Annotated in this window: 198 protein-coding genes and 1 tRNA gene (2 of these 199 only partly in view); 60 read left to right on the top strand and 139 right to left on the bottom strand. The window is 36.3% G+C overall.

Annotated elements, in window-relative coordinates; translation table 11 throughout:
- Window positions 1–604, top strand: partial view of a MauE/DoxX family redox-associated membrane protein gene (locus M2265_RS17375; protein WP_132769730.1) — the 3' portion only. Its footprint begins 5 nt before the window's first position; only the last 604 of its 609 coding nucleotides appear in the window; the start codon falls outside the window, past its left edge; the stop codon is at window positions 602–604.
- Window positions 605–724: 120 nt separating this feature from the next.
- The gene (locus tag M2265_RS17370) at window positions 725–1,105 is read left to right on the top strand and encodes a hypothetical protein (protein ID WP_021188425.1); all 381 of its coding nucleotides are present in this window, start codon (window positions 725–727) and stop codon (window positions 1,103–1,105) included.
- A gap of 111 nt (window positions 1,106–1,216) precedes the next feature.
- Here M2265_RS17370 and M2265_RS17365 read toward each other — a convergent pair whose 3' ends face one another.
- The 4 genes from M2265_RS17365 to M2265_RS17350 all read right to left on the bottom strand — a co-directional run bounded on the left by M2265_RS17365 (window position 1,217) and on the right by M2265_RS17350 (window position 8,031).
- Window positions 1,217–2,563 (bottom strand): RagB/SusD family nutrient uptake outer membrane protein, encoded by a 1,347-nt coding sequence (locus tag M2265_RS17365; protein WP_132769731.1) that lies wholly within the window; start codon window positions 2,561–2,563, stop codon window positions 1,217–1,219.
- 3 nt (window positions 2,564–2,566) lie between these two features.
- The gene (locus M2265_RS17360) at window positions 2,567–5,785 is read right to left on the bottom strand and encodes a SusC/RagA family TonB-linked outer membrane protein (protein ID WP_132769733.1); all 3,219 of its coding nucleotides are present in this window, start codon (window positions 5,783–5,785) and stop codon (window positions 2,567–2,569) included.
- Window positions 5,754–7,178 (bottom strand): TlpA family protein disulfide reductase, encoded by a 1,425-nt coding sequence (locus M2265_RS17355; RefSeq protein ID WP_165905878.1) that lies wholly within the window; start codon window positions 7,176–7,178, stop codon window positions 5,754–5,756. The genes M2265_RS17360 and M2265_RS17355 overlap by 32 nt, the downstream gene beginning before the upstream one ends.
- Window positions 7,179–7,290: 112 nt before the next feature.
- A complete protein-coding gene (locus tag M2265_RS17350; RefSeq protein ID WP_132769737.1) occupies window positions 7,291–8,031 on the bottom strand; it encodes a hypothetical protein in 741 nt (246 codons plus the stop codon).
- A 790-nt stretch (window positions 8,032–8,821) separates the two neighbouring features.
- Here M2265_RS17350 and M2265_RS17345 point away from each other — a divergent pair.
- The 5 genes from M2265_RS17345 (at window position 8,822) to M2265_RS17325 (ending at window position 13,542) form a co-directional block, all read left to right on the top strand.
- Window positions 8,822–9,376, top strand: coding sequence for a hypothetical protein (locus M2265_RS17345; RefSeq protein WP_132769739.1), 555 nt, complete (start codon window positions 8,822–8,824; stop codon window positions 9,374–9,376).
- Window positions 9,377–10,522: 1,146 nt separating this feature from the next.
- Complete coding sequence (locus M2265_RS17340) at window positions 10,523–10,933, top strand: protein-export chaperone SecB (protein WP_132769741.1); 411 nt, start codon at window positions 10,523–10,525, stop codon at window positions 10,931–10,933.
- Between the two features lie 11 nt (window positions 10,934–10,944).
- Window positions 10,945–11,511: a hypothetical protein gene (locus tag M2265_RS17335; protein WP_021188418.1), complete on the top strand. Its 567-nt coding sequence runs from the start codon at window positions 10,945–10,947 to the stop codon at window positions 11,509–11,511.
- A 250-nt stretch (window positions 11,512–11,761) separates the two neighbouring features.
- Entirely contained in the window at window positions 11,762–12,412 is a 651-nt protein-coding gene (locus tag M2265_RS17330; RefSeq protein WP_132769743.1) for an HIRAN domain-containing protein, read from the top strand.
- A gap of 449 nt (window positions 12,413–12,861) precedes the next feature.
- Entirely contained in the window at window positions 12,862–13,542 is a 681-nt protein-coding gene (locus M2265_RS17325; RefSeq protein ID WP_132769745.1) for a hypothetical protein, read from the top strand.
- Window positions 13,543–15,249: 1,707 nt separating this feature from the next.
- Here M2265_RS17325 and M2265_RS17320 read toward each other — a convergent pair.
- Window positions 15,250–15,663 (bottom strand): hypothetical protein, encoded by a 414-nt coding sequence (locus M2265_RS17320; protein WP_132769747.1) that lies wholly within the window; start codon window positions 15,661–15,663, stop codon window positions 15,250–15,252.
- A gap of 461 nt (window positions 15,664–16,124) precedes the next feature.
- Here M2265_RS17320 and M2265_RS17315 point away from each other — a divergent pair, with 461 nt between their 5' ends.
- Genes M2265_RS17315 through M2265_RS17305 form a run of 3 tightly spaced genes read left to right on the top strand, consistent with a single transcriptional unit; the run spans window position 16,125 to window position 18,719 of the window.
- Window positions 16,125–16,592, top strand: coding sequence for a DUF6932 family protein (locus M2265_RS17315; RefSeq protein ID WP_132769749.1), 468 nt, complete (start codon window positions 16,125–16,127; stop codon window positions 16,590–16,592).
- Complete coding sequence (locus M2265_RS17310) at window positions 16,589–17,107, top strand: helix-turn-helix transcriptional regulator (protein ID WP_132769751.1); 519 nt, start codon at window positions 16,589–16,591, stop codon at window positions 17,105–17,107. Before M2265_RS17315 ends, M2265_RS17310 begins: the two co-directional genes overlap by 4 nt.
- Window positions 17,108–17,111: 4 nt before the next feature.
- On the top strand, window positions 17,112–18,719 hold the full coding sequence (locus M2265_RS17305) for a KGGVGR-motif variant AAA ATPase (protein ID WP_132769753.1): 1,608 nt from the start codon (window positions 17,112–17,114) through the stop codon (window positions 18,717–18,719).
- A 91-nt stretch (window positions 18,720–18,810) separates the two neighbouring features.
- On the opposite strand, the gene M2265_RS17300 is transcribed toward M2265_RS17305, so the two are convergent.
- The 4 genes from M2265_RS17300 to M2265_RS17285 all read right to left on the bottom strand — a co-directional run bounded on the left by M2265_RS17300 (window position 18,811) and on the right by M2265_RS17285 (window position 23,950).
- Window positions 18,811–19,026, bottom strand: a complete 216-nt coding sequence (locus tag M2265_RS17300) for a hypothetical protein (protein ID WP_132769755.1) — start codon at window positions 19,024–19,026, stop codon at window positions 18,811–18,813.
- A gap of 38 nt (window positions 19,027–19,064) precedes the next feature.
- A complete protein-coding gene (locus M2265_RS17295) occupies window positions 19,065–20,282 on the bottom strand; it encodes a hypothetical protein (RefSeq protein ID WP_132769757.1) in 1,218 nt (405 codons plus the stop codon).
- Between the two features lie 64 nt (window positions 20,283–20,346).
- Window positions 20,347–22,212: a hypothetical protein gene (locus tag M2265_RS17290; RefSeq protein WP_132769758.1), complete on the bottom strand. Its 1,866-nt coding sequence runs from the start codon at window positions 22,210–22,212 to the stop codon at window positions 20,347–20,349.
- 115 nt (window positions 22,213–22,327) lie between these two features.
- The gene (locus tag M2265_RS17285) at window positions 22,328–23,950 is read right to left on the bottom strand and encodes a hypothetical protein (RefSeq protein WP_132769760.1); all 1,623 of its coding nucleotides are present in this window, start codon (window positions 23,948–23,950) and stop codon (window positions 22,328–22,330) included.
- Window positions 23,951–24,587: 637 nt separating this feature from the next.
- Between M2265_RS17285 and M2265_RS17280 the strand changes: the two genes are divergently transcribed.
- The gene (locus tag M2265_RS17280) at window positions 24,588–25,373 is read left to right on the top strand and encodes a helix-turn-helix domain-containing protein (RefSeq protein ID WP_132769762.1); all 786 of its coding nucleotides are present in this window, start codon (window positions 24,588–24,590) and stop codon (window positions 25,371–25,373) included.
- A gap of 646 nt (window positions 25,374–26,019) precedes the next feature.
- Here M2265_RS17280 and M2265_RS17275 read toward each other — a convergent pair.
- A complete protein-coding gene (locus M2265_RS17275) occupies window positions 26,020–26,535 on the bottom strand; it encodes an outer membrane beta-barrel protein (protein WP_132769764.1) in 516 nt (171 codons plus the stop codon).
- Between the two features lie 383 nt (window positions 26,536–26,918).
- Here M2265_RS17275 and M2265_RS17270 point away from each other — a divergent pair, with 383 nt between their 5' ends.
- Window positions 26,919–27,626 carry a hypothetical protein gene (locus M2265_RS17270; protein WP_132769766.1) on the top strand — a complete coding sequence of 236 codons (708 nt, stop codon included), beginning with the start codon at window positions 26,919–26,921 and terminating at the stop codon, window positions 27,624–27,626.
- A gap of 338 nt (window positions 27,627–27,964) precedes the next feature.
- On the top strand, window positions 27,965–28,531 hold the full coding sequence (locus M2265_RS17265) for a Fic/DOC family N-terminal domain-containing protein (protein ID WP_207902408.1): 567 nt from the start codon (window positions 27,965–27,967) through the stop codon (window positions 28,529–28,531).
- A gap of 131 nt (window positions 28,532–28,662) precedes the next feature.
- On the opposite strand, the gene M2265_RS17260 is transcribed toward M2265_RS17265, so the two are convergent.
- From M2265_RS17260 to M2265_RS17190, 15 genes are all read right to left on the bottom strand, one after another.
- A complete protein-coding gene (locus M2265_RS17260) occupies window positions 28,663–29,901 on the bottom strand; it encodes a hypothetical protein (protein ID WP_132769768.1) in 1,239 nt (412 codons plus the stop codon).
- Between the two features lie 40 nt (window positions 29,902–29,941).
- On the bottom strand, window positions 29,942–32,392 hold the full coding sequence (locus tag M2265_RS17255) for a TonB-dependent receptor (RefSeq protein WP_132769770.1): 2,451 nt from the start codon (window positions 32,390–32,392) through the stop codon (window positions 29,942–29,944).
- 275 nt (window positions 32,393–32,667) lie between these two features.
- Window positions 32,668–33,201: a sigma-70 family RNA polymerase sigma factor gene (locus M2265_RS17250; protein WP_021192159.1), complete on the bottom strand. Its 534-nt coding sequence runs from the start codon at window positions 33,199–33,201 to the stop codon at window positions 32,668–32,670.
- 1,198 nt (window positions 33,202–34,399) lie between these two features.
- The gene (locus M2265_RS17245) at window positions 34,400–34,867 is read right to left on the bottom strand and encodes a GNAT family N-acetyltransferase (protein ID WP_021192160.1); all 468 of its coding nucleotides are present in this window, start codon (window positions 34,865–34,867) and stop codon (window positions 34,400–34,402) included.
- 279 nt (window positions 34,868–35,146) lie between these two features.
- Complete coding sequence (locus M2265_RS17240; RefSeq protein ID WP_207902409.1) at window positions 35,147–36,268, bottom strand: glycoside hydrolase family 26 protein; 1,122 nt, start codon at window positions 36,266–36,268, stop codon at window positions 35,147–35,149.
- Complete coding sequence (locus M2265_RS17235) at window positions 36,265–37,398, bottom strand: glycoside hydrolase family 26 protein (protein WP_132769772.1); 1,134 nt, start codon at window positions 37,396–37,398, stop codon at window positions 36,265–36,267. Before M2265_RS17235 ends, M2265_RS17240 begins: the two co-directional genes overlap by 4 nt.
- Entirely contained in the window at window positions 37,395–38,564 is a 1,170-nt protein-coding gene (locus M2265_RS17230) for an AGE family epimerase/isomerase (protein WP_243655406.1), read from the bottom strand. The genes M2265_RS17235 and M2265_RS17230 overlap by 4 nt, the downstream gene beginning before the upstream one ends.
- Before the next feature lie 15 nt (window positions 38,565–38,579).
- Window positions 38,580–39,977, bottom strand: a complete 1,398-nt coding sequence (locus M2265_RS17225; RefSeq protein WP_132769774.1) for an MFS transporter — start codon at window positions 39,975–39,977, stop codon at window positions 38,580–38,582.
- A gap of 28 nt (window positions 39,978–40,005) precedes the next feature.
- Window positions 40,006–41,175, bottom strand: a complete 1,170-nt coding sequence (locus M2265_RS17220) for a glycosidase (protein WP_132770091.1) — start codon at window positions 41,173–41,175, stop codon at window positions 40,006–40,008.
- A 32-nt stretch (window positions 41,176–41,207) separates the two neighbouring features.
- Window positions 41,208–42,986, bottom strand: coding sequence for an acetylxylan esterase (locus tag M2265_RS17215; protein WP_165905879.1), 1,779 nt, complete (start codon window positions 42,984–42,986; stop codon window positions 41,208–41,210).
- Window positions 42,986–43,975, bottom strand: a complete 990-nt coding sequence (locus M2265_RS17210) for a glycoside hydrolase family 5 protein (protein WP_207902410.1) — start codon at window positions 43,973–43,975, stop codon at window positions 42,986–42,988. Before M2265_RS17210 ends, M2265_RS17215 begins: the two co-directional genes overlap by 1 nt.
- Before the next feature lie 9 nt (window positions 43,976–43,984).
- Window positions 43,985–45,139: a glycan-binding surface protein gene (locus M2265_RS17205; protein ID WP_132769778.1), complete on the bottom strand. Its 1,155-nt coding sequence runs from the start codon at window positions 45,137–45,139 to the stop codon at window positions 43,985–43,987.
- Window positions 45,140–45,180: 41 nt separating this feature from the next.
- Complete coding sequence (locus M2265_RS17200; protein ID WP_207902411.1) at window positions 45,181–46,914, bottom strand: RagB/SusD family nutrient uptake outer membrane protein; 1,734 nt, start codon at window positions 46,912–46,914, stop codon at window positions 45,181–45,183.
- 64 nt (window positions 46,915–46,978) lie between these two features.
- Entirely contained in the window at window positions 46,979–50,176 is a 3,198-nt protein-coding gene (locus M2265_RS17195) for a SusC/RagA family TonB-linked outer membrane protein (protein WP_207902412.1), read from the bottom strand.
- Between the two features lie 184 nt (window positions 50,177–50,360).
- Entirely contained in the window at window positions 50,361–51,233 is an 873-nt protein-coding gene (locus tag M2265_RS17190; protein ID WP_132769780.1) for an AraC family transcriptional regulator, read from the bottom strand.
- A gap of 313 nt (window positions 51,234–51,546) precedes the next feature.
- Here M2265_RS17190 and M2265_RS17185 point away from each other — a divergent pair, with 313 nt between their 5' ends.
- Entirely contained in the window at window positions 51,547–51,726 is a 180-nt protein-coding gene (locus M2265_RS17185; RefSeq protein WP_021192170.1) for a hypothetical protein, read from the top strand.
- A gap of 86 nt (window positions 51,727–51,812) precedes the next feature.
- Window positions 51,813–52,409, top strand: a complete 597-nt coding sequence (locus M2265_RS17180) for a methyltransferase domain-containing protein (protein WP_132769782.1) — start codon at window positions 51,813–51,815, stop codon at window positions 52,407–52,409.
- Window positions 52,410–52,458: 49 nt separating this feature from the next.
- On the opposite strand, the gene M2265_RS17175 is transcribed toward M2265_RS17180, so the two are convergent.
- A complete protein-coding gene (locus M2265_RS17175) occupies window positions 52,459–52,614 on the bottom strand; it encodes a SlyX family protein (RefSeq protein ID WP_165905880.1) in 156 nt (51 codons plus the stop codon).
- 263 nt (window positions 52,615–52,877) lie between these two features.
- On the opposite strand from M2265_RS17175, the gene M2265_RS17170 reads away from it, so the two are divergent.
- The gene (locus M2265_RS17170; protein WP_132769784.1) at window positions 52,878–54,047 is read left to right on the top strand and encodes a homing endonuclease associated repeat-containing protein; all 1,170 of its coding nucleotides are present in this window, start codon (window positions 52,878–52,880) and stop codon (window positions 54,045–54,047) included.
- A 71-nt stretch (window positions 54,048–54,118) separates the two neighbouring features.
- Here M2265_RS17170 and gldN read toward each other — a convergent pair whose 3' ends face one another.
- From gldN to M2265_RS17155, 3 genes are read right to left on the bottom strand one after another with little or no spacing between them, the layout of a single operon-like run.
- On the bottom strand, window positions 54,119–55,069 hold the full coding sequence (gene gldN / locus M2265_RS17165) for a gliding motility protein GldN (protein WP_084825435.1): 951 nt from the start codon (window positions 55,067–55,069) through the stop codon (window positions 54,119–54,121).
- Window positions 55,070–55,082: 13 nt separating this feature from the next.
- Window positions 55,083–56,366, bottom strand: a complete 1,284-nt coding sequence (locus tag M2265_RS17160) for an SUMF1/EgtB/PvdO family nonheme iron enzyme (RefSeq protein WP_168127773.1) — start codon at window positions 56,364–56,366, stop codon at window positions 55,083–55,085.
- A 55-nt stretch (window positions 56,367–56,421) separates the two neighbouring features.
- A complete protein-coding gene (locus M2265_RS17155; RefSeq protein WP_132769788.1) occupies window positions 56,422–57,105 on the bottom strand; it encodes an outer membrane beta-barrel protein in 684 nt (227 codons plus the stop codon).
- Window positions 57,106–57,338: 233 nt separating this feature from the next.
- Here M2265_RS17155 and M2265_RS17150 point away from each other — a divergent pair, with 233 nt between their 5' ends.
- Window positions 57,339–58,439 carry a nucleotidyltransferase family protein gene (locus tag M2265_RS17150; RefSeq protein ID WP_132769790.1) on the top strand — a complete coding sequence of 367 codons (1,101 nt, stop codon included), beginning with the start codon at window positions 57,339–57,341 and terminating at the stop codon, window positions 58,437–58,439.
- A 98-nt stretch (window positions 58,440–58,537) separates the two neighbouring features.
- On the opposite strand, the gene M2265_RS17145 is transcribed toward M2265_RS17150, so the two are convergent.
- From M2265_RS17145 to M2265_RS16920, 46 genes are all read right to left on the bottom strand, one after another.
- Window positions 58,538–58,966 (bottom strand): WxcM-like domain-containing protein, encoded by a 429-nt coding sequence (locus M2265_RS17145; RefSeq protein ID WP_165905881.1) that lies wholly within the window; start codon window positions 58,964–58,966, stop codon window positions 58,538–58,540.
- A 1-nt stretch (window position 58,967) separates the two neighbouring features.
- A complete protein-coding gene (locus M2265_RS17140) occupies window positions 58,968–59,924 on the bottom strand; it encodes an MraY family glycosyltransferase (RefSeq protein WP_132769794.1) in 957 nt (318 codons plus the stop codon).
- Between the two features lie 145 nt (window positions 59,925–60,069).
- The gene (locus M2265_RS17135; RefSeq protein WP_132769796.1) at window positions 60,070–62,469 is read right to left on the bottom strand and encodes a GumC family protein; all 2,400 of its coding nucleotides are present in this window, start codon (window positions 62,467–62,469) and stop codon (window positions 60,070–60,072) included.
- A gap of 8 nt (window positions 62,470–62,477) precedes the next feature.
- Complete coding sequence (locus tag M2265_RS17130; protein WP_132769798.1) at window positions 62,478–63,260, bottom strand: polysaccharide biosynthesis/export family protein; 783 nt, start codon at window positions 63,258–63,260, stop codon at window positions 62,478–62,480.
- Window positions 63,261–63,403: 143 nt separating this feature from the next.
- A complete protein-coding gene (locus tag M2265_RS17125; RefSeq protein ID WP_243655407.1) occupies window positions 63,404–65,350 on the bottom strand; it encodes a polysaccharide biosynthesis protein in 1,947 nt (648 codons plus the stop codon).
- 7 nt (window positions 65,351–65,357) lie between these two features.
- Entirely contained in the window at window positions 65,358–66,248 is an 891-nt protein-coding gene (locus M2265_RS17120) for an aldose 1-epimerase family protein (RefSeq protein WP_165905882.1), read from the bottom strand.
- 90 nt (window positions 66,249–66,338) lie between these two features.
- Window positions 66,339–67,235 carry an NAD-dependent epimerase/dehydratase family protein gene (locus M2265_RS17115; protein WP_132769802.1) on the bottom strand — a complete coding sequence of 299 codons (897 nt, stop codon included), beginning with the start codon at window positions 67,233–67,235 and terminating at the stop codon, window positions 66,339–66,341.
- Window positions 67,236–67,280: 45 nt separating this feature from the next.
- Entirely contained in the window at window positions 67,281–68,603 is a 1,323-nt protein-coding gene (locus M2265_RS17110) for a right-handed parallel beta-helix repeat-containing protein (protein ID WP_132769804.1), read from the bottom strand.
- Window positions 68,604–68,730: 127 nt separating this feature from the next.
- Complete coding sequence (locus M2265_RS17105) at window positions 68,731–69,876, bottom strand: glycosyltransferase family 4 protein (protein WP_132769806.1); 1,146 nt, start codon at window positions 69,874–69,876, stop codon at window positions 68,731–68,733.
- A complete protein-coding gene (locus M2265_RS17100) occupies window positions 69,873–71,081 on the bottom strand; it encodes a glycosyltransferase (RefSeq protein ID WP_132769808.1) in 1,209 nt (402 codons plus the stop codon). Before M2265_RS17100 ends, M2265_RS17105 begins: the two co-directional genes overlap by 4 nt.
- The gene (locus tag M2265_RS17095) at window positions 71,082–71,648 is read right to left on the bottom strand and encodes an acyltransferase (protein WP_132769810.1); all 567 of its coding nucleotides are present in this window, start codon (window positions 71,646–71,648) and stop codon (window positions 71,082–71,084) included.
- Between the two features lie 11 nt (window positions 71,649–71,659).
- Complete coding sequence (locus tag M2265_RS17090; RefSeq protein ID WP_132769812.1) at window positions 71,660–72,889, bottom strand: hypothetical protein; 1,230 nt, start codon at window positions 72,887–72,889, stop codon at window positions 71,660–71,662.
- Window positions 72,868–73,938: a glycosyltransferase gene (locus M2265_RS17085; protein ID WP_132769814.1), complete on the bottom strand. Its 1,071-nt coding sequence runs from the start codon at window positions 73,936–73,938 to the stop codon at window positions 72,868–72,870. Before M2265_RS17085 ends, M2265_RS17090 begins: the two co-directional genes overlap by 22 nt.
- Complete coding sequence (locus M2265_RS17080) at window positions 73,919–75,103, bottom strand: hypothetical protein (RefSeq protein ID WP_132769815.1); 1,185 nt, start codon at window positions 75,101–75,103, stop codon at window positions 73,919–73,921. The genes M2265_RS17085 and M2265_RS17080 overlap by 20 nt, the downstream gene beginning before the upstream one ends.
- The gene (locus M2265_RS17075) at window positions 75,081–76,211 is read right to left on the bottom strand and encodes a polysaccharide pyruvyl transferase family protein (RefSeq protein ID WP_132769817.1); all 1,131 of its coding nucleotides are present in this window, start codon (window positions 76,209–76,211) and stop codon (window positions 75,081–75,083) included. Before M2265_RS17075 ends, M2265_RS17080 begins: the two co-directional genes overlap by 23 nt.
- 19 nt (window positions 76,212–76,230) lie before the next feature.
- Complete coding sequence (locus tag M2265_RS17070; RefSeq protein WP_132769819.1) at window positions 76,231–77,256, bottom strand: NAD-dependent epimerase; 1,026 nt, start codon at window positions 77,254–77,256, stop codon at window positions 76,231–76,233.
- A gap of 4 nt (window positions 77,257–77,260) precedes the next feature.
- On the bottom strand, window positions 77,261–78,271 hold the full coding sequence (locus M2265_RS17065; RefSeq protein WP_132769821.1) for a mannose-1-phosphate guanylyltransferase: 1,011 nt from the start codon (window positions 78,269–78,271) through the stop codon (window positions 77,261–77,263).
- Window positions 78,272–78,308: 37 nt separating this feature from the next.
- Window positions 78,309–79,691, bottom strand: coding sequence for a nucleotide sugar dehydrogenase (locus M2265_RS17060; protein ID WP_132769823.1), 1,383 nt, complete (start codon window positions 79,689–79,691; stop codon window positions 78,309–78,311).
- A 60-nt stretch (window positions 79,692–79,751) separates the two neighbouring features.
- A complete protein-coding gene (locus M2265_RS17055; protein ID WP_132769825.1) occupies window positions 79,752–80,261 on the bottom strand; it encodes an ArsR family transcriptional regulator in 510 nt (169 codons plus the stop codon).
- A gap of 237 nt (window positions 80,262–80,498) precedes the next feature.
- On the bottom strand, window positions 80,499–81,824 hold the full coding sequence (locus tag M2265_RS17050; protein WP_237682840.1) for a nucleotide sugar dehydrogenase: 1,326 nt from the start codon (window positions 81,822–81,824) through the stop codon (window positions 80,499–80,501).
- A gap of 612 nt (window positions 81,825–82,436) precedes the next feature.
- Window positions 82,437–83,351 (bottom strand): NAD-dependent epimerase/dehydratase family protein, encoded by a 915-nt coding sequence (locus M2265_RS17045; RefSeq protein ID WP_132769827.1) that lies wholly within the window; start codon window positions 83,349–83,351, stop codon window positions 82,437–82,439.
- Between the two features lie 692 nt (window positions 83,352–84,043).
- Window positions 84,044–85,153, bottom strand: a complete 1,110-nt coding sequence (locus tag M2265_RS17040; RefSeq protein ID WP_165905883.1) for a glycosyltransferase family 4 protein — start codon at window positions 85,151–85,153, stop codon at window positions 84,044–84,046.
- A gap of 11 nt (window positions 85,154–85,164) precedes the next feature.
- Complete coding sequence (locus M2265_RS17035; protein ID WP_132769831.1) at window positions 85,165–86,250, bottom strand: glycosyltransferase; 1,086 nt, start codon at window positions 86,248–86,250, stop codon at window positions 85,165–85,167.
- Window positions 86,250–87,434 carry a right-handed parallel beta-helix repeat-containing protein gene (locus M2265_RS17030; RefSeq protein ID WP_132769833.1) on the bottom strand — a complete coding sequence of 395 codons (1,185 nt, stop codon included), beginning with the start codon at window positions 87,432–87,434 and terminating at the stop codon, window positions 86,250–86,252. The genes M2265_RS17035 and M2265_RS17030 overlap by 1 nt, the downstream gene beginning before the upstream one ends.
- Window positions 87,431–88,534, bottom strand: a complete 1,104-nt coding sequence (locus tag M2265_RS17025; protein ID WP_165905884.1) for a glycosyltransferase — start codon at window positions 88,532–88,534, stop codon at window positions 87,431–87,433. Before M2265_RS17025 ends, M2265_RS17030 begins: the two co-directional genes overlap by 4 nt.
- Window positions 88,535–88,604: 70 nt before the next feature.
- Entirely contained in the window at window positions 88,605–89,828 is a 1,224-nt protein-coding gene (locus M2265_RS17020; RefSeq protein ID WP_132769837.1) for a hypothetical protein, read from the bottom strand.
- A gap of 33 nt (window positions 89,829–89,861) precedes the next feature.
- Entirely contained in the window at window positions 89,862–90,890 is a 1,029-nt protein-coding gene (locus M2265_RS17015) for a hypothetical protein (RefSeq protein WP_132769839.1), read from the bottom strand.
- Window positions 90,883–91,941 (bottom strand): hypothetical protein, encoded by a 1,059-nt coding sequence (locus tag M2265_RS17010; RefSeq protein ID WP_132769841.1) that lies wholly within the window; start codon window positions 91,939–91,941, stop codon window positions 90,883–90,885. The genes M2265_RS17015 and M2265_RS17010 overlap by 8 nt, the downstream gene beginning before the upstream one ends.
- 13 nt (window positions 91,942–91,954) lie before the next feature.
- The gene (locus tag M2265_RS17005) at window positions 91,955–93,256 is read right to left on the bottom strand and encodes an oligosaccharide flippase family protein (RefSeq protein ID WP_165905885.1); all 1,302 of its coding nucleotides are present in this window, start codon (window positions 93,254–93,256) and stop codon (window positions 91,955–91,957) included.
- Window positions 93,257–93,264: 8 nt separating this feature from the next.
- Window positions 93,265–94,317: a pseudaminic acid synthase gene (pseI, locus tag M2265_RS17000; protein WP_132769845.1), complete on the bottom strand. Its 1,053-nt coding sequence runs from the start codon at window positions 94,315–94,317 to the stop codon at window positions 93,265–93,267.
- 8 nt (window positions 94,318–94,325) lie between these two features.
- Window positions 94,326–95,036, bottom strand: coding sequence for a PIG-L deacetylase family protein (locus M2265_RS16995; protein ID WP_132769847.1), 711 nt, complete (start codon window positions 95,034–95,036; stop codon window positions 94,326–94,328).
- Window positions 95,014–95,694 carry a methionyl-tRNA formyltransferase gene (locus M2265_RS16990; RefSeq protein ID WP_132769851.1) on the bottom strand — a complete coding sequence of 227 codons (681 nt, stop codon included), beginning with the start codon at window positions 95,692–95,694 and terminating at the stop codon, window positions 95,014–95,016. Before M2265_RS16990 ends, M2265_RS16995 begins: the two co-directional genes overlap by 23 nt.
- Complete coding sequence (locus M2265_RS16985; protein ID WP_132769853.1) at window positions 95,669–96,679, bottom strand: GNAT family N-acetyltransferase; 1,011 nt, start codon at window positions 96,677–96,679, stop codon at window positions 95,669–95,671. Before M2265_RS16985 ends, M2265_RS16990 begins: the two co-directional genes overlap by 26 nt.
- Window positions 96,654–97,358 carry a pseudaminic acid cytidylyltransferase gene (pseF, locus tag M2265_RS16980; RefSeq protein ID WP_132769855.1) on the bottom strand — a complete coding sequence of 235 codons (705 nt, stop codon included), beginning with the start codon at window positions 97,356–97,358 and terminating at the stop codon, window positions 96,654–96,656. The genes M2265_RS16985 and pseF overlap by 26 nt, the downstream gene beginning before the upstream one ends.
- The gene (pseC, locus tag M2265_RS16975; protein WP_132769857.1) at window positions 97,339–98,526 is read right to left on the bottom strand and encodes a UDP-4-amino-4,6-dideoxy-N-acetyl-beta-L-altrosamine transaminase; all 1,188 of its coding nucleotides are present in this window, start codon (window positions 98,524–98,526) and stop codon (window positions 97,339–97,341) included. The genes pseF and pseC overlap by 20 nt, the downstream gene beginning before the upstream one ends.
- Before the next feature lie 2 nt (window positions 98,527–98,528).
- Window positions 98,529–99,542, bottom strand: coding sequence for a UDP-N-acetylglucosamine 4,6-dehydratase (inverting) (pseB, locus tag M2265_RS16970; RefSeq protein ID WP_132769859.1), 1,014 nt, complete (start codon window positions 99,540–99,542; stop codon window positions 98,529–98,531).
- A gap of 14 nt (window positions 99,543–99,556) precedes the next feature.
- Complete coding sequence (locus tag M2265_RS16965) at window positions 99,557–100,630, bottom strand: lipopolysaccharide biosynthesis protein (protein ID WP_132769861.1); 1,074 nt, start codon at window positions 100,628–100,630, stop codon at window positions 99,557–99,559.
- 3 nt (window positions 100,631–100,633) lie between these two features.
- Window positions 100,634–103,144 carry an SLBB domain-containing protein gene (locus tag M2265_RS16960; protein WP_132769863.1) on the bottom strand — a complete coding sequence of 837 codons (2,511 nt, stop codon included), beginning with the start codon at window positions 103,142–103,144 and terminating at the stop codon, window positions 100,634–100,636.
- Between the two features lie 33 nt (window positions 103,145–103,177).
- Complete coding sequence (gene rfbA, locus M2265_RS16955; protein ID WP_132769864.1) at window positions 103,178–104,038, bottom strand: glucose-1-phosphate thymidylyltransferase RfbA; 861 nt, start codon at window positions 104,036–104,038, stop codon at window positions 103,178–103,180.
- Between the two features lie 117 nt (window positions 104,039–104,155).
- Window positions 104,156–104,509, bottom strand: coding sequence for a four helix bundle protein (locus M2265_RS16950; RefSeq protein WP_132769866.1), 354 nt, complete (start codon window positions 104,507–104,509; stop codon window positions 104,156–104,158).
- 113 nt (window positions 104,510–104,622) lie between these two features.
- Window positions 104,623–105,489 carry a dTDP-4-dehydrorhamnose reductase gene (gene rfbD / locus M2265_RS16945; RefSeq protein WP_132769868.1) on the bottom strand — a complete coding sequence of 289 codons (867 nt, stop codon included), beginning with the start codon at window positions 105,487–105,489 and terminating at the stop codon, window positions 104,623–104,625.
- A complete protein-coding gene (gene rfbC, locus M2265_RS16940) occupies window positions 105,476–106,036 on the bottom strand; it encodes a dTDP-4-dehydrorhamnose 3,5-epimerase (protein WP_132769869.1) in 561 nt (186 codons plus the stop codon). Before rfbC ends, rfbD begins: the two co-directional genes overlap by 14 nt.
- Window positions 106,037–106,160: 124 nt before the next feature.
- Entirely contained in the window at window positions 106,161–107,213 is a 1,053-nt protein-coding gene (rfbB, locus tag M2265_RS16935) for a dTDP-glucose 4,6-dehydratase (protein WP_132769871.1), read from the bottom strand.
- A gap of 152 nt (window positions 107,214–107,365) precedes the next feature.
- Complete coding sequence (locus tag M2265_RS16930; RefSeq protein ID WP_132769873.1) at window positions 107,366–107,845, bottom strand: hypothetical protein; 480 nt, start codon at window positions 107,843–107,845, stop codon at window positions 107,366–107,368.
- A gap of 363 nt (window positions 107,846–108,208) precedes the next feature.
- Window positions 108,209–108,469: a hypothetical protein gene (locus M2265_RS16925; protein WP_243655408.1), complete on the bottom strand. Its 261-nt coding sequence runs from the start codon at window positions 108,467–108,469 to the stop codon at window positions 108,209–108,211.
- Window positions 108,432–108,668, bottom strand: coding sequence for a hypothetical protein (locus M2265_RS16920; RefSeq protein WP_237682843.1), 237 nt, complete (start codon window positions 108,666–108,668; stop codon window positions 108,432–108,434). Before M2265_RS16920 ends, M2265_RS16925 begins: the two co-directional genes overlap by 38 nt.
- A gap of 171 nt (window positions 108,669–108,839) precedes the next feature.
- Here M2265_RS16920 and M2265_RS16915 point away from each other — a divergent pair, with 171 nt between their 5' ends.
- The gene (locus M2265_RS16915; protein ID WP_132769875.1) at window positions 108,840–109,775 is read left to right on the top strand and encodes a UDP-glucuronic acid decarboxylase family protein; all 936 of its coding nucleotides are present in this window, start codon (window positions 108,840–108,842) and stop codon (window positions 109,773–109,775) included.
- Window positions 109,776–110,204: 429 nt separating this feature from the next.
- On the opposite strand, the gene M2265_RS16910 is transcribed toward M2265_RS16915, so the two are convergent.
- The 3 genes from M2265_RS16910 to M2265_RS16900 form a co-directional block, all read right to left on the bottom strand.
- Window positions 110,205–111,203 carry a mannose-1-phosphate guanylyltransferase gene (locus M2265_RS16910; RefSeq protein WP_132769877.1) on the bottom strand — a complete coding sequence of 333 codons (999 nt, stop codon included), beginning with the start codon at window positions 111,201–111,203 and terminating at the stop codon, window positions 110,205–110,207.
- 118 nt (window positions 111,204–111,321) lie between these two features.
- Complete coding sequence (locus tag M2265_RS16905) at window positions 111,322–111,747, bottom strand: adenylyltransferase/cytidyltransferase family protein (protein ID WP_132769879.1); 426 nt, start codon at window positions 111,745–111,747, stop codon at window positions 111,322–111,324.
- 126 nt (window positions 111,748–111,873) lie between these two features.
- Window positions 111,874–112,320, bottom strand: coding sequence for an adenylyltransferase/cytidyltransferase family protein (locus tag M2265_RS16900; protein ID WP_021188618.1), 447 nt, complete (start codon window positions 112,318–112,320; stop codon window positions 111,874–111,876).
- A gap of 346 nt (window positions 112,321–112,666) precedes the next feature.
- Between M2265_RS16900 and M2265_RS16895 the strand changes: the two genes are divergently transcribed.
- The 5 genes from M2265_RS16895 to M2265_RS16875 all read left to right on the top strand — a co-directional run bounded on the left by M2265_RS16895 (window position 112,667) and on the right by M2265_RS16875 (window position 116,957).
- Complete coding sequence (locus M2265_RS16895) at window positions 112,667–113,575, top strand: DUF5106 domain-containing protein (protein WP_132769880.1); 909 nt, start codon at window positions 112,667–112,669, stop codon at window positions 113,573–113,575.
- A 10-nt stretch (window positions 113,576–113,585) separates the two neighbouring features.
- Window positions 113,586–114,044 carry a S24 family peptidase gene (locus M2265_RS16890; protein ID WP_132769882.1) on the top strand — a complete coding sequence of 153 codons (459 nt, stop codon included), beginning with the start codon at window positions 113,586–113,588 and terminating at the stop codon, window positions 114,042–114,044.
- Window positions 114,045–114,105: 61 nt separating this feature from the next.
- The gene (locus M2265_RS16885; RefSeq protein WP_132769884.1) at window positions 114,106–114,375 is read left to right on the top strand and encodes a PqqD family protein; all 270 of its coding nucleotides are present in this window, start codon (window positions 114,106–114,108) and stop codon (window positions 114,373–114,375) included.
- Window positions 114,376–114,397: 22 nt separating this feature from the next.
- Complete coding sequence (locus tag M2265_RS16880) at window positions 114,398–116,029, top strand: ABC transporter ATP-binding protein (protein WP_207902413.1); 1,632 nt, start codon at window positions 114,398–114,400, stop codon at window positions 116,027–116,029.
- A 10-nt stretch (window positions 116,030–116,039) separates the two neighbouring features.
- Window positions 116,040–116,957: a hypothetical protein gene (locus tag M2265_RS16875; protein WP_132769886.1), complete on the top strand. Its 918-nt coding sequence runs from the start codon at window positions 116,040–116,042 to the stop codon at window positions 116,955–116,957.
- 165 nt (window positions 116,958–117,122) lie between these two features.
- Here the strand turns inward: M2265_RS16875 and M2265_RS16870 are convergent, their stop codons facing one another.
- From M2265_RS16870 to M2265_RS16855, 4 genes are all read right to left on the bottom strand, one after another.
- Window positions 117,123–118,622: a S41 family peptidase gene (locus tag M2265_RS16870; RefSeq protein ID WP_132769888.1), complete on the bottom strand. Its 1,500-nt coding sequence runs from the start codon at window positions 118,620–118,622 to the stop codon at window positions 117,123–117,125.
- 460 nt (window positions 118,623–119,082) lie between these two features.
- Window positions 119,083–119,562 (bottom strand): hypothetical protein, encoded by a 480-nt coding sequence (locus tag M2265_RS16865; protein WP_132769890.1) that lies wholly within the window; start codon window positions 119,560–119,562, stop codon window positions 119,083–119,085.
- A gap of 333 nt (window positions 119,563–119,895) precedes the next feature.
- Window positions 119,896–120,423 (bottom strand): 3'-5' exonuclease, encoded by a 528-nt coding sequence (locus M2265_RS16860; protein ID WP_132769892.1) that lies wholly within the window; start codon window positions 120,421–120,423, stop codon window positions 119,896–119,898.
- Window positions 120,424–120,545: 122 nt separating this feature from the next.
- On the bottom strand, window positions 120,546–121,853 hold the full coding sequence (locus tag M2265_RS16855; protein ID WP_132769894.1) for a replication-associated recombination protein A: 1,308 nt from the start codon (window positions 121,851–121,853) through the stop codon (window positions 120,546–120,548).
- Between the two features lie 203 nt (window positions 121,854–122,056).
- Between M2265_RS16855 and M2265_RS16850 the strand changes: the two genes are divergently transcribed.
- Complete coding sequence (locus M2265_RS16850) at window positions 122,057–123,634, top strand: DUF3843 family protein (protein ID WP_132769896.1); 1,578 nt, start codon at window positions 122,057–122,059, stop codon at window positions 123,632–123,634.
- Between the two features lie 73 nt (window positions 123,635–123,707).
- Here M2265_RS16850 and M2265_RS16845 read toward each other — a convergent pair whose 3' ends face one another.
- Window positions 123,708–125,123 carry an arylsulfatase gene (locus M2265_RS16845; protein WP_132769898.1) on the bottom strand — a complete coding sequence of 472 codons (1,416 nt, stop codon included), beginning with the start codon at window positions 125,121–125,123 and terminating at the stop codon, window positions 123,708–123,710.
- Window positions 125,124–125,543: 420 nt separating this feature from the next.
- Between M2265_RS16845 and M2265_RS16840 the strand changes: the two genes are divergently transcribed.
- Entirely contained in the window at window positions 125,544–126,665 is a 1,122-nt protein-coding gene (locus M2265_RS16840) for a tetratricopeptide repeat protein (protein ID WP_132769900.1), read from the top strand.
- Window positions 126,666–126,710: 45 nt separating this feature from the next.
- Here the strand turns inward: M2265_RS16840 and M2265_RS16835 are convergent, their stop codons facing one another.
- Entirely contained in the window at window positions 126,711–127,448 is a 738-nt protein-coding gene (locus tag M2265_RS16835; RefSeq protein WP_132769902.1) for a dienelactone hydrolase family protein, read from the bottom strand.
- A gap of 557 nt (window positions 127,449–128,005) precedes the next feature.
- On the opposite strand from M2265_RS16835, the gene M2265_RS16830 reads away from it, so the two are divergent.
- Entirely contained in the window at window positions 128,006–130,126 is a 2,121-nt protein-coding gene (locus M2265_RS16830; protein ID WP_132770105.1) for a carboxy terminal-processing peptidase, read from the top strand.
- Between the two features lie 75 nt (window positions 130,127–130,201).
- Here the strand turns inward: M2265_RS16830 and M2265_RS16825 are convergent, their stop codons facing one another.
- The 4 genes from M2265_RS16825 to M2265_RS16810 all read right to left on the bottom strand — a co-directional run bounded on the left by M2265_RS16825 (window position 130,202) and on the right by M2265_RS16810 (window position 134,927).
- Window positions 130,202–131,908 carry a glycoside hydrolase family 3 protein gene (locus tag M2265_RS16825; RefSeq protein ID WP_206368576.1) on the bottom strand — a complete coding sequence of 569 codons (1,707 nt, stop codon included), beginning with the start codon at window positions 131,906–131,908 and terminating at the stop codon, window positions 130,202–130,204.
- 118 nt (window positions 131,909–132,026) lie between these two features.
- The gene (locus tag M2265_RS16820) at window positions 132,027–132,569 is read right to left on the bottom strand and encodes a TetR/AcrR family transcriptional regulator (RefSeq protein WP_021188632.1); all 543 of its coding nucleotides are present in this window, start codon (window positions 132,567–132,569) and stop codon (window positions 132,027–132,029) included.
- Between the two features lie 259 nt (window positions 132,570–132,828).
- The gene (locus M2265_RS16815; RefSeq protein WP_132769905.1) at window positions 132,829–133,503 is read right to left on the bottom strand and encodes a response regulator transcription factor; all 675 of its coding nucleotides are present in this window, start codon (window positions 133,501–133,503) and stop codon (window positions 132,829–132,831) included.
- Window positions 133,504–133,511: 8 nt separating this feature from the next.
- Entirely contained in the window at window positions 133,512–134,927 is a 1,416-nt protein-coding gene (locus M2265_RS16810; protein ID WP_165905886.1) for a sensor histidine kinase, read from the bottom strand.
- A gap of 121 nt (window positions 134,928–135,048) precedes the next feature.
- Here M2265_RS16810 and M2265_RS16805 point away from each other — a divergent pair, with 121 nt between their 5' ends.
- Together M2265_RS16805 and M2265_RS16800 are read left to right on the top strand one after the other, a co-directional pair.
- On the top strand, window positions 135,049–136,437 hold the full coding sequence (locus tag M2265_RS16805) for a DUF4270 family protein (protein ID WP_165905887.1): 1,389 nt from the start codon (window positions 135,049–135,051) through the stop codon (window positions 136,435–136,437).
- Window positions 136,438–136,443: 6 nt separating this feature from the next.
- Window positions 136,444–137,451, top strand: a complete 1,008-nt coding sequence (locus M2265_RS16800; protein WP_132769911.1) for a Kelch repeat-containing protein — start codon at window positions 136,444–136,446, stop codon at window positions 137,449–137,451.
- A 974-nt stretch (window positions 137,452–138,425) separates the two neighbouring features.
- Here M2265_RS16800 and M2265_RS16795 read toward each other — a convergent pair.
- Window positions 138,426–139,418, bottom strand: a complete 993-nt coding sequence (locus tag M2265_RS16795; RefSeq protein ID WP_021190281.1) for an aspartate-semialdehyde dehydrogenase — start codon at window positions 139,416–139,418, stop codon at window positions 138,426–138,428.
- A gap of 476 nt (window positions 139,419–139,894) precedes the next feature.
- On the opposite strand from M2265_RS16795, the gene M2265_RS16790 reads away from it, so the two are divergent.
- From M2265_RS16790 to M2265_RS16745, 10 genes are all read left to right on the top strand, one after another.
- Window positions 139,895–140,845 (top strand): NAD-dependent epimerase/dehydratase family protein, encoded by a 951-nt coding sequence (locus M2265_RS16790; protein ID WP_132769913.1) that lies wholly within the window; start codon window positions 139,895–139,897, stop codon window positions 140,843–140,845.
- Between the two features lies 1 nt (window position 140,846).
- The gene (locus tag M2265_RS16785) at window positions 140,847–141,572 is read left to right on the top strand and encodes a YebC/PmpR family DNA-binding transcriptional regulator (RefSeq protein ID WP_021190283.1); all 726 of its coding nucleotides are present in this window, start codon (window positions 140,847–140,849) and stop codon (window positions 141,570–141,572) included.
- 132 nt (window positions 141,573–141,704) lie between these two features.
- Window positions 141,705–142,982, top strand: a complete 1,278-nt coding sequence (locus M2265_RS16780) for a hypothetical protein (protein ID WP_132769915.1) — start codon at window positions 141,705–141,707, stop codon at window positions 142,980–142,982.
- A 74-nt stretch (window positions 142,983–143,056) separates the two neighbouring features.
- Window positions 143,057–143,800: a DeoR/GlpR family DNA-binding transcription regulator gene (locus M2265_RS16775; protein WP_132769917.1), complete on the top strand. Its 744-nt coding sequence runs from the start codon at window positions 143,057–143,059 to the stop codon at window positions 143,798–143,800.
- A gap of 55 nt (window positions 143,801–143,855) precedes the next feature.
- A complete protein-coding gene (locus M2265_RS16770) occupies window positions 143,856–145,208 on the top strand; it encodes a flippase (RefSeq protein WP_132769919.1) in 1,353 nt (450 codons plus the stop codon).
- Window positions 145,209–145,236: 28 nt separating this feature from the next.
- Complete coding sequence (locus tag M2265_RS16765; RefSeq protein WP_021191412.1) at window positions 145,237–145,878, top strand: SAM-dependent methyltransferase; 642 nt, start codon at window positions 145,237–145,239, stop codon at window positions 145,876–145,878.
- Window positions 145,879–145,883: 5 nt separating this feature from the next.
- Entirely contained in the window at window positions 145,884–146,795 is a 912-nt protein-coding gene (locus tag M2265_RS16760; protein WP_132769921.1) for a glycosyltransferase, read from the top strand.
- A gap of 1 nt (window position 146,796) precedes the next feature.
- A complete protein-coding gene (locus tag M2265_RS16755; RefSeq protein ID WP_132769923.1) occupies window positions 146,797–147,552 on the top strand; it encodes a glycosyltransferase family 2 protein in 756 nt (251 codons plus the stop codon).
- Window positions 147,552–147,767: a DUF3820 family protein gene (locus tag M2265_RS16750; RefSeq protein ID WP_021191410.1), complete on the top strand. Its 216-nt coding sequence runs from the start codon at window positions 147,552–147,554 to the stop codon at window positions 147,765–147,767. The genes M2265_RS16755 and M2265_RS16750 overlap by 1 nt, the downstream gene beginning before the upstream one ends.
- 166 nt (window positions 147,768–147,933) lie before the next feature.
- Window positions 147,934–148,920 (top strand): rhodanese-related sulfurtransferase, encoded by a 987-nt coding sequence (locus tag M2265_RS16745; RefSeq protein ID WP_132769925.1) that lies wholly within the window; start codon window positions 147,934–147,936, stop codon window positions 148,918–148,920.
- A 64-nt stretch (window positions 148,921–148,984) separates the two neighbouring features.
- Here M2265_RS16745 and trmB read toward each other — a convergent pair whose 3' ends face one another.
- The 4 genes from trmB to M2265_RS16725 form a co-directional block, all read right to left on the bottom strand.
- Entirely contained in the window at window positions 148,985–149,641 is a 657-nt protein-coding gene (gene trmB / locus M2265_RS16740; RefSeq protein WP_132769927.1) for a tRNA (guanosine(46)-N7)-methyltransferase TrmB, read from the bottom strand.
- 290 nt (window positions 149,642–149,931) lie between these two features.
- The gene (locus tag M2265_RS16735; RefSeq protein ID WP_132769928.1) at window positions 149,932–150,441 is read right to left on the bottom strand and encodes a hypothetical protein; all 510 of its coding nucleotides are present in this window, start codon (window positions 150,439–150,441) and stop codon (window positions 149,932–149,934) included.
- Window positions 150,416–150,835 carry a hypothetical protein gene (locus tag M2265_RS16730; protein WP_021191407.1) on the bottom strand — a complete coding sequence of 140 codons (420 nt, stop codon included), beginning with the start codon at window positions 150,833–150,835 and terminating at the stop codon, window positions 150,416–150,418. The genes M2265_RS16735 and M2265_RS16730 overlap by 26 nt, the downstream gene beginning before the upstream one ends.
- 86 nt (window positions 150,836–150,921) lie before the next feature.
- Entirely contained in the window at window positions 150,922–151,191 is a 270-nt protein-coding gene (locus tag M2265_RS16725; protein ID WP_021191406.1) for a YtxH domain-containing protein, read from the bottom strand.
- A gap of 239 nt (window positions 151,192–151,430) precedes the next feature.
- On the opposite strand from M2265_RS16725, the gene M2265_RS16720 reads away from it, so the two are divergent.
- A complete protein-coding gene (locus M2265_RS16720) occupies window positions 151,431–152,969 on the top strand; it encodes a YifB family Mg chelatase-like AAA ATPase (protein ID WP_132769930.1) in 1,539 nt (512 codons plus the stop codon).
- A 2-nt stretch (window positions 152,970–152,971) separates the two neighbouring features.
- Here the strand turns inward: M2265_RS16720 and M2265_RS16715 are convergent, their stop codons facing one another.
- From M2265_RS16715 to rsfS, 4 genes are read right to left on the bottom strand one after another with little or no spacing between them, the layout of a single operon-like run.
- On the bottom strand, window positions 152,972–153,595 hold the full coding sequence (locus M2265_RS16715) for a rhomboid family intramembrane serine protease (protein ID WP_021191405.1): 624 nt from the start codon (window positions 153,593–153,595) through the stop codon (window positions 152,972–152,974).
- Window positions 153,596–153,599: 4 nt separating this feature from the next.
- The gene (locus M2265_RS16710; protein WP_132769932.1) at window positions 153,600–154,247 is read right to left on the bottom strand and encodes a LutC/YkgG family protein; all 648 of its coding nucleotides are present in this window, start codon (window positions 154,245–154,247) and stop codon (window positions 153,600–153,602) included.
- A gap of 59 nt (window positions 154,248–154,306) precedes the next feature.
- Window positions 154,307–156,379 (bottom strand): ATP-dependent zinc metalloprotease FtsH, encoded by a 2,073-nt coding sequence (gene ftsH, locus M2265_RS16705; protein ID WP_132769934.1) that lies wholly within the window; start codon window positions 156,377–156,379, stop codon window positions 154,307–154,309.
- 44 nt (window positions 156,380–156,423) lie between these two features.
- Entirely contained in the window at window positions 156,424–156,798 is a 375-nt protein-coding gene (rsfS, locus tag M2265_RS16700; RefSeq protein ID WP_021191401.1) for a ribosome silencing factor, read from the bottom strand.
- Window positions 156,799–156,848: 50 nt separating this feature from the next.
- Here rsfS and M2265_RS16695 point away from each other — a divergent pair, with 50 nt between their 5' ends.
- The 4 genes from M2265_RS16695 to pfkA all read left to right on the top strand — a co-directional run bounded on the left by M2265_RS16695 (window position 156,849) and on the right by pfkA (window position 161,402).
- A complete protein-coding gene (locus tag M2265_RS16695) occupies window positions 156,849–157,619 on the top strand; it encodes a biotin--[acetyl-CoA-carboxylase] ligase (RefSeq protein WP_165905888.1) in 771 nt (256 codons plus the stop codon).
- A 229-nt stretch (window positions 157,620–157,848) separates the two neighbouring features.
- Window positions 157,849–158,298 (top strand): protein-disulfide reductase DsbD domain-containing protein, encoded by a 450-nt coding sequence (locus M2265_RS16690; RefSeq protein WP_132769938.1) that lies wholly within the window; start codon window positions 157,849–157,851, stop codon window positions 158,296–158,298.
- Window positions 158,299–158,564: 266 nt separating this feature from the next.
- Window positions 158,565–160,256: a protein-disulfide reductase DsbD family protein gene (locus tag M2265_RS16685; protein WP_132769940.1), complete on the top strand. Its 1,692-nt coding sequence runs from the start codon at window positions 158,565–158,567 to the stop codon at window positions 160,254–160,256.
- 171 nt (window positions 160,257–160,427) lie between these two features.
- Window positions 160,428–161,402: a 6-phosphofructokinase gene (gene pfkA / locus M2265_RS16680; protein WP_132769942.1), complete on the top strand. Its 975-nt coding sequence runs from the start codon at window positions 160,428–160,430 to the stop codon at window positions 161,400–161,402.
- A 64-nt stretch (window positions 161,403–161,466) separates the two neighbouring features.
- Here the strand turns inward: pfkA and pgi are convergent, their stop codons facing one another.
- The gene (pgi, locus tag M2265_RS16675; RefSeq protein ID WP_132769944.1) at window positions 161,467–163,116 is read right to left on the bottom strand and encodes a glucose-6-phosphate isomerase; all 1,650 of its coding nucleotides are present in this window, start codon (window positions 163,114–163,116) and stop codon (window positions 161,467–161,469) included.
- 200 nt (window positions 163,117–163,316) lie between these two features.
- Between pgi and prfB the strand changes: the two genes are divergently transcribed.
- A protein-coding gene (gene prfB, locus M2265_RS16670; protein WP_132769946.1) for a peptide chain release factor 2 occupies window positions 163,317–164,400 on the top strand; the annotation gives its coding sequence in 2 pieces (ribosomal slippage) (window positions 163,317–163,376 and window positions 163,378–164,400; 1,083 coding nt in all).
- Between the two features lie 52 nt (window positions 164,401–164,452).
- On the opposite strand, the gene dcd is transcribed toward prfB, so the two are convergent.
- The gene (gene dcd, locus M2265_RS16665; RefSeq protein WP_132769948.1) at window positions 164,453–164,989 is read right to left on the bottom strand and encodes a dCTP deaminase; all 537 of its coding nucleotides are present in this window, start codon (window positions 164,987–164,989) and stop codon (window positions 164,453–164,455) included.
- Window positions 164,990–165,246: 257 nt separating this feature from the next.
- Here dcd and M2265_RS16660 point away from each other — a divergent pair, with 257 nt between their 5' ends.
- From M2265_RS16660 to M2265_RS16650, 3 genes are all read left to right on the top strand, one after another.
- A complete protein-coding gene (locus tag M2265_RS16660; RefSeq protein ID WP_132769950.1) occupies window positions 165,247–165,888 on the top strand; it encodes a 4'-phosphopantetheinyl transferase family protein in 642 nt (213 codons plus the stop codon).
- A gap of 135 nt (window positions 165,889–166,023) precedes the next feature.
- Window positions 166,024–166,095: transfer RNA gene (locus M2265_RS16655), tRNA-Glu, on the top strand.
- A gap of 138 nt (window positions 166,096–166,233) precedes the next feature.
- Window positions 166,234–168,150 carry a peptide-N-glycosidase F-related protein gene (locus M2265_RS16650; RefSeq protein WP_132769952.1) on the top strand — a complete coding sequence of 639 codons (1,917 nt, stop codon included), beginning with the start codon at window positions 166,234–166,236 and terminating at the stop codon, window positions 168,148–168,150.
- 125 nt (window positions 168,151–168,275) lie between these two features.
- On the opposite strand, the gene M2265_RS16645 is transcribed toward M2265_RS16650, so the two are convergent.
- The 25 genes from M2265_RS16645 to M2265_RS16525 form a co-directional block, all read right to left on the bottom strand.
- Window positions 168,276–169,385 carry an NAD(P)-binding domain-containing protein gene (locus M2265_RS16645; protein ID WP_132769954.1) on the bottom strand — a complete coding sequence of 370 codons (1,110 nt, stop codon included), beginning with the start codon at window positions 169,383–169,385 and terminating at the stop codon, window positions 168,276–168,278.
- A 184-nt stretch (window positions 169,386–169,569) separates the two neighbouring features.
- Window positions 169,570–170,343 carry an enoyl-CoA hydratase/isomerase family protein gene (locus M2265_RS16640; RefSeq protein WP_132769956.1) on the bottom strand — a complete coding sequence of 258 codons (774 nt, stop codon included), beginning with the start codon at window positions 170,341–170,343 and terminating at the stop codon, window positions 169,570–169,572.
- 5 nt (window positions 170,344–170,348) lie between these two features.
- The gene (locus tag M2265_RS16635) at window positions 170,349–172,886 is read right to left on the bottom strand and encodes a DUF5686 family protein (RefSeq protein ID WP_132769958.1); all 2,538 of its coding nucleotides are present in this window, start codon (window positions 172,884–172,886) and stop codon (window positions 170,349–170,351) included.
- 127 nt (window positions 172,887–173,013) lie between these two features.
- Window positions 173,014–174,393 carry an NADH-quinone oxidoreductase subunit N gene (locus M2265_RS16630; protein WP_132769959.1) on the bottom strand — a complete coding sequence of 460 codons (1,380 nt, stop codon included), beginning with the start codon at window positions 174,391–174,393 and terminating at the stop codon, window positions 173,014–173,016.
- 36 nt (window positions 174,394–174,429) lie between these two features.
- Window positions 174,430–175,875 (bottom strand): complex I subunit 4 family protein, encoded by a 1,446-nt coding sequence (locus tag M2265_RS16625; protein ID WP_132769961.1) that lies wholly within the window; start codon window positions 175,873–175,875, stop codon window positions 174,430–174,432.
- A gap of 25 nt (window positions 175,876–175,900) precedes the next feature.
- Window positions 175,901–177,820 carry an NADH-quinone oxidoreductase subunit L gene (gene nuoL / locus M2265_RS16620; RefSeq protein ID WP_132769962.1) on the bottom strand — a complete coding sequence of 640 codons (1,920 nt, stop codon included), beginning with the start codon at window positions 177,818–177,820 and terminating at the stop codon, window positions 175,901–175,903.
- A gap of 32 nt (window positions 177,821–177,852) precedes the next feature.
- On the bottom strand, window positions 177,853–178,182 hold the full coding sequence (nuoK, locus tag M2265_RS16615; protein WP_132769964.1) for an NADH-quinone oxidoreductase subunit NuoK: 330 nt from the start codon (window positions 178,180–178,182) through the stop codon (window positions 177,853–177,855).
- Complete coding sequence (locus M2265_RS16610; protein ID WP_132769965.1) at window positions 178,182–178,679, bottom strand: NADH-quinone oxidoreductase subunit J; 498 nt, start codon at window positions 178,677–178,679, stop codon at window positions 178,182–178,184. Before M2265_RS16610 ends, nuoK begins: the two co-directional genes overlap by 1 nt.
- A gap of 10 nt (window positions 178,680–178,689) precedes the next feature.
- A complete protein-coding gene (locus M2265_RS16605; RefSeq protein WP_021190697.1) occupies window positions 178,690–179,202 on the bottom strand; it encodes a NuoI/complex I 23 kDa subunit family protein in 513 nt (170 codons plus the stop codon).
- A 12-nt stretch (window positions 179,203–179,214) separates the two neighbouring features.
- Window positions 179,215–180,255 carry an NADH-quinone oxidoreductase subunit NuoH gene (nuoH, locus tag M2265_RS16600; RefSeq protein WP_021190698.1) on the bottom strand — a complete coding sequence of 347 codons (1,041 nt, stop codon included), beginning with the start codon at window positions 180,253–180,255 and terminating at the stop codon, window positions 179,215–179,217.
- Window position 180,256: 1 nt separating this feature from the next.
- Complete coding sequence (locus M2265_RS16595) at window positions 180,257–181,270, bottom strand: 2Fe-2S iron-sulfur cluster-binding protein (RefSeq protein WP_132769966.1); 1,014 nt, start codon at window positions 181,268–181,270, stop codon at window positions 180,257–180,259.
- 27 nt (window positions 181,271–181,297) lie between these two features.
- Complete coding sequence (nuoF, locus tag M2265_RS16590) at window positions 181,298–182,653, bottom strand: NADH-quinone oxidoreductase subunit NuoF (protein WP_132769968.1); 1,356 nt, start codon at window positions 182,651–182,653, stop codon at window positions 181,298–181,300.
- Between the two features lies 1 nt (window position 182,654).
- Window positions 182,655–183,173, bottom strand: coding sequence for a complex I 24 kDa subunit family protein (gene nuoE / locus M2265_RS16585; RefSeq protein WP_132769970.1), 519 nt, complete (start codon window positions 183,171–183,173; stop codon window positions 182,655–182,657).
- Window positions 183,166–184,401 (bottom strand): NADH-quinone oxidoreductase subunit D, encoded by a 1,236-nt coding sequence (locus tag M2265_RS16580; protein WP_021190702.1) that lies wholly within the window; start codon window positions 184,399–184,401, stop codon window positions 183,166–183,168. The genes nuoE and M2265_RS16580 overlap by 8 nt, the downstream gene beginning before the upstream one ends.
- 20 nt (window positions 184,402–184,421) lie before the next feature.
- On the bottom strand, window positions 184,422–184,925 hold the full coding sequence (locus tag M2265_RS16575; RefSeq protein WP_132769972.1) for an NADH-quinone oxidoreductase subunit C: 504 nt from the start codon (window positions 184,923–184,925) through the stop codon (window positions 184,422–184,424).
- Complete coding sequence (locus tag M2265_RS16570) at window positions 184,918–185,469, bottom strand: NADH-quinone oxidoreductase subunit B (RefSeq protein WP_132769974.1); 552 nt, start codon at window positions 185,467–185,469, stop codon at window positions 184,918–184,920. The genes M2265_RS16575 and M2265_RS16570 overlap by 8 nt, the downstream gene beginning before the upstream one ends.
- A 102-nt stretch (window positions 185,470–185,571) precedes the next feature.
- A complete protein-coding gene (locus M2265_RS16565) occupies window positions 185,572–185,949 on the bottom strand; it encodes an NADH-quinone oxidoreductase subunit A (RefSeq protein WP_132769976.1) in 378 nt (125 codons plus the stop codon).
- A 105-nt stretch (window positions 185,950–186,054) separates the two neighbouring features.
- Window positions 186,055–187,773, bottom strand: coding sequence for a tetratricopeptide repeat protein (locus M2265_RS16560; RefSeq protein WP_132769978.1), 1,719 nt, complete (start codon window positions 187,771–187,773; stop codon window positions 186,055–186,057).
- 26 nt (window positions 187,774–187,799) lie between these two features.
- Entirely contained in the window at window positions 187,800–188,735 is a 936-nt protein-coding gene (locus M2265_RS16555; protein ID WP_132769980.1) for a PstS family phosphate ABC transporter substrate-binding protein, read from the bottom strand.
- 300 nt (window positions 188,736–189,035) lie between these two features.
- The gene (locus tag M2265_RS16550) at window positions 189,036–189,923 is read right to left on the bottom strand and encodes an energy transducer TonB (protein ID WP_132769982.1); all 888 of its coding nucleotides are present in this window, start codon (window positions 189,921–189,923) and stop codon (window positions 189,036–189,038) included.
- Window positions 189,924–189,959: 36 nt separating this feature from the next.
- On the bottom strand, window positions 189,960–190,514 hold the full coding sequence (locus M2265_RS16545) for an ExbD/TolR family protein (RefSeq protein ID WP_021190708.1): 555 nt from the start codon (window positions 190,512–190,514) through the stop codon (window positions 189,960–189,962).
- Between the two features lie 24 nt (window positions 190,515–190,538).
- Window positions 190,539–191,198: an ExbD/TolR family protein gene (locus tag M2265_RS16540; protein WP_021190709.1), complete on the bottom strand. Its 660-nt coding sequence runs from the start codon at window positions 191,196–191,198 to the stop codon at window positions 190,539–190,541.
- Window positions 191,199–191,296: 98 nt separating this feature from the next.
- On the bottom strand, window positions 191,297–192,127 hold the full coding sequence (locus M2265_RS16535) for a MotA/TolQ/ExbB proton channel family protein (RefSeq protein WP_132769984.1): 831 nt from the start codon (window positions 192,125–192,127) through the stop codon (window positions 191,297–191,299).
- 467 nt (window positions 192,128–192,594) lie between these two features.
- The gene (locus M2265_RS16530) at window positions 192,595–192,945 is read right to left on the bottom strand and encodes a translation initiation factor (RefSeq protein WP_132769986.1); all 351 of its coding nucleotides are present in this window, start codon (window positions 192,943–192,945) and stop codon (window positions 192,595–192,597) included.
- 8 nt (window positions 192,946–192,953) lie between these two features.
- Window positions 192,954–193,832, bottom strand: a complete 879-nt coding sequence (locus tag M2265_RS16525) for a diacylglycerol/lipid kinase family protein (RefSeq protein ID WP_132769988.1) — start codon at window positions 193,830–193,832, stop codon at window positions 192,954–192,956.
- 311 nt (window positions 193,833–194,143) lie between these two features.
- Here M2265_RS16525 and metK point away from each other — a divergent pair, with 311 nt between their 5' ends.
- Entirely contained in the window at window positions 194,144–195,397 is a 1,254-nt protein-coding gene (gene metK, locus M2265_RS16520; protein ID WP_021190713.1) for a methionine adenosyltransferase, read from the top strand.
- A gap of 101 nt (window positions 195,398–195,498) precedes the next feature.
- Here metK and M2265_RS16515 read toward each other — a convergent pair whose 3' ends face one another.
- From M2265_RS16515 to M2265_RS16490, 6 genes are read right to left on the bottom strand one after another with little or no spacing between them, the layout of a single operon-like run.
- Window positions 195,499–196,827: a DUF58 domain-containing protein gene (locus tag M2265_RS16515; RefSeq protein WP_165905889.1), complete on the bottom strand. Its 1,329-nt coding sequence runs from the start codon at window positions 196,825–196,827 to the stop codon at window positions 195,499–195,501.
- Window positions 196,827–197,816 carry an AAA family ATPase gene (locus M2265_RS16510; RefSeq protein WP_132769990.1) on the bottom strand — a complete coding sequence of 330 codons (990 nt, stop codon included), beginning with the start codon at window positions 197,814–197,816 and terminating at the stop codon, window positions 196,827–196,829. The genes M2265_RS16515 and M2265_RS16510 overlap by 1 nt, the downstream gene beginning before the upstream one ends.
- Window positions 197,816–199,015 (bottom strand): DUF4350 domain-containing protein, encoded by a 1,200-nt coding sequence (locus M2265_RS16505; RefSeq protein ID WP_132769992.1) that lies wholly within the window; start codon window positions 199,013–199,015, stop codon window positions 197,816–197,818. The genes M2265_RS16510 and M2265_RS16505 overlap by 1 nt, the downstream gene beginning before the upstream one ends.
- Window positions 199,012–199,806: a DUF4129 domain-containing protein gene (locus M2265_RS16500; protein WP_132769994.1), complete on the bottom strand. Its 795-nt coding sequence runs from the start codon at window positions 199,804–199,806 to the stop codon at window positions 199,012–199,014. The genes M2265_RS16505 and M2265_RS16500 overlap by 4 nt, the downstream gene beginning before the upstream one ends.
- Window positions 199,796–200,710: an ABC transporter permease gene (locus tag M2265_RS16495; protein WP_132769996.1), complete on the bottom strand. Its 915-nt coding sequence runs from the start codon at window positions 200,708–200,710 to the stop codon at window positions 199,796–199,798. The genes M2265_RS16500 and M2265_RS16495 overlap by 11 nt, the downstream gene beginning before the upstream one ends.
- On the bottom strand, window positions 200,701–201,663 hold the full coding sequence (locus tag M2265_RS16490; protein WP_132769998.1) for a stage II sporulation protein M: 963 nt from the start codon (window positions 201,661–201,663) through the stop codon (window positions 200,701–200,703). The genes M2265_RS16495 and M2265_RS16490 overlap by 10 nt, the downstream gene beginning before the upstream one ends.
- A gap of 33 nt (window positions 201,664–201,696) precedes the next feature.
- On the opposite strand from M2265_RS16490, the gene M2265_RS16485 reads away from it, so the two are divergent.
- Complete coding sequence (locus M2265_RS16485) at window positions 201,697–202,422, top strand: RDD family protein (RefSeq protein ID WP_132770000.1); 726 nt, start codon at window positions 201,697–201,699, stop codon at window positions 202,420–202,422.
- Between the two features lie 45 nt (window positions 202,423–202,467).
- Here M2265_RS16485 and fabD read toward each other — a convergent pair whose 3' ends face one another.
- From fabD to M2265_RS16465, 4 genes are all read right to left on the bottom strand, one after another.
- Entirely contained in the window at window positions 202,468–203,358 is an 891-nt protein-coding gene (fabD, locus tag M2265_RS16480) for an ACP S-malonyltransferase (RefSeq protein WP_132770002.1), read from the bottom strand.
- Window positions 203,359–203,542: 184 nt separating this feature from the next.
- A complete protein-coding gene (locus M2265_RS16475) occupies window positions 203,543–204,772 on the bottom strand; it encodes a M16 family metallopeptidase (RefSeq protein WP_132770004.1) in 1,230 nt (409 codons plus the stop codon).
- 21 nt (window positions 204,773–204,793) lie between these two features.
- On the bottom strand, window positions 204,794–205,246 hold the full coding sequence (locus M2265_RS16470; RefSeq protein WP_021190724.1) for a GNAT family N-acetyltransferase: 453 nt from the start codon (window positions 205,244–205,246) through the stop codon (window positions 204,794–204,796).
- Between the two features lie 161 nt (window positions 205,247–205,407).
- Entirely contained in the window at window positions 205,408–208,248 is a 2,841-nt protein-coding gene (locus M2265_RS16465) for an outer membrane beta-barrel protein (RefSeq protein WP_232789374.1), read from the bottom strand.
- 431 nt (window positions 208,249–208,679) lie between these two features.
- Here M2265_RS16465 and M2265_RS16460 point away from each other — a divergent pair, with 431 nt between their 5' ends.
- Window positions 208,680–209,276 (top strand): ribonuclease HII, encoded by a 597-nt coding sequence (locus M2265_RS16460; protein ID WP_132770006.1) that lies wholly within the window; start codon window positions 208,680–208,682, stop codon window positions 209,274–209,276.
- A 35-nt stretch (window positions 209,277–209,311) separates the two neighbouring features.
- Here the strand turns inward: M2265_RS16460 and M2265_RS16455 are convergent, their stop codons facing one another.
- From M2265_RS16455 to M2265_RS16440, 4 genes are all read right to left on the bottom strand, one after another.
- Window positions 209,312–211,789 (bottom strand): YfhO family protein, encoded by a 2,478-nt coding sequence (locus M2265_RS16455; RefSeq protein ID WP_021190725.1) that lies wholly within the window; start codon window positions 211,787–211,789, stop codon window positions 209,312–209,314.
- 93 nt (window positions 211,790–211,882) lie between these two features.
- Entirely contained in the window at window positions 211,883–212,569 is a 687-nt protein-coding gene (locus M2265_RS16450; protein ID WP_132770008.1) for a potassium channel family protein, read from the bottom strand.
- 10 nt (window positions 212,570–212,579) lie between these two features.
- A complete protein-coding gene (locus M2265_RS16445) occupies window positions 212,580–214,301 on the bottom strand; it encodes a TrkH family potassium uptake protein (RefSeq protein WP_232789373.1) in 1,722 nt (573 codons plus the stop codon).
- 145 nt (window positions 214,302–214,446) lie between these two features.
- Window positions 214,447–216,252, bottom strand: coding sequence for a hypothetical protein (locus tag M2265_RS16440; RefSeq protein WP_132770010.1), 1,806 nt, complete (start codon window positions 216,250–216,252; stop codon window positions 214,447–214,449).
- Window positions 216,253–216,520: 268 nt separating this feature from the next.
- Between M2265_RS16440 and M2265_RS16435 the strand changes: the two genes are divergently transcribed.
- A complete protein-coding gene (locus M2265_RS16435; RefSeq protein WP_231577846.1) occupies window positions 216,521–217,420 on the top strand; it encodes a hypothetical protein in 900 nt (299 codons plus the stop codon).
- Window positions 217,386–219,797 carry a hypothetical protein gene (locus M2265_RS16430; protein ID WP_132770011.1) on the top strand — a complete coding sequence of 804 codons (2,412 nt, stop codon included), beginning with the start codon at window positions 217,386–217,388 and terminating at the stop codon, window positions 219,795–219,797. Before M2265_RS16435 ends, M2265_RS16430 begins: the two co-directional genes overlap by 35 nt.
- Before the next feature lie 5 nt (window positions 219,798–219,802).
- Here M2265_RS16430 and rsgA read toward each other — a convergent pair whose 3' ends face one another.
- On the bottom strand, window positions 219,803–220,723 hold the full coding sequence (rsgA, locus tag M2265_RS16425; protein ID WP_021190727.1) for a ribosome small subunit-dependent GTPase A: 921 nt from the start codon (window positions 220,721–220,723) through the stop codon (window positions 219,803–219,805).
- Between the two features lie 109 nt (window positions 220,724–220,832).
- Between rsgA and polA the strand changes: the two genes are divergently transcribed.
- The 8 genes from polA to M2265_RS16385 form a co-directional block, all read left to right on the top strand.
- Window positions 220,833–223,619, top strand: a complete 2,787-nt coding sequence (polA, locus tag M2265_RS16420) for a DNA polymerase I (RefSeq protein ID WP_132770013.1) — start codon at window positions 220,833–220,835, stop codon at window positions 223,617–223,619.
- A 22-nt stretch (window positions 223,620–223,641) separates the two neighbouring features.
- Complete coding sequence (locus M2265_RS16415; protein ID WP_132770015.1) at window positions 223,642–224,745, top strand: toxin-antitoxin system YwqK family antitoxin; 1,104 nt, start codon at window positions 223,642–223,644, stop codon at window positions 224,743–224,745.
- A 35-nt stretch (window positions 224,746–224,780) separates the two neighbouring features.
- The gene (locus M2265_RS16410; protein WP_132770017.1) at window positions 224,781–225,434 is read left to right on the top strand and encodes a phosphatidylserine decarboxylase family protein; all 654 of its coding nucleotides are present in this window, start codon (window positions 224,781–224,783) and stop codon (window positions 225,432–225,434) included.
- A gap of 69 nt (window positions 225,435–225,503) precedes the next feature.
- Window positions 225,504–226,538, top strand: coding sequence for a sensor histidine kinase (locus M2265_RS16405; RefSeq protein WP_132770019.1), 1,035 nt, complete (start codon window positions 225,504–225,506; stop codon window positions 226,536–226,538).
- An 89-nt stretch (window positions 226,539–226,627) separates the two neighbouring features.
- Entirely contained in the window at window positions 226,628–227,275 is a 648-nt protein-coding gene (locus M2265_RS16400; protein ID WP_021190730.1) for a DUF47 domain-containing protein, read from the top strand.
- Between the two features lie 32 nt (window positions 227,276–227,307).
- Entirely contained in the window at window positions 227,308–228,318 is a 1,011-nt protein-coding gene (locus M2265_RS16395) for an inorganic phosphate transporter (RefSeq protein ID WP_132770020.1), read from the top strand.
- A 248-nt stretch (window positions 228,319–228,566) separates the two neighbouring features.
- Complete coding sequence (locus M2265_RS16390) at window positions 228,567–229,943, top strand: OmpA family protein (protein ID WP_132770022.1); 1,377 nt, start codon at window positions 228,567–228,569, stop codon at window positions 229,941–229,943.
- 178 nt (window positions 229,944–230,121) lie between these two features.
- Window positions 230,122–230,686, top strand: partial view of a tetratricopeptide repeat protein gene (locus M2265_RS16385; RefSeq protein ID WP_132770112.1) — the 5' portion only. It continues 842 nt past the right edge of the window; only the first 565 of its 1,407 coding nucleotides appear in the window; it begins with the start codon at window positions 230,122–230,124; its stop codon lies off the right edge, out of view.

The raw sequence follows: 230,686 nt of genomic DNA, 5'->3' as shown, positions 1-230,686 counted from the left end.
CAACAAGGTAAAAAATATCATCAGTACGAGCATCAGTATTTTACTGATCATCTTCTGGTTGTTTGTCGGTTTGGAGAAAGCATGGAGCTGGCAGAACTTCCGGATTTCCCTGCAACAGCAACCACTGCCCGACTGGTCTATTGATATCTTGTTCTGGCTGGTACCACTGATAGAAATCTTCACCGGTATCCTACTGGCTTTTCGAGGCAATAAACTGCAACGGTTAGGTTATTGCGGTTCTATCCTACTCCTCTCTGCCTTTACTGTCTTTATAGGTCTTGGTGTAGCTGGAGTTTATGAAAAGCGACCATGTACCTGTTCGTCAATATTTAATGAAATGTCCTGGGAGTGGCATCTGGTTGTGAATATATTATTATTGAGCATATCTATATTGGGACTATGGCTACTTCGTCCTGCTTTATTATCCCCAGGTGATAGCGAGGGGTACAGCAAAAGCGTGCGGTTGTTTCTCATGTATCTAGTCCTGATCTCAATTGGTACAGTACAAAGCAAACCATTAGGGGTTAAAACAAATGCATTTGTGATGGCTCAGAAAATGAACACCTTCCCCAGTAGTCCGGTGTATCAATTTAAAGTATTTTGACACCAATTAAAACCGCCAAAATCATATAACGACAGAGGCAACAATTATGAATTACAATTTTTAAACATAACTTTTTTTTACAGTGTTTTTTTTCCACCACGTGAAATAAAAACCTGACCCATGAACTTAAAAAACATATTCAAAAAATATGCGCTGGCTATGGTAGCTGTCGCAACGATAACAACATTTTCTGCTTTTAAAGTAAGCGGTGTAAATACAGGAAAACTATTTAGTCCCACTTTATACTTTCATGGAGATCCTACGATTGCATCAGAAGTGGAAGATGAATCTCTTTGGACCACAACTCCAAATGGAGAGAATTGTAATAACACACAAGAAGCAGCTTGTTCGCTAGAAGTAGATGCCTCAGACTTAAATGGCAATACTTTAGATGCTATGAAAGTTCAAATTAAAGCTAATAAAGTTGGAAGCGGTTTCATTCCAAGTGAAGAGCCTAGTTCAAATGCTACGCAATTTAATCCTATTAATAGAACATTATAGGGAATAAAGGTCTCCCCTGTTTATCAATAATTGATTGCCACAGTAAAATGGTAGATTACAAATTGATAAACGATAGACGGCTCGTCAAATTGAGCCGTCTATTATTACTTCTTATCTTGGGTTTTGCTCAACACCAGCCAACCGAATAATATCCTCTGGCAAAGGTATAGCGAAACGATTATCATTTGGTTTTAGTTCCACCTTACCATCCGCACCTTCTCTGATCAAACTGATCATCCTTCCCTCTAGGTTGAGTCTTTTAATATCCATCCATCTCAACCCTCTAAATAATAGTTCCTTTCTCCTTTCGAGCAAAATTAAATCCAGTAAATTCGAGATATTAGTTTCAGAAAGGGGCATAAAACTAGTTGATTTATAACGTTTGCTCAAAAGTAAATTAATGTCCGCTAACGCTTCAGCTATCTTCCCTTCTCTAGCCAAACACTCAGCCCTGACCAAATACATTTCATCAGTCGCGATACCGCCAAACAAATTATTAGAACCCGTATATTGCCCTTTAAAATTTATGATCGAATTCGTCATTTTAAAAAATACAACTTTCCTTAAATCGTTAACATCGTATGTACGATACAAAAGCGTATCCACACTTGAATAAGCAGCTGTTAACGTTGATGATCCGAGTTGCATATAAAAGGTCGTCTCCTTATTGAATATGGTGAAAGGATAATTAGCTGAAGGTTTTACTAAAGTCGCGTCGTTATAATCCATTAATTCATTCTTACTTTCCAAATAAGCATTGGCATAGACTAAAGCCTCCTTATATTCCCTCATGGAGAGATAAGTTCGTGCAAGTAAACCATAAGCTGCTACTTTACTTGGACGCATCATGTGACTTGCTTCGGATGGAAGTAAATCTACTGCAGACTTTAAGTCAGTGAGAATACGTGCATAGCATTGGTCAACTGACGAACGGGTAGATTTAACATTAAAATCGGAGGATTCGCGCAATACAATTCCGAGATCCGACTTTGCTGTTTGCGCATCAAAACTTTTTGAGTAATTCCACAATAAACTAAGATAAGCCGCAGATCGGAATAATAAAGCCGAACCTTTTACCCTATCCCAGTTTATTGCATTCTCTTTAATTCGCTGAATTTTATCTAACTTTTCTAAAACCAAATTGGCATTATAAACAGCAGTGTACATCGTTGACCAATCATTCGGGAAACCATATTTTGACTCCTGCCATAGATACTGCTCTTTTTGTTCTGTGGGTAGCGTTTTTAAATTTTCAATCGGGATAAACGCATTATCAGATGAACTTTCACCACTGCCACAATAATTTAAATTCATATTCTTGGAATAATCCAACAGTCCTTGTAAATCTTCCAAACTATTTGGCACCACCAATCTATTATTTGACTGTACATCTAAATACTTATTGCAGGATTGCAATATAAATTGGCATAATAATAGCATTAAAACAACCTTTTTCATATTTTAATAATTTAATTGTACTCCCAAAGAAAACACTTTAGGAGGGGTCAAACGATAGGCAAACTCCGGGTCAATCTTTTGCTTGTTACTTCTCCACAAAATTCCGAGGTTAGACAGATTTCCGTAAAATTTAATACTTGAACTGGTTCCTTTTAAGCTTAAAGGTCTTTGCCAAGAGATATTAATATACTCCAGCCGGACATGATCACCCTTCAATACATGAATTTCAGATTGCGTATAAAATGAATCTCCCGAGGACACTAATGGATAATGCATTTTTGGTGTATTCGTATTACTTTCATCCCCTTCTTTTTGCCATCTACTTTCAAAATCAGGATATGCATTTCCACTTTGAAACAAGGTAAAATAGGATGTAGCAGGTTTTAAGAAATAATAGTCGCCTTTGAAACTCATATTAAATCCAAAAGAAAACGCTCTCCAGGAGAAGTTATTAATCAAGTTGCCAAAAAACTGTGGTTTTGCAGACCCATAAAAATTAATGCTTCCATCACTTGTTGATTCTTCAATAGAGGCAGCCCTTATCTTAGAATAATCAGTACTTTTTTCTCCATTTATATATCCCTGTGCCAAACCTTGCTCATTCAATCCCGCCCATCGATATGCAGCAACGGCATTAAGCGGTTTTCCAACTAAGGGCGTTATTTTATTTCCATTTCCTACATAGCCAGCACCACTCTGATTTTGAGGCTGATAATATGCAGTAGTCTTATTTGAATTTGTACTAAGATTCAATCGCGTATCCCATTTTACAACTGCGAGCGTGTTTTTTGAACTGATACTAAAGTCCACCCCTCGTCCCTCCATCGCTCCGACGTTCTTGATAATAGAACTATTTACACCCCATGCAGTATAGTCATATTCCATAGAACCATATAGATCTTTACCTTTTTTAAGGTAATAGTCTATCGAACCCATGATACGTCCTTTGAAGAGATTGTAATCCAAACCAACGTTAAATGTACCCACCTTCTCCCATCGTAGCGATGGATCGTTGAGTTTCGAAATATTCAAAACTTTAAATTTAGTGAAAGAATCCGTTAATATATTGGCAACAGGTTCTGGTGTCTTTGAAACATCGACATTGCCACTATACCCATATGTCGCTCTTAGTTTTAATTGATCTATCCATTTACTATTTAAGAATTTTTCCTTACCTAAATCCCAAAATGTGCCAATGGACCATAAAGGAGACCATTTGTCATTTGTTGTTGTTCCAAAGATATTCGCTCCATCTTGCCTGAAAGAGGCTGAAAGCGCATATTTATCTTTCCAAATATTTGACAAATTCACAAATGTAGAAACATAACGATTAATGGTTTTAGAAAAATCGGGAACTCCTACAATACTCTGATTCAGATCATCAGGACTTGTTCTGAAAAGCGTTACATAATCTATGGCTGCATAAGCCAACGGAATTTCATTATATCCATAAGCTGTAAAAGAATTACCTTTTACCATATTTTCTCTTATTTCAACTCCCGCAATTCCGACCAGATGATGCAAACCAAAACGTTTATCGAGATTTGCTTGTCCACGAACAGTATAAGATTGACCATCATTTTGTGAATTTTTCAATATTCCAGACTGAGGAACTGGATTAGTCACCCTACCATTAGCATCGATTTGCGTATATTTATTGATTATAGATCTTGCTTCATAACTATTTAGGGTACTAAGTACCTCCTGTCTCACAGACTGAATTTGATATTGACCAGATAAACTTAGTTTCAAAAATGGCTTCAATTGGTAAGCAAGTCCAAAAGTAGCAAACAGCTCAGTCAACTTTGAAACAGTGTTGCTATACTTATATTCCGATAATGGATAGTAAGACCAATCTAAATAGCCCGTATTATATTTTTGATCGAGATATAATTTTCTATAATTCTTCTCAAATGGAAGTTCCGCTCCCACTTCATCCAAAAATTGAAGATAAGGAACAGTTTTACCTGCATATGTCAAAGATGTATAATCAGGCTTACCATTTTTGTTATTTGTACTGGTATAATTTACCCCAAAATCAATCTGCAACTTATCCGCTGGCTTAAAGCTATTTGAAAACATTAAGTTCAATTTCCTGTTGCGCTCATCCAAGTGCGATTGATCTGTGGTATATCCAGTCGCAAATCCATAGGCATGCTTTTGTCCTCCTCCCGAAATATTCATACTGTATTGTTGGGCAAAAGGATTTTCGTAAAAAGCGTCCGCATAATTCTTAAGTCCATTTTGTTGTAAAAGCTTATTCGTGAGGTTACTCGAATCAAGAGATGTGATTAAAGCTTTTTTACGCTTATCTAGGATATCAATAACTGGAGTCATGGCTACATAACCAATACTGTTCAGATAGACATTATAATATCCCTTATCATACAACATCTTTTCAATATCAATAAAGTCTTTGTTTGACAGTTTATAAATCTGTGTCAGATCAGGTTTTTGCTTAAACAAAAAAGTACTATTAAAAGAAATTCTAGCACGTTGATGGTCTTGAAGACTTCCTTTTTTAGTAGTCAATACAATCACTCCATTACCAGCTCTCGCCCCCCATATAGCCGCAGCTGCTGCATCTTTCAATATCGATACCGATTCAATAGCATTTGGATCAATATTTGAAATATTTCCCTCATAAATAAAACCATCCAAAACAATCAAAGGATCCAGTTGACCATTAATGGTACTTAATCCCCTAATGGATACATTTAATTTTTGCAAAACAGGATTTTGTATAGGTTGATTATCAAATCGAATGGCTGGCACCATATTATTCAGTCTTCCCATAATATTTGTTCCGGTCTGTTGATTCAACATTTCTTGTGAAACCACATCAATAGCACCAGTTACTTCATTCGCTTTCAATGTTTGGTAGCCCGTATTAACATCGACCATATCTAGATAATTTTCAGATTGTATCATATTCAATACAGTATTACCCTCAAAGTATTGGACTGAAACTGTCATACTCGAATAACCAATACCAGATATCAATAGAGAGTCATTATTAACTAAACCCGTAAGTGTGAATCTCCCATTCTGATCCGTTTTACCAACCGATTTCCGTAATTTAGAACGAATGGTTATATCCGGAATCGACACTTTTGTGACCGCATCCTGTATTACGCCACGCACAACTATATTCTTTTCCACCTGAGCCTGGCCCAGATAGAAGCCTACACTAAAAAGCAGTGTGAAAAACAATACTTTCATAACTATTTGAACTCAAATAGATGTAAGGATATTCCTTATACGCTCTGACCTTAGTGAGAATAATACCCCTTTCTTTGAAAAAATCTAATTTTTCCTTTTCACTACGAAATACAAATCCAGCCGGAATTGTCATGTCGACCCGTGTCATTTCGGACCTATCGATGACAATAGGAACTTCAAAAGCATAAGATAGTCCTGATATGATATTGTATATGGGTATATTTTGAGAATAAGATTCATTATTCACAGAACTTGCTTTGGATATCATGATGTTACTTTTGGTTTTAATTTTATCGAATTCGGGTTTAAAGCTCACCGTGTAGAATTCAACAGTATCCTTTCTTCTCTCAACAGCAATCTTAAAATACTGCGTAAAATCCTTTGTGTATAATTTTCGGAAAGCCATCTTTGAAACCGAATCTCTAGAGAAAAACTCGTACCAATACCTACTCTCATCCTTATTATTGTTTATCAAATCCAGCTTAAATTCAATTCCCAATCCCGCTTCGTAAAAAGCACTTTGAGCATCGTACCCCTGCATCTCAAATGGAAACGCATAGTTGAGCAGAAAACTTAACGTCTGATTACCTATCCTCAGGTAAGTAGTTCCATTTCTATAAATAAAGTTTGGATAACTATCTAAAAAATGATCTCTCTGTTTAGCAAAAACAGAATATTGATAAGTATTTATCGTATCAAATAATGGACCTCCTCCTCCTCTTCCTTCATCTCCAACATTGATATAATAACCTGTATTCTTTATATTTCCGTTGGCACCTTGTATCCAACTCTCAATATTACGATCTGTTAAATTGTTTGCACCTGTGGTCGCCACAAATTCACCTTTAGAATTTATAACAGCTACGGTCGGCAATACATTATGCTTAAACAAGATTGTAAAAACAGTATCATCAGTTATCGTAGCTAATGAAGGCGTATAATTAAAATCCTTCTTATACTTTTGAAATCGCTTTGCGATACGTTCTGCTGTATCTCTATTTCGTTTACTATTGACCATAATGACTACCAGATTGTTCTTGAACCGCTCCTGGATCAATTCCAATTTTGGAATTCCTTCAATGCAACTTTTGCATCCAGTCGACCAGAAATCAAACACTATCACTTTGCCTTTATAGTCCGAGAGGTGAACCTTTTCCTTTTTTCCATTGAAATATTCTAATTCCATGGGCATTTCCCAAACGAAATCTGGAATAGATTCACCGCTCTTTAAAGCTTTAATCTCCTGCCCTATACCCACTTTTACCGACCCCATCACCAACAAAACAGCAACAAAAAATTTACCTACCAACAAATACCCTTCGCCCCCAGACCGCATCAACTTTTGGAGATAGCTCCAGAGCTTGCTTATATATTTTATATGTATTTTAATCATATTTTTAGACATAATGTGTCCATACTCCATTTCATACCGAGGGAGACTTGATTCTAAAGTCTTTTCTTAGCCCTCGGTAGAAAGGGGATTGATAAACACTGAAACTTTACTTTTAATTGTTCTCCACTAACATTGGATAAGTCTTCCCTACTTTAGCCCCCATTTTCGTTTTCATGATCATAGTTGGCTGTTTTTCCCAAATCAGCTCGATTGATTCACCTTTATCTGTCATAAAAGACATACTGTCTTTCACGACCGAAAGATTCTCGATATGTACTTCCAGTTGAAAGTGCTCGTTCAGGTCGTTCATTATCCGCTGACTATATTGCTCTCTTTCCGTATCGGCAGGTACAGTGAGCTCATAGTCGTAAAAATCATTACTGGCAGACACCTGGCGATAGTTATTGGTTCTTGGCGGTACCAACTTGGATTTATCTTCACCGTGCACGATAATGTGTTCCGTCGGAAAACTCAACGGCAATCCCAGTGCAAATAAGTAGCATTCATAAATAGCCATATTCACCAGTGATATCCGGAGCACATCCTTACGTTCATCACGAACCACCGCGCTGTAAGAGTCGTTCTCCTTATTAGAAGCAATCACATACGAATAGTAGCGATCTTTCGGGCGCTCGTCAGCTCTATCTTTAAGTCGGTTGCAGACTGGCTCTTTCTTCAATACCACGACTCGCTTTTTAAAAGCTCCTTCCGGTAAAAGGCTTATCATAACAGGTTTTTTGAGGATTGGAACACGTTTTTTAGACTGGTACGAAAACATTTCTTCCTCTGGGGATAGCGCATAGCTTTCCCATTTGCTATTTTTTAGCATTCGATTAAGTGTTACGTTAAGCATAGTTTAGCGGGCTGGACTCTAGAAATCCGCAACCCGTTTTAACAGCTTAACAGTTAAAAAATAAGATGGAAAAAATGCAATAATATGTCTTCAGTACGTATTATAATTTTTCTTCGTGATTGCATTTTATATAATTCGAATAAAAACCGACCCATACAAATATAGAATATCTATACTTTTAATAGCAGTATCATTGTTTAGCAATAAAATATTCGTTACTTTTAAAGTGGAAAATTTAAAGAAACAGAATATCGAAAGCTTATAGCATTAACCTGCTAATATAAATCGGTAAAACCAACAAGGGTATTTTGGTATTTAACAATGGCTATTCACCATTATTAGTACACCATTCATTGGTAGATACGCCCTTTTGGTTTTAAAGATTGACAAGCTATTCCGGTTGTCGGAGCTTGTTTTTTATCAACGCATTGATAGCGCTATGCCCTGCCCGATCCTGGATCGGCAGACGTAAAATTGGATTTCTGGACTCTTTTCTTTTCATCATTTATTCGGTTAATAAAACATTGGTTAATGAAAATAAGTCTCGTGTGGAAGAAATTGGAGGTTTACTTATAAAAAGGGAATAGCTCCTACTTTCCATCGCTAACTGGCACCAGCAAGGGCCTAACACGACTTCCAGTAGGAGCTACTCCCAAATAATGTACGAATATACAAAATTGGGACAATATGCTCCTAAAGGTCTCGCGTTAATAAAATTTGCTGGTTTCGTTAACGAGACTTTAATCAGACTAGCTGATTACAAATCAAATATAAGAACAATAAAATAAATATGCAACAAAATTCTCAGATTATTAAATCAAGGGAGATTCCGGAGTATAAAAAACAATATATTCGTATATTCAAGAATGAACTCCTTGATTTCCTCCGTAACAAGAAAGATAGTAAAGAAGAAATCTACAAAAATATAGATAACATAGAAAAGTTGTTAGCTGACAAAGTGTTCTTAATGGGAAAATGGTTTTATGACCTTTCTGTTGAACATAATTTTGACTTTAACAAATTCTGTAAAAAAGTTTTTGTTTCATCAAAAGCCAGTAAATTGAATCTTACAATTGAGTCTGATAATTTATTAAAAGCTCTCCTACATCCGTTCATTCATTCCCAATCTGATTTTTACACCTCAGCAGATATAGAGAAAACTAGGTTTAGTCGTTTATTAAAAGCAAATAAGTTAAATGAATTATATGCTGATGAAGTTTACGGAATTGCCATAGCGCTAGATGTAGATGCATTAACCATGTTTAAGTACTTCTTCAATCAAGAAAATCAATCAGTAAATGGATTAATCGCAGAAATATTAGAAAGCAGTTTTGCAAAAAAATAATATAGAGCTAAATAATGGATAATTTATTCTTATAAAGCTCTTGTTCTCTTAGTTTCAGAAGTTAATAAACCAAGCCAACTCTTCGAATAGTTCATGATGTTTTGATTTGTTTTCAATATACATCATGGATTGTCTTATGGACAATTCTACGGTGATGGCGAATGTCCAGTAATTGGGTTGTTACCGAAACCAACTGAGGGAAATATTTAAAACTAAGTTTAATGTATTTATGTGAGGTTTGCGCATTAGCAATAGCTTTCGGCATAGAGTCACATATACTCTTCGAATTGTTCATGATGAGTTGATTTACTTTCAATAAGCATCATGGATTGTCTTATGAATTCTACGGAAATGGTGAGCGTCCAGAACAATATATCTTTTCAAAGGGAAAAAGCGAAAATTTGCAGAAAGTCTAAAGGAACTCGATCCGGTTCATTTCAAAGAGTTCGTTCCTTTATTTGATAAACTGCAATATCTAATATCAGATAAGAGCAATTTAATTGTCTAAGTGTAACAATATTATATATTTTAAAAAAAGAAATAAAAAAAAATATGCAGTTATTTTGAGCTTTTTCTTCACCTAAGCGAGAATTATTCTATAAATGAACCGTGCCATTAATATGATGTTATTCGTTTCACATAGAGCTTTAATCCTATGAATTTTAAGCCTATAATCTACAACACCACCTACAACAACATTTCTACTACAAACTGTACCATCAGTAACACCATCAATTTGGAAATTAAACTTTTCGTGATTATGTTTGTTCTATACGTACAAATAAAACGTTCAAGTACCGCCAATAGTACACATTTGAAATACTGTATTAGAGTCCAATCCTTGAAATTTCTGAGGAACACTTTACATGTAGTATTGGTATGAAAATTGAAGAAATAATAATATTATGAAAGAGATGTTAGATAGTCTAAAAAATTTTCTCGCTACTAAAAGTAGAGAGGAAGTGATGGAAATTTGGTCTTCCGGCAACTATTTAGATAAAGGAGGGCTCAAAGTTACTGAGTTCTTATCAAGTAAAAGATGCAGTATAACTTTCACAAATGAAAAAAATAATTTTGAAAGCTTCAAGATTAACAATAACTTAGGTTCGAATTCATATTCGAACCTTTTTTATTTAAATCAATCCAATGCAATCAGCATCTTTCAAAATTTCGAACTACAAGTTCACTAAAACATTATTAGATTTTTCTTTTTATAAAGAAGGTGAAATCGATGTTTCTTTTGCTGTATCAGGCACTTTTATAAAATCAAGATCTATTTTTGAATTAAGGTTTGCAATAATCGCAAAAAGTGAAGGTATTACTGAAGCTTTTGTTTCAGTTGATTGCGAAAGTATTTTCGAGTTTACTAATGTTTCAAGCCTAGCGGAAGTCCCAGATTATTTCTACACAAATTGTATAGCAATTCTTTTTCCATACTTAAGGGCTTATGTAAGTACAATTACTGTGCAATCAAATATCCGTCCCATAATTCTTCCAACTTTGAATTTGTCAGATTTAAATGAGCCTTTAAAGCAACATACTAACGAGATAGATTAGAAATTTAGGTAATGGTAAAGGATATTTTCCACACATTAACTTTCAGAGGCAATAATGATGAAGTGTTAGCTCATGGTCCTTATATATGCGATCGTGATGACGCATGGCTATCTCCTGGATATTACTTTTGGGAAGAATCAATAAAGGCTGCACATTATTGGGGAACAAATAGATTAAAATCTGATTACATCATTTGCAAAGCAGAATGTTTAATTAACGATGATAATTGTTTGGATTTAGTTGGTAATGTTAAACATCGAGATGGTTTTAGTGATTTATTTAACGAGCTTAAAAATAATGGCTACGTTACCGAGGATACAACTGTAGGTCATGTAATAGATTTCCTACGTAAATCTGGTAATTTTTCATTTGCATCAAGTAGGATAGATAGTACAGATGCATTTAAATATTTTATTGAAGATCCTGATCAAACAAAAGTGCTAAAGTTCGATCAAAAGCTTACACACGTCAAATTAAATCTAAATCTAGTTGTCCAGATATGTATTTTTGATTTAGAAGGAGTACTTTTCAGCAGTTTCCAATTGGTGCACGATTCCACGGATGTCGATGTAGCGTAAGAAATGAAAGAAGAATTATATTTAAAGAACAGGATTGAAAGCGTTAAATAATAATGGCCTTAAAAATTATGTTTGATGATGAACAAGTAGTTTCGTATAGAAACGAACATTGATAGCAGAGTCAACAATTTATTGCAATATACATCATGGATTGTCTTATCGACAATTCTACTGTGATGGCGAGCGTCCAGTAATCGGCTGTTATTAAAATTGCTAACTTTGCGATACAAAAACATTATATCTATTATCAATGAGTGAGTTTTCAAAAATTTATCTTGCATGGCGTAAGGGGTCGGGATCCCGTAGGCATATTGTTGGTCTTTTGGAAAAAGACAACGATAATAATGTTACATTTCAATATTTACCTGAAGCCAAAACATTAAGAAAGACAGAAGGATTTATACCCTATTTCAAGTTTCAAGACTTAGACAAGGTATATGACGTCAATGTACTTTCTATTTTCTCCCATAGATTAATAAAAACGGATCGTCCTGATGTTCAAAATTTTTTAGACTTTTGGGAAGTTCCTGCTGATAAGGCAGATGACAAATTTTATTTACTTGGCAAAACTCAGGGCTTAACGGCAACTGACAACTTTGAATTTCTTGCAGAATACCATAATACAACAGATCTTCATTTTTTAACCGATATTTCAGGACTTTCTTATGCTCAGATTCCTCGAAACTTTGTAAAGAACGGAGACTTACTCCAATATGCGTTGGATAAAGATAATGAGCATGATAAAGAAGCTGTAATTGTAACATTCAACGGTACCAAGCTTGGATATATAAAAAGAATACATTGTCGAGTATTTCAAGAAGCTCCAAATTTATTATTGAGTGTAAAGGCTATTGAGCAAAATGGCGTAATCAGAAAAATATTCGTTAAAGTAACTAATTAGCATAACCACACGACTTCCAATAATTTTTTAATTCCATCGGCATTGATGGAATTAAAAATTAAATAAAAAGACAAACTACACTCATATTCCATACAGGAAGAAATAGCCCATAGGATACATCCCAACTAGCTCTTCCAATAATTAATAACGTGTAAGGTCTGTTTTATATCCACATCATATATTATCTGTGAACTTTAAGTTTTAACTCGCTAACCTAATAACCTCATAACATAAAAAATGTCGAGCGTCCAATTATTGGCTTGTTACCGAAACCAGCAGATGGAGATAAGAAATAATGGTGGGCATTGATAACTGAATTAATAAGACAATAAAAAAAGGGATCCTTACAGAATCCCTTTATATCTTATACTTGGTTACATTTCAGAAATGAAAGAGGCTTGACCAAGTCTTACAGTGCAAATATAGTAATTTTTAAACCAATTACCAAAATGAAAATAAATCTTAGACATAAATATCTTTCCCGATCAAGGTACAATAGGTATTTGTATGCCACCCATAATCATAAAGAAAAAGCAAAAAGACTGTATAATGCAAATATTAGATTGGCACAAGCATTTCATCCATTACTGACCCAATTTGAAGTAATCCTTCGTAATTCCTTAAGTAACATACTAGCGGCACATTTCATTGATCCAGATTGGATTATTAATCAAAAAAATGGATTCATGAGCAATCCCTCTCTTGGACAATCACGTTATTATCTAAAAGAATGCATTATAAAATCCGAACGTAAGTTCAACCGAAGAAATACAACCATTACTAATGGTAAGCTATTAGCAGACCAAACATTTGGTTTTTGGATAGCACTATTTCTACCACATCATTATTCCTTGTTGAACGGAAAACCAATACAAATTTTCCCTCATAAACCTACGAATGAAAACCGCGCTAGTATACATGCCAAATTAGAAAAAATCAAAGATTTTAGAAATAGAGTCAATCATTGTGAGCCAATATGTTTCAATGGACAACATATTGACTGTACAGAGGCTACAGATATCAAACAAATTCTTTATCATTTAATCAAATGGATAGATCCTGAATTAGTACCATTTTTTACAGCAATTGACAATATCAATAATAAGACAAATCAAATACACAATATTTAAAATAAAATTTTTAATTCAAAAAGAAATTCTTTAGAACAATATCGAACCCAAGCCAACCTTCGAATAGTTCATGATTTGTAGAATTTGTTTTTATCGGAATCATGGATTGCCGAAACGACAATTCTAGGGAGATGGTGATCGTCCAGTTATTAGCCTTTCACCGAAACCAACCGAAGGAAATGAAAGTGCGGAAGAAGGTCTATCATAAAAATCCATTCCTTTGAAAACTAAAACTTTTTAGTATATTTAGTTTATATTCGTATAACGGTTTACGTTAGATCTGTATATAAAATAGCATTAAGCTGTGTTTTTGTCAGAAAGCACCTTTCGAATAAAAAATCTATCGATAAAGATTTATCTACCAATAATAATTAGGGAAGGGACTTCGAAATTTTTGAAGTCCTTTTTTATTAAAACAGGTTTACTTAAATAACGACAACTCAAATTTCACAATCTTACTTTTGCACTCGGTCTAGAACAATATAAATTTCGAATAGTTCATGATAAGTTGATTTACTTTCAATAGGCATCATGGATTGTCTTATGGACAATTCTACGGTGATGGTGAGCGTCCAGTTATTGGCCTATTACCGAAACCAGCTGAGGGAAAGGAAAGTGAGGGATAAGTAAACCTATTCCTAAAAATCTTGAATTTGTACATAAAGAACAAATGAATCGCGATTAGCTATAGATAAAAAGTACTAAATAAAAAGAAATATGATCCGAATGATCTCTACTTGTTTTTTCGTCACTTTGCTATGTACCACATTTATAAAAGCACAAGAAAAAACACTTGCGGAAGCAAAAAGAGTGGTTTTTGAAGCTGTAGAAAGTCCCCTTCATCCCCCAAAAGGAATAAACAATTTCAAATCGCAATGGTCTACATAGGTTTGATAAGGCTCCGCAAAAATTGGTGTTAGGTAACGTTCAATTGTGACCTTAGTTCCTTCAACAGTATACAGACCCCAGATGTAAGCAATCTCTCTATCACTAACATCACTTTTCGCATAGCTTTCATCGATATGGTGAAACCCACTGTTAACTCTTGGGTCCCCCCCTAGAGCTATTTTATTTCTATTTTTTGAAAATTTAAATTATAAATCAAGGTTTTACTTCTTTGACTGATCTTTGGGATCAGGAGATTTAGCAATTAAAAAGAAGTGTCGGAATGGGATAAACCCCTGAAAACAACAGTTAATCATGGTGGTTGATTAACTGTTGTTGTAATGTTTAGTTTGAATGAGACTTAGTGTCTTTTTCTTTTTTTATGTATAAAATATAAAAGAAAATTCCTCCCGATATTATATAGGGAATAAAAATAAATAAGTCTTTAACCAAAAAATTGTGATTTTTTCTGTAATCTTCAATAATATCATTTATGCCTAGTCCGATGCAAAATAGGCAGATCACGAAAGCGATGAAGATTATTTTTTTACTTATTTTAAACATATCTTATAAAATTATCGACAAGAAGCTCCCCATTGAGCACTTGCATATATAAAACCCGCTGCTCCAATCCCTGCTCCAATCACGCTTGCTCCACTTGCGGCTAAGCCAACAAATGCTAAAGCTAAACCAATTGATGCCCCTGCGCAAGATGTTAAAAATCTTGCTTGTTATTACTTGAATGGAGCTTAATATATTGATCTTTTTTTTGCAAAGAAATAATTTGTGGATATTCTTTTGCTGTATAAGTCATTGCAAGAATTACACCTTCAAATTTGTTATATATTCCATTTTGTTTAAAATTTCACTGTATCTTTTCACTACCTCATCTGGATTTTTTGAATAAGAAATTTCATTAGATAAATTTATAAAAATTTCTTTCTCTCCCAAAGTTATGATGTTTTCCTGAGCAAGTGAATTAATAATATCAATACTATTGGTTTTTGTCGAGAGTTTTTCTAAAAGCTCGATTTTATTAGAGCCTGTTGTATATTTTTCATTGTTATTAGAATGCAAAGCTAAGCTTACAGTTGATATATTATTATTCTTCTCTCGTAAAGATATAATATTTTGAATATTCGTATCGAAAGAAGAGGTTAATTCACCGGTAAGCTCAATATTATTCTCGTTTTCTAATTCAGGAGCTTGTTTACTACACGATGTAGTTGAATACATGAGAACGGCACATAGCAATGTGAGTGTCCAGTTATTGGCTTGTTACCGAAACCAGCTGAAGGAAAAGGAAATTGAGGAAGAAGGTCTATCATAAAAACCCATTCCTTTGAAAACTAAAACTTTTCAGTATATTTAATTTATGATCGTATAACGGTTTACTTTAGATCTGTATATAAAATAGCATTTAAGCTGTGTTTTTGTCAGAAAGCACCTTTCGAATAAAAAATCTATCGATAAAGATTTATCTACCAATAATAATTAGGGAAGGGACTTCGAAATTTTTGAAGTCCTTTTTTTACACACAGGTCTACTTAAATGATGACAGCTCAAATTTCATAGGTATGTTTTTGAATACTGCTTGGAGCCACATAAATGTTAAATGATTATAATTTTTACTTGACCCAAACAAAACTACAACAAAATTGTTGTAGTTTTACCTAACATGAATTATTAGCCTAGAAATGAATATTGTTTTTGATGAAGATACAGGTCTTCTTGTGGTCGGGGAACACAGATTAGCCTTGGATAAATTTGAAGAAATATTTGCACACAATGAACACAGACGTTATATATTTGAAAGATTTGGAAAATTACTGGAAATTTTCAAGCAAATATCATGCAGTCACATTTATGTGGATGGCAGTTTTGTAACGAAAAAGCCACGTCCCAATGATATAGACGTATGCTGGCACAAGGATGAAGATAGAGAGAAAAGAAACATACAACTGGAAACTCTTTTTAAAATATGTCCGGAACTGATTTTATTAAATGATGCTGGAAATAGAAAGCTTATCCAAGATCAATTTTGTGCAGATGTATTTCCAGCGAACACGACAGAAGGAGCTAGCGGCCTAATGTTTAAAGACTTTTTTCAAAGAGATAAAAATACAAATCAAGCAAAAGGTATTATAATTATTGACCTGCCATGATTAAGAACACACAACAGGAAAACCTGACTAAAGAGAAGATAGCTGAATTGACGGTGCACAGAAACACTGTTCTTGCTAATCAAGAGATGAGTGAAATAGAAAAATTATATTCATCACATTCTTTTGATGCCATGATATCTTCATTGAACGAAGAACTGGAAGAATATGAATCTCTCAAAACAGGAAATTTGAAATTACTGGAAGCCAAATCATTAGAGGAACTCCCAAAATTGATTATAAAGGCTCGAATAGCTCAACATTTGTCACAAACAGATTTAGCTAAAAAGATCGGTATTCAAGCTCAACAAATACAGCGATATGAAGCAAATGATTATCAAAATATCTCTTTTGATAGATTGATTGAAATTGCGAAAGCTGTAGGTGTTTGCGTAGAATTTGAGAAAACAGTAATAATAGGATCGGGACCAAAATTCTCAATTCCTAGTAATATTATTGAAGGGGACATCGCTAAGGCAGAACAAATCACAAAAGAAAGATCTTCTCTTGTATTTTAAGTATATGAAAACGATTACATTTTATTCTTATAAGGGTGGTGTTGGAAGATCCCTGGCCTTAAGTAATATGGCCATCAAGCTTTCTCAATTAAACAAGAAAGTCTTTGTCATCGACTTTGACTTAGAAGCTCCTGGCCTTCAATTTAAATTTGAAGAAGATTACGAGCACTTAAAAAATAAGTGCCAGCTTGGGCTCGTAGATTATATCCATGGTTTTGCTAATGAAAATATATTGCCAGAATCTCTCCAAGATTATACATGCGAATTAAGGGCAAAGAACATAAACGATACTAATATTCAATTCTTATCCGCAGGCAATTTTGAACAGAATGATTATTGGAGAAAACTGGCTACGACAAAGTGGTCTCAACTATTTTATTCTAAAAACTCGTACGGTATACGTTTCTTTTTAGACCTTAAAGCAAAAATTGAGAAAGAATATAATCCTGACTACCTTTTAATAGATTCTAGAACCGGAATTACAGATATATCGGGTATTACTTTAAAAATATTTGCCGATGAGATCGTAATCCTTGCGGTCAATAATACAGAGAACTTATTTGGCACAAATAAAATTATTACAAGCTTAACATCATCGGAAAATGAACTGTTAAATCACAGTCCCAAAATACATTTTGTTTTAACTCGACTGCCATTTCCGAAGGAGCCTGAGGAAAAAGCACAGGAATTTACCATATTGAAGCGCTGGGAAAAAGAAATATTCAAAAGTAGTAGCGGAAAAATACATGACGTTTCTATTATACATACAGATAAACAGGTAAATCATAAAGAAATTGTAAAAATTGGAGACAAGGCCAAAGTCAATACAATTACGTATGATTATCTGAATTTATTTGAAAAATTAATTGATGGAAATCTCTCTTCTGAGAATGAAACAAAATTTGAGGCCGAGCATCTGTTTAATAAAGCTTTAGTAGAAAAAGACTCTTTGCTAAAATTAGAACTATTAAATAAAGCAATACTGCTAGATCCATCACGATACGAATACTTTAAGGAAAGAGGTTTTACTTATTTCTTATCAAGACAAATAGATCAAGCTATTAGCGATTTTAGCAGAGCGCTAGAAATAAAACCCGGAGACACCATTTGTTTGCTGTATTTGGGAAATCTATTTTATAACAAACAGGATCATCAAAAAGCAATTGAATACCTAACACAAATCGATTATCAACTAGCATGGAAATCACTTCTACTCGGTATGGCCTATAATAACCAGGGAAATCCACAAAAAGCTGAAGAATGCTTTACCGAAGGAATTCAACATTCTCCTGAAGATCCTGAACTGCGGAATGCCCGTGCAGATATCCTTAGACGAAGGGGTAATTATAAAGAAGCATTAATAGATATTTACAAAGCCATCGAACTAGCACCCGACAAAGGCATTTGGTTTGCCACACTTGCTGAAATATTATTAAATATGGACAAAAAGGAGGAGTTCTATCTCAACTTTAACCTTGCATTATCTAAAAACATAAATGAATCCCAGCTCCGCTCAGCAAAAGATCTGTATGCCAAACTAAAAGATGATGAACGTTTCCTTGAACTATTAGAAAAATATCAATTAGATATAAATGAAATTTTAAAAGACTAAACCACATCTGTACGAACTGTATGTTCGTACAGATGTGATTTATATAGAATCTTAATGGTTAAATATTGTTACTTATTCAACCATTCCTTAGTCAATCTTTTGTCTCTGGATTTTCATAATCCAATGTTTTACTTAAGGATATGATTTGTAGACAGCTAACTTTCGGGCTCCATTTTCCCAAGAGCTTTTCTTTCTCAGTAAGATGAGCAATTGTTTTTTGATGATCCGCTGCAACAAAAGCCTCTCCAGTATCTCCGTATTCTATGCGGACTTTGAGACTGTTTTTTGAAAAAGCGACAAATGACAACAACGTAAATATTAATGTAAATAACTTTGTCTTTATTTTTAATCTAAATTAAGTTCTTTGGGAGAGACTTCTACTTTCATACCCTTTACGTCGTAAGTCATATTTCCCGAATTATTTAAGCCGAATTGTATTACTTCTTCTAAATTGTGCTTCAATAAAGTTATATATGTATCAGTAATATAATATTTGTTATCGCTAGAATCTTTTGCTGATATTAAGGTAAGCATCAAAACTTTTCCTTTAAAATTCCAATACCAGTTCTCCGTTAGTTCTTCCCTTTTATAATAATCTGTCCCAGTATGACTATACTGATCATCTGGAGGTCTGTTCATCATTTTTTTAATAAAATCAAATCTTTGACCAGAGTTTTTATTTGTCTTGAGATCTAAAGCTACACAGCGTAACTCCCCCGCTGGATTAAAACCAAAGCTGCGATAAACAAGATCAATCTCCTCTTTATCCAATCCCTCAATAGACAATTTCATCGCTGAATAATTATCTAGGAACTTTTTGTATCCTTTTATTTTAAATAAGAATCCTTTGTATTTGTATGTTGGGTTAGAGTTATTGTCTGCCTTAAGCCATATATACGAGTATGAATGGCTTTGATCCTCTTTATAATAGTTCACTAGATCGACTTTTTCTAACATCGTACTTCTCTTTTTATCCCTATTTTTCCAGTCTGAAAAAAGCAGTTTTTTTTGATTTTTTTTAAAGATTTCCTTCGTTAAGACCATATTTTTCCAACTCTCGAAATTGAAATCGATATCATTCATTAATTTATCAAAAGGTGCGGAATCATACTTTTTAAATTTCTCCTCATATTTTACCATCCTATCTTTCAATTCATTAACAAAAACACCTCGATCCACTATATTATTTTGTCTCTTAAGGATACTAGCTTTAATATCATATATATCGCGATATTTTTGCTGATCAGCGATATCATTCAGTAAATATTTGGAAGCCAAATTGTCCGTCTCACTCAATACCCGAAGTGCATCCTGAAATTTTTTATCTTTTTCATTTTGAATAGCTAAATTATTTAAGATTTGAATGTACAGGTATTGGGTCTTTGGATTGCTTTTTTTCAACAATTGTTCCGTCCTTTTTATTTTTTCCAATGCCAGAGCATAGTTTTTATTAGAAAAAGCTTCTTCGGCATTTTCATATTCTATCTTTGCCGCATTATCATTTTGCGCAAACCCAAATGCGGAAAATAGAATAAATAGTAGTGTTAATAATGTTGTTTTCATTTTTAATTTAGATATGAATATAATTTTTCCATGTCCTAATCCCCATAACTAACTATAATTAATCCTACATAAAGCTTTTAACATATTTAACACTATCTTTCAGGCCTTTGGTCAAATTGTAGGTAATCGCGAAGAAAGGCCCCCCACGATATGTTTTTGTCGTGTAAGTAATAGCAGGGTCTGTGATGACGGTTTCATTGATTACGTAACCGGATTTTAGCTTATCTAGTCGATGTACCGCTAGACCGGCTGTGATTGCAAAACGATGAGATTTACCAAACATAGCTGTACCACCGAAATAAAAATTGTTCAGTTCAATTCCAGAATCTTCATGCATACCAACCCCTATACCCACACTTGCTCCCAAAGCTACTTGCTTAGCACTTCGTCTTGTTGCAGTAAACATGGCGACCAAAGATGGAATAAATTGATTTTTTTCGTCAACAACAATTTTATCCTTTAAAAGGTCATATTTTGGACTGTTCTTAAGATAACTCATAGCAACTCCTAATCCAGCGTCCATCCTCACTCCCCCAGAAACATAACCCCGATAACGAAATGACCTAGAATTGTGAGGCTTATCATAATCGTTTACTAAAGAAGTTTTTATATCAAATTCTACCATGTCATATTGTGGTTGAACTGGAGCTGAGGTGACCTCATAATTATCGACTTCGCCAAGTGCAACTAAGGTTTGCTTTATAGCATGTATTGCTTGCGGAAAATTTGCTTTTACACATTCGGCATAAATTACATCGACAATTTCTCTCTGTTTTACCGCCGAGGCATATAATTTTATTATCCCGCCGTCATGAAAATACATATCAAGCCCACGGATATTTTGTAAAGAAATATAGGCCAAATCAAATTCAAATTTCAGTTTATCAAATTCTTTTGAGTTCTTTTGCAATAAGACAAGATTGGTCAACATTTTGTCAGTATCATGTGTTTTCCTAAAGTCATTAAACATCTCATAGGTGAAGAACGGATTTTCACTCGCTAAACGAACTGTATTATAATATTCCTTAATTTCAAGTAGGTCTATGTACATTAAGTGATATTTTCTATATAATCTGGCAACCTCATTTTGAGCAGTATTAAAAGATCCCAATACAGCGTCATACTGTCGTATTTCAATCGCTTGACTATTAATGATATCAGTAAGATCTTTAATAACTTTTTCAAAATCTTTTTTATCCTCATCCAGATTAATAAAATCATTTTGCAATTGGCTTATTTTACTAATATCGGTAGAGTTCGATATATCAATTTTAATTTGGTTTATGTTTGATTCTACAATTTTTTTATCATTTATTGCCTTCTCAGCTTCAAAAATCAGTTTATCCTGATTGAAAATCATGTCGACCATGTCAATAAACCTTTTTCCTTTTTCCTGAGTTTTAGATTGTTTATTCGCAACAGCTTCTGACTTCATATCACCAGCATTGATAGCTCCATTTGCAAGGCTTGAATTTTTATTACCCGCAACTTGGATAGTAGCATCCGAAAGTTCTTTGATTACATTCTTGTCTTTTTCGGATAGCTCCTGATCTATCCAAGAGTTGGCTAATAAGGAGTCATGATTTGTAATATCAATCTTATAGGCTAGACGATTAATATTGGTAATTTTAAATGCTACTGGCGTATTTATTCTGATTGGGAAATTATTTCGCTCGTATACACCATCTTTAAAATTATATTCCACAACATAAGTATTGGTTTGATTGATCTTAACCTTATTGTTTACTCGACCGTCAATTTTATTAATGGTATCTATTTTCTCCAGAGGAACCTCAAGATCTATCTTTTTTCTTAAATAGGACTTTTCTATCTTCGTATAAATGTCCTTCTCCACTATTTCTTTCCCACTTTGTCCCCAACATAACAGAATTGAGACTAGCGCAGTTGTTGTTAATATTATTCTTTTCATAACATGATATACTTGAGGCCTATTTATTTTCTCATTATTTGACGGCTATTCACTCAATTTACGGCGATGGTATTTCACTTATAGCTATCCAAGCTTTTCTTCTTCTCCGCACGTCCTATTTATTCCAAAAATCATCTTCTTTCACTTTTATCGGTGTAGTATTCGCTTTAGAACTAGAACTCGCTTTTGGATCTTTACTTGTTCCTGTTTCCCAGAAATCCTCGGAAGAAGCTATTGATCCGGACGGAGCTTCTGCACGCATATAGGCGATGTCATGATTTTTCAATTGAGCTTTCCCAGACAGATTGATCAAGCTGCTCCTCATTTTTTCCGCCATTCGTTTATCTGTGTAATAACCTATTAGAACAATTTCTTGAACCTTTGTTTTCTTTTTGATATCAGTGATCAACGAATTCTTAAACGGCCATGTACCGTCATTGTATTGTGCGACGGAAAAGACGTTACTCACATATAGATTGGGTGATGTTTCATTTATACTTCCTGAAGCAAAAGAATAAACAAAGCAATACACTTCTGATGACTGAATCTGATGTTTGGATAAAGGCGTACCGCCATCAACAAATTGTTGAAATAATTTAGTCCGTAACTCCAAAATCGCATTCATTTTCTTACGGTTCAAATCTGCCAGATGAGCTTTACGCTCCTTTTCCAATTTCTCTTTTCGTTCCTTGGCTTCTTTTGCTGCTTTATTATTATTTACCCAACTACCTAGCATACCGACAAGTTCTCCAGCAGCCTGCCCAGATGCAGTTCCATCGTTCAGTAACAAATCTGCACCGGATTGAATAGATTGATTACTGGCTTCATTCCACTCTTGAACATCTTGATTAATGGAATAATATTTTTGATTGAACTCTTCTTCTAATTCCTCTACCGAATTGTAATTACCAGAAAGCTTAGCGTTTTCATTCAACCGATTACGGGCTTCAGTAGCCACTTGTGCAGCGTAGTAGGTATTATACATATTATTTCCCCAAGCATCTATCTTGTGGGCATTTTCATGCCGTACACGCTCATTTTCGGCTAATTGGCGATCGAGACTGTTAACATAAGCCTGATCTTGCCTTGCCTTTTTTTCCTCCGCTTCTTTACGTTTTTCATAAACTTTGTAGGCTTCCCTGTTATCTCCACCTCTTTCCAAATTAGTTTGGCCACTGCTATCATTCCAGAAATCCTCATGCTCTTTTTTGCGTATTGTTCCCTTTTGATCGTCTGTACTCAGCTGGCCTTTACCAGTATTTGCATCTGACCTATTATTGTTTACTAGATCAATTTTATCATCTTTTTTATTGTTGATAGAATTATTCCTTAAAATCGAACCTGAATAGGTTATTCCAACGATAGTACTGTAAGTACCATCCACACCGATATTAATACATGATTTGTCTTGTGTCTCTTTGAGCCAAGTCGCACTTCTTTTTGACTCACGGGTTTTTAGATGCATGGAGTTGCCACCAGTAAGAGCAATAAATCCACGCTCTACCCGTCCACAAGTATAGGTAATGGCAGCCTCAATTTTTACATCAACTTCTTCTCCTAATTCATTGGAAACTAAAAAATAGGTTCGCTGATATTGAGAAGTACGATTATATTCAGTAAATATTTCTACTGTTATACCTTCTGGAACTGTGCCTGAAGAGCCTCCGGTATAACGCGATTGTGCTACGACCGCTTGTTTAAAAAACAGTAGTAGAATGAGCATTGCTAACTTATTCATAATTACCTCCATGGTAGGTATATATTCATTTCCTTTCTAATTTGGTATCGATATATACGGATGTCTCCTAAATATTTTCGTAAAGACTTGGTGTAAAAGATCCTGAAACTAACATATAACTATCTATGATTTGTTCTCCTATAACATATCTTTCAGATTTATTTACTAAAAACAAATAACGCTACATTTAGGTTAAGAAAAAATACCCCAAAAGGGTGAATTTTATATTATCCAATCAATCTGACTTCGATTGCCTTTTCTTTGCTATATCCACAGGAAGGACACAAAACACGAGCTTTATCCCTGATCATCATCTACTATGATCCAGCGTTTGGCTTTTGCATCTGGCACATACTATCCATAGCTTGACTTGAAATTGTATTAGCAGTTTCTCATCATTAAATCTTTTTAGTGGTATTGGATAGATATCCCGGATTGCACGCTAAAATCATGGAAAGAATTAAATTTCCATATACCGCAATTCTGCTACCTTAAAGCTGCATTAATTAGACAATATGAAAGCGAGAAAAAATTGTTAAAAATAAAGGATTATTGTATATTCAACTACATTTAAGCCGAACCTTGCCGTATTTATTGATCGAAATTCAAGTTTAGCATATACATTGCATGCATATCTATGGAGAAACAGAGACATCTTCTTTCGGATCTTTGGGAAAGTTATCCTGAAGCCATTTCAAATGAATTTATTTCACAAAAGAAATATTCTATTATGGAACATTTAACAGATATTCTGGCAATAGGACCATTTTATCATTATGTGATCAACGTTGGAGATTATTCGCTTACACAGGTTTCCGAGAATGCAATACATATTCATGGATTTGAGACTCGACCAACTAACTTAAAGGAGATAATTGATCAGATACATCCTGATGATCTGGATTTTGTATTAGAAGCCGAAGAATTCACATTAAGAAAAATGGCAGAAATCGGTTTCGAACATCAGTTAAATCTTAAATCATCTTACTGCTTTCGCATGCGGATTGCCGACAGTACATATCGGTTATTTCATCATCAAGCGATACATTTAAATAAGGATAATCAAGGACGTTTGTTAACAGCTTTGAATATCCATACAGATATACAACACCTTACTAAAGTCAATAATAAAATCGTCCTTGTTTCAGGTATTGGCACTAGGAAAGATTACGTCCAAATTGACCTTTCCAACAAAAATCAAAATGTTGAGATACCGTCATTTTCAAAGCGTGAAATGGATATAATTACATTAATAGTAAAAGGTAACTCAAGCTTACAAATTGCAGAGCAGCTTTTTATTTCACCTAATACGGTGCGGACCCATAGAAAAAACTTATTCAAAAAGACCAAAGTGAAAAGTGTTGGTGAATTTGTTAGAAAATGTATAGAATGGGGTCTTTTACAACTTATATTTCTTTGTTGAATTTCAGATCAAAGATGCATTATATATGTTTATAAAAAATTAGGTGCATTAACAATCTAAGATTTGGACAGCACACCTGTCTGATTTAGGTATTTTTGGAGGGAAAGAGAGAATAAGTAGGTGAGGATATAAATATTGTTGGTTAAATAAATAATGTATTATAATTTGATTTGTTTTCAGCGGCATATTTGATTGCCTCATGACAATTCTACGGTGATTTGATCATCCAGTAATTGGCCTATCACCGAAACCAACTGAAGGAAATGAAAGTAAGGAAGAAGGTCTATCATAAAAATCCATTCCTTTGAAAACTAAAACTTTTTAGTATATTTAATTTATGATCTTATTGCATTTTATATATGGAGTGGTAATAGTAATAAATATTATTCAAGTTGTTCTTTTTGTCAGAAAGAGACTTGCTAATAAGAAGGCTATTTCCAAAGATTTATCAGCTACTAAGTAAGATTGAATAAATTGTAGATCTTAGTTGCTTTTTACTTGATTTTTCATCTACCTATAATAACAGAAAGGACTTCGATATTTTTGAAGTCCTTTCTAATTAAATCAAGTGTAAACCAAAACTCACTTATTTAAGCAAAATAAAGATGCGGAATTGGTAATCGGCAACCATTATATTTTATCCGTATTACAGGTGATAACGAATCCCTACAGAAAGATAATTGATATCCATAGCATCTTCAAATGGATAATATTTCACTTTGTAACCTGCAAATACCGTACTTTTAACGGGGTTAAAACGATACGAAACTCCAATTGTTGGATTTATAGCTACATAATTTTTCTTCGCATATCCTGATATTCTCTTATCTTCAAACTCAACAACAATCTTTTGTTTGTAAAAGTCTCCTGATAAACCTATTCCACCATAGATATTAAAATTACTTTTCGTTTGGTCCTTTATATTGTAGATATAATCTGCCCCAACTGTTGTCATATGGACATTACTATAGCCACCAAAAACCTGTATTCCACTGTGATTATTAAGGTCATATTTACCATTTATACCATAAAAAGTATCATAGGTTGGAGCTTCCAACATCATGTCACTAAAGACACCTATCGAATATTTTGAAATTTGTGCTTTTGTTGTTAAAAAACAAATAAAAACCATAAAAAAGGATAGAAGTATATTTCTATTCATAAGCTATATTTATTAAAAAAAATTAGTATTCACCATATCGCATTTATATACTAGGAATATTAGAATCTCAATATTATTATTAAAGTTTTTATACTTTATTACATAAGGTGAATCCCAATAAAAAAGAAATTGTTAAAAATGAAAATTTCATCTATAGGATAAACTAAAATTAGTTTTGTAAAATTTTACCAAACATAGGAAAATTAAAGTCGGCAACAAAAAAATCCCACAACTCAAATGCGCAAAACGAACATTATGATTGACAAAAATTAAGGAAAGATAGTTATCTTAGAGAAGCACAAGAATATATCAACAGATTACAGATAATTTTTTTAAATTTAATCTTATTGTAAACTGCTAAAATTAACGACCGTCCTACAATTTTGAAAAGAGAATCACTGTGCAACAGGTTTGCCATACGTGGCTATTTGCTACTTTTACTTTTGATGCAATTTGGATTACCAGCTTTACCACAGGCTAGACAATCCAGCAGTCCGGTTGTGCCCTCCGCCATTAAGATGGATAAATCCATATTGCGGGCATTACCACAGGCTATGCAACCCAAGAGTATGGTTTTCTCCACTCGCCCTGAGGCGGAAAGTAAGAGCCAAAGAAGACCTTTGATTATTGATTCGATTTCTCCCTGTTATGTTTTAGATATTGATCCTGAAGAGGAGGAGGGTGTTTTTACAATCACAACGATACCACCCGCACCGAATAAGGGAATAAAAGTTTACCTCCAGCAATTAGCTACAACAATGGGCCTGCCTGAAGTTAAACCCAATATAGGTCTAAAATCTGACTCAATCAGTGTTCAGTTTCTTATATTCAAGAATGGTTGGATCGCTGCTTTAACAAGCATAGAACCAAATACCCCTAACCCTGGCCACGGAGTCATACTACATGCTATCAAAAAAAACGCCTGCGTTTGGAGGCCCGCCCTGCAGGCAGGAAGCCCGAGGGTATACCTACTAAAAATGGTGATCTACTACAGCAGGGATGAAAATGGAAATATCCTGTCGTTAGATAATCTTTACTATCGCCCTAGCGCCAACATCGAAAAAAAATCAAAACCAAAAAATAGTATTTAAAAAAATGCAGTTTGATAACATTCTGCCTGTTCAAAACTTGCGAACGCCAGTAATAGGATTACCTGTAGCAGATGAACGAAAGGAAAGTGAGGGATAAGGTCAATGGTAGAAAGCTTCAATTTATCTATGAAAAATAGATGAAGATCAAGGCTGTAAAAAACAAAATCCGCTAGTTTGAATATTAATTCAGGGACCAACGGGAATAAGATAATACAAACATAAGTTAATTAACTGAAATATAAACAAGGGTAATTATTACCTCCATTAGATAAACGAGAGTAAATTTTTGTTATTTTTACTCTTATAAAGAGTACACCAGTAAAATTTACCCTTAAGTTATGAGCACATTCGATGTCAAAAAACCTTATAATGCATTACCTCTATTACCACCAAATGTTGATATAGAAACTAAAATAGTTCTACGTAAAACAATTACTGCTGGTAGAGCTCTAGCACAATTAAATGGAACACTATTAAATTTGCCAAATCCCACAATTTTTTTAGACACAATTTATCTGCAAGAAGCTAAAGCAAGTTCAGAAGTCGAAAATATTATAACAACAAATGATCAATTATACAAATCATTTGTCTCTGACAAAAAGAACGAAGATCTTGCAACTAAGGAGGTTTTAAGCTATAAGGAGGCATTATGGCTTGGATTAGAAGAACTCAAAAAAAAACCATTTATCACAACAAATCTTTGTATTAAGATCGTACAATGTATTAAACAGAATAATGCTTCAATAAGAAAAATTCCTGGTACAGCTTTAACAAATAATCAAAATGATACTATTTATACTCCTCCCACTGGTGAAGAAGTAATTAGAGAAAAGCTAGCAAACTTAGAAAAATTCATTAATAACAAGAGCCGCTTCAATTTGAAACGGCTCTTATTGTTTAAATGATCTTTAATTTGTTGCTAATAACATAATTATCATTCACGCTTTTCATTTTTCAACTGTTTAAGCTAGAATACCTAGTTTATATTCCTTAACACTAAGAGTAATGAAATATAACAAAGAAAAGTACAGCGGTCTTAATATTTAACCACACCATAAGCAGAAGTAATTCCACCTTTGATTTGAATACCTCTTTTAAATTCGTTTTTATCGGTATCATAGCAAGCTATGTACCACTGAGAATCTACAGTTTTCACAAATACATAAGCTTTACCACCATCGACTAATACGCCATTTGAAGGCACGATCTGAACTTTCCCTAATCCAGAATCATTTAGATTTTTGACCATCACTTTATTATTGATGTCAAAAACATACGCGCCCAATAATGCTTTCCCATCTTTTAAATAGGTGTGCTGATCCGATTGCTGTCCCATATAACCTTCAGAGAATAAGCTATAATTTGATAAATCAAATGCATAATCTGGATCTATTTCTGTAGTACCAGCCTTCATACGCAATAAAGTGTAATACTTTCCTTCACGGATAGTCGTGAAATAATAATTTCCGCTTTCGTCGAAAAAGCTCGATTTTGTTTGATACCAGGTACCTGTTGTATGGCCATATTTATCATTAGAAGCAATCTTTTGATTTTGTAAACTTGGATAGTCCGCAGTCAGCACATAAGCGACTTGCTTTGCTGGAGAGGCCCACTCAGGTGTTAGATATAAGAATCCGACATAGATTTTACCATTTCTAATTCCTAAACTTGTTGGAGATAATTGAATCGTTGACTTGTCATAAAATTCATTTGGTTTACCAGCTTTAGCGATTGCAGGAACTTTAAAATTTAATGCCGATTCACCTTTCACAATCATGGTCGCTGTATCGATAATAAATAAACGTTTATCGATAGCTTCTGTAGCAGCATTATATGATGCCGACCAATTGATAAAATTTACACGTCCATCAACAAATGCCGACTTCATCATCCCCAAATAGTTTCCTGGATTAGACACGACAGCATTCCCTTTTTCGACAATATCACCAGTTGCTACTGAGTATTTAAATACAGCATTACCCTCTGTTATAAAAATATTAGACCCTTCTCTTACCCCGTAAGTTTGATCTATCTTTCCAGTCACGTCAATCCCGAATCCTACAGGAGATACCGATCCTTCTTTCATCAGGTCTTCAACCGGCAAAATATAATCATGTTTTTCTCCTGCAGCTTCCACCTGAATAGTAATACCATATTTTGAAGCTTTAGCTATTTCATCAGGTATTGTATTTGTATTATCAGAAGAGCTTTTACAGGCCGCAAAACTCAAAGCCACACCGGCCATCAGGCATGATTTTTTAAAATAAGTATTCATAAAACGCATATTTGTATAGTATATATTGTTAAAATTTAAATTAAAAGATGGACATTCTTAATTTGGTATAGAATGCACGACCTGCTTTTTGCAGTCCAAAATTATCGTAAAGTCTTTCATCGGTAAAGTTTCTAGCTTCCATAGAAATTCCGTATTTATTATGCTTCCAAGAGTAGGAAAGGATTGCAGAATGAACGTCTTGACTGGGAATATATAGTTTTGTCTCTTGAGAAGCCAAATTGTCCCAGCTCATATAAAATTTATGGGTATATTGATTCATATAGGTCAATTCAATACGGGTTCCTTTTCCTAACCAATCATTTTTCCCAATTGAAACATCCACATTTCCATATAAATAAGGCCTATTTGGCAGTTGTTTGTGCAAGATCGATCCTTCCTTATCAACAGATTCTCCTGTTTGTAATTTCGTTACTATTGCTTTATCATAGCTACCATTCACATTGACCCGAAACAGATCTTTATAGCCGTATTTCGCATCAAACTCGATCCCATATAATCTTGCTCCATCGAGGTTGGAGTATCGATAATAGTTCCCGGCACTGACCATCTGTATATAATTATTGGTATTACGTAAGAAAGTGGTGACATCTACATTGATAAAATGCTGATCATTAAAATATCCGTTATAAAACATCCCTAGATTAACATTATTGGACTCTTCAGGCTTTAGATCAACATTTGGTAATACATACACGACATTTCCGTATAACTGTTCTACGGAAGGTAATTTATATGACTTCTCAAGCGAGGTTTTGATACCTACATCTTTCTTTAAAAGGTATCTTAAGGTCAAGCCACCACTTTTGTAGTCTTTATAGTTATTATACTGGACCACATCTCCTGATATAAGTTTTCCGTCGCTATCGTATTTTCGTTCATCTGCAGTATAGCTATTATCCATCCCATAATATTTAAAGAATACCACAGAACTTAGTTTTTCATCTAACCATTGCCCTTGCCAAGCCAAATTTATCAGGTGTTTGTTTAGACGCTTTGGCCTGCTATTGATTTCTCGATACTCCTCAGTTTTCATCATATCAAAATTCTTTTGCTGATTGGTACTGAGGTTATAGCTCAAATTAATTACTTGCGATTTTTTCTTATTGAGATTGTAAGAAAAATCTGTTTTTGCAATATAACTTTTATTAATAATCTGATCGTAAGCCTCTTCTTTGAATGTGCCATTGCTTTGCGGTATTCCGGACCAGTAATAGAGATACTTTGCAGTATCACGTACCTCTGTACGACTGTCACCATAGCTCGCAAAAACATCAACATAAAGATCCGGAAGAAATAGGCCATTTTTCCGGTACTGTATACTAGGTGTGAGGAATTTATTTTCGGACCATCGACCGCCGTATACCGATTTTATATTTGAGCCCATTTGTATTTCCTTATTATTTTCAGAATAGCTTAGGCCAAAAAGTAATCGATCTGCCCATTTCACGTTTTCAAATCCAGCCTCCAATTTTCCCATTCCCGAAGTATAGGCATCATGAAAACGGCGGGCTTTATCTACTTTTACCAATTGATTCTGCACAATTCCAGTTTCTTCATCGACAAATGATTTAAAATATCCGTCCAGATTAATACCATATTTGGGATTACTGTACATCATATAATTATTGTCCGAATGGTTAAAAAAAGCATCCGCTTTGACCATCAAGCCCGTTTTGGCATCTCTCATATTTGCGATCAACGATGCTTGGTGTGTATTGAAAGAACCATATCCATAACTGAAATCAAAAAACTGTTTATTTCTACGTTTTGTGATAATGTTTACAGCACCTCCCAGCACGTCTGTCGGTAAATAGGCCGGCACAACACCTTTATAAACTTCAATACGGTCAACTAAGTTGACCGGAATATTATTCAAGGTCATGGAGCTTCCATAATTTTCCATGGGCACCTCATCAATAAATATTTTCGCATCCAGGCCATTAATTTTAAACGAGAAATCCGATCCCATTCCACCATTTTCACGAATAGTTACTCCAGGAGATCGTCTTAATAATTGGTTCAGATCTGCAACCTTATCTACTTGTGTAGTCAGGTCAATGACATTGACAGCATAGCCCGATTGTTTTATTTCCTGTACCTTTCGCTGGTTTAAGCTTTGTCCAACCACAGAAACCTCCGCGAGTGATTTCTCATCACGGCGCAACTGGAAATCCAAAAAAGAATTTTCATTAGTGGAAAGATTTAAGGTTTTCGTTTCCGAATGGTAACCGACACTTGATACGCGTACATTTAAATTAGAGTTTTTTAATTTTAAGAATTGATAGGATCCATCCACATCACTTGTCGTTCCCTTATCCAATTCCCTTATATAGATAGTTGCACCAGAGATAGGTTTTCCAAAAGTATCTTTTACGTAACCAGAAAGATTAAACGTTTCTATTTTTTGTGCACATAGCAAAAGAGAGATGTGTAAAAAAAAACCTGTTAAAAATAATTGTTTAGATTGCATTTACTGTTTTATTATCACTTTAAAAGGTTCTTAATTTTGCAAACCTCCATATTAAAAACACCTCACTCAGTTATCTCATTACTATAATATCAGCATCTAAACTATCTTTTTAGCTGAATTCTTGAATAGCACATTGCATATTCTTGTTCATTATCATAAGAAGAAAAAGGATGTCTGTTGAGGATTACATATGAACATCCATAGTACTAAGTGTAGTTTTAATAAAAAATGTCCCGATTTATTTATACTAAATATAAATAAGGAGATTAAAGTGGTTAAAAACCAACTTTTTTAAGGTTTACTCTTACTGATTTTAAACTGATAGAGAGCTTATTACGAATTGTTTTCTCGGAAAGATCCAGAGCAGATGCAATCGCATTATTGTCCAGCCCATCTTTAAATTTAAGTACAAACAGATCTTTACTTTTGGAAGGAAGTTTTGTAATGATTTCATCTAGTCGCTGATGTAAATCTTTATACAGGATGTCTTGATCGGATTCCTGATCACCGATAATATCAACATCACTAAGATTCATATTATCGTCTATATTAAGTCTTTTTTTGATTTCATGGAAAGCAGTATATTTTACTGCCCTTTTGAGATAATTTTCGATATTTTCAATATGTCGTTCACTTCTTTTATCCCACAGGGAGACAAACACATGTTGTACAATATCTTCAGCTAACGATTGATCATGGACAATACAGGTCGCATATGCTAGCACCTGATCCCAATAGCGTTTATAAATCAATTCGAAACATTTCTCATCAATTGATTGACAATCTATTAAATTCTTTTGAACGTCCATATCGTATGATTACTGGACAAATTTACTCTTATTTAGATACAATCCAAATAATAATTTAAAATTTACTTAAACAAATAATGAGCTTAATATCGACCATTTCGAATTGTAAATTAAGAAGATATCAATACCATAATACGCTTTTTTTAAAACTTCATTCTTTTTTTCAAGCTATAAAGATTAGAGAAATCTTCGCTGTTGAAAAAATGCAACAAACAAATGTTGAAACTGCCTATCCATACCGAAATGAAAAAAAGCGATACTTTAGCCTCGAGTTATTAAGCTCGTTTATAATTCCTGCAAAAGCCATAACATCAAAGTAAAAAGTACTTACTATCACCAAGTAAAAACACTGGATTTGATTTTTTCTAATTAGATCTGAAAGATTAATTTTATCTTCATATTAGATTTAATTTAATTTTATCATGTTTATCTGGTTTTGAAGGCTTTTTCATTTTTTTGAGAGAGCCTTTTTTTTTGAAAATCTACTAGAAATATTTATTTTTTAGTGTTGCTCTTATGAGCATGCTATCACAAATATATATTGGTTAATAGCGCTAAGATTCCCCTTAGAGCTATTTTTCTTATTATTTTTTGAAATTTTAAAGTCAACTTTTAATTTTAAGAGTCGAATTGTCGAGTTAGTAGCCAAGATAAAACTGCGAAGCACTCTCCGAAGGAAATAGAGGACCCATCCCAAAAGAAAGGAAAAAGATAGGATTTAATGTTGGTGATAAAGAGGAGTCGTTCATGATAAGTTGATTTGTTATTATTACCGCAATAAGCTGTTGGAGATGAAAGTGAAGGATAAGGTGATTGATAAACGAGAGTAAATTTTCGCTATTTTTACTCTTATTAATTACGGAAGTAAGATTTACCGTTAAGTTATGAGCACATTCGATATCTAAAAACCTTATAACGCATTACCTCTATTACCACCAAATGTTGATATATAAACTAAAATAGTTCTACGTAAAACAATTACTGCTGGTAGAGCTCTAGCACAATTAAATGGAACATTATTAAATTTGCCAATATGCCTTTTCGCATGAAAGAAATACAACAATAAAAATATTCTCATAGCTCATTATATACAACTTGAAGTAAATTGAGTTGAGCGACATAGTCAAAATAGATACAAAGTATAGTTTTTGTATCAATATCGGCTGTAAATCGTCCCAGTCTTTAAGTATTTATATGGTTAAATTAGATTTAATTCCATAATAATATCAACGCGAGAATAATGTGGAGCATGTTCTGCCAAAGAAATTTTTTTAAATCCAAACTTTTCATATAAATGAATGGAAGATCCTAATTTAGTATTACCCTCCAAAAACAATGTAGGAATATTTCTAATTTTTGCCTCAGAAATACAATGTTCAAGAATTAATTTTCCAATACCCATACCTTGATACTGTTCATCAACAGCAAATTTACATAGTTCATAACGGATATCAGTGATCTTTTTTACGGCACAGACTCCAACAGGAATATGATCATATAAACAAACTATGATAAATCCTCCGTGATCGATAATCTCCTGAGGGCTATTTAAAGTTTCTATATCCTGCAGTTCAATGGTGAAATATTTTTTTATCCACCTTTCATTCAACTCTTTAAATACAGGAGCGTAATTAGACTTATAATCAACAATTTTAAGCAAATTCATTTTTTATATTTAAGAAAAGGAAGTTATTCAAATTTACAATAAAGGCCTACTTTATTCAAAAAATTGAAAAAAAACTTTTCCTATTTTTTTTATTCGTGCATTAGGTTCTAGCTGTACATACCGTCCAGAAAAAAGTAAAGCACGCTATTAAGGTCAACTACATTTAATCTAAGCTTACTTTGATTAAACCTAAAAAGGTTCTACACATGGTGCACTACAGTCCAAAATTTCATAAAATGGCGCAAAGCGGACAATAAAATGATCGCACCTGGTCACCATCTATTTGACTAAGAATACATCTTTTTTATTCACAAATTTCTTGAAATCTATCGAAGCGGGATGGCCCTTAAACGGAATATAATAGTGTTCAGGTTTGTCCGCTTCATAGGCATTTCTCCAAAATAATATCCATGCTAACTCTTTTCCCTTTACCAGAGGATAAACCACTTCTGTAAAATAAGTGGGATCTTTCACTGACTCCAGACCAGTTTCGCCGATCGTTGGGATCTTACCTGATTTCTTTGCATAGCCCGTTATTATTTCAATATTTTTAGCCATTGCTATCTTATAATTTGCAATATCATCAGACGTTCCTTTGCCAGGCACATAACAGTCGAAGGCAACAAGATCAACATAATCATCTCCAGGATACCTTTCTAGAAAATGTGCTTCATTTTCGGTTTCCGAAGGAGAATAACAGTACAGTACATGATGGATATCATGGTGCTTTTGAAAATAATCCACAGTCATTCTCCATAAATTCTTGTATTCATCGGGAGAGCATTGTTTTGCTCCCCACCAAAACCATGCGCCGGTATGTTCGTGATAGGGCCTAAGTACAACCGGAATTAACTTTTGATCATGATCTTTAAGATTCAACAGAAAATCGGCCACCTTATCCAGCCATCCTAAATATTCACGGTGGTGCACACCATTAGGTAAAATCGATCTTACTACAGTGTCCTGGCCACAATCCCACGCATTATTACCCGTAGCAATATTGTTTCCGTGCCAGCTCAGCGTTGTAATACCTCCACGTTGATATGTATTTCTAATATAGTTGCTCATATCATCGAAATATACTGAATCCAAATTATAAGCTTTCCCGAGTTCCACATCCCCAATTTCCCAGCCGACAACTTTTGGATATTTTCCTGTTACTGTCTTCACATCACTGTTTCCTTTTACTTTATACCAGCCATGTCCGTAGGCTAGGGCATCTTGATGCCCTACAGCAATACCTTTAATGCGTTGTTGGTTGATCATATCGTAAAGGTCCTGAGTTTCTTTGGTTGCCTTTGGGTCTGCTGGTTTTTGGCCCCATGCATCCATGCTTACAGCCATAAAAGCAAAGCAGACCACTATTTCAGTGAAATGGAATAACTTCTTTTTTATTTTCATCTTTTTGTGGGTTTATAGATTAAAGGAAGATCATTCAAAAGTATCATATCTTTGGATTTGCAAAATACGCCAAAATCATGAGCTGCCGGATGCTCTGTCGTCGGCACATAATAGTGCGTAGGTATATCATGAGCATTGCGCCACAACATACAATACGCTAGAGGCCACTTTTTCAAAATGGGATGCAATACATTTGTAAACCACGTTAGATCTGTAATTTGTTCCAAACCTACCTCAGTAAGTGCGGCCAGTTTATTTTTTTCAAGAGCAATAGTGGAAACAATACCTAACTTTTTCATTGCCGCAATAGGATCATTCGCACCATCAGGACGAAAATCCCAATAATTATCCATACCCAAGATATCTACATAATCATCACCTGGGTACTGCTCAAGATAAGCCTCCTCACTTTGAAAACGACAATCTGGGGAAAATGCATACAGCAGTTGATGGACATCAAGATCATTCTTTAAATAATCAACCGTATATCGCCACAGTTGAATAAATTCAGATGCAGAAGCATGCCCCCTACCCCACCAGAACCAATCGCCATCAAATTCATGGAAAGGTCTAAAAATAATGGGAATTGCCTCTCCCTTGCTACCTGTACAACGTCTTAGAAAATCGCGCATGAGTTGAAGGTAATGTTGATACTTCCGATTGGCACTTCCGCCAGGCAACATCTCCAGTACTGCGATTTGTGGATTTTCTTTCCATTCATATGATCCATCGTTTATCGGATTGGACATATGCCAAGAGAAGGTAATAATACCACCTCTTTGATACATATCTTTTACTGCGTTCACTAATTTGTCCGTTTCAGTCTTTCTATAATTGCTATCCAAATGCGTTAACACCTGAAAATCAAGACCTAGTAAAGCCGGGTGGCTTCCAGCAACATCCTTTATATCACTACGGTCTTTTTCTCCTTGCCACGACCTGCCATAACGAAGGGCATCCTGCTGGCCTAAGATCACAGCGCGTTGAGATTGTATCTTTATTAGATTGTTGTATAGCGCAACAGTTTCGATTGTTGCCATGGAATCAATCGGTAATATAGTCTTTGCTGCAACCAGATTAACCGTTTGCATGATTAATAATGCGAACCATGTTACAATTTGTTTTATCATATGTTATCAAAGTTTTCAAGCATTTCAAGGCACATACGCCCATTATGATAAGGACATTTCCAAAAACCAGCTTTATCTTCCTTTCTGTTTATATCACCATTCTCCAGCCTACTCCAATACCATTCACCTTCATGTTTATCAACTAAATTATGCTGAATATAATTCCAGACAGCAGCAGCCTTATTCTGATAAGACGTGTTGTTCAACAGTCTTCCTACATATGACAGACCTACTACCGCTTCTGCCTGTACCCACCAATGCCTTTCGCGGTCCCAATGGTTATCTTTTTTTTCATAAGCCATACTACCATCGGATAACAGTCCTTCCATGGCAGCATTTGCAATACTGGGCACAACCGATCTAATCTGATCCTCCAACATAGCATCGCCCAGGACCTGTGCTGCCTCCAACAGCAACCAGGCCGCCTCGATATCATGCCCGAAAGATTGAATATCTCCTTGAACATGCCAATCTGCATCAAAGAACAATTGTAGATGCCCTGTCTCAGCATTATATATACGATCAATAAATAAGGAGATCAATTCTTTTTGTGCTTTTTTAAGAGAGACATCATCCCATATCCTGAGCAGGTTCGTGTAAGGTTCCAAAATATGGAGGTGGGTATTCATAGTCTTGGCTTCATTCTGATCCTTATCGCTCAATCTCATATCTGCAATTGGTTGCCAGTCTTCCGTAAAAGCCTCCCAATAACCACCTAAAATAGTATCCTTACATGCTTCGATTTGATAAAAAAATTCTTTTGCATATGCCAGCGCCATTGGTGTTCCTGTAGCTCGATAATATTCGGCAAATGCATACAGAGCAAATCCCTGTGCATAGGTCTGCTTTTTTGGATTAACAGGATTACCAAGGTAATCGAGTTCCCAAAACACACCCCCGTACACGCGATCGATAAAATAATCTCTAAAGTATAAATAAGCCCTATCAGCCATTTTACGGTAACAATCTTTTCCAAATAGTCGGTAAGCTGCCGAATATGTCCACAATATGCGCGCATGCATTACTGCTCCTTTATTAGCTTTTTTATGCGCTTTATTGTTCCCGCCAATCTGCCCATAAAAACCACCATGCTCTTCATCTACCATATTTTTCATCCAGTATGGGAGAATATTATTTTCCAGTTCTTCTTTAAACCCTTTCATCATTTTCGTCAGACCAATTTAATTTCTACGTTTATCCAATTCGACAGATATAGCCTGCATTTTTTGTTCGTTCAATGGATAAAAACTAATGAATATGATTGATAATACTGTGCCCACTGCGGGAAAAAAACTTAAAAACATCTTAATTCCACTTATTGTCTCTTGCGACTGTAGCTGATTTGCCTGAAAACCGTAGTATCCGAGCAACCATCCTGTTATCGCGGTACCAAAAGCCCAGCCCAACTTTTGACTCATAGAAGAGGAACTAAAAATTAAACCGGTAGCTCTGTTGCCGGTTTTAAATTCCGAATAATCGACGCAATCTGCATACATAGACCAGAGTAATGGAAACACAGCCCCCGCACATATACTGATCAATACTTGCAACGAAAAAATTCCCCATAAATAATCTTTATCCATCCAATAGAAAAGTATACTTCCTAAAGTTGCGATCAGCATCGTCAGCATAAAAGTATTTTTCTTGCCGATAAAATTGCTCAAAGGTGCGGCAATGATTACACCAACGATATTGGCGAGCTGTCCCAATGCTAGATACAATCCACTCAGTACAAAAGGTACATTGACTAGCATAATTTTACCATAATGCTCTTCATCTATATAGTATTTGAAATAGTAAAGTGCCGCTCCGTCTCGTACCGAATTGAATATCAGAGTAGAAAGTCCTGCGCCCAACAGGACCCACCATGGGCCGTTATTAAAAAGTTCTTTTACATCCTTTTTTAAGCTGGAATTTGATTCCGTTGCAGGCTGCACACGCTCCTTTGTCCAAGCAAAGCATAGTAAAAAAAGAACAATACAACATATGGCTATAACAGCCGCAGCCATAACCCATCCGTGCCTCTGTGCCTCGATATCATTACTATGGCCGCTAAAGTAATTGACCATAGGATTGAAAAGCAATAGGGTCACAAAACTACCGATGTAGGCAAAACTCATTCTAAAAGTAGCCAATATGCTTCTCGTTTTTGGTGAAGCACTCATTACACCCAAAAGAGCAGCATATGGCACATTGATAGCCGAATAGACCATCATCATTAGTGAGTATGTTAAATAAGCATAAATTAACTTTCCCTCTTCACCAAATGAAGGGGTGTAAAACGTAAAAACACCGAGTACTCCGAATGGAACCGCTACATATAAAATATAAGGTCTAAACTTACCCCATTTAGAATTTGTACGGTCAGCAATTATACCGATAATCGGATCGAATAACGAATCCCAGACACGCGTTATCAAAAACATCGTACCGACCAATTTAGCCTCCATACCAAATATATCGGTGTAAAAAAACATCAGGTATATACCAAACAGTTTCCAGAACATAGAAGAGGCGGCATCACCCAGTCCATAACCGATTTTTTCTTTGAGGCTGATATTCTCAGTAGTGATCTTCATTTTCGTCTTACATTAAGTTTTGAGTAATTTAAATTTTTAAATTTTTAGAAATGATATCTTTCAATGTTTCGACAGATTTTTTTGAACGCATACCATCTGGGGCTGTGCTTAGACAGTAGTCCAATAAACGTTCGACAGATGATACTGCAACATGCATGCGTGTATCACTGGATGCATAATAGATAAAAACTTTACCGTCTTCATCTGCAATCCAACCATTCGTGAAAAGAACATTCGAGACATCGCCTATGCGCTCATCACCTCGTGGTGCCATCAGATGACCAGCAGGTTCAGCAATCAACTTTTCTGGCTTTTCTAAATCAGTCAAATATACATACAGAACATAGCGAAGTCCTGCTGCGCAGGCACGAACGCCATGAGCAAGATGCAACCATCCCTTTTCGGTCCTGATGGGTGCTGGCCCCTCCCCATTTTTCAGTTCCTTTATCGTATGATAATAACGATGATTAATAATCGTTTCTTCATCCAAAATAGCATTTTCCATTGAATCGACAAGTCCCCAACCAATTCCACCTCCGCTTCCGGTATCGATAAATCCATCTTGAGGCCTTGTATAGAGGGCATATTTACCATTCACAAATTCCGGATGGAGAACGACGTTACGTTGTTGGCTTTTTGATATTAAATCTGGCAACCTCTCCCATTGTTTCAGATTTTTTGTTCGTACTATCCCAGCGGCGGCAACTGCCGAAGACAGATCTCCAGGAACAGCATTTGGATCTTTACGTTCTGAACAAAAAATACCATAGATCCATCCATCCTCATGTGCTATCAGGCGCATATCATAGACATTGGTATCCGGGTCTGCAGTCTCAGGCAGGTCAATCGGAAAATCCCAAAATTTGAAGTTATCGATTCCATTTGGACTTTCCGCTATGGCAAAAAAAGATTTACGATCATTGCCTTCAACCCGAACCACAAGCAAGTACTTTCCGTTCCATTTGATTGCTCCAGCATTAAAAGTACCGTTTATACCAAAGCGCTCCAGCAAAAATGGATTTGTCACTTCATCCAGATCATAACGCCAGAATAGCGGTGTATGTGCGGCTGTGACCACTGGGTACTCATAACGCTCATAGATTCCATTTCCAGCACTTATTGCTGTATTTTCCCGTTGTAATAAGGCATAGTGAGCTGCTTCAACCTCTTCTAGACGTTGCTTAAATAATGTACTCATCATTTTAATAAAATATAATGTTAACTTTTGCTTTAATCTGGTTTTTCCACGGAAAGAATTCGTCTGAATAAATCAAGGCCGGCAACATGAAATTCATTACCAGTACTGTGTCCATATTTTGGAAATGCTATCCAGGATTTTTCTGATTGCACTTGATTGTAAGCTGCAAAGTTGATATGTGGTGGGCATACATGATCCTGCATGCCGATACCCATGATCAATGGTACGCGAATACGTGATGCTAAATTTTTAATATCAAAATAAGACAACGTTTTATACACTTGATCCAAACTGATATCAGTATGTTGTTTCAGATAATTATCTACATCAGATTTTGGCCAAGGAGCAATCTTAAAATAATCTTTATAATCCGACAAAAAAGGAATTCCTATCGCCAGAGCCTTTACTCTCGTATCCAGTGAAGCCGCTACTACCGATAAAGCTCCGCCCTGACTCGATCCACGTACGGCAATACGGTTTGCATCCAACTCAGTTCTGGAACTTACAAAATCAAGTGCTCGCACTACATCCATAAAAGCTCCTTTGTAATAGTATTCATCTTGGCTAAAAATACCATGTGTAAACCAGGTCCCAAAACGGTTTGTCTTTTCATTAAGTGCCTGTCCACGGATAGACAGTACAAAATAAGCGAAGCCATCCCAGCTTTGGTTTGGAAAATAGGGTTTCGAACCATAGCCCATATACTCGACAATAACAGGGTGTTTTCCAGATTTTTTCGGCTTGGCATAGTATCCCATAATCAGCTCATTGTCCAATGAACGCATAGAAACCTGATACATATCATAATCCAATCTTGACTGTTCAGGGAGTAATATCAACTGATAATCTGGCTCTATTGCTGCCAGCGCTTGTTTGTTCGCTTTCCAAAATTCATCAAAATCAGCTCGGGCATCATTCGGAGAACTGATCTTTTCGGGCTCATAGCCAACGTTACATTGTTGTTCCAATTTTTGTCCATTATCCAGCTGCAGGCTCACCTTATATTGATAGAACCCTGGCTTCGGATTTTTTAACCCAAATACACCGGCATTCAACGATCCATTTCCAGGAATAGCGACATTTACCTGCTGTGTATTGACAAGCTGCCCATCATCGGTCGTCAAAGTAATATTTAGATATGCTTTGACAGCCTCCTTTCCTTTATTGACGATAGCCGGCGCTATTGCAATACTGTCAGTTCCGAGAAAGACATAATCATCATCGCGAACATTTACATTCAAGATCAACTTATCAGCAGTGGACGCAGGTTGAACTTTCATGATAGCACCATTTAAAAAGCCTCCTGCGCTGCTCCATCCGTCGAAAAACTTGATTGCTATACTATTTTCTTTATCGAGGTCAAGATATTTGATAGGTACGAAATAGGTACGTTCATGATCAAAATATCCCGCAAAATTGTTAGGAAACTCACCTGTTTTACCGATCAGTGTTCCATTCACATAAACTTCTTCACAAGCGGCAAATTTACCCAGATCAAGCACAACTCCCTCTGCTTTCCTGATGTTACGTTGTGCTTGATTCGAGAACTTCAATGTCTTGCGATACCATCCAAATCCCTGCTGCAGCGATTGGCCCTGCTCTACCAGTGTTTTATTGGATATGACATCCTTCCAGTACTTATCCTGATAGTCCTTCTTACTCCAGTTGCTGTCCAGACCTTCGCCTGCGTGAAATTTCCAATCGGCACCAAAATCAAAAACAGCACTTGTATGCCTCTTTACGTGGCAGCTTTGCAACAGAGAAGTCCCTGCCAATAAGATACCTACTGCAATCCTACTATATATATTCATTATTTCATATTTCTTAAATCCTGCCTTACGAGTTTCCCCCATGTCTTAAGTTGTTCTAAGGACCATCCGGCACTTGGAACATGACTGTTAGCAATCATCGAGCAACTTTCATTTTTATCTGCTATTGACCAGGCAACCCAGCTAATCTTATTTTTTTGTGTCCATTCTTTCCAAAGTTGCCATTCTTCCAAATCAATATCGCCGTCACCATCGGCATTCATACCCGCACATTCGGAGATAAAAATTGGTATGCTCTTGCTAAGTGCATAGTCGGCACGATCGCGCAAAAACTGTTTATGTGTCCCTGCATAAAAATGTACGGTATACATTAAATTATCAAATCCTATTAGAGGGTCATCTGCTACCAGATGAATATCCTGATCCCAATTGGGACAACCTACTAATATGATATTATCAGGATCAATGGCACGAATGGCAGGTATGATCTCTTCGGCATATTTCTTTATCTCTTCCCAGCTTGTATCCATTGGTTCATTATAAATCTCATAGATTATATTTGGATGAGCATGGTACTTTCTGGCCACCGTTTGGAAGAATAATTTAGCTTCACTGGTATGTATATGATGCGCATGCCAATCCACGATTACGTATACCCCATTTGCAATAGCGGCATCAATCACTTCATAAAGTTTTTGCATCGCTACTTCTGGATTTTGCAGATAAGCACCATCGGGTTCAACACCAATAGCAGCACGAACCACCTTAATTTTCCAGTCATCTTTCAACCATGTCACTGTCGCGCTGTCGTAAAAACGTGGCCACCAATTATGCCACCCTAAACTCACTCCATGTAAGGAGATCGTATCGGATTTCGCATCTACAAGTGTCGTTCCTGAAACCCGAAGTTTACCGTGAAGAGATACCATATCATCGCCTTCCTTATTTGATATAACCTGAGCGACATTGCACGAGATACCGCACAGCAATAAGCAAATCCCAATAAAACTACTGATTATATATTTTCGCATAAGACTTATCTATTTTTTGACTATCCGAAAATTACATATACTGAAATCGTCCTCAACATCCACTGTTGGTTGATATGAAAACACAAATCCATTCCAGCCTGTATTGAGGTAAGTACCATTACTCTGGGAAACATCTTTATAAAAATCAGTTAGATCTACACGCATGGTCTTCCACTTACCATAGGTATTCAAGGCACCATTTTCAGCTGGGTTCCAGCGGGTTTCCTGCCTATCACCTCCAAGAATGAAATTACCCTGACTAATGGAAGCCGTACTTTTGGTATTAATTTCAAATTTAACATAGTAATCTTTGGGATTTGCCAATACCGCAGCATCGTTCAAATCAAATCCAGACCAAAAAACACCATTCCAAGACCAGGCAGCAAAAGATTGTTGTATTCGTAAAAACCGGTCAAATCCAGGCAATAATTGTGGGTCACCATTAGCTTTCCCATCCGTTACATAGGCAGAAAGCGACTTTATATCTAACATAGAGAGCCCCTTTTCTCGGAAGCGAACTTGCTTTGGAACCGCCACTAAGGGACTGGACAATGCGAGCGTAGCGCCCTCGGCTGTTGCCGTAGGTATGACAAAATAGACCGAGTCGGCAACGCTACGTATCGGTTTCAAAGGTATATTATTGATCGAAAACACGCCCTCCAAGGTGTCCAATTTGTACAGGTCCAGATATTTACCGACGAGTATTGCCGTATCTCCTGCCGCCACAAACTCATTGAATAAACCCTCCACTACCAGATCGGGTATTTTAACTTCAAACGGAAACTCCGCACTCCCTTTGGTAGTCACTACAGTCACCTTATTGTTGATCTCAGTAGGAACTACACGAGGGATCGGTAATGTAATCCGCGATCTTACGGCATATACGGTACTGAGATCCACATCGACATCATTCAATTTGATGGACTTTACCTCTGCGAGGTTTTCCCCCTGAAGCACAATCATATCCGTCAACGCTCCGCTACTGATTCCTGTTGTCAGATCGCCTGCAGTAGAGACTTTTTGAATGAGAGGGGCACCATTGGAGGTTAACTCTCCATCATAGCTTTCTTTAAAGTTGACGATATCCTTTTGACAAGAAATTACTGTTGCAGACATGCTGCTCAACAGTATAAAATATATAATAGAACGATTCAATTTTTTCATAAAAACAATTATTTCAAGAAACGCTATACGCGATAAATAGATTAGTTCCAGCCTGGATTATTTGACAGAATTGCTGTATTGACACCTACTTCAGAAATTGGTATTGGGTAGAGCAGGTGTTTCTCCGAACGGACTTTAACAACGCCAACTTCATCAGTACCTCCGATTCTGTTCATCACATCAAGGTATATACCCCAACGGATCAGATCCCAGCGACGGTCACCTTCAAGTGCTAGCTCCATTGCTCTTTCTTCCAAAACGGCTGAACGGAATGCGCTTTGGTTATCGATATTGCCATCTCCGGCAAGACGACGGGGCGTCGCATTGCTGCGCTCACGTATTTGATTAAGTTTTGCCAACGCAAGTGTACGTGCTGCAGTACTGTTGTCTGCTTCATTAGCTGCTTCGGCATAGATGAGTAAAACATCTGCAAAGCGCAAAAAATACCAAGGAGCATCTGTACGCTCGAGTTTGTTGTTACTGACATCACTATATTTGGTCAGGTATGCTAAATAATTAGCATTTTTTTGGTTTTGATATTGACGTCCATCATTAAATGGAGCAACAGGAGCTACATTTTGTCCGTTAGCATCTACATATCCCTGTGCTTTTTGACTCCATTCGGTATTATCAGGATAATAAGAACCTCCGACCCAGCCATTGGTATCTCCACCCTGGCGAACCCAACGATGCATCACCCCCTTCACAATACGGTAATCTTTACTTTCGAAAAGTTTATACCAATGGTCACGCATACCCCACCATAACCCGGTCTGCACAAATCCCTGATCATTGAAATTTCCGCCGTAAGCCTGAGAAAAAGTTACCCCATATTTTTGGTCACCGGTGACAGACTGTAGCGTCCAGATATGTTCAGTTTTATTTTTATTGGCCCTAGACCAAAGATTATCATAGCTTAACAAGCCATAATTGCCATACTCACCATTAATCACTTGCAGAGCCTTATCACGAGCTTTTGAAAAATACTCTTGCGCATTGAATGTTTCATATCCAGCAACCTGTTTTTTAGCTACAGTAAAAGATACTGGATTAGTGTATACTTTTTCACTTCCATTCATCGTATAGGGCTGGCCACCTCTTACCGAAACATTACCAGACTGCAATGCAGACGAACCGATTGTTACATACACTTTGGCCAGTAAACTTGCTGCCGCACCTGCTGAAACACGACCTTCATGAAAACCATTGTCTGTATTCTTATAAAGAAGTTCTTCTGCCTTTGTGAGCAGCTCAATAATATGCGCATATACTTTACTTACTGGCTGTCGGGGTTCATTAAGATCTGCGCCTGAATTGACCGATGCAGAACGAATAGGTACTTCACCAAAGGCACGTACCAAAAGAAAATAAGAATAAGCTTTTAAAAAATAAAGCTCGCCCATTCCATTATTCTTTACGGCCTGTGAGGCTTTTGTCATCGGTTCGATATTTTCCAGAGCCAGATTAGCACGATGGATGATCGCATATGGCTTTTCCCACATAGCCGATGTGTATTCATTGTTCTGAAAGTTTCCTGCCCCCAGCGTACCGAATGACCAGTCTGGCCCGCTCATATAATCGCAGTCAAACTCTAGGCTTGGTGGAAAAAGATTCCATCGAAACATATCGTCCAGCAATTTACTGTAGGTTCCCATTGTCCATTGATTGACACCCTCATCCGAATCAGGAATATCATTAGGTTCTACAAAATCAAATTTCTTTTCTTCTACCATCTTTTCACAGGAACTCAGTCCAGAAGTGCAGATTGTTGCCATCAAGGCAAATTTTATATAATGTGTATAATTTTTACGAGTCATGATCATCTTATTTTAGGTCAACTTAAAAATCAGCTTTCAATCCGATCGAAAATGTTCTGCTACTTGGGTAAGAATAAATGTCGACACCTTTTCGCGAGGCATCTCCTCCAAAAGCATTAACATCAGGGTCAAACCAACTGTAATCAGTTATTGTTAGCAAATTGTTTGCACTAGCATAGACATATAATGCATTGAGCCCCTTGAATGGACTTTTAAAAGTATATCCTAAGTTTACATTTTTAAGGCGGACATACGATCCGTTCTCGACATAACGATCGGAGGTGAGCATGGTACGGTTGTAAGTTGCAACAGCTTTTGGCCATAAAGCATTTCCCCTATTTTCTTCCGTCCATCTACTATTGTAAATGTCTTCTGTGATATTCCCGATATTGGCCATTTTCATGTCGATAAGATTTCCGTTAAAAATATCGTTCCCAATAGATCCCTGCCAAAAGAAACCAAGTGTAAAATTTTTGTATTTAAAATTGTTGGTAATACCAAAAACAAAATCTGGATTCGTATTACCGATAATAGTACGATCGCTGGCAGTCAACTCACCGTCACCGTTCAGATCACGGTATTTGATTTCTCCAATTTTTGATTGAACAACTGCGGCACTTGCATTGGCATATGTCGGATCGGTACGCACTTCAGCCTCATTGTCATAAAATCCATCTTCCACATAGCCAAACATTGTACCGATTGGCATGCCATTACGTTGGATAAAGATATTATCGGCATTGTACCAGAGTCTTTCTGAAAAACGGTCGGCTGTCAACCCTCCTATGGCATTGCGGTTGAATGAGATATTTGCATCAATATTCCATTTAAAGTTTTCTTTATCCATTGCAGCAAACTTTCCCGTCAGCTCGATCCCCTTATTGGTGACATATCCCGAATTGACCCATTGTGTTTTCATACCATTGCTCGAAGCAATATTCACATTTTGCAGCAGATCATTTGTTTTTTTATAATAGGCATCGATTGTAAATTGGATTCTGTTATTGAGCACAGCCAAATCCAACCCTAGATTGTACTGGTCTGTAGTTTCCCATTTGAGATCCTTATTTAGCGCTCCACGCCAGTCGACCTCAGCAAAACCACTGCTCAAAGCCCCTCCTAATGGATAATTGGCCACACCTAAGTATGCTTTGGTCTGATAGGCATTGACCCCCTGATTACCAGTTCGCCCATAGCTGGCGCGTAATTTTAGGTCACTAAAGATCCCAAGATCTTTGATAACCTGTTCATCAGAAAGTCGCCAAGCTAAGGCTCCCGACAGGAAGTTGGCAAACTGCTGTCCCATTGTCAATCGGCTAGAGCCATCCCGACGAAAAGAGGCCGTAGCAATATATTTTCCTTTATAGGAATAGTTTGCTCTTGCCAAAACCGAGGCCAGTTGTGTTCTGCCCCGGCTACTGACTAAAGGTCCTGGGTTTAATCCTGCTGCCATATCAAACTCACCTGTGATATCATTGGGGAAATTTGTAGCTGTTATGGCTTTTGCCGCATAATTCGCCTGCTCATAGGTAAAACCTGTGACTACATTTATAGTATGATGCTGTGAAATAGTTTTATCAAAAGTCAATAAAGACTCTGTGGTAAGACTTTGATACCAGTTATCACTTTGGCCTCCGCTGCCATTGATTGGTGAACGCCCCTCCTGCGTATTCCGGTTATAATAGGTATTACGGTTATTATTGGAGTAAGAGAATCCAAAGTTTTGTCTAAAAGTCAAAAAAGGCAACAGCTTAACACTTGCATATGACGAACTAAATATATTGTTTGCTTTAAGCTGATCTTTTGCGGTATTGACATAGACACCTGGATTTGAAGCCAGCCAATTTAGCTGATCCGATTCAATAGTATTCATATCAGGTCCGTAGGTTACGGGAAAAATCAATGCCGAGCGGATGATTCCATAATCGTAGGCATTTGATTTAGCAAAATTGGTAAGACCATTGGTATAGTTGATATTTGCACCCAACTCCAACCAGGATCTTACTTTCCTTCCGATATTTGTTCGCAGAGCCACACGCTGGTAATCCGATTTTTTAATAATACCGCTCTGATTCAAAAAGTTTCCGGAAAACATATGCCAACCTTTCTCACTTCCGCCAGATACACTGAGATTATATTCTTGTGTAAAACCGTTTTGATAAATCTCATCCTGCCAATCCGCACCTTGAACCAAGGTCTGATTGCCATATTGGTCCGTGCGCACACCTTGATTGAGAAAATCTTCGGGAGCAGGTTGATATTTACCAGATGAAGTAATAGGCTCACCATTTACTGTCTGATAAGACCAACTGCCTGGATAAGGTAATATCTGATACCCTAATCCATCATAATACTTACTGTTAATTGCTTGCTCATTGATATAATTAGCATATTCATATGGGCCGAGCATCTTTACTTTTCTTCCCCGCGTTGCAAGTCCAAAATTTGCATTCAGTTCAACTTTTTCATTACCATTTTCGCCACGTTTTGTGGTAATAATTACAACACCATTTGCTCCCCTCGATCCGTATATTGCAGTTGCCGATGCATCTTTGAGCACTTCTATCGATTCGATATCATTTGGATTGATTGAAGCCAAAGCATTGGCTGTCTGGTTGTTATTTTCATTGGCAGTACTACTGGGCATGGATGCCATATCGTAGGGTATACCATCCACAATATAGAGTGGTTGAGAATTGGTCGAGAAAGAGTTTGTTCCGCGTATATTGATGGAGATCCCGGCTCCTGGTGCCCCATCATTTTGATTGACAGTTACTCCGGCCATTCGGCCCTGTAGTGCTTGATTGATACTCGGCGCAGGATTGCCAGCTAATATTTCCGAGGCCTTTACTTGGCTTACAGCACCTGAAAGATCCCTTTTTTTGACTTTACCATAGCCTACAACCACGACTTCGTCCAGCACATCCTGCTTTGGTTTTAATACAACACGAAGTACTTGCTGATCATTAACTTTCAGCACACGAGTTTCCATACCCAAGAATGAAACATAGAGATTGTCGCCTATCGTTGTATTCAGCTTGAAACTACCCTTTTCATCGGTCAGCGTCGTTTGGCCAGCGCCATTGCGCACCGTAGCTCCGACTATGGCTAAATTGGTTTGCTGGTTTGTGACAGTCCCCGACACCTGAAACTTTTGTGCAAAAGTAATCATAGGTGTAAACCCCGCAACCAGACATGCATAAAAGATTTTATTCATCATTTTTTGGTTCCCTTAAAATTGGTTATTTAATCCCTTTCAATTACTACCAAAACTAAGAAGAAACCACTTATACGAATAATACTTTTTTATCTTTTCCTTATATAAAATAAGCCAAAACAATCCTGTACAGACAATTACAACAAATAACCATCTATATTATTTTAGCTCATAAATTTTTATATTCTTATAAATAGAATTTTGAGTTTTTATACTTATCTCTGAAAACTGTTGGTGTTGAAGATCTCTTTTTCATAAAAATCCGATTAAAATTAGAGAGGTTGTTAAAACCCGAAAGAAGCGCTATCTCTGCTATACTATGCGTGGTATCGATCAGCATCCGGCAGGCATGCCCAAGCCTTATATCATTTAGTGTATCTATAAAAGTCCTTCCTGTACGCTGCTTTAAAAATCTGCTTAAGGATACTTCGGTCATACCGATCAGGTCTGCGGCCTCATTCAGGGATACATCTTTCTGGTAGTTTTTAGAAAGATATATCAATATCTTTTCTACACGTCTACTGTCTTGCCTCCCTATGCTGCTATGAAATGAACGACTACTCAATTCTCGCATATGCTCATCTTGCGACAAGATATGCAGAATATCATAAAGGCCAACTACCGAATAGAAACCGTCTTTCTCGGTAATCAGCTTTTTAATTTCATCCCGTACAGCAATGATGGTCGTTTTACTAAAGGTAACCCCATAAGCCGCTTTTTCAAACAGTTGCCTAATGGAGCGAAACTGATTTTTATTGAGCAAAGTTTCGCTCAATAGATCGGGCTGAAATTGAATGGTAATTTCTGAAATTTTTTCTGATTTGCAGTTGTGGTCAAACCAACCATGTTCAAGATTAGAATTGGCAATTAAAGTCAGCTCCAGATGATCTATCTCTTCAATACTGTCTCCAACAATACGCTGTGCTCCAGCGGCATTCTCTATAAAATTGAGTTCGTATTCGGAATGCACATGTATTGGAAAATCAAAATTACACTTTTCTCTGGCGAATACCATAAAACAATCTTCTTCGGATAAAGGAGTCACTTCACGCAATATCATGGTACATTAAATATAGGTAATGGAATATAATTAAAGAATATGTTAAATATCGCTTATTTATTCAATAAGTACAAAATAATTTAAGTCAAAATCAATTTCCTTGTCTCGCATGACCTTTTATTGAAAGTATCGAAAAATTCCAGCAATCCTTATCTTGTAGGTATGGATGTACCGTAACGTGATTTCAAAACGATGTGTCAATTGAAATAGGGGAAAATAAAACTAATCGTTACGAACTAAATGTTTCTATCTCGTAATTCCATCGAGCAGTTAAAATTTAAAAATAGATTATTGTAATTTAGTAAAAAAATTCATGTTGGAAAATAAATCTATTAAAATATCAGAAGAGATCGATGATGAGCTTTTAAAATCATATTCGGCGAAAGATCCAGATCATCCCAATTGGTACATTTACGAATATGGAAATCACCGCAAGGTTCTTGTCGAAATAAATGTTGAATCAGGCAAGATCCACTTTCTAAGAGAACTTTAACCGTGCTGGAGTATATAATTAAATAGCTCGTTTTTATTTGCTAAACATTAGCCTATCCATTTAATGATAACCACATAAAAGAAAAAATGATTTTTAAAGCATTAAGGTCTAACATACGTGTTGACGACAGTACATTTGACGATTTGTATCCTTCAAATATAAAAATATTGGGACACCGTCACTGGACTCCTGTCGATGTCGCAAAGATGGCTGCCACCTATTTAGTTCAACATCCCAATGATAAGATACTGGACATTGGTGCTGGTGCTGGTAAATTTTGTCTTGTGGGTGCTACATGTACGGAAGGTATTTTTTATGGCGTTGAACAGCGGGAATCACTTGTTGAAATTTCTACTGAGATAGCCCAAAAACATCAAATAAATAACGTAGAATTTATTCATGCCAATATTGATCAAATCACTTTTTCTGATTATGATGCATTTTATTTTTACAATTCTTTCTATGAAAATATAGATACAAGTTGTCCGATAGATAATTCGATAGTACCAAACCAAGAACTCTATTATTCATATACCGAATACCTTAGACAACAACTTAGACAATTACCAATAGGAACCCGAATTGTCTCCTATTGGAGTGGATGGGATGAGATACCAACTAGTTTTGATCTTGAACATACAGCATGTAGAGGTCTGCTCAACTTTTGGAAAAAAATCATATAATTTTTAATCCGGTATCCAATCTCAGCTACCACGATGTTTTCTTCTAATCCTATAATATACCAACCGAACTATTACCGCTGTTCTTTTTACGGTCTTTTAAAAGGTGATTTTCTTTCAATAGCCGGTCGATGGTGTCATTCAGGTGTCCAATAGTGGTATTTAGATTTTGGATCGTCTGTTCAACCACCGCTGGCCACGGAGCCATAATGCATGCAATCAAAAAAAAGCCTGCGTTTGATCTTCTAACTACCTCACCTTTTAATCATCTCAACTTTGCCGTAAAGAAAAAGTCAACCTTGTCTAATTACTAAATACTATAATCTAATTACTATAGAGTAACCAACTAACCTTCTAACTTTCTAACCTTCTCATCATTCCACAGCAACATTTCATTTTAATAAAGAAAAATATTATCTTTAATATTCGCATTTATGAACTTATTCTATCAACTAATATTTTCAGTACGATTTGAATCCAACACAAGAAGAAATCATCGCAGAAGCTTTTTCGATCGTGAACGAATTTTACACTAAAAACGGAAGAACTCCCGTACGTCGTGAAATGGAAAACCTCAATACGATGAGCCGCCGTTATTTTGGCACCTGGAACAATTTTATTGCAGCCGCAGGGCTACAGCCTAACGTAAAAAAAACAGAAGCTATCGTCAAAGCTGAACTATTGGCCCAATTACATGATTTCTATCAAACGAATAAGCGCATTCCCATGCGCAGAGAATTTTCTTCAAAATCGGGAAGCATCCATAAATATTTTGGATCCTGGAATAAATTTATCATTGCAGCAGGATATGATGCAAATGATAGACGTATCCCTTCGAAAGGGAAACTAAAAAACTCCTTAGTCCGGTATTACATCAAACACCAGCGGTCGCCTGCGATCTCAGAATGTCTAAAAAGTAATGGACTTTATAATGATCGGTCTTATTTGACCCATTTCAATGTCAGCACCTGGGCTGATGTATTGGAATACGTTGGATTACCACCATACTTCAGGATCACTACGCTGACCGAATCAGAAGCAAAAGAAAAGGTTATTAAACTGATCAAAAAGCATCGGATTAAATATATAAAAGATTATCAACGTTTAAAACCAGAAAACTATCCTTCGGCATGGTACGTGAAGGAAAAATTTGGGTGGAATAACTTATGCTATATGGCTGGGACGAAAATCCCATTAACGAAATTCAGTATAAAAGATCATTACCTTCTATTGGCCAAGAAATTAGGAAGAACGCCCACAGTAAAAGAACTAGAAGCTAAAATGGGTGCAACTTCAGGTGCTATGACCTGGAAGCTTAATCAACGTTTAAATGATTTTATTCATTCCATCGGTCAGACACCAGCCCATAAAACCCCTCAGCGCTGTAAGCTCAGTAAAAAACAATTGGCAGAGCTTTACAAGACAGCAAGTATTCTGCATGGTTTTGAAAATGGTATCCCGCGTAGTAAGCTGCTAGAACTGACAGGATACTCCAGGGAAGTTTATGAAAAGCGGTTTCATTGCATGGGCGGCCTCCGTCTGGTTTGCGGTTTTGAATTAAATGCCAAAGGTCAACGGCACTATACCGAAGAGGAATTACGCAACATCTTGAAAAAACCAAAATATGTCAGACAACGTTAAATACAAGACATAAAAAAAGCATTCTCAAAAATTGAGAATGCTTTTTTTATGTTTTTAGTATTAAGCTAAGCCTATTTTTTCTTTACTTTTTTCTGTTTCTGAGCATTGGGAATAAACTCTTCCAAGTTTTCTTCTTTCACCCCCTTAGGGCTTGTCCACAGTTTCTTTTTATATGCATCGATCTTTTGTTCGATCTGTTGCGCATCTTGCGCCTGCTGTGCTTCATCACCTAATTTTAAAGCTCCGGCAGATGATTCACGGATGATGGTACTTGCATATTTCTTTTGAACGAATAAATCATCCATCGTCATATCGTATAGACCCTTATCCGGATCTGTAATATCAACTTTAACCAGACTGTAACGTAACTGCGGGAAATACAACCAAAATGCAGGAGTAGAACCGACCGATTCCGCAAGTTCAGCCGAAGTTGTGATATTCATTAGCGGAGCTACGCCGATAATACGGCTTTCCAAACGGCTACGCTGTTTATCAAAAAAGATATCTTCTTTAATGCGGAATTTCGTTACGCGGGTCGGATCAAATTCATTTAAAGTCATCTTTGAATCGATCTGGTTTCCTTCATCATCAAAAATTGGAACCAATACACTATCCGTAAAACGGGCCATACCTTCGTTGGCACTCATTCTTCCTTTAAAAGAATCATCATCAGGACTATATAGGGATAACTTGCCCGTTTCGATAGATTTCATAATGATCTCCATTAATGAATTACCAGGAGTAGCAAGTAATGCATTTTTTTCATCTTTCAGATCAATATCACGCCACACTCGCTTATAAAAGCGAATATTTTTCATGTTAATTTCCGGATAAGCGAAAGGAACCGCATCTTCCAGGTTATTGGCCTGATAAAAACCATCCGTTGTCGGTATGGTATCCATTAAAACTTCTCCTTGTACGGCAGTTGTAACCTGTTGCGATTTCAAACTATCCGGTATTTCTTGTTGCGCAAAGACCGGTATAAATCCTAAAGCCATTGCCATTGTTATAAATATCTTCATCTGAATTTATATTTTAAAATTTTCTAGTCTTACTTTGGATCGTTGGCATCTCAAATGCCGACATCACGCAACGGAAACCGATGTATGAATGCGGTTCATAGTCCACTGAATAGTTACGGGTATCGGTATTCAATTGCTCACCATTATCTTTCCATGAACCACCACGTACGACCTTTCTTTTCAGTGCATCAGCATCTTTCTCATCTGCATCATATAAAAGAGCAGGATTTAAATCGTTTACAAAAACCATTGCAGAAGGACTGAAAGCATCTAATGTCCATTCCGAAACATTACCGGCCATATTATAGATTCCAAAAGCATTTGGCGTATAAGACTTTACCGGAAGGGTGAAAGTTGCTCCATCACGAGAATAGGTACCATCCCCCTGCTTAAAGTTTACTGCAAGCTTTTCTTTACCTTCAGATCCATCGATTGTCATGCGTTTCGTTGACGAAGTATCACGGGGGTCCAATTTACCTTCAGCGGCATATTGCCATTGCGCTTCCGTAGGAAGACTTAAAGTCAATTGGTAACCGCTCAAATACGAGTTTTTCATTAAAGTTGCCATAATTTCTTTACCTCTCCAGTCAGTAAATGCACGTGCCTGTCTCCAAGTGACACCCACTACCGGGTAATAATCAAAAGATTGATGTGTAAAATAATTGACATCAAGGGAAGCGAGTTGTGCATTTGGAAAATCAGAAGACCAGATTTCTTCAACCGGCATCACTGGAACCGTATCGGTCACATAGACCTTTTTAATGTTCCCTTTTGTCTTTTGATAAGAAAAACGGTAGCGTAATACCTCTGGATTTAAAGTGCGCTGAGAACCTCTCATTTCGATCATTGGCGCTAAGCGCTCACGGATAGTGGGATCATTGCTTTTCCAAATTGGAGAAGCTTTCTTTACCTTTTTCCAATTAATTCTTCTCTCAGTTCCTTGTTCACCAGTCTCTAAAAAGTACTGATCATCCTGTAAGTAATCCGTTACGGCAATCGAATCTGCTACCCAATTGATAAATTCACGGTATTGTTTATTGGTCACTTCTGTTTCGTCGATAAAAAAAGCACTTAAGCTTACGTTTTTACCTGTATCAGCAGTGTCAAGGGAGCTTTTAAAAAGTATCGTTCCAGAAGGTACATAAACCATTCCCGGAGGCGCTGGCATTTCGCCTGCACGGAATGCGGAAACTTTCGGTGCTTTATATATGGATGAGCTTGATTTACAAGCCTGCATAGACACTAAAACTGCTAAAATAAACAGCCCGAATGTAAATGTCGGATAGTGTTTTCTCATTTTAATCATAATTGCGGTTGTTATTATTTATAGAAGAGTATGTTTTATTATCAAATTAGTTACGGTTGAAAAAGGCATATTTCACACCAACAGTCATAACGCCATATTGATCATTATTTTTATTCATGACGCCATCCAGATTATCATTAAAACTAAGACCGTGTTGGTAGTTTACATTTACTGCCCATTTTGGACCATATAAGGTACGTCCAAAAGGAATATCTACACCAATATTTAATGGAACGACGAAATGAATGCCAGAACGATCATCTGCAATTTCTCCTCCAATATTCACGACAGCATCTCTGTAGGTCGTTGTAAAATCAGTTGAAATCCGATTTTTCATTAATCCAGCGCCAGCTCCGATATAAACATTAGATAAAATACGTTGAAACGTACTCGCTCCTAAAGTATAATAGCTATAATTATCGGGCAGATCCATAAATTGACCTAATCTTAACTTTGCGTTCACGTTACCTGCATAATAGCTATTCTTAAACGAATTATCGCCACTGTTACCCGTCAATTCACCTTTCTGAGCCTGCAATCCGACAGATACAAATGGGGTTAATAAATAATCCCCTTCTCCGTACCATGCAAAATTTACTTTTGAATTCTTCAGATCTGTCAAGCCAAAAGAAACTCCTGCACCAGCACCTATACTGATAGGACGGGAAAACTGGGCTGAAGCAGTCGCAAGACAGCCAGACATAATAAGGGTAAAAAATAGTTTTTTCATTGTATAAGTTGATTTGTTATTAGAAACGAAATTTTAGGTCACATTGTTGTTGCAATTGCAAAAATTGGATGCAGACCAAACTCTGTTTTTCATGGAGGTTCATAGCAATTTTTGAGCCATATACATGATTACCGCTTATTAAATTTCAATATTGAACCAATATATCCAACCTTGTAAAGCATAATAATCCCTAAAAAAAGCTATTTTTGATCTATAAATATAAAAAAGAAAATATGGACATTCGACATAAGGATATTTTTTTTCAGTTATTACGTATCGGACTATGGGGTAAAGAAACACTTTTGTTATCGCAGCCATTAGCTGAGGCGGATTGGATAAAAATCCGAGCGTATGCCATTAATCATACCTTAGAAGGTCTTATATATGATAGCTTTTCTTATTTAGAAGAGGATCAGCTACCTCCGCAGTCATTAAGAATAAAATGGACAGTTAGGGTCGATCAAATAGAACGTCACAATAGCAAAATGAATGAAGTGATTGCCGCGCAATATACGTCATTTACCAAACAAGGCCTTAAACCTATTCTGCAAAAAGGGCAAGGCGTTGCAGCGTGCTATAAAGTCCCTCAGCATCGTATTTCAGGAGATATCGACTGGTATTTCGAAGATCAAGGTTATGCACAAGCACGGGAAATACTGAAAGACAAAAAAGTAGAATTTCAAGATACAGCAGGATTTAGTTTAGATTATGATTGGAAAGGTATCCATATTGAGCATCATAAAAAGCTTTTTGATATCCGCAGTCCTCTCAAAAGCAATTTGTTGAAAAAGCTTGAAAATAGTTATAAAAACCAGCAACAAGAGCTGACCATCAATGCTACTTCGATTAAATTACTCGCTCCAGAATTACAATTGCTACAGGTGAATGCACATATTTTAAAACACTTGATCACATTTGGTATTGGACTAAGGCAATTATGTGACTCTGCGCGCTTATATGCACATGTATCAACACAGATCGATCCGCAAGCATTAAAAAACATTTATCGAGCTGCCGGAATATTGGACTGGACACATCTACTACACCAGATTTTGGTAAACTATTTAGGTCTACCTAAAGAATCACTACCCTTTCCATATCCCGATAACTGCGATGCAGGCTGGATGATGGACGAAATTTGGTATTCCGGAAATTTTGGACAGCATGATGAGCGCTTTGAAGGTGGAAAAATATCCGTAATATCCGTCCATCCGGAAGGAGCATATCGAATGTGGTTAAATTTTAAACGCTATTTAAGATATGCTCCGCAGGAAGTACTCTTTTTTCCTATCGTTCATACCTATTCCAAATTTCTGGGAATAGATAACGATTAATATTGAAGTTAGAAAGTGAGAATGGTCTAACTAACTAACTAACTAACTAACTAACTAACTAACTAACTAACTAACTAACTAACTAACTAACTAACTAACTAACAGTCTAACCTTCCTACAAAATATTCCAAGGGCCAAGTGTGGTCATCTAATGGCGCATGCTCAATTCCATGATCGGCAAATACCAGTAACTCACTGTCGGGCTGTAGGGCACGAAAAGCAGTACCATATCCTTTAGGCACGTGCAAAACTTGCATGGCAGTAGCTGCTAATTTTATTCTCTCAACAGGAAGATCATGTGCAGGCTTGTCCCAGCTATCGATTTGAATCAGATCAACTTCAAAAGCACCAGCGACGACATAGAACCAGCGCTGTTCGATGCGATGGGCACGCCAACCTCGAACCAGTTCAACATCGGCATTTTTGATCATATAAAACCGCTTTACCAGAGACATATCAAAGTCATTAACAAAACGAATCTGTCCACGTTGATCCTGGGCTATTCCTCCTTGTATAGTTTGTATCATATTAATGAACATATTTTTTGATGATGTAAGTTTTTAATATCAGATAAATGGCGCTCAACCCCACTAATAAACTCACTGCAAATATAATTTGAACCATTGCTTCCTGATCCGAAAATTGGATTACTAATAATCCGATTAGTAACTGGATCAATCCATAACAGAAAGAAATCACCAATTTATTCACCTTAGCTTCATTCCCTAAAAATTGATACAGATGCGATCGATGGGCTTCAAAGATATTTTCTTTACGCAATAAGCGACGTACGATTGTCCAGACGGCATCAATACCATATACTGACAAAAATAAGATATAGATCAAATTTCCGGTTTGGATAATTAAAGCACCAAGTGCAAATAACAGAACAAAAGCAATCGCAACCGCCCCCACATCTCCTGCAAAACATTTTGCTTTGTTTCGGAAATTAAAAAATGCAAAGACCAATACACCAAGTAACGTATACGAAAGTAAATCTTGTTGGATAAAATTGAGCTGATGATTGACAATCATTAATAGCGCCCCGACAGCCAAGCTATAGCAAGCGGTAATGCCATTTATGCCGTCCATAAAATTATAGGCATTGATAACACCGACGACAATAATAAAAGTAATCAGCAGATAGTACCAGGGCATACTGAAGAGGTCCAATTGATAGGTCATCAATAGGACAGAACTAAAATGAATAACCAAACGAATTTTGTTGGACAATGTAAATACATCGTCCAAAAAAGAGACTGCAGTCATTAACGTTAGACCCAAGAAAAAGTAAGGATATTGAAAACCTGACAGGATAAAGTAGATGAATGCACCAAAATAAAAAATGATGCCACCACCACGCAAAGTCACTGTACTATGCGATGAGCGCTCATTTGGTTTATCAATAATATTAAAACGGTCGGCGACTTTAAAATAAAGAAGCTCCAGAACAAATAATATGATAAGGACAATTAAATAATTCATTGTTATAAGCAGTAGGTTAATATCGGCAGTCCGTGTTATGCTGAACGATATATCAATGTAAAAATAGCGTTAATATCCATTGATGGATCTAAAAAAATTGGCGCAATTCTACAAAGAAATGCGCCAATTGATATTGAATTATAATTTATTTCTTTTTAAACTTGCTCTGTAAATCATACCACAATTTACTTAAGCCTGTTTTCTTTTCACCTTTGTCGCCATAACCATAACCGTAACCATAGCCATAACCGTAACCACGAGCAAAGTCAACATCATTGACAACAGCCGCTAAGTTTTTCAATTTACCATCGACATACAATTCACGTGGCACTTGAAGCAAGCGTTTATCCAAGAAATTGACACGCGATACATATAAAGTAAGATCTGCATTATGTGCAATCAATAGCGTATCGGTTACCAAACTCACAGGAGCTGTATCGACCAATATATAATCATAATGTTCACGAGCGTATTTGATCACATCATCAAAATGACCATTCATCAATAACTCTGCTGGATTAGGAGCAATATACCCTGAATACACCACATCAAAATCATAATTACCAGGTTTTTTGATAATGATATTATCCACATCCATCTCAGGATTGATCAAAAACTGGGTAATACCGACATTGGTATGCTGTAAATGGGATAGTCCTAGGTAATCCAATACTTTTGGACTCCGGATATCTGCACCAATTAGTAAGACACGTTGGTCAGACATGGATAAGATCTGCGCCAGATTGGTCGTTACGAAAGACTTTCCTTCACCCGATATGGTTGAGGTCACAAATACCACTTTCGACTTATCCTTTTTATCAGCACCGAACATAAAGTTCATGTTGGTACGCAAAATCCGAAAAGCTTCTGCCAGCGATGAGCGATCGTTCTGATGGATAATGGTATCCTCAGCAGATGGGATCTCACCCAGTACAGGCGCTTTGACGATATCTTCAATATCCTTGCGCGAATGGATCTTATTATCCAATAAAAATTTCAGATAAAGAATAATGAAAGGAATTAGAAAACCGAACATTAATGCTCCTAATAAAATAATCATTTTTCGAGGAGCAACAGGTATTCCATTGCCATAAGCTGCATCAATAATTTTTAAGTTATCCGGTGTAGCTGCCGCTCTGACCTCAGATTCTTCCCTTTTTTGCAATAAAAGCAAATACAGGGATTCGACAATCTGTTGCTGACGCGAAATCTTCTTAAAGCCCTGCTCCTGATTCGGGATTGAACTGATACGTCCTTTTATTTCATTCGATTTACGTTCAATACTATTCAAGGCCAATTTCGTCACCTGTTGATAGTTCTCCAGCGAGCGACGGATATTGTTTTTATTATCGGCGATATTCTCATTTAAGGCAATTACAGCAGGGTTCATATCCGATGCCGATTTCAATAAATCGTCGCGTTCCATTACTAATTTATTGTAAGCTGCTATCGCAGTTCCTATTGAAGCATCTTGCAAGCCAATATTGGAGGGTAATAATTTTCCTTCGGTTTCCCCTTTGAGGTAATCATTCATATGATCCACCAACTGCAGTTGTGTCCGGTACTCCAGTACTTTCTTGTCATTATCAGAAGCATTATTTAAAAACACACCTGCTTCAGCTTGCATATCGACCATGGCATTGTTCGATTTAAAATCGGCCACTTGCTCATCTGCTCCTGAAAGATCTTTAGAAATTAACACCAATCGATTGTTGATAAAATCGGAGGTTGCTTTGGTCATCCGCATTTTATCATACGTCAAATCTTGATTATAAATCTCAATTAATGAATTCAATATTAATGCTGCTTTCTTACTTGAACTAGATACCATTCCGAAATTAACAATATACGATTGCATTTCTTTATTTGGCATAATAGTAATCGCTCCCAAAATCATGTCAATTGCCCAATCTTTAGGAATAACAGAAATTTCATAATCTGTACTCAATTCAATTTTGTGCGCTGGGTTTCTTTTAAAAAGAACACTATAATTACCAATTTTTATTTGTTGATCGAAAACACCCACCTTTTTCTCTCCAGAACTCAAATCAGTCAGCTGTAATTGACTATCATTCACGACAGTAACTCTTATCTTCAATAATATTGAATCTTGGGTACCCAAAGTTTGTACCACAAAAGGCATATCTCTTTCTAACTGCTCCGATGATCTAATATTACCCTTCGAAGAATAAATAACATTTAGATTATGTTGATCAACAACCTTACGCATTAATCTACGTGAGGTCAGCACTTCAATTTGATCCGTTACAAATGCAGAGCGGCCTCCACCACCTAAACCCATACTACTGGTCAATTCTGCTATACCAGCCAATTCTCCTGCAGAAGCACTACGTTCATCTCTTAATAAAATCTTAGCTGTAGTATTGTAGGTCTTTTGCGCATATCGTAAATATACCACAGCAATACCAACGCTTAATATCACAGCTAGCACAAACCACTTCCAATAGAAAGCATATTGCTCAAATATCTGTCTAAGATTGAATTCTTCTTCTTTGTTTTCTTTATTTTGTATCGGTTGTTCCATGGATGATTCTATCGTGTCAATACTGAAATTACGGTAATAATAAGACCTGCAATTGAAATAATAATATTTGTATTTGCGCCTAATTTAGAGTTATTGATCTGAGCCTTATTTGGTTCTACATAGATCACATCATTCTGTGCTAAGTAATAATAAGGAGAGTTTAAGGTATTTTGCTTAGTGAGATCTAAACGATGCATCGTTTTTTGTCCATCCACTTCACGTATTAATAATACATTTTCTCGTACACCTCTAATAGTCAGATCTCCAGCCATACTCAATGCTTCCAAAACTGTTATCCGCTCTGTAGGTAAAGTAAATGACCCTGGTTTACTAACTTCCCCTAGTACAGATACTCTAAAGTTGTTATAATTGATATTGACTCCAGGATCCTTAATGTACTGGCTCAATTCGGTCCTAATTTTTTCAATTGCCTCAATACGCGTTAAGCCTGTTACCTTTACCTTTCCCAACATTGGCAAGGTAATATCGCCATTTTCATCTACTGTATAAGTAGGACGTAAAGCCATATCAACAGCCTGTGTCATATTACTGGTAGTCATTGTACTAACAGGATTAAATGGCGCCGTTACTTTAGGATCGGCTGCGGTCACCACAATCGTCAGGATATCATTCTTTTGGATACGGGGTACATGTTGATTATATAGGGTATTGATCTGGGTGGAATCCTGTTGCAGATACACCATATTCTTACGGGATCCGCAAGAACTAAATATTACTAACATTAATGCAAACATTGCTAATGCAAGACTGTGCTTTAAACTAAATCGCATACTCTATTTTATTATTAAGATTGGTTCCATAACTTTAATCACAAAAATATATTTTTTTTCCATACTATTAACAGTAATACTGAATTAATCCTGATTTTTAAATGACATCACGTCACTAACAACAATTATGCCTCAAACTTAGGCTATGTAAAATCTAACTTTTCAAAAACCGAATTTTGAGATTTAAACTCCGGTACAATTTCCTTAATCAAGGAAACCATTTTCATATGATTAATGGAATTATCACCCGATTGAACGATAAAACATAACTCATCGATTTTCTTCTTCTTTTCATCAATATCGACATTATTGACTTGAGCAATCATAATCTTTTCATGATGTGTCTTCATTGTATTTTCATCATTTGCCAGCAATTCTTCGTAAATCTTTTCTCCAGGACGTAATCCTACGATTTTAATATCGATGTCATCGGGGTAGGATAAACCTTTGAGACTAATCATCTTCTTTGCCAGATCCATAATCTTAACCGATACTCCCATATCAAAAACAAATATCTCACCACCATTCCCCATCACTCCAGCCTCTTGAACAAGTTGACAAGCTTCTGGTATGGTCATAAAATAACGTGTTATATCTGGATGTGTAATGGTAATTGGACCTCCTTGATCAATCTGCTTTTCAAATAAGGGTATTACTGAGCCATTCGACCCCAGTACATTTCCAAAACGAGTCACGATAAAATTAGTCTTAGAATGCTTGTTAATGGCTGATATAGCAATTTCAGCCACCCTTTTAGTAGCTCCCATCACATTCGTTGGGTTGACAGCCTTGTCTGTAGAAACCATCACAAATTTCTCAACCTGGTAAGTATCTGCCAATTTCGCAACTTGATAAGAACCACACACATTCGTTAGAATCGCTTCATAAGGATTAGCTTCCATCAAAGGTACATGCTTATAAGCCGCTGCATGAAAAACAAAATGAGGATGAATGCGTTCAAAGATATTTTTTATAAATCCATGATCCCGCACATTTCCAACGACAAATTCAAAACGATCGAAATTATCCAAGCTCTTAAGCTCCTGCTGTAGATCGTAAAGTGCCGATTCGGCTTGATCCAGTATAAGCAAGGACTTACAGTCTGTTCTAGCAATTTGTCTAACCAGTTCCGAACCTATAGAACCTGCCCCACCTGTAATCAAGACTACTTTATTAGCTAGAGCATTAGCAATAACTGGATTGTTGAGCTCAATGGGATTACGTCCCAATAGATCGCCTATTTTTAGGGTACGAATCTGCCGGGTTGCTACCGCCCCTTCCATCATTTTAACAGAGTTAGGCATCACCTTTAGTTTTAAAGGAAGCTGTTCGGCCACTTCAGAAATCTTTGCCAATCGCTCGGGAGAAGAGTTATCGATAGCAATAACCAATTCTTGTGCTCCGCCGATCCGCTCCAAAAGATCCATATTTAAGTCACTCAAAGATCTGACACGTATTCCTTGGATATAACGACCTATACGGGTTACATTATCATCTATAATAGCCACTACTTTGTAACGATTGCGCGATCCCAGTTGTAGTAAATTAAAAGCGTTATGCCCCATGTTACCTGCACCAAAGAGGATAATAGGTATCATATTCTGCCGGTTATTCCAAAAAAAGGAATGATATACCGTTTTATATAATAACCGCACGGAAATCAGTGCGCATCCAGTAAGCAGGGCATGAAAGAGCAATTGGGTTTGCGAGAAATGAATTTCCCATTTATTACCAAAATTATTTACAAATGCTTTTCCGAGGAATAACTCCCAGAAGTAAGAAAATAAGATCGAAATCAAAAAAGCGGTACCGATACAGTTACCCATTAGTTTTAAATCTCTTAGACCAGTTCGTCTAACAATACTTTGATAGGGTTTAAAAAGAATAAAAATCAAAAGATAGACCAGGGATATGATTAAAGACTCTAACAATAAACTAGAGAATGATATCGGCCCACGATACTTGAATATAACAATATAGGTAAATATAAAACTACACCACATCAATAAAAAGTCGATTAGCAACACTAACCAACGGGGGCCATGCTTTCTTAACATATTTGTCCAGTGGTATTCTTCTTGACTTTCCATCACAAATTTATATTGTCGAATTTAAGAAATTTTGATTTATTGTTCGTACACTCCATTTCGCAGACCACTTGGACAATGAAGACAATTTTATAATTCCTTCCTTTTCATGAAAATCTTGATTATGTTTTTCATCATCTGGAAGACCAGCCCACGGCTCTAGACATATAAAGAGTGCTTCTGGAGCAGACCATAGACCTAAATAAGGAAATCCCTCAAAAGAAAAAAGTATACCATTTCCTGAAGATCTTTCTTTTAAATAGATTTCTTTTGACTGTACTTCTTTTAGTACCCAAGCATCTTGATCGAACATTTTATTGTCCAAAAATAACCTCTTAGCGTCTAATTCAATTTGATCAGATTCTATTGATAATAAACCACCATTCAAATAAAAACGATTTAAGGAATGATCCAATGGAAATTCAATATAATTTTCATTTAAGCATTGAGAATATTCAGGCAAATTAAAAGCAGGATGCCCACCTACCGAGAATAACAGATCTATATTGCTATCATTGATAACACAATAAGTTACCATACATTCATTTTCGTACAATTCATAAGTGACTGCTAGTGTAAAGTCAAAAGGATAGATTTTCTTTGTCGCGTCATTAGATTTTAATTCAAAAGTTAAACTATTATCTGACTTTTCTACTAGGCCAAATAGAAGATCTCTAGCAAAACCATGACGATTAAGATAATAAGATTGTTTATCATAATGATAACAATTCTCTTTTAATTGTCCAATAATGGGAAACAATATTGGACTCGATTTTGCCCAAAATCTATTATCACCTTGCCAAATACATTCGAAATCAACCCTCTTATCAATGAGAGATTTTAGCTCTGCTCCCATTTCAGATACTTCTATCTTTAAAAAACTATTTTCGATTTTATGCATCTTATATAAAGACATTAATACTCTTATAATTTCATAAGTTTGTAAAACTAAATTTTTCCCCTTTACACCATCAATCTACTCTATCAGCAATTATTGAAAAGATCGAATTGTTTTAATTAATCCCTCCTTGGCCGAGGTAGGTAATTTCTCAATTCCCAAAGCTTTTTTAATTTTCGAATTAGAGACTACGTACGATTCGGTTAATTTCTTCAAACGTTCTGAGTTTAAAGGCAATGGAAGTATATCTCCGATTTTAACTACCGTTTTAATAAATGAAGACGATATAGACCACAATCTTGGTTTCTGTCCAAGTGTCATCGAGATTAATTGAACCACATCATTGGTCGACAGTGCATCATCATCTGCAAAGTTATATACACCAGACGATAGATCCTTTTTTGCAATCATGGTTTCAATCAAATAACTCAAATTATCAATACTCAAGAAGGAACGTTCATTATGAAATGCTGCTAAAGGCCAAGGGATACCCTTTTCTACGACTTTATAAAGAAGATTGAGATTTCCTTTATTACCAGGTCCATGTATCATACAAGGTCTAATAATAAAAAGACGCTTTCCTTCAGGAAGAGTTTGCTTGAGCAAATACTCCTCGGCTTCAAATTTAGACTTGCCGTATGGAGTCAATGGCTTAGCATCAATATCTTCAAATAAAACACCATCAACCGTATCAGCGACTGCTTTTACAGAAGAGAAATAGAAAAAGTCTTTAATATTAGATTTTAAAAAAACATCAAATAACTGAATAGTTAAATCACGATTTACTTTAAAATATACAGAATCATTTGATGCATTTGCAGTATCATGCGCTTTTCCTGCAAGATGAATGATAACGTCAATATCAATATTAAAATTATCTGTCCAATTTTGATTACGTAGTGAAACTGGTGTTAAGCAATGACTATTTTTTAAATATTTAGTAAGATTTTGCCCTACAAATCCCGTTGCTCCTGTAATAGTTATCTTCATTTTTTTAAAATATTCGATATTTTATTTATCCTAATTGTAATTAAATTAAAAATCATTTCGAGCAACGGATAAACTCCTTGTTGATTTCAAATTGTCTTTAATTAATAAGTTGGTTTTTTTTATTATACCACCTTTAAACTGCAAATTCTTCACATCAACATTAATTACTTTACCTCCTGACTCAACAAAAAAACCGCACTTAACTCCCTTTGTTTCACTAATAACTTCACAATTTATAAATTGCGAATTTCCTAGATATTTTTCTTTACGATTTCTAACATTGTAAATAGAAAACCCAGAGTTATTAACTTCATTAGAATTAATACTATTTTTTGAACTATTTTTTGAGATGCAACTATCATATATTTTTTTTGCACCTAAACCAGAGCTTGAGAGCTCTGTAAAACCAGAATTAGCAGAATTTTCAGCAATACATTTAATAAAGCGAACTTCTCCAGAAGAAGTGGGTGAAAAATACATAGAGGTGAAACCATTATAGTTATTAAGGGCTCTACAATTTTCAAAAGTAATATCAACACTTTGGCTTTTATTGTTTAGACGACTTAAAGTAACTAAAAATCCTCTTCGCTCATTTCCTTGAGCCAAACAGTTTTTAAAATGAATATTTTTTAAAACAGAATTACTACTATTAGGCTCTATATCAACGCCTGAGCACGGAGCACTTCCCCTACTATATGAAAATTCAGAGTTTTCTGCTTTAAAACTCGATACACTTGTAATACTAAGCCCTTGTCGTCTGTTATACTTTGATTTACAATTTATGATATTAATATTTTGTGAATAATTGCTTCTAGTTTTGTACGCACCTACATAGATACCATCACCTCCAGAATTTTCAGCTAAAATATTTTTTAGAGTTATATTTGATGCACCATTTATCATAAACAAATGATTAAATTCACTTTTATAAAATTTTCTTTCCATAAAGAATTTAGCCCCATTTCCATTAAAAACTACATTTTTTGAATTTTCAAACCGAAATAATACTTCAAAATTCTCTATATCTTGCTTCAAATTATTTTTAGCTTTAAAAACAACTTCTTTGTGACATATAATTTCTAAATTGCTTGGTACTATCAATTGGCCACTAAGGTAAAAGCTACCCTTTTGTTTTGGGATATACAATGTTTTCCCCACAGACTTATTTAATGCCTCTTGTATCTTTTTTGTTTCGTCCCCACCGTTTCCTAAAACACCAAATGTACGAATGTCAATTGTATCAATAGATTTCTTTTGTTTACCGATATATTTTTGTAAATCAGGACCATTCTCTCTTCTATTTTCTAATGCATTATTTTTCAGTGAAGCACCAAAAATTATCAATAATATCAAACTGAATTTTAACATGCTATATAATAATTAATAAATAATGTGTTCGTAAATGATTTTACTTTAATCTTACCTTTTATTATAGATAAGATTACTTATACTATAACAAAAAACAAATTATACTGTTTGTATATCCTTGCTTGATCTACTTCTTTAAATAGGTCTCCAACAATTTATTATACACTACGTTTTCAGAAAACTCGTTTTCATATATTTTTCGACTTACTGAACCTAAATTATTCAGATCTCTTTTAGATAATATTTCTATCGCAGCTGTTAATGCACTTTGGTCCATAGGTTGAACTAAAATACCGTTTTCATTATCTTTAACAAGATGATTACAACCTGGCATATCTGTTGTTAATATCGGTTTTCCTATGGCCATTGCTTCAAGAAGAAAGCGCGGCGTACCCTCCCTATAATATGTAGGCAGGACAGCTATATCAGATATATTGATCAATTGATCAATATCATTTCTCTTTCCTAAAAATATAACGCCATCTACATCACTAAATTTCTCAATATCTTCTTTAGTGAAGGAATCAGGATTATTAAAATCTAACCACCCTGCTATTAGTAAATTAACTTTATTATTTATATGATTCAAATTGTGAACCCTTACAGCTTCGACTAAATAAGAAAGTCCTTTTTGCTTTAATAAACGAGAAACAAATATTAAAGTTATGCCCTCCGTCATACCATAGGTATTCTTCAATTCATCTATAAGCTCAATATTTTTAGGTAATCCAAGTCTAAACCTATCTTCATTTACAGCACTCCCTTTAACAACCAAAAATTCTTGAAGATTTCCAAGTTCTATCTTATCCTCATTATTCTGCAAAATTAATTGTGCATTAAAAATTCGACTGTTTAAATTATAAGCACTTTTTATTATAAATCTAATAACATTGTACTTAAAGGATGATTTTGTGAAAGCAACACCTAGTCCAGTAATATGATTTATAATCTTACTTTTTCTTGAAGCAAAATAAGCTATCGGGCTTCCTATTATATTCGGTTGCATACGATAAAAATGGATAATATCAAATTTTTCTTTTTTAAATATTTCTCCTAATTTACTGCCATAAGCAAACATTGTCTTCACATCTCTGCTTCGAATGTTAACTTTAATACTTATCGTTTCAATACCAGCTCCTACTATTTTATCAGCATAACCGTCATCAGGAACAACTGCAACTACATGATGCCCGTTATCTTTAAGAAATTGAGCATATCTTAATCTTGCACCAAAAAAATCTGATCCAAAATTTTCTACTAAAGCGATTTTCATCTATTACTAATTTCAGATTCTTTAATTAATTTGACCTGATCAACTATTCGTTGAAAGAAATCTTTCCTTATACTTTCTAATCTAGACTGAACATAATCTTTAGATTTCTTAAAATTACTATTGGACATAGAAACTCTGACTTCTAAATCTGTAAGGACGTAAATTAAGTCTTGCAATAATTTACGATAGTCACCTGGATGATGTAAATATTTATCCGCAATTAATTCTGGAATTCCTGCTACACTAGATGCCAAAACAGGACAGGCTCTACTCATTGCTTCAATTACCGATCTAGGTAACCCTTCTTGTTTTGAAGGATGAATATAAAGGTCTAAACCATCGAGAAATTGAAAAATTTCGGAGCCAGCTTTTAATCGACCGACAATCTTACATTCCTCATTCAAATTAAATTTCTCAATTAACGAAAGGATATAATCCTGAACTCCTCCGCCAACTAAATAAAATTCAAATTTCAATTCAGGCATTTTTACTTTCAATTCATGAAGCGCACGCATAGCAACATCAAAGCCCTTATACTTTACATTTAAATTCCCTATAATGCCAATTTTTATTATGCGTTCATCCTCACTTCTTTTCAAAAAATTAATATGGCTTAATTTAGTTTCTTCTAATATTTCCGGAATTTGCACATTGGAAGCCGATATTACTATATTAGATTGAGTAGGATATCTATTTTGAAGAAAAAATTCAGTTACGTACGTAACAGCAAAACTCTCCTTAACAACTTTCCTCATTTGAAAGTATCTGATGGGGGCTTGTAATTTAATTAAAAACGTTCCGTAGTTCCATGTACTATCCCAAGCACAGCCAACTACCTCACTTACAAATGGGACTTTTAACTCCTTGCATAAAAGATACGCAAAATAACCTATTGTTGATGGTAATCTAATAATTACAAAATCGACTTTTTGAATATAAAATCGAAGTTTAGCTTCAATTTCTTTCCGAAATCTATAATAATCTAATCCACCTTTTACTTTATAAAGCAAATCAAACTCAACATTAGGTCTAGAAGACTTTACAAGACCTTCTTTGTGATCATCTACATTCCCCCTTGAAACAACAAATAATTGATCGACACTGGCAAGATAACGATCCCATGCCACTACTGGCAATCCACCGGGACTATAAAAGTCATTACTCTTTTTATAGAAAATATGATCATGTACAAATAATGCTTTCATCTATATTTTTTTAATTAACTTGGCAGGTACTCCGCCAACAAGTGAATTACTTTCCACAATTCTATTTACTACAGCGCCTGCAGCAATAATCGAGCGACTATGTATTCTAACACCATCTAGAATCCTAACTCCACAACCAATCCATACGTCATCGTAAATAATAATACCGATTACCGTAAGTGGATTATATTTTATAGGAACACTATAATCACTCCATGTATGATTTGCTGCTACAAGTGACGAAGCATGAGCGATGGAAACATTATTTCCTATCTTCACTTCACCATCACAATCTACAACACAGTTTTCGTGAATACTAACATTATTTCCACAAGAAAAATTCTGCCAATTTTTAATAATAGTATTAGCACCAACCGATAGATTATCTCCAACTTCCTTAGCATTTGCTTTCAGTATAGAATATCTTATTCCCTTCGCTAAAAGGCCATTGAAAGGCATAATTATAGACCAAAAAATTTCACAAATAACTTTTGGTAAAATTTTAAAGAATAAAATTAATATCGTAAAAATGGGTTTCAGCGCTTTAAATTTGTCTCTTCCTTTCATTTCTAAATATTTTACAGTACTATCATCAATTGCAATAGCAGATAAATTGTTATGAGTATAAAATTTAATGAACTTTTCTTAAATGAAAAAACTAATAGCATATATATAAATGGCAATAATATAATTTTATGTCTAAATTGAAGACTAATAGTGGAAAGCACTAAAATTGATACACTGACAAAAGTTAATAATTTTTGAAATGATAAATTTGAAACATTAGATTTGAGATTTTTAAAAAAAACAGGCATTAAAATAATCATCATTACTGCTTCTAAAATTGAAAAAACATTTCTTATAATAAATGTATCCTCATAAAAAAATCTAAACTTTAAAAAAGGACTCGTTAAAAAGAAGATATAACTAACCAAAATATTTAAAGGAAAGGGAAGCTTCATGATTTTATAGAAGATAGACTCATCCTCAAATTTCCCTAAGAAACTATCTACATATCCATCTCTAGTTACACCTTCACTTAAATCTACTCCTTCAATTTGTTTTAAAAAAATAGCTGCGATTGGTAACAGAATTAATAACAAAGCTATACTCCTTGACCAAAAGAACTTCTTATGAAAGTTTAGCTCAATAAAAGCAAACAAAAAAGGAAATACGATAAATGAAGGACGTAAAAAAATTAGCAAACCAGCAGACAAAAACATTAAAAAGTTATATCTTTTTGTTAATAACAAGTAACAAAAAATCATAAAAAATTGAGTTGTCCACCCATCTCTAATTAAGATAAGTCCATTCATTAATAAAGTAGGACAAAGAAGCAATAAAATAAATAAGATCTTTGTCCTATAAAATTCATCAGTAAAATATATATCAAAAATTCTTTTCCCTAGTATTGGAATTAAAGTAATTCCCAAACAGTTAAAAGTTATTATTTGCAGTGGACTATAGATTGGAAAAGGATATAATATTTTTAAAAATATACTAAATTGATGAGTATGACTCAACACTCCATATGAAAGAGTATTCTTAAGTAATACAGATTCATCCTTTATTTGGGTAAAATATTTCAAATCATCAGTCCCAACTTTAAAACCACCGGTAAATCCATAAAAATCTGGAACTACCAATAAGTTAAGAAAATAATAAACGATCGATAATAAAACATAAAATAAAAATGTTTTATTAACAGATCTATAAATATTCTTAAATAATAAATATTGAATCCCACTGAGTATAATTAGTCCGTAAACAATGGAAAAACAAGTTGTTATGATATTAATTTCATCCATTTATTATTGATTTCTTGTTCAATTTGAAAATATTTACTTTCTAAGCTTTGTGATTTCAAATGATCTAAATTATCGATCATATAAAGAATACGGGACTTTATCTCATCTATATTAAATGGATTAACAAAAACAACACTCCCGTTGTAGACTATATTTGTCGCTGATATAGCCGTACAAAGCACAGGGGTATTATATTTCAGACAATCAACAGGCGGATACCCAAACCCCTCATTTAGAGAAGGGTACGCAAGAAAAAGCGCATTTTTCATTAACCATTCTAAATTACCCCTATTCAAATAATCAAAATAAACTACTTCATCTGAAAAGTCTTCATGGAAAATAGGTTTTCCTACCATTACTAACTTAATATTCTTAATTTTACCTTGTTTAATTAATTCATCATAAGCTCTTAAAAATCGATAAGAATTCTTCACCCATCTATCAGCATTTAAAAAAAGAATAAAAGGCTCATTAAAATCTAATCTCAATTCTTCAGGATGTATAGGTTTATTAAGAAATGGAGGAAGTACGGAAATTTCTCTATTAAAATTCTTTTGACTGAGAAAGATATATTTAGAATGCTCACTTGGCGTTAATAATTTAACATTCCCGACTAGTTTCTCAGTACTATTTAATAAATCTGTCGCCTTCGATTTATAATATTTATTTAAAAAAGCATTTTTAATAAAATTAACAAAATTATTAGGGAATGTATAATATTTATATGAATACTTATCATATGGCATTTCCAACATCCTCACTCCATGGACATAAAGAAATTTACATGAATAGATGAAATCATTATTATCCCCTCCGTGATACAAAGGGTTGAAATACTGAAAATCAGAGTAAGTTTCACTAATTTTTACTTGCTCTTTAAGATTCTTTATTGAATATTCTTGATAATATTCTGTTGTATTATTTAGAATAAAAAAAGAAACATTATTCATCAAGAAATAGTCAATAATCCTCAATGCAAAATCACCTCCACCATGAGCCTTAAATTTCGAAAATGAAACCGACTTAAAATCAACTATGAAACATTTCATAAATATTATACTTTTTAAAAGTTACTTTATATACAATTATTAGTAAAGATATCAACACACCAATATAAATAGAAAACCAATAAAGGCCATACGGAAGTTGAATAATATATTTAGCAAGTAATAGATTTAATATTAGAATAAAACAAATACTAACTGTGCGAACTAAATAATATTTAGTGTAATCGAGTATAACACTGTAAGACATACTCATCGAACGGACAAATCCAAGTGGTAGGAGCAGAACAAATAAATATACTACAATGTTATACTTTGGATATAAATACATAACAGCCAAAGTAATAATAAAACACAAACAAGATGATCCCAACCAAAGCTTTAGAGTTTTTCCTTGAATTTCTTTCATTATCACCTCTCCTTTAAAGAATTTACCAATAACACTACTAGTATATGAATTTGGAAGCATCAAAGTAACTTCCATTATGCGTTGCGCAAGAACAAAATTACTAATTTCATAATCTGTACCAAACTGATTTATTATAACAATATTAATCTGAGAAAATGCCATTACCGCTAATGTATTTATCAAAAAAGGTAAACCATTATATAGTAACGTTGGAGAAAATATAAATTTTACATTTCCTTTATTAATAGTAAAACATATAACAATAATAGCTATATTTCCAATAATTAGAATTTCGAATGCATACAATAAGTCTAGACCCAATATAATTAATATTGATATTAACACGGAACAGGTTAAATTTATAAAGACCTGAAACTTGTATAGAACTTTATTCTTATTTATATATTCATAATACTTAACAAATGTATTTATCCATCCTAGCGTTACACCATATACTATACAGTGTATTAAAAATGATAAATTATATATTTTTATAAATTGAAATTTATAGATTATAAGAAAAGATACTGCAGATAAAACAACAGATAAAAAATTCAAAGGTAGAACTCCCTTATCAATCATTTGCCTAACATTATATCGAGCTCCACCCCAATCAAATATTGCCCCCATTATACCACCTAAAGATAAAAAATAAGTGTATTGAACTAAATCTTCATTTCCACGAAATGTCATAAAAAAAAGAAGAATTCCAAATTTTAGGACAAGATCCGACGCTTTTGCTAGAGCCGTAAAACCAAAATTACCAGATAGTAATGATTTAAATTTCGATATCTTCAACATTTTGAATAATTTGAGCTCTTTGGTCATCATCTAGGACAAAACCATTTTTTACAAGTTCTGATACATTAGTACTTTTAATCAAATCCAAATCCAGTGCAAACATTTCACCATCCAATTGACGAAAAAGCGATCTTACTTTGTCATTATAATTCAATGCTATACACGGAACTTTAAAGGCTAGTGCCGGAATAATGCTATGCATTCTCATGCCAATAAAATAGTGAATGTTTTCATACTCTTCTTCATGGCTTAGGTCCTCATATAAAGCAAGATGAATGCTTTTCTTACTAAGATCTTGTCCCTCACTTAAAAGATTATTTTTTACAAACTCCTCATCCATTTTTGTGGTATGAAACCATACAACTTTATTGAAATCCTTACTTGCAGTCTCTAAAAAAATTTTAAGATCTAAAATATTGACTTCTTTTCCAACTTGCTTTCCTAAATACTCACAAATATTTAAACCAATAACGGATGAATCTTCATGATTAGATATGCTAATCAAATCATTATTCAACTTATTCTTATTTCTTTTCAGGAGATCATAAAATGCAATATCGTAAGAACGTGATATTTTTACATCAGGATAGCTATTTTTAACATTTATAAAAGATTCATAATCTCTACTTATAATGTGGCTGAATGAATTAAAGAAAATTTTCGCGACTGTAGCTCTAAATCCTTTATATTCAAGTATTGGTTCATTAATTCCAACAAATAAACCCACTAATTTGATCTTATAATTTCTTAAAAACAATAACAATAAAAATACAGAAAAGACAAAATTCTTTCTAGGATTGAACAAATCACGAAAGAAAATAGTTCCAGCTGTAAAAGCTAAATAGTCAATATTTTTCAGTGATTTGATAACCTTAGTATTAAAAAACCTGTAACCGTAGGTTCTTCTCATATTAATATCAATATAGTTCACTTTCAAAATTCCTGAATAATTAGTCAGTAACTTTTCAGTATTTACAGGACTAGCAGAAGGAATATATACTTCAGTAAAAGATTTTTCTTCTAGGTAGGATAACAATGATGTTAAGACAATAGAATCTCCATAATTACCTCCAGAAAAAGATCCCATTAACATGATCGATTTTTTCATCAATACTTATTAACTAAAATTAATTTTTATAATTTATAAACCAGTTTACAAATCGCTGAACTCCCACATCAACTGTTGTAGAACTTTCATATCCTAGACTTTCTAAATATTTAGTATCTGCCCAAGTACGTGGTACATCGCCTGGCTGCATAGGTAGCATATCTTTCTCTGCTACCTGACCTAAGTGCTTCTCCAAAGTTCCGATAAATTCCATTAAAGAAACCGGAGATCCATTGCCAATATTCAACACCTGATAATTTGGTTGTTCTTTTTCTAATTTTGGTGGATTATTTAATGTGATAATAATCCCACTTACAATATCATCGACATAGGTAAAGTCACGACTCATCTCTCCATTATTGAACACTTTAATGGAACGCCCTTCAGTAATAGCCGACGCAAATAAGATGGGCGCCATATCTGGTCGTCCCCAAGGTCCATAAACCGTAAAGAAACGAAGACCTGAAGTCGGGATCTGATATAAATGGCTATACGTATGTGCCATCAACTCATTTGCTTTCTTAGTCGCCGCATATAGACTTACGGGATAATCTACACGATCATCTTCGGAAAATGGCACTTTTGCATTTTCACCATAAACAGAAGAGCTGGAAGCATAGACCAAATGCTGGATCTTATGATGACGGCAGCATTCCAAAATATTTACAAAACCGACGACATTGCTATCTACATAAGCCATTGGATTCTCCAAACTGTAACGCACTCCTGCCTGTGCAGCTAAATTGACTACGGCATCAAACCCTTCATTGGCAAAAAGCGCCGGCAGTGATGTACGATCTTCTAAATTCATGCGAATAAAATGAAAATTCGAATATGTGCTGGAAATTACCTTTTCACCAAATTTCTCGGCTGATGAGCGCACTATACCGAGCTCATTTAAACGGGCATATTTTAAGTTGATATCGTAATAGTCATTGATATTATCAATACCAACAACTTCGACTCCCTGATCAAGTAAGGCTTTACATAAGTAAAAGCCGATAAATCCTGCGGCTCCGGTTACAAGTACTTTTTTATACTGCATATAGTTAGTCTAATAATTTAGATTGATGCTTTTCAAGCATATTATAGATTTTTTTTACGTCTTGCGATTTCTCTTTTTGAACAATTAAAAATGCATCTTTTGTAGAAATAAAAATTGCTCTTTTCAAACCAACAAAGCCGGTAAAAACATCTGTACCAATAACAATGTTTCCATACTCATCTTTGGGATAACCATTTGAAATAAAATAATCATATAAAGACTCAAAAGAGCCTAAGTCAGACCATTCAAAAGTAGTAGGAACCACACGGATCTTTTTTGACCGTTCCATAACGGCATAATCAACAGAAATCGACGGAATATTTAAGGATAAAGATTCATCTAAAAATCCTTCATTTGCAGATGTCCAAGCCAATAATGCTTTTTCATAGACAAGTGGTTCATAATTTTTTAATTCTTCTAAAAAAACTGAAGCTTGGAAACAAAACATTCCCGAATTCCACAAGAAATTTCCCCTTTCAATAAAATCTTCTGCTGTATCTTGATTTGGCTTTTCACGAAAAGATTTTACTGCATCTTCTACGTATTCAATATATCCGTAACCTGTCTCTGGACGAGTGGGCCTAATCCCAAAAGTCACAATATAACCATCTTTTGCCTTTTGAATGCCATTTTCCATAGCATCCTTATATCCTTCTTCACCTGAAATCATGTGATCGGAAGGCGTTACAATAAGTATATCACTTGGATCAACACTAAATGCTGCAAAAGCTATAGCAGCTGCTGTGTTACGAGGAGTTGCCTCAACGATATTTTTATAAGGTAAACCACAAGCTACCATGGCTTTATGGCTTAAATGTGTATTATCTTTATTTCCAACCACAATAATCTGATCAGCAATTTGCTGATTTCTTTGAACTGTCATTTCAAACAAAGATTGTCCGTCAAATAAACCTAAGTACTGCTTTGGACTATGCTTTCGAGATAATGGCCACAACCTACTTCCAATACCCCCAGATAAAACAACATGAATTATATTTTCCTTATTCTTGTCCATTAAACTATTACTGCTAAATAAATCTTAATTTTACTATCTACTCGCCAATCGCGTAATAATCAAACCCTAACCCCTCTAATTCTTTTCTGTCCAATAGCTTGCGACCGTCGAACACAAATGCAGGTTTTTTCATTGTTGCCTTAATTTTAGACCAGTCGTATTGCTTAAATTCATCCCATTCGGTCAGTACTGCTGCCGCATGTGCTTCATCTAACGCTAAATAAGGATCGCTCACCACAGTTACCAAACGACGGTTATCTTCTGGCGAACGTGTTCCTAAGTAATCTAAATCTCTATAAATTTGCTCTGCTGGTACTTTCGGATCGTAAACAACAATCTCCGCCTCTTCTTCTAACAGATGATCTGCAACATAAATAGCGGCAGACTCACGCGTGTCATTGGTATCTTTCTTAAAAGCCCAACCTAAAAATGCAATCTTCTTACCATTGACGGTATTGTACATGGTCTTAATGATATTCTGCGCAAATCTTGATTTTTGGTGATCATTTAAAATAATAACCTGCTCCCAATAATCTGCTACAGCAGTAAGGCCATATGAACGTGCTATATAAACCAGATTTAAAATATCTTTTTGAAAACATGATCCACCAAAACCAACGGATGCTTTTAAGAATTTGGATCCAATTCTTGAATCGTAACCTATAGCTCGTGAAACTTCATCGACATTGGCTCCTGTTACTTCACACAGCTCTGAAATGGCATTGATAGAAGAAACACGTTGCGCAAGAAATGCATTGGCTACTAATTTGGACAGTTCGGATGACCATAAATTGGTTGTCAAAATACGCTCGCGTGGTACCCAAGCTTCGTATATCTGCACCAAGGCTTCGATTGCTTCTGCATCTTCACCACCGATCAAAACACGATCTGGGTTATGTAAATCGGTAACAGCTGTTCCCTCAGCTAAAAACTCGGGATTGGAAAGAATGTGAAAATTGACGTTATTACCGGTATTCCCCAAAATACTTTTTAAGGCATCGGCCGTACGTACGGGCAAGGTAGACTTCTCTACGACAATTTTATCATCTTTGGCCACACGGGCTATCTGACGGGCACATAGCTCGATATATTTCAGATCTGCTGCCTGTCCTTTACCTTTTCCGTAAGTCTTGGTTGGGGTATTGACCGAAATAAAGATCATGTCTGCTTCATCAATCGCTTTGTCTACATCGGTAGAAAAAAACAGATTGCGTCCTCTTGCTTCACCAACCACGGCATCTAAACCCGGCTCATATATCGGGAGCTTGCTTAGATCGGCATCATTCCAGGCATCAATACGCACCTGATTTAAATCGACTACAGTGATCGTAACATTCGGATTTTTTTGAGCAATAACCGACATGGTAGGCCCGCCTACATAACCTGCTCCAATACAGGTTATTTTCTTAATTTCTCTCATTTTTATAACCTCAAATTAATTTTAAAATTTGTTAATTATGTTTTTCTTATAGTAAAGCTTCTAAGCTTTTTGATAGAGTATAATCTTACCATTGACTTGATCTAAAGACTCGGTATAAATCGAGACCTCCTTACCAAGGATTGTGCCAGCTTTTAAAGCTGCCTGCTCTAAATAGTCCATATTGAGCTCCACTCCTAGGACCAAAACCTCAATATGCCCAGAATCCAAACCTTGAGCATAATCGCCCAGCAGAGCCACTTCATGTACATCGCCAGCACGTGCTAATACTTGATCTACAAAAACTTCGATACCCAAAAAATTGTGGATTAAACCTTGAAGTGAGGAAAACAGGGAATGAGCAATATTGGCACGATAATAAACTTTGTGTTCGCTATCTTCCCGAAGCAGATAACCGGCTTCGGTCAATTGATTGAGCTCTTTACGAATGGAATTGGTTGACTCTTTAAATTCATCTGCCATACCTCGCAAATAGCCACGATTGCTGGCTGATACAAAAAATTTGATCAGTAATTTGAGTCTTGTTTTTGAAGTGATCAGCGAATCTAGCATTAAGTTGATTAGATATTGAGTAACAAAAGTACTCAATCTAATTTAAATGTACAAATTAAAATTTTGTTAAGAAAAAATAACTTTATAGAGTAGGTTTATTAGATATGACACATTTTATTAAATAAGTGTCATCCATTTTCATGTTGAATTGAAAATAATTGATTGGATATGCTTTTATTTTTGTAAAAGAATATCCATTATAGTACTATAGTACTGCAATTATAGGTCATGTTTGACCTATAATCTACCATCTACTATTGAACGGTCTAAACATGCTTTGGTATCGAAAATAATTCCATTTTTCTGTTTTATGGTTTCATAATCAAGTTCGATAAATTGATCATGTGCAACAGCAATTATGACTGCTGCATAGGTCTTAGCTCCTTCTAGGTCATGAAGTAAATCCAAATCATACTCTTTCTTGACTTCGGCAACATTAGCCCAAGGATCGTAAATATCGACCTCAACACCAAACGATCGCAATTCGTGATAAATATCGACCACTTTGGTATTGCGCACATCGGTACAGTTTTCCTTAAAAGTGATGCCCAAGATCAGTGTACGGGAGCCCTTGATCTTTAGATCTTTTTGAATCATCAATTTAATAACTTTATCGGCAACGAATGCTCCCATATTGTCATTGACTCTTCGTCCTGAAAGGATAACCTGTGGATCATAACCGAGTTCCTGAGCTTTATGTGCAAGATAATAGGGATCTACACCGATACAATGCCCTCCTACTAATCCGGGTTTGTATTTTAAAAAATTCCATTTGGTGCTCGCGGCTTCTATTACATCATGGGTATCGATACCGATCCGATCAAAAATAAGTGATAGCTCATTGACAAACGAAATATTTACATCGCGCTGTGCATTTTCAATAGCCTTGGATGCCTCTGCAACTTTTATATTAGGTGCCATATGTGTGCCTGCAACGATAATAGATCCATACAATTGATCGACCCGCGCAGCAATAGCAGGTGTGGAACCAGAAGTTACTTTTTTGATTTTGGTCAATGTATTGACTTTATCTCCAGGATTGATACGTTCTGGAGAATAACCTACATAAAAATCTTGATTAAAAACCAATCCAGAGGTTTTTTCTAAAACAGGGACACAGTCCTCTTCGGTACAGCCCGGATAAACGGTAGACTCATAAATGACAATATCGCCTACCTTTAATACACTACCGATCATGTCAGAAGCACGAAGCAATAACCGCAGATCGGGTGTTTTAAATTTATCTATTGGTGTAGGCACCGTAATAATAAAGGTATTGTAGCGACGGAGATCTTCTACTGCACTGGAAAAAGATAATCCGATGGTAGCACTTTTCTGCAATTCCATGACTGCGGCTAGATCTGCTAAATCAGCTTCTTTTGTACTATCTTTTCCTTGGCGAAGCTCGCTGATGCGCCCCTCATTGATATCGAAACCCAAAACATCGTACTTTTTTGAAAGCTCTATAGCCAATGGCAATCCAACATAGCCTAAGCCAATGACAGCGATATGAGTATTTGCAACTATGGATTGTAAGGCACTTGTATTTTTATCATTCATCATTTTTCAAATTATTATGTTGTTATTGCTTTAAAATTAGCTTCATTGTGATGCTAATTTTAAATTGATGATCCCGTTACTTGTTAACTTAGCTGAAACGGTTTCATATTGAAATGTAACAATTTCATTGATATAAAGTAAAAGGCTGATTCGCTAATCGCAATAAATATGCCTACTTTTATCGTTTAACATACATTAACACTTCTGAAAACGTGAAAAAAGATGTATAGTCCAGTACAATAGGAGCTCAAATCACGGAGAATAAAAAGAAATACTGAAAGCTTCGTGTAAATGTTTTATCAAATTTGGTTTTTCAAGGCTAGCTCTTTACCGGTTGAGGGCAATTACCTGGCAATGCTAAATCGCCTATTTGTTTCCTTAATATGCCGAATAGAACTGCAGCTATACACGTCGTTTCCTAGTTTATTGTTTGGTTATTATTACGATAATAAGTGTAGTGATATTCAGCAGGCTTCGAAACAGCATACACATAAATATCAAGAGAAATTTCTGTGAACATTTGCATAATAGTGCATGGGCCAAAAGCTGTTATTTGTACCGGCAATAATAGATGAACAATTGTCTAAAAAACAAATCAATGTAAAATGAAAAGGGTTATTGATTTAAATTTTGAAATGATCGAATAGTTTCTCTCAACCCTTCTTTGGCTGTAAGAGGTAGACGTTGGATAGACAAGGCTATCTTTATCTTTTTATTAGATACAACCAAAGTACTGGTTAGTTTCTTAAGACGCCATGTATTCAATGGTAATGAGGTCCGGTCACCGACCTTAGATATCCAACGTATTAAGCTTTTAGGCAAGGGCAGGCAAGGCGTATTAAAACCTGTCTCTTCTTTAATAATTTTAATAATTTCATTGGATGATAACGTTTCATCATCAGCAAGATGATAAATACCTGTCTCCATCTTGTCTTTTTTAAATAAGATCTGTTCAATAAAGAAACAAAAATTTTCGATAGAAAGAAAAGACCGCTTATTTTTAAATTTAGTAAGTGGATAAGGAATTCCTTTATTTACTAATTTAAACAATTGATTGAGATTTCCTTTATCTCCTTCACCATGCACCATTGGTGGACGCAAAATGATCAGCTTTTTACCTAAGGGAAGTGTCTGTGCAAGTAACCACTCTTCCGCTGCACGCTTGGATTTGCCATAAGGTGTTACAGAGTTGTAAGTAGCAAATTCAGATAACGGATTTGGGGCCTCTATTTCCTCTATTGCAGCCAAAGAACTAATATGAATAAAGACACTAGCAGGTGATGATAAAAATATTTGAAAAGCTTTTTTTGCAAGTTCAAAATTGGCATAGTAAAAATCTTCTTCCTTGGCAGTGCCAGTAAAGTCATGTGCTTTTCCAACAAGATTGATAACACAATTTGCAGCGAAATTATCGTTAACCCAATCTAAATTACGCATTGATACAAACTTGCAATCAAATAAACCACCCAATTTATCACTCAGATGACTTCCTATAAAACCGCTATTTCCACCTAAAACTAATACCTTCATTATTATATACTCTTATAACCACATAATTACTCAACGTAACACTTATTATTAATACTTTATCTCTCCACAACTGCACGTCTCAAACGGTTGGTTGTTTATTTAAGTATATATTATTAAAAAACGAATAGAACTATCATAAACGGCAATGATTCATTTGAATATCGTAAAGCCCTTAATTGAATCTTAAAATTGCTAAATGAAATTCTTCCCAGACTTCTTTTTTTATTTCAATAACCAGTATAATTAAATTTTAACGATGACATGACGCTCTAATCTGGTAATAATAGCAGTTAAAATTCTCAGCCATATAATTATATAACAGAAAAGATACACACCGTAAACATAGTTAATATTTAATGATACAAATATAGTGATAATTGTCCTATTTATTTACTTAACGTTAAATCATTGTAAAACGCTACAGCTGAGAATGATAATTTCTCAATTATGCGAATTTAAGACAAATTAGAGCGTATTTAAGATCGAAAAAGATCAAGATTGATCTTAGAAAACTTGAATTTTAGAGATTCTATTAAAATTTTTATTTAAAAAAAATAATAAAGACTCCTAAAAAACTAATAAAGAGTGAGAAATGCAAAGTATTATAAAGAAATTTGGCCCGTCATTGATTCACCGTCATATCCATATTTACGCCTATTGTCTGCTAGTCAAACGCAAAATTTTTATACCATTTATCGTGCTAAAAGTTTTTTTTCAACTTCTGTATATATATAGTCTTCAGAAAAATTATCGCGAACAAATTGAATTCCATTTTCTCCATGTTCTCTTGCTATTTCAGAATGATCGATATAGAATTTTACCATTTCGTAAAGACTTTTCGCCGTGTTTTCAGCAAAGAGGCCTGTAACATTTTCGATAATTGAATCGATGCATCCTGTCACTTTAGTGGTCACAATAGGCAATCCCGACGCAGAAGCTTCTAAGGTAACCGTAGGAAATCCTTCCCGATAAGAAGGCAACACAAAAACATCCATCTCATTGTAATACAAAGCAGTATCACTGACTCCTCCAACATACTTAATAGATGGATTTTTTTTAATCTGTTCTAACGTAGCGGTGGGCAAAGGGTCTCTTTCATCAACAGGACCAACTAATAACAACCGAATGGATCCATATTCATGGCTTAACATTTTCCACGCTTCGATAAGCTCAACGATACCTTTGTCCCTGGATAATCTTCCGACAAAACCTACAGTCGTTATTTCAGGGTTTTTATAACCTGCTCGAGGTACGAATCGTACCGTATCGATACCATTGCACGTTCCCTTACCTAAGAGTACATTTTTAGAAGATATATTTAAGTGTAACTGATCTGAAATTTTACTGATGGAGGGACTTACATTTACAATAGAGTTGGCACAAAAGCCAATGAGACGCTCAATATTAATTAATAAGTACTTTTTGAATCCTGTAACTGTCTCAAAAACTAATCCGTGACGAAAAAAAACACGAGTCGGAACTTGAGCAAAATATGCTGCCAACATACCAATTAAACCTCCCTTGGGAGAATGCGCAATAACAATATCAAATTTTTCCCTCCGGATATACTGATATAATTTGTAAATAGACTTGATATCTTGCAAGGGATTGATACTGCGCAAAATCGGAACTGGGAATAGCTTAAAACCAAATTCTTGAGCTAAATTGTCGAATTCTTCAGATCCAGAGCATGCGACATGAAATTCGTATCCTTTTCCATTAAAATAATGAAACTGGTTACCCACAAAATAACGCAGGGAGAATGATACAGAAACAACATGTAATATTTTTTTTCCTTTCATCGTCATTGTTTTTATCGATATAACTTCAAATATCCTTCTACCATCGCTTTCATCGTAAACTTTTCTGATTGCTCCATCTGAAGATTCAACAGAGATGTATCCGACAAAGAGCATAGTGCAACAATCTTATTTGCAATCTCAGTGGCCTGATTATTTTTAAATAGATTCAAAGGACTGGCAACAATATCATTGATACCAGGTACATCGGAACCTAAAAATGGCTGGCCTGATGCCATAGCTTCTATCGTGACTCCTGACATACCTTCATATTCGCTGTACAAAATATTAAGGTCTACCGATTTCATTAAAGAAGCAATATCATTACGATGCCCAAGGAAAACGATCCGATGTGAAATCCCCATCTCCTCAGCTAAGCTACGGCAACTGTTTAGCTGCGGTCCTTCCCCTGCAAAGACTATAGTATAATTTTCAGGAAGAGATTGGGAAACTTCCAATAAAAGATCCTGACGTTTTGGATGATCAAATCGAGCAGTCATTAAAATATACTTTCGGTCCTTATGTCCTAACGCACCATCTATTGTGGACAGATCCTTTAGCTCTGCTGATTGTAGCTTCGATAAATTCAGTCCATTTCGAACTAATACCGTCTTCTCTGAATTGCCAATCCATTGATCCAATTTGTCCTTAATGGGACTGGAAATGACTATAAGATTATCAAAAGCATTATAAACCCATTTCTCCAAAGATCTAAATCGACTATCATCGATACGCTTATTATGAATGCTATGTTCTGTAAAATAATAGCGCTCTTTTCGGCGGAACATGCGCTTCACTAACGCGACATAATAAAACGCCGGAAATAAATGCGCATGAACAATGTCAAAATGTTTTTGATTTAAAAATTTTTGTATGGCAAATGGTAGTTTTAAATCATAAAGACTGCCACTGTGTTTTAAAAAATAAACATGAATGCCTGAATCGCGTAATTCCTGGATATATTCGGGTAAGCTCGTGGATTCAACGATAACCAATAAGCTTATATCACATTGATCTGATTTTAACTGCGGTAAAAAATCAACAAGCAGCCGTTCTGCACCGCCATTGGCCATATTGTTGATGATATGGAGAATATTCATTAATTTGATTTATTTAATACACGTTGCTCTTTAGCAGAAATCTTACCCATATTCTTATTATTAAGGATGAGTTCACCATTCAGCCGGTTATTAGAAAATCTAAAATTTGTTGATTTTGGACCTATAACGACCGCTGTTCTTGAAGATGATATATCACAGTTCATCACGTGGACTTCTGAACTTGCACCTCCAAATTTAGCTAAAATGGCGCCTTCACTGTTACCCGAAAGGATGCAGTTACTGATCGTTACCTTTTTAACAGTCTTATTTTTCACTGTTGCATCTGCTTCAGGTTCTATATCGATACCTGTTGCCGTAGAGATATAAAGAAATCGTCCTGTATTAGAGATCGTACATTTATTGATGGTGATATCCTGACCGCCACCCACAGCAATACCAGTACGCGAGTTGTAATCAAAAGTAGAGTTGCGAACACGGACATGATTATCACTGCCACTGATATTAGCGATCATCAATCCATCCGTGCCAAATCGATTGGACCGAACATGATCAACAAGTACATTGGTAGAGTGGGATATCACAATACCATAGTGCTCAATCTGAATCCCGCAGTCACCATAACCTCCTCCTATGTTAATTTTATCAGCCTGAAATTCTGAATTTTGAGAAATCCCACGCAAGGGAAAACTGTTCATGTTATTGACTGTCCCGGCATAAAAATTTCCATCCAGACTGAGATTCTGAATGCTGATCTGATTACTGTTTCTAACATGTATCACCCGCCCTAACATGGCACGTTCTGTGGCAACGTTATTCTTGGCAACACATTCGAATGTCTTATTGGTACTTTTACCCGTAGCTGGATGAAAGGACCCAAAACGCATGCCTACATTGAATAACAACTTTGTCCCCGCCGAACCCTTGATCGTTACATTCTCGCAGTTTTGAAGACTAATAACATCTTTTCCTGTTAAATAATAACTACCACCTGCGATTTTCTCTTGCCGTCCTACTAGAAATATTCCTGCAGGTATTTTAATGATCACATGCCCACCTCGCGAATTGACGTAGGCGCTCATTTTTTCAAACGCCTCCTGATCACTGACATTATCATTTGGCTTAGCACCAAAATCAAGCACAGAAATAGTTTTAACAGACTGAGCACTAGTATCTTTACATACTAGTGTCAATATTATGGCAATTAGATAAATTTTTATATTCATAATCCATAAGCTTTTAAATAGTTCAAACCTGTTGTCTCGATAGCATAGCGATCATGATAACTTTTTTTTGCATTTTCCTTGATCATATCTTTATCATCATAATTTAAATAGCGTATCACCGAATTGGTAATATCTTCTACTGAGGTACCCGCACTTAAGAAACCGTTTATCCCATCATCAATCATATCGATGATTCCACCAACCGGACTACATATAGGAAAAGATCCATGAGATAAGGCCTCTATTAAAGAAATGGGCATACCTTCATAAATGCTAGGTAAAATAAAAGCATCGCTGGCTGCCAGATAATCTTCTACATTGGAAACGCCACCTAATAAATGAATATTGCTTTCACCTTCTATCGCTGTGAGAATAGCCTTATAAAGCGATTCATTCCTCTTGTCTCCTATAAGCAACAGCACTGCATTGATTTTTTTTAGCCTTTCATCTTTAAATGCGAGCACAAGATTTAACTGATTTTTCTGTGTATCTATTCTTGCCACATTAACAAATAACGGCTGACCTGTACTACCATACTTCTTTTTGATTGCATCACAAACCGATATATTAAAAGGCCTATACGGCCTGCCGTTATCTACCTGTGTATCAAAGCCTAACAACTTATAAACTTCTTCAAAAGATCTCCTCATTGTTTTAGAAATAGTAATCGGGATTATAAGCTTTAACTTAAATAATACTTTTCTTAAATTGAAGATAGCCGGATTAACTGTTTCCTTATCAGCTTCATTATGAACGGTATGAAAAAACTTGACACTTTTCTTTTTGAAGCTGAATAACAAATGGGGTATTAAATATTCTAAAGCACTGATATGTGTATTGACAACTTGTGGTCTTATTTTACTGATAATTCTGGATAATTTTAACGTTACTTTGAGATCAAAACCTGGCTTTTTCCCAAGAGAGATTAATTGAACATGTTCCGATATTTCACTCATAAAAGAATCTTCAGTATTATCATACAAGGAAATCAGATATACGTCATTCGTTTTTGAAAGTTCATTGCAAAGATCAACAACAAACCGTTCAGCTCCACCCCTGTCTAAAGATGGTATAATATGTATTAATTTAGGCTGTTTCATTTTTAAATTTTCTTCTAATAAATCAGAATGACCTCTCATTATTTGCTAACAGAAATCTCGATCCACCTGATTATAATGGTTTTTGGTCAATACTGTCTAATTCTTTCAGGCAATCCTTTTCGTCCGAACCAACGTAAAGCCGTAATCCGACATAGAGCAATAAAAAATAATTTATGGCATGTAAAGTAGGTCGCTGAAAAAAAACTGCCATCAAAAAGACAATGGAAATCAAATTAAAGAGCTTAAATTTAGACTGATGCATAAGGGAAAAACATAATAATAAATAAAACACGATGAGTGTGCCTTTTTCAATTAAAACAGTCCGATAGGATAATGTAGAACCATCAAAAACTTCCATCATATAGTCTTTTCCATAGCCGAAATAATATGTAAAACTACGATAATTATTCCACTTATCAAACAATTCATCAAAACCCTGAATGCCAACATCTCTATTGTTTACGATGCCAACAATCCAATTTCCTGCCCATTCAAAACGATGGTAAACTGCTAGGGCTAAGACTGGATTTGATTTACTCCATAAGGCCACAAAATTCAATACCAAATAAAAGCCGATTAAACAAAGTATAAAAAAGATCACGCGTTGAACCGATTTTTTTGTTGAAATACGACGTAAATCTGAGAAAAAAAGCACCGGTACTATTGTAATAAAATAGAACATGGATAGACTGAGAAAACCTGCGATATTCAAGGTAATCTTTTGCCAAAGCTTTAATTGCTGATGGTAATAAAAATAGATAATGGGCACTAGCGTACCTATGACTCCAGGCTCGTCAAAAATAGAACTGAAACGATAGAGAAGGCCCTCTCGCCCCCAATAGACCAAAAAATAGTTAAAATAGACCTTTTCACCCTTCGCATAAGTGAAGATACTTGGCAATATGCCCAAGTTAATCAATATGTATATGGGTATACCAATCAGACAGAGTATACAAATAATACGAACATAATTAAAGGCGACTTCGCGCTTATATTCTACTGGTAATAAGATAAAACAACATACGGGTAAAAAAGCAGAGTAAAAGAGCTGAATGCTTAAAACTACGTCCTTTGAAAGATAGAGGTATACTAGAGGAAAGATAAATAACAACCACTTATAGTTGGCTTTACTATTATACCGCAAAAGATATAGGATGCTGACAACATTCACCAACTTGAGTGCATAGATTCCTAACTTTAGAAAAATAAATTCACTATACACCGTATAAGAGTCAAACAAGGCTATTATAAGGAGATTTAATGAAATTATTTTAAAAAGATTAAGCTCTTTCATATTCAAGTGTAAAAGTTATACAGTGCTAAAAAGTTATCTATTTGATAATATTAATTTGCGCATCTCTTCAGGACTTTTCACCCGATCAAGACCAAAATACTGATTCAACACAGACCGGTTGTCTCTGTGAACAGAATCTATGATAATCTGACGATCAGAATCGGCAGTGCGAATATTATCCTCCTTTTCTAAAATTTCACGGTTAACCTGAAAATCCTGTACTTGTTTGTAAACAACCTGCTGTTCATAAATAGTTATAGGTATGCGCAGATCAAGACTATATGCAATATGCGTACCGATGCTATTGGTATAAACTTCCGATGCTAACAAAAATAAGCTTTTAAGCCTAGGTAGAAAATTTAAATCATCACGATGACCTGCAGTACTCACTTGGAAGCCTTCATTTAAATAAATTTTATCTGAACCATTATCAATATCTTTCCAATATAAACAAACAATAACGGTATCAAATCCAATCCGTTTCTTTCGTATAGCTGCGACAAAACTCTCTTCATCAAATTCTGCAGTTACGGATCCAATGGAATGTGATGGTATAACCAAAAGTACCTTACCAAGGTCTAATTTTTTGGCAGCGATTTCAGCAATTGTCAATAAACTTTCGCAATAATGAATATAAGGTCCGATGACATGGCTATGAACACCTTCAATCGTACTGTCAATGATCTTTTGTCTTACCGGACTGATGGTTGTTACTAATTTGGCCTTTCCAATATTATAGCAATTGACATAAGAACCTAAGACTAAACCATGCTCAATGTAAAAATAATGTTTCTGAAAAACAGTCAAATGTTCTGGTTGTAAGCCCGAATAGACTAATAAATTGTGGTAAAGACCATAGTAATTACAGTCTGGAATAAAAAAACATGGATATTCTTCAAGCTCTTTGCCCAGTTCTTTATAATCAAAAATCGATAGTCTTGCCCGACGATTGATTTCCTTCAGAAATTCACGGCTTTGGGAACATTTATAATAAGTAAAAAGTGTCCGTAGAAGACTGCTTCTATCGACAACTTTCATTAATAATTCTTTTACATTAAGCATCTTTTTTTTCAATTTTAATGCGTACTGTTTTTATAACCGCTTTACCGGTTGAACGATGATGGTCATAATAACTCATATAGATAGTATCGCCTTGAACGATATGTCCTGCATAACCAGTATCGGAAAAAGAGGGTAAAAATAGAAGCTTAGAAAGTGTATTGTTTTTTATATTATACATATATAATGCTGTCTTTACAAAATCTCCATAATTATTATTATCGATAAGCTCTCTTCCTGAAAGTAGCAAATTTCCTGTATTGTAGACGGTTATGTTAGGCCCGCCAAATTGATACACGGGTAACTGCCATAATGTTGGTGAACATATGTTAGATAAATCTGAAATCGCTAATATACCTTTATGCTGGGTGCGTATGAGGCTAAAAAAGCTATTTTTTGAACGTACAAATCGTGCTTCTGAGGGTTCGTTAGGAACTTCCAGTAAACATCTGGACGTTATACGACCAGCATGGTTTCTAAAAAAGCCGATTTCACTTTTACTATAGCCAAATGTCAATAAGCTTCCATCAAACTCCCCTGTATACCAATACCAATAATTGCTGTTATCGTATGCAGTACGTAAATCAAATGATGTACGACTATCATTTATCTTGTACATTTGGAGCTGATGCCTATTCGATGCGGTAGCTGGACTGACTTTAGAAAAATTAAGATAACATGCACCTTGATATAACATAAACTTAGGATCCCGTAAATCGAATTCTGGAATTTTTATTTCCGTGAATTTGGTCCAACGTAAAAAATCCTTACTTTTCATAACAAGAATGGATCCAGTGGTATCAAATCCATGTTCAATAGCGCTCCTGAAGGTTAAATAAAAATTTCCTTCATAAAACGCAAGGTCTGAAAAAGCGCTATAAGGTACAGTATGATAAACAATAGCACTATCTATAATAACTGCCTTATATTCACTTTCTACAAGCTGTATTTCGGGTAATTCTACCCACTTCTTTTCTTTTTTACATGAAGAGAAAAGAAAAAAAACAAGTAATAATAAAATAAAACTTAAGAAATTTTTATTTATAGTAAACATACCTTACAATTCATTAATGAATAACTTTGCGCCAATTTATTAAAGTAGAAATCCATGGCATAGGATATACCTTGTTACTATAAAACATAACGACGAGAAAATTGATGATCGAAACCGTTACGGAAGAATATGCAGCACCAATAGGTCCAAAATATTTTACTAAAATATAAGATAAAACGACTTGAACTAAGGCGCACGATATGGTAATGATAGCCAATTTGCGTGTTTGCTTTGAAAAAAATATATAATTTACAAAAAGAATATAAAATGACTGAAATACCTGCGTTAAAATGGCCCAATTAACAAATGTAATAGAAGCATAATATTCTTCCGCAAAAAATGTCTTTAAAATATATTCTGATAATATGATAAAAATAACTCCACTTATCATAAGTCCTATCATGATAAAATAAGTAAGCTTAACCATCTTTATTTTGTCTATCTCCAACTGCTTTTCATCCGTACTTGATAAAACCTTATAAAGATAGGGCGAAAATGCATTATTAAAGGCTAACACAATGAATGAAACCAATATCCCGAACTGGAACCCTGTAGCGTAAAGACCAACAGCAGAAGTACCCCAAAATGAGCTTATAAATATTCTATCAACTCCAGATCTCAACCAAAAACTTAAAGCATGGGGAATTAATGGAATCCCAAAAATTAAGATCGCTTTGATGATTCTAGGATTGTAGATAAAACTTAGATAGCCGCGCTTATATAAAAAAAATAAACTGAATACGCCGTATCCAATCGATGCGATAGCAATGGCATTAACCCTTCCGATCCATCCCTGTTTTAGTACAATAACCAATATAATTGATAAGGAAATGTTAATTATGGTATTGGTTATATCATATAAGCCGAATGCTAATGGTTTTTCTTCTAAACGCCAAAGCACGAGATTAATGGCTGTAAATAAATTAAAAAAGCACATCACAACACAGAGTAATTGGTACGATGTAGGTATCGAAATCAATTGATATATGTAGGTATTAGTCAACCCTATAACGAATAGTATAAGCAAAAATATGCTACAGGATACGAGTATACAATTGAATATATAAATTTTTAGATCTTTAGGTGCAGTTCTATAAAAATTAACGGAAATAGCACCATCTACACCACAGGTTATTAATATACCTATTATTCCTGTCAAAACACCAAAATTTGCCACAATTCCATAATCTGCTGGCAGTAAATAATGGCTTAAAACTGGGAGAATAAAGAATGGGATCGATTTATTGATCCCATCGCTAATGGTATAAATCAAACTTGATTTAAGTAATGGATGCTTTAAAAGTTTACTAATCACAATAGTTACTATTTATGGGGAATATCAGCGATTAGTGCTAAGGATACTCGGGCTCCTTTTTCTATATTTTGTGTGACTTGCTTTCCTAAAATTTCATGAAGATGTTTGGGGTGAAGACCAAAGCCGGGTCGTATAGACCGAATATTTTGATCAGTTAGGATATCACCTGCTTTTAAATCTTCAACGAAATAGAGAGATCTGGAAAAATCTCTTCCTTTTACTTGTTTTTCCGTCAGTTGATAATCTACGATTCCTATTGCCATCTCTGCTTCGCGAACTGCTTTTACCATTGCTGAAAATTCATCCTCGTCCATCGAAAAGGAAGCATCAGGTCCGCCGATAGAACGGTCTAAGATAAAATGTTTTTCTATGATTTTAGCACCAAAACATGTAGCAACTACAGGTACGGTACTCCCCATAGTATGATCTGAAAGACCAGTTAATACCCCATATCTTTCTGCAAGGTCCTTAACCATTGCCATATTCGCCTCTTCAATAGGAGCTGGATAGGAAGAGGTACATTTTAACAATGCAATATCTTTGTTACCCATTCGATAGCAGGCATCTAATGCTAAATCAATATCTTCGGCTGTTGCAATACCTGTTGAAATAATAACTGGCTTCCCCTTGGAAGCAACAAGTTCAATCAACGGAATATCAGTAATCTCAAAGGATGCGATCTTATATGCGGGTACTTCTAATGATTCTAATAAAGCAACTGAGGTAGAATCAAAGGGAGATGAAAAGCAGATCAATCCCTCTTCTTTGGCTACTTTCATAATTTCGGCATGCCATTCCCATGGCGTATAAGCTGTTTGATATAGATCATGTAAATTTTGACCTTCCCAAATAGTGCCCTGGATTTTAAAATCATCTTTAGAACAAGCAATGGTCATTGTATCGGCTGTATAGGTCTGCAATTTGATACAGTCTGCTCCAGCACGCTTAGCAGCTCTAACGGTTTCCAATGCTGTAGCTAAACTGCCATTATGATTAGCCGAAAGTTCTGCTATAATAAAAACTTTTGAGGTCTGGTTTATTTCGAAATTCTCTATCTTCATATATTAAATTAACTTATAGTCCGTACAATATGGAATGCTTCAGCATATTTGCAGCCAACAGCAACTCCCCATCTTTGTGATTGAATCATTAATGCCTCAGGTGATCTGGGGTGTGGATATGGTCTACTTTCAAACACGTAAGCTTGCATACCATTGATTTTTGCATTTAAATTTTCTATTTCAATGGATACGAAAAAATTAGGTAAAAAATGACGAGGGTCAGAATTTGCACGCCATTCGGTACCTGAAGCAGTTTCAAAACTAATAATTGTTTTCACCGTTTCATCTTCCATAGGCCTGCAGCATGTAACAACAGCCTCAAAGGTCCGTTGATGATCAATATTGACATCTCCTCCATGGTGTGTAAAAATAACATCGGGCTGGAATGTGTGCTTTTCTTTCTCAATAACCTTAATAATATCTAATAAAGCGACCGTGTCAAATCTGTTATCAGGAAAATCATAGATACCTACTGAATGATAACCAATTGCTTTTTGTGCAATGTTGATATTTTCTCTATGCATAGCAAGTTCTTTTTCCCACAGAACTGGATCCCGCTGGTCCGAACGAGAAGTAATACCTTCACCCAGTATAATTACGCGGGTGCATACATTGTATTCCTGTATTAACTTATTCATAGTGGCACCTAAACCCAACAACTCATCATCAGGGTGAGCGACTACAATAAGTATTCTTTTATTTTTCAATGATTCTAACATCTGCTAAAATTATGTTATCTGATTTCATTTTTGCTCCCGAAAACTCTAATCTAAAATTTCCAAATTCTAAGAAAGCATTTGGATAACCGTCGGCATCTAACATACGAATATAATCATAGATGGAGTGAAGGTCTTCAATCCTACTTAGATCACTATCTTCAGCTTTCCTTCTTTTAAAATTTACAATATGACCCGTTTGATCTTCTGGCACTAACTGTTCGTTAATGATTCTGATTATCATATCTTCCATTACAACGCTTGCTCTTAAAAAAATTTCTTGGGCAGAACCATTTAAACAAAGAGGTGATTTTAGATATATGGGGCCCGTATCAATTCCTTTTTCAACCTGAATGGCAGATATTTTTGTTTCTTTAATACCTCTCACAATCAAATTCTGAAGTGGACTTCCTCCTCGCCCAAATGGGAGATCCGTCATATGAAACAAAACACAATCAAAACGACTATAAATAGCAGCCGATATGATGTAGGACCAATGGGGTATAAATATTTTTTTAGGATTTATCTGCACTAAAGCGTCTAATGTAAAATCGTCTTGTTTTGAAATCAAAATCCATTGATATGATGGAAACTGAATGCTCAAATTATGATACAACTCTTGATGCCACGGCTTTTCAGATAGTATTATGTATGTTTCCATTGATTTCTTTACTAAATATACACATTGAATTTTCTAAAATTTCATCAAAGCCAAGCCCCCTAAATACAGATAAGGATGGATAATTACTTGATTTTACAGTAGCTCTCAAATGGCTACCATTGGACAACTTTCTTAAAAGTAATGCAATAATGAGATGACCATACCCCTTCCCTCTATGGTTATGATCAATTGAATAATCAATTTCCCAACTCTCCTTCACTAAATCCACTCTTACTTGACCTAAAGGAATTTCATAACCATTTTTTAAAATGAAAATATGCGAATTTTTTGATTTTAACTTACGATTGTACCAAATAACATGATCATCCCATTGAATAGCTGAAACATTAATTGCACTTTGTCTAACTGCCACATCGTTAGCCCAGTCAAAAAGTATCCTCACATCTTCCTTTGTTGATTCCCGCAGAGAAAATGTACAAGTTTTCGAATGCATGATAACATCAATAAACTTATCCTTGAAATAACAATGTTCTTTTAGCACAGCTTCTTTTATAAATCCCGTCTGCTCTAAAGCATTGTATAACAAAGGTCGTAAATCAAATGCATAGGTGTATATCTTATGTAGTGAGAGATCAAAAAATGCAACTTGTTCAATTAATGATAAAAATGTGCACCAATGATATTGAAATTCTTTCTCTTCAAGGGCAGTCTCCATAACAAAAGAGATTTCCGCATTCTGATCTAACCAATTTATATGCACCAGGCCACCATAACCAATACAAATACCATTCTTCAAATATGAAAACAAGATTTGGTCTGGGGTATTTTGTTCAAATAAATCTGCGATAATCTGACTGAAATAGCGCTCTTGATCTTCAGCAGTTAATAACCTATTTTGGCGCAAATGATAGATTTGCTCATTACGCCATTCCATAATAGCAAAACGATCTTCGTTCCGGATAGGTACAATGCTATAATCTCCGGCTTTATATACTTGTTTATTTAAAACTTTGTAAGAGTTCATATTTTAATTCGGCTAACTTCCAATCTACTTCATTATCGATATCCTGTCCCTCTAATTCTTTTATTAAGTATGGGCCAGTTTTATCGCTCATAATAGTTTCTCCTGCATGTATTAAATCAGGCTTTAACCAATAGAACTGACCTGCATCATGATAAGAATCTGTTAAATCCTGACTTCTGGTATTAATATGTTCCGGATACTTAAATTTTGAAATACCATTTTCAATGTACAATGAACGTTGAATTGGAAATCCATATTTCATAACTGGAAATAAGGAATCGAAATCTCCATCCTTAAACATACTAAAACTATTCTGTAAGTGAATATCTGTAACAAACGGTGCAGTAGCATATATGCAACAAACCTGGTCAAAATATAAATTGCAATTTTCGTATGCTGTTAAGACCTCCTTGATAACATCCAATGTCGTTGCATAATCATTCGAGTTTTCCTTACTCCTTAAGAAAGGCACATTTGCTCCATATTTTAAAGCAACTGCAGCAATTTCTTCGTCATCCGTGGATACCATAACTTCAGAAAACAACCCTGAACTCAAAGCCGCTTCGATAGAATAAGCAATAATAGGTTTTCCTAAAAAATCTTTAATATTTTTTCTTGGAATGCGTTTACTACCTCCTCTTGCGGGAATGATACATATATTATTTTGAATAATAGCCATCAATTTCTGATATAATATATTGCTGTTCTTCTGGTGTTAGAGTTGGATACATAGGCAAACTGATACAGTGTTTATAATAGTTTTCAGATTGCGGTCTGTCTTCTTCTTTCCAACCTAATTGTCTATAATATGGCATCAGGTGACAGGGAATGTAATGAATCTGTGCGAAAATATTTTTTGTCCTCAGATAATTATAAAGTCCCAAACGGTCCTCTACTTCCATAACATAAAGATGGTAGGCATGACCTTCGACTGAACCTGATTGACCTTTGATATACTCCTTTCCTTCAAATGCATCTTGGTAGACATCTGCAATTTGTATTCTACGAGTGATACCTTTATCGGCTCTTTTCAATTGGCTATTACCTAATGCTGCCTGAAAATCGGTCATACGATAGTTATATCCAAGTGTCTGCATTTCCATATACCACAAAGGATAAGTTTCTGCTCCACCTGCAAATTCAATGGTATTTTCATAAAGATCATTATCTTTAACAATACCATGGGTGCGCAATGTCAATAGTTTATTATATAACATTTCGTCATTAGTGGTAATCATTCCACCTTCACCCGACGCAATATGTTTTACAGGGTGAAAAGAAAAAATTGCTAAATCGGCAAATTTTCCATTTCCACAGAGTTGGTTTTCACCCTTAGAGTCGACGAAATATCCACCTGGAGCATGACATGCATCTTCAATAATCCAGAGACCATATTCTTGGGCTAAATGCTTATATTCTTCCAAATTTACCGCTCTACCAGCAAAATCTACTGGGATAATACCTTTGTAAGTGCCTTTTGGTGATGCCGCTAATAATTTTCTAACCGAATTAATATCCAACAGATAGGTGTCCGGATCAATATCACCGAAAACAACTTCTCCGCCACAATAGCGTACACAATTGGCAGAAGCGGCAAAGGTAATTGGTGTTGTTATGACCTTTTCGCCCTCTTTAACGTCTAATGCCATCGCGCATAAATGTAATGCTGCGGTACCATTCGCTACTGCTACGGCATATTTTGAACCGACATAAGTTGCAAAGTTATCTTCAAACTCCTTTATTTTAGGCCCTTGAGTCAAATAATCTGACTTAAGGGTCTCAATTACGACTTGGATATCTTCCTCAGTAATGTGTTGTCTTCCGTATGGAATTCCTTGAATTAGCATAACTATAGTTCAAACGTTGAATCAACGTGTTCTTTAATTAAATTACGTAAACTTTCAATCGTTTCCCACTCCGTATTCGCACCAGATGTATAGGAAAAACCTTCATCAACTTTTTTTCCGCTGAAGGCTTTCAGGAAATCTTGTAGATTCCAACTCGGAACTGTTGGCAAAATGGTATAATATTTACCAAGGTCATAAGTATAAAAGGAATCAGATGGGGTAATCATTTCTTCATGAATCTTTTCTCCCGGTCTAATGCCAATAACCCGGTGCTCACATTCTGGAGCAACCGCAACAGCTACGTCCATTATCCTGTAGGATGGAATTTTGGGTATAAAAATTTCTCCTCCCCAAGCATTAAACAGAGCATGCATTACCATATCCACACCTCCTTGTAATGAAATATTGAAACGGGTCATGTTTGGATCGGTAATCGGAAGTACACCTTCTTTCTTCTTATTCATAAAAAATGGAATAACGGATCCGTTGGATCCCATCACATTCCCATAACGTACAACTGAAAAACGAATTGGATTATTGCCACGTATATTATTTGCAGCAACAAAAAGTTTATCTGAAGCTAATTTAGTGGCTCCATATAAATTAATAGGAGCGCAGGCCTTATCTGTAGACAATGCAACCACACACTCTACTTCAGTTTCGAGGCATGCATCAATGACATTCTGCGCACCGTGTATATTTGTCTTGACACACTCATCGGGATTGTACTCGGCAATATGAACATGCTTCATTGCAGCAGCGTGAATAACATAATCAATCCCTTTCATCGCGCGCACAAGCCTGTCCTTATCACGAACATCACCAATAAAAAATCGGATCTGAGGATAGTTAACCTCAGGATATTCCTGCGCCATCTGAAATTGCTTTTGCTCATCTCTTGAAAAGATAACCAAACGCTTTACTTCGGGGTGATTAATGGTAATATGTTTTACTAAAGCCTTACCTAGTGAACCTGTACCACCAGTGATTAATATCGATTTATTTTCCAAATTCATTATATTCTTTAACCTTAATTTTTGATAATTTCATTATACCACTTTTTAATAACAAGAAAAATAAATGTTAAAAAAGCAAATACAAATGCGCATATAACGCTAGTTAATATAGCGCTCGAACGGTCCATCTTAAGCGGAAAGACGGGCTCATCAACCTTTTGTATTAAAGGTGATTCTTTCATTAGTGCCATTTTAGACATCTCCAGGTTTTGCATTAATTGACTCAAAATGACCTTATTTGTTTCTGCTGAAAATTGCGACCGTTGCGTAGGTACGAGACGTTGTGCTTGTCTTGTGGGATTCAGATTGGGCGTAGCATCTATTGCACCAGCACTTGCAGATATATTACCATTCATAACTGCTCTAACCGAATCGGTCTTATGCTGTAAAATCGCAATATTATCCAGAGATTTCTTAGTCTTGGTTTTTACGTAAAAATCATTTACTTCTGCAACTAGTGCTTCATTAAATTCTTTAGAAAAAACCTCATCTGTGGATGTTACATCAACTTTAAATAATGCCGATTTTTTATCCAATTTTCCAACTATTAAATTTTCTTTATTGATATCTTGAACCGCTCGCTGTATAATACTATCCCGAGTCCGAACCAATGCTATAGGAATGGTCTTCTTAAAGTCGATCTCTAATAATACAGGATTATTTTCTTTCCAACGTTTGCGAGCATTGGTCATGTTTAAATAGCGATCTAAAATAAGTAGTGAACTATCGTTCACTGATGGGAGCAATAAAGCCGCTTCAATCATTTTTCGAGATTTATATAACTCAAAAAGATTGTCTCCTTGAAAAATATCACCCCCCGTATTTCCTAAACTAACACCCGCAAGGGCCGCTAATCCAGCCATTTGACCTGCACCACTATTCGCACCATCTCCTGATTCTAATACGAAAGTTGTGCTTGCTGTATAAGTTGTTTTCTGCGACTTCGCATAGTAATAGCCAATACCTCCTCCACATAAGATAGCAATAAGGAAGAAATACCATTTAGATAATAAATACTTAGTCCAGTCCTGAAGCTTAAAAACTAAATCTTTTAAGGTAATCATTTCGACACCGCTTGTACTACCCATATTTTATCTAAATAAACTTAAAATAATCGCTAAAGTCGATGCCACACCAGCGCCGATACTTACCCAAGCCTGTGAACTTAACCTTTCACGTGGTGCACGTTTTGGTACAACAATTTCTGCTCCAGGTTTTACTTCTGGATAACCGCCATCTTTTCCTTTAACCGAGCCATTTGCATATTGTACAAAAACTCGTTTTTTTAAAGCATTATCTGTAAATCCTCCAGCTTGATTAACATAATATTTTAGGTTTTTACCTTTTACATAAACCACATTATTCGGATTCAATACTTCGCCCATTACTTTAACCGTTTCCAGTTCCTTTGGTACAGTGATAATATCACCATCAAGCACTAGTAAATCTCCTCGTTGCTTAGGATTGGTAAGAATTTTACTCAGTTCGATACCCACTAAGTCACTTGGCTCAATATCTGGTGCTGAAACACCTTGCTGTTGTGACAATTTCGCCAATGCTTTATTTTTAGCATTTGGATTAGCTAACGTAATTTCTTGTTCAAAATTATTCTCTTCAATTCGTTTTTCACCTGAGATAATCGCAATTTCTTGTTGAGAATTTTCCTTTTCTTTTTTCTCCTCAGCCTGTAGTTTGGAAAGACCTGTGCGTTTCAAAGAAGCACCATCCGTATAAGCATATGAAGTTAATCCTCCGGCCCGCTTAATAATATCAGAGATACGTTCGTCCTCACGTGAAATGGTATATATACCAGGGAATAAAACTTCACCTTCAATCTTCACTTGTCTTTGTGTACGGAAACCAGCATCGCCCAAAACCGTAATCACATCATAAGGCTGTAATTCAATATTCGGATTAGAAATGATACCTTGATCGATTTTCAAAAGAACGGTTTGCGATGAATTCGAATCTGAAACATTTCTATTTTCTAATCTTCTAGCAATTTCTATTCGTGCATTTTTTGCAGATTCGTTCAAACCACCTGCTTTTTGAATTAGGTCGCCTAAAGTAGCATTACTTGCAAAGGGGAAATCTCCAGGAAAACGAACTTCTCCCTGTACCGTAAATTTATATTCGTCTCTTAGATCAAAAATAGAAGCAATTTCAATCTTGTCTTCTCTTTTTAATGGAATATCAGCTGTTGTTCCTGCTAATACTTCCTGAACATTGAAATTAATCAGCTCTGCCGTATTATCGGCTCTCAACCTATTAATGATACCTCTTTCTAAAAAGGCATCTTCACGTACACCATCCGCCTGTTCTAATAATTGCTTAAGAGTCATCCCTGGTTCCATGCCATATAATCCTGGACGGAATACAGCTCCTAAAATACTAACTCGGTTAGCGAAGCGCTCCAAGATTGGCTCTACGATAAATTGATCACCTGCTTTGGGACTATAATCAGCAAATTGATCCGAATAAATATCTTTGACACTACGTTCTCTATCTGTCTTTTGCAATACCTTGACCTTGGCGGTGTACGCATTTTCACTAAAACCCCCAGCATATTTGACTAAATCCAAAAGGGACTCCCCTGCTACTGTTTCAAAAATAGCTGGACGTTTAACTTCGCCTTCAAATTGCACACGACTACCATACACAGGGATATGAATGATATCCTGATCTTGGAGGCGGATATTACCTCGCTGGATCCCATTCGCTAAAAAGTCATATAAATCAATAGTCGTAACAACCTGATTGTTGCGGACTACCTGTATCTGACGATAAGTTCCCTTTTCACTAGGACCACCTGATGCATATAAAGCATTGAATACAGTTGCTAAAGAAGGTAAAGTATATGTTCCCGGTTTTGTCACGGCGCCGGTTAATGTAATCCGAATACTACGGATATTACCAATGTTTACATCCACCTGCGTCTGTCCTGAACGGATAGCTGGGTAAGTACCGCTCAAACGTTGTTGGATCTTACTTTTTGCTGCTGCAATAGATAATCCTGACACAGCTACTTTGCCGACATATTCAACCGTAATCGTTCCATCTGGGCTAACTGGCAACTGGTAAGATGCTTCATTATCTCCAGTAATATCCAATAAAATTTCATCATCAGGTCCAATAATATACGAACTTGGGGTGGCCATCCTTAAATTTGGCTCGAAAGTAATTTCTCCATTTTTAAATAAGTCGGAGCCAAAAATTTTCAATTTATCCTCATCAATTTTTAAAGAGTCTTGATCCTTCTTTTTATTTTTTAAAGAATCTGACTGTATAGTGCCATTGATCTGACGACCTGAGGCTGAACTTGTATTGTTTTGTTTATCTTTCAGTTGATTAGGCTGTTGTTTATTTCTCTTAATCTTTTGCAAGCGATCTTTTAACTTTTGAGCTTCAACTGCAGAGACGCCTTGCGCACGAGCAAATCCATCCAATTGTGATTCACTATAACCCATAAGTTCTGCACGTTTGACATACTGCTCAATTTGAGCATCCGTTAAATCATCAACTCTTATATTTGCTGGATTGGTCTGTGCATGAATGGATCCAAAAAAACTCACTACACACAACAACAATATCACTCTTTTCATTCTAATTTGAAATTTTCACAAAAATAGGTAAATTTATTTAATTGAGAGGCACAGGTATTCTCCATAACCTGATTTACGCAACGGTTCAGCAATTTTTAATAATTGCTCTTTATCAATATAGCCCATACGATAAGCTACTTCTTCGATCGCTCCGATCTTCATCCCTTGGCGTTCTTCAATTACCTGAACAAACTGAGCCGCCTGCATAAGCGATTGTACTGTACCTGTATCCAACCAAGCTGTACCCCTATCAAAAACAGCAACATTCAACTTTTCACGTTCTAAATAGATTTTGTTGATATCGGTAATCTCCAGCTCTCCTCTCGAGGATGGTTTTATTTGCTTTGCAATTGCTACCACATCATTATCGTAGAAATATAAACCTGGGATAGCAAAATTTGATTTTGGTACTACAGGTTTTTCCTCTATTGAAATCGCTTTTTTATCTTCATCAAATTCCACGACGCCATATCGCTGAGGATCTGTAACTTGGTAAGCAAACACCATTCCGCCTTCGATGTCAACACATGACTGTAATAATTTGGACATCCCTGAACCATAAAAAATATTATCGCCCAAGATTAACGCTACTTTATCATCACCTATAAATTCTTCCCCCAAGATAAACGCTTGTGCCAAACCGTCTGGGCTGGGTTGTTCGATATACTCAAATCTACATCCAAGTTGCGAACCATCGCCCAATAGCCTTTGAAATTGCGGTAGATCTTGTGGAGTCGAAATAATTAAGATCTCATTGATCCCCGCCAACATTAAAGTGGATAGCGGATAATAAATCATCGGTTTATCATATACTGGCATCAATTGCTTGCTCACTGCCAAAGTCATGGGATGTAGACGTGTTCCTGATCCTCCTGCTAGTACGATTCCTTTCATTTTTTTTAATTTTAGTTACGTAGTAATTAGTGACGTAGTGACTAGTAAAGCAGTCTTTTTTAGTGACGTAATTTTTCTTAGTAACATAGTGACTAGTAAAGTAGTGACACAGTACTTTTATATTTTATTTTTAATATTCTCTATTAATTTCAACAGCATTCTTCTTAGCTGAACATTTTCTTCTAAAGCTGAATCAATGACAATTGTATACCCTAATAATTTAGCTATTTCAATTTGGGTTTCAATTTCACTCAATGAACCCAAAGCGATATATAAAAATTGGAGAAATTCTTTAGCAGATCTTCTCGCAGCTCCTTCTGCAATATTACTTGGAACTGAAACGGCAGCTCTTCTAATTTGACTGGTCAAACCAAATTTTTCCATCTCAGGAAAATCACGAGATAAATCATATATACTTTTAACATATAAAAGTGAACGTTGATATACAATTAAATCTTTATGACTTCTCATCTTTTATATTTTAGTGATTATATCTTTCGATTACTTCTTCACCTTCACTTCGTTACTTTCGTGACTTGATAATTCCGTTACTCGGTCACTAGTTCACTTTGTTACTTTAATCCTTAATTATCCAAACATCTCACTAGGCTATCTTTCCAAAATGGTACTTCGACTCCGAATGTTACTTTGATTTTCGTTTTATCTAATAACGAATACTTTGGTCTTTTTGCAGGTGTTGGATATGCCGTTGTCGGTATCGCCTGTATCTCACAGTTCAAACCTTTAATATCTCGAATAGCAACCGCAAAATCATACCAGCTAATTTCGCCTTCGTTGCTGTAGTGATAAACACCACCTTTCCATTTTCCTGAATTAACAATATCTACAATTGCCTGCGCTAAATCTTGCGCTGAGGTCGGAGAACCGATCTGATCGTTAATAACGGAAATGGAATCCCGTTCAGATAGCAGACGCAACATGGTTTTTACAAAGTTTTTTCCAAAAATAGAATATACCCATGAAGTTCGAATGATAATCGCCTCGGGGTACCATTTCAGTATTGCTTGCTCACCTTTTAACTTTGTTGCTCCGTAAATATTAATTGGACTGACTGGAGCATCTTCGGTCAATGCGACACTGCTACTTCCATCAAAGACATAATCGGTCGAAATCGCAATCAATTTTGCGTTATGCAATCGACAATACAGCGCAATCTCTTCACTAGCCAAATGATTAACCTGTTCTGCCAGGTCAGCATCTGATTCGGCTTGATCGACCGCAGTATATGCTCCGGCATGAATAATCAAATCGGGTTGATACATACTAAGAATATCCTGAATAATCGTAATCTGATCCAAAGGAAGCTGTTTCCGATCCAAGAAAAAACATTCTTTAGACACATCCTGATCCAGCAGAACTTTCAATTCTTGACCTAACTGCCCGGATGTTCCCGTAATAACAATACGCTGTTTTTGACTAACCGATTCCATTTTTTTCGTTAAATGCCATAAAAGACTGCGCTTCTTCATCTTTCACAGAAAGAATCATATCTTCCCGAGGGACCTGCCAATCAATACCTAACGCTATATCTAACGGATGAACACCGTCTTCTGCTACTTTGTGATAATGATTATCGCATTTGTAGAAAAAGACAGCATTTTCTGATAAGACCGAAAATCCATGTAAAAATCCACGTGGAACATATAATTGTCTCTTATTTTCGGCAGATAACTCCACTGCTACATACTGACCATATGTTGCAGAACCTAGACGTACATCGACAGCAACGTCCAACACTTTACCTTCCAAAACACGCACTAATTTTGCCTGCGCATATTCTCCGGCTTGCATATGCAAGCCACGTACAACACCATACTGCGATTGGGATTGGTTATCTTGGACAAATGCTGGTTTCGACCCTACAATCTGTTCAAACTTCTGATCATTAAAGGCTTCAAAAAAGTAACCTCTTTCGTCTTCAAAGACTGTCGGTTCTAAAATAAAACAGCCTTTTAATTTTGTTTCGGTAAAATTCATGGTTTATTTTTTTAGTGACATAGTAACGATAGTGAACTAGTAACATCGCTATTTTTAGTGACCTAGTACTCGTCACTTCTTTACTTGTTACTCTGTTACTTGTTACTTGTTACTCGGTCACTTCTTAATCCTTGTACTGCTTATCGTAATATTTTTGGTAATCTCCGGAAGTGACACTTGCTAGCCACTCCTCGTTGTTCAAGAACCAATCGATTGTTTTGGAAAGACCTTCTTCAAACGTTACAGAAGGATACCAACCGAGTTCCTTATTTATCTTGGAGGCATCAATAGCATAACGCAAATCATGCCCTGGACGGTCTTTAACGAAAGTAATCAAGTGTTCTGCTGTACCAGCTGGACGACCTAATTTTTCATCTACCTGTTTACATAATTCTTTAACCAAATCAATATTCTGCCACTCGTTAAAGCCACCAACATTATAAGAATCACCATTCTTACCTTCATGAAAGACAAGATCTATCGCTGTGGCATGATCAATTACAAATAACCAATCGCGGGTGTATTTTCCATCTCCGTAGATGGGTAGTGGCTGACCGTTCAAGATATTATGAATACATAATGGAATCAATTTCTCCGGGAAATGGTTAGGACCATAATTATTAGAACAATTGGTCAGTACGATAGGCAAACCATAAGTATCATGGTAAGCTCGAACAAAATGATCGGAACTCGCCTTCGATGCTGAATATGGAGAATGTGGATCATAAGCAGTCTCTTCAGTGAATAAACCTTCTGCTCCTAACGCACCAAATACCTCATCGGTAGAAACATGATGAAAACGCTTACCTGTAAAATCGTCTTTCCAGATCTGGCGTGCGGCATTCAATAAATTAACCGTTCCGATCACATTCGTCATCACAAATGCGGTAGGATCGGCAATGGAACGGTCGACATGAGACTCTGCTGCTAAATGTATGACACCGTCGGGTTTATATTCTTCAAAAACACGGAACATATCCAAGGCATCGGTAATATCGGCCTTAACAAAGGTGTAATTCGGCTCCTCTTCGAGGTCTCGTAAATTTTCGAGATTACCAGCATACGTCAAAGCATCTAGATTGACAATATGGTAGTCAGGATATTTAGTAACAAAATTTCGTACTACATGAGAACCTATAAAACCTGCTCCACCTGTAATTAGGATTGTTTTATTCATAATATGAGCAAAATATTTCTTAACAGCTTAAAGCCCCTTAACGATAATTAAGGGATTAGCATCAAAAGTAATAAGATTTTATGAACAATCAATCACTACAAGCGAGCAAAACAAGCTAAAATGAGGTTTTCAGCTTATTCTTTGCCAAAAATCTATTTTTCTACTTGCTCTTGGTATAGTCCAGATATCGGTACAGCAACTCGAAAAAGTTTCGTCTTGCCACCTTCAAAATGCAATTTCCCGGAAATAGTGGTAAGTACTCCAGTTAAATCTAATGTTGTCAAGTCTCTATTCAATACCTTATAACGGATAGATACCTCAGGATGTGTTAAACTATTGTATTGAAAAGGAAGTGATAAAGACTGATCAAGCTGTATATTGACATCAGGGTGTTTTAAATTTACACTTTTTAGTGTAGCATGCTTTAATTTTTGATCACTGCTGCTGCCATGGATCACAATTACACCGCTCTTCACACTACGATCGCCACTATACTGTCCCGCACGCTCTTGAAAAAGGTAACTGACCGATAATGTGCCATGAGCCGCTAATCGTTGCTTCGAATGCTGTGCTGTCCAAAAATAATAACTGCCAAATAAAAATAATACAATTAAAATAATTACAATAATCATTGTGGGTAAAGGTTAAGGGTTGTAAAATAAAAGAGCATTTATAATGATGAGTAACGTTGTGACCGGCAACTAGTGACTGTAGTAAAAAGTAACGTAGTGGCAATCTAACTTTCTAACCATCTCAACTGATAAACAGTAACATTGTAATGCTCAAAATGGTTTTGCATATAGTAAACATGATTTGCATATATTAACGTAATGAAAAGCCACATCGTATGAATGTAAGCAGATTAATTAGATCTGTTTTGGATACACTCATAAAATTACGCATGCGCCATTTCGATAGCACAAATTTAGACCTAAAAAGTGAACTGTACTTTCTTTTAAAATTAAGTTTCGATGAAACTAGCAAGACCAAAATGCTTATAAACAAAAAAACGAGATAAATGCGGCCTTAATACTGTGATTACATTGGTTACTACAACGATTACTCGCCTCCCGATAATCGGCCACATAAATGGCTGCAGACTCCCGAGTATCACCGGTATCTTTTTTAAAGGCCCAGCCTAAAAATACGATTTTCTTACCATTGACCGTATTGTACATGGTCTTAATAATATGCTGTGCAAATCGTTCTTTCTGATGATCATTTAACAAAATGACCTGCTCCCAATAATCGGCCACAACAGTTAAGTTGTAGGAACGGGCGATATAAACGAGATTTAAAATATATCTCTGAAAACAGAAACCACCAAAACCCCACAGATGCTTTCAGGAACTTAGATCCAACCCTGGAGTCATAACCAATGGCACGCGACACTTCAGCAACATTGGAATCTGCCACTTCACATAATTCGAAAATTGCATTGATTGAATATAGCATACAACGACATATAAGTCTTAACCAACAAAATATAAGGAAGTTAAAGCAGCTATATGGATGCCGAAATTATTTATTTATTTGCTACAATTCAATACGAAGAGGAATAAATTTGTCAGACAACTGTGAGATCTATATCTTCGTAATGTTCAACTTTTGATAAAAAAGAGATCCATGAAAAAAAAAATATTGATAACGGGTGGGGCAGGTTTTATCGGCTCGCACTTATGCAGAAGATTGCTCGACGCTGGAAACGAGGTGATTTCTTTGGATAATTATTTTACAGGATCGAAAGAAAATATAGCTCCACTATTATCAAACCCATATTTTGAAGCGATCAGGCATGATGTGACCATGCCTTATTTTATTGAAGTGGATGAAATTTATAATCTCGCTTGCCCTGCGTCGCCGATACATTACCAGTTTAATGCGATCAAAACAGTCAAAACTTCGGTGATGGGTGCGATCAATATGCTGGGATTGGCAAAACGGCTTAACGTAAAAATTTTGCAGGCTTCTACAAGTGAGGTATATGGTGACCCGATCATCCATCCGCAAACGGAATCATACTGGGGTAATGTCAACCCCATCGGTATCCGATCTTGTTATGATGAAGGAAAAAGATGTGCAGAAACATTGTTTATGGACTATCACCGCATGAATGATGTTAAAATAAAGATCATTAGAATATTTAATACCTATGGACCAAATATGCATCCGAATGACGGAAGGGTGGTATCGAACTTTATCACTCAGGCGCTAAATAATAAAGATATTACAATTGATGGTGACGGTTCGCAGACCCGAAGCTTCCAGTATGTAGATGATCTTATCGATGGTATGATTAAAATGATGGAAAGCCCTGTTGAAACGATAGGTCCCATTAATATGGGAAACCCCAATGAATTCAGCATTCGTGAACTGGCAGAAAAGGTGATCACGCTGACAGGTTCCAAGTCTAAAATTATCTTTCAGCCTTTGCCTTCTGATGATCCTAAACAAAGGAAACCGGATATTGATCTGGCAAAAGCAAAATTAAACTGGGAACCTAAAATCCAACTGGAAGAAGGACTTATAAAGACCATTGCTTATTTTAAAAATCTGTCTTAAATATGATTGCACCATTTTTCTTTTGAAATACCGGGCACCTTTTACATAAAAATTGATAACCTCTAAAACAGACCAATTCCCATCTTGATGTAAAGTCAGTTTAACAACAGAATGTTCATGGCTGCATTTAACCGCATTGATCAACAGATTTCGGAGTATTCGTTTCATAATATCCACGTCAAAAAAGATATCCGGTCCCTGTTGTAGTTACAGATCGAAATTGATATTTTTGATTTTTGCAGACAACTGATAATCAGCGATCCACAAAATCACCACAAGCATATATAGGTACTTTATCGCTAAAAAAAATGGGAATCCACATACAAGTAGAATTCCCATTAATGCATAAAATATAAAAAGCCGTATGTTTTTTAATAAAACGTAATCTTACAAAAAAACACGTAACGCTTTTCAGTTTGTTGTATATTTTTAATCGATCAGTTTGGACTGGTGTCGTTCTAGTGTATTGTATATTTTCTTAACATCCTGAGAACTTTCTTTTTGTAAGATCAGGAAGGCATCTTTTGTATAAACCAGGATCGTATTTCTTAAACCAACGAATGCACTGTAAACATCCGTTCCGATCACCATGTTTCCATTTTCATCCGTAGGATGACCGGTATGCTTCAGATAATCATACATCGACTCAAATGAACCCAGATCGGACCAGTTAAAATGTGTTGCAACAACGCGAATTTTTTTGGATCGCTCCATCACAGCATAATCAATACTGATCGAGGGAATCTCTTTGGATAATGCCTCATCCAAAATACCATCTTTCTTATGTTGCCAAGCGGCCAAAGCGGTGGCATAAACACGTGGCTCAAACTGCTGTAGTTCCTGCAATAAGGTGTCTGCCCGAAAACAGAACATACCCGAGTTCCACAGGAAATTGCCTCTTTCTATAAAATCTTCCGCTGTTTCTTTATTCGGCTTCTCGCGAAATGAGAGTACCTGATCACCTTTATACTCAATATAACCATACCCGGTCTCCGGTTTGGTTGCCTGGATCCCAAAAGTAACAATATAGCCTTGATTTGCCTTTTCTATTCCTTCTTGAATGGCCTTATTATAACTTTCATCACCCACGATAACATGATCTGAGGGCGTAACAACCAAAATATCATCAGCGTTCGCCGCAAATGCCGCAAATGCAATCGCCGCAGCTGTATTACGTGGAGTAGACTCCACGATGTCTATATACTCCACCCCGCTGCTCTCCATGACCTCGCGACTCAGTTGATTGTTATCTTTATTCCCCACAACAATAACCTGGTTGCATAAATCCCGATTACGATTGACAGTCATCTCAAACAAAGATCCTTCTTTAAATAGAGAAAGATACTGCTTAGGAAAACTTTTACGAGACAGCGGCCATAAGCGGCTCCCCACTCCACCCGATAAAATCACATGTACTATATTGCTCATTCTATTTTTTATATATCTTTTTTGTTATTGGCGTAGTGACTAGTAAAGTAGTACTTTCTTAGTAACGTAGTGACGATAGTGAACCCGTGACGAGTTATCTGCTACCTTCGTTACTCGATTACCTGACTTTCTCCGCTTCCTTTGCCGCAACCTCTTTACGTAGGCCTGTACTTGAAAAACGATGGCTGCGTTTGTTGTAATAGATATCGATAGCTTCTTCAACACAATATTTCTTTCCTGTAAAATCCATATCGCGGTATTCTTCTCCAATGATCCTAACCTGAATAGGCAAGGCTTTAATCATATCGATCAAGTCCTGCTCTGTTTCGTAAGGAATAATCTCGTCCACATAACGGCAACCTTCTAACTGAATATAACGCTCCACAACAGTTTGTGTCGGCGCTGATTTTTCAGGAGAAACTTCCGAAGGATCCGTATTGAGTCCAACAATGAGGTAATCGCAATTGCGACGTGCTTCTTCCAACATCATGATATGCCCGGCGTGTAATAAATCAAATACGCCAAATGTAATTCCTATCTTCATGTAATGTGTTCTTTCTTTTTTTAGTGACGTAGTAACTATAGTGAACTAGTGACGTGTTATGAGCTATCTGTTAATTCATTACCTTTGTTACTTCGTTACTCTGTTACTGCTTTACTCTTATACTTTCTAACCTTTTTCCACCTCATGTTCGGCAACGATACGGCGCAGACCTGAACTTGAAAAACGATGATCGCGGCTGTTGAAATACAACTCGATACCAGACTCTTCACAATACTGGCGTCCCGTAAAATCACGCTCGCGATATTCATCACCAACAATACGCACATCGATCTTGAACGAACGCAACACGTCCTGCAGATCCTGTTCTGTCGCATAAGGTACAATCTGATCCACATATTTACAGCCTTTGAGCTGAATATAACGCTCCACAACAGTTTGTGTAGGTTTATTTTTCTCAGGTCGGTCCAAGGTTGGGTCAGTTTGTAGGCCACAAATTAAATAGTCACACTGACGTTTGGCATCTTCCAGCATCTTGATATGACCTGCATGCAACAGATCAAACGCACTGAAAGTAATGCCGATACGCATTTCTTTAGCAGGTATTGTAATCATATTTAAAATTATAATAACATGAATTAAGTACAGTTTTATTACTATCTCAAAGATAGAGATTATTTGTAATACAAAAGCCATTCCGAAAAGTTCATAAAAATTTAATATTGAATTATGCTACCACAAAACATCGGATTATCCATATTCCAGCCTATACAATTAACAAGTTCTTTATTAATTCATTAAGAAAACATCAAACATTAAGCCTTTACGGTCATACCCTAAACCTGTGTTAAAATTTAATTCTAAAGATGAAAAAAATCAAGCAATTGTTTTTAACTTCACCTCAATTATATTGTATATCAATCACAATATCGCTAAGTTTGTTATCATTAAGCTAATTATAATGAAATGTGTACCCTTTAATGTGCTGTGTCTAGGCATAGCAATCACTTTGTTGTCCATAGCATGCAACCACAATCCAAAGTCTGATCAACAGGACAAGGCAACTACGGTCAACAAAGATATAGCCTATAACGGGGCGGACAGTGCTGTATTAAGCTACTGGGATAAAATTGATATGCAAGATACCTCAAAAATAAAAGATCCGAATATTGGGGAGCAGAAATTAGCGGACTTTATCTCGGCACTCAACTCGGTTTCGGATACTGTAGCGGATCATGCTGTAGCACGCATGTTGGATAAAGCAAAAGTAAACAAAGTAACTTTCGATCATTTTATTAAATTATACGAACACTATCTTTACGAAGGTAATTCGCCTATGCGTAATGATAACCGCTACGAATCTGTACTGCGCTACCTTATAAAAACCGATCAGCTCACAGACCTTGAAAAAGAGGCCTACCGCCCGGTTTATAAATTGGTACAGCGGAATAAAGTAGGTCAAGTAGCCGAAGATTTTAGTTTCGAAACCAGCGATGGCAAAACCCAAAAGTTGTCGGATGTGAAGTCAAAATATACACTACTGTTCTTGTACGATACAGAATGTCCGCACTGCAAGGAAATGATTGCTGCCCTTAAAGATACACCGCAAGTTGTCGATCTTTTTGAAAAGAAACAGATCCAGATGGTAACCATCGAACCTTGGGGCGACCGTACTAAATGGAAAAACTTTCAAACGCATCTGGCAGAAAATTGGATCAATGGTTTTGATACCGAATCTGTCATTCAGAAAAAACGACTTTACGATACCAAAGCTTCGCCGACAATCTATCTATTAGATGCGGACAAAAAGGTGATATTAAAAGATACCGAACTGCAACAGGCTCTCCAATATTTCGTCCAGCTCACCTAAGTTAGGAAAGATGGATAAAACAGAACCACGTATCATCACGAATGAGCTGTATTTTGAAGAAGTACAACGTTTACTCCACGAAGGAAAAGAAGTTTGCATCCGCATAAAGGGCAATAGCATGTTACCTTTTATCAAGAATGGAGACCGAGTATTGCTTGAAGCTTATCATGGAACTCCTTTACCCTCAGGAGCAAACATCCTGGCTAAGCATGAAGGAAAGTTTGTTTTTCATCGCTATGTGGGTAAAAAGAATGGAAACATTGTTCTTGCCGGGGATGGAAATATCGCATTGCACGAGTATGTAACATCATCCGATATTATAGCGATTGCTACAAAACATTATTCACAAGACAGTGATCTAGCAAAAGATATCAACAGCACCTGGCCACGGTTTAGGGGTATGAGCTGGTACCGACTAAGGATCGTTAGGAGGGTAATCAGTGCACTAAAAAGAAGGTATCTGACCTAATTTCTTAGAATGCGAAGGATTGATTAACTTTGACTTTACTAATTTTTTAACTTTAACATAAATGAAATTAAGAACAGATTTAGTTTTAAGAACAATAGGTTCGGATCACATGATTGTGGATCCTAGTCAAGATATGGTCGATCTTTCTACAGTATATACATTAAATGATTCTGCAGCATGGCTTTGGGAGCAGTTGAAAGGAATAGAATTCTCAAGTGCTACTGTAGTTGAGCTACTCTGCGAACACTATGATGTAACGGAAACACAGGCACAAGCTGATGCTGAAATTTTAATTCAGGATTTCGAAAAACAAGGTTTGCTGCAAAAATAAATGCCCAAAAGAACCACTAGCTGTGACCAATAATAATAACTTGAAACAGCATATCCGCTGGGCCTGGTCGATAAGCCAGGGATACCGATCGAAACTGCTCCTGTATTTTATATTGGAGCTTATTGCTATTGTGCTCTCCCTACTTTTTGTGTATCTCTCCAAAAAAGCGGTAGACATGGCCATTTCTCCGGAAGACCTTCCGTTGAAGTGGACACTGATCGGAATTGTGACAAGTGTTGCTATTGGCATCGGAATACGGGCATATACCAGCTGGCTTAATGAAAGGATCAAAATGATGATGACCTTTCAGCTGCAACGGAATATGCTCGATGCACAGATGCTCTCGGTCTGGAAACTGATCAAAAACTGGCATACAGGTGATATCCAGATCCGAATCCAAACGGATTGCGAAGAAGTGGCCACTATGATCGCAAAATCGGCACTTTCATTTCTGCTTACCGTAATACAATTACTTGCTTCACTGGCGTTTTTATGGTATATGGATCCGATGCTGGCACTCATGATATTGGCCATATCGCCCCTATTCCTATTTTCGAAAATATACTTCCAAAAAATGCGCAAGCTGAGCAGGGAAGTAAAAAGTGAAGAGAGTAATTTCTCTAACATTCTGCAAGAAAATCTTCGCTTTCGACTCTTGATCCGGGCTATGGGTATCTTTCCAAAAAGAAGGCAAAAACTCACCGCCAGCCAGCAGGAGCTTTTCATTTTGAAAATGAAACAGCTCAATTTTTCGACCTATACCCAGAGTGCCATGAAAATCTGTATCAATGCGGGCTATCTGCTCACCTTTATCTGGGGAATCTATAGACTGCATAGTGGACAGATCTCATTTGGTACCATGACAGCGTTTTTGCAATTGGTGGCAAGGATACAAACACCGATTCTCGCACTGATCACCTATATACCGGGTTTTGTACGGTTCAGAGTTTCTGCCGACCGCCTCTTAGAACTTAAAGAAGGTGAGATAGAACCGCAGATCGAACAGCAAAGGTTACTGCAAACAACAGCGCTACAGATCCAGGATCTATCTTTTAGATATGAAGATAAATGGGTGTTAAATAACCTGAATTTAAACCTGATGGCGGGTCAGCCTACCGCGATCGTAGGTCCCAGCGGTAAAGGAAAAACAACCCTGATACGCTTATTGCTATCGCTGATCAAAGCAGAAAAAGGCCAGATATTACTCACGGACCACGAGGGTACCAGACCCTTAACTGCTGCACACCGCATCAATTTTGCCTATATTCCACAGGGAAATTCACTCTTCAGTGGAACTATTCGGGAAAACCTGATGCTCCATGTTAAAGAAGGCGAGCATATTGCTTTAGAAAAAGCCCTATGGATTGCCTGTGCAGAATTTGTACTGGAACTGCCTGATGGTGTCGATACCGTGGTCGGTGAATCGGGAATGGGCCTATCCGAAGGACAGGCGCAACGCATTGCGATTGCCCGAGCGCTGATGCATAATGGTGATATCTGGTTATTTGATGAAGTGACTTCGGCACTGGACAGAAATACGGCCGACACACTGATCAAAAGACTTTTAGAATTTGGGCAAGATAAATTATGCCTTTTTGTAACACATGACTTAAACTTGGCCGATACATGCGTACAGCGTATCTATCTCGACTAATGAACGCGCTATGACTTTAACAAACCCTACTGAAATATCGAAAAAATGCTATAAAATAGCAGATCTAATACTGGAGATCAACTATCCGGCTAGCCTAGATCTGGAAAAATTATTACCCTCTTTCCGTGATTTTAAATACAATACAACAAAAGAAAACAGGACCATCCAGGTGAACCTGAGTATGGAGCAAGCTGCGCAAGGTGAAGACCTCGGGCAACTCTTAAGTGATCAGTCCATATCATGGGGAGACCGCTTCTGTTTTTATGAAAAAGAAAACACATTTATCACGACAATAGCCAATGATCGGGGTAACGACTTTTGGTATCTGTACAGTGAAAGAGATTTTGCTCAGTCGACCATTTATATCCCAGAAAGTACCGAAACAGAACAGAGTGCAGTTATTTGCTGGATGCTGATGATGCTTTTTGGTCAGGCCGCCCTGCTACACGATGTCATTATGATCCACGGATCGGTCATCAACCGAAATGGTCAGGGCATAGCATTCCTGGGTAAAAGCGGTACAGGAAAAAGTACGCATAGCCGCCTTTGGTTAAAACATATCCCAGATACATCATTGCTCAATGATGATAATCCGGCGATCCGGATTACAGATAACGGCGTGATTATATATGGTACTCCTTGGAGCGGTAAAACGCCTTGTTATAAAAATGAAGCGATACCATTAAAAGCATTTGTACGTCTTCAACAGGGACCAGAAAATATATTTGAACAATTATCTGGAGTGAAAGGTTTCATTGCGGTATTGCCTAGTTGCACCGCTATCCGATGGAATAAAGATCTTTTTGCAATGATGAACAGTACATTGGAAAAAGTAATCAGCCAGGTTCCTGTTGGTTTTCTAAAATGCTTACCGGATGAAGCGGCTGCAGAACTCTGTCATCAACGTATTTTTGAGACGCCGTCATAAGTCATAATGCCTCACACTAGTACCAGCTTGCTGTATCATGATTGAACATTGAATGAGGTGATCTGCTTCACCCCTATAAATGAAAAGCGGGATCGATATCGATCCCGCTTTTCATTTATAAAATCGGAATGATCAATCGATCACTCCCTATATGTTACAGCACGACTAGTTTTTCAAAAGACCTCTTTCAGGTAGAGCATTGACAGCACCACCAAGTGACATACGGGCATGTTGGCTTGCACGAACACGGGCCGACGTTTTCTTTGTACTTCCCGGTACTGCATCTTCCAGAGCCGTCTCTAACATCGTCTCTTGCGTATCACCTGTCGGCAAAAAGATATAATCATTTACATTAGGTTTATCTGCCACTAATCCATCCCAGTAATCTGCGAAATCATCAGCGTTTTTCAACTGGAAAGATGCTGGCCAGAAGGAAACACGGTCTTCAATAATCTGTTCAAAAAAACCAACAGGTTTACCGTAAGTATGTGTTCCTGTCGCGATAATCTGCACGTTCATATAAGGTTTTAAGACATTAATCAGCATCTCTGCCGCTGAAGCCGTTTTTTCACTTACCAGAAAATATACTTTACGCAGATTCAACGTACTTGTCTGACTGAAGTAAGTATCTCTGAACATACCATTGGTACCTTTCTGAGTGCGCTCCATATAAGCGTTACAGATATAGGTCACCATAAGGTTCCGCTCAGGAACTTTTTTTCCTGCTATTTTGTTCGCAATATATACCGCAGCATCGACATAACCTCCTGTGTTATAGCGCAAATCAACGACAAGGTCTTCAATTCGCTTATCTTCAAACGTTTTAAAAGAAGCATCTACGCGTTGCTGATTATAATTATTGCGTTCTATCTCTTCAAAAGAAGAAAGTGCAAAATAACCGACATTCTTAGTGGCATATTCGTATACGGAATCTTGATAAATAGGATCGATGGTATATGAACCATAAGAAAGACTTACATTATAAGTCGTTCCATCCTGACGCAAGAGCGCGAGCTGAAGACCGCCACCTTCAAGTGCATTGGCTACACGGTTTCTCATATTATTAAGCGCATTGGGATCTACAGGCTTACAGCCTGAAGCATCACAATTGATCGCAACAGTAAAGTCGGTCTCGCCATTGATAGCCGTTACCATATCCGATCGCTTTAACCCAGCTTTATCAGCAGGTGAACCTCCTTCAATAAAATAGATAACAGGTCTTGCGACTTTAGAATCAACCGTACCCATGGAAATATATAAACCATAACCATCATTTCGATCCATTTTTAACTTCGCTGTAGCATTGATATTATAACCGTTAAGTCCATCGATAAAAGAAAAGCGATCATACACACCACCATACTGTGCATAGTTCGCATAGGCAGGAGTCATACCTTTCAGAGCATTGAGAACACTACTAGCAGAATTATACTTATCTGTAAATTCGGATGGAAGCTCATATTTTGGAATGGATTTCTCTTCCCATATGGAGTACAGTTTATAATAATAATAGATACTATCCCGGATCTTTTGATCCGTGGTTCGTACAATTGGTTCAGGCTCCGGTTCTGGATCTGGTGTATTTTTTTTACAGCTAACGAAAAAAAATGCAACCAGAATAAAAACAACCCACTTTCCGAAAGGTTGCTGTAGCGCTATCTTCATATTTTTTAATATAATATTAAACAAACTTAGATAAATAGTATCTCATAAACAATAACATGATGCTGATTATAATACAATTATTTAATTGGCTAATGAAGTGATTGAGTAACGGAGTGAAGAAGTGACGGAGTAACCAGTAACGAAGTGACAAGTGAGGGAAGTAACAGAGTTACAAGGGTGATATGAACAATCTAACTCACTAACATGCTCACCCAATAACTATTTCTAACTTTCCAATCCATAAATAATAAGAGTGGGGAGCACGTGCATTACCGTGTGTCTCCCCTTCTTAAGTATGAATGTAACAAAAAAAACGAACCTATAAAGTAGTGACGGAGTGACATAGTAACAAGTGACGAAAGAGTAACAAAGTAAAAATTTCTAAACTTCTAACTCTATAACCAACTAACCTTCATCTAACTTTCTAACCCACTCACTTTCTAAAATCTAACTACTAAAATCAAACTTGACTAACCTGCTCCGCCTCAAGCATTCCAACTTTAATGCGGAAAGGCACACGTCCTGATTTTTCGGAAGTAATATAACCGATGACGGTCGCATGATGGTGGCTTAGGAAATCAGGTTTACGCACCGCACCCCGTATTCTAAAACGTACGGAAGCCTCATAGGCCTGGTTCGAATCAGCAGGAAAAGTGATCATAATGATCTGATCTAAACTTACACTGAGACAAGCATGATCCATGATCACATCTTTCACAACAATATTACGTGTATCCGCATCCAACCTTTCTACTTTAAGCAGGAGTGCCCCATTTTTTGATTTACCGTATTCCCGATCATCATTTTCTAAATGGTGAAAGCGATAGTGTACCTGTAAAGTAGCACGATTCACAAACTCATTTGACAAGCGCGACCTGCGCCAGTAATAAAAACCAGATACTAAAATTAAAGCAGTAAGTAGAAGATAGACGTAAAACATATTATTAAAAAATAAGATCCATTTGCGACAAATCTTTTCAAAAGGCAATTTTTAAGCATTTTTGAAATGACAAAGGCAAAGATAATTCTGAACTGCTCCTAGAACGATTTTAAAGGGGGGACAAAGAGGGGACAAATAGGGAGACATCGCACGACAAAACACACAACAAGCTTATTATCAATAAAATAAATAATAACAAATTAAAATCGATGTGATACTAATATAAAGTAACGAAGTGATCAGTAACGGAGTGAAACAGTGATTAAGTAAAGTAGTGACGGAGTAACGAAGTAATTTTCTCAAATCTAATTATTAACTTCTAAGTACTAATTACTACCCCTCCACCAATGTCGCTACAAAAGGATGGCGCAAATATAATTCGGCACAGGCCTTCGCGTCGGATAAAGCCTCATGGTGATTGAGATTGATTCCCAACACTTCACAGCAGGCATTTAAGCGGGCTGGTTTAAAACCTTTGTTACGATAGATCTTATAAGTACACTCCCACATTTCGGCAAGCTGCAGTTCCTCGTAAGACAAACCATAATGTAACATCGTCTTGCGTAAAACATTGCGATCGAACAACTCGTTGTGTGCGATCATCAATTTATTCGTCAGAAGCGATTGAATGGAAGGAAATAACTCCTTAAAAGTTGGGGAATGTTGCGTATCACGGGGTTTGATGCCATGCACACGGGTCGTCTGCCACATATACTCATTGCGGGGTGGCTGAATCAAGGAGTAAAATTCATTTGTAATGATACCCGATTCCACTGTCACGATACCAACTGCACAGGCACTATTTTGATGCCCTGTTGCTGTTTCAAAATCTATCGCTGTAAATGTTAAATCTGATGTCATGCTATATTCCTATCCGAGCAAAGGTAAACAATATCCACTGAGATTTAAAATGTGGACAGAAATACTACAAAAGACTCCTTAAGGAAAACAAACAGTTTCAACTTACTCCGATAACGCCCTAATTAATACCGATATTTTTCCTTCCACTTATCGCGTAATCCCTGTCTTAACTTTTCTTCCTGTGGATTTTTACCTGGATCGTATAAAGTCATACCGCTCAGTTGATCGGGCAAAAACTCCTGCAACACAAAATTTCCAGGATAGGCGTGCGCATATTTATATTCGGCTCCATAGTTAAGCTCTTTCATCAATTTAGTCGGCGCATTTCGCAAATGAAGGGGTACGGAAAGGTCTCCCGTTTGCTTCACGATAGCTTGTGCCTTATTGATTGCTTCGTAAGAGGCATTGCTTTTAGGAGAGCTGGCCAAGTAAGTCACGGCCTGCGCCAAAATAATCCTCGATTCGGGCCATCCGATTACATTAACAGCTTGGAAACACGTATTCGCTAACAGTAGAGCATTGGGATTGGCATTGCCGATATCTTCAGAAGCCAATATCAGGAGACGACGAGCAATGAAAGAAGGATCTTCCCCCCCTTCGATCATACGTGCCAGCCAATAAATGGCTGCATTGGGATCTGATCCACGGATCGATTTGATAAAAGCAGATATGATATCGTAATGTTGCTCACCTGTCTTATCATAAATAGCCATATTCTGCTGTACCTGCTTCAGCACAAATGCATTCGTAATCGGTTCATGATGAAGTACTGCAGCATTACTGACCAGTTCAAGCACATTTAAAAGCTTACGGGCATCACCACCTGACAGACGTAAAATAGCTTCATATTCTTCAATCTCAATGTTCAATGCTTTGAGGTATTCGTCTTCATGTAAGGATTTCTCCACTAGGCCGATCAGGTCCTCGGAACTTAAGTGTTCAAGAACATAAACTTGGCAGCGCGATAGTAGTGCAGATATGACTTCGAAAGATGGATTTTCTGTCGTTGCCCCGATAAGCGTCACTAAGCCCCGTTCAACAGCCCCTAATAAAGAATCCTGTTGTGATTTAGAAAAACGGTGGATCTCATCAATAAACAGAATGGGTTGCTCCTGATTAAAATTCATAGCCGCTTGTTCCTGATTTAAATTCATCAGTCGCTCTGCTTTATCAATAACTTCGCGAATATCTTTCACACCGGCCTGAATAGCACTTAAGGAAAAGAATGGACGCCCCAATTCTTTGGCCATCAAGAGTGCAAGGCTGGTCTTACCAACTCCCGGAGGTCCCCAAAGTAACATGGAAGGAATATTTTTTTGCTGGATGGCATGATATAATACCGCATCGTGACCGATAATATGTTGCTGTCCAACATAATCTTCCAATTTCTTGGGACGCATGCGCTCTGCCAGTGGAATTCGTGTAGCCATAGATCAAAAGTAAGAAGATATTGCCAAATGTCCATTTACTTCACAATCAATTTATGGAATTCAAAAATTTGGTTATTTTTGGATGAGCATTGAATCGATACAACCCACATGAGCTGAAACAGCTCTTTAATACTTGGCTTAGGATAGCTTCATTGCCCGAAAAATAAACCGAGTGAAACGAGCTCATTTAATGATTAATTTTAATGAAAAAAAACCGCATTTATATACAGGATTGGCTAGGACAGCACCCTTATCAAGGAAGATCGGATGCCGATCGTTTTTATTTAGAAGTAGCCAATGATATACAGGATGCCTTAAATACACTTTGGTTTGATGAAGAAGAAACCGATGCCCTGATCAGACCTGAAATGATTAAAACACTTAGTGTTTATTTGACGTGCTATCTGGAGGATGTGGTTTCCGGAACAAAACTTTTCGATGCTTTCCGAAAAGAGCACCAGGCAATTTATGGAAAGGTGCTCCCTTTTTTCGAAGATGCGGCATTAACAGACTATTACCCGGAAGATATCAATCCGCAAGATGTATTAGTCCTTGCATGGTTATTTTTCAGCGAGCGTAATCCACACCTTTTCTTGGATAAAGAAGGCCGTTTACTGGCTTTGGTGACCGATCTAGCTTATGCTGTTTTGGAAGAGTATTATGAGACTGCACCTGAAAATACGCTGTTACAAAAAGAATATACGCTAGCTACAGATGCCAATTATCTTGAAGTACGCAACTATGCTGAGAAGGTAATTGCGACCAATTACATCACCGGTGGTTATTATTATAACAGTTTGATGCAGCATATGGATATCGCTGACTTAGGACGCTATCAGCACGACCCGGCCTACTTAAATCAAATGACTTTCCGTGTTCGAGACAATCATTTCACTTTTTTCCGCCTGCACTTATTAGCGCTGAGATCCTGTGAATTTGTTGCTTCGACTGTAGATACTAACCATCCGCAACATGAGAATCTAAGAACCATCGGCAACAGAATTGATAGCTTTTTTGAATTTAAAAAAGTGGAAGAGGGCCGTTTAGAATTGAAACACCTGACAACTGGAGAAATTTTCTTGGTCAATCAAAATTCGATTCAGAACTTTCAGGAACCTACTGCTGATCAACTCTTCTATATGGAGATCGTGCCATGGGAAGGGACCTGGAACCTATCGGGTATGATGTCTGCTGTCGAAAGGGATCAGATTGACTTAAATTCAGACCAAGAAATGGATCAAGCATATGTTGTCGAAGCTTTGTATCAAAAAACAACACTTATCGAAAAGGCATCACAACAAGTCGCAGACCTCAAGGAACTGTTTGTTAAAAAACATCAAGGCCAGCTGGCATTTATGGAAGAATCTGAAATCAGCAGCTATATCCACAACCTGACCAATACGTACCGCGAGCAGGTGGGGCTTCCGCTAATCGAAGAGGTTGAAAATCCGAATGAGGCAAGAGCTACTCCAGTTACGGCATTCTATAATGCTAAAATTGGCCTGGAATTTTTTGGTGGAATCGAAACGCTATTCCCGCTTCAGAATAATCCGTATTTTGTCGAAAATGAAAACGAACCAGTCAATTATGCGCAAAATCTATTGCAGCTCCTGGTTCAGAAATTTTACTCCGTTGGACTTGTACAACACTATTACGAATTATATGAAAAGGAAATCAATGAGCAGTTTTTCTATCCACTAAACAGTGAAACGATTGATTTTCTGATCCGTTTCTATAAAAGCGAAACCTATCATCAACAGCCACATGTGATGATTAAGTAATATAAAAAAAGTTAGAAAGTTAGAAAGTTAGACATTCTAACTTTCTAACCTCCTTATCTAACCATCTAACACCCTATCTAACTAAAGGAAAATCACTCGTTTCCACATGTGCTTTCGCGATGATCTTACGTAATTCTTCTACTTTTTTCGCGTTACTCGTCGCCAAATTATTTTGCTCTTTAGGATCTTGTTTTAAATTATACAGTTCAGCAACAGGATTTCCACTTCTCACTTTTTGCAAAATCAATTTCCAGTCACCTTGACGCACTGCTTGACGGCCGCCATCTTCATGAAACTCCCAATATAGGTAATCATGCTGCTTTTGCTTTTTAGGTTTTCCCAATAATGTCGGAACAAAAGAAAGACCATCTGTATATTGCGGTTTACCTGCTTTTGCCACTTCAGCTAAAGTCGGCAGGACATCCCAGAATGCTCCTAAATAATTGGAGGTAGTGCCAGGAGCAACTTTTCCTTGCCAATAAACAATGAAAGGAGTTTTTACACCACCCTCATATAGATCACGTTTATAACCTCGTAAACCTGCCGAACTGTTGAAAAAGTCGGGATCTGCACCACCTTCACGATGTGCACCATTATCACTTGTAAAAACGATAATCGTATTATCTAACAAACTTAGGTCCTTTAACTTAGCAATGATCTGTCCAACCTGTGCATCCATACGGCTCACCATACTGGCGTAAGTAGCCCTTGGCTTAGCAACAGAAGCATATCCTGGAATCGTAGCTTTTAGTCCGTAATCATTTCCTTTATGTGCTTTTTCTTCAAACTTGTTGGCATATTGCTCATAATATTGATCGTTAGGCCCGGATAACTCGGCATGAGGCAAGACCGTGGGTACATATAAGAAAAATGGTTTATCCTTATTATTATCAATAAATTCCAATGCTTTTTCTTGGATCAATTCAGGAGCATACTGCCCTTTTGCCAATAAACCATTACCCTCAAGCTCAATACGTTCTTGATTATGCCACAGGTGTGTCGGATAATAACGGTGCGATTGACGTTGGCAGTTGTAGCCATAAAACTCATCAAAACCTTTATTACGAGGCGATCCATAGGTGTCCACCATACCGAGGCCCCATTTTCCGAATGCACCAGTCGCGTAACCTGCTTTTTGTAGCAACATGGCGATCGTTTGCACCGAATCAGCTAAAGGTAGCTGCCCTTCTGGCTCCAATTCTTTATTGCCTCGGACAGGCGTATGACCGGTATGTTGGCCTGTCATCAATGCAGATCGGGATGGAGCACAAACTGAAGTTCCTGCATAAAAATTATCAAAACGCATCCCCTCCTTTGCTAAAGCATCCAGATGTTTCGTTTCAATAATCTGCTGTCCATAAGCTCCTAAATCACCATAACCCAGGTCATCTGCCATTATAAATACAATATTGGGGCGATCGGTTTTCTTTTGTGCTATTGCGATACTACTCAGTGCAAAAAATAACGCAAATAGTGCTGGTTTTTTCATTTTAGTGGTTTTTTATAATTCATGTCCTTAGTTTAATACAGAAAAAAAGAGGACATCTTAGACATAGATAAATGGTGGAGCAAAAGCCATACTGCTCGCCTAGATTGCAAATCATCAATACAGATTAATAGTTCATATGGGTGATCCGGATCCGAAATTAAAGAACACATTTGAAAGCTTAAAATTTGATCGTTACAAATTGCGCTTATCCATCAAAAAGTTACAATTTAATATGATTTTTTCTCAAATCATATTAAATTGTACTTAAGGACTTTTTCATTATTATAACTAAAACAAGCTAAAGATCGTTTGGAGTATCTTTAAAAAGAAACTGAAACCTATTCTGAACAACACTTTAACAATATTTCACATATTTTTTCGTCATATTTGCAATATCCTCACCAACAGCAGGTATTATACATGATTAAAAAGAAATTTTGGAAAATAGCCTTTCTCAGTAGTGCTTATATAGTGGCATTATGCTTCGTGTCTTATGCGCAGGAATTAACCAAAGATTATACTGGTTCAATAACAAAGTATAACAGTAATTTCAAAGGAATAGGTCCAAAGGTATATTTTGTCCCGCCACCTAAGTCAAGAACGGAGCAATTGATTGACATATTTGATAGCAATATGAGAAAAGATTATGCTAAAAAGATTGCTCAAGAACTTCGCTATAAAACGTTACTCACCCAAGTTAATAGTCTACCGAATATAGGACGGTTTCAATATTTAATGAAACCAGAACCTACGGACTTAGCAACATGGAATGAACTCTTGAACCGCATCAGACAAAATTACGATGATCAAGTAAACCTCGCGCTAGTAAATGAAGCAGGGCTATTTGCAATCAATAATAATTTACCCGATCAAGCAATTTCCTATTTTGAAAATGCAATCCTGATTGCGGCAAAAGAAAGCAATAAACTGGATCGTATTGTCTTACATCAAAACTTAGCGGCAGTGCTACTTTATTCCGGTAATTTTGAAAAAGCTAGTGTTGTAGCTCAGGAAAATTTAAATCTGGCAGTTCAATCTAAAGACTATCATGACCAAGCAAATGCCTGGATGCAAATAGCATTAGCCAAAAGTGGCAAGAGAAATTATCATGAAGCCGAACAAAATATCATCAGAAAAGCGATACCGCTCTATAATAAAGCGAAAGCTTATGAAGATAAAATAATTGCCTGGGAGCAATTAGCACAGGTTTATTTTGAGCAAAATAAATACACGGAGGCACAATGGTTTCTACTTCAGGCACAGCAACTAGCAGAAAATAAAAAGATCACAAATGAGTTACCGGCAATTGAATATCTGCTGGCTTCATCAAAATTGTTAGATAAAAACTTTAAAATAGCCAAAAAAGAATTTTTATCTACGCTTCTACTAGCCCGCGAAAGGAAAAATGTACCCCTTGAGCTCGCTGTATTAGATAAACTTGGTGAAGTGTACATACATCTAAAAGACTTTGAAGAGGCTGATAAAACTTATCAAAACTTCACAACCTTAAAAGCGACATTCAAGCAGGTTAAAGATTTATAAATGAAGCTGTAACCTGCTTGAATGATCTGAATAGATTTCAAGCTTTTATTTCAATATTTCCTGTAAGAATATGAGTAGATGTTTCCACGAACGCTGCGCTGCTAAAGGTTCGAAATCACTACTGGCAGGATTGGTAAAGGCATGTTTTGCGGCCGCATAATAGATCATTTGCCAATCTGCTCCTGCATGCTCCACCTCTTTTCTGAAATTAGCGATCTCTTCCGGAGATACATGAGGATCTGCAGCGCCATGTAGAACCAGTATTTTGGTTTTGATGGGGCCATCTGGACGGTTACCTTTACCAAGGTTGCCATGTATGGAAACAACACCTTGCACTTCCATACCGGCCCTAGCCGCCTCAAGCGCTCCCGTACCACCGAAACAATAGCCGATCACAGCCAAACGACGTGGACTTGCTCCAGCTTTTACAAGTTGTTCTAGTGCTAAACGGATCCTTCTCTGATATGCTTCAGGATCGTTCTTATACTTTCCAGCCTGTTGCCCCGCTTCAGCAGCAGTAGTGGGTTTATTTCCTTCTCCGTAGATGTCTGCAACAAATGTAATATAACCTTCCTTGCTGAGCTGTACTGCCGCCTGTGTCGCTTCATCGTCAATACCCATCCAAGCAGGGAGAATCAAAACTCCAGGAGCACCCTCGCCTGCATCTGTATTTACTAAACCAGCTAATGCCTGGTCTCCGTCGGAGTAACGCACAGGCTTAAGCTGACCGAAACTCGTTTCTGTGACACAAAAACATATGATTGTCATTATTAAGGCTTTCATAAGAAAAAATTATTTATTAGTGTTAGTTTTCAATGGTATAAATGAGCTCGTTGTACTCGGTTATTTATTAGTGTTAGTTTTCAATGGTATAAATGAGCTCGTTGTACTCGGTTATTTATTAGTGTTAGTTTTCAATGGTATAAATGAGCTCGTTGTACTCGGTTATTTATTAGTGTTAGTTTTCAATGGTATAAATGAGCTCGTTGCACTCGGTTATTTATTAGTGTTAGTTTTCAGTTTTATAAATGGGCCTTCCTAAACAGTTTTATGTATAGACTGAATCGATCATTCGCAAGATATAATGATGCTATCTTAGGAATGATTGATTAGATAACATTATTATTACAGGAACGGTTGGTTTTTCAGAAAACATACTTAACTTCATTAAAATGAGTTATTATTAAAAGAAATATAAAATAGTACATATTTTTCAATTAAAATATCAAATAAATTTGTTGATTTGTTGAAATTTATGAACTGAAATTATTTAAATTTAGCTCTTTGGATTTAAAGCGCTATCTCAATATATAAAAATGACTATTAAAATTATAGAAAATATGTTTAAAAAGCTAATATTCACCCTTTTTGTTATTTCAATTGTCTCCTGTGGCTCGAAGCCCCGTGTTAATTTAAGCGAAGTAGAGGGAGGTCTAAAGCCTAGCGCGCAACACGAAGTCATAGCAAAAGAAGTTGCTGGACTTTTAGAATCGACCAGTTATAAAAAAGTACAGCTGAATGATTCCATATCTAAAATCGTATTTGATAACTTAATTAAATCTTTAGATCAGGGGAAAAACTACTTGTTGCAATCTGATATCGACGAGTTTCAGCAATACCGAAATTCAATCGCACAGGATTTCCGTAATGGTGACCTATCTGCTCCTTTTCATATTTTCAATGTATACTCTAAACGCTACTTAGAACGCATGCAATATGCGTTGAAGCAAGTAGATGTAAAACAAGACTTCACGATCGATGAAAGCTATTTACCAAGCCGTGAGAAGTTAGGCTGGTTCAAAAACACAGCAGAAGCTGATACGCAATGGAAACACCGTGTGAAATATGATTTGCTGAATCTGGAAATGACAACTGTTAAAAAAACAGATAGTACAGAAACTAAACAGAAGGAAACCCTTCGCAAAAGATATAACAATTTAATTTCTCAGGGAAAGAAAATAAATTCAAATGATGCATTCCAAGTAATCATGACTTCATTAACTGATGCGGTTGATCCACATACATCGTATTTCAACCCATCATTTGCACAGGCTTTCAATGAAGGTATGGCTAATACATTTGAAGGTATCGGTGCACGATTGACAATAGACAATGAAATGGTGACTATTAGTGAAATCATTCCTGGCGGACCGATATTTAAAGATAAAAGCTTAGCCATTGATGACAAAATCGTTGGTGTGGCACAAGGGAAAGATGGCGAATTTGAGGATATCATTGGCTGGAGATTAGATGCAGCAGTAGCTAAAATCAAAGGTCCTGCAGGAACAATTGTTCGTTTAAAAATTCTACCTGCTGGTCAGCCGGTTGGATCTCACCCGAAAATAGTCTCATTAACAAGAGAGCGAATTGTAGTAGCAGAAGAATCTGCGAAAAAAGAAATCTTAACTGTTAAAGGTGCTGATGGCAAGAATTATCGTGTTGGTGTCATCAACATACCAAAATTTTACATGGATTTTGAAGCATACCGTAAGCGTGATCCAAACTATAAAAGTACGACCCGCGATGTGCGCTTATTGCTGGATACCTTAAAACAGGAAAAAGTTGATGCAGTTTTGATTGATTTACGTTTCAATGGTGGTGGGTCACTTCCGGAAGCTATCGACCTGACAGGTTTATTTATTGACAAAGGACCAGTAGTACAGGTACGTGATGTCCGAAATACCATCGATGTGGAAGAAGATAGAAACGCAGGCGTTTCATGGGATGGTCCACTGGGTGTTATGATCAACCGTTTCTCCGCTTCAGCGTCTGAAATCTTTGCTGGAGCAATACAAGATTATGGCCGCGGTGTTATCTTAGGTTCTCAATCATACGGTAAAGGTACAGTACAATCTGCTGTTGATATGGCACGTGTGATCAGTCCTACAAGTAAATTATTATTAAAAGCACAAAACGAAAAAGATCCTGATACACCAAATGGTGCACCAGAATATGGTCAGATCAATATTACATTAGGAAAATTCTACCGTGTAAATGGTAGCAGCACACAACATAAAGGTGTAAGTCCCGATGTGACATTCCCAACGCAGTATTCTGCAGAAAAATTCGGTGAGAGTTCCGAGCCTTCTGCTTTACCTTGGGATCAGATCAAATCAAGTACATATAAAAAAGTAGCGGACTTAACAGCATTGAACAAAAAACTAGAACAAGAACACGAAGCGAGAATGAAAAACTCGACTGAATACAAGTTTTTACTGGAAGATATTGCAACCTTCGAAAAACGCGACGAGGGAACTAAAATTCCATTACAACTCGATAAGTTTAAAAAAGAGCGTGATGATTTTCAGAAGAAAAATAGAGATCGTGTGAATGCTTTACTGAAACAAAGAGGGCTACCTTTATGGGAAGAGGGCAAGCCACAACCTAAAATGGAATTTGACTTTGTACAGGATGAAAGTGCTAAAGTGATGACAGATATGATCATCCAAGAAAAAAAATAAATATATTTCTATCCATAACAAAGAAGGGGCTTATCAATAATAAGCCCCTTCTTTGTTTATAAGAATTGCTGCCAGTTATTTACCCGCCGCGTACTTGAAATATTTATTGATGGTAACAGGTAATTTCCCTGTAGCAATATTTTGTCCTAAAATTGTTTTTGCTACAGCACGTTGCATAAAATCATCATTTTGATAAGCAACTAAAATGGTTTTACTTTTATGGACGCCTTTAAAACCATCCAATGCATAAGGATTGGTAAAGAAAGTAACAATTGATTTCTTAGCCAATTTTTTAATCAAATGCTTTACACCATCATTTGCTGGCACTTCAGGTCTTGGACGTGAACGTGTATCATGGATCGCAAGTATAATCTGTTTGTTTCTCTTTGCTTCTTTGATGATATTTTTTAAATCAGCCTCACTGGTTTCATCCGTAACAAAATATTGCGTTTCATTGGCGAGGGCATCGTCCATTATCCGCTGGAAAGTACCTGGGGATTTTAATCCGATATTGACAATTGCCGTTTTTTCTGAATTTTTAAATGATTTTATTTTATCCGTAGATTTCAAAACCGTGACCGATGATGCGGCTAATTGGTCTATCAGCTGCTTTGAAGAAGTTCTATTCAGATCCGCATATAGATTTCCGGTATTCACATCACGATATTGATCTAAGCCCAACCATAGCTTTGACGCGAGTACTTTTTTAACACGTGCATCCAAATCCGCTTGATTGATTCGGCCTTCCCCGATTGCTTTCAATACAAGGTCAATAGCGCGTTTACTATTTTCAGATACTTCCAACAAATCATGACCTGCAATAATAGCCATCACGTCAGCTTCACCATTTGGGAAAAATTTTTTCACACCATTCATATCCATTGCATCGGTTACTGTTAAACCACGAAAACCTAATTCTTCACGTAGTATCCCTGTCACAATAGGTTTTGAAATGGAAGAGGGAATATTGGGAGTAGGGTCTAAACTTGGAATATTCATATGAGCGACCATAATAGCAGGAGCACCAGCACGAATTAATTCTTTAAATGGAAACATTTCCAAAGCCTCTAGACGATCCTTAGTAAAGGTCAATTGCGGCAAGTCATGATGTGAATCAACATCTGTATCGCCATGTCCAGGAAAATGTTTTAATGATGATATAATACCACCGTTCATCATACCATCCATATATGCTTTAGCTTTTTTTGCAACATTTTCTTTATTGTCGCCGAAAGACCGGAACCCGATAACTGGATTTTTCGGATTATTGTTAATATCAACAACAGGAGCAAAATTAAAATGCATACCGATACGATGAAAATCTTTTGCAACTTCTTGGCCCATTTGATAAATCAATTGATCATTCTGTATAGCTCCCAAGGTCATCTGATATGGATAAGATAAAGTTGAATCGGGAAGACGCATGCCTAACCCCCATTCTCCATCAAAAGTGATCAATAAAGGCACTTTTGAAAGATGCTGATAACGATTGAACATATCCACATGACGAACCGGCCCGCCCTGAAATACAACAAGACCACCCAATTGCTCATCTTGAACAACCTGTGCTACAGAATCAATATAACGCTGTCCCAGATTGGTATGGGCACGCACCAAAAAAAGTTGGGCGATACGTTCTTTAGGTGTCAAGCTGTTAAATACAGAATCAACCCAAGCATGGGGAGAATTAATATATTTCACAAAATCCTTCTTATCTTGAGCTTGTGAAAAAGAGATGGAAGATGCCAGTGCGGCAACACCCAAAGCTAGTTTTTTTAACATAATTTTTTGTTTAAAATAGAATACGAATTACGGGTATTTTTCACACAATAAAAAACAGTTTGTGCAACAATTTTATGAAACATGCATAAACTTGCATTGTCGAACAAAAAAATATAACTTATATCAAGTTATATTTCTCTTCCAATAATATGGCTAGTTCCATCGCATGATCAAGTTCACCATTAGCTTCCTTTTTCCATAAAGTATCAATAACAATTAACAAAAATTCCGTTTCCAGATCCGGATTTTTATATCCCAGTTCCTTAAAAGCCCGCACAATAATTGCCTGCACCGGTTTCATAAATTGTTCATGCTGCTGTCTTGAAAAAGGATGATGGGAAAGACGTTCTTGTAATTTCCAGAAGATAGGCTCATCAGCGACCAGCTTACTAGGTAAATTGATCATCTTACGTAAAAAGTCCTTCGAATCACGATAAGTCATCATACCTTTATGATGTGTCAGCACTTTCCGATAGCCCGCTTTAATAAGGTGCACCAACAAAGCATCCTTATTTCCGAAATGTTTAAAAATTAAAGCCTCAGACACACCTGCATTTTGAGCAATAGCTTTGGTAGAGGTATCTGCATAACCTTGTTCTGAGAACAAATTCAATGCCTCACGAACAATTTTCTCTTTTCTACTCAATACACTATCTTTCATTTTTTTATTCCCTTTTACAGCGTACAAACTTAGATAAATTTGCGTTTATACCCAATTATAATCTTCCTAAATATAAAAGCAAATTATTTATTTCGTTCTTCATAATTGACACGCATCAATAGGGCGCAATTTTCATATCACTCCTTTAAATATACTTATTCTTTTCTTTTCGAAAGACCATCATTTGTAACTTGAAAATAATATTATCAAGAGGTGACAAAAGTCCAGAAAACATAGCACTTCATAGCTTTCAAATCAATTACTCAACAGAAAGCATATAACCTATACCCCGTATATTGGTAATTTTGATACGTGGATCCTGATTTAAATATTTTCGGATACGGCTTATAAATACATCTAAGCTTCTTCCAGAAAAATATTTATCATAACTCCAGTAGGCTTTCATGATATCTTCACGAGGAATTACCTGATTCCTATTTTCATACAGGCTGCGTAACAATTCACTTTCCCGGTAAGATAACTTAATACTGTCGCCTTTATAGCTAAGTGTCTGTCTCAAGCTGTCTAAGACATAATCTCCGATCATGAGATTTTGACTAAGCTGCATTTTAGGACTGCCCTTAACCAGTGATTCGATACGAACGACCAACTCTTCAATACGAAAAGGTTTTTTTACATAATCATTCGCCCCCAAGTGAAAGCCTTTAACAACATCTTCTGTCTGCACACGAGCAGTAAGGAAAATAATCGGCACCTGACTGTCTAAGGCTCTTATATGTGTAGCCAACGTAAAGCCATCCATCACTGGCATCATCACATCAATAAGCAAGATATCTGGCTTTTGCTTTTCAAATAAACGAAGAGCCTCCTGCCCATCATGACAATGTCTTACCGAAAAACCGTTCATCTCCAGACTATCAGCAACAATAAGTGCCAGGCTCGCTTCATCTTCAACATATAAGATATCAATCATAAATCTGCTTATTTAGGTATTTTAATAGTAAAGGTACTACCTTTACCTGGACTACTTTTCACTGTAATTTTACCTCCGTGCTGCAGTATTACCTGACGAACATACGCCAAGCCGATTCCAAAGCCTTTGACTGGATGTAGATTGCCTTCAGGAACCCGAAAAAACATACCAAAAATCTCCTTCTGGTACTCCAAAGCGATGCCCTTTCCTTTGTCGGAAACACTAAACTCTATATAATCGGAATGGTCACAGACATCAATAGTGATAGTAACCACATCTCCAGAATACTTGACAGCATTTTCTAATAAATTATTAACAACATTGCGCAGATGTGATTCGTCGGCATGTAACCTTAATGTAGGAACGGAACTGTTCACTGAAATCTTCACTTCCTTACTAACATTGATTCGAAAGGTGTCTGCCGCATTGTTTAAAACGAGCATCAGATCAATCTCGCTTTTGTCAAGTTTAAGACCTTTTCGTTCATCAACATCCAATTGAAGAACTCGATCAATCATATCCGAAAGGTGATCAAGCTCACGTCGGGAAATGGCCAAATAACGATCCATCTTCACCTGATCATTTTTTACCCCGTAGAGTTGAATCGCTTCGATAGCAGTCATGACAGTAGAGACAGGGGTCTTCAGCTCATGCGTCATATTATTCACAAATGCCTTTTGCATCTCAGCTAATCGATTCTGTCGAAAGATCGTTTTAAAGAGATAAAGAAATGAACCGATAAAAATACTGATCAAAAGTATAGCAATGCCCAGCTGCCATCCTAAATCAAACAAGAGATTTTTCCATACCTGCCTAAATTTGACGATTAAAAAGCGACTGTCCGAAGCGTCTATCAATATCGGTCTTGTCCACGATAACTTTTTTGCTCTATACTCCTTACGGATAGCAAACAAACTATCCCTTGGAAAAATATCGGTCGTAACATCATATTCTGCGCGGACTCCTTTAGCTTCTAAAGCAGAGGCAAACTTTTCATTTATTTCGTCGATCATCGCTGGAGTGACATCAATCTGTGAAAATAAATAAGGTGCCATCATTTCTCCTCCCGACTTTCCGTGCGGATAGGGTGATCCCATCGTCATTCCTCCTCGAGATGGTCCGGCTTTTGACTGTTTATAATAGGATCCAAAATCTTTAAATAGCGTATCAATTTCAGCATCTGTATACTTTGCTTTTAATTCTTTCCGTAATTTCCCCAATGCCCCGCCCTGATCACTTTTTAGATCATTGCTATGGGCTTGATACACATCTTGCACAACATTAAACATACTCCGCTCTGCTGAAGAAAGGAACAGATCAAGCCGGTTATTGTAACTTCCGTAGAGCCATATACCCAAGATACTAATCATCCCGATACCTGTTAATACCGAAAGTGTTATCAATAATTTAAACTTATTTGCCATAATTAAAAACAAATTTAAATTACTAGATTTGCATTCGCCTTGGTAATTAACCATATTTAACAAAATATAACACTGATTAACAATGCGCATTGATTACATTTGCAATATTCAATTTTTAAGCATGATAAGAAATTTTAAGAGACGTAGTATTCAATTTTTATTCTCAGCGTTATTACTGATAGGCATTTCAGCTTGTAATAAAGATATTTCGCTCTCTTTAGACAATTCAAGAGATGAATCCATAGGATTAGTTCCTATCGATACCTTTCAGGTGAATGCATCTACTTATCTGTTAGATGATGTACCAACGTCTGGAACAGGAATGATTCTAGCCGGAAAAATTTCGAATACTACAACAGGATCTGTTCTTTCGACGTCTTATATGCGCATGGCTATCGATAACATTATAGCCGGTTCAATCCCAACAGCAGCAAAATACGACTCCATTACGTTTGTATTAAAGCCGAACAAATATTTCTACGGAGATACAACGAAAACACAAACATTATCTGTTCACCAATTAACGCAGCAGATTACATTAAAAGAAGTCAGTACGGGATCCGGTACAAATGAATTACCGTATTATGTCAATGGGGCAGCTGTTTATAATAATCAAAAATTCACTTACGAACCAACAGCTTTAGGGTCCTTGTCATTCAAACCTTTTGTCAAAAAATTAGATTCAATCGCAATCAGACTAAATGACAACTTAGGAAACACGCTATTTTCTTATATCAAAGATGGTCATGGAAATATTGCATCCAATGACAATTTCAATGAATACTTCAAAGGAATAGCACTTGTTGCTGGAAATAATAACACGGCAATGATCGGTTTTAAAGATACCGTGAGTATGCAGGTGCATTATAACTATATAAACGACGAAGGATTTAAAGTGAGTAAATCCACTTCATTTAATTTGGGTAACAAAGCCTATCAGTTTAATAATGTAGAAGCTGACCGTTCAGGTACAGCATTCAACACTTTAAGTGTTACAAATCCAGAATTGAAAAGCACCACGACGAACGGTGATGTATTTGTGGAAGGTAGCACAGGAGCAGTCGTTAAATTAACTTTTCCAACATTATTGGATTTAGTTAACGATCCAACTGTAGCGATCAATAAGGTCGAACTCGTTATAGAAACAGAAAACAAATATCGTAATTCATTTTTTATCCCGCCTGCTCGCGTCGTGCTGATGATCGCAAACGCTGGTGGAAATCCGGTAAGTATTATTACTACGCCTCCCTTCTTACAGCAACAAGGACAGCAGGATCCTACGCAATATGGGATTTTAGCAGGAGGTGATGAGTTCGGTGGAAATGCAAAATATACGTTTAATATGATCGAATATGTTAATAATATAAAAAAAGATAGCTACTTTAACACATCTTTATTCTTGAGTGTGCCGCAAAGTAGTTTATTCGCAACTACAGATCGACTTATTATTGCAAAGGATGCAAATAACAAACCAAGAATAAAATTAAACATCTTATATACTAAATTTTAACAGTTTATGAACAAGAAAAATTGGCTACTAATATTATTAGCGTGCGTCGTTACTTTCTCTACTTACTCTTGTAAATCAAAGGATGATGATACTACAGATGAGGTAACAGAATGGACTAAAGGTTCTGCTTTCGATGGTGGCGCAAGAAGTGGGGCAGTATCTTTCTTAATTAACAATATCGCTTATGTAGCAACTGGTCTTGCTACAGAAGGTCAAGTATCTGTGCCTAAAAAAGATATTTGGGCATATAATGCAACCTCAGGAACTTGGTCTCAAAAGGCTGAATTCCCTGGCTCAGCTCGTTACTCAGCTGTTGCTTTTTCAATTGGAAACAATGGATATGTAGGGTCTGGTTATGATGGAGCAAATGCATTGTCAGATTTCTATAAATATGATGTTTCAGCTAACACTTGGACTAAAATTGCTGACCTACCTGCTGACGCAGCTCGTTATGGTGCAGTTGCTTTTTCAATTGGTGGTTTCGGTTATGTAGGTACTGGTTCTAAAGGGAACGATAATAATACTAACGTTAAATCATTCTACAAATACGATCCTACAAATAATTCATGGACTCCTGTAGAAAGCCCATTAAAATCGAACAGAAGATATGGATTTGCTTTTGTGATCAATAACGTCGCTTACGTAGGTGGTGGTATCGACAATAGCTCATACCCTGAAGATTTCTTTAAATTTGATGGTACCAAATGGACTCCATTAAATGATTTAGATCGTAGTGATAACTCTTACACATACAACTTAACACGTTCAAGCGCATCTACTTTTGTATTGAACAATCTAGCATATGTAGTAGGTGGTAGAAAAAACACGACAATCAACACGATCTGGGAATATAACCCAACAACTGATGTTTGGAATGCTGACAACCAAGGTTTCCAAGGTCAAGTTAGACAAGATGCTGTTGGATTTGGAATCGACAATGTAGGGTATATCACTACTGGTCAAAACGGATCAAACAAATACTACGATACTTGGAAATTTGTTCCAGTAAAATAGTTAAAGAAAAATACTAAATAATAAAGCGGCTGTATTCTAATACAGCCGCTTTATTATTAAAAAAAGCTTTCCTAAGCAAGGTAACATCGAGAAGTGAGGCGAACCATTAATCGCACTTCGTTGATTCGGCTTTATTTTACAACTTAAGACTACTTTCGTTACAAGGTTACGAGGCATCTACGCCACAATAACTCCATCTCCCGCGAAATAATTACTGTTGGTTAGATTATTCATCCTGAAGCCAAATCGATATTTCTCACGCTCCAGAGATACGGAGGCATTCGCCAAAGAATAAGCATGAAAAGTAAACCAACCTATGAATTTAATTCAAGTATTGGAGTGTCTAACATATTATACTAATATTTTCTATTACCACATTTTAAAAGATTGATTCGGAAGCGCATCTCAGATACGTCACAACCTATTCATTGACGAGAGACTCTAAGAGCAGTACCGTAAATTAAAGAATAAGAAGACAAATACAGTAGCTAGAATTAGCGCAAGTTTAACGGTAATAAAACCGAACAGCGAGGGAGCAGGTTATGACCAAATTTGTACCATGTTATAAGTTTAACCACGGTAAGTCCATATTACATCGTGCTTTCTCTTTGGGAACACAGTTTTCACACCCTACTCACATCTATAAGTTGGGCCCTATTTGGTTCTTAGCAGGTCCCTAGCGTAGACCTACAAGAAATCAATCCACAAAATAGCATTTGAAACACAAGCGCTAAGTGAAGAAATATTGCTTTTGATGTGGACTCCAATCACTTTTTATGTACATAAAGCAGTAATATCGTACAAGAAAGGTTGAAAATAAGAAGGGGCTTTAGTTGTAATGAGTAAAAGAGAGAAGATTATTTTAAAGTGGTTGATGTGCAATTAAGAGGAAATACAATGGTGGAGCAGGTCCCAAAACAAAAAAGAGCTATATCAATGTGTTGATATAGCTCTTTACGTATATGAAGATCAGATTAAATTAATCCCTTTTCTCTTAATGTTTCTGCAATTTGAATGGTATTAGTTGCGGCACCTTTACGCAAATTATCTGCAACTACCCACATATTTAACGTATTTGCTTGTGAATCATCACGACGAATACGGCCGACAAATACTTCATCTCTACCGTGTGCATCTTTTGGCATCGGATACTGCAAATTAGCTGGATCATCAACGACAATAACACCGCTTTGAGCGGCTAATGCTTCACGAACATCTGCTAAATCAAAATCACGCTCAAACTCAATATTTAATGATTCAGAGTGTCCACCCATTACTGGAATACGAACGGTAGTTGCAGTCACTTTAATGGAATCATCACCCATAATCTTATTTGTTTCCAAAATCATTTTCATTTCCTCTTTTGTATAACCATTTTCTTGGAATACATCAATTTGAGGAATAACATTTAAATCGATCTCGTAAGCATAAGCTTTCTCGCCATCCTTAATACCCGCACGCTCATTCATCAATTGCTCGACAGCTTTAACCCCTGTACCAGTCACAGACTGATAAGTAGAAACGACAACTCGCTTAATTTTATACTTGTCATGCAACGGCTTTAAAGCAACGACCATCTGTATGGTTGAACAGTTTGGATTGGCTATAATTTTATCTTCAGCAGTTAATACATCTCCATTAACTTCCGGAACAACCAATTTCTTGGTCGGGTCCATACGCCAAGCAGAAGAATTGTCAATAACTGTAATTCCAGCAGCGGCAAATAATGGCGCATACTCTAAAGAAGTACCTCCACCAGCAGAGAACAAAGCAACATCAGGTTTTAAAGCAATAGCTTCAGATGGAGTAACCACCTTATACTTCTTTCCCTTAAAATCAATTTCCTTACCCTTACTACGCTCTGAAGCTACTGGAATTAATTCTGAAACTGGGAAATTGCGCGCTGCTAACACTGTTAACATCTCAGTACCTACAAGGCCTGTTGCGCCGACTACTGCGACTTTCATCTTGCTACTTTTTCTTTAATTTGTTATAAAATGTATTACGAATGTACAAATGAGAACATTCTTATTTCTCAAACTTACGAAATTAAGGGCTAATATTTAATGATTATTGCAAAAAAATAGATTAATCAATAGTAATATCAATAGCCTAATGCTATTTTTAATAAAATATCTTAAAATAATATCCCGCTGAACTATTCTAAAATTACAACTTTTCATAATAAAATAAATCAACACATGTCACGTTACACAATGCAAAAATAAGCAATCGATTGCTCTCCTAGAAAAGCGTCATAAATGAAAAATAAACACTAAAAAAAAGAGCTAAAAAAAGCTCAAAAAAAAGCTAAAACGAAACAGCAAATGATCCGAATATCGTGACAGTAAAGACTTTATGAGACTAAAAAAAGAATATTCGACAGTCATTTCAATGGTTTCAAAGCATTGGTTAGGATAATAAAAATACTATATTTGCATCGATGAAAGAAAGCATTATTATAATCGGTGCAAATGGTCAAATCGGAACTGAATTGGCTACAGCTTTAAGAGAAAAATTTGGTATTGAAAATGTCGTTACTTCCGACATTAGAGAACCTCAAAATTTAAAGGACGGGGAAATCTTTGAAACCCTTAATGTACTTGACAAAAGTGCAATAGAATCCCTTTTCCAAAAATATAAACCAACACAAGTATATTTATTAGCGGCCATGTTATCGGCGACTGGTGAAATATATCCACAAAAAGCTTGGGACCTTAACATGAACGGTCTGCTCAATGTGCTTGATCTTGCAGTTGAATATAAGGTGTCAAAAATATTTTGGCCGAGCTCAATCGCAGTATTTGGACCTCATTCGCCTAAAACGAATACAGACCAATACTGTGTGATGGATCCAAATACCATTTATGGAATCAGCAAACTTGCCGGCGAACGACTAGTTGAATGGTATCAAGAACACCGTGGATTAGATATCCGTAGCATTCGCTACCCGGGTATTATATCATGGAAAGCTGAACCAGGAGGAGGTACAACAGATTATGCTGTTCATATTTTCTATGACGCACTGAAGAAAGGAACGTATGAGTGTTTCTTATCTGAAGATACAGCACTACCGATGTTATATATGGACGATGCTATCCGCGGTACTTTACAGTTGATGGATGCACCAAAAGAAAGTTTAACGATTCGCTCAAGCTATAATTTAACAGGTGTAAGTTTTACGCCAAAAGAACTAGCTGAAGAAATTAAAAAAATTCTTCCTAATTTTACAATCACTTACTCGGAGAATGATCCTAGACAAGCCATTGCAGATTCTTGGCCAGCTAGTATTGAGGACTCTCCAGCAAGAGCAGATTGGAACTGGAAGCCTGCTTTTGATTTAGCAAAGCTTACTGTCGAAATGATAGAGAATCTTAAAACAAACAAAATATAACATGGGAAGAGCTTTCGAATTTAGAAAGGAACGTAAGTTTAAACGCTGGGCCAAAATGGCAATCCAATTTACGCGTTTAGGAAAAGAAATTGCAATTGCGGTGAAGGAAGGCGGTCCTCATCCAGAATCAAATTCTAGATTACGTACAGCGATAAACAATGCGAAAGCTGTAAATATGCCTAAAGATCGTGTAGAAGCAGCTATCAAAAGAGCTTCTGAAAAAGATTCCAAAGGCTATGAAGAATATGTATATGAAGGATACGGCCCTCACGGAGTGCCTATCTTAATTGAAACAGCAACTGACAACACGAATAGAACTGTAGCCAATATACGCAGCTATTTCACCAAAGCTGGTGGAACATTGGGTAAAACAGGATCTCTAGACTTTATTTTCAACCGTAAATCTCTTTTTAGATTTCCTGCAACAGAAGATCTGGATGTAGAGGAATTAGAATTAGAACTCATTGACGGCGGTCTCGAAGAATTGTACGTCGAATCTGATGAAGAGGGAAATGATGTAGTTGTTGTCCAAACTTCATTTGAAGATTTTGGAAATATGCAACGTCTACTTGAGGAAAAAGGTATAGCAGTTTCTTCTGCAAAACTAGAACGTATTGCATTATCACATTCTGATATCTCGGAAGAGGATGCTGCAGATGTACTAAAACTAATCGACAAAATTGAAGAAGATGATGATGTTCAAGCTGTATACCACAACATGGCTTAATATTTTTCTAACAACATAAAAAAAGAGCGCTTGTCGCTCTTTTTTTATACCCAAAATTATTTCAAAATAGCACTCAAGCTATTAAAGCTTAATAAAATAGTATACATTTGTAATAGACTAAATACTTTCAGGATGACTTTTGAAGAATTTTTCGCTAAAAAAAAGATTGATTTAACTGCTTTAAAAAAAGCGGACAACTCACTTTATGAAGAATTTAAAAAGCACTATGTGGCCATGGGTGCAAAAAGTTTTGACCATACCAAGAAATTTTGGTTCAATAGACTCCGAAAAAGTTATCGATTAGAGGAGGTAATAGTTGACAAGAAAGAAATACAACAACCTGCTCCAATTGTAAAAGAACAACAAGTTGTTGCGGCTGAAACGGCTACTCCATCTACAGGTTTTAAACCACGCTTTAAAACAATGGTAAAACCTGCCATAGTTCCTGCTACTGAAACAGAATTGAAAAATGATGATGTCGAAAAAACGCAGAATGCTGCCATATCACAAGAAGTAACAGCAAAACCGGCCGGATTCAAACCTAGATTTAAAGCAGGAGTAACATCGTCACCTGTACCCGAGCCCGCTGCCGGCACAGAAAACACCGACGATAAAAAAGAACAAGTTGATCTTCCAGCAGATATTACGACTAAACCTGCTGGATTTAAACCCAGATTTAAGGCCGGTGTAACAAAACCGGTGACTGTAGTAGAACCGACAGATACGGAACAAAAAGTAGATGCACAGCTTGATCAAACGGATCAACAGAACACGCCTGCTGAAACGGCAAACAAACCTGCCGGATTTAAACCCAGATTTAAGGCCGGAGTAACAAAACCGGCGACTACAGTGAAACCGGCAGATGCGGAACAAAAAGTAGATGCACAGCTTGATCAAACGGATCAACAGAACACGCCTGCTGAAACAGCAAACAAACCTGCCGGATTTAAACCCAGATTTAAGGCTGGAGTAATAAAACCGGCGACTACAGTAGAACCGGCAGATGCGGAACAAAAAGTAGATGCACAGCTTGATCAAACGGATCAACAGAACACGCCTGCTGAAACAGCAAAAAAGCCTGCTGGATTTAAACCTAGATTTAAGGCTGGAGTAACAAAACCGGCGACTGCAGCAGAACCTACAGATGCGGAACAAAAAGTAGATGCACAGCTTGATAAAACGGACCAACAGAAAACGCCTTCTGAAGCAGCAAACAAACCTGCTGGATTTAAACCTAGATTTAAAGCAGGACTAACAAAACAAGCTACTACAGCAGAACCGATAAATACGGAACATAAAACAGAAGAGCAAAAGGATCAAACTGTTAAAGAGGATCCCATTGAACCTGCTAGCAAACCGACTGGTTTTAAACCGCGATTAACGCAGATAAAAAATAAAGATAACGGTTAAAATACTTTTATTTTTTATACCTTCATTTAATTACATTTGTATATAAATTATTTCGACTATATAAACTATCTGTCATGTTAAAAGAGGAAAGACAAGCTTTTATTATACACCAAATAAATCTGCACAATAAAGTATTATCTTCAGATTTAAGCATTCAGCTCAATGTTTCTGAAGACACGATACGTCGTGATTTAAATGAATTAGCGGAAAATGGCAAAGTACTAAAGGTTTACGGTGGAGCCTTATCCAAATCTTTTCAATTTCCTTTTCAAGATGGAAATGTTTATGCGAAAGAAGCTAAAAAGGAAATCGCTAAAAAAGCAATTACTTTACTTCAAAATGGCATGACCATTCTTGCTGGCGGAGGTACAACGATGATTGAACTTGCTCGACTAGTACCTGACAGTCTACAATGTACCATATTTACGATCAGCCCCCTTGTTGCATTAGAATTAGCTGAAAAACCAAATTTAGAAGTTATTTTAATTGGTGGAAAACTTTCCAGGAATACAAATATCGTATCGGGATCTCAAGTAACTAATGAGCTCTCTGATATCAAAGTAGATCTTTGTTTATTAGGGACAAACAGTCTTTCCACTCAAGATGGCGTTACAGATTCTGATTGGGAAGTTGTCCAAATTAAAAAGGCCATGATTAAATGTTCAAGCAAACTAGTTATCTTAAGCATTGCCGAAAAATTAAACTCAGTGCAGAAGATGAAAGTTGTTCCAATTCATGATGTCAATTACCTTGTAACAGACCTTAATCCAACACACCCGAGCTTAATCGAATTCTCCAAGACGATTAATGTATTGTAATAATACGGTGGGATTCTCATGCAAACCTCTAAAAAATCAGTAGGTTTGCATCATAATGAAAATACCGGCATTACCAGGATTTAATCCAGAGGCATTCGAAAAATATTTCAAAAACACGGGTTGGCTTTTAATGGCCCGTGTAGGATCCCTGTTTATCAAGATGTTGGTCACAACTGTTGCATTACCTTCCTACTTAGGGAGTGCAAATTTCGGTACTTACAGTTATCCATTAGTTTTGCTTGCTTTCTTTACAGGCATTTCCACAATGGGTACCGATGGCCTCATCACCCGACAAATCATTCAGCATCCTGAAAAGGAAAATGAGCTTTTAGGTTCGGCATTACGCATTCGTATCATAACGGGTTTACTCGTCTTGCCGCTTATTTACATCACTTACTTTTTCATCGCTCAGTACGCACCAGAAGCCCCAGCTGCTACTTTTAAACAGATTGTACTTGTCTCCTTTATATGCATCATACAGGCCGTTCAGATCATCGATAGCTTCTTTCAAGCGAAGGTGAAGGGTAAGATGATTATGATCGTACAGGTAGGAGGAAACATTCTTTCTGCTGCTATAAAACTGATATTAATTCTGTTAAAAGCCCCATTAGATGCTTTCATCTGGACTTTAGTTATTGATGTTCTTATTTTACAAATCGGATATTTAGCACTCTACCGTAAACTGGGGCATCATATTTCCAAATGGAAATATGATGCCACTACCGCTAAAGAATTGATCAAACAAGGCTGGCCATTAGCCTTCTCTTCTTTGTTTATTACCTTTTACATGAAGATCGACCAATTGATGATCGACGCGATATTGGGTAAATCAGCATTAGGAGTTTATACGGTTGTGGTAAATTTTAGCGAAAGTTGGTATTTTATACCTGTTGCTATTTCCACATCATTATTTCCCGCCATAATGAATGCCCGAAAAGGGAGTCCTGAGTTATATCAAAAAAGACTAGGAAACTTATATGAGCTTATGGTTTTTGTTAGCGTATCTGTTGCTTTGGTTGTTACATTTCTCGCCCCTTTTATTTTTAAATATTATAAGCCAGAATATGCACCAGGACTGCATACGCTTCAAGTGCATATTTGGGCAGGTGTATTTACTTTCTTAGGAACAGCGAGTGCACAATATCTCATTGCTGAGGGACTTACAAAGATCACCTTATACCGAACAGCTTTTGGTGCAATTGTTAATGTCGTGCTGAATTATTTCTTCATACCAAAATTTGGAATTATTGGAGCTGCTTATGCAACCCTGATCGCCTATTTTGCTTCGACTTTTTTCCTTCTTTTCATTAAAAGGACTCGTCCGAATGCTATTTTAATGATAAAATCCCTCTTCCTGTTGGGGCTTTTATCTACGATAAAAGAAAGATTTTCGAAAATAAATCGTTAAGTTTATTTCCACTAATAAAATCTAAAAAATGGAAAAAACAGGTAGCTACCAATCATTATTCAATAGCAAATTAATTAAGGGGTTATTATCCTTGGCCTTTAAGGGATATTTCGTTCAGACAGGCTGGATCAACTCCTATTTAAACAAAGAATCATTAGATCCGAATGGAAATCCAATCCCTTGGCTCACTTACTCCTTTTTAGATTTTATTGATGGTCGCTTAAATAAAGATTTATTACTTTTTGAATACGGAGCAGGCAATTCAACCTTATTCTATGCAAAACATGTCAAAAAAGTAACTGCTGTAGAACATGATAAAAATTGGTTTGAACGTATCAAAAATCAAATGCCTGCCAATGTCGATATTAAGAACATTTCTTTAGAAAATGACGACTATATCAACGCAATAAATCAGGAAGACCAGCTTTTTGATATTGTTATTGTTGATGGCAGAAAGCGCGTTGCCTGCTGTAAAAGTGCCATTGAAAAATTGAGCACTGGCGGTGTATTGATATTGGACGATTCAGAAAGGGCACACTACCAACCTGCTATTGACTTTCTTTTACAACAAGGATTTAAACATATCCCTTTTTCAGGAATAGCAATCGGTGCAATACATAGAAAAGCGACATCTCTATTTTACAAAGAAAATAACTGCTTAGGAATATAACCATAATGTCAAAAGCTCCCATTATCTTATTCGTTTACAATCGACCAGATCACACTTTACGTACGTTAAAGGCACTGGAAAATAATAATCTGGCTTCCGAGTCTGAATTATTTATTTACGCGGATGCTGCTAAAAATGAGCAATCAAAGGCTGCAGTAGAACAAGTACGGGAAATTATCAGTAGAAATTGGAGATTTAAAGCTGTAACTCTTACTTTAAGGGAGTCAAATTGCGGATTAGCAGCAAATGTCATCGACGGTGTAACTAAAATTGTAAAACAATATGGTCAAGTGATCGTTCTAGAAGATGATTTAGTAACTTCCCCATTTGCTTTGCAATACTTTAATGATGCTCTAGAACTTTACCGACATCAAGATCAGGTCATGCAGATATCTGGCTATGGTTATCCCGTAAAAGATATTGAAACTCTACCTGAAACGTTTTTCTTTAGAGTAGCAAATAGTTGGGGCTGGGCAACATGGGATCGCGCTTGGAATCGTTTCAATAGCGATATTAATACCTTAACAGATGATTTTACTGCTGAGCAAATTCACCAATTTAGTATAGAGGGCAAAGAGAATTTTTGGAAGCAGGTGAAAGAATTTAAAGCTGGAAAAATCAACTCTTGGGCTATCCGCTGGTATGCATCTGTTTTTAAAAACAACGGATTAGTGCTCTATCCGCGAAATTCATTGACACAGAATATCGGTAATGATGGATCCGGAACACATACAGCAGCAGAGACGACCTATCAAGTTGTACTTGCGAATAAAAAAATAACACAATTTCCGCAAGAAATTCAAGAGCATGCCCAAGCTTATCAATCAATTAAGTATTTTTATGCCCATAGAAAAGGTTCGCTTTTACAAAGAGGAATCCGTTTTGCAAAAAAGAAACTCAACGAATTAAAAAAATAACATGTATAATAACCCCACATTTTCCATCATTACAGTCGTTTACAATAATGTGCGGGATATTGAACATACCCTAAAATCTGTTGTGAGTCAAACCTATAAACATGTAGAATACATTGTTATTGACGGCTTATCTACAGATGGAACTTTGGATGTGATCGAAAAATATAGATCACAAGTATCCGTTATTTTATCCGAAAAAGATAAAGGGATTTACGATGCAATGAATAAAGGTCTAGCGCTGGCCACAGGTGATTATGTTTTATTTCTGAATTCTGGAGATGAGTTGTACAGTAAAGAAACATTAGCAAACCTTGCTGAAGTAAGTGAAGGAGCTGATATTATTTACGGTGAAACTTTCTTAATAAACGAACAGCGAGAAATAATTGGTGAACGTCGACATAAAGTTCCCGCATATTTTAACTGGAAAAGCTTTCGCTATGGCATGAATATCTGTCACCAGGCAATCTATATCAAACGCACTATTGCCGAGCCTTATGACTTACATTACAAATTGTGTGCAGATATAGATTGGGTCATCAAAGCTGCAAAAAAGGCATCTATAGCAGTAAATGCCCATCAGCATGTTGCACGTTATTTAGTTGGTGGAATGTCCAAACAAAGGCACCGCGAATCCTTGAAAGAGCGTTATGACATATTTCAAAAATATTACGGCACAATTCCCAATCTGTTCAACCATTTTATAATTGGACTGAAAATGATTGTTTACCGTATCAAAAATGGTAATCCCGAAGACTAATGATGAATCCAGAAATACTTACTGAACTTGTAACCGTTAAAATGCCTTTTGGAAAATACCAAGGCTATACGCTCTGTAACTTACCCGAACCTTATCTGGTATGGTTCCACCAAAAAGGTTTCCCTCCAGGAAAGCTAGGTATTCAATTGGGTACATTATATGAGATAAAATTAAATGGACTCGAGTACCTACTAGAGCCATTAAAGAAAAAGTGACGAATATTATTTATTTCACCGTTTTATTTTTATGTTTCATCATGATATTTGTTCTTCAAAGGTCGATGAGAAAACGTTAAAAATTGTATAATTTCCAATTTTTAACTAAATTTGCCCTATAATTCATTTGCATTAAACGCCGTTTGCAGCGGTATCAATGAAAACTATGGCACAATATCAAACTTTACTGTACTATTGCTACAGTCCTATCGCTGACGCTGAAAAATTTGCGGCAGATCATTTAGAATTTTGTAAATCATTAAATTTAGTTGGACGTATTATCGTTGCAGACGAAGGTCTTAACGGAACGGTTTCGGGTTCACCAGAGTCTTGCCAAGCGTATATGGATGCCCTTTATGCCGATGGAAGATTTAATCATACCGAGTTTAAAATAGACGATGTTACGGAACCATCTTTTATTAAGATGCACTGCCGTTACAAAACCGAAATTGTTCACTCGGGTTTACGGGATCCAAAAATTATTGACCCCACTCAGAAAACAGGAATACATCTTGAACCTAAAGACTTCATGGAAATGAAAGACCGAGATGATGTTGTTGTTCTTGATGTACGCTCTAATTATGAACATAATGTTGGTCATTTTAGAAATGCAGTTACTTTAGACATTGAAAATTTCAGAGAATTCCCTGAAAAAGTTAAAGAACTCGAAAAATATAAAGGCAAAAAAATCTTAACCTACTGTACTGGCGGTATCAAATGTGAAAAGGCATCAGCGCTATTACTTGCAGAAGGTTTCGAAGATGTCTATCAACTACATGGTGGTATTATCAAATATGGTAAAGAGGCCGGAGGTAAAGACTTCGATGGTAAATGTTATGTCTTTGATAACAGGGTTACTGTTGATGTCAACTCTGTAAATCCTGTTGTAGTTTCAAAATGTAAGAACTGCGGAAAAGAAACACCGAAGATGATTAACTGTGCCAGCCCAATCTGCAATGAGCATTTCACACAATGTGATGAATGTGGTGAAAAACTTGAAGGCTGTTGCTCAACAGCTTGCCAAGAAGATCCGTTGAAACGCACCTATGATGGTACAGGCTACTATGTTAAGATACCTCAACCGGTCAACATCGAAAAAATAAGCAAAAGAAAACATAAAAACTTTCCTCCTAAAGCGCAAGTTGAAGCATAAATAAGAAGGCTCCATCCTAACCGGATGGAGCCTTCTTATTTATGAAATGCATTTCAGAAAAGAATTATATCTGATCAAATGACCATTTAACATAGTTTATATTTTTATCAACAGCCAAATATTTCTTCTCATAATATGTTTTAATAGACAGAACCTCATCTACTAAATCAGAATGATACAAATCTGCTGTTTCGACATGTTTAGGCAATCCTAAGATTTCAATCTGTTCTAAAGTATAATTATAAAAACCATCATTGTCAGTTTTCAGGTTCATAAATCCACCATCATTTAAAACAAACTTATAACGGCCTAGGAAAGTTGGATTGGTCAGTCTTTTTTTCTCACGGCTATCCTGCGGTTGTGGGTCTGGGAATGTAATCCAGATTTCGGAAACTTCATTTTCTGCAAAATATTCTAAAATCGTTTCAATCTGAATACGTAGAAATCCAACATTAGTAATACCTTCTTCAATAGCAGTTTTTGCTCCTCTCCAAATCCGGTTACCCTTATAGTCAACACCAATAAAATTCTTTTCAGGGAAAAGCTTCGCCAAATTGACAGTATATTCACCTTTTCCACAAGCCAACTCTACAACAATTGGATTATCATTTTTAAAATGCGTTTTAGCCCATTGACCTTTAAGCGCTTTACCTGCATCAAGTTCTACGACGTTGTCAAAAGTACCAATTTCTGCAAATTTTCTAAGTTTGTCTTTACCCATTATAATAAAATATCCTGCAAAAATAATCTTATTCTTGCAGTAATCAATAGTATAGTAAAATTAAGTGGGGAGTATGACCGATCAAAGTTTAGCCAAGAGATCATGAAATCGTAAATGTCATTGCAACATTCAAAAATTCATCTTATAAAATAAGTAGGGATAGCTTTTATGAAACAGCTAAATATTATTAGCAATAGAATGACAAAAGAAAAATAGCTATCGCCAGCAATTCATTAATAAAGCCAACATCTGGCTTTGGTCAATAGTACTGAAGGAAACAGTTATCCTCATTAATAAGTTTCACTATAGGAAGGTATACCATATTCATTCACCTGATCTTCTACTACTGGAAGCTTCTCCATATCAACCTTTTTTTTCTTATTCTTTTTTGGTTTAATAAAATCTGTTACTTTCTCGATAATACTTGAAATTTTATCTTGATTAACCTGACCAAGAGCTTTTTCCGAAGCTAACAGAAGAAGAGCCTTTTTCAAAACACCAGCTTTTTTAAAGAAAAATCTGTTCATAACAAAAGGCACACCAATGCGCAGGGCTTTAGTTACCCAGTCTGAGTTAGTGCCACCGCTATTTTTTGTCGAAGCAAAAAGGCCTGATATGATATTTGCACCCGGAATATTAGATTTAAGCGCATTAAAAATACGTACAGGTGTCTCTATTTTATGATTCAATAATTTAACTTGAGACTTTAAATACGCTTCCTGTTCGTTCTTCAAAATCTTGAGACGCGCGATTTCTGCCTTAAGCTCTGCGAGGTTATGAATTTTGCTTTTTTTCGTCATCTTCTAAGTTTTCTTGTTTCAAATTATTTTCTTCTTCATCTGATTCATCATCCCATTTTGCAGAGAATCTGCGGATAGATAAATCCATAAATTTGGTCTCTAATTTTGGCTCTAATACACAAATCAGTAACAGTATCACCAAAAATATTACGGCTGTAGCTAAAAATCCTAAAGAATTACTACCTAATACTTCTCCCAAATAAAAACCAAGGGCAAGACAAAGGAAAAATATAATAAATAAGGTTAAAATAATTTTTGCTCCATCGACAATTAAGCTTGCGATCAAACGGGAAGATCGCTCAACGGTCTTTAGCCGAATTAAATTTAATTGCGAATCTAAATATTCCTTGGTCTTTTGGAATGTTCCACTAAGCGAGAATTTTTCTTCTTCCATTTATTTTTATTTTAACAATCAGAGGCTTTTTTAGCCTCTGATAATATGATCTATAATATTTTTTTAAGCTCTAAAACAACAGCCACTTACGCGTGTTCTGTTATTTCGTCTTCGAAGATTTCTTCCCCTTTATTGATTTTTGTTTTAAGGGTTGAAACTATTTTTTCCTTGAAGTCATTTAGCTGATCAAACTGCTCTTCTGCGCGTTCACGGATAGCATCTCCCAAATCTGCTAATGATTCATTTAACTTGTCTCTTGTCTCTGTTCCTTTATCAGGTGCGAATAAAATTCCTAAAGCGGTTCCGGCAGCTAACCCTGCCAATAATGCCACTACTACTTTACTAGTATCATTCATATTCTTAAACTTTAAATGTTAATTCTTTGCAATCCGTTCTATTCATTAATAATACAAATAGAGTAGCAAATCGTTTGCCAAAACCAATTATTTTTTGACATATGATAAATATCAATTACTACAATATAATGTATCTTATCTAAAACCACAACTTCATGCCGTTCTTCAAAGGAAAAAAATAATTCTCAAGAAATAGTTAAACCTTTTTATTAACTTTAATGATCAGTTAGACCAATTATATGTTAACAAAAACCTATAGTAGTGCAGTATATGGCATTGAAGCCACGAGTGTAGCTGTTGAAGTAAATATCACAGCAGGAACAAGATATTATATTGTTGGATTGCCCGATAATGCTGTCAAAGAAAGTTTACAGCGCATAGAAAGTGCCATTGTGTCTTGCGGTCTTCGCATGCCCAGACAAAAAATCGTTGTCAATCTTGCCCCAGCAGATATTCGCAAAGAAGGCTCAGCTTATGATCTTGCAATTGCGACAGCAATACTGGCTTCGTCTAATCAAATTAATGCGGACAAATTAACGGATTATCTGATATTGGGAGAGCTATCACTAGATGGTAAGATTCAAGCTATAAAGGGAGTGTTACCAATCGCTATTCAGGCGCTTAAGGATAATTTTAAAGGAATTATTCTTCCGAATACAAATGCAAGAGAAGCCGCAATTGTATCAAATCTTAAAATATTCGGAGTTGATAATCTGACGGAAGTAGTGGATTTTTTTAACGACAAGTATGACCTTAAGCCAACTGCTATCAATATTGAAGAAGAGTTTTTAAACAAAATCGATCATGCTGAAACTGATTTTGGTGATGTTAGAGGTCAGGAAAACATTAAAAGAGCTTTAGAAATTGCGGCATCCGGCGGTCACAACGTTATTTTAATAGGTCCGCCAGGAGCAGGTAAAACAATGCTGGCAAAGCGATTAGCGACGATCTTACCACCATTAACAATAGAAGAATCATTAGAGACCACCAAAATTCACTCTGTTGCAGGACAGCTTTTAGCCAAGGAATCGTTGATGACAACTAGGCCCTTTCGGTCTCCCCATCACACCATTTCTGATGTTGCTCTGGTCGGGGGCGGCGCAACTCCTCAACCTGGAGAGATCTCATTATCACATAATGGTGTTTTATTTCTGGATGAACTTCCTGAGTTTAAAAGAACTGTACTTGAAGTGATGCGACAACCATTGGAGTCTCGGAATATTACAATCTCAAGAGCAAAATTTTCGGTCGATTATCCAGCAAGCTTTATGTTAATTGCTGCCATGAATCCATGCCCATGTGGGTATTACAATCATCCCGAAAAAGAATGCATATGTGGAAGCAATACCGTGCAACGTTATTTAAGCAAGATATCAGGACCACTACTGGATCGGATCGATCTCCACGTGGAAGTTACACCGGTAGCATTTAAAGAGCTTGTATCTAATGAAACATCAGAAAAAAGCATCGTGGTTCGACAACGTGTCATTGCTGCCAGAAAAATTCAAAACGAACGTTTTAAACAGTATAGTGAAATCCATAATAATGCTCAAATGAGCAGTACTCAGGTTCGTGAACGCTGTCAGATAGATCAGCAGGGAACACAGCTCCTTAAAGTTGCCATGGAGAAATTAGGTTTATCAGCAAGAGCATATGACCGCATCTTAAAAGTAGCTAGAACAATCGCCGACATGGAACAAGAAACCAACATCCAGAATCATCATCTCGCTGAAGCAATACAATATAGAAGCTTAGACCGCGAGAACTGGGCAGGATAATGCTAAAATTGACTTATAAAATGTTTAAAAATCCATGGATAGAGCAACAAGGTAATAATCACTCCAGAGATTGCTCCAAATAAATGCGCATCGTGGTTGACACCGTCTTTTGAATTTTTAGATGCCCAAATACAGTAACCAAGAAAAAGTACGGCAAATATATAAGCTGGCATTGGAATGATCATAAAGATACCGAGCATCATTTTAGGATCAAACATGATATAGCTAAATAAAACGGCACAGATTGCTCCCGAAGCACCTAAACTATAATAGCCCGGATTATTTTTGTGCTGGAAAATGGTAGGAATATCACTCAGTATTAAACTGGAAATATAAATGATTGCAAATTGAAGGTGCCCCCAATCACTGACCTGGATCAATATTTTTTCTAAGCCAAATCCGAAATAATAAAATGTGATCATATTAAAAAGGAGATGCCCCCAATCTTTATGAACCATGCCACTGGTTAAAATAGTATAAATGCGTTTTTTACGATATATACTATAAGGATGTAACATCATCTCTCCCAATACTTGAGGATTTGAAAAACTATAGATACTTGAAGCCACTGTCAAAGCAAAGATAATACTCGCAACTGGAGTTAAAAAAAGGTATTCCTGTATCATATAATTAAAAACGATCCTCTAATAATAAAACATATAATTCTTTTGGTCCATGAGCCCCCAGGACCAGGCGTTTTTCGATATCTGCTGTACGGGAAGGTCCAGTGACTGTCGAAACCATTGTGGGCATTTCATTACCGTAGCGACGCTGCATATAGGATAATGCATCTTTAATATCCCAGACCATCTGCGAGGCTTTTGCAATAACAATATGGATGGGCGGATAGATTCCCAATCTACGTCCTGATGCATTAGCATTGCTGACCATGATACTACCGTTACGCGCAATCATAACTTCACAAGAAGTTATCCCTGCATCGGCTGCATCAAATTCAATTTCATCCGTATGTATAGGAAAACCGTAAGGGTTTAAAAGGTCTTGAACTCCTTTTTCCCAGGTAAATATCTTTTTAATATTATTTTCCTCCGTCAGATTAATCAAATTCTCAATCAGTTCAATCTCGCCATCACAATACAAAAACTTCCCCCCTACTGCTGTTAATTCGCGTGCAAAGGTCACATCCACAAGCTCATCTTCCTCCTGATATAAAGGTGCCTTCTGAAATTTGGGATGTGGATTTTCTGTCTTTTCTAACAGAGCTTTTCTTATTTTGCTAAGCATCTGCTCTTTGCTGCTGCTATTTTTAACATTCATTCGGTGGAATTGATAAAAAATACAGCGCTTCTTTTCAGAAGCGCTGTAGAATTAAAAATTTATGTGTTTGGATTATCCTCTTCTTTAATACCTACTTTTGGTTCTGCGCTGCTCGCCTCTTCAGGTAACACATCTAATGGAAGATCTGTTTGCGGAACACCGCCACCATCTCCACTATTCACAAACTCATCATACGTTGTTTTTGTATCAAAAGGGCGTTTTCCCAATATTTCTTCCAGATCACTTTGAAATAAGATTTCCTTCTCTAATAGTTTTTCGGCAATCGCAACTAAACCTTCTTGTTTATCTAACAATAACTGTTTTGTTCTTGCATAAACGTCAGTAATTAAATTACGTACCTCAGAATCAATTAACTCTGCCGTTTTGTCAGAATAAGGTTTATGAAATTGTTCAGATCCGTCACGGAATGAAACATTACCAACCTTATCATTCATACCATAGATAGCAACCATAGCATATGCTAATTTTGTGATTCTTTCCAAATCATTTTGTGCACCAGTAGATATACGTCCAAATGTAATATCTTCAGCTACACGGCCACCCATCGTCATACACAAACTATCAACTAACTGCTCAGTAGTATATAAAAACTGTTCCCTTGGTAAATACTGCGCATATCCCAGTGCAGCAACTCCACGAGGCACGATAGACACTTTCACCAATGGATCAGCATGCTCTAAGAACCAACCTGCAATCGCATGGCCGGCCTCATGGTAAGCAACAATTTTCTTCTCTTCTGGTGAAATGATTTTATTTTTTTTCTCAAGACCTCCAATAACACGATCTACCGCATCTTGAAAATCTTGCATATCAATCTCTGTCTTATTCTTACGTGCTGCAATTAAAGCCGCCTCATTACAAACATTGGCAATCTCTGCACCAGCAAATCCCGGAGTTTGTGCAGACAGTTTTTTAGCATCAACTTCTTCCGATAACTTTAATGGTTTCAAGTGAACTTTAAAAATATGCTCACGACCGATTAAATCGGGTTTATCAATAGAAACCTGTCTATCAAAACGTCCTGGACGCAACAATGCACTATCTAATACATCAATACGGTTGGTCGCTGCTAAAATAATAACACCTGAATCCGTTCCAAAACCATCCATCTCAACAAGAAGCTGATTTAGAGTGTTTTCGCGTTCATCATTACCGCCCATCATGGAGTTTTTACCACGCGCACGGCCTATAGCATCAATCTCATCGATAAAGATGATACATGGTGCTTTTTCTTTTGCCTGCTTAAACAAATCACGGACACGAGAAGCACCAACACCCACAAACATCTCAACAAAATCAGAACCTGATAATGAGAAGAAAGGAACTTGTGCTTCACCTGCCACAGCTTTTGCAAGTAACGTTTTACCGGTTCCTGGAGGGCCAACTAATAATGCTCCTTTAGGAATTTTACCACCTAAATTTGTGTATTTGCGCGGGTTTTTCAAGAAATCCACAATTTCCATTACTTCTTGTTTGGCTTCTTCTAAACCTGCAACATCATTAAAAGTAATATTAATGGAAGACTCTTTATCAAACAGCTGTGCTTTAGATTTACCAATATTAAATATCTGACCGCCACCACCAGCGCCACCTCCATTCATACGACGCATCAAGAATAACCATAATAATACCATCACAACAAGTGGTAAAATAAAGGTCACAAAATAATTAGCCCATGGGTTAGAACGATCTTCATAACTTACACTTAATCGCGGCGTACCTGCAGGAAGATTTTCTTGCGCCGCTTTTAAGTTTGAAGCTAAAATATCAGCCGAAGCTTCAGTAAAGTAATATTGAGGGCCTACTTCAGGGTTCAATGACAATGCATTTGCTCCTGGAGCCACATTTTTATATTTTTCATCTTTTAAACGATCTTTCTTGATATAAACATCAATATGTACAAGATCATTTTTCTTAGTACCTTCTAATCTTTCTACATCACCTGTTGGTAAAATGGTAGATTCAAATTCACTGTACGTGATTTTTTTAGCCGAATTATCACTAAAAACGTATTGTAGGGCAAAAAAAACCAATATCAAAGCAAAACTAAGCCACATGACATTAAACTTGGGCGGTTTTGGGGTTATTTTACCAGTTGGTATTTTCTTCATTCTTTCTTATTTATATCGTTTTAATTCTATTTTTTCTATCTTAATTAAGCACTTTGAAAGTCTTGAATTTGAGCGTCGCCCCATAGATCCTCGATCGCATACAGTGCCCTTTTTTCTTTCTTGAAGATATGAACAACTACATCTACAAAGTCAAGTATCAACCATTCGCCAAGACTCTGGCCTTCTTTATATTGTGGATCTTGACCAAATGTTTTATAGACTTCATCTTCTACACTTTTCGCGATTGCTTGCGCTTGAATATGGGAGTCTGCATGACAAATTACAAAATAATCGGAAACAGAACTGTTAATATTTCTCAAATCCAATCGCACTATTTCATTTGCTTTCTTCTCTTGCATTCCATATACCACCACCTCTGACAGTCGCGTTGACAATTCTGAACTTTTATTTTTATCCATTAAAAAAAATTATAGTTTTGACTATTGTATACAATTAAAAAATTATCACCTTGCAAAATAACACATTTTCAGGACTTATTATCGGTCAAAATGTAATTACTGTCGATCGAGTGGCATCCACAAATGATTATTTTAAAGAAAACTTGTCAAAATTCAAGCCACAGGACGAAGGTTCTGCCATTTTAGCAGTAGAACAATTCGCGGGGAAAGGTCAGAGGGGTAATATTTGGAAAAGCGAACCTGGTAAAAATATCATTACATCAATCCTCATTTACCCGCATTTTTTAAGAATAGATCAGCAATTTACCTTATCGTGCGCCATATGTCTCGGAATATTTAACTGGTTAAAAACAAAAACCAACCAAAAAGTGCAAATCAAATGGCCAAACGATATTTATGTTAATGACCAAAAAATAGTAGGTGTACTAATTGAGAACACGATAAAAGGAAATAAAATCGCAACAAGTATTATTGGGATCGGTATTAATATAAATCAGACGTCATTTGGCGATACCCAACATATTACCTCACTAAAATCGATCACCAAACAAGAAAAACCCTATTACATACGATCGCTAGCGACAGAACTTTATCAATTTTTAGATATAGAGTACAAACGGTTAAAAAACCAGGATCAAGATCAACAACTATTAGCATTCAATCAAAATCTTTTTAGAAGAAATGAGATGAAAAGATATATAGTCAATAAAACAAAAATTGAAGGGAAAATAATACAAGTACTTTCAAATGGCCTATTACAGATTCAAATCGCAAATGATATAAAAGAGTTCAATCTCCAAGAGATTAAATATGTCCTTTAAGCAACAAAATATTTACCCTGCTCCGATAAATATATTGGACCAAAAAAGTAAATTTGCTAAAAGAAATTAAACTTTAGCTATTTCCTAAGGTCTTATAGCAAGAGCATGATTTGTATAGAAAGTTTTTAATATTAAATATGCTGATGAAACCATCAATGCCTATCGTTTACTAAAAACAATAAATATGCTAATGATAGCTTTGTAACAATACAAAAAACAAATATATTCCATGAAAAAATTAACATTACTAATAGCAGTACTATTTTTTGCTATTTCAGGAGCAGTAGCTCAAATCCACGATCCTGTTAAATGGACTGTTGCTTCAAAAAAATTAAATGATAAGGAAGCAGTTATCTTTATCAAAGCCACTATTCAGGACGGTTGGCACATTTATTCTCAAAATGTCGGTGAAAATGGTCCTATACCAACCTCATTTACGTTCCCTGCATCTAAAGATTACGCGCTAAACGGTAAAACAGCTGAACCTAAAGCAGCAACAAAATACGAAGAAGTCTTTAAAATGAATGTAGGCTACTTTAAAAAAGAGGTAATTTTTCAGCAAAAAGTAAAATTAAATAAAGGAACAACAACTGTAAAAGGAAGTGTAGAATACCAAGCTTGCGATAAAACACAATGTCTTCCACCAACAGATTATGCATTTTCTGTAGCAATCAAGTAAAAATTAGCAACATATATTTGAACAAAACGCTATTCAGCTAATTCATTATGGTTAGTTGAATAGCGTTTTCTTATTAGCGTGCGAATTCAAAATCACTTCATGAAATGTTAATTTTCTGCGATTTATTATAATTACCCTTGTAATGAAGTATAAACGCCTGTAAGATTGCCTTTAGAAGGCAAAATTGACTTTACAACTACTAAACAATAAGGTGATTCTCAATGTCTTTTTTTAATTTTACAAATTATCTTAGAACTCTATATATAATGGCTAAAAAGAAACTATTTTTAATCTACTTCGTTATTTTCAGTTTATTTATTCCTGTTCTTTCTTTTGCAACAGCACAAGACTCTTTACTTAGTGTGGAAGGAATCGAATTTTCAGAATCTGCTGATACAACATCCCCTGTTGAAGTGACAGAGGATTTGGTTTTCTCTGAAAGTCCTGATACCCTCAGTCAGGATACAACTAAAGCCATGACGCAAACAGCAATTGATCAAGCTCCCGAAGAAAAAAAATCACTTTGGGGTATTTTCATCGCAGGTTTAGTGGGAGGTTTTATGGCATTATTGATGCCTTGTATCTTTCCAATGTTACCGTTGACTGTCAGTTTCTTTACGAAACAATCAGGATCAAGAGCCAGTGGAATAAGTAAAGCTTTACTATATGGATTATTTATCATCATCATCTATGTTGCGTTGGGCATGATCATTACCATTTTATTTGGTTCTGACGCACTTAATGCACTTTCTACAAATGGTATCTTTAACTTTTTATTCTTCCTATTACTAGTCGTTTTTGCAGCGTCATTTTTTGGTGCATTTGAAATTACACTACCAAGTTCATTTGTCAATAAAATGGATGCCAAATCGGACAAAGGTGGTTTGGTTGGTCTATTCTTTATGGCATTTAGCCTTTCTTTAGTTTCCTTTTCCTGTACAGGACCTATTATAGGTACGTTGTTGGTGGAAGCAGCATCTAAAGGCGAGCGCTTAGGGCCAGCAATCGGTATGCTTGGTTTTTCTATTTCTTTAGCAATTCCTTTTGCATTATTCGCAATGTTCCCTTCATTATTAAAATCCCTTCCAAAATCAGGAGGCTGGTTAAATAGTGTAAAAGTAGTCCTAGGATTTCTGGAGTTAGCCTTAGCATTAAAATTCCTATCAAATGTTGATCTTGCCTACCATTGGAATTGGTTTGATCGTGAAGTATTTCTTTCCTTATGGATCGTTATTTTCGGTTTAATGGGTCTCTACCTTATTGGTAAAATTAAGTTTTCTCATGATAGTGAGCTAAAATTCTTATCCGTACCACGTACATTTTTAGCGATAACAGTCTTTGCTTTTGTGATGTACATGATACCAGGACTATGGGGGGCTCCTTTGAAATCCATATCCGCATTTTTACCACCATCAGCAACTCAGGATTTTGATTTATCTGCTGGAATAGCAAGTGCACCGGTATACTCGGATGGCAAAGTAAAAAAATATGCAGAGATATTCCACGAACGTGGTACTCCAAAAGGATTTGATCCTTACTATGACTACGACCAAGCCTTAGAAACTGCTAAAGAATTGAACAAGCCTGTTCTAATCGATTTTACAGGCTGGAACTGTGTAAACTGCCGTAAAATGGAAGCAAACGTATGGACAGATCCTAACGTAGCCAAATTATTGAAAGAAGGTTTCGTAATGGCTGAACTTTTTGTCGATGACCGTACGGAGTTACCTAAAGAAGAGCAGATTATTTCAACTTATTCAAAAAAGAAAATCAAGAATATTGGAAACAAAAATTCAGATTTTCAAGCGTCGAAATTTAACAGTAATTCACAGCCTCTTTATGTGATTGTCGATACGCAAGGAAACGTGTTGGTTCCACCTTCAGGAGCAAATTACGATCCTATTGCCTATGCGCAATACTTACAAAGTGGAATTGACGCCTTCAATGCTAAAAAGTAACGGCTTCACGGGCCGTAGATTTTGTTGAATCGATCCCGATTCGAGCAAAGAATAAAAGCAATCGCAACTTATTTGGGTGATCAATTTACAAATAGATAACCCAAATAAGTTGTTTTTTTCATTCAACTGGTTTATATTGCAAACCGAAATACGATTTATTAAGTTTGAATTATGAGTAATATTAAAAATATAGCAGTATTAACTTCTGGAGGAGATGCTCCAGGAATGAATGCTGCCATTCGCGCGGTAGTTAGAGCAGGTATATATAATGGTTTAAATGTTTTTGGTGTTAAAAGAGGATATGACGGCTTGGTCAGTGGCGATATGTATGCTATGGACGTTAAATCTGTCGCTAACATCATACAACGTGGTGGCACCATTTTAAAAACAGCAAGAAGTGATGAATTCAGAACTATTGAAGGACGCCAAAAAGCTTATGAAAATGTAAAAGCGGCAGGTATCGATGCTTTAGTCGTAATTGGTGGCGATGGAACTTTTACAGGTGCATCCAAATTTCTAGAGGAATTTGATATTCCTATCATCGGTCTTCCTGGTACAATTGACAATGATCTTGCTGGGACTGACTTTACAATAGGTTATGATACGGCTATCAATACAGTTATACAGGCTGTTGATAAAATTAGAGATACAGCAGAATCTCATGACCGTCTTTTTGTAATTGAAGTGATGGGTAGAGATTCGGGATTGATTGCGCTAAGATCGGGTATCAGTACAGGTGCTGAAGCCGTTTTAATCCCTGAATTTAATGTGGATTACGATGCCATCATGAAACGCTTAGATAAAACGCGTAAAAGCAAATCATCACGTATCATCATCGTTGCCGAAGGTGATTCGGAAGGTGGAATGGTTGTGTCAGAAAGAATCAAAGCAAACTTTCCTAAGTATGATGTTCGATTATCGATATTAGGTCATATACAGCGCGGTGGAAGCCCGACTTGTATGGATAGAGTATTGGCCAGCAGATTAGGTGTTGCCGCTGTAGAGGCTCTACTAGAGGGTCGCAAAGGTGAAATGGTGGGTTTAGTTCATGGCGAAATACAATTTATATCGTTCAAAAAAGCAATTAAACACATTGATTCAATCAATCAGGATTTATTAAGAATAGTTGAAATTCTATCCTTATAAAAAATAACAACATAAAAAAACCGGGATTAAAACATTAACCCCGGTTTTTTTATTTCCTTAACACTTATAAACGCCAAGCTTTATATTGATTTATCAAACCATTTGTCGACGAATCATGCGTCGTAATGATATCTTCTGACTCTAATTCTGGTAAAATTTGACCCGCAAGCTGCTTCCCTAATTCTACCCCCCATTGATCAAAACTGAAGACATTCCAGATAATGCCCTGTACAAATATTTTATGCTCATAAAGTGCAACCAAAGTACCCAAAGAACGTGGTGTTACTTTTTTAAGCAAAATAGAGTTACTCGGTCTATTTCCTTCAAACACCTTAAATGCTTTCAGCTTTTCAATTTCTTCTTCCGATTTACCCGCTGCCTTTAGTTCAGCAACAACAACTTCCTCAGATTTTCCATTCATCAATGCTTCTGTTTGCGCAAAAAAATTAGAAAGTAACATCTGATGATGCTTGCCTATAGGGTTTAAGCTAATGGCAGGTGCAATAAAATCACAAGGGATTAATTTAGTTCCTTGATGTATCAGTTGATAAAAAGCGTGCTGTCCATTTGTACCAGGCTCACCCCAGATAATTGGACCTGTTTGATAATCCACAGCTTTACCGTTACGATCCACACACTTACCATTACTCTCCATATCTCCCTGTTGGAAATACGCCGCGAAACGATGTAAATATTGATCATATGGTAAGATCGCGTGACTTTCTGCTTCAAAAAAGTTATTATACCATATACCCAACAAAGCTAGAGTAACCGGAATATTCTCTTCAAAAGCTGCTGTTCTAAAATGCTCATCGGCCTCAAATGCGCCCGTTAATAATTCTTTGAAATGTTCAAAACCAACAGCTAAGCTGATCGATAAACCGATCGCAGACCATAGGGAGTAACGTCCACCAACCCAATCCCAGAATTGAAACATATTTTTAGTGTCGATACCAAATGCGGCAACAGCAGCGGTATTCGTGCTCAAAGCAGCAAAATGCTTCGCAACATCGGTCTGTTGTGCTCCACTTGTCAAGAACCAATCTCGAGCAGTATTCGCATTTGCCATCGTTTCCTGTGTTGTAAAAGTTTTTGATGCAATCAGGAATAAGGTTGTCTCTGGATCAAGGTTTTTAATAGCCTCGGCAATATGTGTTCCATCCACATTAGATACAAAATGCATATTTAAATGTGTGCGATAAGCCTTTAAAGCCTCCGTCACCATTACTGGACCTAAATCAGATCCTCCGATACCAACATTCACCACATCGGTAATGGTTTTTCCAGTATAGCCTTTCCATTCACCAGATAGAATGCGGTTTGTGAATGACTCCATCTGTGCCAAAACAGCATTTACATCTTTCATGACGTCTTGACCATCAACAAATATTGCTTTTCCAGATTGATTGCGCAAAGCCGTATGCAATACCTGACGGCCTTCTGTTTCATTGATTTTCTCACCCTGAAACATTGCTTCTATGGCTTCGCTTAATTGGCACTCTTTTGCCAACTGGCGTAACAAAGCTAACGTCTCATCGTTCACTCTATTTTTTGAATAATCTAAGAGCAAATCATTAAATTCAATACTATATTTCTCAAATCTAAAATCATCTGCAGCAAATAAATCTTTCAAGCTATGCTCGTTTATACTAATATAATGATCGGCTAAATAGCGGTAAGCCGCTGTCTGAGTAAAATCTATTTTTGGTAACATATTTTTCTATTTTAATCAAACTTAGATAAATTTGTTTTATTTACAATGTTAATTGTACCATATCTATAAACAAAGTTATCGATTTCTCCTCTTCCATTAAAAACTGTACTATTGAGGAAATATAAAAATTTATCCCGATCACTGAAGTTCATATCGCAGCTTTTTGGGCATTTCCTATAGAAAGCCGTATCTTTGTTATTATGACCAAAGAACAAATTCAAGATTTGAGGGATCGTGTAACTTCCCTGAGGAGGCATCTTTGACATCGATGTCAAAAAAGAACTGCTAGAAAAAGACCAAGAAATTACCTTACAACCTAATTTTTGGGACGATTCAAAAGCTGCAGAAAAAATATTACAGTCTATCAAAGTACAGAAGGTATGGACGGATCACTTTGATTCGGTCGCGGCAGCTGTCGATGATACGGGTGTATTATATGAATTCTATCAAGCCGGCGACGCTACGGAAGCGGAGCTCAATGAACAGTATCATATTGCTTTAGAAGCGGTGGAAGAATTAGAATTCAAGAACATGCTAAGCGCCGAAGAAGATCAGCTGGACGCCATTCTGCAGATTACTGCTGGAGCCGGCGGAACAGAAAGTTGTGACTGGGCGGCCATGTTGATGCGTATGTATATCATGTGGGGTGAGAAAAATGGTTATAAAGTAACTGAACAGGATTCGCAAGAGGGAGAAGTTGCAGGAATAAAAACTGTCACGCTCCAAATTTCCGGAGATTTTGCATATGGTTATCTAAAGGGTGAAAATGGTGTCCACCGTTTAGTTCGTATTTCACCCTTTGATTCAAACGGCAAGCGTCATACTTCATTTGCCTCTGTATACGTCTATCCATTAATTGATAACAACATTGAAATCGAGGTCAAAGATTCTGAAATTGAGTGGGATACTTTCCGTGCAGGTGGTGCTGGAGGTCAAAACGTAAATAAAGTAGAAACTGCAGTACGATTACACCATAAGCCAACTGGTATTATCATTAAAAATCAGGAATCTAGATCACAATTACAAAATAAAGAAAATGCCTTTCGACTCTTGAAATCACAACTGTATGAAATCGAAATGCGGAAACGCCAAGAGGCAACCGACGCAATCGAGGGTAATAAAAAGAAAATCGAGTGGGGATCTCAAATAAGAAACTATGTATTACACCCCTATAAATTAATTAAAGATTTAAGAACCAATTACGAAACCTCTAATACACAATCTGTGCTAGACGGTGACTTGGACGAATTCTTAAAAGCCTATTTAATGGAATTTGGAGGTTAAGCAGATTTCAAACGAAAAGAGCAAAGATTTTAAAATCTTTGCTCTTTTTAATTTAAAATGAGTTTTTCCACATCATAGACTCCACAGGCTTGGTCGTCTTGATATTATATTTTGCATTACCCTTTGTATTATAAAGAGTTTCCACCTCTCCTTCAACTACGAAATAAATAAGTTGTCCTATTGGCATTCCTGCATAGATGCGAACAGGCTGTGCACATGAAATCTCCAATGTCCACGTATTACAAAATCCAACATCACCCTTTCCAGCAGTAGCATGAATATCGATACCTAAACGACCCGTACTCGATTTTCCTTCTAAGAAGGGAACATGTTTATGCGTTTCGGTATATTCTAACGTGACCCCGAGGTATAATGTATTAGGCTCTAAAACAAATCCCTCTTCCGGAATTTCAAAATGATCAATCTCATTATGATGTTTCGCATCTAAAACACGGTTTTTATAGGTCGCCAGATGTTTACCTAAGTGAACATCGTACGAGTTTGTCCCCAAGCATTTACGATCATATGGTTCAATAACGATATTGCCATTTTCAATTTCTTCTAGTATACGTTTATCCGATAAAATCATGATTATTCAATATTTATATAGGTTAAAGTTGACTCTCAATCGTTTAGAAAAGTGAACAGCAACCATTTTTTTCAAAAATACGGTAATCGTTGATATTTTACAGCATTTCCTAATATTTCTTCTGGAAATATTAGGTATTAATTTTTATCATGCTTCATCAGGTCCTAGTAAGTTCATATCAAAAAATAAAGCTGAAAAACCGCTTATTTACAGACGAAGCTCCTTTTAAATGAAAACAAATTTAACTAAGTTTGATTATGAGCTTAGTATACCTACGAGAATTGGATCAGCATACCAAATTTGCAATTTGGCGTATTGAAGAAGATGAACAAACATTGTCTAATCAACTGCAATTAGACGCATTAGAAGAACAGAAACTCATCAGCCTATCCAATGGCAAACGTCGTTTACATTGGCTCGCCACACGCGTCCTTTTACGCACGTTATTAAACACGACTTCTTATATTGATTGTCCTTCTGATGCAAATGGAAAACCATACCTAGCTAATTTTCCGCAAAAAATATCACTCACTCATTCTTTTGATTATGCGGGAGCGATCATCAGTTCGGTGGGCGAGGTAGGTATTGATATGGAGCTTATCAAATCTAAAGTGGAGCGCATTGCACATAAATTCTTAAAAGAAGAAGAACTGGACTTTATCACCTCGGGCGAAAACCGTATAGCGCAGCTCTATGCTTGTTGGAGTGCTAAAGAGGCTGTGTATAAATTGCAGGGTAATAGTGGCGTCTCCTTTCTACATAATATGACCATTGCTCCTTTTCAATATCAGGATGAAGGAATTTTGAAATTACATTTAAAAAGTGAATATCACGATTGTCACTTCGATGTTCATTATGAGAAGTTCAATGCGTATTTACTAGCTTATGTGGTCGAATAAGCTTGATTTACCCTCAAATAAAGACCTTGTAAAAAAATAATTTTATTCAAATTCAAAGAGTTACGTAAAAGAGAGTACATTTATTTTGCAAGAGTAAAAAATGCGCTTATCTTTGCATCACATTAATAAACAAATGGCCCGTTCGTCTAGGGGTTAGGACGTTAGATTTTCATTCTAGAAACAGGGGTTCGATTCCCCTACGGGCTACGAAAAGCGACTTCAAAAGAGTCGCTTTTTTTATTGATCAAAATTTGAGATGCAAATAATGCCACACCTTCCTCGTAATAAGATTGCGTAAAACATCTTATCTTTATGCAGTTTCTTAAATAATATTTTTTCAAATTAATGAACATAAAATCTTTCCTAACCCTATTTTGTCTCATCATCTGTTATAGAGCCGTTGCTCAAAAGCCAGCGATAAGCCACATTGTTACGCATAACCGTGCGACTATTATTTGCGATCCCATTAAAGGAGAAAAGCCATACCCTGCATGGGGTCTATTTCCTAAAACAGATGCTTCCATCAGAAAAATAACCATGCACGTTACCTTGGGAAGCCCCGATAGTCTCCATACTGCCCACTGGGATTATTTGGATCATATTATATTGCGTCGCAAAGGCGGTACAAATGGTTCTGAACTTAACTATGAACTGGGTAGGATGCTTACACCATATGGCAGTATTTACAACAAAGGATGGAACTGGAAATGGCAGGTTGATGTCACAGACTTCGCCCCGTTTCTCCGAGATAGTGTGGAAATTGTATATGTGCATTCAGGCTTTGAAGATAAAACAGTCGGTTGGGCGCTTACGATAGATTTTGAGATCTTATCCGGTCCTCCTGTTGTTACACCACTTGGTATAAAACCTTTATGGAATAAGGCCTATAAATATGGAGATCCCAACGAGAAGATTGAGGATAACCTTTTACCGGTAAATTATGAGTCTACAGCTGGAACGGCATTAAGCAGAATACGCATACAGCATACCGGTCATGGAATGGACAAACCACGTGGCTGCAGTGAGTTTTGCAGCCGCTGGCGCGAAATTTCTGTAGACGGAAAAATCGTTGATAAACGTGATATGTGGAAAAAATGTGGCGACAACCCACTTTACCCACAAGGTGGTACCTGGATATTTGACCGGGCGTACTGGTGTCCGGGCGACCTACAACAACCTGATGTGATCGATGTATGGACAAAGCCAGGCAGTCATCAAGTATCTTTATTAATGGAGCCTTATACAGCCACCGACAACATACAGGCTGCTGAAAATATAGCCGCGTATTTGTTTGAGTACACCGCCCCGAATCAAAAAACAGATGTCTCTGTGGAAGCTATAATGGTTCCCAATGATGAACAACGATTTTCCCGTTTAAATCCGGCTAGCTCAGGCCCTCGGATAATGTTTAGAAACTTAGGTTCAGACCCTGTTCGTTCACTCACTATTGTATATGGAACACAGGGTTTTCCGACTAAAACATTCCATTGGAAAGGAAATCTTCCTTTCAATCAAGTTGCCGAAGTGATACTCCCCGGGGAGATTCAGGAAAAAGATGGCGAAAATGTATTTCTTGTCACGCTTAATCAACCCAACGGAAAGAAAGATGCTTGGTCCGGAGACAATAACATGCAAGCCACCTTTACTGCTGCACAGAAATTTCCAGCAACTTTTGTTCTACAGTTTTTAACGAATAATAAGCCTAAAGACAACAGCATTTTCCTTTTAAATGCTAAACAAGATACAATCTTTCAAAAAACCGCAACGCAATTAGAACCTGTGACCTTATACACAGATACGATACACCTCTCGGAAGGTAAACATTCACTACGTCTCATCGATACTGCAAGCAATGGATTACAATTCTGGGCACAGCCGGCAAATGGAGATGGTCATCTTCGCATATTTGATCTAAAAGGAAATTTGATCCATGCATTCGAAAGCGATTGCGGGATCGGTGAAATGTTCAGTTTCAATGCTGTGAAGGGGTTAGAATTCAATACCACAACAGGCAGATACGCCTTTTCTCTCTATCCAAGATCAGTGGTCGACAATACGCAATTAAATGTCGTATCCAATAAACCAAGCGATATGACCGTGCAGATCACTGTTGATGGCACCGTATGGCAGAAACATGAGTATAAAGCTATTAAAAATGCTACATTCGACTATGATCTTAAACACCTCCCTTCAGGAAGAATAATTTTAGAAGCCTTTATGGATGGTATTAGCCAATTTAAAGGCCGCATCAACAAAAGATAATAGTAGGAAAGAAGTTACAATCTTCAACTTGCCCATCTAAAAAAAGCGACCTAGCCGTCGCTTTTTTTAGATGGTATATACTTTCATAACATCTTGTATTACTCTTTGCTAGGTCAAATAGTCGCTCACAACTTTAAATATGCAATTAACTCTCTTGCAGCTGCCCCTCCAGCACGATTAGCTCCAATTGTAGAAGCTGACGGACCGTAGCCCGTTAAGTGAATGCGTGGATCTTTTGTAACCTGCGTGGCCAATCTTCCTGATAGCTCGATACCACCCTTATCGTTGATCAAACCCAGTGGAGCAAGGTGATCCAGAGAGTGTTTAAAACCGGTATTCCAAAAAATAACAGCAGCATCCAAAGTCGTTCCATCTTCCCACCTGACACCTGTTTCTGTGATCTCTTTAAACATCGGCTTACGATCCAGAACACCATCACGTAACATTTTTTCAATAGCTGGTGTAAGAGGCAAGCCTGTGACCGATACAACCGAGTTTGGAGGTAAACCTTCACGCACTCTTTTTTCTACCAGAGCAACAGCCTCCCTTCCCACATCGGGAGTGAATTCATCTTTTCTAAAATCTACAGGTTTACGGGTTACCCATGTGGTCTGGGTAACTTGAGAAATTTCACCCAGCAGTTGAATGGCTGAGATTCCGCCACCTACAACGATAACATGCTTTCCAATAAACTCATCCGCATTTATATATTCTCCAGTGTGCAGCTGTCTGCCTTTAAACTTTTCCCAGCCCGGATACTTGGGGCAATTGGGAGTTTTCCAAGTTCCGGTTGCATTTATCAATCCGCGAGCACTAAATTGAATACCATTTGTATGTATCATAAATCGTCCATTACGCGCTGTTACTTCACTCACCCTTATAGGACGAATAATCGGAAGTTCAAACTTTTTTTCATACAGCTCGTAATATTTCGGAATAGCGGTATTCGCTTGCAGTGTAGTATCCATGGTATCTACAGCATCTGAAAATCCCATTCCTGGAAGATCATTAATCCCATTAACATTATCAAGCGTTAATGAATCCCAGCGATGTTGCCAAGCGCCACCTGCAGCAAACTCATCATCCAAAACGACAAAACCTTTTCCAGGTTCGATTCCTGCTTTTTTCAGATAATAGGCCGCAGATAAACCCGCCTGCCCTGCACCAATAACAACAATATCTACCTTGTAGAAAAAATCCGGACGCGTATTTTTTAGTGTTTTATGAGCTTCCATTCTGATTATTTTTGATACAATTTGGGCACTTTAGACATTTCAAGGCTTAGTACAATTTCTCCTCTCTACAATATACAGCATATAAATAGGAAATTAATTTTTTTTGGACAAATTTTATCGCTACTGTTCTACCGTAAAACCATGTTACCATTCGTAGAGAAGAGGCTATAAGTACAAATAATAACTAGAAGTTTGGCTTTCTCTTGGTTAAAAAGGCATCAACACCTTCTTTAAAATCACTCGTTACAAAAAGTTCAGCAAAATGATTAATCTCCACCTGATAGCCATCTCTTGTTTGTTCATTTGATGCATTTACCGCATCTATAGCTGCTGCCACAGCCGTACCTGACCGAGAGAATATGCGTTCCAAAACCTCCACTACCCGATCCATCAAATCAGCAGCATCCAGCACCTCATTGATCAGTCCTATTCTCAGTCCCTCTTCAGCACTGATCATATCGGCTGTCAGGATCATCTGTAATGCACGTCCGCGTCCTACCAATTGTGTCAATCTTTGTGTGCCGCCATAACCTGGTAGAAGACCTAAAGAAACCTCTGGAAGACCTAGTTTTGCATTTGCTGAAGCAAAGCGCATATGACAGGCAAGCGCTAATTCTAAACCACCTCCTAGCGCAAATCCATTTATTGCGGCGATGACAGGTTTCGGTGATTGTTCGATCAATTCCGTAAAAATATAATGACCCTTTTGTGAAAGAAGTTTAGCTTCGGCCTCACTTAAATCTACAAATTCTTTAATATCAGCCCCTGCTACAAATGCTTTCTCACCTGCGCCGGTAATAATAATTCCTTTGACATCATGATCCTTCTTTGCTTCGAGAAGCGTTGCCTCTAGCTCTGTCAATGTTTGTTGGTTCAAAGCATTCAATGCCGATGCTCTGTTGATTGTAATGTAAGCAATATGCTTATCCACTTGATATAAGAGATGTTGATATTCCATAAATTCTAAAAATTTAAATGAAGTGATACACCATAGGTATCACGGGATACATTTGGATAATTTAAATACGTTAATCTTCTTTTATATTCAACTCGAAAAATTTTAAAAATATTGTCAATACCTACTATTCCCTCCATGTAAGGTTGATTGCCCATAACCCGAGTTTTAACAAGACCATCGTCATCACGGTCAAACTGAATCTGATTCTTATTAAATTCCGGATTATTTCGATCACTGATTTGTCCATAGTAAAACTTGAAACCTGTCACCTCGCGCCACTTTAACCGTTGCAATAATGGGATCCTGTTGAATATGTAGCCATCCCAATGGTGATAATAAGCAAGCTTCACAAAACGATCTGCAACAAATTCCATATTTGATATCAAATCAAAATTTTGTAAAGGACCCGATTTATCCGTTTGAATATCTGGCATCTCTAACAATGGATAATAAATAGAGCCCCATATCTTACCAGCACTAAATTCGATATCAGCTGTTCCTGCGGGAGACATAAATATCTTTTTAAAGATCTTAAACCTCAAAGCATCATAGCGTTGATTTGCATTCCAGAAACCATCTAATCCTTTGTTATATTGCAAAGTCAGAATCGGAAATTTATTCCGGATCTGCGTCCGCTCTAAATTTCTATAATAGAACTGTTCTCCCGGTGCCCATCGTAATTTGATCTGTATATCATTTGTATTAATCGCTGCAATCGTATCTGGCGAAGCATTTCCTGTCACAAAAGACAATGTCCCAGCGGCCTGTCTTTCATGTCTTGTCAACATGGTACTCACACTAAAATGATTTCCAAATTCAATTAAATGTTCAAGACGGTAAATATCATTCCACAACCATTTGGTAGGTTTATTCTTTCGAAAGGACTGAAAAAAACCATCGCCCTTCAGGTAGCTTAAACCCCTACCAGGTTCCATCACATCATGTTGAATCGTTGCCGACAGATAGTGGGCAGGAAACTGTACGATAGATTTTCCATTTAAAGACTGTGCTACGTTGAGGTAATATTTAAATTCCTGATCTCGGGTACCATAGGCGACATAGCCCTCAAAAAAGAATTTATTCGAAAGCAATTCAGTTGTTCTACCCCCTAATCGAATTCTGCTTCCTTCTATTTCATTAAAACTATAGGTATATTCTAAAGGACCAAACTCAAATTTTCCAACATTATAATAACTTCTTACTAAAAAATATCCAATTGAGATTAATCGATTAATCGATTTCATTTCTGAAAGAGAATCAATATTGACGTAAGTCTTAGCTTCAGTTTCTGTAAGCGGCACTACTCTAACCCGATCCCATTGTACAGAATCTTTTTGTTCAAGATAACGCTTCTCAATCGGAATACCTTTAAATAGGTCATCACTTATCGTTTCATCTTTATATTTCGAAAAATAAGTTTCCTTTTTCCCGTACAGCGCATTCCCCTTATCTGTTCCAAATAAAATCTGTAGGTTAGCGCGTTTAGGCAACATTTGTCCCGCAGGATGCTTTTCAAACTCAAGACCTATATTAATTCCATTAACCCAATTAATATTGGCCTCTTCACCAAGTTCCATTTCTGCGTAATAAACGGCATAACGGTCATCATCGGAGACCCATATTGATCCCTTAAACAGCACGTCCATCTTTGATTTTGCTTCAAAATGCAATTCGATATAGCGTACACCATCTTTAACTAACGTATCCCTAATTGTATACTTATAATAAGAAGGAGCATTACCGGCTATCGGACTTAAAAAGGCTTTACTTATCAGCTGGATATTATTCTCGTAGAGATCAATATTTCGAAATTGATCTTGAAAATAACTTTGGATATTGGCATTATTGATATAACGCTTGTTTAATTCTGTAACCTTATGTCCTGTAATAATCTTTTTCTTCCGCGAAGGTTTAAAGGTAGAATAGACTTCTGAGACACTTTCTTCTAAGAAAAAAGGTAAAATAGAACTCCCGGGTATGCTAACTGTATCTTTATTTTCAAACAGAAATCTTAATTTACCTGGCAATCTTCCTGGCTTTACTTTAAAATCTACAGTACCAAATTGTGATTTTTCATATTCCTCATATTGAATATGATTTAATCTGGAGATATGATTTGCATCCTTATGAGAAATGACGTTTTCAATCAGTGCTAAGGCAGGGTCTTTATATTTTCGCCCTTTAGCATTGACCACAACCTCCCCGATTTTATTGTCTTTGCCAAATAGTAATACATTTAATACCGAATCTTGAACCTCATTAAGATCAATTAATTTAATCTCATAACCAACTGCCCGAAAGGCAATCTGGTCATATTCATTCCGGAGCACAATATTGAAATTACCAAGTGTATCTGCCGAAGTGCCTCCACTATGACCGCTCCAGGAGATACTAGCTAAAGGGATTCCTTTTCCAGTTTTACCGTCAATGACACGACCTTTAACATTTCGCTGCGCAAATCCTAGGCTTGTTAAAATACCCAGCACAACAGCAATAATAAAAAGTCTTTTTATTATAGTTATAATCGGTATTAAAAACTTCATGAATATCAGCAATTACTTATTCCTACTGACAATATACAATTTGTCTTTAAATTATAAGGCATGAAATCAAAATAAAAAATGCATAGTTTTTACAAACTATGCATTAAGTATATTAATTAACCTCCCTTTAAATTAACTCCATAAAGCAATTCGGATAGACTCCGATTAAAATCGTTAAAACAGTAGTAACAATAAATAGAATAACGTAATTGGCATTTATTAGTATAGTTTTCCCCTCTGCAGTCCTGAAATACATCGCTACAACCACTTTTAAATAATAATACACCGCAATCGCAGCATTTAAAACCGCAATTAGTAGTAATACAATATGGTATTGAGCCATCACTGAACTGAACATCATAAATTTGCCGATGAAACCTGCTGTTAACGGAATACCGGCTAAAGACAACATGGCAATAGTGAGGATTGCTGCTAAATAAGGATTCTTTTTCGCCAACCCATTGAATGATTCGAAATGATCTGAGCCAACAGCTCGTTTTACTAAAATCAAAGCTGCAAAGGCAGTAACAGTAGCCAAAGAATAAGAAGCTCCATAAACAAAAATTGAATTCGCAGAGCTAGCTCCAATACCAATCACCGCAAAAAGCATATAACCAGCATGTGAAATACTTGAGTAAGCTAACATCCTCTTAAATGAGGATTGCATTAAAGCTGAAAGATTACCAATAAATAATGTAAGCACGACAATTCCTAAAAATATAGGTGTCCAAAAATCTTGCAGTGGCAAAAGCGAAAAGGTAAATAATCTTAATAGGCCCGCGAAGGATGCTACTTTAACCACTGTGCTCATAAAGCTCGTAATTAAGATCGGTGCCCCATCATATACATCTGCCGTCCAGAAGTGAAAGGGAGCTGCACCAACTTTAAAAGTCAGACCGATAATCATCAACAACACTCCTCCGTAAAATAAAGGTGATATGGCACCCGGATGCGCTGTTACATAGTCTCTGATCATCATCAGATCAAAAGATCCGGATGCGCCATACAAGAGGGTTATTCCCAATAATAAAAATCCCGTAGAGAATGCCCCCATGATAAAATATTTGATCGCCGCTTCATTGGAAGCTGGATCTTTCTTACGTATTCCGACCAAGATATAAAGCGCAACAGACATGATCTCTATCCCTAGAAACAATAAGGCTAAATTGTGATAACTACTAACCAGAACAGCCCCAAGCAATGAGAACAACAATAAAGTATAATATTCAGCCACATGATCACTTGAAGACGTGAAATATCCTTTAGATAGTATAAAAACCAATATTGTCACGAAAGTACATAATATTGAAAAAGCAATAGCATAGTGATCAAATAAGATCATCCCATTGTATAATGGAGATGCATCTATTTTCCAATCTTTAATTAATAGTCCAATGACAACAAGCAGGCCCACTAAACCTACCGGTAATAATGATTTATTTGCCTTAAATAATCCTAAGTAAAGTACCAATAATGCTAATATTGATAATGTAATAATCGCCCCCATAATCGAATCTATTATTCGTAAAGTTTAAGTCTAAAATTATCTCCCTAGAAACGTAGCCAAAACGGATACAGACGCTGAAGAAATATGCAATAAGCTGTTTGGAAAAATTCCTAAATAAATAATCACTGCTGAAATGATGATCAAAGTATACAATTCGACACCAGAAATATCAACAAAATGCGCTGTTCTTTCGGACGTGGTGCCAAGCATTGTTTTTTGATATAAACGAAGCATGTAAACAGCTCCAAGAATTAGTGTCAATCCACCAAAAACAGCAAACCAAACACTATATTCATAGATCCCCTTCAAAAGCAAAAACTCTCCAATAAAACCATTTGTCAATGGTAAACCGATAGCTCCCATGATAATAATTAAAAATACGATGGCTAAGCGCGGCGCTTTCTTAGCTATACCGCCCAATTCTCGTAAATCTCTTGATCCGGTACGATCCTGAATAATATCCAGTACAAAAAATAATCCGACAACAGAAACTCCATGGTTGATCATTTGGATCATGGCACCACTCATTCCGGTGACATTCCAAGTAAATACCCCAGCACTAATTAGTCCAACGTGAGCAATAGAAGAATAAGCAATAAGTCGTTTCGAATCTTGTTGCTGTATCGCAATAATCGACGCGTACACAACTGCAAAAACACATAAAATCATAGCAAGCTGACCGTATATAGCAACCGCTTCAGGTACAACAGGCAAAAGCCAGCGCATTAAACCATAGACACCCATTTTTAACATAATTCCGGCCAAAAGCATCGTTCCCGCCGCAGGAGCATGTGTATACGTTGATGGTTGCCATGTATGAAAAGGGAAAATTGGAATTTTTATTGCAAAAGCAATAAAGAAAGCCCAAAATATCCACCGTTGTGTAGATGCTTCTAAATCTAGGGAAACAAATGAATGCCATTCAAAATCATTAGTCGCGACTTGCTGGTGTAGATATAAAATCGCAACCAGCATCAATAAACTGCCAAAGAAAGTATAGATAAAGAATTTCAAATTGACCCGGATACGGTCACCGTCTCCCCAAAGAGCACATATAAAATAGATCGGAATCAATGCAACTTCCCAGCCCACATAAAATGTGAAAGCATCCATAGCAGAAAAAACCAACATCAAACCACTTTGCATAAAAAACATTAAAGCATAGAAATTGCCTTTAAAGGCTTTCTTAAAAGTTGTGAGAACAATGAGTGGCACTAAAAAATTAGTCAGGACTAACAAAGGCAAGCTAATACCATCAACCCCAATATGGAAGTTAACACCAAAAGCAGTTATCCAAGGATAAGACTGTTCATAATTAAAGTCGCCTTCAGGATTGAATTGACAGATAAAAGGAATAGTCAGACCCAGCGTAATCAAAGACAGTACCAGTGCCCCTCTTTTCGCTAGTGTATGTTCACATACAAAGGACAAAAAAATAGCACCGATAATAGGAGTTAGAATAAGTAAAAATAGGTTATCCATTGATGATCAAATAGCTATTACAATGTTAAAAACTCAATAAACCGTATAAAAAGATGGCTATCGCTCCAACGACCATCAGTAAAAGATAGAAACCTACATTTCCACTTTGTAAAAGGCGAACTCCTTTTCCAGTCATAAAGGACGATTTACCAATTCCATTGACTAAACCGTCTATTCCTAAGCCATCAACTATTCTTGCTAGAAATACGGAAAGCCAATTAATCGGTTTTATAATTAATAATTCATAAATCTCATCCACATAAAACTTATGGTAAGAAAGTTTTGCAAGACCTGTTCTGGTCACCTGGTTATGTTCAGGCACCGATCCCTGTTTCACATATTTGTTATAGGCAACAAATGCCATGACCAAAACCCCCACAACAGAAACTCCCATCAACATATATTCAGTACTGTGAGTTATTGTATGAATATGTTGCAAACTTGCTCCATCAGCAAAGACAGGAGACAGAAATGTTGCTAGCCAAGTTTGACCTCCTAATACCTCAGGAAGATTAAGCACACCACCGAAGATAGCTAATATGGCTAAAACAATTAATGGCAAAGTCATTGATTTAGGGGATTCGTGGAGATGGTGCTTTTGCTCTTCTGTTCCTCTAAAAGAGCCAAAGAAAGTCAAATAAATCAACCTAAACATATAAAAAGATGTCATCAAAGCACCGATAAACCCTAGTACCCAGTAAACTGGATTAGCAGCAAAAGCATGTGCTAAAATTTCATCTTTAGAGAAAAAACCTGAAAATGGAGGTATACCTGAAATGGCAATGGTACCGATCAGCATGGTCATATACGTGATGGGTAAAGCCTTTTTAAGACCTCCCATTTTTCGCATGTCTTGCTCATCACTCATGCCATGTATCACAGAGCCCGCACCCAAGAATAGTAAAGCCTTAAAAAAGGCATGTGTTAAAACATGAAAGAAGGCACCCGTAAATGCACCAACTCCTAATCCCAAGAACATATAACCCAATTGGGATACTGTAGAATAGGCTAATACTTTTTTAATATCATTCTGTGTCAGTGCAGTTGCTGCTGCAAATAGAGCGGTACAAACGCCGATTATCGCAATGATCTGAAGCGTCAAAGGAGATAATACAAATAAAATATTTGAACGGGCAATCATGTAAATCCCTGCAGTTACCATCGTTGCTGCGTGTATTAAAGCAGAAACGGGAGTTGGACCAGCCATCGCATCGGGCAACCAGGTAAATAAAGGAATCTGAGCCGATTTACCGGTTGCTGCTACAAAGAGTAATAGCGTAATCGTTAAGATCGTCACATCTCCTATTGGGAAACTTTTTGCTGACTCAAACACGGTGGAAAATTCCAAGGATCCAAAAGTATTTAAGATAAAAAAGATCGCAATTAGGAAGCCTAAATCTCCGATACGATTCATCACAAATGCTTTCTTAGCCGCGGCACCATAATCACTGTTTTTATACCAAAACCCGATCAGTAAATAAGAACAAAGTCCAACACCTTCCCAACCAATAAACATGACCAAATAATTGGATCCCATGACTAAGATCAACATGAAAAAGATAAAGAGATTTAAATAAGCAAAATACTTTGCAAATCCTCCATCATGTTGCATATAACTTATCGAATAGATATGTATCAAAAAGCCAATTCCTGTTACTACTAATAACATAATCGCACTTAGAGGATCCACTAAAAAGGAAAGTGAGACTTCCAAATTCCCGATTTTAATCCAATCAAAAATATGTTGGCTAATCCTACCTGTTTCACCAAGTGCACGCGCCTCATAAATGGATACAAAAAGAGTACAGCTCAATAAAAACGAAATAAATACGGTACCGCTACCGATAAATCCAACTAAACTTTTTGAAAGCACCTGTCGTCCTATTCCATTGATGACAAAACCAATCAACGGCAATAAAGGAATTAACCAAATTAAATCACGCATAGCTAATATCTTTCTTTTTTTAATGCTTTAAATTACCAACGAAGTTTATGTAGTGATTCAATGTCTATCGACTTCGTATTGCGATACACCATAATAATAATAGCTAGACCCACCGCCACTTCGGCTGCTGCCAGAGCCATAATAAAAAATACAAAAACCTGTCCCGAAGCATCACCATGATGAACAGAGAATGCCGCTAATAAGAGATTTACTGCATTTAACATCAATTCAATTGACATCATCATAATGATAACATTACGACGTATCAATACTCCGATCACGCCAATGGCGAAAATCAATCCACAAAAAATCAAATAATGATTTATAGGAACACCTTGTAATTGTTGAACTGCTGTTTCCATTATATTTTTTTTGGTTCTTTTTTCCCCAATAATACTGCTCCAATAATAGCCGTTAACAAAAGAATTGAAGACAATTCAAACGGGAGCAAAAACTCTTTAAATAATACTTTTCCCAAATTTTTCACTAGCCCAATATCAGGATCTTTAGCGACCAATGGATTGGAGATGTCAAAAACTCGTAATGCACCAAAAAGAACAACAACAAGACAACAACCTGCAATAACACCCATCATTTTTACAAGATTTGATTTCATGGGTTCCGTATCCTTATTCAGATTCAGTAACATCAACACGAATAGAAAGAGAACCATAATAGCCCCCATATAGACGATAAAATTAACCGCAGCAAGGAATTGTGCATTAAGTAAAATATAATGAATGGTAAACGTGAAAAACGTAATCACAAGATATAAAACACTATGCACAGGATTTTTCGTGAAGATGGTCATCAGCGCGAAAAAAATCGATAAGAAAGCAACTAAATAAAAAACAGTCATAGGTTTGTGGTTAACTATTCAATTTTGTAATATCAAATTTTGGCTCTACCAATTTATCCTTACCATAAATAAAATCTTTACGAAGATAATCGGCAGTAACATGTGGACCATCCAAATAAATGGCTTCTTTAGGGCACGCCTCTTCACATAGACCACAAAAAATACAGCGCAACATATTAATTTCATACACGGCGGCATATTTTTCTTCACGATACAAATCCTTTTCTTCGTTAGTTCTCTCGGCAGCAGTCATAGTAATGGCCTCCGCAGGACAAGATAGGGCACATAAACCACATGCTGTACATCTTTCACGTCCCTCTTCATCTCGCTTTAAAGAATGTTGTCCTCGAAAGTTCTTAGAATAAGGACGCTGTTCCTCTGGATATTTAACAGTTGGTATTTTCTTAAAAAAATGCTTTAGAGTAATGGACAAACCTTTTATAATAGCTGGAAAATAGATCCGCTCCATAAAATTCATTGGTTGTTGCGCCAAAACTTTTTTTCTATTACTTAATGGTTGCATAACGGTTCCTTTCTATGAAAAATATGTATCCTTAATCAATGTAATTATTCCCGTCAACACAATATTTGCAATTGCTAAAGGAATCAGCATTTTCCACCCTAAATTCATCAGTTGATCATATCGGAATCGTGGCAAAGTCCAACGCACCCACATAAAGAAGAAGATAAATGCAAATATTTTGACGAAAAATGCGAGAACGCCTATAATCGTTATCCAATTTTCAGACAGTCCTAAGTCGTGCATGAAAGGGAAGTTATATCCTCCGAAATATAACGAGGCCATCAATGCTGAAGACACAAACATATTGATATATTCTGAAAACATGTACAGTCCCAGTTTCATGGAAGAATATTCGGTATGATAACCTCCGACCAATTCGGTCTCACATTCTGGTAAATCAAAGGGAACACGGTTACATTCAGCAAAAGCACAAACCATAAAAATGATAAATCCTAAAGGTTGCGCCCAAATGTTCCAATTTAAAAAACCTGATTGCTGGGCAACGATATCTCTTAAAGATAGCGATTGCGTCACCATCAAAAGTGCTATAATTGAAAGCCCCATAGCAATCTCATAACTGATACTTTGTGAAGCCGCTCTAACAGCTCCCATAAGCGAAAACTTATTATTCGAAGCCCAGCCACCTAACATAATACCATACACACCAAGTGCAATAACACCAAACATATAAAGAATGCCCACATTGACATCGGCAACCTGCAGTGAAATAACGCGATCACCAATCGTTAACGATTGCCCCCAAGGTATCACCGCAGAACTAATGCAGGCAGTAATAATAGCGATCGTGGGCCCAAGAATAAACAAGGCTTTGTGTGCTCCAGCGGGAATTATTTCCTCTTTAAAGAAAAACTTACCACCATCACATAAAGGTTGTAATAAACCAAATATTCCCGCTCGATCCGGACCATAACGATCCTGCATAAAGCCGGCGATCTTACGTTCTGCCAATGTTGAGTACATCGCAATCACAAGCGTGATCACAAAAACCAAAGTAACAAGGACGAATTTTTCTATGACAAATGACAACTCCATATTATTTCAATTTTTCTGTTCTGGCCAACTGTTCTAAATTTTGTTCCTGCAGTACAGGATCTATTTTGATAACAGCTGGTGGATTAAAGCGTGTATAATGATTAGATGCAATCACAGACTGGTCACTAATTGGGGTCGGTTCCTCTAACTTCCAGTCGATGGTTTCTTTTTTATCATACCGACAGGTATTACAAATAAATTCTTCTACCTCTCCAAACTCATCTTTGCGTGCAGTGACACGTATCACGTCAGGTCCTTTGTACCATAAAGTCACCTTGCCCGAACACGTTGGGCAATCGCGATGAGCATCTACCGGTTTTGTAAACCAAACCCTATTTTTAAAGCGGAATGTTTTATCAGTTAAAGCCCCTACAGGACAAACGTCAATTACATTTCCTGAAAAATCATTCTCTACAACATTTTGAATATAAGTTGAGATTTCGGAATGATCTCCGCGACCAATGATACCGTGCACGCGTTTATCAGTAATCTGATCTGCAACAAACACACATCGATAGCACAAAATGCATCGATTCATATGCAGTTGAATTTTATCTCCTATATCAATACGTTCAAATGTTCTTCGATCAAACTCATATCGCGTCTGCGCAGAGCCGTGCTCAAAACCTAAATCTTGCAATTTACATTCTCCAGCCTGATCACAAACAGGACAATCTAGAGGGTGATTAATCAGCAACATCTCCACAATCGCTTTTCTTGCTTCCACAACATCTGGAGAAGTGATGTTCTCTACTTCCATTCCATCCATCACAGTCGTACGGCAGGAGGCGACCAACTTAGGCATGGGACGTGGATCTTTTTCAGATCCCTTCGAAACTTTCACTAAGCAGGTACGGCATTTACCACCTGTACCTTCCAACTTAGAATAATAGCACATTGCTGGGGGAACGATATCGCCACCAATTTCACGTGCTGCATTCAAAATTGTTGTTCCTGGCGCAACTTCTACAGGAATACCATCTATAATAACTTTCAATTTAACCTCTTCTGCCATCTTCGTATCGCGTTTATCACAATCTAATTAAGAAACAATCGGTACTAAAGGATCTGCATAATGCGCCAATCCAAAATTACGAGTCAATGCATCCTCTGGATGATTGATATGCCATTCAAACTCATCTCTAAAATGTCGTATGGCCGCAGCCACTGGCCATGCCGCAGCATCACCTAACGGACAGATCGTATTTCCTTCAATACGTCTCTGTATATCCCAAAGCAATTCAATATCAGATAAATTGCCATGTCCCATCTCGATCTTGTGCAACACTTTCTCCATCCATCCTGTTCCCTCTCTACAAGGAGAGCACTGTCCACAACTCTCGTGATGATAAAAACGACTAAAATTCCACGTATTGCGCACAATACACTGATCCTCATCGAAAGCAATAAAACCGCCTGATCCCATGGAACTTCCTGTTTGGAAACCTCCATCAGCCAATGATTCATAAGTCATTAAGCGGTTATTGCCATTTGCTGTTTTTAAAATTAAATTCGTTGGTAAAATAGGAACCGATGAACCGCCGGGGACTACCGCCTTTAACCTTTTCCCATTTGCGATGCCACCACAATACTCATCTGAATAAATAAATTCTTCTACAGATAAGCCTAAATCAATCTCATATACACCTGGCTTTACTAGATTTCCACTGGCCGATATTAATTTTGTTCCTGTACTCCGCTCTATACCGATCTTCGCATATTCTTCTCCACCATCATTAATAATCGGAACAGTAGCGGCAATCGATTCAACATTATTGACTACTGTAGGACAGCCGTATAATCCTGCTATAGCGGGAAAAGGGGGCTTTATTCTCGGATTTCCTCTTTTACCTTCCAAAGACTCTAATAAGGCAGTCTCTTCACCACAGATATAAGCTCCAGCTCCCGGCTGTACATAAATCTCTAAATCATAACCTGACCCCAAAATATTCTTACCCAAAAAACCTGCAGCTTTCGCCTGCTCAATAGCACGTTCAAGAATACGGATCTGAGGCATCATTTCACCTCGAACATAGATATAAGAAGTCTTAGCTCCTAAAGCATAGCTAGAGACGATCATTCCCTCCAACAAAGCGTGAGGAATATGTGTCATCAAATAACGATCCTTGAAAGTACCTGGTTCAGATTCATCTCCATTACACACTAAATAACGAGGAACACCCTCCGGTTTTGCTAAGAAACTCCACTTCATCCCAGTAGGAAAACCAGCTCCTCCTCTTCCACGAAGACCTGATTTCTTAACTTCTTCAACAACATCATCAGGGGACATCGTTTTAAGTGCTTTTTCAACCGCACGATATCCGCCATGTTGACGATAAACATCAAAAGTTTGAATCCCTGGAACATCAATATGTGTTAACAAAAGTTTACGCGCCATATTACTTAGTTTTTGAGCTTAAATCATCTATTAATTGATCAACACGATCTTCGGTTAAGTTTTCGTAGAAAGTGTATTCAGGTCCGATCTGTAAGACAGGCCCATAGCCACAGGCTGCTAAACACTCGACTCCTCTCCATGAAAACAATCCATCTGCCGTCACTTCTCCTTCTTTAACACCCAATTTATGTTCAAGATGGCTCATAATACGTTCCGCTCCGACCAGGCAACAGGGACCAGTTCTGCATATTTCCAAAACATATTTCCCCTGTGGTTGCAATAGATACATCGTATAAAAAGAAGCAACTTCATAAACTTCGATAGGCTCTATACTTAAATAATAAGCGACCTTATCCATAGCATCAGGACTTAACCACCCAAACTCCGCTTGTACTAAATGCAGTATAGGAAGCAATGCCGATTTTTGTCTCCCTTCCGGAAAACGTCCCACTACTTCAGCAAATTGATTTAGCAATGTTGAAGAAAATTCAACATATTCATTATTTTTTATACTAAGCATCTAATTCTCCTGCAATAACGTTAAGACTACTCATATTAAGAATCGCATCCGAAAGCAACATTCCTGCACTCATCGGAGCAAACATTTGGTAATTGACAAAGGAAGGCCTTCTGAAATGTAAACGATAAGGGGTACGTCCGCCATCGTGCACCAGGTAAAATCCTAATTCTCCATTGGCACCTTCGACAGCATGGTAAACTTCAGCCTTAGGGGTATCGACTTCTCCCATCACAATTTTAAAATGATAGATTAATGCTTCCATATTGGTGTACACCTGTTCTTTTGGAGGTAAATAAAACTCCGGTACATCAGCATGAAAAACTCCCTTAGGTTCTTTCTCTATTTTAGCTAAAGCCTGTTCAATAATGCGTAAAGATTGCCACATTTCTTCATTACGCACCATATAGCGATCATAAACATCTCCTTTTGTACCTACAGGGATATCAAAATCGAATTCATCATAGGAACAATAGGGGTTTTGAACACGAATATCATAATCCACACCTGTAGCACGTAAAATAGGGCCAGACCAGCTATAATCTAAAGCTTCTTCCGGCGTAACGGCCGCAATTCCAGATGTTCGCTCTATAAAAATTCGGTTTCGGTCAAATAGCTCCATAAATTCTGTCAGAACCGGAGGAAATCTTTTTAAAAATTCTTCAATCTTTGCAAATGCAATAGCATTAAAGTCTCTTTCAAAACCACCGATACGACCAATGTTGGTCGTTAAACGGGCTCCACATATTTCTTCAAAAATTTCATATATAAACTCCCGCTCCTGCATAACATACAAAAAGCCTGAAAATGCCCCCGTATCAACACCGAGAATACCGTTACAGATAATATGGTCAGCAATACGAGCCAATTCCATTACGATAACCCGCATATACTGGACACGCTTTGGAATTTCTATTTTTAATAACTTCTCAACGGTCATATGCCAGCCCATATTATTAATGGGGGCAGAACAATAATTCAATCTATCGGTGAGCGGGGTAATCTGATAAAATGGTCGATGTTCAGCAATTTTTTCAAACGCCCGATGGATATAACCGATTGTTGAAACACCGCTAACAATACGTTCACCATCAATTTGGACTACGTTTTGAAATACACCATGAGTCGCAGGATGTGTAGGACCAATATTTAAGGTTATCAACTCATCCTGGGGATCATTATCATCGTAAACAGGTTTATTTGGGGATATCTTGGTAATATAATCGTTCATAACTGGTTTCCTTTCTAACGTTAACGTCCAAAATAGAGATCTTTCTTGTCTACACGGTTGGGGTCTTCTAAAGGGTATTCCTTCCGCATAGGATAAACCTCCATCTCATCTACATTTAATATCCTCCTTAAATCTGGATGCCCTAAAAACTGTATACCATAAAAATCATACGTTTCTCGCTCCATCCAATTTGCACCTTTCCAAATGGTAGTAGCCGTAGGAATTTCCGGATTTTGTCCGTCTATCGTCACTTTAATCCGAATCCGAATATTATGCACGAGGCTATTCAGATGATATACCACTTCAAATGACTGTTTCTGCTGCGGATAGTGAACTGCCGTAATATCTGTCAAGTGAATAAACTGCAATTCCGCATCATGTTTCAAAAAAGTCAACACAGCATGAATAGCATCAATATGTACATTCACTGTTAATAGATCATAGTCATCAGCCAATTGTGACACATCAGCACCGAATTTAGACCCTAACTTCTCCCACAAATAGGTATTATCTATCTTATTCATAAGTTTCAATTCCGTATTTTTCTAATAAAGCGCGGTATTCAGGTGTATTTCTCCTATTCAATGATTCATTTTTAACAATATCCTGCAAGCGTAAGACGCCGTCTAATATTGCTTCTGGCCTCGGCGGACATCCAGGCACATATACATCAACAGGAATAATTTCATCGATTCCCTGTAAGACAGAATACGTATCAAAAATCCCTCCGCTTGAGGCGCATGCACCAACCGCAATCACCCAACGAGGTTCAGCCATTTGCATATACACCTGCTTTAAAACAGGAGCCATCTTTTTAGCAATGGTTCCCATTACCAATAACATATCGGCTTGGCGAGGAGAAAAACTTGGTCTTTCTGCGCCAAAACGAGCAAGATCATATGTTGAACCCATTGTAGCCATAAATTCGATCCCACAACAAGAAGTAGCAAAAGGCAAAGGCCATAAAGAATTTGAACGCGCCAAACCAATCGCTTTATCCAAACTCGTGGCAAAAAAACCAGCGCCCTCAACTCCCGGAGGTGCTTTGGCCAACTTAATATCGCTCATGGAAATATAATTTAAAGTGGTTTACAGTTGTGTGCTATCGCACATATCAAAACTAACATTTTCTAGATAAAAATCAAGCTGTTAGCGCAATTTAGAACTATTCTAATCCCAGCTCAAAGCTTTCTTTTTAATGACATAAATGAAGCCTAAAAGCAACATGGCCATAAAAATAAACATCTGGATCAAACCTTCAAATCCAAATTCTCGAAAATTAACTGCCCACGGATACATAAAGATAACTTCGACATCAAAAATGACAAACAGAATAGCAACAAGAAAATACTTAATCGAGAAGGGCTGTCTTGCATTTCCAACAACTTCAATACCCGACTCAAATGAACTAAGCTTATTTGCAGTTCTTACTTTTGGGCCAATGAGATGTGTGATGATGATCGTTCCAATACCAAATCCAGCAGCAACAATAAGCTGAAATAAAATTGGCAGATAGTCAATAGGTGCATTCGCACTAAATTGCTCCATATCAAAAATGTTTATATTGGTAAAACCTAAATTTAAGAAAAAATAGCCTAAAATCAAAAAAGGGGAGAACATTTGTTCTCCCCTTTTTATTTTAAAATACTAAGTCTATTTAATACCTTCTAAATAAGATTTAGCATTCTCATTTTCAGGATCTAATTTCAATACTTCTTGGAAACTAGCTTTTGCTTTAGCCATTTCATTTTTACTGTATTGGAAGAAACCAATATAAGTGTAAGCATCGATTAAATATGCTTTATTTTTCTCTTGTGTGCCTCTTTCGTTGATAACTTTAATTAATTTTTCGAAAGGAGCCACAAAATCACCTTTTGGAGTTTCCAAATTATCCGTACCTAAAGCAGAGAAAGCTTTGTAGTATAGCGCTGGAACCAAGTATTTTTCTAATACCTCAGGTTTATTCGCATTTTCGATAACGGTTAACTGTGCTTGCGATTTTACAAAAGCGGCAACAGCTTGATCTTTTAAAGCTTGATCGGTTACATTACCTTCCTCATCCTTACTTTCCTGATCTTTTTTAAAGCCAATTTGGTAATTACCTTCTCCAGCATAATAATTAGAATCGAAGTAATAATCAGTATCAGGATATTTAGCAATAATCTCAAATAATGCTACTGCAGTTGCAGTCTCTTGATCTTGATATTTTGCAAATGCTGTTTCAGCAACTTCTGCTAACAATTCTTTATCTTGATCAATTGCTTTTTGAATAAATACAATACCCGATTCAACTTTATTATTAGCGACATCAGATAAACCTGCATACATATTATCCAAAGGAATTACACGTAGAGGATCCATTTTTGCAAACATCTTTTGTATATTCTCAGATGCTTTAGCGTAGTCTTTATTTCTAAATGCATTGTATGCTAAATAACGATAAATCTTAGGATCTACATCTGGATTTTTCGCTAATTCTTCAGAAACTGCTCCTAACTCATCGTATTGTCTAGCATAAACCAAGAAATCGGCATAACGGATCTTTGCTTCCAAAGAGTTATCACCATTAACTTCTAAATACTTTTTATATTGCTCAACACCTTTTTTATTTAATTCCACATACTTCTCGTCAGATGTACCAGGTGCTTTTGACCACATATTGTAAGTCTCCGCCAGTTCACGGTAAGTCGGAGCATAAGTAGGTGACGCTGTAGTAATCTCTGTCAATTGAGCAACTGCCTCATCAAAAGCTTGTGCACCACGAACAATTACTGCAAGTCCAATTTTAGCGCGAGTTGAATTCGGATCCAAATCAGTTGCTTCACTATAACTTGAGTAAGCGCTACTTGCTTCCTTCAATCCTCTGTAAGCATCTCCCAATGCTAAAGGAATAGCAGCATCTTTAGCATTCTTTGCTTTAGCTTGTGTTAAATAATCCAAGGCTTTTGCATAGTCTGGCTCTGGCGCCTTAATATAAGCACGACCAATTTCCAACAATTCTTCGTAATCTTTTTTCTTTAAGTTTGCACTAGCTGCAGAAAATTTAGCTTCAGCCGAAGCCTTATCTTTTTTCAACAAATCAATGTAGCCTAAACCAACGTTATTAATCTGTGATTTTGGATCAGCAGTCAAACCTTGATTGAAGAAAATTGCCGCAGAATCAGGCTTATCATTGACTAAATAAATCTGACCTAAATAGAAGTAATTATCACCAACCTTAGCTTGTTTACTTACTAATTGTTGCAAAATTGTTTTTGCTTTACCGTAGTTTTCTGTTTCAATAGCCGCTCTAGCATCCTTTAAACTTTGTGCACTTGCTGTGCCAACAGAACCTGCTAATAACAGACTAAATAATAATTTACTGTTTGTCATAATCTATTGTTGTACTATTTTATACTCTAATTTAAACTGTTTTCTTCTCTAATAATAATATCACGTCCTGGCATTGTTGCAGGTAAAAGTCCAGCTTTTAAAAAAATACGCTGACCTCTATCTCCTGTCAAAAAGGCACTAAAGCCCAGGCCTAAGCCCATGTTCGGCTGATAATTCAATACATATATAGGTCTTGTAAAAGGATATACACCTAAAGATATATTGGATTGCGAAGGTTTGTAGAACAAACCGTCTTTCTTAGCTCCTAAAGCATTTTCTACGCTCAATGTACGAATTTTATTCAATAATTCAGATTTTTTTTGAGTCATATCCAATATCCAGTTGAAACCTACAATTCCGATACTTCCTTTATTCTCACTCACATATTTGATGACATCAGTATTATTCTCTAAGGCAGAAATCGCTGTTGGATCAATTTTATCAATAGATAGATATTCCTTTAAAAATCGTAAAGTACTTGAGTTTGCATTATCAAAAACTACTTTGTACTTACCTTTAAGTGTGCCGTTTAACAATGATTTAACGTCAGAAAGTGTGATGATAGTATCTGCATCACTAACATTATTTATCAAAGCGATTGCATCACTCCCTATTTGATATTCCTTTGGAACAATTTTTCGGTCCTTAAAATTTTTCCCCTCAGCAGCTGTCAACTTACGTGTTAAAATAATCACATTTGAAGTATCCGCCAATAACGCATTTATGGCTTTAATTTCAGGTTTGGCCAACAATTGTATGGTAGCATCTGAGTATGAACTTTGAAATACATCAACCTGTTCTTTAATGATTGGATACAAGGTCTCATCAACAAGTACATTTACTTTACCTCGTAGAATATCCTCACTGGGAGCTGTTGGAGCTTGCTTGCCATTACGATTACAACTCATCAACATAAAAACTCCAGAAATTGAAAATAAAATTATTTTTAAGCTGTTTTTCATAGGGCAATCATTTAATAAATAGGTTGCAAAAATTAAGGCAAATCTAATTTCGTAACGAGGCTAATTAAAATTACTTTGCCACAATCTGACGAAACGAAGGAAAGAATAAACAATCAGAACAACTCCAAACAATGTTCTATACGTTGGGTTGATGTCCAAGGGTAAATCTTTCCAAAAAATAACCAGTAAGCCCAGCCCAAAATACAAGCCAAACATAAATAGTCCTAAAATAGACAGAAATCGCTTTATAGGCGATTTCTGTCTGTAATTTGTATTATTCGAATTAAAGTTCGCCACTAATTACTGATTTTGTGTGTTTAAGCGAATAGGTAATGTATAAGCTACACGAACAGGACGACCATTTTGAATACCTGGTTTCCATTTCTTAGCTTTTTTCAACATTCTAACTGCAGCATCACCAGTTCCGTATTTAAGATCGCGTTTTACAGAAATATCTGTTAAACTACCATCTTTTTCAACAACGAAAGATACCTCAACTACACCCATGATACCATTTTCTAAAGCGCCAGAAGGATATTCATAAGTTTCTCCTACCCACTTCATAAAAGCAGCCATACCTCCAGGAGGCAATGGTTGAACCTCTACAGCATTGAAGGAAATTAATCCATCTGGATCACCATTTGGATCACCTTTCTTAACACCTGTAATAGCACCATCTTGTTTTTTAGTACCGAACTCACCACGAGCTACTGAAGAACCTGTTGCGCTACCTTTTAAAGTTAAACGAGCAGGAGTTTTTTTATCATCCTTAAACTCTTCTTGAGCAGCGACTTCTTCTTTCACTTGTGCAGCCGGAGCTACTTTTGGTTCTGGAAAACGTACCAAATCTTCTTTTGGTATGTCCATCGCCACTTGCTGAGGCTTCTCCTCCTCAATCGGAAGTGGCTCTTCTTCTTCTGGTTCAGGTGGTTTAATTTCCTCCAAATCCTCTAAAGTCACTTCAGTAACAACTGGAGGGGCTTCAACAGGTTTATCAGGAAATAAGCTACCTCCAAATAATTTCAGAAGACTCAATAGTACCACGGCAACAACTACAGCCAACAAACCTACGTTGGTAGCTTTAGGAGCAAGCTTACGAAGCTCGTAAGCACCATACTCCTTGTTTCTGCCTTGAAATACTACATCAAGCCATTCCTTTTTAAAAATATCTAATTTTGACCCAATCATATTTCTATAGTTTTCGTGATTTCTATAATAACTAACTTAGTCATTATAAATATTATCACGTTTTAAAACATCTATTTCTTCAGGACTAATCTTCGCAATCATATAACGCTTAATATCTACAATCTTCATCTCATCAAGAATATCAACAAGATCTTTTTGTGTAGACATATCGCTAGGTCTGATAATCACGATTACATCTTTTCCGCCAGAAACACGAGGAACGTAAGCTTTTTTCTCAATTAAAACCTTGCGTATTCCATCTGCTCCGAACCCTGTAACCGTTGGACCTTCAATAGGTGCTTTTACCTGTCCATAATACCAAGAAACTTTGTTGTCAGATCCTAATAAAATCGTTACGGAACGGTTATCTGCTGTTAGTACTTCAGATTGTTCATCCTTAATTTTATTTTTATCAGGCATCGCAACGTCCATTGCTTGTGGTTTATTTAAAGACGTAGTTAACATGAAGAAGGTAATTAATAAGAATGCTAAATCTACCATGGCTGTCAAATCGACTTTACCACCGTTTTTCTTAGATCTTACTTTTCCGCCTTTGCCACCCTTACCACTGTCTTGATTTAATTCTGCCATTTATGTCTTTTTATTAAATCAACATTATTTATCTTCAGCACGTAAACCAGTAATGAAACTGAATTTATTTTGCTTTTGATTACGTAATGTTTCGATTACCGCATTAATTGAAGGATACTTTTCCGTTGCGTCAGCTCTGATAGCAATTTTCAATGGTCCTGGATAAACAAAATCCTTTTCCCCTTCTTTTGCCTTATTTACCTCTTCTGCAGCTAAACGTGCTGTTTGTATCCATTGGTATAATTCATTAGATAATGTTTCTGTACTATCGACAGGAATACCATTCTGAACACCAGGCTCAAGACGTTTGCTTGGCTCCATTGCCAACACTTGCTTGATCGCTTTCATAGGAGTACCGACATTTTCCATCAACGCAAACTGGTCGTAATCTTGTTGAGAAAAGTTAACGCCATATCTTGATGACATTTTCTCTAAAGTTTTAACCCTAACATCGCGGTCTGTCGCACCAAAAAATATTTTACCTTTATCCCCAACCGTAATAATACCTACGTTTGAATCTGGTAATTTATCTTTCGTGGTAGACGCCGGCGTATCAACCTCGAATGCTTCCGGTTGTTTCGCTGTAGATGTCATTACGAAGAATGAAAGAAGCAAGAATGATACGTCACACATCGCGGTCATATCAATGGATGTACTGGCTCTTTTTATTTTTGCTTTACCCATTTTAAACTTCTTTATAAATTAATTATTCAATCTCTTTCTATATGATGCTAATGAAACAATTATTCCATAAAATAATTTTCAAAAACATCATATAATTACTATTTGTGGTTCGCAGCGTATGTTTGTACGATTGAGAATCCAGCTTCGTCGATTGAATAAGTTAATTTATCAATTTTAGCTGTTAAGATATTGTACATTACAATCGCAATTGTTGAAGTACCGATACCTGTCGCTGTATTGATTAGGGCCTCAGAAATACCGTTTGCTAATTTAGCTGAGTCAGGAGTACCACCTGTTGCTAACGCACTGAAGGCCTTGATCATACCTGTTACTGTACCTAATAAACCTGTTAATGTACCGATAGAAACTAATGTAGCGATTACGTTTAAGTTTTTCTCTAACATCGGCATTTCTAATGCTGTTGTTTCTTCGATCTCTTTTTGAATTGCAATTGTTGCTTTCTCAGTATCTACAGCAGTATCAGCAGAAACTGATTTGTATTTTACTAAACCAGCTTTGATTACGTTTGCAACAGAACCTTTTTGTTTGTCACACTCAGCAATAGCTGAATCTAAATTACCGCCATTAATTAATACTTGTACTTTTCTTACGAAATTACCAACATTTCCTGTTCCAGAAGCTTTTCCAATTACAATGAAACGCTCAATAGAGAATACCCATACCATGAAGAATAAACCTAATAAAACCGGTACTACAGCACCTGCGTGATAAACCATTCCTAAATAGTTACCTGGTAAAGGTTGGTTCTCTGGATTATTATCAAGAAAGTTTGAAGGACTACCCATCACAAATTTCCATAAAAGGTAACCGAGAATGAAACAAATGATAATTGCAGCTTGTGCAAAGAAAGAACCTGAATTATTGCTCTCTTGTTTTGCAGCAGGACTTGTTTTAGGTGCGTTTGCCATTTTTCTAATTTTTTAGTTTTTTACTGTTGTTAAATATAATATGTTTTTTTTAATTATATGCTTGTTATATGTATTCGTTTTAAAATTTGTCAAGCAAATATAGTCTTTTATGCCATATTTAAAATCTTAAAGCGAAATATATTAGAAATATAAAAGAGACTTTAAATTCCCTTTACAATTCCTTAATATTAAGTTATCACCTCAGCGGTTCCGACTTTGAATCTATACGACTAATCCCTTTTATCAGGAGAAAGCAATAAATTTTTTACAATGAAAACCATTTTTTTTTTGATATGCAAGAAAACAAACGATTTAATTGCAAATTCAAGTAACCGCTCACTCACCTATCTACGTCTATCAAAAAACTTTCCATCTATGTTTAAACGAATATTACTTATTAATTTTCAGTCATTTACAAAGATTACCCCTGATCAATATGACCTTTTTAAGGCTAAAATAATGGAATACTAACCTCCCACCAATTTTACTTTGTATCCCTCAGAAAGTAACAGATCAGCAACTTTCTGTTTAAAATCTCCCTGTACAACTATTTCAGCATCTTTAGCACTTCCTCCAACACCGCATTTCTGTTTTAAAAACTTACATAACGCTTCAAGGTCTTCTTGTTTACCTTTAAATCCGGTAACGAGTGTGACAACTTTCCCTTTTCGCATCTTACGATCCAATTGAACTTTGAGCTGTTGCTTTTGATTAGGAAGTGTTTCTAGGTCCTCTAATAACTCTGAAAATTGATATTCAAAACTGTTATCTGTTGAATATACAACGCCCTCATACTGCTGTTTCTTATTTTTACTCATAACTTTTTTTAACAAATAACTTTCAATGCCTTAGGAATAATACCAATATCAAGACTCGACCCCAAGTCAACTGGCTCACCATCAATGTGAACAACCGATTTTACAATCGCTTCAATCTTAATATTTCTTCCCGGAATTATTTCGACGTAGTCGGACTGATCCGCTGACTTATTAAACAAATGAAACAACATTTTTGGTAAGATGTACATTGGAAATTGATGAACAATACACACATCTAATATCCCGTCGTTGACTGATGCCTGTGGTGCGATATAAGCGTTATTACCATATTGTGGTGAATTGGCGACAGAAATCATAAAAGCTTTACGCTCGTACTCTTTACCATCAATCCATAGTTTATAATCGCACGGTTTATATTTACTAAGTACGTTTATTGCCGATTTCAAATATCCCAAAGGCCCACGTATATTCTCATTAGCGAAATTCTCGCTAACAGATGCATCAAAACCTAATCCAGCAATATTAAAAAACTTTCTATTATTTATCGTGCCACAATCCACCTCTACAAATTCAAATCGATTTATTCGACGAATTGCAGCAGTCTCATTTAAGGGAATACCAAGATACAAGGCAAGCCCATTACCTGAACCTTCAGGAACAATACCTAAGGGTATACCGCTCTCTGCTAATGCCGATCCTAACTCATTTATTGTTCCATCGCCTCCTACTGCTATCACTGCATCGTACTTTTCTTCAACAGCTCGCAAACCAATTTCGTACGCATGATTTGCATAGGATGTTTCCTGAAAAGTAGGATCAAACTTTTGTAAATCAAGCACATCCAACACCTGCTTCTTAAAAGATGTTTTGCGCTTCCCTCCCGAAATCGGATTGATAACAAACAGTATTTGTTTACGTTCTCCCATAAATCAAATATACGCTTATTCACTAATTTCTTGAAACAATGTCAAAATTCTTAAATACCATTGAAATTGATCCAGCTATTTTAAACTATTCTACAAGAAATCTTTAAACTTAACAGAAAGTATTGTAGTTTTGTGTCGACAATAAAAATGTGGACTGATTTGCGTAGTATATTCTTAATGAGAATATAACAGGAGATTGCAACCACAGTAAAAAAGTGCTAAAACCATCATATAGCAAGGCTATTTAGTACTTTTCTATTGAAATAACCTCTCCTCGCAAATCCTTATAATATAATATTAAAAAAGGTAATATGGCTTACTTATTTACGTCCGAATCTGTTTCAGAAGGACATCCAGACAAAATTGCTGATCAAATCTCAGATGCACTGATTGACAATTTTTTAGCTTGGGACGAAGATGCACGCGTTGCAATCGAAACTTTGGTTACAACGGGACAGGTTGTGCTTGCAGGTGAAGTGAAATCAAAAATATATTTAGATGTTCAAAAAATAACACGTGCAGTAATAGAGCGCATTGGTTATACCAAGTCTGAATATATGTTTGAAGCAAATTCATGTGGTGTATTATCAGCTATCCATGAACAGTCGGCAGATATTAATCAGGGTGTAGACCGTAAGGCAAAGCAAGATCAAGGTGCCGGCGATCAAGGAATCATGTTTGGATATGCAAGCAATGAAACGGATAACTATATGCCACTGGCCTTAGATTTATCGCATCGCTTACTTTATGAATTAGCGGCATTACGTCGTGAAAATAAGGAAATTACTTATTTACGCCCTGATGCTAAATCACAAGTAACGTTAGAATATACGGAAGATCATAAACCAGCACGTATCGACACCATAGTGATCTCTACACAACACGATGATTTTTCATCAGAAGAAGAGATGCGTGAAAAAATTACAGCTGATATTAAAAATATCTTAATCCCAAGGGTGAAAGCACAATTAAAACCTGAACTGCAAGAATTATTTAATGGTGATATCAAGTTTCATATTAACCCAACAGGAAAATTTGTTATTGGTGGACCACATGGTGATACCGGTCTGACAGGTCGCAAAATTATTGTTGATACATACGGTGGTAAAGGTGCACATGGCGGTGGAGCTTTTTCAGGAAAAGATCCGTCAAAAGTAGACCGTTCTGCTGCTTATGCAACACGTCACATCGCTAAAAACTTAGTTGCCGCAGGTATTGCAGATGAAATTTTAGTTCAGATTTCTTATGCGATTGGTGTAAAAGATCCTATGGGAATTTATGTCAATACCTATGGAACAAGCAAAGTGGAATTAAACGATAGTCAAATTGCCGATAAAATCACTGAAATTTTTGACATGACTCCTTACGGTATTGAAACCAGGTTAGGCCTAAGAAACCCAATTTATTCGGAAACCGCAGCATATGGACATATGGGTAGAACCCCAAAAACTGTAACGAAAGAATTTGAAAATTCTAACGGTGATAAAAAAACAGTTGAAGTTGAGCTATTTACTTGGGAAAAACTGGACTTTATTGATAAGGTAAAGACAGCTTTTGGTTTATAGTCATTTAAATTTGGCTACACTCATAAAAACACAGCAGGCTCATCATATGATGAGCCTGCTGTGTTTTTATGATATGGTAGTTTAATCTCTCTACAGACTGATTAGATAAGACCTCGTGCTTTAATCTCTAAGTATTTGTTAATCGAATTGATGGTTAGATTTTCTGGTGCTGTATAAATTGTTTGAATTCCGTTTCTATGCAATTCTTGAATAATGAGATTTTTCTCATAAATGAATTTTTCAGCAATAATTTGGTTATATATTTCAATCGTCCTGTAAGGCGAACTTTTCGCGAGTTCATCCAATTCTGTATTTTGAAATACGACAATTACTACGATATGAGAACGGTTGAGCATTTTTAAATAAGCTAACTGCCTATTTAGAGCATCCAAAGTTTCGAAATTTGTGTAAATAAAGATAAGAGAACGTTTATTAATATGTTTATTCGCGTAAGTATATAAATTGCCAAATTCAGACTCCTGAAATTCGGTTTGAATATGATAGAGTGCCTCTGAAATCCGCATCATTTGATTATTACGCTTCTCTGCAACAACCTGATTACCGATCTCTTTTGAAAAAGTAAGCATCCCTGCACGATCATGTTTCAAAATAGCCGCATTAGATAAAACTAAAGTAGCATTAATGGAATAATCCAATAATGTCATCTCTTCAAACGGCATACGCATCGCTCGTCCAGTATCAATGAAACTATAAATGGGTTGTGATTTTTCTTCTTCAAATTGATTTATCATCAATTTCTTAACTTTGGCTGAAGCCTTCCAATTCATCCTTCTGTAATCATCTCCTTGCACATAATCACGCACATGATCAAACTCCATGGCTGCACCAATTCTTCGAATACGCTTAACACCCATTTCATTCAACCTGTTGGTCGTGGCTAAAAGCTGATATTTACGTAATTGAATAAAAGAAGGATAACATGGAATGCTTAAGGTATCATTTGTTGCAAACCTTCTTTCAAAAAAACCCAAAAAACGAGCCATAGCACAACATTTTCCAAAAGAATAAATACCCCGACGTGTCAATTTCAGACTATAATGAATTTCCTTTTCTAAAAAAGGGGATAATGTAATTTCAAAATCTTTATCTCGAACCTGTAATTCCACTGGAAATTCTTCTAATATACGAACGAATATCCGACGGGGATACCGACTTTCGGCTCTGATAATAAGTGGGTTTTCGTCACCATTAGAAAATTTTTCTGGATAATTCCGTATCACAGAAACATTCCCTTTACCAGAAAATAAGAATATCAAATCCCAGATCATCACGGCAGTTAAGATCCAAAAAAGAATAGCTACAGGAATAAACAACACTTTCACAAAAAATGAAATAACAAAAAATGTTGCAATGGTCAGCAGACCATAAAAAAATCGATTTGTGAAATACAGTTGTTTGAGCTTCTTCATTATCTCGGAATTTCTATACTAGCAATGATTTGATCAATAATGTAATCTGTTGTGAAACCTTCCATTTCCTTCTCAGGAGTCAGCATAACACGGTGTCCTAAAACCGCAAAAGCAACTTTTTTAATATCTTCAGGTGTGACAAAATCACGACCATTTAGTGCTGCTGAAGCTTTAGCAGATTCCAAAATAGCAATTGAAGCTCGAGGTGATGCACCTAATGTCAAATTAGGATTGTTTCTGGTCTTAGAAATTAAATGAGCGATATAAACCAAAATTTCATCATGTACATATATGGATTTGATCAAACGCTGAAAATCAGCAATTTCTTGCGAAGACACAACCTGTTGAACCAACGCTTCTTTATCTTGCGCCTTTTGTAAGTGATGCTCCTTTAAAATCAACAACTCCTGTTCTTGATCAGGGTAATGAACATCTATTTTAAAAAGAAAACGATCTAATTGTGCCTCTGGAAGTCGATAAGTTCCTTCGTGCTCAATTGGATTTTGTGTTGCAAATACAATAAACGGGGTCGGTAAAAAATAAGTTTCCCCATCAACTGTCACCTGGCGTTCGGCCATAGATTCAAATAAAGATGCCTGAGTTTTGGCAGGAGAACGATTTATTTCATCAATTAAGATGATATTCGCAAAAATAGGTCCTCTCTTAAAAATAAATTCATTCGTCTTTAAATCCAAAATAGAAGAACCTGTGACATCTGAAGGCATTAAATCCGGTGTAAACTGAATTCGTTTGAAATCACTAGCAATTGTTTTTGAAACCAATTTCGCAGATAATGTCTTCGCCACTCCAGGCAAACCTTCAATCAAAGAGTGACCTGATGCTAGGATCGAAATCAATAGCATATCCAAGAGTTGATCCTGACCAACAATCACTTTCTTTACTTCAGCTTTTACAGCTGCCATTTTATCATATAGAACCGTCAAATCTAAACGATTCTCAAAAGGCATATATTTTTCAAATTCACTCATTACATTTCTGCTTTAACTTTAAATTCTTCTATTTTAGTATTGACATTTCTTAAATCCTGTTCTGTAAAATGACTTCCTTTTTGGCATTGTGTTATCAATTGAATCATTTCTGCTGTTATTTCTTTTGATACACCAGAGCGTTCAGACAAGTTCTCTAAAAATTCTTCTTCATGAATAAGTAATGTATCAACATGAAATTTTTTGCGAATATCATGTAAAAAATAATCAATCTTTTTGTGAACCATATTTTCCGGAGAACCATTTTCATAATATAATGTTGCAATGGTTTCACAGAACTGCTTAGACAAATTAGGTTCTGGAAGAACTGTTTTAACAGCGCGCTGCTCTCTTCTGCTCTTAAAAATTAAAAACAATAATAAGCTGACTAGCAATAAATACCATGCTTGTCTCAATCCCATATGATTTAACAGAACACGAAGCGGTGTTTTCGATTCATTATATTTACTCTTAAAATCATACCACCCAATAGTCTGTCCATCCAAATAGCTAAAAGCTCTGGCGACATATTGATATTGCTTTTGATTGTTCAACAAATAATAATTACCAAATAACTCGGGTGTAATATGTAGCATGATGCTCCCTTTACCTATTTTTAAAGAAATAAAGTTCGGCAACAAATGTTCCTTATAGCGCAAACCACCTAAGATCGTTGCAGACTTTGGTAGTTTGGTGAACGAATAATCCAAAGTACTCTTATTAAAAGAAATAGGTATCCCATCTTGGGTAAGCTCAACTTTTATTTCTTCCTCAATATCATCTTGATTATCATAGAAGTATTCATAATCAACCTGTAACGTATCTAATAATTTTTGATTGATCTGCTCGGCAGCAATAAAAACTTTGCCGCCATTTGTCGCGAATTTTAATATGCGATTATTAACAGCATCACCAAGGTCAAACGCTTCTGAAATAAACAACAGCTGTTCTTTTGGAGCATTAAGTCTATTGTCTGATTCAAAGTAGGTAAATAGATCTTCTTTAATATCGATAACCTTCGCCTGTTTGTCAAACATATGTGGAAGCTCTTCATGGGTCACATAAAGTCCGAAGGGATTTTTATCTTTTTGATCAAATGTTCTGTCCCAAATAATAGGTTTCTTACTCGTTAGATCAATGATACCAATTGCACCAAATACAATTGTAAAAATAAATACGCTAAATTTTAACGAGCCTTTCATGAGATTTTAGATTGAAAATTTTTAAAATCTTGTTGATAACGCTCAAAATCGGCAGCAGTTAAATTAAAATCACCAAACCAAACATATTCAAACACCCGAGTGCATTTAATAAACTCATTTTTTAAAACTGAGTCTGAAATTTCATTTGCAAAATCATTATTTGTTTTACTATACTTCCACTTGATCACATGAGCATGTGCTAGTTTTTGAATATTTAACAATTGCATATAACGAATAGCGAGTGTATAATTTCTATCCTTAATCGAATCAACGAGATAGGGCTTTAAATCAGTATTCATCAAATTCTTCTCTACATACCCCAAATTTTGAACACCCTCTGTTTCAGGCTCTTTATTGTCTTTTCTAAAGAAGCTATCCCTTGAATAAATTAATTTATAAAAGATATAAATCAATACCGCTAAACCTAATATTCCTAAGAAATAGAAAAACTCTTCATTATAATTAAAAGAAGAATTGGGCATCAAACTGCTTAGCCAACGATTGAAACGGGTCATTAAACGATCAAAAAAACCAATTTTATCTTTAATATTCTCAGAATAGATAAACTCTTCGGATTGATAGCGATCCAAGACACTTTTATAATCTGTAATCGTTACTGTAGCAGCACGATTATCTTTCGGAATTTCCTGAAACAAATTCTTGTTCCAAATATCGACGCGACTTTGCTTTAATGTATCTATACTCGGCATAGCCATACGCATAGAGTCTTTATTTGCATAGCTAGCTGTCGTGAAAAATAAAAGAATAACAAAAAAATATCTATTCATCATTTTTCCCTCCCAAATTTGCAATCATCGCATAGATACGATCGCCATATTTAAAATCTTTCGCCGTTTCGTAGATGATCCCATTTGCCAGAACACCTCCCATATATAAAAAAATTGTCAGAAGAGTTACAAGGAGCGCTCCTATGGTCATTAACATTTTCCCAAAAGATCCATCGAAAAAAGAGCTATCAAATTCCAAGAAATTATAGGAAATTAGCCCGATGATTAATCCTGGAATGAAAGTCAACATCATCATGACTACTTGAAAAATGAAACTAACAATATAAGTGGCAATACCATATTGAACAATATTCTTTCGAATGACATTAAATGTCTCTAAAAAAGTCGTCGTCAAAGAAAAATATCCTTCCCGATAAAACAAGAACGAGCAGAAAAACCACAATCCAATTATTGAAAATAAGATTCCAATCGCAAAGCTGCCAAACAAAGGAATAAACATGAGAATAATCATAGCTATTCCCGCGGGAATACCAATTATTAAGACGACCAACATAGACGCGAAGAAAAACTTCACGTACATACCGATGTGGTTTCGAAATGCGTTCAATAAATCTCTACCTGTAAAGTCCGTATTTTTTTGATTCTTCAATAAAATAAAATATTCGATGCAGATACCGTAAATGTATAATCCTAATAATAGGATAGTAACACACAGAAGACTTACCCATAAGTACACGTTAAGATCTTCAAAGGAATCACTTTCGGATGAAAATGTAATTTTTGTAGATAAATAGTAATAGAGGATTGTCGTGATACTCAAGGGTATAATAGAAACACTAAAAACTGTTCCGACAAAATGACCCAAAACAATTTTTAACAAATCGATAAAACTCTGTAAAAAATCGCCAATTTTACGTTCCTTCTGAAATTCGAAATTTATTTCCATTGATTGATTTTAGCTAATTGAAAAGGACGTAGAATATAATAATATAAAATCATCACCAATGTAATTATTATGATCAGCAAGCACATGGTCATAGAAATATGATAGTAACGGGTAACAAACCCCTCTAATGTACCAGCAAGTATAAAAAATGGAATTGTACTCGCTAAAACCTTCATTGATAATTTTGCCGCTCGAATAAAGGCTTCCATTCTACTATATGATTTTGGGAACAAGAAACTATTACCTAACATTAAACCACAACCTCCTGCTATGATAATAACAGAAATTTCTATAGTTCCGTGTATCCAAATGGCAGACATCGCCTTTTGTAAAACCCCGTATTCATAAAACATATAATGAAATGCACCTAACATGATACCGTTAGAGAAAAGAATATAACCCGTTCCCACACTAAAAAAAACACCAAACGTAAAAGCTAAAAAAGCTACCCTTACATTATTAATGGTGATCGCTAGTGCAGATCCAAAATTATTCCCTGATGCATAAATGGCAGCAGGATCCCCTTTTCGGATATTATCAATGGACTGATCGACATAGGCATCTCCTAAAATTAACCGCACAAAATTTTCATCATAGTGAGCAGATAAAAACCCAATAATGCTCGCCAAAAGAAAAATCAAAAAAGAAAACAACAACGGCCGCCGCATTTCCCAAACAGCATAAGGTATTTCATATGAAAAAAAATGCTTAAGTTTATTTTCAGAAGCTTTCTGATCTTTATATATTTTTTGATGTGCTAAAATGGCCAACTCATTTAAATAATCTTTTGTCCTACTTTCTGGATAGAAAGTTTGTGCATAGGCTAAGTCATTGGTGAGTTCAATATAATTTGACGCCAGTTCATCGGGATTAACATCAACATGAATGGATAAATTATTTTCAATTGACAACCATTTTTCCTTATTTCGCTCGATGAATGATGCTTCTCTCATGAATATAAATTTTAAACCGGCTATTTCAAATATATGAATAAACTATTAATAAATACTCCACAGAACGTAAAAATAGAATACAATTTAGCTTCATTAGGTTCTAGAATTATTGCTTTTGCTATTGATTACTTTATTATTCTTGTTTATTATATCTTAATAATTGTCATTCTTGACTCTTTCCATATTAATATGGGAGATTCCTGGTTATTCTTTGGTATTCTATCATTATTGACACTTCCCGCCCTCTTGTATCCTCTTGTTATGGAAACCGCAATGTCAGGACAAAGCATAGGAAAGAAAATCATGAAAATTAAAGTGGTTAAGATCGACGGAACCCGCGCCAACTTTTATCAATATTTTGCCCGTTGGACATTTTCTCTGGTTGATATCTGGATGTGTATGGGCGGGATTGCAATTACTTCAATTGCCCTATCCAAATATGGACAACGTATTGGCGATTTATCCGGTGAGACATCTGTCATTAGTTTAAAAGCAAAATTAAACCTACAACAGACCATCTTTGAGGATGTCCCATCAGAAAAAGACATCATCTTTCCGCAAGTAATTAAATTGAGCGATCAAGATGCAAATAAGGTAAAGGAGATTTACGATGGCGCTGTCAGAAGGAAAGACTACAATATTCTTTTAGCCCTTACTCAGAAACTAGAAAACATTATGGATGTTAAATCAACGATGCATCCTAATGATTTTGTCAATCAAGTCATGAAAGATCATTATATCTTATTCCGTAATAAATAGAAAAAGCCGCCTATGGGCGACTTTTTCTATTTATTCTTAAAGTAATTACTCCGCAATACTTGCTGCAGAAGTCTGTACCTGACGGTTCACCTTTTTCACCAAACCTTGTAACACATTGCCCGGGCCTACTTCGACAAAAGCTTCTGCTCCGTCTGCTAACATATTTTGAACTGTTTGAGTCCAACGTACTGCACCAGTTAACTGTGCGATCAAATTCTCTTTTATCGTTGCTGCATCTGTATATGGCTTTGCATCCACATTTTGATAAACAGGACAAATCGGCGTGTTAATTTCAACCGCTTCGATTGCTGCCTGTAGCTCAACTTTAGCCGGCTCCATCAATGGAGAGTGAAAAGCACCGCCAACATTTAATTTCAAAGCACGTTTAGCGCCAGCCTCGGTCAAAAGCGCACAAGCTTTATCTACTCCGGCGATAGAGCCAGAAATTACCAATTGACCTGGACAATTATAATTTGCCGCAACCACTACATCATCCACTTTTGCACAAATATCCTCCACAACAGCATCTTCAAGACCTAAAATCGCAGCCATAGTGGAAGGCTCCAATTCACAAGCTTTTTGCATCGCGTTAGCACGTTGTGACACTAATTTCAATCCATCCTCAAAAGACAAAGCTCCCGCTGATACTAAAGCAGAAAACTCACCTAAAGAATGACCTGCAACCATATCAGGTTGAAATTGATCTCCCAAGGCTTTCGCTAAAATCACTGAATGTAAAAAAATCGCTGGTTGAGTAACGTTGGTCTGTTTCAGCTGCTCATCAGTTCCTGCAAACATAATATCGGTAATACGAAACCCTAATATATCGTTTGCTTTTTCAAATAAAGCTTTTGTTTCTTCATTCAGATTATACAGGTCCTGCCCCATTCCTACGAATTGAGCGCCTTGACCAGGAAATACATATGCTGTTTTCATATTTAAAATTATCTGTTCTAATGCACAAACTTAGATAAATTGTCTTTTATATACAATATCATAAAGTCGAATATCAGAAGCTGTACGCGTTACCTATACTTTAATATTTTAATTCATGAAATCGTATACAGTCAATCCGTTTATGCATCTCTTAAATTCCTTTAAGGAATAAAAAAATTAAACACTAAGATTCAGGAACAAAACTCAGTGATGTCATGCGAGCGGGATCTAAAATCTCCCGTGATGTTTCCAATAATTCTGTCGTTGAAATCGCTTTTATTTTATCAATAATAACATCTAGTTCAATAATCTGGTTGTAGTCCATCACATTCTTTGCCGCAGCAATGATCATGCTCATCCTGTTTTCCTCTGAAAGTGCGATCTGACCGATAAATTTGCGTTTTGCTTTCTGAAGCTGTACAGCACTCATCTCCTTTTCACAAAATTTATTAAGCTCCCTAAAAACAAGTGTTTTTGCTTTCTCTATCTTTTCTTCATCTGTTCCCAAATAAATACTAAATAAGCCCGAATCTGAAAACATGGTATAATTAGATTCGATTGTATAAGCTATTCCATATTTTTCACGAATGGAAAGATTCAATATCGAACTCATCCCCATTCCTCCCAGCATATTATTTAATAACAATAAACCTGTTTTTCGGTCGTCTCTAAAACTATATGCATGTGCACCGACCATATAATGGACCTGATTAATTGGTTTAGGAATCTCGACATGCGATACAGGCACCGCAACAACATCATTCCTCTCCCGCTGAATTTTATTTTCAGCAACGGATGCAAAAATTTTATTGGCAAGCCTTTCGACCTGTTTAACCGTATAATTTCCTGTAATCGAAATCACGATTTCATTTGTATCGTAATTTGACTGAATAAAATCATGAATATCGCTTTTTGTAAGTGCCAACAATTGATCCTCAAGACCGAGTATATTATGCCCCAAACCAGCTCCTTTGAATAATAGATCTTCAAAATCATCTACAATAGATTCTTCAGGACTGTCCAGATAAGAAGCCATTTCATCGACAATAACCGATTTCTCTTTATCTAATTCCTCCTCAGGAAAAGTCGAATGAAAAAAGATATCCTCAAATAGATCTAAAGCTTTATCCAAATACGGGGTCAAAAATGATGCATGTACACATGTATATTCTTTTGTCGTATAGGCATTAAGATCTCCACCAACAGCTTCCAAATGGTTTAAAATCTGATTCGTACTTCTACGTTCAGTTCTTTTAAAAAGTAGGTGCTCAATAAAATGTGCAACGCCAAATTTACCTTCTTTTTCATCTCTTGACCCTGCATTGATTAACATACAAGCATGTGTAATCGGTAGGTTTTGCGGTTGAAAAACCACACGGATACCATTGGATAAGCGTATTATTTCGTATTCCATATATTAATTTGGAGATTCTATTTAATTATTTTTAATGCCATATCGCATTATATTTCTAGGATGAAAACCAAAACCTTGACTTTCATATAATTTTTGTGCCGGTAAGTTATGCGGTTCAACCTCTAGCAGAACCAATTTACAGCCCTTGTCCTGAACATATTCTTTGACAAACTCAACAGCCTTTTTACCTAAACCTTTGCCTCTTGCATCAGCATTTAAATATAATTCGTCCAGCAAAGCTACCGTTCCCTTAAATTCAAAGCTAAAGAAATAAACAACAATAATATACCCCAGGACTAAATCATTTTCTTTAATTAGCCAAGACTGCCCCAGCTTTTCATCGTCAAGAAAAATTCTAAAATTTTCTCGGCTTACAATAGGATCGATATCATATCCATCAATTGCATAAAAATCTTGCATCATAGCAACAATGATATCAATATTTTCAGACGTTAATTTTTCAAATGTGATCATAATGCATTCGTTTAGTGGCAAAAATAACTAAATAAAAACAGTCGAATTCTATAACAGTCGAAAAATGACGTGGATGGGATATAGCACCAAACAAAAAATGGTTCTGATCTTACGATCAGAACCATTTTATCCACTTGTTTTTCGATAGGTAGGTGGTAAGCTTACATGCGTGGCGGGCGCATGCCTCCATGACCGCCACCATCTCCTGTCGGAGAGCCTAATGCAAATTTTTGAAATTTATATGTGAATAATAGCATAAAGTAACGTCCCAATCTATTAGTACGACTATCGACAACCATAGATTCACTAACTGTTCTGGAAACATTTGTTTGCTCATTTAAGAGGTCAAATGCCTGTAAGCGCACTGTTCCACGCTGACCTTTTAAAAACTTTTGTTCCACATAAGTATTGATGATAAATGGATTAGCATTTATACCATCCCCATAACCCTGATTGAATTGTTTTGACAAATCCGCCCCGAAAATTGTGGTAGGGGTAATATTTACAGAACCAATTAAGGTTGGTGTCCAAGATGAAATATTAGTGGTTCTATTTGTTAATGAATTTTCAGTATGATTATATTGATACCTAACTCCAGGATTAATCTCCAGATTCTCTGAAGGATTATATCGCAACATTAATCCTTGATTGAATACAATATTTCTAGACACATTTTTCAAACCAATATTATCAAGACTATCTGTTGATGAATAGCCTATTCTTTTGTTATAAGAAACACCTCCCATCAACATGATGTTATACGTCTTTTCTTTCAAAGATTTACCATAATGATAGAAGGAACTAATTCCAAATGGATGATCATTTGATTCATTGAGATAGCGCGTCTCAGAAATTAAAGTAGTATCGACTCCTCCTGTATTACTATTCTTTAAACGGCCCAAATATGATTTATTTAAACTTACAATTTTATTTTCTGCTAAATTTGCATTTACAAAAGCAAAGAAATTATTTCCCTTCTGAAAATCATTTTTACGAAATCTAATATTCATTTGATGATTAAACTCGGGATTTAGATTCGCATTACCCATAACAATACTGGTACGGTTGGTACTCATATCAAACGGAAGAATCTGTGTTACTGATGGCTCAGTTGTTGATCCACTATAATTTAGGGAAATATTAGATTGGCGCGAAAATTTGTATTCAAACCGTGCAATTGGCATCCAATTCAAGTTATTACGATGAATAGGTACAGATAAATCTGAACTCAAGGCACTACCTCTTAATTGAGACGGTTGCGCGGCCGCACCAATGGAATAAGTTACTTTTTCTCCACTATACAAATAATTAGCTCCAACTCTATGCGTTGTGAACGAGTAGTCATAATTATAATCAAAGTTCAATTTAGGATCGTTAAGAATCTCATTTTCATCTTTATCATAACCCTGTTGTTGGTTTGAATTATCATATTTATTCTTATTGAAGTCATATGTAAATTCTAATTTACCGTTCTTTGACAAAGGTTCTGTGTAGTTCAATGAACCTCCCGCATTCCAACTCTTATTTTTTGCTTCTTGGATAGTTTTCTCGTAGATTGAATTTAAAGAGGCATCAGCATTATTAGGATCTTCCAATAATCGTTGTAATATTGCATTTTGATCCTTATCTGTTTTGGCGTTATTATAATTCATATTCATGAAAATATTACGGCCATTTTCATTCAACTTACGATTATATAAACCACTTATACCATAACGCGGGGCCGTTGAATTTGAAAAAATACTTTGATCTTGCGAATTATTAAATTCCTCATTTCTAAAAGTAATCGAATTTGTTACTGTATTCGCATCACCATCATCAAATCCAAACTGAGGTGTTATTTTAATATAATCCTTTGTCGATGGTTTCCATTCCAGATTGGCCTCGAAACGATGACTGGCACCAATATTATTTGAGTTTGACTTTATACTATCATTTTGCGTGATACCTCTCAAGGTAATCTCTTGAAATTGCTCGGACAAAGTAGTATTATCACTATGACTGTAGCTATAGCTTCCATAAACAGTCAGCTTATCCGAAAAATCTTTCCTTGCATTCAAACCAATTGAGCCCAATTTTGTCAAACCATCTGATCCACCAAACATACCGCCACCTCGACGACCTCCACCACCTTGTTGACGGCGAGCTCCCCCACCGGTAGTATTAAAATCAAATAATGGTGCATTTGTATTATTAAGATTTCCTAAAATAGAAATCTGCTCTCCTTCTCTCATACCCATCCACATACCGGTAGCTTGATAACGGTCTTCTGTACCGTAACCAGCACGTAAAGTTGCCATTTGCCCTTTATTATATTTGGGATCAATCTGGATATTCAAAACTTTCTCCGAATCACCATTTTTGTTGCCTGTTATATTGGCCATATCTCCATAGTCATCAACAATCTGCATCTTCTCAATGATATTGGCAGGAAGATTCTGTGTTGCAGTTTTGACATCCCCACCAAAGAAATCTTTACCGTTAATGCGTACACGTTTCACGGATTCACCTTGAGCAGTTACATTACCGTCTTTATCCACCTCAACTCCCTGTAATTTCTTCAACGCATCTTCGGCCACAGATCCATCTCGTAATTTTAGATCCTTCATGGTATATTCCAATGTATCACCTTTAACAACAATAGTCGGCACACCATCAATAACCACTTCTTCCAATAATTCTGAGGCCGGCTTTAATGTAAAGCTTGGAATAATGTATTTACTTTCTCCTTCCGGATAGGTAAACTCTTGCTCAAATCTTTCAAAACCTAAGTTTGAAACAGAAATTTTAAACTTACTCGCCTTTACATTATTAAAAATAAATATACCGGCAATCGAAGAACTGGTTACTAGGGAATCTTGATCTGAAATCAATTTTACTGAAGCTCCAGCGACAACACGAATCTTGTCATCTTTCAACATCCCTTGAACGGATTTCGTCTGTCCTTGAGCAACCCAGCTCAATAACATACTGCAAAATAAAAGGAAAGTAATCCTCATCATATACATCTTTTTGTAATTATCGGTTCTTATTCTGTGTGGTAATCCCACCAGGCTCAAATAAATCAACCCAATCTTCCCATTCATCTCATGATACGCTGTACTGAATCTTTCTAACATAAAGAATAAAGCCAACAGGTAAACAACGATCGTATACAGCACAGGGTTATATTCATTTGATACTTATACAAAAGAAGAAAATAGTAGTGTTAATAAACGTAAAACCTAAATTTTAACATAATAGTTACAATAAAACCTAATTTCACGACAGTTGGCGGGCTAATAAAAACTTTTTAAAGATGAATCGAAGTATAAAAAATCGTTCGCATTTTGTTCAAAAAATCAAATACCACAATTCATATATAAAGCTACTATAAACACATCCTTTTGCTATTAATAATATATTGTATTTTTGCTACTCAAAAATAAATAAAATGCTATTATCATATTTTCAAGATGAGTTTATAGAGGCGGGTTGTGATGAGGCTGGGAGAGGTTGTTTGGCGGGGCCAGTTTTTGCTGCTGCAGTGATTTTCCCAAAAGACTACCATCATGAAGTATTAAATGACTCCAAGCAGCTTAGTGCAAAAAAAAGAATGCAATTGCGCAGTATTATAGAGCAGGAGGCTTTAGCATATGCAGTAGCTAGCGTTTCCGCAGAAGAGATTGATCGGATAAATATTCATAATGCCTCTTATGTCGCCATGCATCGAGCTCTGGATCAATTAAAATTAAAAGCCGAGTACATTTTAGTCGATGGTAATAAATTTATTCCCTATCAGGAAATCCCCCATAATTGTATTGTTAAAGGTGACGGAAAATATTTATCTATTGCGGCAGCATCCATCTTAGCTAAAACGTACCGTGATGATTATATGGACAATATTGCAAAAGATTATCCTGAGTATGATTGGCTAAACAATAAGGGCTACCCTACAGTCAAGCACAGAAGTGCAGTACTTGCCAGAGGAATAACACCACATCATAGAAAAACCTTTAGAATAACTGATCCACAGCTCAAGTTATTCTAAAGGTTTTTAAAAAATTATTTTTAGCAACAATCTTTCTAGATTGTTGCTTTTTTATTCTTTTTGATTGAGAAGTAAATTGCAACAGCAATCCCTAATCCTAAAATTATGGACGCAATTAATGTCAATATATTACCGAGCTTATGAGATGCCGGATCGAAAATAAACTCGACCTTATGATTCCCACCTGGTAATTGTAATGCTCTCAGAATATAGTCAGCACGTATAATTGGCACCTCTTTACCGTCAACAAAAGCCTTCCAGCCTTTTTCATAATATACCTCAGAGAATACAGCAAATGCATCTGTAGGAGTAGAATATTCATAAACCATTTTATCAGGATGGTAAGAAGTCAGCTTTATCGATGCATTAACGGGCAAACCTAAACGTTTACCGTCAAATTTATCTTTAAATTCTTCACTAACAAAAGCCTCTTTTGAAGGAGTGAAACTACCAATCGCCTGCATCTCCTGCGCATTGTCTTTAACAAATGTTACTTGATCAACAAACCAGGCATTTCCAGCAGCAGAACTTCTACGTTGTATCCGTTGCCCCTTTTGTTCATCTCCTGTAATGACATAACGGACATTAAACATATCCAACACGTCTTCGTTTATAGCTCCATTAAATTGGTTCTCCAAAATCTCCTGAAACCGCATCAATTTCGCAGCATGGTAACCACCTAAAGATTTATGATAATATGACGCACGGGCATCTGAAAATGGATTTGTGGTTAAATCAATGACACGGTAACTCAAATCCTTGTCCATACGAATCAATTGATCGACCTCCCGCTCTTGAAAAGCCTGACCTGTTACCATGCGTTTCTCTACAAATGATTTGTCATTTAAAAAGCGCTTATCGACACTCCAGAGATCAAACAGAAAAACAACCGCCAATCCAATAATCAAAACATTTGCAGAAAGCTTCTTCTTAATAAAAAACCATACTGCTAAAAAGGTAATCAAAACGATGGCAAAAGAACGATACGCATCTGCACTCGCCACTGCCGAACGATCTTTTATTAAATTGTTTAACCACTGATTTGCAACTGCCTGATCACCGACCTGGCTTGTCAGTTGCTCCAGCAATTGCACATCCTCTTTCTTTTTAAAACTTAAAAATAGATCTGGTACAAAAGCAACAAGTAAACAAATAGCACCTAATCCGATAAAAGTATACAGTACTTTCTTATCTAATTTCTCAATTTTATCTGCCTTTGTGATCAACTCATTCAACGTTAACACCGCCATCAATGGAATCAAAATTGCCGCGATCACCAATATCGACTCGACCGCTCTGAACTTATTGTACATCGGGAAGTAGTCAAAGAATATGTCTGAAACCAATGTAAAATTCTTTCCGAACGACAGCAATAAAATTAGGACAGTTGTTGTAAGAATCCACCATTTTAGTCTATTGTTGACAATAAATAGACCTAAAATGAAAAGAAACAATACACCAGCTCCAAAATACCATGGACCAGAAGTAAATGGTTTGTCTCCCCAATAAACCGGCATTCTACTTGCGAATTCACCTGCCTGAACAGTGCTCATTCCCTGTGCTCCAAAAGTAGACTGCAAAAACTTTGCGACATTAGACTTTTCATCCAAAATACCACTATTTCCTCCTCCATACGCATTCGGAATCAAAAATGTCAATGTTTCTCCTACACCTTGGCTCCATTCGTAAGCATATTGTTTATCTAATCCCTTTTCTTTCGAGGCATCCACTTTAGTAATATTGGCGTGACCGCGTGTACTTAATTTACTGTACTCATAAGTCGGAATTAAAATCGAAGCATTCACTAAAATAGCGACAATTACTGCAGCCAACTGTAAACCCGAAGCAATAAAAAACTCCTTGATCTTTTTATCACGAATGGCGTATACCAAGGCAAAGATTACATAAACCATCAATGCGATAAGCATATAATAAGTCATTTGTAAATGGTTGACACGGATCTCAAGAGCCATAAATAAGGCCAACAGAACTGGGCCCCAAACTCTGCTCCCTCTAAAGCACATGATCACCGCTCCTATGACAGCAGGAATAAAAGCAATAGCATACGCTTTTGTGACGTGTCCAGCTTCGATATAAATAAAATTATAAGATGTAAACGCAATAGCAACGGCGCCTAATGCGGCTAGCCATGGTCGAACACGTAATACACTCAATAAGAAATACCCTCCCAATAAATAAAATAAAACGATATCAATGGGTTGTGGAAAAACGGTTTTGACCGCCGCTAAGATATAGGTTCCAATATTATTTTCACTTGCAGACCAGATTTGATAAGTGGGCATGCCACCAAACATTGAATTTGTCCACAACGGAGCTTTTCCATCTTGAGCTTTATAATCGAACATTTCCTTCTGTGCAGCTTGAGCCTGCACAACATCACTTTGTGCCAAAGTCTGCCCTTGCCACACTGGAGTAAAATAAAAGAATACAAGCGCTACAAAAATCGCTATCACGATAAGATGTGCTGAATTTTCCTTAAACCAATTTTTCATTTATATTATTAGGTTATTAAAACTTACGAAAACCAAAAATATACATTTGATTTTACAATTTATATTATTTTCCAAACCCAAGACTTATTTCTCCTATTCCCCTTTTTGGATAAGCTTATTAATATTCGACAATTCACCAAAAAGAACCAATATATCCCCTTCTTCCAATAATGTTTCCGAAGTCGCTATACCCGAAGCCTCCTTAATTTCTTTCTTTTTGATGCTATCTTTTACCTCGGTTATCTTGAGTGTTGTCATGACGATCACTTTAAAAAGATTAGTTAGGTTAGCTTCACGAAGGGTCATTCCAACATATTTTGATGGAACTTTTGTCTCAATAATACTGTATTTTTCAGATACTTTGAATGAATCTACAATATCAATATTGTCCAAACGCATCGCTAGCCTTTCTGCAGCCTCTTCCTCTGGCATAATGTATTCGGCGATTTCCATTGCTTCAAGCACTGTTTTCTGAAGGTCCGAAACAATTCTTCCTATGATTCGCTTTACTTTTAATTGTTTCATTAAAGCTACTGTTAGCAATGAAGCTCCTTCATCCTCTCCAATAGCAATAATAACGGCATGGCAGTCCTTAAGCGGTAAAGATGATACTGCCTCCCGGTCTGTTGTATCCAGACAGACCGTATGTGTTACTTTATCTTTTAATTGCTCAACAATAATCAGACTTTTATCCGCCCCGATCACCTCATGCCCCAATTCTGTCAAATGAACTGCAAGTGATCGTCCAAAATGCCCTAGTCCTAAAACGATATATTTCATATAAATTCGATTAATAGAGTATCTTTTCCTCTGGAAAAGTGTAATTTCTTCGTGTTATATTTTTAATAAAAGCCACCAATAATGTCAATGTACCGACACGACCGACAAACATCGTCATCATTACAATAAATTTACCTGCAACACTCAAAGATGGTGTAATTCCCAAGCTCAGCCCACAGGTCGTATAGGCAGATACTGCCTCAAATAACAATGCTTTAAAACTCTTATCAGGATCTGAAAAAACCAGCAGCATAAAACTCACACCGATCGTAAATAGCGACAATAGAATAATGGCAAATGCTTTATGTACAGATTCGCCTGCGATCCGTCTTTTAAAAAGTTCAATATGCTCTTTTCCTCTTGCCAAAGCAATGATATTCATTATAGACACCGCAATGGTCGTAACTTTAACACCACCACCAGTGGAACCAGGAGATGCTCCTACCCACATGAGTAGGATAATTAACAAGACTGTGGGCATGGATACAAATGAGAGATCAACACTATTAAATCCAGCCGAACGCGAAGCATTGGCCATAAAAAATGAGGTTATCCACTCGCCCATCTGCCCCTGTTCCAAAGAAAGAGTCTTGTTCCGCTCTAACAGAAAAAAGAATATTGTTGCCAACACAACGACAACCGCATTACACGCCAGCACTAATTTTGAATTAAAACTGAAGTTCCAAGCTTTATGCTTATAATTCTTCTTCGTCACCAACCGATGATACCAGTAAATACAAGAATCTTTTACATAGGAATAAATATTCAATACGATCCCAAAACCCAATCCACCTAGTATAAATAATACAGACAAAGCCAATTGGAAGTTGTAATTAAATTTATAGCCATCATTGGTGATTCCATCCGTTAGGATCGAAAAACCAGCATTACAAAAAGAAGATACAGAATGAAAAATAGCGAAAAACACCTGATTTCCCAGAGAAGGAAAAAGAGTTGCATCTAGCGTGCTAAAGATTAATAAAGCACCGAGAAGTTCAAATAATAATGTAATAAAAATTATCGTGAGAAGTGTTTTAACCACCGATCCCACTTTATTTTCACCAAGAATTTCGCCAAACATCAATTGATTCTTGAACGAAAAACCACCTGAAAAGAAGTATCCGAAAAAACCGGTAAAAGTCATAATTCCCAATCCACCAATCTGGATCAACACCAGAATAATTGTTTGTCCAAAGAGAGAAAAGTTAGTTGAAATATCTGTCACCGATAGTCCCGTAATACATACAGCACTTGTCGCCATAAATAGTGCATCAATAAAACTCAAAGGGGCTTCTATTGTTGTTCGGGGCAACATCAACAAAACAGTACCGATAAGAATCAATGCAAAAAAACTGATAACAAATAAAATAGTGGGATTAAAATAGAAGTTATCAAAAAACAAGGTACTCTTGGAAAGCTCTGCAATAAACACCAGATAAATACCTAGATAGATCCACTGATCTTTACCGAAAAGATCAACTGCGGGAACACTTGCAAATCGCGCTATTATGATTAAAGCAAAATAGCTTAGGATCACCAGCCCTGAATAATGTTCTACTTCAATTCTTTTCAACGCAAAAATAGAAGAAGCTGTACGAAGTCCTGTCATGATGAACAAAACATAGAACATTGCATTAATGATATGATCGAGGAGGTTTGCAAGATTTGGATCTCTTACATAGCCCACATTGAAAATAACGGCAAAAGCACAGATCATGCTGACATAAAACATGATTTGATCTACAATGCTATTCTTATACTTAAAGACGAATTTTAAAAAACTCAATATTGACCCCATCTGTCACAAACATACTGATAACTTAGGAAAAACAGAACTTCCTGCCCCGATGATCATATTTCACGTGAAACCCTCTTTTTTATTCGGCGACTTTGCTCTCTTCGTCACCTTTTTTCTTCTTAAAAAGCTTCGATACAAAACTTTTCGTTTTGCCAACAACAGTATTGGCTTTCTCTACTGTATGTTGTGCGCGGTCAGCAGTACGCATTAATTTAGCTTCCCGCTCCTTGCTAAGCCCCACACATTGCTTTATTCCATCCAATAGACTTTGCCAAAGGGTCTTAAAAAAAGTGTGGTCAGCATGCCTATGCCAATTGACCTTTCCAATAATATATTCTCCAGAAAGGTTTGGATTACTACCGTTAACCAAAAGTTCATTCACCAGTAAAGAGATAAAACCTTTTCTTTTAACAGTCCCATCTTCTTTCTTCTCTAAAATGGTGATTTTTAGATCATCATAATCAAAATTAAACTTTCCCCAATTTCTGTGATCGGTTGCTTCCATATCAAAAGCTATTTTTTTGATATTTCCCGAGGCTATTTCTACATTTAAGAGCGGCTTTAAAATTTTATTAAAGGCTGGTGCCTGCATTGCTCCTACTGTTCCTTTATAAGTATGAAAACCTGTTTTCGATGTCATATCAAATCCGAATAAAACATGTAAACGCCCACTATTCATCACTTTTGTCAGAACATCGACACGCATCCACTTATTTTTAGCCAGACTTGAAACATCATTGGTCATGTTACTAATAGTCGCATAACTCTTATCGAAGGTAATCTTCCCGACCTGGTTATATTTACCACTTAACTCCGAATAGCTTATATCAGCATTTTGTACCAATACCGTATCTATTGCTAATTGCGTTTTCATATGCATTAAAGCTTGATGCGGAGATCTTCCAACTTTATTTACAGGTGTTGATTTATAATGCTTGTCCGAATAAATATCCAAGAGTCCATTTTTCAGTTGCGCTTTTCCTGCATAGATCTTCTTATTACGTAACAAACTATTAAAATCAAAAGATTCAAAACGAACCGTGTCGAATTTCATGACAACATAGCTTCCTCCTTTACCCTTTGCTTTATAATAGGCCGACTTACCCAAAATAGGTTGGTAAGCCACCTTTGTCAACATGATATTACGATCCCTAGTATTGATTTTTAATTGATCAAAATCAACCTTATAAAATCCATCAGGAGTTTTATAAGTAAATGCAGGAACTTCTATATCAACCATTTTGGTATGATAGAAACGTGTCGCATCGGAAATTGATGTCGAGTCGACCAAAACATCCTGAATCTTTATATTGACTTTCTTGATCTCAAAATCTTGGTAGATACTTTTTTGAATCTGCGAATATTTAAAATTGACCTTATTCAAATCGATTCCGGTTATGCGGATTCTTTTTAGGGTATTCTTTATTTTATCATATAAGGGTTTACTCTTTTCTGTAGATGCTGTATCATTATAGGAATGATACTTATTGATCATATGGACACTCGGAGTATCTAAAACGACATTCTTTAAATAAAGCTCTTTATTCAGCAGCATATCCCGTATAGAGAAATTACGAAATTTTAATTTGGCGACTTCGATTTGAAAACGATTATCAGGAGCTTTATTTATTCCTTCTAGTCGCGCATAAACATTGCTGTCCGAGCGTAAAACCAGATTGCTTATCGTTACATTTCCTAAAGCAAGATTAATATCCAAGTCATCATAATCAACCGTGTACAAACTATCGGTAGATGCGAGCACTATTTCTCTGAATTTTTGGTCTACAATTGGCTTCCAATGCACACTAAAATACCAAACAACCCCACCAAGCACAATCAACAGTATTACGAAAATACCGATTATCCATTTCCAAACAGCCTTCATGTAAAACGCGCTCCTTTTTTAGTAAATTTATTTGGTTATTTTTATCTAATACAAAACAACTTATTAATACTTTTGTTTGATTTTCAATAAAAGTAGATTAGTATCGATTCTTTCACTTGGTCCCAAATTCATGACACCATATAAAATAAAGCTGTTCTTCTGTATCTCGCTTAGTATAATATTACACATTTCCTGTCAAAAAAAAGAACCCTCCGTAGGCTTTTATTATTGGAAGACAAACTATAAGTCCGACACCTTATCACAAAAGATGATACAAGATCTAAAATCAAATACATTATTCGTTCGTATAATGGATATTGATTTTACTGATGGGGGTATTGAGCCCGTTCCCATCTCTCCAATTTCTTTTGAAAAAACTCTTCCATCAAATCAAACACTTGTGCCTGTTGTATTTATCAACCAAAGAATATTTACAGAATTAGATAGTCTCCAGATTAGAGGACTTGCACATAAAATGATACCTTTTGTATCTGAAAAGGCTAAACAATCCGGAAAAGAAGACTTTAAAGAATTACAGATTGATTGCGACTGGACTAAAAGCTCCCGTGATAAATTTTTCTATCTGCTAGAATACCTACAAAAGATACCTGAATTAAATGAAGTGACGATAACCACGACATTAAGGCTTCATCAAGTTAAAAATATTCAGTCCAGTGGTATACCTCCTGTAAAAAGAGCAACACTGATGTGCTATAATATGGGAAATTTAAGACAATTTGGAGATCATAATTCTATTTTAAATCAGCAAGATTTAACAACTTACCTGAGTGGAACTCTTAAAGACTATCCTTTAGAATTAGATATTGCTTTACCCCTATTCGATTGGTATGTAGCCTTTCGCGATCATCAATATATTGGTATTTCTAAGTATATCGACAAGAGCGATTTGGATGATAAATCACTCTTTACAAGAAATCCAAAGACGGAATTATTTATTCTGAACCAGGACTTACAAAAAGCGAATCTAAAAAAAGGAGATGTGATCCGTCATGAATTTATAACGAAGGAACAGTTAATTGCAACCGCCAAATTTTTAAATAAAGAACTTCAAGGAAAAGAGAAAAGAATCATCTTCTACCATTTGGCCCCAGAAGTTTTATCGAACTATAATTATGCAGATTTACAAGAAGTTATTGCTGCTTTTTAGCGCTACATTTATGCTCTATTTCAGTGAAATTGCGATTAATATCGCTTGTGGTCCCGAAATAGACCCTTATGACAATCAACAGACCTATTTCCTACCAAATCTGGAAGATAATAGCTACTCCGCTTTTCAGTTTATTCCCTATCAATTTCTATATACAGAACAGGAACCTGTACTGGAAGCGTCTGTAAATGTTACAGACTGGGTAAATCATTTAGGAAAAAATGTGAAACCAGATGATCTATACGCAGTCATGTACCAATCAAACCCGGAAACAATACAGGTTTTAAAGAATACAGCAATCCTGGATAATCTTCCAGATTCACTTCGAAATAACACATTTATTCAAAGTCTATTTCTTCCTAAAAATAAAAAGGAACTCGCTTACTTTCATTTTACAAAAGAGCAAGAACCTGTCACCAATATTGCACAAGACCCTTGGAGTCCTGATGAGCGTAATTTCGATGAAATAAAGCAATTTGCGCTTGAGGCAGAAAGTAAAATTTCGGCTCATAAGAACAATAGTTTCTTGTGGTTACGTTACGCATATCAAGCGGCAAGATTATTTCTTTTTGCTAAAGAATATGAAAAAAGCATCACCGTTTATGATAAATACATCGCTCGGTCAAAACTGAAATCTCCCGTATTAGGTTGGGCATTATCCAATTATGCAGGTGCTGTAAGGAAAAATGGTGAACCTGCAAAAGCTGCCTTTTTATTTTCTAGCGTATTTACGATATCGCCCGAAAGAAGAATACTCGCGTACAACAATTTTCATTATATACAAGCAACTGATGCTGAAATTTTTGCCTATACCAAAACTAAAGCAGACAAATTCAATATCAATGCAATCATCGGTTTCAACAACCCAAATAGTACTATTGAATATCTCGAAAACTGTTATAAGCTGGATCCTGCTAATACTATAAATGCCGTACTCCTCACACGGGAGGTTAACAAAATAGAAAATTTCTTCATTAAAGACCATACATTAGGTTATAATATGTCGCAGTGGTATCATGATGAAAACAAAGAAGAAATTCAAAAACACCTCCAAAACATCCGAGAACTTGCGCTAACCATGTATAAGGATAAAAAATATATTCAACCACAAATAGGCTTAGTTACAGCGGCCTACTTGAGTTGGCTCAATGCCGAAAATGATCTCGCAAAAAAATACTTAAAGATGGTAGAGCCCAAATCTTTAAATGAAAATCTGAAAGATCAGTTACGCATTACAGAAATGTTAACCTTATTGACAGATTGGGAAAAAGAAAAATCCTTAGATGAAAATCAATTGATTGCAACACTGAAGTGGTTGCAGGAAAAAGCTAAGAAGGAAAAAAACATGGAAAACAATAATTCATGGAGTTCTTTTGAGAATGGTTCTTACAGTCTCATTTCAAAAAACATCATACAAAATATCGTTGTTAACCAATACCTTACCAAAGGAGATACCGCACTGGCAAGTTTAGCAGCAGTAAAGGGAGATATTTTTTATAACCATGGATACGTTAATGACACACTTGAAAACAACATGCAATACAGTACCATTCGGTTTTGGCAAGAAGATTTAACTCCCAAAACCTTAATACAAGTTCAAAGGTATATACAGTCTCCTGAAAAACAGACGAAAATGGTCCAGTTTCTACTTGAAGATATTAAAAAAGTAAACAGTAATTATTTAACTGAATTGATAGGGACAGCATATTTAAGAGAATTAGACTTTACAAATGCCGTAAAAACTTTCAAAAATTTACCAGGAACCTATAAATCAAAAGAATACAGCAATTGGTATGCGGAAGAAACAATTGCTCCAAATCCATTTATCGTTACGATCAATGATTATCCTAAAAAGATTGGACAATCAAGTATGACAAAACTTGAATATGCAGCTCGAATGCTCAAGTACCAGACATTAATAAAGGATGAACAAAACAATGGTAAAAAAGCCGATTACTATTTTCATATGGCTAATGGCATATATCAAACAAGCACCTATGGTAATGCCTGGTCTTTAGTATCGTACAGTTGGTCATCATATGACAACAATGCCAAACCAGACAGGTATTGGGAAAGAAACTACAAACAGGCAAAAACTGCAAAAGAGTGGTACCTAAAAGCTCGAGAATTGGCTACAAGCCTGGACTTTAAAGCCAAGTGTACCTTTATGCTAGCAAAGTGCGAACAGAAAGACTTCGAGTTAAAAGACGACATGAGATGGACATACTATGAAAATAGTAGTGAAAACCCATTTTACAAGTTCTCATTACATAATAAATACTTTCATCAATTAAAATCACAATACAGTAAGACTGCATTTTACCAAACTGCAGTCCACGAATGTACTTATTTAAGAGACTTTATAGCCAGTAAATAATACATTTACATCCGATTGTTCTCGTTATGGTAGATACTTAAATAACTATCATAACGAGAGGATTCGATTTCTCCCTCTTCTACAGCTTCTATAACGACACAACCTGGTTCATTCACATGTCGACAATTGTCAAATCGACATTGGTTCATTAGCGCTCGCATTTCTGGAAAGAAATGTGATAATTCCTGCTTTTCGATATCGACAATTCCTAACTCACGTATCCCAGGAGTATCGATTAATTTTCCACCAAAAGGAAGGTCATACATCTCTGCAAAAGTTGTGGTATGCTTTCCTTTATCAGACCAGTCTGAAATATCACCTGTCTTAACGGCGTATTCTGGAACAATTGAATTCAGTAATGTAGATTTTCCTACTCCCGAATGTCCAGAAATTAAAGTGGTTTTATCTTTAAGCACTTCCTTTAATTGATCTATATTCACGCCGTTCAAAGCTGAAACTTCGTAACATGGATAACCGATTCGCTCATAGATACTCTTATAGTCCTGTAAAATAGCTAGTCCCTCATCACTGAACAAATCCAGCTTATTGAAAATCAAAACAGCAGGTATACCATATGCTTCTGTAGTAACTAAGAAACGATCGATAAAACCAAGAGAAGTAGGAGGAGAAGCCAATGTTACAACTAAAAAGGCTTGATCCAGATTCGCACCAATAATCTGTGTTTGCTTCGAAAGGTTGACAGATTTACGGATAATATAGTTACGTCTAGGTTCCAATTCATTGATAACAGCACTTTCAAGATCCGGTTCTACTTCAAAATGTACCCAATCTCCAACAGCAACAGGGTTAGTACTTTTAATACCTTTGGTACGAAATTTCCCTTTTATACGACAGTCATAACGTTGTTCATCCTCACCCAGCACCTGATACCAACTACCCGTAGATTTGGTTACTAATCCTCTCATATAAGTTCCTTTTGTGCATATATCATCTTACAAAAATCGTAAAAATTTATTAAACTTAAGGTTTATCGTTTTTATTATCTTTGTAAGAGTTACCTTAAAATTAGCATTCGTGAAAAAACTATTTCTTCTAGATGGAATGGCCCTGATTTACAGAGCCTATTTTGCATTAAACAAAACACCTCGTATTACCTCTAATGGTTTAAATACCGGTGCGATAATGGGATTTACTAACACTTTGTTAGAAATATTAAAAAATCAGAAACCATCTCATTTAGCAGTAGTGTTTGATACTGAAGCACCCACAGCACGTCATATTGAATTTGAATCGTACAAGGCACACCGCGAAAAGATGCCTGAAGATCTTTCAGCATCAATACCCTATATCTTCAAATTAATCACCGGTTTTAATATTCCCATTATTACAAAGGACGGTTACGAGGCCGATGATATCATCGGAACGCTTGCAAAAAAAGCAGAAAAAAAAGGCTTCACCGTTTACTGTATGACGCCAGATAAAGATTTTGGACAGCTTGTGTCTGAAAATATCTTTATCTACAAACCTGCCCGTATGGGTAATGGTGCTGAAATACAAGGGGTAAAAGAAATTCTTGAAAAATGGGAAATAACAGACGTCAATCAGGTGATCGATATATTAGGTCTTTGGGGTGATGCTGTTGACAATATACCCGGAATACCGGGTATCGGTGAAAAAACAGCTAAAAAATTGATCCAAGAATTTGGATCAATGGAAAATATCATTGCAAATGCAGATAAATTGAAAGGCAAACAACGTGAAAACGTTGAAAATTATGCTGAACAAGGTTTGATTTCAAAAAAATTAGCCACCATCCTGCTGGATGTCCCGGTAGAACTTGAAGAAGAAAACTTATTAATAGAAGAACCTAATAAAGAAATACTAGAACCCTTATTCAACGAACTCGAATTTAGAACAATAGGTAAACGTGTTTTTGGAGAAACCAATAGTGTAGCAGATGCTCCTAGAAGTACAAATGGTCAAATGGATTTATTTTCATTGCCACAACAGATAGATACAGAAGAAGGAGTACCGTACACAGGGCCAGTCAATAGCCTTGAGAACACTCCACATGATTATATTTTAGTGAATACCAAAGAGGAGCAAGAAGCACTAGCAAAACAACTAGCAACACTTTCCAGCTTCTGTTTTGATACTGAATCTACGGGTTTAGATGCTAATTTGGCCGCTATTGTAGGTCTTTCTTTTGCTTTTGAAAAAGGAAAGGCATATTATGTGCCAACCCCCGCGGATCGTGACCAAGCGCAGGAGGTGATCAATATTTTTAAACCTGTTTTAGAAAATGAACAAATAGAAAAAATAGGGCAAAATATCAAATACGACATTTTGTTATTAGCGAGATATCAGGTAGCAGTAAAAGGCCCTATTTTCGATACGATGCTGGCGCACTATTTAATTGATCCGGACACCAGACATGGTATGGATGTACTTGCCGAAAACTATCTTAATTATAAGCCCCTTTCTATCACAGAACTAATTGGTAGCAAAGGAAAAAAACAAGGTAATATGCGCGATGTTGAGCTGGAGATCATCAAGGAATATGCCGCCGAAGATGCCGATATTACTTTACAGCTCAAAGAAATCTTCAAACCACTACTGGAGGAAACAAATACGCTAAATTTAGCAAATGAAGTCGAGTTTCCATTAGTATATGTTTTATCAGAGATAGAACGAAACGGTGTTCGGATCGATACCGATGCATTACAACAGTTCTCACAAAATCTTGAAATAGATATCCGACAATTGGAGGAGACTATCTATGAAAAAGCAGGTGTTAATTTCAATATCGCTTCACCAAAACAACTTGGAGAAGTGCTTTTTGATAAATTAAAATTAGATCCAAAAGCGAAAAAGACCAAAACAGGTCAATATAAAACAGGCGAAGATGTTTTATTGGCTTTAGCTTATAAATCGGATATCGTACAAGATATATTAAGTTTTAGACAGCTACAAAAACTAAAATCGACCTATGTAGATGCACTCCCTGGTTTAATTAATCCTGATACCGGTTTAATTCATACTTCATACAATCAAGCTGTCGCTGCGACCGGCCGTTTAAGTTCAACCAATCCCAACTTGCAAAATATTCCGATTCGCACAGAAAGAGGCCGTGAGGTTAGAAAAGCATTTATTCCGCGTCATGAAAATAATGTTATACTCTCTGCCGATTATTCTCAAATTGAACTGCGTCTCATTGCAGAGTTGAGTAAAGATCCAAATATGATGGAAGCATTTACTTCCGGTCATGACATTCACCGCGCCACAGCAGCCAGAGTTTATGGTTTAGAGCTAGAGGAGGTAACATCAGATCAACGTAGAAATGCAAAAGCAGTAAACTTTGGTATTATCTATGGGCAATCTGCATTTGGGCTATCCCAAAGTCTTGCTATTCCCCGCAAAGAAGCAGCAGAAATTATTGATCAGTACTTTAGTCAATATGCCGGGATAAAAAAATACATGAGCGAGGTTTTAGACTTTGCAAAAGAAAATGGATATGTGGAAACAATCCTCAAAAGAAGACGTTATTTAAGAGATATCAACTCGGCCAATATGACTGTTAGGGGCTTTGCTGAACGAAATGCCATTAATGCTCCTATTCAGGGATCGGCAGCAGATTTAATTAAAATAGCCATGCTTGGAATCCAGAAAGCGATTACCGAGCAGGGATTATCCGGCAAGATGATTATGCAGGTACATGATGAGCTTGTTTTTGATATCCCAGAAAATGAGGTAGAAATTTTTAAAGAAATCATCCAAACAAAAATGACGACCGCGATTAAGACAGAAATTCCACTGGTAGTAGAGATTGGACAGGGTAAAAACTGGCTGGAAGCACATTAATAACATTTTGTAAACAAGAATTATGAAAAAATTTCTGTTCATATTATCATCCTTGATTTTGTTGCTAAATTTTGCCTTTGGACAAGAAAAAGCAATCTATTATGAAAAATTAGATAGCAATATGTTCCGATTCTATTTTGATAAGAATTATTATTTAGCTGACAAATCTTGTGAGTTCAAATCCATAGAACGTGTTGCGACATTAAATCCGAAGACGCAAAAATTTGACGGTGCATTTAAAGACTTTAATAACAATGGCCGCTTAATTCTAGAGGGAAACTATATTAACGGAAGTAAAGAAGGTACTTTTAAAGCATATCATCCAAATGGGATATTGAAATGGGAAGCGACATTTAAGAATGATATGCCGATGGGTAACGTTATACATCGTTACCCAAGTGATAAAGTGGCTATGGAGCTTTTATATACCGATAGCGTTATTCTGATTCAAGATTTCTGGCTTCCGAACGGAACTCAAAAAATAAAAGACGGAGAAGGAAACTATTCCTTTTCAATACCATTTGAAGGCTACAATCAGTATGGTTTCGAATTTTATCTTGCAAAAGGAAAAATTAAAGATGGTAAACAAGAAGGAAATTGGCAAATTTTAGGTCATGACAAAGGAGGTAAGCAGACATTAATTGCATTGGAAAAATATCAAAACGGCAATCTACTAATCGGAGAGGATTACTTTTTGGACAATAATTACCGACATAGTAAATTTGGCATTATTCCCTATGATAATTTTTCTAGAGGAGAATTTCTTACATTCAAAGCATGTAATTTTGACGATTTCTCTAACTTCAATATGCTCATTAGTAAAGAACTAACCAATTCAATGATCCTAATCAGTGCTGAAAACTTTACAGAAGAGAGTTTTGAATACAAAACTAAATTAGATAAAGAAGGGAATCCTTCAAAAGTAGATTTTATAAAAAAGACATCCTCTGAAAATCTTAATAACATACTGGAACAATTAATTGCGGATATCAGCTTCTATTATCCATCATTAGAAAATGGTAAACCAATAGCTGATATACTTACAGTAACAGGTAAAATGTACAAGAATTCGGAAGGTAAAATTGAAGTCCTACCGATAATAATTCATCGAGAAAAAGGACAATAGGACTATTTGATTATATTTGCAAAAAACTTATAGACATGAAATTTCACAAAGAAGGATATACAAGTCTGGCAATTACTGTTTTAGTAATATTTATTGCTAACGCAATCGCGGACTACTATGATGCTCCTGAAGTTATTAAATGGATAATTTACATCCTTTCAGCATTTCTTTTTATTACGATTGTTCAATTTTTCCGTAGTCCAACAAAACAAATCGTTGTACAAGAAGGAACGATCTTATGTCCTGCAGATGGAAAAGTTGTTGTGATAGAGGAAACAGAAGAGAACGAATATTTTCATGACAGAAGATTACAGGTTTCCATCTTCATGTCACCTATAAATGTACACGTAAATCGTAACCCGATTTCTGGTATGGTCAGCTATTTCAAATACCATCCAGGAAAGTTTTTAGTCGCTTGGCATCCAAAATCTTCAACAGACAATGAAAGAACAACAGTAGTTGTTAAAAATGCTAATGGCGTAGAGGTTCTTTTTAGACAAATTGCAGGAGCACTTGCCCGTCGTATTGTTTGGTATTTAAAAGAAAATGATGCTGTTACACAAGGTTCGGAATTTGGCTTTATTAAATTCGGATCACGTGTAGATTTATTCCTCCCCCTGGGAACACAGATCGATGTCAATATTGGCGATAAAGTGGTTGGAGGTAAAACGATCATAGGAAAATTATAACAATTTATTAATATAGGAATCACTAACTTAGGCTTTGGTATTTTTACTAAAGCCTTTTTTATTACATACATGAATTTTAGACAACTTGTTTTAAATTGTTCATTAGCCGTAGGATTAGCTATTTCTGCTGTTAGTTTTTACTATCATTCGGACTGGAAATCTTTCCTCATCATTTTCGCCGTTTCTACGCTGATCAGTTTTCTCATGTTCAACTTTGTATTTGAACGCTACATCTATAAAAGGATCAATACCATGTACAAACTGATTCATAACCTAAAATTAGGTAAGGATCTAAAGGACGCTTTGGGTGAACATGTTACAGCAGATCCTATAGGGGATGCCGAAAATGAGGTTAAGGCATGGGCAAAAGCAAAGAAAATAGAAATAGAACAACTTAGATCACAGGAGAAGTTTCGAAGAGAATTTTTGTCAAATGTTTCACACGAGTTTAAAACTCCCTTATTCTCTATACAAGGATATATAGAAACATTACAGGATGGGCTGATGGAAGAGGATATCGAGATGGCTAAGACATTTCTAAACAAAGCATCTAAAAATGTAGATCGTTTGAATTACCTCATTCAAGATTTAGACGAAATCTCAAAACTTGAATCTGGTAAAATGGTTTTAAATATCGAAAAATTTGATATCGTAGAACTTATTAAAGAAACGAAAGAATCTCTGGATGACAAAGCAAAAGCACATAATATAGAGGTCCAACTAAAAACTAAACCTGGTACTCCATACTGGGTGAAAGCCGACAAGCATAAGATTAGTCAAGTACTTGTCAATTTAATTGAGAATTCCATTAAATATGGTAAGAACGGGGGCAAAAGCCAAATCAGGATATTCCCACTATTTGAACAAGTTTTGGTGGAGATAACAGATGATGGTTATGGCATTGAAGAGAAAAATCTAAGCCGTGTTTTCGAACGATTTTATAGAATCGATAAAAGTAGATCTAGGGGGATAGGTGGTTCTGGCCTTGGTTTATCCATTGTTAAACACATTGTTGAAGCACATCAGCAAAATGTAAATGTAAGAAGTACAGAAGGTATAGGTACAACATTTGGGTTTACTTTAGAAAAAGTTTCGCAAATCTAATGTTAACAAAACACAACTTAACATTCCTCAAAACTTAACATTAACTTAACATTAACTTAGTAATTTCGCAAAAAATAATTAATAATGATATGTCTTTAAATAGCATTTTTCAGTATTTCGTTCCTAAGGATAAAAAGTTTTTCCCTTTATTTGAACAAGCAGGTAGTAATTTGATAGAAATGTCTAAGCTACTTAAAGAAGCCGTTAACGCTAGTGACGCGGAAAAACGTAAAGAAATCGTTCGCAAAATCGAAGATTTAGAACATAAAGGTGACAACATCACACACCAAATACACTTAGAATTAGGTAAAAATTTTATCACTCCTTTTGACCGTGAGGACATCCACGCATTAGCAAGCTCACTAGACGACGTTGCTGACTTCATCAATGGTGCTTCTAATAAAATGGATCTATACAAGGTTCAAAAAGCAACTGAACCCATGATAGAAATGGCGGATCTGATTGTTGAGGCTACTGACCATGTTGCAAAAGCAATTTTTGAATTAAAAGATTTAAAAAATATTCGTAACATCACAGATTCTTGTGTTCGTATCAACAGTGTTGAAAATAAAGCTGATTATATATTTGACAAAGCGGTAGCTGATTTATTCGAATTCGAGAAAGATGCCATTACTTTAATTAAACACAAAGAAGTATTATCTGCAATGGAAGACGCTACAGACAAATGTGAAGACGTAGCAAACGTATTAGAAAGCATCTTGGTTAAAAACGCATAATTGCGAATTTAGCATATTAACACATTCATATTATGATGTCAACATTATTAATTGTTGTAATTATACTAGCGATTGCTTTTGACTACATTAATGGTTTTCATGATGCGGCCAACTCAATTGCTACAGTTGTTTCAACAAAAGTACTAACCCCCTTTATGGCAGTATTGTGGGCCGCGATTTTCAACTTCGCAGCTTACTTTTATTTTACCGACCATAAAGTGGCCAATACGGTTGCAAAAACTGTATTAGAAGAATATATTACATTAGAAGTTATTTTTGCTGGTTTATTAGCCGCAATAGGTTGGAACCTTTTCACTTGGTACTATGGTGTACCATCCAGCTCTTCTCACACGCTTATTGGAGGATTTGCAGGTTCAGGTATGGCTTATGCTTTCATTGTAGGTGGAGATCCAATCCATGCGATTAACATTGATGCAACATTAAAAATCATTGCATTTATTGTCCTCGCCCCCATTATCGGGATGATCATATCCATTATCATTACACTTGTCATTATTAATATTGCCAAAAACTCAAGACCTGCAGTGGCAGAGAAATGGTTTAAAGTATTGCAACTCGTTTCTTCTGCGGCATTAAGTTTTGCTCATGGTGGTAATGATGCGCAAAAAGTAATGGGTATTATCTTAGTTGCAATGGTTGCAGGAGGTTATTTACCCAACACAGAGCACATGCCCGAGTGGATTCCATTAACCTGTTACCTAGCAATTTCATTGGGAACAATGAGTGGTGGTTGGAAAATTGTAAAAACAATGGGTACTAAAATTACAAAAGTGACTCCTTTGGAAGGTGTAGCAGCAGAGACTGCAGGTGCCTTGACTTTAGGACTTACTGAACACTTCGGTATTCCAGCTTCTACTACACATACCATCACCGGTTCAATTATCGGGGTAGGTATTGTTAAAAGAGTTTCGGCAGTAAGATGGGGAGTTACTATTAGTTTATTATGGGCCTGGGTATTAACTATTCCTGTCTCCGCATTGCTTGGGGCGATCACATTGTTTATTATACACTACATATTGTAATAATTTAAAGTATTTTCTCAAAAAAATATAAAGTAAAACAAAAATTTGGTACATTCGTCCGGATTTTTGTTTTACTGCTTTGCAATAAAAGCGGGAAAAATGAGTTTTTATTATAGTAAGAATTAAAACAATTGATCCTTTTTTAATTTCGGCACGGTGTTTGATTATTTCAAACCGTGATTGCACTTTAAACAATTGCATACAAAACAAGAACAATTAAAATTTAATAATAACCTTAAAACAAGAGTATGAACTATTCTACAATTAAAAAAACAGCTGTTGCTGCTTCCTTAGTTGCCGCTTTAGGCTTCGCTGATGTAGCACAAGCTCAAACTGTATTTGGTGGAAGATCACAATACAGAACTTGGTCAATCGGTGTTCAAGGTGGTATCACTACACCTAACGCTTTGGTCGGTGGATCTAACAACTTCGGTCAGAAAGTTGGTTACTTCCAAAATAAAGTAGGTGAGTACTACGGATTAACAGTTCGTAAACAATTTTCTCACTTATTCGGTTTAGAATTAGAAGGTAACCGTGGTAAAGTTAAAACTTTCAACAAAAACAATGCAGTTGAAAGTACAAAATGGCTTTCTGGTGGTGCTAAATCTGCTGAAACTGAAGTAAACTGGGCTGCTAGCTTAAATGGTGTATTCCAATTAGGTACTATCGATTTCTTGAGAAGAGAAAATTCAGTAAACTTTTACGCTAAAGTTGGTTTAGGTGTTATGGCTAGTAATCCTGTTCAATTTGCGAACAATGACTTTACTGGTGCAGAATATTCAAACAAAGGTAAATGGGGTGAAGAAATTTTCGGAGACCGTGAAAAAGTTGGAGATAGAGATTTCAAATTGTCTGCTTACGTTCCGGTAGGTGTTGGTGCTAAATTCAAATTATCTGAAGTTGTTGCTTTAAACTTAGGTTACACAATGAACTTCACTGATGACAACTTATTGTTTGGCCCAGGACGTTCAGATGTTAAAGGTAAATTCTCTAACGTATACGGTGGTTTAGAATTCACTTTAGGTTCAAGAGACAAACAAAACTTGACTTTTGCTAACCCAGTTGCTACAATGTATGATGAATTGAAAGATCCTTCATTACGTAACGAAGTTGAAGCTTTAAAACAACGCGTATCTACTTTAGAAGGTACAGTTAATGCTTTAAATACTGATTCTGATGGTGACGGTGTTTCTGATAAATTCGATAAAGAGCCTAACTCTCCTGCAGGTGCAGTAGTTGATGGATCTGGTCGTCAAATCAAATTCCCTGAGCCAGTTGCAAATGAATTCACTTCATCAAACGGTTACGTTGCTCCTATTCAATTTGAATTTGATAGCTCTGTATTGAAAACTCAATCTTACGCTACATTAGACAAAGTTGCTAAAGAAGTTCGTGATAACAACTCTTCTGTTACTTTAGATGGTTATGCATCTGCTGAAGGTTCTGAAGCTTACAACGTTTCTTTATCTAAAGACCGTGCTAACGCAGTAAAACAATACTTAGTTAACGCTGGTGTTGCTTCTTCTAAAATCACAGCTAACGGTTACGGTGAGGCTAATCCAGTAGCATCTAATGCAACTGAAGAAGGTCGTGTTCAAAACCGTCGTGTTGAGATCAAAAAATAATTATAGCTAACATATAATTTAGAAAGCCGATTCTTGCGAATCGGCTTTTTTATTTTGCATACTTTAATCCGTATCTTTGTAAAGTGAAATTAATTTTGTTAGTAAATTAATTAGACATAGTTATTAAAAATCACTATTTTCAACTAAGTTGGGTTTATTGATAGATTAAATAAGGATGATGGAAGAGGAATTTGATTTTGAATCCCCTGAGGAAAGAAAAATCTCGGTGGATCGGTACGAAGAAATGATTAGGAACGAAGACCAATATTTCTTTGATTCCAAAGCATTTGAAGGGATTATAGACTATTACATTGAAAAAAATGATCCTATAAAAGCATTACAGGTTGCCGATTATGCAATTAATCAGCACCCTTTTGATATTACATTTTTACTCAAACAGGCACAACTCTATTCTTCAACACAGCAATTTGATAAAGCGTTGCATGCACTGGCAAAAGCGGAATTGTTAGAACCCTCTGAAGGAGATATTTTTTTTATCCGAGGCGGAGTCTATGGTTCTAGAGGGCAATTTAACGAAGCTAAGGAACAATTATTCCAAGCATTGAGCCTCTCTGACAATAAAGATGAAATCTATTTCCACATTAGCGTAGTTTATCAGGGAGAAGGTGATTTTGAAAAAGCGATTTACTATTTAAAGAAAACGCTAGAACTCAATATGGAAAATCAGGAAGCACTTTATGAACTCGCTTACTGCTATGACATATTGGACAAACAAGAGGAGA

The sequence above is a fragment of the Sphingobacterium kitahiroshimense genome (assembly GCF_025961315.1).
GTDB classification, from domain to species: domain Bacteria; phylum Bacteroidota; class Bacteroidia; order Sphingobacteriales; family Sphingobacteriaceae; genus Sphingobacterium; species Sphingobacterium anhuiense.
This window is presented reverse-complemented; position numbering and strand designations above follow the sequence as displayed.

What these genes read in the sequence shown, in the direction of transcription:
- M2265_RS17370 (WP_021188425.1), top strand. Translation starts at nt 725, where the DNA reads ATGAACTTAAAAAACATATTCAAAAAATATGCGCTGGCTATGGTAGCT.
- M2265_RS17365 (WP_132769731.1), bottom strand. Translation starts at nt 2,563, where the DNA reads ATGAAAAAGGTTGTTTTAATGCTATTATTATGCCAATTTATATTGCAA.
- M2265_RS17360 (WP_132769733.1), bottom strand. Translation starts at nt 5,785, where the DNA reads ATGAAAGTATTGTTTTTCACACTGCTTTTTAGTGTAGGCTTCTATCTG.
- M2265_RS17355 (WP_165905878.1), bottom strand. Translation starts at nt 7,178, where the DNA reads ATGATTAAAATACATATAAAATATATAAGCAAGCTCTGGAGCTATCTC.
- M2265_RS17350 (WP_132769737.1), bottom strand. Translation starts at nt 8,031, where the DNA reads ATGCTTAACGTAACACTTAATCGAATGCTAAAAAATAGCAAATGGGAA.
- M2265_RS17345 (WP_132769739.1), top strand. Translation starts at nt 8,822, where the DNA reads ATGCAACAAAATTCTCAGATTATTAAATCAAGGGAGATTCCGGAGTAT.
- M2265_RS17340 (WP_132769741.1), top strand. Translation starts at nt 10,523, where the DNA reads ATGCAATCAGCATCTTTCAAAATTTCGAACTACAAGTTCACTAAAACA.
- M2265_RS17335 (WP_021188418.1), top strand. Translation starts at nt 10,945, where the DNA reads ATGGTAAAGGATATTTTCCACACATTAACTTTCAGAGGCAATAATGAT.
- M2265_RS17330 (WP_132769743.1), top strand. Translation starts at nt 11,762, where the DNA reads ATGAGTGAGTTTTCAAAAATTTATCTTGCATGGCGTAAGGGGTCGGGA.
- M2265_RS17325 (WP_132769745.1), top strand. Translation starts at nt 12,862, where the DNA reads ATGAAAATAAATCTTAGACATAAATATCTTTCCCGATCAAGGTACAAT.
- M2265_RS17320 (WP_132769747.1), bottom strand. Translation starts at nt 15,663, where the DNA reads ATGTATTCAACTACATCGTGTAGTAAACAAGCTCCTGAATTAGAAAAC.
- M2265_RS17315 (WP_132769749.1), top strand. Translation starts at nt 16,125, where the DNA reads ATGAATATTGTTTTTGATGAAGATACAGGTCTTCTTGTGGTCGGGGAA.
- M2265_RS17310 (WP_132769751.1), top strand. Translation starts at nt 16,589, where the DNA reads ATGATTAAGAACACACAACAGGAAAACCTGACTAAAGAGAAGATAGCT.
- M2265_RS17305 (WP_132769753.1), top strand. Translation starts at nt 17,112, where the DNA reads ATGAAAACGATTACATTTTATTCTTATAAGGGTGGTGTTGGAAGATCC.
- M2265_RS17295 (WP_132769757.1), bottom strand. Translation starts at nt 20,282, where the DNA reads ATGAAAACAACATTATTAACACTACTATTTATTCTATTTTCCGCATTT.
- M2265_RS17290 (WP_132769758.1), bottom strand. Translation starts at nt 22,212, where the DNA reads ATGAAAAGAATAATATTAACAACAACTGCGCTAGTCTCAATTCTGTTA.
- M2265_RS17285 (WP_132769760.1), bottom strand. Translation starts at nt 23,950, where the DNA reads ATGAATAAGTTAGCAATGCTCATTCTACTACTGTTTTTTAAACAAGCG.
- M2265_RS17280 (WP_132769762.1), top strand. Translation starts at nt 24,588, where the DNA reads ATGGAGAAACAGAGACATCTTCTTTCGGATCTTTGGGAAAGTTATCCT.
- M2265_RS17275 (WP_132769764.1), bottom strand. Translation starts at nt 26,535, where the DNA reads ATGAATAGAAATATACTTCTATCCTTTTTTATGGTTTTTATTTGTTTT.
- M2265_RS17265 (WP_207902408.1), top strand. Translation starts at nt 27,965, where the DNA reads ATGAGCACATTCGATGTCAAAAAACCTTATAATGCATTACCTCTATTA.
- M2265_RS17260 (WP_132769768.1), bottom strand. Translation starts at nt 29,901, where the DNA reads ATGAATACTTATTTTAAAAAATCATGCCTGATGGCCGGTGTGGCTTTG.
- M2265_RS17255 (WP_132769770.1), bottom strand. Translation starts at nt 32,392, where the DNA reads ATGCAATCTAAACAATTATTTTTAACAGGTTTTTTTTTACACATCTCT.
- M2265_RS17250 (WP_021192159.1), bottom strand. Translation starts at nt 33,201, where the DNA reads ATGGACGTTCAAAAGAATTTAATAGATTGTCAATCAATTGATGAGAAA.
- M2265_RS17245 (WP_021192160.1), bottom strand. Translation starts at nt 34,867, where the DNA reads ATGAATTTGCTTAAAATTGTTGATTATAAGTCTAATTACGCTCCTGTA.
- M2265_RS17240 (WP_207902409.1), bottom strand. Translation starts at nt 36,268, where the DNA reads ATGAAAATAAAAAAGAAGTTATTCCATTTCACTGAAATAGTGGTCTGC.
- M2265_RS17235 (WP_132769772.1), bottom strand. Translation starts at nt 37,398, where the DNA reads ATGATAAAACAAATTGTAACATGGTTCGCATTATTAATCATGCAAACG.
- M2265_RS17230 (WP_243655406.1), bottom strand. Translation starts at nt 38,564, where the DNA reads ATGATGAAAGGGTTTAAAGAAGAACTGGAAAATAATATTCTCCCATAC.
- M2265_RS17225 (WP_132769774.1), bottom strand. Translation starts at nt 39,977, where the DNA reads ATGAAGATCACTACTGAGAATATCAGCCTCAAAGAAAAAATCGGTTAT.
- M2265_RS17220 (WP_132770091.1), bottom strand. Translation starts at nt 41,175, where the DNA reads ATGAGTACATTATTTAAGCAACGTCTAGAAGAGGTTGAAGCAGCTCAC.
- M2265_RS17215 (WP_165905879.1), bottom strand. Translation starts at nt 42,986, where the DNA reads ATGAATATATATAGTAGGATTGCAGTAGGTATCTTATTGGCAGGGACT.
- M2265_RS17210 (WP_207902410.1), bottom strand. Translation starts at nt 43,975, where the DNA reads ATGCGAAAATATATAATCAGTAGTTTTATTGGGATTTGCTTATTGCTG.
- M2265_RS17205 (WP_132769778.1), bottom strand. Translation starts at nt 45,139, where the DNA reads ATGAAAAAATTGAATCGTTCTATTATATATTTTATACTGTTGAGCAGC.
- M2265_RS17200 (WP_207902411.1), bottom strand. Translation starts at nt 46,914, where the DNA reads ATGGCAACAATCTGCACTTCTGGACTGAGTTCCTGTGAAAAGATGGTA.
- M2265_RS17195 (WP_207902412.1), bottom strand. Translation starts at nt 50,176, where the DNA reads ATGATGAATAAAATCTTTTATGCATGTCTGGTTGCGGGGTTTACACCT.
- M2265_RS17190 (WP_132769780.1), bottom strand. Translation starts at nt 51,233, where the DNA reads ATGATATTGCGTGAAGTGACTCCTTTATCCGAAGAAGATTGTTTTATG.
- M2265_RS17185 (WP_021192170.1), top strand. Translation starts at nt 51,547, where the DNA reads ATGTTGGAAAATAAATCTATTAAAATATCAGAAGAGATCGATGATGAG.
- M2265_RS17180 (WP_132769782.1), top strand. Translation starts at nt 51,813, where the DNA reads ATGATTTTTAAAGCATTAAGGTCTAACATACGTGTTGACGACAGTACA.
- M2265_RS17175 (WP_165905880.1), bottom strand. Translation starts at nt 52,614, where the DNA reads ATGGCTCCGTGGCCAGCGGTGGTTGAACAGACGATCCAAAATCTAAAT.
- gldN (WP_084825435.1), bottom strand. Translation starts at nt 55,069, where the DNA reads ATGAAGATATTTATAACAATGGCAATGGCTTTAGGATTTATACCGGTC.
- M2265_RS17160 (WP_168127773.1), bottom strand. Translation starts at nt 56,366, where the DNA reads ATGAGAAAACACTATCCGACATTTACATTCGGGCTGTTTATTTTAGCA.
- M2265_RS17155 (WP_132769788.1), bottom strand. Translation starts at nt 57,105, where the DNA reads ATGAAAAAACTATTTTTTACCCTTATTATGTCTGGCTGTCTTGCGACT.
- M2265_RS17150 (WP_132769790.1), top strand. Translation starts at nt 57,339, where the DNA reads ATGGACATTCGACATAAGGATATTTTTTTTCAGTTATTACGTATCGGA.
- M2265_RS17145 (WP_165905881.1), bottom strand. Translation starts at nt 58,966, where the DNA reads ATGATACAAACTATACAAGGAGGAATAGCCCAGGATCAACGTGGACAG.
- M2265_RS17140 (WP_132769794.1), bottom strand. Translation starts at nt 59,924, where the DNA reads ATGAATTATTTAATTGTCCTTATCATATTATTTGTTCTGGAGCTTCTT.
- M2265_RS17135 (WP_132769796.1), bottom strand. Translation starts at nt 62,469, where the DNA reads ATGGAACAACCGATACAAAATAAAGAAAACAAAGAAGAAGAATTCAAT.
- M2265_RS17130 (WP_132769798.1), bottom strand. Translation starts at nt 63,260, where the DNA reads ATGCGATTTAGTTTAAAGCACAGTCTTGCATTAGCAATGTTTGCATTA.
- M2265_RS17125 (WP_243655407.1), bottom strand. Translation starts at nt 65,350, where the DNA reads ATGGAAAGTCAAGAAGAATACCACTGGACAAATATGTTAAGAAAGCAT.
- M2265_RS17120 (WP_165905882.1), bottom strand. Translation starts at nt 66,248, where the DNA reads ATGCATAAAATCGAAAATAGTTTTTTAAAGATAGAAGTATCTGAAATG.
- M2265_RS17115 (WP_132769802.1), bottom strand. Translation starts at nt 67,235, where the DNA reads ATGAAGATAACTATTACAGGAGCAACGGGATTTGTAGGGCAAAATCTT.
- M2265_RS17110 (WP_132769804.1), bottom strand. Translation starts at nt 68,603, where the DNA reads ATGTTAAAATTCAGTTTGATATTATTGATAATTTTTGGTGCTTCACTG.
- M2265_RS17105 (WP_132769806.1), bottom strand. Translation starts at nt 69,876, where the DNA reads ATGAAAATCGCTTTAGTAGAAAATTTTGGATCAGATTTTTTTGGTGCA.
- M2265_RS17100 (WP_132769808.1), bottom strand. Translation starts at nt 71,081, where the DNA reads ATGAAAGCATTATTTGTACATGATCATATTTTCTATAAAAAGAGTAAT.
- M2265_RS17095 (WP_132769810.1), bottom strand. Translation starts at nt 71,648, where the DNA reads ATGAAAGGAAGAGACAAATTTAAAGCGCTGAAACCCATTTTTACGATA.
- M2265_RS17090 (WP_132769812.1), bottom strand. Translation starts at nt 72,889, where the DNA reads ATGGATGAAATTAATATCATAACAACTTGTTTTTCCATTGTTTACGGA.
- M2265_RS17085 (WP_132769814.1), bottom strand. Translation starts at nt 73,938, where the DNA reads ATGAAATGTTTCATAGTTGATTTTAAGTCGGTTTCATTTTCGAAATTT.
- M2265_RS17080 (WP_132769815.1), bottom strand. Translation starts at nt 75,103, where the DNA reads ATGTTGAAGATATCGAAATTTAAATCATTACTATCTGGTAATTTTGGT.
- M2265_RS17075 (WP_132769817.1), bottom strand. Translation starts at nt 76,211, where the DNA reads ATGAAAAAATCGATCATGTTAATGGGATCTTTTTCTGGAGGTAATTAT.
- M2265_RS17070 (WP_132769819.1), bottom strand. Translation starts at nt 77,256, where the DNA reads ATGCAGTATAAAAAAGTACTTGTAACCGGAGCCGCAGGATTTATCGGC.
- M2265_RS17065 (WP_132769821.1), bottom strand. Translation starts at nt 78,271, where the DNA reads ATGGACAAGAATAAGGAAAATATAATTCATGTTGTTTTATCTGGGGGT.
- M2265_RS17060 (WP_132769823.1), bottom strand. Translation starts at nt 79,691, where the DNA reads ATGAGAGAAATTAAGAAAATAACCTGTATTGGAGCAGGTTATGTAGGC.
- M2265_RS17055 (WP_132769825.1), bottom strand. Translation starts at nt 80,261, where the DNA reads ATGCTAGATTCGCTGATCACTTCAAAAACAAGACTCAAATTACTGATC.
- M2265_RS17050 (WP_237682840.1), bottom strand. Translation starts at nt 81,824, where the DNA reads ATGATGAATGATAAAAATACAAGTGCCTTACAATCCATAGTTGCAAAT.
- M2265_RS17045 (WP_132769827.1), bottom strand. Translation starts at nt 83,351, where the DNA reads ATGAAGGTATTAGTTTTAGGTGGAAATAGCGGTTTTATAGGAAGTCAT.
- M2265_RS17040 (WP_165905883.1), bottom strand. Translation starts at nt 85,153, where the DNA reads ATGAAAGGAAAAAAAATATTACATGTTGTTTCTGTATCATTCTCCCTG.
- M2265_RS17035 (WP_132769831.1), bottom strand. Translation starts at nt 86,250, where the DNA reads ATGAATATTCTCCATATCATCAACAATATGGCCAATGGCGGTGCAGAA.
- M2265_RS17030 (WP_132769833.1), bottom strand. Translation starts at nt 87,434, where the DNA reads ATGAATATAAAAATTTATCTAATTGCCATAATATTGACACTAGTATGT.
- M2265_RS17025 (WP_165905884.1), bottom strand. Translation starts at nt 88,534, where the DNA reads ATGAAACAGCCTAAATTAATACATATTATACCATCTTTAGACAGGGGT.
- M2265_RS17020 (WP_132769837.1), bottom strand. Translation starts at nt 89,828, where the DNA reads ATGAAAGAGCTTAATCTTTTTAAAATAATTTCATTAAATCTCCTTATA.
- M2265_RS17015 (WP_132769839.1), bottom strand. Translation starts at nt 90,890, where the DNA reads ATGCTTAATGTAAAAGAATTATTAATGAAAGTTGTCGATAGAAGCAGT.
- M2265_RS17010 (WP_132769841.1), bottom strand. Translation starts at nt 91,941, where the DNA reads ATGTTTACTATAAATAAAAATTTCTTAAGTTTTATTTTATTATTACTT.
- pseI (WP_132769845.1), bottom strand. Translation starts at nt 94,317, where the DNA reads ATGAAGATAGAGAATTTCGAAATAAACCAGACCTCAAAAGTTTTTATT.
- M2265_RS16995 (WP_132769847.1), bottom strand. Translation starts at nt 95,036, where the DNA reads ATGTTAGAATCATTGAAAAATAAAAGAATACTTATTGTAGTCGCTCAC.
- M2265_RS16990 (WP_132769851.1), bottom strand. Translation starts at nt 95,694, where the DNA reads ATGGAAACATACATAATACTATCTGAAAAGCCGTGGCATCAAGAGTTG.
- M2265_RS16985 (WP_132769853.1), bottom strand. Translation starts at nt 96,679, where the DNA reads ATGAACTCTTACAAAGTTTTAAATAAACAAGTATATAAAGCCGGAGAT.
- pseF (WP_132769855.1), bottom strand. Translation starts at nt 97,358, where the DNA reads ATGGCTATTATTCAAAATAATATATGTATCATTCCCGCAAGAGGAGGT.
- pseC (WP_132769857.1), bottom strand. Translation starts at nt 98,526, where the DNA reads ATGCTAATTCAAGGAATTCCATACGGAAGACAACACATTACTGAGGAA.
- pseB (WP_132769859.1), bottom strand. Translation starts at nt 99,542, where the DNA reads ATGAATTTGGAAAATAAATCGATATTAATCACTGGTGGTACAGGTTCA.
- M2265_RS16965 (WP_132769861.1), bottom strand. Translation starts at nt 100,630, where the DNA reads ATGGGTAGTACAAGCGGTGTCGAAATGATTACCTTAAAAGATTTAGTT.
- M2265_RS16960 (WP_132769863.1), bottom strand. Translation starts at nt 103,144, where the DNA reads ATGAAAAGAGTGATATTGTTGTTGTGTGTAGTGAGTTTTTTTGGATCC.
- rfbA (WP_132769864.1), bottom strand. Translation starts at nt 104,038, where the DNA reads ATGAAAGGAATCGTACTAGCAGGAGGATCAGGAACACGTCTACATCCC.
- M2265_RS16950 (WP_132769866.1), bottom strand. Translation starts at nt 104,509, where the DNA reads ATGAGAAGTCATAAAGATTTAATTGTATATCAACGTTCACTTTTATAT.
- rfbD (WP_132769868.1), bottom strand. Translation starts at nt 105,489, where the DNA reads ATGGAATCGGTTAGTCAAAAACAGCGTATTGTTATTACGGGAACATCC.
- rfbC (WP_132769869.1), bottom strand. Translation starts at nt 106,036, where the DNA reads ATGAATTTTACCGAAACAAAATTAAAAGGCTGTTTTATTTTAGAACCG.
- rfbB (WP_132769871.1), bottom strand. Translation starts at nt 107,213, where the DNA reads ATGAATAAAACAATCCTAATTACAGGTGGAGCAGGTTTTATAGGTTCT.
- M2265_RS16930 (WP_132769873.1), bottom strand. Translation starts at nt 107,845, where the DNA reads ATGATTATTGTAATTATTTTAATTGTATTATTTTTATTTGGCAGTTAT.
- M2265_RS16920 (WP_237682843.1), bottom strand. Translation starts at nt 108,668, where the DNA reads ATGCTATATTCAATCAATGCAATTTTCGAATTATGTGAAGTGGCAGAT.
- M2265_RS16915 (WP_132769875.1), top strand. Translation starts at nt 108,840, where the DNA reads ATGAAAAAAAAAATATTGATAACGGGTGGGGCAGGTTTTATCGGCTCG.
- M2265_RS16910 (WP_132769877.1), bottom strand. Translation starts at nt 111,203, where the DNA reads ATGAGCAATATAGTACATGTGATTTTATCGGGTGGAGTGGGGAGCCGC.
- M2265_RS16905 (WP_132769879.1), bottom strand. Translation starts at nt 111,747, where the DNA reads ATGAAGATAGGAATTACATTTGGCGTATTTGATTTATTACACGCCGGG.
- M2265_RS16900 (WP_021188618.1), bottom strand. Translation starts at nt 112,320, where the DNA reads ATGATTACAATACCTGCTAAAGAAATGCGTATCGGCATTACTTTCAGT.
- M2265_RS16895 (WP_132769880.1), top strand. Translation starts at nt 112,667, where the DNA reads ATGAAATGTGTACCCTTTAATGTGCTGTGTCTAGGCATAGCAATCACT.
- M2265_RS16890 (WP_132769882.1), top strand. Translation starts at nt 113,586, where the DNA reads ATGGATAAAACAGAACCACGTATCATCACGAATGAGCTGTATTTTGAA.
- M2265_RS16885 (WP_132769884.1), top strand. Translation starts at nt 114,106, where the DNA reads ATGAAATTAAGAACAGATTTAGTTTTAAGAACAATAGGTTCGGATCAC.
- M2265_RS16875 (WP_132769886.1), top strand. Translation starts at nt 116,040, where the DNA reads ATGACTTTAACAAACCCTACTGAAATATCGAAAAAATGCTATAAAATA.
- M2265_RS16870 (WP_132769888.1), bottom strand. Translation starts at nt 118,622, where the DNA reads ATGAAGATAGCGCTACAGCAACCTTTCGGAAAGTGGGTTGTTTTTATT.
- M2265_RS16865 (WP_132769890.1), bottom strand. Translation starts at nt 119,562, where the DNA reads ATGTTTTACGTCTATCTTCTACTTACTGCTTTAATTTTAGTATCTGGT.
- M2265_RS16860 (WP_132769892.1), bottom strand. Translation starts at nt 120,423, where the DNA reads ATGACATCAGATTTAACATTTACAGCGATAGATTTTGAAACAGCAACA.
- M2265_RS16855 (WP_132769894.1), bottom strand. Translation starts at nt 121,853, where the DNA reads ATGGCTACACGAATTCCACTGGCAGAGCGCATGCGTCCCAAGAAATTG.
- M2265_RS16850 (WP_132769896.1), top strand. Translation starts at nt 122,057, where the DNA reads ATGAAAAAAAACCGCATTTATATACAGGATTGGCTAGGACAGCACCCT.
- M2265_RS16845 (WP_132769898.1), bottom strand. Translation starts at nt 125,123, where the DNA reads ATGAAAAAACCAGCACTATTTGCGTTATTTTTTGCACTGAGTAGTATC.
- M2265_RS16840 (WP_132769900.1), top strand. Translation starts at nt 125,544, where the DNA reads ATGATTAAAAAGAAATTTTGGAAAATAGCCTTTCTCAGTAGTGCTTAT.
- M2265_RS16835 (WP_132769902.1), bottom strand. Translation starts at nt 127,448, where the DNA reads ATGAAAGCCTTAATAATGACAATCATATGTTTTTGTGTCACAGAAACG.
- M2265_RS16830 (WP_132770105.1), top strand. Translation starts at nt 128,006, where the DNA reads ATGTTTAAAAAGCTAATATTCACCCTTTTTGTTATTTCAATTGTCTCC.
- M2265_RS16825 (WP_206368576.1), bottom strand. Translation starts at nt 131,908, where the DNA reads ATGTTAAAAAAACTAGCTTTGGGTGTTGCCGCACTGGCATCTTCCATC.
- M2265_RS16820 (WP_021188632.1), bottom strand. Translation starts at nt 132,569, where the DNA reads ATGAAAGATAGTGTATTGAGTAGAAAAGAGAAAATTGTTCGTGAGGCA.
- M2265_RS16815 (WP_132769905.1), bottom strand. Translation starts at nt 133,503, where the DNA reads ATGATTGATATCTTATATGTTGAAGATGAAGCGAGCCTGGCACTTATT.
- M2265_RS16810 (WP_165905886.1), bottom strand. Translation starts at nt 134,927, where the DNA reads ATGGCAAATAAGTTTAAATTATTGATAACACTTTCGGTATTAACAGGT.
- M2265_RS16805 (WP_165905887.1), top strand. Translation starts at nt 135,049, where the DNA reads ATGATAAGAAATTTTAAGAGACGTAGTATTCAATTTTTATTCTCAGCG.
- M2265_RS16800 (WP_132769911.1), top strand. Translation starts at nt 136,444, where the DNA reads ATGAACAAGAAAAATTGGCTACTAATATTATTAGCGTGCGTCGTTACT.
- M2265_RS16795 (WP_021190281.1), bottom strand. Translation starts at nt 139,418, where the DNA reads ATGAAAGTCGCAGTAGTCGGCGCAACAGGCCTTGTAGGTACTGAGATG.
- M2265_RS16790 (WP_132769913.1), top strand. Translation starts at nt 139,895, where the DNA reads ATGAAAGAAAGCATTATTATAATCGGTGCAAATGGTCAAATCGGAACT.
- M2265_RS16785 (WP_021190283.1), top strand. Translation starts at nt 140,847, where the DNA reads ATGGGAAGAGCTTTCGAATTTAGAAAGGAACGTAAGTTTAAACGCTGG.
- M2265_RS16780 (WP_132769915.1), top strand. Translation starts at nt 141,705, where the DNA reads ATGACTTTTGAAGAATTTTTCGCTAAAAAAAAGATTGATTTAACTGCT.
- M2265_RS16775 (WP_132769917.1), top strand. Translation starts at nt 143,057, where the DNA reads ATGTTAAAAGAGGAAAGACAAGCTTTTATTATACACCAAATAAATCTG.
- M2265_RS16770 (WP_132769919.1), top strand. Translation starts at nt 143,856, where the DNA reads ATGAAAATACCGGCATTACCAGGATTTAATCCAGAGGCATTCGAAAAA.
- M2265_RS16765 (WP_021191412.1), top strand. Translation starts at nt 145,237, where the DNA reads ATGGAAAAAACAGGTAGCTACCAATCATTATTCAATAGCAAATTAATT.
- M2265_RS16760 (WP_132769921.1), top strand. Translation starts at nt 145,884, where the DNA reads ATGTCAAAAGCTCCCATTATCTTATTCGTTTACAATCGACCAGATCAC.
- M2265_RS16755 (WP_132769923.1), top strand. Translation starts at nt 146,797, where the DNA reads ATGTATAATAACCCCACATTTTCCATCATTACAGTCGTTTACAATAAT.
- M2265_RS16750 (WP_021191410.1), top strand. Translation starts at nt 147,552, where the DNA reads ATGATGAATCCAGAAATACTTACTGAACTTGTAACCGTTAAAATGCCT.
- M2265_RS16745 (WP_132769925.1), top strand. Translation starts at nt 147,934, where the DNA reads ATGGCACAATATCAAACTTTACTGTACTATTGCTACAGTCCTATCGCT.
- trmB (WP_132769927.1), bottom strand. Translation starts at nt 149,641, where the DNA reads ATGGGTAAAGACAAACTTAGAAAATTTGCAGAAATTGGTACTTTTGAC.
- M2265_RS16735 (WP_132769928.1), bottom strand. Translation starts at nt 150,441, where the DNA reads ATGACGAAAAAAAGCAAAATTCATAACCTCGCAGAGCTTAAGGCAGAA.
- M2265_RS16730 (WP_021191407.1), bottom strand. Translation starts at nt 150,835, where the DNA reads ATGGAAGAAGAAAAATTCTCGCTTAGTGGAACATTCCAAAAGACCAAG.
- M2265_RS16725 (WP_021191406.1), bottom strand. Translation starts at nt 151,191, where the DNA reads ATGAATGATACTAGTAAAGTAGTAGTGGCATTATTGGCAGGGTTAGCT.
- M2265_RS16720 (WP_132769930.1), top strand. Translation starts at nt 151,431, where the DNA reads ATGTTAACAAAAACCTATAGTAGTGCAGTATATGGCATTGAAGCCACG.
- M2265_RS16715 (WP_021191405.1), bottom strand. Translation starts at nt 153,595, where the DNA reads ATGATACAGGAATACCTTTTTTTAACTCCAGTTGCGAGTATTATCTTT.
- M2265_RS16710 (WP_132769932.1), bottom strand. Translation starts at nt 154,247, where the DNA reads ATGAATGTTAAAAATAGCAGCAGCAAAGAGCAGATGCTTAGCAAAATA.
- ftsH (WP_132769934.1), bottom strand. Translation starts at nt 156,379, where the DNA reads ATGAAGAAAATACCAACTGGTAAAATAACCCCAAAACCGCCCAAGTTT.
- rsfS (WP_021191401.1), bottom strand. Translation starts at nt 156,798, where the DNA reads ATGGATAAAAATAAAAGTTCAGAATTGTCAACGCGACTGTCAGAGGTG.
- M2265_RS16690 (WP_132769938.1), top strand. Translation starts at nt 157,849, where the DNA reads ATGAAAAAATTAACATTACTAATAGCAGTACTATTTTTTGCTATTTCA.
- M2265_RS16685 (WP_132769940.1), top strand. Translation starts at nt 158,565, where the DNA reads ATGGCTAAAAAGAAACTATTTTTAATCTACTTCGTTATTTTCAGTTTA.
- pfkA (WP_132769942.1), top strand. Translation starts at nt 160,428, where the DNA reads ATGAGTAATATTAAAAATATAGCAGTATTAACTTCTGGAGGAGATGCT.
- pgi (WP_132769944.1), bottom strand. Translation starts at nt 163,116, where the DNA reads ATGTTACCAAAAATAGATTTTACTCAGACAGCGGCTTACCGCTATTTA.
- dcd (WP_132769948.1), bottom strand. Translation starts at nt 164,989, where the DNA reads ATGATTTTATCGGATAAACGTATACTAGAAGAAATTGAAAATGGCAAT.
- M2265_RS16660 (WP_132769950.1), top strand. Translation starts at nt 165,247, where the DNA reads ATGAGCTTAGTATACCTACGAGAATTGGATCAGCATACCAAATTTGCA.
- M2265_RS16650 (WP_132769952.1), top strand. Translation starts at nt 166,234, where the DNA reads ATGAACATAAAATCTTTCCTAACCCTATTTTGTCTCATCATCTGTTAT.
- M2265_RS16645 (WP_132769954.1), bottom strand. Translation starts at nt 169,385, where the DNA reads ATGGAAGCTCATAAAACACTAAAAAATACGCGTCCGGATTTTTTCTAC.
- M2265_RS16640 (WP_132769956.1), bottom strand. Translation starts at nt 170,343, where the DNA reads ATGGAATATCAACATCTCTTATATCAAGTGGATAAGCATATTGCTTAC.
- M2265_RS16635 (WP_132769958.1), bottom strand. Translation starts at nt 172,886, where the DNA reads ATGAAGTTTTTAATACCGATTATAACTATAATAAAAAGACTTTTTATT.
- M2265_RS16630 (WP_132769959.1), bottom strand. Translation starts at nt 174,393, where the DNA reads ATGGGGGCGATTATTACATTATCAATATTAGCATTATTGGTACTTTAC.
- M2265_RS16625 (WP_132769961.1), bottom strand. Translation starts at nt 175,875, where the DNA reads ATGGATAACCTATTTTTACTTATTCTAACTCCTATTATCGGTGCTATT.
- nuoL (WP_132769962.1), bottom strand. Translation starts at nt 177,820, where the DNA reads ATGCGTGATTTAATTTGGTTAATTCCTTTATTGCCGTTGATTGGTTTT.
- nuoK (WP_132769964.1), bottom strand. Translation starts at nt 178,182, where the DNA reads ATGGAAACAGCAGTTCAACAATTACAAGGTGTTCCTATAAATCATTAT.
- M2265_RS16610 (WP_132769965.1), bottom strand. Translation starts at nt 178,679, where the DNA reads ATGACTGTTTTTTATTTAGTTGCTTTCTTATCGATTTTTTTCGCGCTG.
- M2265_RS16605 (WP_021190697.1), bottom strand. Translation starts at nt 179,202, where the DNA reads ATGCAACCATTAAGTAATAGAAAAAAAGTTTTGGCGCAACAACCAATG.
- nuoH (WP_021190698.1), bottom strand. Translation starts at nt 180,255, where the DNA reads ATGGAGTTGTCATTTGTCATAGAAAAATTCGTCCTTGTTACTTTGGTT.
- M2265_RS16595 (WP_132769966.1), bottom strand. Translation starts at nt 181,270, where the DNA reads ATGGCAGAAGAGGTTAAATTGAAAGTTATTATAGATGGTATTCCTGTA.
- nuoF (WP_132769968.1), bottom strand. Translation starts at nt 182,653, where the DNA reads ATGGCGCGTAAACTTTTGTTAACACATATTGATGTTCCAGGGATTCAA.
- nuoE (WP_132769970.1), bottom strand. Translation starts at nt 183,173, where the DNA reads ATGCTTAGTATAAAAAATAATGAATATGTTGAATTTTCTTCAACATTG.
- M2265_RS16580 (WP_021190702.1), bottom strand. Translation starts at nt 184,401, where the DNA reads ATGAACGATTATATTACCAAGATATCCCCAAATAAACCTGTTTACGAT.
- M2265_RS16575 (WP_132769972.1), bottom strand. Translation starts at nt 184,925, where the DNA reads ATGAATAAGATAGATAATACCTATTTGTGGGAGAAGTTAGGGTCTAAA.
- M2265_RS16570 (WP_132769974.1), bottom strand. Translation starts at nt 185,469, where the DNA reads ATGAGCGATATTAAGTTGGCCAAAGCACCTCCGGGAGTTGAGGGCGCT.
- M2265_RS16565 (WP_132769976.1), bottom strand. Translation starts at nt 185,949, where the DNA reads ATGGAGCAATTTAGTGCGAATGCACCTATTGACTATCTGCCAATTTTA.
- M2265_RS16560 (WP_132769978.1), bottom strand. Translation starts at nt 187,773, where the DNA reads ATGACAAACAGTAAATTATTATTTAGTCTGTTATTAGCAGGTTCTGTT.
- M2265_RS16555 (WP_132769980.1), bottom strand. Translation starts at nt 188,735, where the DNA reads ATGAAAAACAGCTTAAAAATAATTTTATTTTCAATTTCTGGAGTTTTT.
- M2265_RS16550 (WP_132769982.1), bottom strand. Translation starts at nt 189,923, where the DNA reads ATGATTGGGTCAAAATTAGATATTTTTAAAAAGGAATGGCTTGATGTA.
- M2265_RS16545 (WP_021190708.1), bottom strand. Translation starts at nt 190,514, where the DNA reads ATGGCAGAATTAAATCAAGACAGTGGTAAGGGTGGCAAAGGCGGAAAA.
- M2265_RS16540 (WP_021190709.1), bottom strand. Translation starts at nt 191,198, where the DNA reads ATGGGTAAAGCAAAAATAAAAAGAGCCAGTACATCCATTGATATGACC.
- M2265_RS16535 (WP_132769984.1), bottom strand. Translation starts at nt 192,127, where the DNA reads ATGGCAAACGCACCTAAAACAAGTCCTGCTGCAAAACAAGAGAGCAAT.
- M2265_RS16530 (WP_132769986.1), bottom strand. Translation starts at nt 192,945, where the DNA reads ATGAGTAAAAATAAGAAACAGCAGTATGAGGGCGTTGTATATTCAACA.
- M2265_RS16525 (WP_132769988.1), bottom strand. Translation starts at nt 193,832, where the DNA reads ATGGGAGAACGTAAACAAATACTGTTTGTTATCAATCCGATTTCGGGA.
- metK (WP_021190713.1), top strand. Translation starts at nt 194,144, where the DNA reads ATGGCTTACTTATTTACGTCCGAATCTGTTTCAGAAGGACATCCAGAC.
- M2265_RS16515 (WP_165905889.1), bottom strand. Translation starts at nt 196,827, where the DNA reads ATGAAGAAGCTCAAACAACTGTATTTCACAAATCGATTTTTTTATGGT.
- M2265_RS16510 (WP_132769990.1), bottom strand. Translation starts at nt 197,816, where the DNA reads ATGAGTGAATTTGAAAAATATATGCCTTTTGAGAATCGTTTAGATTTG.
- M2265_RS16505 (WP_132769992.1), bottom strand. Translation starts at nt 199,015, where the DNA reads ATGAAAGGCTCGTTAAAATTTAGCGTATTTATTTTTACAATTGTATTT.
- M2265_RS16500 (WP_132769994.1), bottom strand. Translation starts at nt 199,806, where the DNA reads ATGATGAATAGATATTTTTTTGTTATTCTTTTATTTTTCACGACAGCT.
- M2265_RS16495 (WP_132769996.1), bottom strand. Translation starts at nt 200,710, where the DNA reads ATGGAAATAAATTTCGAATTTCAGAAGGAACGTAAAATTGGCGATTTT.
- M2265_RS16490 (WP_132769998.1), bottom strand. Translation starts at nt 201,663, where the DNA reads ATGAGAGAAGCATCATTCATCGAGCGAAATAAGGAAAAATGGTTGTCA.
- M2265_RS16485 (WP_132770000.1), top strand. Translation starts at nt 201,697, where the DNA reads ATGAATAAACTATTAATAAATACTCCACAGAACGTAAAAATAGAATAC.
- fabD (WP_132770002.1), bottom strand. Translation starts at nt 203,358, where the DNA reads ATGAAAACAGCATATGTATTTCCTGGTCAAGGCGCTCAATTCGTAGGA.
- M2265_RS16475 (WP_132770004.1), bottom strand. Translation starts at nt 204,772, where the DNA reads ATGGAATACGAAATAATACGCTTATCCAATGGTATCCGTGTGGTTTTT.
- M2265_RS16470 (WP_021190724.1), bottom strand. Translation starts at nt 205,246, where the DNA reads ATGATCACATTTGAAAAATTAACGTCTGAAAATATTGATATCATTGTT.
- M2265_RS16465 (WP_232789374.1), bottom strand. Translation starts at nt 208,248, where the DNA reads ATGATGAGGATTACTTTCCTTTTATTTTGCAGTATGTTATTGAGCTGG.
- M2265_RS16460 (WP_132770006.1), top strand. Translation starts at nt 208,680, where the DNA reads ATGCTATTATCATATTTTCAAGATGAGTTTATAGAGGCGGGTTGTGAT.
- M2265_RS16455 (WP_021190725.1), bottom strand. Translation starts at nt 211,789, where the DNA reads ATGAAAAATTGGTTTAAGGAAAATTCAGCACATCTTATCGTGATAGCG.
- M2265_RS16450 (WP_132770008.1), bottom strand. Translation starts at nt 212,569, where the DNA reads ATGAAATATATCGTTTTAGGACTAGGGCATTTTGGACGATCACTTGCA.
- M2265_RS16445 (WP_232789373.1), bottom strand. Translation starts at nt 214,301, where the DNA reads ATGTTTTATGTCAGCATGATCTGTGCTTTTGCCGTTATTTTCAATGTG.
- M2265_RS16440 (WP_132770010.1), bottom strand. Translation starts at nt 216,252, where the DNA reads ATGAAGGCTGTTTGGAAATGGATAATCGGTATTTTCGTAATACTGTTG.
- M2265_RS16435 (WP_231577846.1), top strand. Translation starts at nt 216,521, where the DNA reads ATGATACAAGATCTAAAATCAAATACATTATTCGTTCGTATAATGGAT.
- M2265_RS16430 (WP_132770011.1), top strand. Translation starts at nt 217,386, where the DNA reads ATGCAGATTTACAAGAAGTTATTGCTGCTTTTTAGCGCTACATTTATG.
- rsgA (WP_021190727.1), bottom strand. Translation starts at nt 220,723, where the DNA reads ATGAGAGGATTAGTAACCAAATCTACGGGTAGTTGGTATCAGGTGCTG.
- M2265_RS16415 (WP_132770015.1), top strand. Translation starts at nt 223,642, where the DNA reads ATGAAAAAATTTCTGTTCATATTATCATCCTTGATTTTGTTGCTAAAT.
- M2265_RS16410 (WP_132770017.1), top strand. Translation starts at nt 224,781, where the DNA reads ATGAAATTTCACAAAGAAGGATATACAAGTCTGGCAATTACTGTTTTA.
- M2265_RS16405 (WP_132770019.1), top strand. Translation starts at nt 225,504, where the DNA reads ATGAATTTTAGACAACTTGTTTTAAATTGTTCATTAGCCGTAGGATTA.
- M2265_RS16400 (WP_021190730.1), top strand. Translation starts at nt 226,628, where the DNA reads ATGTCTTTAAATAGCATTTTTCAGTATTTCGTTCCTAAGGATAAAAAG.
- M2265_RS16395 (WP_132770020.1), top strand. Translation starts at nt 227,308, where the DNA reads ATGATGTCAACATTATTAATTGTTGTAATTATACTAGCGATTGCTTTT.
- M2265_RS16390 (WP_132770022.1), top strand. Translation starts at nt 228,567, where the DNA reads ATGAACTATTCTACAATTAAAAAAACAGCTGTTGCTGCTTCCTTAGTT.